Below are 226,404 nucleotides of genomic sequence, written 5' to 3'. Positions count from 1 at the left end.
TTCATCATGTCTTCTGTCCATGCGCAAACCTTGATTTGCCCAAAGGCAGCGCACATTGACCAAGTCAGCACCGAAAGCGGGACGTACGTATTCACGGCACCGGCATCCAAAGGCACGACATGGATGGGTACTGGTGCGGAGGAGTTCGATCTGAAAACGGCATCGTTCACCGGGGCAAAAATAGATGACCCAGTCCTGACTTGCGATTACAAGGACCAGTCTGATCGCACGATGCAGCTAACGTTGAAAGAGGCGAAAAAGGCTCGCCCCGTCGCCAAAGGCAACTGGAAAGAAAACCAGTGCAGCTCCGAAAAGCTCACGCTCTGCGCATTCAACATCCAGTAAAAAAGGCGACCCGTAGGTCGCCTTTCTTTATACCTTGATGCTTACGCCGCACTGAACAACTTGTGCGGATCAATCACAAACTTCTTCGGCACGCCCGCATCGAACTCGCCGTAACCTTCCGGCGCCTGGTCGAGGCTGATGACCTGCACGCCCACCACTTCGGCAATGTTGATCCGGTCCCACATGATTGCCTGCATCAGTTGGCGGTTGTACTTCATCACCGGGGTTTGCCCTGTGTGGAAGCTGTGGGATTTGGCCCAGCCGAGGCCGAAGCGGATGCTCAGGCTGCCCATTTTTGCGGCAGCATCCACAGCACCCGGATCTTCGGTCACGTACAGGCCCGGAATACCGATCTTGCCAGCTACGCGCACCACGCCCATCAGCGAGTTGAGCACGGTGGCCGGGGCTTCGGATTTGACGCCGTCATGGCCATGACCACGGGCTTCGAAGCCCACGCAGTCCACCGCGCAATCCACTTCCGGTTCGCCCAGCAGTGCGGCGATCTGCTCGTGCAGCGGAGTGTCTTTCGACAGGTCGACGATTTCGAAACCCTGAGCCTTGGCGTGGGCCAGGCGGATGGTGTTGACGTCGCCGATGATGACCACCGCCGCGCCCAGCAGACGGGCCGAAGCGGCAGCGGCCAGACCGACCGGGCCGGCGCCCGCGATGTAAACGGTGCTGCCCGGGCCAACGCCTGCAGTAACGGCGCCGTGGTAACCGGTCGGCAGAATGTCTGAGAGGCAGGTCAGGTCACGGATTTTCTCCATGGCCTTGTCGCGGTCCGGCAGTTTCAGCAGGTTGAAGTCGGCGTACGGCACCAGCACGTACTCGGCCTGGCCGCCGGTCCAGTCGCCCATGTCGACGTAACCGTAGGCACCGCCGGCACGGGCCGGGTTGACGGTCAGGCAGACGCCGGTGTGTTGCTCCTTGCAGGAACGGCAGCGCCCACAAGCCACGTTGAACGGAACGGACACCAGATCGCCGATCTTCAGGTTCTCGACGTCGGAGCCTTTTTCAATCACTTCACCAGTGATCTCGTGGCCCAGCACCAGACCGGTCTGCGCCGTGGTGCGGCCGCGCACCATGTGCTGGTCGGAGCCGCAAATGTTGGTTGAAACCACACGCAGGATCACACCGTGCTCGATCTTCCTGCCGCGCGGATCCTGCATTTTCGGATAGTCGATTTTCTGTACTTCGACCTTGCCAGCGCCGAGATACACCACACCACGATTGCCAGACATGCTTTCACCTCGCTGTTGTTTTTATGGAACCGCGCCGCCCAGGCAGGCAGCGCGTTAAGTGCTCGGGTTATTGCTTGTTGGTCTTGCGTTGTCTGTGACTCAAAGAACGACGGTGCGGTTGGCGTTCAGGAACACCCGTCGCTCGATGTGATAACCCACCGCCCGTGCCAGGGTCAGGCCTTCGATGTCGCGGCCCTTGGCAATCAGGTCTTCGGGGTAATGACTGTGATCCACCGCCTCGACGCCCTGGGCGATGATCGGCCCCTCGTCCAGGTCGTTGTTGATGTAGTGCGCCGTCGCACCCACCAGTTTCACGCCCTTGTTGTAGGCCTGGTGATACGGCTTGGCGCCCTTGAAGCCCGGCAGCAGCGAGTGATGAATGTTGATCGCCTTGCCATCGAGCTTGCGGCACAGCTCCGGCGACAGCACCTGCATGTAGCGGGCGAGGATCACCAGTTCGGCGCCGGACTCTTCGATCACCTGCCACACCTGACGCTCCTGCGACGGCTTGTCGTTGGGGTCGAGGGGGAAGTGGAAGTAGGGAATCTGGTGCCAGTCGGCCAGCGGCTTGAGGTCCGGGTGGTTGGACACCACTGCCGCCACGTCCATCGACAACTGACCGATGCGTTGGCGGTAGAGCAAGTCATTAAGACAGTGATCGGCCTTGGAGACCATGATCACCACTTTCGGCCGGTAGTTCGGCGCGGTCAGTTCGAAGATCATGCCGAACGCCTGACCGCGTTCGGCGAGACCGGCGCGGAAGGATTGCTCGTCAAAACCGTCGGGCTGACGGAATTCCACACGAATGAAGAAGCGACCCGAGAGCCGGTCGTCGAACGAGTGGTGCTCAGTGACGTAGCAGCCCTGCTCGAACAGAAAACGCGTCACCGCGTCCACGGTGCCGAGAACGCTGGGGCAGTCGGCGGTCAGAATCCATGTATCCGGGGCGCGGCTCATTGTCGTTTTTCTCCTCTACTCGCTCCCACGCACAGCGTGGGAACGATCATTACGCCTGAACGCTAAGGCCGTATTCGGCGGACGCATCCTGCAACCACAACCACCAGTAATCCGAGAAACTGCGACGAATCAGCAGTTCCCAAGTGTCTTCGGCGGTATGACGGATCATCAGCTGCGACTTGGCGAACACCGTGCCCACAGCCTTGCCGACCGGGAAGTTGTTCGGGTGCACGTCGTAGCTGGTGGACTTCATCAGCACCTGACGCACGTTCGGGCCGCTCAGTTCGAGCACTTGCTGGCCGCCGCTGACGTTGACGATCGCAATGTGCAGATCGCCCAGCGCTTCGCGCAGTTTCTGCTCGGCGGCGAACTCTTCACCGCTCGGCACGATCAGCAGCCACTCGTCCGGGCCCATCCATTGCAGGCTGGTTTCGCCTTTGACGATGACGCTCAGGGCGCCCGGCAACTCGATGCCCAGGGCCTTGTGCACGCCGGCCGCGAACGCGGCATCGTGGCCGTCGCCACGAATGGTCAGATGGCCGAGGAGTTTCTTCTCACGCACGGTCACGCCGGCGCTTTTGCGGCCCTTGCCCACCAGGCTGGCGAGGTCGGCGTGATGCAGCGACGACTCGGCCTTGGCCCCGGTGGTCGGGCGTTGTTGGTAAACGTTGGCTGCGGTCATAAAGCACCCTTCCTGAATTCTGTGCCGCTCCCGCGCCAGGCGCGGGAGCGATCAATTAGATGTTCTGGCGATCGCCTTTCGGATCGAAGAACACCGAAGAAACGATTTCCGCTTCGATCACGCTACCATCCGCCAGTGGTGCGAACACCCGCTCGCCCAGACGCTTCAGACCACCCTTCACCACGCCCATGGCAAACGAATAACCGAGGGAGTTGTGCGCGTAGCTGGAGGTCACGTGGCCGACCATGGTCATCGGGATCGACTGCTTGGTGTTGAACACCAGCTGTGCACCTTCCGGCAGCCATACGTTCGGGTCGATCGGTTTCAGGCCCACCAGCTGTTTGCGCTGGTCACGCACGCAGTCTTCACGGTTCATGCCGCGCTGGCCGATCCACGAGAACGGTTTGGTGCGACCGACACACCAGCCCATGTTCAGGTCGTCCGGGGTCATCGAGCCGTCGGTGTCCTGGCCGACGATGATGAAGCCCTTCTCGGCCCGCAGCACGTGCATGGTTTCAGTGCCATATGGCGTCAGGTTGAACGCCTTCCCCGCCTCAACAATCTTCTCCAAAACACCCATCGCGTAGTCGGCCTGGACGTTGACTTCGTACGACAGCTCACCGGTGAACGAGATGCGGAACACCCGCGCCGGCACACCGCCGACCAGACCTTCTTTCCAGGTCATGAACGGGAACGCTTCGTTGGCGAGGTCGATGTCGGTCACGGCGCTGAGCAGCTTGCGGCTGTTCGGGCCGGACAGGGTCATGGTCGCCCAGTGGTCGGTGACGGAGGTGAAGTACACCTTCATCTCTGGCCATTCGGTCTGGTGGTACAGCTCCAGCCACTGCAGCACGCGAGCCGCGCCGCCGGTGGTGGTGGTCATGACGAAATGGTTGTCGGCCAGACACGCCGTCACACCGTCATCGAAGACCATGCCGTCTTCCTTGCACATCAGACCGTAACGGGCCTTGCCCACGTCGAGCTTGGTCCAGGCGTTGGTGTAAACGCGGTTGAGGAACTCACGGGCGTCCGGGCCCTGGATGTCGATCTTGCCCAGGGTCGAAGCGTCCAGCAGGCCAACGCTGTCACGCACAGCCTTGCATTCGCGTTTGACGGCGGCATGCATGTCTTCGCCGTTTTTCGGGAAGTACCACGGACGTTTCCACTGGCCGACGTCTTCGAACTCGGCGCCGTTTTTCAGGTGCCATTGATGCAGTGCGGTGTAACGCACAGGTTCGAAAATGTGCCCACAGTGACGGCCCGCTACCGCGCCGAAAGTCACCGGCGTGTAGTTCGGACGGAACATCGTGGTGCCCATCTGCGGGATGGTCACGTTCAGCGAACGGGCGGCAATCGCCAGACCGTTGACGTTGCCGAGCTTGCCCTGATCGGTGCCGAAGCCCAGCGCGGTGTAGCGCTTGACGTGCTCGACCGACTCGAAACCTTCGCGGGTCGCCAGTTCGATGGCGGCGGCGGTCACGTCGTTCTGCAGGTCGACGAATTGCTTCGGTGCCCGTGAGGTGTTCTTTTCATGCGGCACCTGGAACAGCGCCAGCGTCGGCTCTTCGTGACGGCTCAAGGCTTTCGGCAACACGCCTTCAACGGTCTGGAACCCGGCTTCGGACGCAGCGCGCACGCCACCTTCAAAACCGTCGGCCAGGGAATCGCCGAGACCGTAGACGCCGTTGATACCACCGACGCACACGCGCTTCTGCGGTGCTTCGCCCGGTACGAAACCGAGGATGTCTTCGCGCCAGATCGGCTTGCCGCCGAGGTGCGACGCCAGGTGAACCACCGGGCTGTAACCGCCGGAGCTGGCGATCAGGTCGCAGTCGAGCCATTCGCCCGGGCTGGTGACCTTGTGACCTTTGACATCGATCGCCGCCACGCGGGCAGCGGTGACGTGCTTGCTGCCACGAGCCTCGATCACGGCGCTGCCGGTGAGGATGCGGATACCTTTGGCGCGCGCCTCTTCCACCAGCGCACCGCGCGGATTGCTGCGGGCGTCGGCGATGGCCACGACTTGCAGGCTGGCATCGAGCCAATCCAGCGCCACGCGATAGGCGTGATCGTTGTTGGTCGACAGCACCAGCTTCTTGCCCGGAGCCACACCGTAGCGACGCACGTAAGTCGACACAGCACCGGCGAGCATGTTGCCCGGCACGTCGTTGTTGCCGTAGACCAGCGGACGCTCGTGGGCACCGGTCGCCAGCACCACGCGCTTGGCGCGGACGCGGTGAATGCGCTGACGCACCTGGCCAATCGGAGCGCGGTCGCCGAGGTGATCGGTGAGGCGTTCGTGAATGGTCAGGAAGTTGTGGTCGTGGTAACCGTTGACCGTGGCGCGCGGCAACAGCAGCACGTCCGGGGTGTTCTTCAATTCGGCAACGACACTGGCGACCCACTCCACCGCAGGCTTGCCATCGAGGCTTTCGCGGGAGTCGAGCAGGCTGCCGCCGAACTCTTCCTGCTCGTCGGCGATGATCACCCGCGCACCGCTGCGCGCAGCCGCCAGGGCAGCCGCCAGACCGGCCGGGCCGGCGCCGACGATCAGCACGTCGCAGTGCTGGTTCATGTAGTCGTAGGTGTCCGGATCGTTCTCGGTCGGCGAACGGCCAAGACCTGCTGCCTTACGAATGTACTTCTCGTAAGTCATCCAGAACGATTGCGGGTACATGAAGGTTTTGTAGTAGAAACCCGGTGGCATCAGCTTGCCGCCGACCTTGCCGAGAATCCCCATCATGTCGTTGTTGACGCTCGGCCAGCCGTTGGTGCTGGTGGCGACCAGGCCTTGGTACAACGCCTGTTGCGTGGCGCGCACGTTGGGGATCTGGGTGGCTTCGGTAGCACCGATCTGCAGCACCGCGTTCGGCTCTTCGGCACCGGCGGCGAAGATGCCGCGTGGACGCGAATACTTGAAGCTGCGGCCAATGATGTCGACGCCGTTGGCCAGCAGTGCAGCGGCCAGCGAATCGCCTTCGAAACCTTTGTAGACCTGGCCGTTGAAGGTGAAGCTCAGCACTTTGTTGCGGTCGATCCGTCCACCGTTGGACAGGCGATTGGTCTGGCTCATACCTTCTCTCCCAGCGCCGTCGTGGCTGTTTTCGCAGTGTCAGCCTTGTCGGTGAATTGCGGCTTGGTGCCGATCTTGTAGGTTTCGAGAATCTCGTAGGTCACGGTGTCGCGGGTGACGTTGAAGTACTGGCGGCAACCGGCGACGTGATCCCACAACTCGTGGTGCAGGCCGCGAGGGTTGTCGCGGAAGAACATGTAGTCGCCCCACTCTTCATCAGTGCAGGCGCCTGGGTCCAGCGGACGCGGGATGTGCGCCTGGCCGGATGCGTGGAATTCCTCTTCGGAGCGCAGTTCGCCGCAGTGAGGACAGAAGATATGCAACATGGGATTTCTCCTGTTAGTGGGCGACAGCCGCAGCGCCGTGTTCGTCGATCAACGCACCGTTGTGGAAACGGTCGATGGAGAAAGGTGCGGCCAGCGGGTGCATTTCACCCTTGGCCAGACTCGCGGCAAACACGTTGCCCGAGCCAGGTGTGGCCTTGAAGCCACCGGTGCCCCAACCGCAGTTGAAGAACATGTTCGGCACCGGGGTTTTCGAAATGATCGGGCAGGCGTCCGGCGTGGTGTCGACGATGCCGCCCCACTGACGGTTCATGCGTACCCGCGACAGCACCGGGAACATCTCGACGATGGCCTGGATGGTGTGCTCGATCACCGGGTACGAACCGCGCTGGCCGTAGCCGTTGTAGCCGTCGATACCGGCACCGATCACCAGGTCGCCCTTGTCGGACTGGCTGATGTAACCGTGCACGGCGTTGGACATGATCACGCTGTCGATGATCGGTTTGATCGGCTCGGACACCAGTGCCTGCAACGGGTGGGATTCGATCGGCAGACGGAAACCGGCGAGCTTGGCCATGTGCCCGGAGTTACCGGCGGTGACCACGCCGACGCGCTTGGCGCCGATGAAGCCCTTGTTGGTTTCAACGCCGATGCACACGCCGTTTTCCTTGCGGAAACCGATCACTTCGGTCTGCTGGATCAGGTCCACGCCCAAGGCGTCGGCGGCACGGGCAAAGCCCCAGGCCACTGCATCGTGACGGGCCACGCCGCCGCGACGCTGGACGGTTGCGCCCATCACCGGGTAGCGGGTGTTTTTCGAGCAGTCGAGGTACGGAATCTCGTCCGCGACTTGCTTGGCGTTGAGCAGTTCGCCGTCGACGCCGTTGAGGCGGTTGGCGCTGACCCGACGCTCGGAATCACGAATGTCCTGCAGGGTGTGGCACAGGTTGTAGACGCCGCGCTGGGAGAACATCACGTTGTAGTTCAGGTCCTGAGACAGGCCTTCCCACAGTTTCATCGCGTGCTCGTACAGGTGCGCCGACTCGTCCCACAGGTAGTTGGAGCGAACGATGGTGGTGTTGCGCGCGGTGTTACCGCCGCCCAGCCAGCCCTTCTCGACCACGGCCACGTTGGTGATGCCGTGCTCTTTGGCCAGATAGTAGGCAGTCGCCAGGCCATGCCCGCCGCCGCCGACGATGACTACGTCGTAGACCTTCTTCGGGGTCGGCGTGCGCCACATGCGCTGCCAGTTTTCGTGGTGGCTGAGGGAGTGTTTGAAGAGGCCGAAGCCCGAATAGCGTTGCATAGTCATGTACTCCAGAACGCTCAGCGATAAACCGGGAAGTCAGCGCACAGGGCCGAAACCTGCTGGGCGACATTGGCCTCGACATCGGCGTCGCCGAGGTTGTCGAGGATGTCGCAGATCCAGCCGGCCAGCGTCACGCACTGGGTCACCTTGAAGCCGCGCGTGGTCACCGCCGGGGTGCCGATGCGCAGGCCGGAGGTGACGAACGGCGACTGCGGGTCGTTCGGTACGGCGTTCTTGTTGACGGTGATGTGAGCGCGACCGAGGGCGGCGTCCGCGTCTTTACCGGTGAGGCCCTGACGGATCAGGCTGACCAGGAACAGGTGGTTGTCGGTGCCGCCGGACACTACATCGTAGCCACGTTTGATAAATACGCTCGCCATCGCCTGGGCGTTATCGATCACTTGTTGCTGATAGGCCTTGAAGCCTGGCTCCAGCGCTTCCTTGAAGCACACGGCTTTACCGGCGATGACGTGCATCAGCGGGCCGCCCTGGGCGCCGGGGAATACCGCCGCGTTGAGCTTCTTCTCGATCTCTTCGTTGGCCTTGGCCAGGATCAGGCCGCCACGCGGACCACGCAGGGTCTTGTGAGTGGTGGTGGTGACCACGTCGGCGTACGGCAGCGGGTTCGGGTACAGACCGGCAGCCACCAGACCAGCCACGTGGGCCATGTCGACGAACAGCAGCGCACCGACCTTGTCGGCGATCTGACGGAAGCGCGGGAAGTCGAGGGTTTTCGAGTAGGCCGAGAAACCGGCGACGATCATTTTCGGTTTGTGCTCGACGGCCAGACGCTCGACTTCGTCGTAATCGATCAGGCCGGTCTTGGTGTCGATGCCGTACTGCACGGCGTTATACAGCTTGCCCGAAGACGAAACCTTGGCGCCGTGGGTCAGGTGACCGCCATGGGCCAGACTCATGCCAAGGATGGTGTCGCCAGCCTGGATCAGCGCCAGATAGACAGCGCTGTTGGCCGAGGAACCGGAGTGCGGCTGGACGTTGGCGTAATCGGCGCCGAACAGTTGCTTGGCGCGTTCGATGGCCAGCGCTTCGACCTTGTCGACGTGCTCGCAGCCACCGTAGTAGCGCTTGCCCGGATAACCTTCGGCGTATTTGTTGGTCAGGCCGCTGCCTTGCGCTTCCATGACGCGTTTGCTGGTGTAGTTCTCCGACGCGATCAGCTCGATGTGATCTTCCTGACGTTGCTCCTCGGCATTCATCGCCGCCAGCAGTGCATCGTCGTAACCCTGGATCTGGTCTTGCTTGCTGAACATCGCGTCTCTCCCAGCGGCATCTGTGCGCCATTCGTCTCGGTAAGGCACGGCGTTTCGGCAGTGCCCTTTGATGCGATGGTATGGCCGGCGCAGGGAGGTCAAATGCCTACGGACGCCACGCAAAGGTGCGTTTACGACATGGCGGGGGCGACGGACTCAAACAAGCAGCTGGCGCAAGCCCAGAAGAACCATGAAATGCGCGGGATAGAGCACATACGCCCAGCGACGCATGGGTGGCGCGCGGAGGAAAGTGACATGTCGCAACAGGAACATTCCGAGCAGTGGCGCCATCAGGCATGTCGCGATGCCGAAGATCGCCACACGGTTGCCGAACTGCGCGGACTCGTAGAGCACCTGCCACTGATTCGCCGCCAGACACACCAGACCCGGCAGCAGGCTGAAATACCAGGGTTTGCGAAACGCCAGCAACATCGCCAGCGGCAGCAGGATGCCGAACAGACCGAACATCAGTCGCTCCGGGAGCAACGCAGCCACCAGCAAGGCGCTGATGCCCAGCAGTCGCGAAATCGCCGTTCGATCCTGCCAGCCTCGCGCCACCAGCAAGCCCAGCGCCAGCGTGGGCATCACGTTCAAGGTGTCGGGATCGGGAATGTACAAACGGTAGGGAATCTCGCTGAGCAGACTGAACAGCAGCAACCAGCCCGGATAGCGCCATTCGGTCTTGCGCGCCCCGTCACGCGCCAGGTTCGCCGCCATCGCCAGGCAGAACCACGGGAACGCCAACCGCCCCGGCACATACAGCCAATCGGCGCTGATCCCGACATATCGCAGGTGATCGAGCAGCATGCTCAGCAGCGCCAGCCACTTGAGCAGATCGAGTGCGCCGTCGCGTCGGCTCAGGTGCATAATCGACCCGCATCCCTGTAATGTTCTGTCAGCGACATCCCGTGTGCTCCCCGGATGATCTTCGGTAAAGTGCGCACCATCATTGACCCCACGAAGCGCCACAAGCGCCTCGATCACGGAAGCCGGCCATGACCGACAAGAGCCAACAATTCGCCAGCGACAACTACTCCGGTATCTGCCCTGAAGCCTGGGCTGCCATGGAACAGGCCAACCACGGCCACCAGCGCGCCTATGGCGACGATGAGTGGACCGCACGCGCCTCGGATGATTTCCGCAAACTGTTCGAGACCGACTGCGAAGTGTTCTTCGCCTTCAACGGCACCGCCGCCAACTCGCTGGCGCTGTCGTCGCTGTGCCAGAGTTATCACAGCGTGATCTGCTCGGAAACCGCCCACGTCGAAACCGACGAATGCGGCGCCCCGGAGTTCTTCTCCAACGGCTCGAAACTGCTGATCGCCGGCACCGAAAACGGCAAGATCACCCCGGCCTCGATCCGCGAAGTCGCCCTCAAGCGCCAGGACATCCACTACCCGAAACCACGCGTGGTGACCCTGACCCAGGCCACCGAAGTCGGCAGCGTCTATACCCCGGAAGAAGTCCGCGCCATCAGCGACACCTGCAAGGAACTGGGCCTGAACCTGCACATGGACGGCGCGCGTTTCTCCAACGCCTGCGCGTTCCTCGGCTGCTCGCCGGCAGACCTGACCTGGAAGGCCGGCGTCGACGTGCTGTGCTTCGGCGGCACGAAAAACGGCATGGCGGTGGGTGAAGCGATCCTGTTCTTCAACCACAAACTGGCCGAAGACTTCGACTACCGCTGCAAACAGGCCGGGCAACTGGCCTCGAAAATGCGCTTCCTGTCCGCCCCGTGGGTCGGCATCCTGGAAAACGACGCCTGGCTCAAATACGCCCGCCACGCCAACCACTGCGCGCAACTGCTGGCCGAACTGGTCAGCGACATCCCGGGCGTGGAACTGATGTTCCCGGTCCAGGCCAATGGCGTGTTCCTGCAACTTTCGGAACCGGCCATCGCCGCCCTGACCGCTCGCGGCTGGCGCTTCTACACCTTCATCGGCAAGGGCGGCGCCCGCTTCATGTGCTCGTGGGATACCGAAGAAGAACGCGTGCGCGAACTGGCGCGCGACATCCGCGAAGTCATGTCGGCCTGATCCCCTCCCCGTGGCGAGGGGGCGTGCTCCCCCGCCACAGCTCCCGTTTCAGCTCCATCGTCTACATTGTTTGCCGAGCCATCGCTCACATAACAATAAGCAGGAGCATCCGCATGTCGCTAAAAGGCAAAACCTTGTTCATCACCGGCGCCAGCCGTGGCATCGGGCGCGAGATTGCGCTGCGGGCTGCGCGGGACGGGGCCAATATCGTGATCGCCGCCAAGAGCGCCGAACCGCACGCCAAGTTGCCCGGCACCATTCACAGCGTCGCCGCTGAAGTCGAGGCGGCCGGGGGCAAGGCTTTGGCGTTGCAACTGGATGTGCGTGATGAAGAGGCAGTGCGCCAGGCGCTGGCCCAGGCCAACGAACATTTCGGCGGGATCGATGCATTGGTGAACAACGCCGGGGCGATCAAACTGACCGGTGTGCAGCACATCGAACTCAAGCGTTTCGACCTGATGCACCAGATCAACACCCGTGCAGTGTTGCTGTGCAGCCAGGCGGCCCTGCCCTATCTGAAGAAATCCTCCGGGCACATTCTCAACCTGTCACCACCGCTGAATCTGGCCAGCAAGTGGTTCGCGCAATACAGCCCCTACACCGTGACCAAGTACGGCATGAGCATGCTGACTGTCGGGATGAGCGAAGAATTTGCCAACTACGGCATCAGCGTCAATTCGCTGTGGCCGCAGACCATGGTTGCCACGGCGGCGATCGAGTTTCAGTTGGGCAACCGCGAGTCGTTCAAGCATGCGCGCACGCCGGCGATCATGGCGGATGCGGCGCATGTGATTCTGAGTAGCAGCGGACGGCGGATTACCGGGCGGTTGTTGATTGATGAGGAGATCTTGCGGGAGAGCGGTGTGACGGAGTTTGATCATTACCGTTTTGAACGGGAAAGCGACGTCGCACTAATGCCAGATTTGTTTATCGACTGAAAAGCCCCTCACCCTAACCCTCTCCCGGAGGGAGAGGGGACTGATTGGGGGATGCTCAAGGATTACGCCGACCTGAAAATAAAGTACCGAATCCATAATCGACCCGATCGTTCAGGTCGATGGATCACTTAAGACACCTCGGTCGGCTCCCTCTCCCTCCGGGAGAGGGCTGGGGTGAGGGAGCTTTTGAAGTACCCTCAATACTCGATCCGCACATCCCCCTTCGGCACACTGCAGCAAGAAAGAATGTACCCCTCCGCCTCGTCGTCTTCGGTGATCCCGCCGTTGTGATCCATCTCCACCTCGCCACCCAGCTTGAGCACCTTGCACGTCCCGCAGATCCCCATCCCGCAGGCCTTCGGAATCATCAGCCCAACTTTCGCTGCGGCCGCATGCACGGTCTCGCCTGGCGCAACACGGATGCTCTTGTCCGATGAGGTGAATTCCACGAGGTGCAGATCCGCCGCCGGCACTTCCGGCGCTTCCGCTGCCTGTTCGGCCTGTTCCACCGCATCCGCGCGGGCTTCCGGTGGCGTGGCGCCGAAGGATTCTTCGTGATAGCGCTTCATGTCGTAGCCGGCGTTTTCCAGCAGGCGCTTGACCGCCGTCATGTACGGCGTCGGGCCGCAGCAGAAGACTTCGCGCTCGAGGAAGTCCGGCACCATCAGTTCCAGCATCTTGTGGTTGAGGTAGCCGCGATAGCCGGCCCACGGCTCGCCCAGCCCGTGTTTCTCGCAGATCAGGTGCAAGCTGAAGTTGTCGATCCGCGACGCCATGTGTTCCAGCTCGCGGTGGTAAATGATGTCTTTCGGTGAGCGGGCGCTGTGGATGAACGTCATGTCGACGTTGCCGTTGGTGTCGTAGAACCAGCGCGCCATGGACATGCATGGCGTGATGCCGACCCCGCCGCTGAGGTACAGCACTTTAGGGCTCGGGAAATCGATGGCGTTGAACAACCCGACCGGCCCGTGCACCGCCAGTTCCTGGCCTTCATGCAGGGTGTCGTGCAGCCAGTTGGACACCTTGCCCCCCGGTACGCGCTTGATGGTCACCGAAAAGCTGTACGGCACCGACGGCGAGCTGGAGATGGTGTACGAACGCATGATCGGCTGGCCGTCGATCTCCAGCTCCAGGGTCACGAATTGCCCGGGCTTGAAGAAGAACAGGATCGGCTGGTCGGCCATGAAGCAAAAGGTACGCACATCCCAGGTTTCCTGGATGACTTTGACGCAACGGACAATGTGTCGGCCATTGGCCCAGGTCTGAGTGGTGACCGGATTCAGGAAGCTGTTGGACATGCTTGTTCTCCACGGCCGACTGTCGGCCTTCATGTGGCGATTCTGCGTATAGCGCAGACGGCCCGTTTACCTATCCGCGACATTGACATACTTATCGCGACCAGCCCCCAACCACCGGGGGTTGCGCGTCGGGAACAGATTGCACCATGTCGCCCATGGATAAGGTTCTCGCCTGCGGCGGCCCCACACTCGCCCCAACACAAACAGATTCTTTACACCTTGCGCTGCAACCCTGATCAGCCACTTTCGCGGCCACGCAGATGGCCTTGAGGATTACATCGATGGACACCGCAAAAATCAGCCTGGGCGACCCGCTGGAACCCGCACGCAAGGCCACCGCACAAATGCTGCAAGAGCGCGAGCGCACCTTCTCGCTGCCGCAACCGTTCTACAGTGACGAGCGCCTGTTCGATATCGACATGCAGGAGATCTTCCAGAAAGAGTGGTTGATCGCCGGCATGACCTGCGAGATCCCGGCCAAGGGCAACTACCTGACGCTGCAGATCGGCAAGAACCCGATCATCGTGATCCGTGGCGCCGAAGGCGTGGTGCACGCGTTCCACAACGTCTGCCGCCACCGTGGCTCACGCCTGTGCACCAGCGACAAGGGCAAGGTCGCCAAACTGGTCTGCCACTACCACCAGTGGACGTATGAGCTGGACGGCCGCCTGCTGTTCGCCGGCACCGAGATGGGCGCCGACTTCGACATGAACCAGTACGGCCTCAAACCGGTGAACGTGAAGACCGCCGGCGGCTACATCTTCATCAGCCTGGCGGAGAACCCGCCGGCCATCGATGACTTCCTGTCGACGCTGAACCACTACATGGAACCGTACGACATGGAGAACACCAAGGTGGCGATTACCACCACCTTGATGGAAAAGGCCAACTGGAAACTGGTGCTGGAAAACAACCGCGAGTGCTATCACTGCAACGCATCGCACCCGGAACTGCTGAAAACCCTGCTGGAATGGGACGACGTCACCGACCCGCGCGCCGATCAGGCGTTCAAGGACCACGTCGCCGATTCCGCGGCGGCCTGGGAAGCCGAGAAGATCCCTTACGCCCACGCCAGTTTCGGCCTGCGCAACCGCATCGTGCGCATGCCGCTGCTTAAAGGCACCGTGTCGATGACCCTGGACGGTAAACAGGGCTGCGCCAAGCTGATGGGCCGGATCAAGAACCCGGATCTGGGCTCGATGCGCATCCTGCACCTGCCGCACTCGTGGAACCACTGCATGGGCGACCACATCATCGTCTTCACCGTGTGGCCGATCAGCGCCCAGGAAACCATGGTCACCACCAAATGGCTGGTGCACAAGGATGCCGTCGAAGGCGTGGATTACGACGTCGAGCGCATGCGCCAGGTGTGGGACGCGACCAACGATCAGGACCGTCGTCTGGCCGAAGAAAACCAGCGCGGGATCAACTCCACCGCGTACCAGCCTGGGCCTTACTCCAAGACCTATGAGTTCGGTGTGGTCAACTTCGTCGACTGGTACAGCGAGCGGTTGCTGAGCAACCTCGGAGCCGAGCCTGCGCCGTATCTCAAAGGTGTTCCGGTTCAGGGTTGATTCGCGTCATTGATCGTTCCCGCGTCCTGCGCGGGAACGATCAAACGGGTCACTTCGATGACCACCTCACCGATCCATCCTCACCGATAAACTCCTCGAAAATCTCCTCCCCCACCAACCTGATCTTCGCGTAGCCATTCAACACCCGCAGCGGATAGTCCGGATCCTTCGCATCCTGCGTCTCCGAAAACAGCACCCCCGAATGCCCGTTCAGTTCACTGGTGGTGCCGTAGGGAATCGCCCCGTGCCCGGCGCAGCGCGCATGCAGTCCACCCTGAGTCGCGTAGACGATGCCGTTGTGCAAATGCCCCCAGTACCAGTAATCCGGCTCGCGCCCCAGTGCATCGCATACCGGTTGATACAGCGCGGTCTTGTTGTGCCCGGTGATGTCGAAGCCCTGATGGTGGCTGAGCACCATGAGCTTTTTGCGTTTCGGCAGACTTTTCATCCACTCGATCTGCGGCTTGTTCAGGGTGCCGTCCATGTACAGGTTCATGACATCCGAGGCGTACGCCGTGTCCAGCCCGACAATCAGCCAGTCGTCGTTGATCAGGGCAAAGTAGCTGGTGCCCTGCTGCCCCGGAAAACGCGCGGCCAGTTCCTTGAAGTAACCGTGGGCGCCGCTGTACATCTCGTGGTTGGAATTGAGGGTGAACGAGCCGTGGGTGCCCATCGGCCAGCCGGCCATGTCGGTGTCTTCCTGGGAATGGGTACCGGCGTAATAGACATCCCCCAGGTGAATGGTGAAGTCGGCGTTGGCCAGTTGCATCTGGTTGGCCACCGACACCGCCGGCGCATGACTGTTGAACGGCCCGGTACCCCAGTCGCCGGCAATCGCCAGCGTCACTTCGCGCTCCATTGTCACCAGCGCCGGATCAGTGCCGAAGGTTGCGTGATGGCGCAGGTTTTCGATCCATTTGAGCAGCGCCTCGCTCCACAGCAGATCCAGCAGCTCCCACTTGCGACACCCCAGCAGCGTGCCGTCCTTGAGCACCGTGGTCTGCAGTTGATCGGGCGATTGCGGCAACGGCGTTGCGTTACCGATGCGCAGGATCGACAAACCGTGGGACAACTCCCACGGCACCGCCGGCTCGTCGTCCGGCAACTCGCCGTGCTTGAGCACGTACTGCGCCTGATCGTGACCGCGCTGGAGCAACTTGATGATGACCTGGAACTCCTCGGGTTCCAGTTCGCTGATGAGCTTCATCCAGGCCATTTCCACCCGGGTAAACAGGCCGTGCAGACGCAGTTTGACCTTGTCGTATTCATGCTTCAGATGACCGACTGCCGACATGACGTAATCCTCTATCCGTAGGGGTTCACAGGGTTTTCATGAATTCGATCAGCGCGCGCTTGTCGTCGTCCGACAGCGTCGTGCCATACAGGTGACCGGTGTTGTGATTGCCCTCCAGGCGCGTGTCGTACTTGAAGTCCGCCGAGGCCTTGGCCTGCGCGCCGCTGGTCACGAAGCCGACGTTGACCGGGTCGTAGACATCGGAGCCGGTGACGAACACCTGCGGACGTTTTTCCGGCGGTTGCAGCAAATCCCACAGGGTCGGCACCGAACCGTTGTGCAGGTACGGCGCGCGCAGCCAGATGCCGTCGGTGGGCGTGTTGCTGTAGCTCTGGGTCTTGCGGTAGGCGCCAAAGTCGAACGGCGGTTTCTTGAAGGTGTGGAACGCCGCCACCAACCCGACAGTGAACGAGTCCAGTCGATGTGGATCAGTGCCGAGCTGGTCGATGTTGGTGGTGACCTGCCCGGTGTCGACGCGACCGAAGTCGTGGCAACCGGCGCAATTGGTTTCCCAGATCGGTTTGCCCTGGGTGACCTTGGCCTGATCCAGTGCCCACGGCCACGCCGGCGCCTTGTGCCCGAGCAGCCAGTTGGTCACGCGATTGAAACTCGGTGGCAGCACCGACTCTGGCGTCGCACCCACCGCCATCGCAGCGGCGTAGTTGCGCTCGTGGATCTTGTTGTTATTGCCGTCCCAGTGCAGGTACATCGATTCTCGGGGTTTCTGGTTCCACACTTGTGGCAGGTCCACGGTGCCGATGGTCGAGTCATCCGGGAAGCCGAACACCACCATTTTCGTCGGGTTGAAGGTGTCGGTACGCCCCGGCCCCTGTGGCGGCCGCAGCTTCTGCCAGGCATAGGCCTGCTTCTGTTTGAGCAGCGCGGTCTTGGCCATCGGGATGATCAGGTAACGGTTGTAGATGCGCTCGAAAAAGCCGAGCTGGAACTTGCTGTTGATCGCCGCCATCACCGCGTCGGTGGTGAATTTCGGGTCGCTGGCGCAATCGTAGGCGAACCACTGGAAGGCTTGCAGTTGCAGGGTGTTGGCCGGTGCGCTCGGCACATTGACCGCGACATCACTGGCATTCGCCCGGTAGGAGCCGGTGTGGCACAGCGCACAGTTCGGCTCGACGGTCGGGTAGCCGATCTGCCGCTTGGCCATGCCGATCGGCAGGTCCTTACCGTTCTCGAACAGGAAACCGAAGACTTCCCAACCACCGGGTTTCGGCATTTTTTCCGGACACATCTGTGGCAGTACGGAGAACAGGTAATACGGGATCCGCGCTTCGATGCCCAGGCCGATGGCCGCGTATTTGTAGTGATCTTCGTCGGAGGCATATTCCTGCTCCGGCACCACGCGCAGCATCTGATACCAGGTCTCGTAGCCGATGAACCCCAGCAACGCGACCACGACCAGCGTGCCGACCTTGAACGCGTGGCTCTGCCAATGCCGCGCCCACGCCGCCCGCCATTCGCGCCAGCCGTCACAGAGCAGGGCAAGGGGGCGGTTTTCCGGGGTGGTGCCGAGGTACAGCAGGATGCCGAGGATCAGGAAAAAGCTCAGGTCACCCATCAGCATCGGCACGAACACCGAGCCCTGGCTGCTGGTGTTGATCAGGTAGATCCAGAACGCCACGGCGATCAGCCGCGTCAGCACACACAACCAGGAATGCACCACATAGCGCGGCGCGTTGAAGCCCGACGGCATGTAGAACACGCTGATGCCCACCAGCAGCATCCCGGCGTTTTCCAGCCACGGGTCGGAGAGTTGCGGCGGCAGGCCGACCACCGATGTCAGCAACCCCGGCGCGAACAGCGCCGGGATCGCGAACACCATGTTCATCGCAATGCCGAGCCAGATGAAACGTTGAAACCAGCGGATGTAGCTGTCCATATCAGTTCCCCAGATCGTTCCCACGCTCCGCGTGGGAATGCCGCCATGGACGCTCTGCGTCCGCTCTTGGGACGCAGAGCGTCCCGGGATGCATTCCCACGCAGACGGTTCGACGCCTCGACGTGGGAACGATCGGGTGCTATCCGAGGGCCGTTTTCTCCAGGTGTTCAAGGATGATCGGATACACATCGACCACCGCGTTCTTGCCGAACATGCAATCGATATGGCCGTAACCCGGCACCACATGCCGGCTATAACGCTCCGGCCCATGCTTCTCGCAAACCTTCTGATAGGTCTTGAGCGTGCTCTCAGGCAAATAGCACTGGTTTTCCGCGCCGCTGATGAAGCAGATCGGCATGGTCAACCGATCGAAGTGCGGCATGTACACATCGTTGCCCTTGAAATCCACCAGATGTCCTTTGCGCACGATCAGTGCCAGGTGCTCGAAGGTCTCGATGTTCGACTCGCCGAACAGTTCGTGCAGGTTGTCATGCAGCGTCTCGTTGAGGGTGTCGTGGCGGTACAGCGAGGCGTACATGAAGGTGATGCGGTGGCACACCGGGTTGGTGCAGTAGCCCTGGGCTTCGATCCGCGCGTAGCCGTTGAGGGCCTTGTCGTAGAGCTTATTGAACCAGTTCTCCTTGCTGTCGGCGTAGGCCGTCATCGACTTCACGCCAATCGCATCGAGCATGCCCGGCAGGTGCAGACCAGCCTTCAAGCCCGTTGCGGTCGCGACCACCGTGTCGGCGGCAATCTGCGAGCAGACCACCGAACGCACGCCCTGCAAACCGGCGAGCAACGACATGAAGAACGTCGTCGCGCCGTAGCAATGCACCACGCATTGCACGTCCTTCGCGCCGGTCTGCTGCTGGATCTGCCCGATGGCGGCCTTGAAGTCGTACTGGGCGATCTGATCGCCGTTCCATTCCTTCTTGCTGGCCGGCAGCAGGATGCTCACCCGGAAATCCAGCAGCCACACGTCGTAGTCGTGCTTGCACAGAAACTCCAGCAGGTTGGTCTGGATGGTGTCGGTGGAAAAGATATTCGAGCCCACACCCAAGCCATGCACCAGCATCACCGGGCCTTTGCTGCCGGCCTGATAGCGGCTCAGGCGCAGTTCCACGCCATCCTCGGTGGGGAAGAAATGCACAGCCGGCGTCGGCGCATCCAGCGGCCGCTTCAAGCGTGGCGGTGCATCAGGGTTGAAGTATTTGTCACCGGCGAACACCCCGCCGTAACTCTCCCAGAGAATCCCGGCGAAGAACTTGCCGAACCGCGCCAGCCCTTCGATGCGCTCACGCTCGTTGCGCGCATTGAGGACTTTCATGGTGGTCATCTGCTTGGCGAAATCGGCCGGATGGATGTGCATCACACCCGAACCGATCACCTCGCCCAACTTGTCCGGTCCACGGTAGAGCGTCACGTAAAGGGTGCTGGTGTCATGCCAGATGTTCAGCACGCCGTTGTCTTCCGGTACGGTCTTGAATGCGCTGAAGAAATAGTCGCTGCCATCCTCGGCGGTCAGCTTCATGTCGTATTTCATGTGGCGCGTGTCGACCTGCTGCTCGAATTGCTCGAACAGGTTGAACACGCCGTTGCTGGCGGTCAGCGGCTCTGGCGACAGCGCCGGGGCGATCACCGTGCCGACGATGGTCGCGGCGTGTTCCGGTTCCTTGATCATCCTGTTGAGGTCGTTGGCAGTGATGGTCAGGGTGAAGTCGATCGGCGAGTTGTCTGCCTCGCCACGTTTGGCCGCCGCCTCATAAACCTTGAGGTCGGTGCTTTGCGCGGCGGTGAAGGCCCGGGAGAAGTAGCCCTTCATGGTTTCGGTGAACTGCACGCCGAGCGTCGGTGGCGCCGCCTGTTTGCGCGGGGCCGACGGTAGCGTGTAGTCGATGTGCCAGCCACGATCGGCAGCCAGCAGGCCCATGTTGCGCTCGCTGACGGCGGAGATCGTCAGCAGCGGATTGACCGCCAGTGACGTCGGAATCACCGCGCCGTCGGTCACGTACAGGTTGGCGTAGACATCGGTGCCACTGGCGCCACTGAACACCTGCCCCTTGTGGTTGACCACGCCTTGCCCGGCGTCCTTGCCCATCACGCAACCGCCCAGCGGATGCACCGAGACGATGCTGTGCTTGAGCAGTTTGGTCCAGATCGGGTTCTCGACCCAGATCCCGCCCAGCGCCTGGGTGCTCTGGTGCAGGCGTTCGTTGCCGATCTTGAAGTTTTCCTGTTCGCCGACACCCGGCCAGTCGATGCGCAGCTGATCCTTGCTGTCGAGGACCATACGGCCCTGGCCGCTGTCGTGGCTCATGATCAGGTACGTCTGCATGTTGTGCAGCGCGCCGTAGTACGGGCCGCGCAGGAAGCTTTCGGCCTCGCGTTCCTTGTACTTCACTTTGCCGCTGAAACTGTCGTCGGTGGGCTTGCCGATCAGCTCGGCAAACCCGGCCATCGCCGGCACCATCGGCCGGCCGAGCGCGCCGGGGATCGAACCTTCCTCGATGACCATGCGGCTGCGCCAGTCGCCTTCGGTGCGCATGTCGATGATCGAGGTAATGCACGGGCCGACCGGTTTCATTTCCTTGGCCGGGTGCGTGCCGAAACCGATGCCGTTGATGGTTTGTTCGCAATTGTGGCCGAAGCCGAGGATGTCACCGTTGCCGCTCATGTTCTCGCCGAGCTGCCCGGACATCGCCAGGCCCTTGTCCCGCGAGCGCAGCAGAATCTCGGTGGAACCGAGGGTGCCGGCGGACACCACGACGATGTCGGCCTTCACGAACAGCGTCGGTGCGTCGAACTTCTCGCGACCGCTGTCCAGATACTGGAAGTGCACGATCCAGCCATCGCCATCGCGCTCCAGATGCCGCACCTGGGCCTGGCAGATGATCTCGGCGCCGTGATTGCAGGCGTCCGGCAGGTAGTTCATCAGCGTGGTGTTCTTGGCCTTGTTGTTACAGCCCGAAACGCAGTCGCCGCAGTGGTTGCACGGCAGTTGCTCGACACCGACGTGGTTGAGGTTGTTCGGCAGTTTGTCGAAGGTCACGTTGATCGGCGGCTTGTAGAAGTGCGCGCCTTGCTTGAGGAAATCCGCGGATTTTTTGTTGGCGTCGAGCTTGGGCAAATTCGGCGCGGTATTCGGGTAAGGATTGGGTTTGAGCATTTCCCGGGCGCGGGCATAACCGTCCTTGAGCAGGGTGTCGCGGTGTTCGCGCACCTCCTGCGGCCAGCGCGGGTCGTCAAAGACGCCGGGCTCGGGCTCCAGCGAGACGTTGGCATTGATCAGCGACGTGCCACCCAGGCCACAGCCGACCACTACGTTCTGCTGCGCGTTGACGTGCAGATCGAACAACCCGGTGCGCGAGCCGATGTGGCCGTCCGGGTCATTCACCTGCAATTCTTCGGTCGCAGCGATCATGGTGTTGGGGTATTCGCCGGGCTGGATTTCCCGACCGCGTTCCAGCAGACACACCTTTTTGCCGGCCCGGGACAGGCGCGAAGCGGCAATGCCGCCGCCATACCCGGAGCCAATGACGATCACGTCGTAGTGTTCCTTGATGTCGCTGATGGGCGTTGCGATCCGTGTCATGAGGTGGTTCCTCTCTCAGGCAGATGGGGCAACTCTGCGGTTGCCTGCAATCAATGGGCGAACGGGCACCTGGCCTCCGGTTTCGGCGGCAGTACAGCGATGTGGGCGATATCGACTCGCTAGAGACGGGCGTGCTGATTGGCGGCACGACGCAAGGTGCGCTTGCGCGGCGTCGGAGCCGACTGCGCGCGGAGCATGCGTGGATTGAGGGGTGAGCGATGTGGCTGGGTATCCATCACGCGTTCTCCCTGAACCAGATGTGGATAAGTGACGGCGGTCCTTGTGCCATTGGAGTGAAGACAGCGGCCGGATTGAAGTCAAGGCAGCGCTTTAGAACTGTATGAAATCTGATCAATTACCGTTTGGACTATAGCCGGCGGGGCTCGCAGGGTTTGGCGAACAAGTTATCCACATAGCCACCCACAGCAAATGGGGACAACTGTGGATGACCCGGAAAAATATCGACGGTTTTGTAAAGAAAAACCGTGACTTATCCAGAAGCAGGGTTTTCAGCAACGATTGAGTGTTTTTTGATCACAAGCCTGCAAGGCACGGATTGCGTGGCTTGCAAAGGATGGCGAACACCTTATCCACAGAAGCGCCAACAGACTTCGGGGGTAACTTGGCGGGATCTGTGGAAAAGCGCTGGAGGCCTTGATAAATCGAGGTTTACGCGAGGTCTTGCGAGTCAAAAGGCTGAATTGATCGTTTTTTGATCAACTCTTCGCAAGCCACGTTTTATATGGCTTACAGCGGATAGCGAACATCTTATCCACAGAAGCGCCAACAGAGATTGGGGGCAACTTGGGGAGTGATCCTGAGGAAAAAGCTCGAAAAAACCGCGAGTTAGGCTGGTTGTTTTTTGATCTTAAGGCTGGAGGGCTTGGTTGGCGTGGGGTTCAGGGATGGGCGAACACGTTATCCACAGATCCGCCAACAGGGATTGTGGGTAAACAGCCCTCCCTCACCCCAGCCCTCTCCCGGAGGGAGAGGGAGCCTACGGTGGTGATCTCGCGAGGTACATCGACCTGGACGCTCATCGCGACCTTAGTTTTTCTTAAATCAAGGCGAGAGAGTGATTGAGGCTTGGCGAACCAAGGTCACCGTCGGAGTCGCAGGTCGACGTAAATGGCCGGCCCAACTCGGTCAGTCCCCTCTCCCTCTGGGAGAGGGCTAGGGTGAGGGGCTTTGGCTCTTCAGCGGACAACACCTTCTTCAATCAGCAGTTTGAGGATCGCTTCGGCACCTGCCTCGGCAGTCATGCCCTTAAGCACCTGCCCCCCGCCACCACTGGCCTTCGCCGTCGCCGCCTTCATCCGGTCCGCCCCGCTCTTGGCCTTGATCACTTTCAACCGTTTCGGCCGGGGCTTGGCGGGTTGCAGGGTCGACACCGCAAGCAATTCGTCGTCCACCACTTCCACGTCTTTTGCCTGGAGAACCCCACGCCGCGCCGGGCCGTAAGCACTCTGCCGAGGCTTGGGCGCGGCGTTATCCACTGTCGCGAGAAACGGCAGACGTACCTTCAACCGGCGCCGCTGCCCACGGGGCAACGCCTGCAACACCAGCGCCGAGCCGTCGTTGATCGACTCGACCTGCGCCAATCCAACCACCAGCGGCCAGCCCAGGCCTTCGGCCAGCAGGAACGGCAGCATCCCCGAACCCTCGCCGGTTTCCGCCTGGCTGCCGGTCAGCACGACCTGGGCACCGGCGTCACGCAGATAGTCGGTCAACGCCGGCAGCGCGTCGGCGCCGGCCGGTTGTTCCAGCACATGCATCTGTGTAAGGCCCATGCCCAGATAGGCGCGCAGCGCAGGTTCGCCAATGTCCCCGGCATGCAGCACTTGCAGGTTATCCCCAGCCAGTTGCAGACCAAGCTCCACCGCGCGGGCGTCCTGTTCGGCGCGGCGCGGGCGGCCCGAGGTCGGGTGGGCGCCGATTGAAACCAGACTGATGATCTTTGTGCTCATAACCGTTCCTTAAGCCGCATCGCGCTTGGCTTCGTTGCGGTAGGCCTCTACCGCCGCGATCAAGGCCTGAAGAATTTCCGCGCTTTCGCCGATCACCGACAGGTCGGCACGCTTGATCATGTCGCAGCCCGGATCGAGGTTGATCGCCACCACCTTGTCGCAGGCACCGATGCCTTGCAGGTGCTGGATCGCCCCGGAAATCCCCACGGCCACGTAAACCCGCGCCGTGACCCAGGTGCCGGACGCGCCGACCTGACGGTCACGGGTCATGAACCCATCGTCCACCGCCACCCTCGAGGCGCCTTCGGTGGCACCGAGAGCGGCAGCGGTCCTGTGGAAAAGCTCCCAGTCCTTGACGCCGTTGCCGCCAGAGAAGATGAACTCGGCTTCGGCCATCGGAATCGCCGACGGATCCACCGCCACCGCGCCCAGATCCTCGATCCGCGACAGGCTGCGCGCGACAGGTGTGGATAACTCCACCGGCAGCGCTTCGTGACGGGTTTCGCTGACTGGTTCCGCGCATTCGGCCGAGGCCAGAATCAAGCGCGCCACTGGGCGGGCAAGGTCCTGCAACCCGGCGCCGGCGCGGCCGATGCATTCCTGATCCTTGACCTGCCACACCCGTGTCGCCGGGCGCTCGCCCAGTGCAGCAGCAAAGCGCCGACCCAGTTCGCCGCCACCGCTGCGGCTGTCCGGCAGCAGCCAGTGACGCGGATTGAACTGGTTATCCACAGCGCGCAGGCCCTGGATCCGTTGTTCCGGTGCATAACCGCTGAATTCTTCGCCTTCCAGCACCAGCAAGCGATCGACGCCTGCCGTGGCAAAAGCGTTTTCCTTGTGCTCGCCGAAGACCACGGCCAACACGGCGCCGTCGCTGCCGGCCAGTTGATGAGCCAGGCCGAGCAAATCACGGTCGTGGCTGCTCAGGCGGCCACCGACCATGTCGGGCACCACGCTGATGTAGAACGCCGGGGCCGGCACCTGATGCAGCGGCAATTGCACTTCGACCGCTGCCGAGCGTTTGACCGCCCCGCCCTGCTGGGCGCCGCTGCGGTCGATGCGCTTGATGCCGTTCGGCCCGATGAAGCCGATGCCGTGCAGGTTCTTGCGGATGATCCCGTTGGGCCCCATCCAGCTGTGTTGTGCCGGTTGCATGGCCGCGTGCAGCGGATGCAGACGGTTGCGTGCGATCCATTCGGCGCGGGGGTCGCGGCGGATAATGTCGCTCATCAGTGGGCCTCCGCAGGTTCACGTTTGGCCGGGGTGGCAGGCTTGTTCGGCGCGGCGTCTTCGAGCAGCGCGTCGGCCACCAGTTCGGCGATGTCCTTGATCAGCGGACGCGGTTCGACCACGCCTTCGAGCATCGCCGTGCACTGTGGACAACCCACCGCCACCAACTCGGCACCGGTCTCGCGGATGTCTTCCATGCGCATGTCGGGGATCCGCTGCTTGCCCGGAATGTCAGTGATCGGCGCCCCGCCACCACCGCCGCAGCAGCGCGAACGGAAGCCGGAACGTTGCATCTCCTTGATCTCGATGCCGAGCGCACGCAGCACTTCGCGCGGCGCCTCGTACTCGCCGTTGTAGCGGCCGAGGTAGCACGGATCGTGGTAAGTCACGCTGTTGCCTTTGTGCTGACCGAGGTTCAGCGCGCCGGCCTGGATGATTTCCGCCAGATAAGTGCTGTGGTGCTGCACGAGGTAGTTGCCATCGAACGCGCCGTACTCATTTTTCAGCACGTGGAAGCTGTGCGGATCGCAGGTGACGATGCGGTTGAAGCTGTACTTGGCCAGGGTCTGGATATTGCGTTTGGCGAGCAACTGGAAGGTCGCTTCATCACCAAGACGTCGGGCAACGTCGCCGCTGTCGCGCTCTTCAAGACCCAGCACCGCGAAGTCGACCTTGGCCGCTTTCAGCACTTTGACGAAGGCGCGCAAGGTGCGCTGGTTGCGCATGTCGAAGGCGCCGTCACCGACCCAGAACAGCACGTCGGTGGACTTCTTCTCGCTGAGCAGATTGAGGTTCAGGTCCGCCGCCCAGTTCATCCGCCCGCCCGGGGCGAAACCGCCCGGATTGTCGGTGGCGATCAGGTTTTCCAGGACTTCGGCGCCCTTGTTCGGGGTCGCGCCTTTTTCCAGGGTCAGGTGACGACGCATGTCGACGATGGCATCGACGTGCTCGATCATCATCGGGCATTCCTCGACGCAGGCGCGGCACGTGGTGCACGACCACAGGGTTTCGGCATCGACCAGGCCGTTGACGATCGGTTGATGCGGATTGCCGCTGTGTTCGCCCACTGGTTTGCCCGGATAAGGGCTGCCGGCGAACTTGGCATCGGTGCCGCCGGCGAGGCCGACGACCATGTCCTGAATCAGCTTTTTCGGGTTCAACGGCTGGCCGGCGGCGAACGCCGGGCACGCGGCTTCGCACTTGCCGCACTGCACGCAGGCGTCGAAACCGAGCAACTGGTTCCAGGTGAAGTCCTTGGGCTTTTCCACACCCAGCGGTGCGGTCGGATCATTCAGGTCCAGCGGTTTCAAACCGGTGGAACGGCCGCCGCCAAAACGTTCGGCGCGACGGTGCCAGGCCAGGTGCAGCGCACCGGCGAAGGCGTGTTTCATCGGGCCGCCCCAGGTCATGCCGAAGAACAGTTCCGACACGCCCCACAACACACCGATCCCGAGAATCGCTGCCAGCACCCAGCCACCAAGGTTTTCCGGCAGGATCCCGGCCACCGGCAAGGTCACCAGGAAGAACGACGCCGAGAACGCCAGCAGGCTTTTCGGCAGGCGCATCCACGGGCCTTTCGACAGCCGCGACGGCGGGTTGAGCCGACGCCGATAAACGAAGATCGCCCCGACGAACATCACCGCCGTCATCAGCAGCAACGCGTAGCCAAGAATGCGGTTATGCAGGCCGAAACCGTGCACCAGAATCGCCAGCACGATCGACGCCACCGCACCGCCCGCCGTGGCGACGTGGGTGTTGGCGATGTATTTGTCCCGCGCCACCACGTGGTGCAGATCGACCATGTAACGCTTGGGCATGGCAAACAGGCCGCCGATCAGATCGACCTTCGAGGCCCGGCCCCGGCGCCACATGGCCACCCGCCGCAACGCGCCCAGCACCGCGAGGGCCAGGGCTGCGAACAACAGGATTGGAAGAAGGGTGTTCAACATGGTGAAGCTCCCACCAGTACAGCCTGGAGAAACACGTGACGATCGTTCCCACGCTCCGCGTGGGAATGCCTCAATGGACGCTCTGCGTCCGCTTTGGGACGCGGAGCGTCCCGGGCTGCATTCCCACGCAGAGCGTGGGAACGATCAGGCCTAGAGCGTTTAGAAGTCTTTGCACAACCGCAGGGCGTCATAGATCGCAGCGTGGGTATTACGCTGCGCCACGCAGTCACCGATGCGGAACAGCAGGTAACCGTCGCCATTGCTGCTCAACGAAGGTTGCGGCTGGATCGCGAACAGCGCCTCGACATCGATCTGGCCCTTGTTGCGCGAGCCTTCCTTGAGGGCGTAGTAGATTTCTTCATCCGGACGCACGCCGTTCTCGACGACCACCTGATCCACCACCCGCTCCTCTTTGGCGCCGGTGTATTCGTTCTCCAGCACCGCGACCAGCTTGTCGCCTTCGCGGTAGACCTTCTCCAGCATCATGTCGCCGGTCATGATCACTTCTTTCGGGTACATGCTGCGGTAGTAGGTCGGGAACGACGTACCGCCGATGGCCACGCCCGGTTTGATGTCGTCGGTGACGATCTCGACCTGACTGCCCTTGTCGGCGAGGAAGTCGGCAACCGACATCCCGGTGAACTCGCAAATGGTGTCGTAGACCAGCACGTTCTTGCCCGGCGCCACCTTGCCGTCGAGCACGTCCCAGCTGCTGACGACCAGCCCTTCGGCGGCGCCCCAGTGTTCGTTCTGTTCCAGGTACGGGTGACCGCCAACGGCCAGCACCACGATGTCCGGACGCAAGTCCATGATGGTGTCGGCATCCGCCGCAGTGCCCAGACGCAGGTCGACTTTCAGCCGCGCCAGTTCCAGCTGGAACCAGCGAGTGATACCGGCAATCTGGTCACGCTGCGGCGCTTTCGAGGCCGTGGTGATCTGCCCGCCGATGAATTCTTTCTTCTCGAACAGGGTCACGTCGTGGCCACGTTCGGCCGCCACACGGGCTGCTTCCATCCCCGCCGGGCCGGCACCGACGATTACCACCTTGCGTTTCGGCCCGGTGGATTTCTCGATGATGTGCGGCACGCCCATGTATTCACGGGAGGTCGCGGCGTTCTGGATGCACAGTACGTCCAGACCTTGGTACTGGCGGTCGATGCAGTAGTTGGCGCCAACACACTGTTTGATCTGGTCGATCTGGCCCATCTTGATCTTGGCGATCAGGTGCGGGTCGGCGATGTGGGCGCGAGTCATGCCGACCATGTCGACGTAACCGCCCTCCAGAATCCGCGTGGCCTGGTTCGGGTCCTTGATGTTCTGCGCGTGCAGCACCGGAACCTTGACCACTTCCTTGATCCCGGCCGCCAGGTGCAGGAACGGCTCCGGCGGGTAACTCATGTTCGGAATCACGTTGGCCAGGGTGTTGTGGGTGTCGCACCCCGAGCCGACGACGCCGATGAAATCGAGCATGCCGGTGTCGTCGTAATACTTGGCGATCTGCTTCATGTCTTCGTGGGACAGACCGTCCGGGTGGAACTCGTCACCGCAGATACGCATGCCGACGCAGAAATCGTCACCGACTTCGGCACGCACGGCTTTCAGGACTTCCAGACCGAACTTCATCCGGCCCTCGAAAGTGCCGCCCCATTCGTCGGTACGCTTGTTGACGCGAGGGCTCCAGAACTGGTCGATCATGTGCTGGTGCACGGCCGACAGTTCGACGCCGTCCAGACCACCGGCCTTGGCACGGCGCGCGGCTTGCGCGTAGTTGCCGATCACCCGCCAGATCTCTTCCGGCTCAATCGTTTTGCAAGTGGCACGGTGCACCGGTTCACGGATGCCCGACGGCGACATCAGGGTCGGCCAGTGGAAACCGTCCCAACGGGAGCGACGGCCCATGTGGGTAATCTGGATCATGATCTTGGCGCCATGCTTGTGCATGGCATCGGCGAGATTCTGGAAGTGCGGGATGATCCGGTCGGTGGACAGGTTCACCGAACTCCACCATTGCTGCGGGCTGTCGATCGCCACCACGGACGAACCGCCACAGATCGCCAGGCCGATGCCGCCCTTGGCTTTCTCTTCGTAATACTTGACGTACCGTTCGGTGGTCATGCCGCCGTCGGTCGCGTAGACCTCGGCGTGCGCGGTGCTGAGCACGCGGTTGCGGATGGTCAGTTTGCCAATTTGAATTGGCTGAAACATTGCTTCGAAAGCCATGGCGGGTTCCTCGACTTACAACGGCTTGACGGTGAACAGGCCGTCGTCGTGGCCTTCTTCGGAGCCACCGTAGACTTGCTCGGCCACGGTGCGGATCTTGCTGCCACGAGCGGCGAGGATCTGATCCATCGCGCCGGCAAACCAGCCGGTGAACATGTAGTCGACCTTGCGTCCGACCTTGCCGTAGACGTAGACGAACGCCGAGTGTTCGAGCTTGACGCTGCAGGTGCCTTTATCGAGGTCGATGTCCTGGATCTTGAACAGGCCCCAGCCGCGCTGCGACAGACGCTTCATGTAGTGCTCGAACACCGCGACGCCTTCCAGACCGTGGCATTCGGCTTCTTTTTCACACCAGTGCCAGGCGGATTTGTAGCCGGCCTTGTAGAGGATTTCGGCGTAGGCGTCGGCGCCCAGCACTTCCTCGATGCCCATGTGGTTGTTGACGAAGAAGTGGCGCGGCACGTACAGCATCGGCAGGGCGTCGGAGGTCCAGACACCGGTCTCGCTGTCGACTTCGATTGGCAATTGCGGGGCGATCTTGGCCATGGAAACTTAACTCCAGAAAAATTTGGGTGTTGCCCCCGGCGCGGACGGCCGGGGGAAAGTATTCAGAGAAGCGGCTTACTCGCCCCAGACGTCCTTGAGGACGTTGACCCAGTTCTCGCCCATGATCTTGCGTACGACGCGCTCGGAGTGGCCGCGTTTGAGCAGGGTTTCGGTCAGGTTCGGGAACTCGCCGACGGTGCGGATGCCCAGCGGGTTGATGATCTTGCCGAAATTGGTCAGACGGCGGGCGTAGCCCTTGTCGTGGGTCAGGTATTCGAAGAAGTCCTGACCGTGACCCTGGGTGAAGTCGGTGCCGATGCCGATGGCGTCTTCGCCCACGATGTTCATGGTGTATTCGATGGCTTCGGCGTAATCGTCGATGGTCGAATCGATGCCCTTGGCCAGGAACGGCGCGAACATGGTCACGCCGACGAAACCGCCGTGGTCGGCAATGAACTTCAGTTCTTCATCGGACTTGTTGCGCGGGTGCTCCTTGAGCCCCGACGGCAGGCAGTGGGAATAGCAGACCGGTTTTTTCGATTCGAGGATGACTTCCTCGGAGGTCTTGGAGCCGACGTGGGACAGGTCGCACATGACGCCGACGCGGTTCATCTCGGCGACGATTTCGCGACCGAAGCCCGACAGGCCGCCGTCACGCTCGTAGCAACCGGTGCCCACCAGGTTCTGGGTGTTGTAGCACATCTGCACGATGCCGACGCCGAGCTGCTTGAACACCTCGACATAGCCGATCTGGTCTTCGAACGCATGGGCGTTCTGGAAGCCGAAGAGGATGCCGGTCTTGCCCTGCTCCTTGGCCTTGCGGATGTCGGCGGTGGTGCGGACGGGGATCACCAGATCGCTGTTTTCGCGAATCAGTTTCTGGCTGGCAGCGATGTTGTTGACCGTGGCCTGAAAGCCCTCCCACACCGACACGGTGCAGTTGGCCGCCGTCAGACCGCCCTTGCGCATGTCTTCGAACAGCTCGCGGTTCCATTTGGCAATGATCAGACCGTCGATAACGATGCTGTCGGCGTGTAATTCGGCTGGGCTCATCAGGCGTCCCCTTATTGGCGATTCATGCGCCGAATCGTCTGCCGGCGCTTTGGGGCCAGCATATGCCTCGGTGCGCGACCAGCCGGGTGCAAAAACGACAGGGGAATTGCCGAAAGCGTCAATCCGCGACAAAGGGTCGCCAACCGGTCCGACCAGCCACCTGTTCAAGCCCGCAAGCTTGAGCCAGAATCTGCCGCATCTCGGAAACACCACTGGATTAGAGCGGCGACATCAATGAAATCGATCTTCCTGGCCCTGGCACTGATTGCGACCGGCGTACACGCCGCCGAAGAGTCCGACAACAACCCGTGCGACGCGGTGGAAAACGACGTCCAGACCCTGGAATGCTCGACCTACAGCCGCACCACCGCCGAAGACCTGCTCCAGGACAACTTCAAAAGCCTGAACGAGCGCATGCAATCGACCTACGGCAAAAACCCTGCGCAACTGGCCGACATCACCGCCAAACTCAAGACCGCCCAGCAACAATGGCTGAAAACCCGCGACGCCGATTGCGCCGTAGAAGCCTTCCCGGCGACGGACGGCAGCAAGGCGTTCAAGATTGCGCAGAATGATTGCGTGGCGCGGATGAGTGACGAGCGATCGGAGTTTTTGGAGTCGATAGGTCAGGAGTGAGGACTTGAGCTGTAAGCTGCACCTCTCCAGCCAATCAAGGGATTCACATGAACATCTGCGGTATCGAAATCAAAGGCAGTGAAGCGATCATCGCCTTGGCCTCCCTCGACGGTTCGGCGTTGAGCCATGTTGCTCTGAGCACCAAGAAAATCGCGCTGGACGATGACGACGAGGCGGCCAACGTCAAAATGTTCGCTGCGCAGGTAGCGTCGTTCGTGCGGGAAAACGCCATTGATCGCATCGCGATCAAGAAGCGCAGCAAGAAGGGTGAGTTTGCCGGTGGGCCGACCACGTTCAAGATCGAGGGCGTGTTTCAGTTGCTGGACGGTTGTGAGGTGACGCTGCTGTCGCCGCAGACCATCAATGCCCAGGCCAAGAAGCACAACTTCGAGCTGCCGGGGACGCTGAACAAGTATCAGCACGAGGCTTACAAGGCGGCCTGCTCCGCTTTGCTGAAAAAGTAACTCAAGCCTGAGCGGTACGCCGATCCTCCCGCGGACACCGGGCAAACTTGGCCCGGTAACTGCGGGTGAAATACGACGGTGATTCAAACCCGCAGGCGATGCTCACTTCCAGCACGCTCATGTCGGTCTGGCGCAACAGCTGCCGGGCTTTCTCCAGCCGCAAGCGCAGATAGAAATTGCTCGGCGTGTCGTTCAGGTGCAGGCGGAACAACCGCTCCAGTTGCCGCCGCGTCACCTTGATCGATTCCGCCAGTTCCAGGGTGGTCAGCGGCGGTTCGCTGTGCTGTTCCATCTCGCCGATCACATGCACCAGTTTCTTGTTGCTGATGCCGTAACGCGTGGCGACTTCCATGCGCTGGTGGTCCTTGCGCGGACGAATCCGCCCCAATACAAACTGCTCGCTGACCTGGATCGCCAGTTGCGGGCCGTGGGCCTGGGCGATCAGGTCGAGCATCAGGTCGATGGAAGCGGTGCCGCCGGCAGACGTGATGCGCCGACGGTCGATCTCGAACAGCTCCTGGGTGACGCTGAGCTGTGGATAAGATTCCTTGAAGGCATCGATGGCCTCCCAGTGCAGGGTCAGGCGATGGCCGTCTAGCAGGCCGGCCTCGGCGAGGACGAAGCTGCCGGTGTCGATGGCGCCGAGGGTCACGCCTTCGTTGTCCAGGCGGCGCAGCCAGTGCTCCAGCGCCGGGGTAGCGAATTTCAACGGTTCGAACCCGGCGACCACCAGCAGCGTCGCACCTTTTTTCAGCGGCTCCAGCGCCGCATCGGCGTTGACCGACATCCCGTTGCTCGCCAGCACCGCCCCGCCATCGGCGCTCAAGACGTGCCAGCGGTACAGCTCGCCGCGAAAGCGGTTGGCCACCCGCAGCGGTTCGATCGCAGAGATGAAACCGATGGCGGAAAAACCCGGCATCAACAGAAAGTAGAAATCCTGGGACATGGCGCGCACTCGGTCAGCGGGTAGCGTGCAACGTTGATACGCCAGTTGTCGTCGGCATTCAAGAGCACAGGTCGCTGCAGTGCAAGAGCTGGTCGCCGCAGTGCGTTTTTGTGGGGGCGTTGCTGCGTAATTTGGCATCACCGGCACGACAGATGCCGGAACCCACAATAACGACCTGCCGAGGAACCCGACATGAAACGACTGATCAGCAGCTGTGTTCTCGCACTCAGCGGTACCGCGTTTTTAAGCGCCAGTGTCATGGCGGCCGAACCTGCCTCGTGCCAGAACGTGCGCATGGGCGTCGTGAACTGGACCGACGTGATCGCCACCAGCGCCATGACCCAGGTTCTGCTCGACGGCCTCGGCTACAGCACCAAACAAACCAGCGCGTCCCAGCAAATCATCTTCGCCGGGATCCGCGACCAGCGTCTGGACCTGTTCCTCGGCTACTGGAACCCGTTGATGACCCAGACCATCACCCCGTTCGTCGACGCCAATCAGGTCAAAGTCCTCCAGGCCCCGAGCCTCAAGGATGCCCGCGCCACCCTCGCCGTACCGACCTATCTGGCGGACAAGGGTCTGAAAACCTTCGCCGATATCGCCAAGTTCGAGAAAGAACTGGGCGGCAAGATCTACGGCATCGAGCCAGGCTCGGGCGCCAACACCCAGATCAAGGCGATGATCGCCAAGAACCAGTTCGGCCTCGGCAAATTCCAGCTCGTGGAATCCAGCGAGGCCGGCATGCTTGCTGCCGTCGATCGCGCCGTGCGCCGCAAGGAAGCCGTGGTGTTCTTCGGCTGGGCGCCACACCCGATGAACGTCAATGTGAAGATGACTTATCTGACCGGCAGCGACGACGCCCTCGGCCCGAACGAAGGCATGGCCACCGTGTGGACCGTCACCGCGCCGAAATACGCCGAACAATGCCCGAACGTCGGTCGCCTGCTGAGCAACCTGACGTTCACCGCCGAAGACGAGAGCCGGATGATGCAGCCGCTGCTCGATCACAAGGACGCTTTCGAATCGGCCAAACAATGGCTCAAGGATCACCCGCAGGACAAACAGCGCTGGCTCGAAGGCGTCACCACCTTCGATGGCAAACCGGCGGCTGAAAACCTCCAGCTCACCAGTAAATAAACCGCAACGAACGAACCACTTCGCAGCCCGCGACGGGCTGCGAACAGACCCATCACGCCTGAAGGAAAACGCACCATGAACCACGACGTCATCATCACCTGCGCACTCACCGGTGCTGGCGACACGACCGCCAAGAGCCCTCACGTGCCGGTCACTCCGAAACAGATCGCCGCAGCCGCTGTGGAAGCGGCCAAGGCCGGCGCCACCGTCGTGCATTGCCATGTCCGCGACCCGCAGACCGGCAAGTTCAGCCGTGACGTGGCGCTGTACCGCGAAGTCATGGAGCGCATCCGCGAAGCCGACGTCGACATCATCGTCAACCTCACCGCCGGCATGGGCGGCGACCTGGAAATCGGCCCGGGCGAGAACCCGATGGAGTTCGGCCCGAACACCGATCTGGTCGGCCCGCTGACCCGTCTGGCCCACGTCGAGGAGCTGCTGCCGGAAATCTGCACCCTGGATTGCGGCACCCTGAACTTCGGCGACGGCGACACCATTTACGTCTCCACCCCGGCGCAACTGCGCGCCGGCGCCAAGCGCATCACCGAGCTGGGCGTGAAGGCGGAGCTTGAGATTTTCGACACCGGTCACCTGTGGTTCGCCAAACAGATGATCAAGGAAGGCCTGCTCGACAACCCGCTGTTCCAGCTGTGCCTGGGCATCCCGTGGGGGGCGCCGGCCGACACCACCACCATGAAAGCCATGGTCGACAACCTGCCCGCCGACGCGGTGTGGGCCGGCTTCGGCATCGGCCGGATGCAAATGCCGATGGCGGCGCAAGCGGTGCTGCTCGGCGGCAACGTGCGGGTCGGTCTGGAAGACAACCTGTGGCTGGACAAAGGCGTACTGGCGACCAACGGCCAACTGGTCGAACGCGCCAGCGAAATCCTCAGCCGTCTCGGCGCCCGCGTACTGACCCCGGCGGAAGGTCGCAAGAAAATGGGCCTGACCCAGCGCGGCTGAAATCACCCTTTCCCCCGGTGGGCGGGCAATTGGCGCCCACCGTTTTTTTGCCTCATTCCAGGAAGTGACCATGAGCTTTATCACCGAAATCAAAACCTTCGCAGCACTGGGCAGCGGCGTCATCGGCAGCGGCTGGGTCGCCCGCGCCCTCGCCCATGGCCTCGACGTGGTGGCCTGGGACCCGGCGCCGGGTGCCGAAGCGGCGCTGCGCAAACGCGTGGCCAATGCCTGGGGCGCGCTGGAGAAAAACGGTCTGGCGCCGGGCGCCTCGCAGGACCGCCTGCGCTTTGTGGCGACCATTGAAGAATGCGTACGCGATGCGGATTTCATCCAGGAAAGCGCCCCGGAACGCCTCGAACTGAAACTGGAGTTGCACAGCAAAATCAGCGCGGCGGCCAAGCCCAATGCCCTGATCGGCTCCAGCACCTCGGGCCTGTTGCCGAGCGAGTTCTACGAGAGCTCGACCCACCCGGAACGTTGCGTGGTCGGCCACCCGTTCAACCCGGTTTACCTGCTGCCATTGGTGGAAGTGGTCGGCGGCAAGAACACCGCGCCGGAAGCGGTTCAAGCGGCGATGAAAGTCTACGAATCCCTCGGCATGCGCCCGCTGCATGTGCGCAAGGAAGTGCCGGGGTTCATCGCCGACCGCCTGCTCGAAGCGCTGTGGCGCGAGGCGCTGCATCTGGTCAACGACGGGGTGGCGACCACCGGTGAAATCGACGATGCGATCCGCTTTGGCGCTGGTCTGCGCTGGTCGTTCATGGGTACGTTTTTGACTTACACCCTGGCCGGGGGCGATGCCGGCATGCGTCACTTCATGTCGCAGTTCGGCCCGGCGTTGCAGTTGCCGTGGACCTATCTGCCGGCACCGGAACTGACGGACAAGTTGATCGACGATGTGGTGGATGGCACCAGCGATCAACTGGGGCGGCACAGTATTTCGGCGCTGGAGCGCTATCGTGATGATTGCCTGCTGGCGGTGCTTGAGGCGGTGAAGACCACCAAAGAGAAGCACGGGATGAGTTTCAGCGAGTGATGTGTTGATTGATCGTACCCACGCAAAGCGTGGGTACGAACGTGCCTGGAGATAAGTATGCCCACCCTCACCACCTACCAAACCAGAATCATCCCCGACTGGGTCGATTACAACGGCCACCTGCGCGACGCCTTCTATCTGCTGATCTTCAGCTACGCCACCGACGCCCTGATGGACCGCCTCGGTATGGACAGCAACAACCGCGAGGCCAGCGGTAACTCGCTGTTCACCCTCGAACTGCACCTCAACTATCTGCACGAAGTGAAGCTCGATGCCGAGGTCGAAGTGCGCACACAGATCATCGGTCACGACCAGAAACGCCTGCACCTCTATCACAGCCTGCACCTGGCCGGCGGTGACAAGGAACTGGCCGGCAACGAACAGATGCTGCTGCACGTCGACCTCGCCGGGCCGCGTTCGGCTCCGTTTACCCCGGACACCCTGAGCCGCCTGCAAGCCATCGTCGCCGAGCAGGCCGACCTGCCCGCCCCGGCTTACATCGGCCGGGTCATCGCATTGCCGCCAGCCCGGTAAATCCATCCAACGCAAGGAGCCGCCATGCAAACCGCCGCCGCAGTTGCCGATTTCCGTACTTATCCGTTGATCAGCGCGCTGAACGGCGTGCAGAACCTGGCGGATCGCGTCCTGATCGAATGGGCCGACGGGCGAGTCAGCCCGTTCCACCATGTGTGGCTGCGGGACAACTGCCCGTGTCCGCAGTGCGTCTACAGCGTTACCCGCGAGCAAGTGTTCGAGATCGTCGATGCGGCGCAGGATCTGTCGCCCTCCGCCGCGCACATCGACACCGATGGCTGCCTGCGTATCGACTGGCAGGACTGCCACCTCAGCCGCTTCGATGCGGGTTGGTTGCGGGCCCACGCCTATGACGACGAGACCCGCGCCGAACGCCTGGCCGCCAAACCGAAAGCCTTTCTCTGGCGCAGCGACTTGCAGTTGCCGGTGTTCGACTATTCAGCCCTGATGAACGACAACGCCGCGCTGCTGCAATGGTTGCTGGCCGTGCGTGACATCGGTCTGACCCAGGTGCGCGGCGTGCCCACCGAACCCGGTTCGCTGAAGCTGATCGCCCAGCGCATTTCGTTCATCCGCGAGAGCAATTTCGGCGTGCTGTTCAACGTGCAATCCAAGGCCGATGCCGACAGCAATGCCTACACCGCTTTCAACCTGCCGTTGCACACCGACCTGCCGACTCGCGAGCTGCAACCGGGGCTGCAATTTCTGCATTGTCTGGTGAACGACGCCGAGGGTGGCGAGAGTATTTTTGTCGACGGTTTTGCGATTGCCGAAGCCTTGCGTCAGGAAGATCCCGCGTCGTTCAAGGCGCTGTGCGAGATCCCGGTGGAGTTTCGCAACAAGGATCGCCACAGCGACTATCGCTGCCTCGCCCCGATCATCGCCCTGGATGCTTTGGGCCGGGTTGCGGAAATCCGCATGGCCAACTTTCTACGCGGCGCGTTCGACACCTCAGTCGAGCAAATGCCCCTGCTGTATCGCGCGTATCGACGCTTCATCGCCATGACCCGCGAGCCACGCTTCCGGCTGATGCAGCGGCTCAATCCGGGCGAGTTGTGGTGCTTCGACAACCGCCGCACCCTGCATGCGCGCAACGCCTTCGACCCGACCACCGGAGCCCGGCACTTTCAGGGCTGCTACATCGATCGGGATGAGTTGTTGTCACGGATTCTGGTGTTGCAGCGCTAGACCGCGTCATCGTTATTCGCAGGCAAAAAAAGCCCCGATGCAAGCCGTGACAGGATCGGGGCGAGGGTACTGTTGAGGAGCTGCCATGCCGAGGGTGACCAAACCTTCGTGAAGCGAGCTGGGTTCAGTGTGCCCACTCCCCGATACGGCAAGTTAGCCGAAAACGACATGCTCATAGCCAATGTGGACACTGCGACAAATCGCCCTTGCCGTGCCTGGGCAGGCCTACCAGAATCGAGTCACGACCTCCGTTGCCGAAGAAGGATTCGCGTCATGATGTATGCCGATTTGATCGATCAGGAAGACCTGTTGGGCCAACTCAAGTCGTTGGGATTCGAAGTACCGTCGGGCTCGTCTGCGCAGCAGGCCTGTGAGTGCGCCGTGCGGGGCCTGGACGATGTGCGGGCCAATACGTTGCGCACCATGGTCAAGCAGATGTACACCAGCAGCGCGAGTATTCAGCCGACCGTGCGTGAGGCCATCGACAAGCAGTTGCTGCCGGCCCTGGCGCAGTACCAGCAGACCCGCGCCTGACATCCCGGGCGTTTGCTAGAGTGGTGGCCTTGATGACCACCACGAGCGAACGCCGATGTTCCTTATCCAAAACTGCCAGTCCAGCGAGCAATCGGGCTGGCTGCCCCTGCGCCAGGCCCTCTGGCCCGATGCTTCGGAACACGAACATCGCGATGAAATCGAGCAGCAACTGAAAGCGCCGCAGCGCTATATCAACTTCGTCGCCTACGACACGCAGCACCATCCCGTCGGCCTCGCCGAAGCCTCATTGCGCACCGATTACGTCAACGGCACCGACAGCTCGCCGGTGGTGTATCTGGAAGGTATCTACGTGATACCGGAGCAGCGCCGCCATGGCGTTGCCGCCCGGTTGATCGAGCACGTTGCGCAGTGGGGACGGGAAAACGGCTGCGTGGAAATGGCTTCCGACAACCTGACCAGTCAAGCGACACACAAGGCGCTCGGCTTCGAGGAAACCGAGCGCGTCGTGTACTTCAAACGCGCGCTCTGATCAGAGGCGCACGCTGGCAAAGGTCGATTCGTTGCGCGCCTGGCTCAGCGCCGACATCGGCCCGGACAGCGGCGACATCACAATGGCCTGCGGCAGCGGCAGCATCGCCACCTGCTGGGTGGTGTTGGAACCGACGCGCTCGTCACGCGGCGGAATGCCGAAGTATTCGCGGTAGCACTTGGAGAAGTGCGGCGTCGACACGAAACCGCAGACCGACGCCACTTCGATGATCGACATCGGCGTCTGCTTGAGCAATTGCCGGGCACGGATCAGGCGCAGCTTGAGGTAGTAGCGCGACGGCGAGCAGTGCAGGTATTTCTGGAACAGGCGCTCGAGCTGGCGACGGGACACGGCGACGTACACCGCCAGTTCATCGAGGTCGATCGGCTCTTCCAGGTTGGCTTCCATCAGCGCGACGATTTCCTGCAGTTTCGGCTGGTTGGTGCCGAGCATGTGCTTGAGCGGCACGCGCTGGTGATCCTGCTCGTTACGGATGCGCTCGTAGACGAACATTTCCGAGATCGCGGCGGACAGTTCACGACCGTGATCGCGGCTGATCAGGTGCAGCATCATGTCCAGCGGCGCGGTGCCTCCGGAGCTGGTGAAACGGTTGCGGTCGAGGGTGAACAGACGGGTGCTCATCGCAACGCGCGGGAAAGCTTCCTGCATCGCCGCCAGACATTCCCAGTGCACGCTGCAATCGAAGCCGTCGAGCAGGCCGGCGCAGGCCAGGGCCCAACTGCCGGTGCACACGGCACCGAGGCGACGGGACTGGCGCGCCTGGCTTTGCAGCCACGAGACGTGTTCACGAGTAACAGTGCGTTGAATGCCGATCCCACCGCACACGATGATGGTGTCGAGGGCCGGGGCTTTGTGCATGGAGGCGTCGGGAGTGATCTGCAGACCGTCACTGGCCCAGACCTGGCCACCGTCGACGGTGAGGGTGGTCCAGCGATACAGCTCGCGACCGGACAGTTGGTTGGCCATGCGCAGCGGTTCGACTGCAGAAGCCAGGGAAATCAGCGTGAAATTGTCCAGCAGCAGAAAGCCGATGGATTGAGGCGCACGGTTCTGGGGTTGAGCCCCGGAGTTGAACGACGTCATCGCGGTATCTCCTCACACAAAGCGGGTGATGGCCTCAGGCGGAGGCTCTTGTTATTGCCATCGTTCTCTTGCGTGAGACGGGGCTTTGTTATGACAGAGCAATTGCCATGCCTGAAATTGAATGTGCGTTCAATAACTCCTGAAAACGACGTCGCGACGCGTCTATACAAGCCGTCCGACGAAAGGTAGTTCGAAGTGCCATCAGCGGCGGTGAAAGCCCTGCCCCGAAGCGCGTGAGCAAATCGGTAGCACTTGTGGGAACAGGGCCGGGCGCGATTGTCGGACAGTGTCACCGCAGGCACGGGTGACGGACGGTCGCCAGCATCAATCACGCGCTGGAGGTGGGAAAGACTCTTATCTGATTGCGACGCGCCAAAAGGTGGCGCGTTTTATTGCCGATGCTCGCTTGGTGCGCAGTTTTGACTGGTCTGGTGTTATCGGAGGAATCAGCATTCAACCGCGCTGACCGCCAAGCCACCCCGCGAAGTCTCTTTGTATTTGTCATGCATGTCGGCGCCGGTATCGCGCATGGTTCGGATCACCCGGTCCAGCGAAATAAAGTGCTGACCATCGCCGCGCAGGGCCATCTGTGCCGCGTTGATTGCTTTGACCGCCGCAATCGCGTTGCGCTCGATGCACGGCACCTGGACAAGACCGCCCACCGGGTCGCAGGTCAGGCCGAGGTTGTGCTCCAGGCCGATTTCCGCCGCGTTGCACAATTGCTCCGGGCTTGCGCCGAGGATTTCCGCCAGCCCTGCCGCTGCCATTGCGCATGCCGAACCAACCTCACCCTGACAGCCGACTTCGGCGCCGGAGATCGAGGCGTTCTTCTTGCACAGAATCCCCACCGCCGCCGCCCCGAGGAAATAGTCGACCACGTTGGCGTCGGTCACCGCCTCGCTGAATTTCATGAAGTAGTGCAGCACCGCCGGAATGATCCCGGCCGCGCCGTTGGTCGGTGCCGTGACCATGCGCCCGCCGGCAGCGTTCTCTTCGTTCACCGCCAGGGCGAACAGGTTGACCCACTCCATCGCGCTGAGGGTCGAGCCGATCACATTGGGCTTGTTCAATTCCTGAAGGCTGCGGTGCAACTTGGCCGCACGCCGCCGCACGTTCAGGCCGCCGGGCAGGACGCCTTCGTGCTTGAGGCCCTGCTCGACGCAATCCTGCATCGCCCGCCAGAGCTTCATCAGCCCGGCGCGGATTTCCTCTTCACTGCGCCAGACTTTCTCGTTGGCCATCATCAGTTCGGCGACACGCAGGTTGTTCTTCTTGCACAACTCCAGCAGTTCGACGGCGCTGGAGAAGTCATAAGGCAATTCGGTGCGATCCAGATCCACCACACCGCTGGACGCCTGCGCCTCATCGACGACAAAACCGCCGCCGACCGAATAGTAGGTGTCGCGATGAATCTCGCCGTGATCGCCTTCGGCAACCAGGGTCATGGCGTTGGGGTGGAACGGCAGGTTTTCGTCGATCAGGCGCATGTCGCGGGCCCATATAAAGGGCACCGACAAACGACCATCCAGTAAAAGGGTGTGAGTTTCGCGCAGGGCCTGGATTCGTGGGCCGATCTGCGACGGATCGATCGCGTCCGGCCACTCGCCCATCAGTCCCATGATCACGGCGTTGTCGCTGCCGTGACCGACACCGGTGGCCGACAGCGAACCGAACAACTGCACTTCGATCCGCCGCACTTGCTCCAGCAGGAATTTGTCGCGCAGAGACTCGACGAACAGCGCCGCGGCGCGCATTGGCCCGACGGTGTGGGAACTGGACGGGCCGATGCCGATTTTGAACAGGTCGAAAACGCTGATAGCCATTGATGCAGAGCTCCTGAGAGTGCCGTCCGGGGCGTGAAGCGCCCGCTGGCGGAGCTGCTACGCTCAAGCTGCGATCCGCCGGAATGCCCGCATCATCAGGCTTTTCCCGGGTCGCTCGGCGTCTGACACCGACGCACTCATGCCCACTAACGCCGTGCCGGTTTTCGCCCGTGTTTTCGCCGTTTTTATGCGGTTCAGATGGCCAAACGGGGCTGAAAAAAGCTGTAAACGACGTCACCGACACTGGATGCGACCATCCCTGTACTGGATACGACGCACCCTGTAGGCGTCAGATTTTCACTGGTACATGATCGTATCGACTCGATTGCAAGGCGCCGTGGTAGAGCTGTCTCCAGAACGCCATCCAACCGCAACCTATAAGTGCGGTGGTCCAGTCGGAACACTGCCAAAAAAAACACCAAGGAGTCCATCCATGAAAGGTTCCCCGTCGTTGTTGTTGGCCGCCATGCTGAGTCTGCCGTTACTGGCTCAAGCCGCAGAACCGGCGCAGTGCAGTACCGTTAACTTCTCCGATGTCGGCTGGACCGACATCACCGCAACAACCGCGACCACCAGCGTGGTGCTCGACGCCCTCGGCTACAAGACCAAGACCACCATGATCTCCGTGCCCGTGACCTACAAGTCGCTGGCCGACGGCAAGAACATGGACGTATTCCTCGGCAACTGGATGCCGACCATGGAAAACGACATCAAGGCCTACCGTGATGCCGGCACCGTGGAAGTCGTGCGCACCAACCTCAAGGGCGCCAAATACACCCTCGCCGTACCGCAGGCGCTGTACGACAAGGGCCTGCATGACTTCGCCGACATCGCCAAATTCAAGAAAGAACTCGACGGCAAGATCTATGGCATCGAGCCGGGCAACGACGGCAACCGTCTGATCCAGAGCATGATCGACAAGGATGCCTTCGGTCTGAAAGCCGCGGGTTTCAAAGTCGTCGAATCGTCCGAAGCGGGCATGCTCTCGCAGGTCGACCGCGCGCAGAAACGCGACACCGCCGTGGTTTTCCTCGGCTGGGCGCCGCACCCGATGAACAAGCGCTTCAAGATTCAATACCTGACCGGCGGCGACGACTTCTTCGGCCCGGATTTCGGCGCGGCCACCGTTGCGACCAACACCCGCAAAGGCTACGTCGAAGAATGCAGCAACGTCGGTCAGTTGCTGAAGAATCTGGAGTTCACCGTCGACATGGAAAGCACCCTGATGGGCAACATCCTGGACGACAAGATGAAGCCTGACGCGGCCGCCAAGGCCTGGCTGAAAAAGAATCCACAGGTGCTCGATACCTGGCTCGCTGGCGTGACCACCATTGACGGTAAACCTGGCCTGGAGGCCGTGAAAGCCAAGTTGAATCAGTAATCGCTTATGCCGGACGGCTCCGGCCGTCCGGGCTGTTTATTTCCTTGCATGCGGACGTTCACTACCATGCTGATTGATCAGAAAATCCCTTTAGGCCAGTACATCGCGGGCTTCGTTGAATGGTTGACGCAACACGGCGCCAGCACCTTCGACGCAATCGCCGTGACCCTGGAAACGATGATCCACGGCGTGACGTTTGCGCTGACCTGGTTCAACCCGCTGGTGTTGATCGGCCTCATCGCTCTGCTCGCGCACTTCATTCAACGCAAATGGGGCCTCACCGCCTTCGTGATCGCCTCCTTTCTGCTGATCCTCAATCTGGGGTACTGGCAGGAAACCATGGAAACCCTCGCCCAGGTCATGTTCGCGACCCTGGTCTGCGTGGTCATCGGCGTGCCGCTGGGCATCGTCGCTGCGCATAAACCGATGTTCTACACTTTGATGAGGCCGGTGCTCGATCTGATGCAGACCGTACCGACCTTCGTTTACCTCATTCCTACCCTGACCCTCTTCGGGCTGGGCGTGGTTCCGGGCCTGATCTCCACGGTGGTGTTCGCCATCGCTGCGCCGATCCGCCTGACCTACCTGGGCATCCGCGATGTCCCGGAAGAACTGATGGACGCCGGCAAGGCCTTCGGCTGCTCGCGTCGCCAACTGCTTTCACGGATCGAACTGCCCCACGCCATGCCAAGCATCGCGGCCGGCATCACCCAGTGCATCATGCTGTCGCTGTCGATGGTGGTGATCGCGGCACTGGTGGGCGCCGACGGACTCGGCAAACCGGTGGTCAACGCACTGAACACTGCTGATATCGCCCTGGGCTTCGAAGCGGGCCTGGCGATCGTACTGCTGGCGATCATGCTCGACCGTATCTGCAAACAACCCGACGCAAAAGTAGGGGGTGACGCATGAGCATTATTCGCTTCGATAACGTTGACGTTATCTTCGCCAAGGATCCACGCGAGGCGCTCAAGCTGCTGGATCAGGGCATGACCCGTAACGAGATCCTGAAAAAGACCGGGCAGATTGTCGGCGTTGAAAAAGCCAGCCTGGATATCGAGAAAGGTGAAATCTGCGTACTGATGGGCCTGTCCGGCTCCGGCAAATCCAGCCTGTTGCGCTGCATCAACGGCCTCAACACCGTGAGCCGCGGCAAGCTGTTCGTCGAGCACGAAGGCAAGCAGATCGACATCGCCTCCTGCACCCCGGCCGAACTGAAAATGATGCGCACCAAGCGCATTGCGATGGTGTTCCAGAAGTTCGCCCTGATGCCTTGGTTGACCGTGCGCGAGAACATCAGCTTCGGTCTGGAAATGCAGGGCCGTCCCGAGAAAGAACGGCGCAAACTGGTGGACGACAAGCTTGAGCTGGTCGGCCTGACCCAGTGGCGCAACAAGAAACCCAACGAGCTGTCCGGCGGCATGCAGCAGCGTGTAGGCCTGGCCCGCGCACTGGCGATGGACGCCGACATTCTGCTGATGGACGAACCGTTCTCGGCCCTCGACCCGCTGATCCGTCAGGGTCTGCAGGATGAATTGCTGGAACTGCAACGCAAGCTGAGCAAGACCATCGTGTTCGTGAGCCACGACCTCGACGAGGCGCTGAAACTGGGCAGCCGCATCGCGATCATGAAAGACGGCCGGATCATCCAGTACAGCGTGCCGGAAGAGATCGTGCTCAATCCTGCGGACGATTACGTGCGCACCTTCGTTGCCCACACCAATCCGCTGAACGTGCTCTGCGGTCGCAGCCTGATGCGCACGCTGGACAACTGCAAACGCATCAATGGTTCGGTGTGCCTCGATCCGGGCGGCGATTCGTGGCTGGATCTGGCAGAAGGCAACACCATCAAGGGTGCACGCAAGAACGGTTCGGTACTCGACCTGCAGAACTGGGTACCGGGGCAAGCGGTGGAAGGCCTGGATCGTCGTCCGACACTGGTGGATTCGAACATCGGCATGCGTGACGCCTTGCAGATTCGTTACCAGACCGGAAACAAGCTGGTGCTGCACGACAACAACCATGTGGTGGGGATTCTTGGGGACAGCGAGCTGTATCACGCGCTGCTCGGCAAGAACCTGGGGTAAAGAGAGCAGACACAAAAACGCCGCGAGAGGATCGCGGCGTTTTTGTTTTCATCATTCCCACGCAGGACGTGGGAATGAACAATCGCTATTAGCTGTACACCCGGCCAAGGAGCTGCCGATGGCTTTCAAACTGATCGAGCACATCGCGAGTGATCTGATCCTGCGTGAAGCCCATCAGGTCGTAATCCTGGCTGCCGTTGTGCAGGTACACCTCGGCGCGGTAGTAACGCTGGCGCGCTTCATCGGACTGGGCCGATTCGGTCGGGGTCGCCAGATAGCCGTCCAGGCTCACTTCGTAGACAAAAGGGTTGCCCTCTTCCATCTCGACCCGCACGCCCATGCAACGCTTGGATTTACCCAGCAGCGTCTGCACTTCCAGGCCTTGGGTACGCAGCTGTGCAGCCGCATCGTCCAGCGCCGGAGTAACGTGTTTGTCCATGAAGCGTTGCACCACCGACTGGCTCGGTTGCAGGTCCAGTTGAGTCAGGCGCTCGCTGAAACCACGACGACCGCGCTCAGCCAGTTGCGCTTGCTCCTGTTCGATCTGCACGTCCTGGCGCATGGCCTTGTGCAAGCCGAACATGAAGAACACCAGCACCACCGAGAACGGCAGACCGGCCAGCACCACCATGGTCTGCATGGCTTCGAAGTTACCGGCGAACAGCAGGCCGATGGTCACCAGGGTGATCACGACCGACCAGAAGATCCGCAACCAGTGCGGTGCGTCTTCGTCGACGGTGCCGCCCTTGCACGACAGGTTGGCCATCATTACCGCGCCAGAGTCGGCCGGGGTCAGGAACAGTACGAAACCTACAAAGATCGACACACCGATGACGACTTTCGACGCCGGGTAATGTTCAAGCAACTGATAGATCGCCATCGACGGCTGTTCCAGCGCCGTCTTGCCAAGCTCCACCGCACCGTGGTTCATCACCAGGTCCAGTGCCGAGTTACCGAAGATCGACAGCCACGCCAGGGTGAAGCCCAGCGGAATCAGCAGCACGCCGGCCACCAGTTCACGCACGGTACGACCACGGGAAATCCGCGCGATGAACATGCCGACGAATGGGGCCCAGGAAATCCACCATGCCCAGTAGAACAGAGTCCACAGGCCCAGCCAGCGGTCGGACTTGGCACTGTCGCCTTCATAGACGTACAAATCGAAAGTCTTCAGCACCACGCCGTTGAGGTAGTCGCCGATGTTCTGCACGAAGCCGTTGAGCAGGTGCAGGGTCGGGCCGAACAGCAGCACGAAAATCAGCAGGCCGCTGAACAGAATGATGTTGAGGTTGGACAGACGACGGATGCCGTTTTCCACGCCGGACACGGCAGCGATGGTCGCCACGGTGCTCATCACGATGATCACGATCAGCAGGTTGGTGTTGCTGTGCTCCATGCCGAACAGGTTTTCCAGGCCCGAAGACACTTGCAGCGAGCCGATCCCCAGGTTGGTCACCAGACCCAGCAGGGTCACGAACATGCCGAAACCGTCTACCGCATGACCGGCAGCGCCCTTGACCCAACGCTCGCCCACCAGCGGGTACAGCGCCGAACGCAGTGCCAGCGGCTGGTTATGACGGTAAGCGAAATAGGCAACAGCCAGACCGACCAGTGCGTAGATCGCCCAGCCGTGCAGGCCCCAGTGCAGGAAAGTCAGCTGAACAGCCTGACGCGCCGCCAGGTTGGTAGCGGACGCACCTTCCGGTGGGTTGAAGTAGTGATCCAGCGGCTCGGAGGCGCCGAAGTACAGCAGCGAAATACCGATACCCGACGAGAACAGCATCCCCGCCCAGGCGCCATAGCTGAAATCCGGGGTGTCGTCCTTGCTACCCAGTTTGAGTTTGCCGTAGGAAGAGAACGCCAGGCCCACCACAAACACCAGGTAAGCGGCGATCACCACCATGTAGTACCAGCCGAAGCTGCGGGACAACCAGGCCTGAGCCACTCCCAGCATTCTGCCGGCCTCTTGCGGGGCGATGATCAGAATGGCGGTCAACAACAGAATCAACGCGGTCGAGGTGTAGAACACCCAACCGTTGACCGTCACCTTCTCGGGCGGGGTCTTTATAAGCGAGGCAGAACTCATGGCACAAATGCTCCAGGCAGTGCGAGAGAAGAACACAAGGCAACACGGAACCCGACCAATCGGTTAGTTGGCAGCCGACCGGCGGGTGATATAAAGACACCCCGAAAAAAGCCCGAACCTGCAGAGATGGCACCGCGAATCGCCGTCGTGGCCGAGGTCTGGACGTTCATCCGAAACCTGGCCGCGAGCGTCTTGCCCATTCAACACGTCCATCGAACGTCGAACCGCGCCTTGCCCCGCGCAGGTTTCGAGCATTTTCGGATGTCGGTTTATCGCCACTTACACGTAGGAAAAATCTGTAGGCAGCGACGATTTGTCGCAGATCTTATTCTTTGTTGATTGAACGTTCAATCAAAACAAAATAGACTGGCCCTCAATCCGATCGGCGTTTATCGCCCGTTGGAAGGCCTAAGGAGATGTGCAAGATGCCCAAGGTCGGTATGCAACCCATCCGCCGCCAACAACTGATCGAAGCCACTTTGCAGGCCGTCGATCAGGTCGGAATGGGGGACGCCAGCATTGCGCTGATCGCCCGTTTGGCCGGTGTCTCGAATGGCATCATCAGTCACTATTTTCAGGACAAGAACGGCCTGATTGCCGCCACGATGCGGTATCTGATGAGCGTCCTCAGCGAGAACGTCACCGCGCGCCGTCAGGCGCTGGCAGACAGCAGCCCCCGGGCGCATCTGCAGGTGATCATCGAAGGCAACTTCGACGCCAGCCAGGTCAATGGCCCGGCAATGAAAACCTGGCTGGCCTTCTGGGCCACCAGCATGCACCAGCCGTCTTTGCACAGGTTGCAGCGGATCAACGATCACCGTCTGTATTCCAACCTGTGCTGCGAGTTCCGCCGTGTGTTGCCGCTCGAAGACGCGCGCAGTGCCGCCCGTGGACTGGCAGCTCTGATTGACGGCTTGTGGTTGCGCGGCGCGCTGTCGGGAGACGCTTTCGACACCGCGCAGGCGCAACAGATCGCTTACGAATACATGGATTTCCAATTGGCCAAGAAGGTGAGCTAGAGCACAGAGAAAACGCTCGGCCCCTGAACGCCACCGCAGCCTGATCGCGGTGGTCAACGCCAACCACTTATGCACTTGCGAGGACACTATGGCCCGTTTCGAACTGCAAAAACTCTACATCGATGGCGCGTACTCCGACGCCGGCAGCGATGCCACCTTCGAAGCCATCAACCCGGCTAACGGTGAAGTCCTCGCACAAGTGCAACGTGCGACCAAGGAAGACGTCGAGCGCGCAGTCGTCAGCGCCGAAAAGGGCCAGAAAATCTGGGCCGCGATGACCGCCATGGAGCGTTCGCGCATCCTGCGTCGCGCCGTCGACATCCTGCGCGAGCGCAACGATGAACTGGCTGCTCTGGAAACCCTGGACACCGGTAAAGCGTTCTCCGAAACCAAATACGTCGACATCGTCACCGGCGCCGACGTGCTGGAATACTACGCAGGCCTGGTACCCGCCATCGAAGGCGAGCAGATCCCGCTGCGTGACACCGCATTCGTCTACACCCGTCGCGAGCCGCTGGGCGTGGTTGCCGGTATCGGCGCGTGGAACTACCCGATCCAGATCGCCCTGTGGAAATCCGCTCCAGCCCTGGCGGCCGGTAACGCGATGATCTTCAAGCCAAGCGAAGTCACCTCGCTGACCACCCTGAAACTGGCCGAGATCTACACCGAAGCCGGCGTTCCAAACGGCGTGTTCAACGTACTGACCGGCAGCGGCCGTGAAGTCGGCACCTGGCTGACCGAGCACCCGCGTATCGAGAAAATCTCCTTCACCGGCGGCACCGACACTGGCAAGAAGGTCATGGCCAGCGCTTCGGCTTCGTCGCTCAAAGACGTGACCATGGAGCTGGGCGGCAAGTCCCCGCTGATCATCTGCGACGACGCCGACCTGGATCGCGCCGCCGACACCGCCATGATGGCCAACTTCTACAGCTCCGGTCAGGTCTGCACCAACGGCACTCGCGTGTTCGTGCCGAGCCACCTGAAAGCCGCTTTCGAAGCCAAGATCGTCGAGCGCGTTGCCCGCATCCGCGTTGGCAACCCGGAAGACGAAAACACCAACTTCGGCCCGCTGGTCAGCTTCGCTCACATGGAAAACGTGCTGGGCTACATCGCCAAGGGTAAAGAAGAAGGCGCTCGCGTTCTGTGCGGCGGCGCCCGTCTGACCGACGGCGAATTCGCCAAAGGCGCGTTCGTGGCACCGACCGTGTTCACCGACTGCACCGACGACATGACCATCGTCCGTGAAGAAATCTTCGGCCCGGTAATGGCGATCCTGACCTACGAAACCGAAGAAGAAGTGATCCGCCGCGCCAACGACACCGATTTCGGCCTGGCCGCCGGTATCGTCACCCGCGACCTGAACCGCGCCCACCGCGTGATTCATCAACTGGAAGCCGGTATCTGCTGGATCAACGCCTGGGGCGAGTCCGACGCAAAAATGCCGGTCGGCGGTTACAAGCAGTCGGGCGTTGGCCGTGAGAACGGCATCAGCTCGCTGAACAACTTCACTCGCATCAAATCGGTACAGGTCGAGCTGGGCGATTACGTCTCGGTGTTCTAAGACCCGCCATCGTGCGCTGCCCGCGAAGCCGCCTTCGCGGGCATGTCTGCTCGCCGCTCCCACACGGGAAGCGCTGGCTGTCTGACCTGACCAACTTTCAAAGAGGGTGCATTCAATGTCCCAAGAATTCGATTACATCATCGTGGGTGCCGGTTCTGCCGGTAACACCCTGGCGACCCGTCTGACTGAAGACGAAGGCGTCACCGTCCTGCTGCTCGAAGCGGGCGGCCCGGACTACCGCATGGACTTCCGCACGCAGATGCCGGCCGCACTGGCCTTCCCGCTGCAAGGCCGTCGCTACAACTGGGCGTACGAAACCGATCCAGAACCGTACATGGACGGTCGCCGGATGGAATGCGGTCGCGGCAAGGGCCTCGGCGGTTCCTCGCTGATCAACGGCATGTGCTACATCCGCGGCAACGCGATGGACTACGACGGCTGGGCGAAACTGCCAGGCCTGGAAGACTGGACCTACCTCGACTGCCTGCCGTACTTCCGCAAAGCGGAAACCCGCGACATCGGCCCGAACGACTACCACGGTGGCGAAGGTCCGGTCAGCGTGACCACGCCGAAGGCGGGCAACAACCCGCTGTTCCACGCCATGGTTGAAGCTGGCGTACAAGCCGGTTACCCGCGCACCGAAGACTTGAACGGCTACCAGCAGGAAGGCTTTGGCCCGATGGACCGCACCGTGACGCCGAAAGGCCGTCGTGCTTCCACCGCCCGTGGTTACCTGGACGTGGCCAAGAAGCGTTCGACCCTGACCATCGTCACCCACGCCCTGACCGACAAAGTCTTGTTCGACGGCAAACGTGCCGTTGGCGTGCGTTACCTGGTCGGCGCTGCCGAAGAGCGCGTTGAAGCCCGCGCCCGTAAAGAAGTCATCGTCTGCTCCGGCGCGATCGCTTCGCCGCAACTGCTGCAACGCTCCGGCGTAGGCCCGGCGAAACTGCTGGAAAGCCTCGACATCCCGGTCGTTCACGATCTGCCGGGCGTCGGCGAAAACCTGCAGGATCACCTCGAGCTGTACCTGCAATTCGCCTGCACCCAACCGGTCTCGCTGTACCCGTCGCTGCTCTGGTACAACCAGCCGGCCATTGGTGCCGAGTGGCTGTTCAACGGCACCGGCATCGGCGCCAGCAACCAGTTCGAAGCCGGCGGTTTCATCCGTACTCGCGAAGAGTTCGAATGGCCGAACATCCAGTACCACTTCCTGCCGGTGGCGATTAACTACAACGGCAGCAACGGTGTGCAAGAGCACGGTTTCCAGGCGCACATGGGTTCCATGCGTTCGCCGAGCCGTGGTCGCATCCAGGTCAAATCCAAGGATCCGCGCCAGCACCCGAGCATCCTGTTCAACTACATGGCCACCGAACAAGACTGGCAGGAATTCCGCGACGGCATCCGCCTGACCCGTGAAATCATGCAACAGCCTGCACTGGACGCTTTCCGTGGCCGCGAAATCAGCCCGGGCATCGAAGTGCAAACCGATGAGCAGCTGGACAAGTTCATCCGCGAGCACGCCGAAACCGCGTTCCACCCGTCCTGCTCGTGCAAGATGGGTACCGACGAGATGGCCGTAGTGGATGGCGAAGGCCGCGTGCATGGCATGCAGGGTCTGCGTGTGGTCGATGCCTCGATCATGCCGATCATCACCACCGGCAACCTGAACGCGCCGACGATCATGATGGCCGAGAAAATCGCCGACAAGATCCGTGGCCGTCAGCCACTGCCACGCAGCAAGGCGCCGTACTACGTCGCTGGCGATGCGCCGGTGAAAGGCAAGGCACTGCGTGATGTGAGTGCTGTTGCTCAGTAAGTCGTAATACCGGGCGGTGATCGTTCCCATGCAATGTGGGAACGATCAGCCGACTCAAAGCAGTAAATCCTCCTACACCCCCTCTTCACTTGATCCTACCCCCACGCAGGCCTACTCTAGTCCTCGCGCAATCGTTTCACCCCTCCCCGCCGAATCCGCTTCGCCGCTACTCCCATAACAAGGAGGTTCCCTGATGTTCGATTTCCACCCCCAGCTCAAGCAGCGCTTCGCTGCCTTGCGCACGGGCGCCGAGTTTTTTTCCCTGCGGTATGTACGCGAGTCCGGCCAGTACCTGTCGGTGCGCAAGAACGTTGCCGAACCGCCGAGCCTGAGCCGCGACGAAGGTGCGATGCTCACCGTTCGCGTCAACGGCGTCGAAGCCTACGCCGCGACCAATGACCTGTCGCAACAAGGCCTGCAAGCCGCCCTCGAGCGCGCCGAACAGCAGGCCCGGCGGATCAAGCCCCACGCCCTGCTCGACCTGAGCCAGCAGCCGGTGTCCAGCGACCGCGCCGATTACTTTTCACCCAATCTCGAACAACCCTTCCCGTCCCTGAGCGAATGCTTCGAGCTGCTCGGCGCGGAGTCCGCCTCGGTGCCAAAGGATGAGCGCCTGGTGAATTGGGAAGTGAGCATCGGCATCACCCACGTCGAACAGATCTACCTGAGCAGTGCCGGGGCCGAATTGCGCCAGGCCCAGCGCTTCGTTTATCCGGGCCTGGACGTCACCGCCTACGACGGCAACGACAGCCAGACCCGCAGCCTCGGCCGCGAGAACTTCGGCCAGCAGGGTGGCGCCGACGTGATCAGCCGTTGCGGCCTGATCGGCGCCGGCCCGCAAGTCGCCGATCAGGCGCTGCAATTGCTGCTCGCGCCGAACACCCCGCAAGGCCCGCGCGACCTGCTGCTGATGCCTGACCAGATGATGCTGCAGATCCATGAATCCATTGGTCACCCACTGGAACTGGACCGGATCCTCGGCGACGAGCGCAATTACGCGGGCACCAGCTTCGTCAAAGCCTCGGATTTCGGCAGCCTGCAATACGGCTCGAAACTGCTCAACGTGACGTTCGATCCGGGCATTCCCGAAGAACTGGCGAGTTACGGTCACGATGACGACGGTTCCAAGGCCAGCAAGCAATTCTTGATTCACGAAGGCCTGTTGGTGCGGCCGTTGGGCGGTGCACTGTCGCAGTTCCGCGCAGGTCTGGACGGCGTCGCCAACAGTCGCGCCTGCGGCTGGAACCGACCACCCATCGACCGTATGGCCAACCTCAACATCGAGCCGGGCGATCAGCCCCTGGAACAACTGATCGGCGGTATCGACAACGGCATTCTGATGAGCACCAACCGCTCATGGTCGATCGACGATGCACGCAACAAATTCCAGTTCGGCTGCGAATGGGGCCAGTTGATTGAAAACGGCGAACTCAAAGGCGTGGTGAAGAACCCGAACTACCGGGGTATTTCCGCGCACTTCTGGAAGAGCCTGCGCGCCGTCGGCAACGCCGGCACCACCAAAGTGCTGGGCACGCCGAACTGCGGCAAGGGCGAACCGAACCAGGTGATCCGCGTCGGCCACGCTTCGCCGGCCTGCGTGTTCAGCAATGTTGATGTGTTTGGGGGAGACGCCTGATGAGTATTTCCAAGAGCCAGGTCGAGGCCTTCAAGGTTCTGGTCAACTGGTTGCGCGACGCAGTGCGCGAGCCGGAACAATTCACTCTGAGTTACGACGCCGAATCGTCGGCCTTCGTCCGCTTCAACCACGCCAAGGTGCGTCAGGCCGGGCAAGTGCAGCAAGCCGGTATCGGCCTGAAACTGATCGACGACGGTCGCCATGCCGACCTGCACATCACCCTGTCCGGCGAGCCGACCACCGACCTGCAACGTCTGGCCGAAGGCCTGCAGCAACTGCGCGAAACCCTGCCGTTGCTGCCTCAGGATCCCTATCTGCTGCTCAACCACAATGGCTGGCAGAGCAAGAACGTGCAGGAGCATCCGCTGCCGGACACCGAACAAGTCGTGGCGGAAATCGCTCAAGCGGCCGAAGGTCTGGATCTGGTCGGCTTCTATGCTGCCGGCCCGATCAGCCGTGGTTTCGCCAGTTCTTCCGGCGCGTTTGGCTGGCATCAGGCCAACAGCTTCAACTTCGACTTCAGCCTGTTCCACGAGAACGGCGAAGCGGTGAAAGCCAGCTACGCCGGGCACGAGTGGAGCAGCGAAGGTTTCGCCAAACGCTTCCAGCAGGCCCGCGAGCAACTCGAGTTTCTGGGGCGACCGCTGCGCACCTTGCCGCCCGGCCAATACCGCGCCTATCTGGCGCCGGCAGCTCTGGAAGAAATCATGGGCATGTTGTGCTGGGGCGGTTTCTCGGCGCAGTCGATTGCCAGCAAGAGCAGCCCGTTGCAGAAGCTGTATGCCGGCGACCAGGCGTTCAGCCCGCTGGTGTCCCTCGACGAGAAAGTCAGCGACTCGCTGAGCCCGGCGTTTTCCGGCGAAGGTTACCCGCGCAGCGATCTGCGGTTGATCATCGAAGGTAAGGCGGGTGACCAGTTGGTCGGTTCGCGCAGTGCTGCCGAATACGGTCTGACGGCCAACGGTGCCGGCGGTGGCGAATCGCCGAGCGCGCTGAACATGGGCGCAGGCGAACTGCCTCAGGCCGAGATCCTCAAGCAGTTGGGCACCGGCTTGTACATCAGCAACCTGTGGTACCTGAACTTCTCCGATCAACCGGCCGCGCGCCTGACCGGCATGACCCGGTTTGCCACGTTCTGGGTTGAAAACGGCGAAATTCAGGCGCCGGTCAGCACCATGCGTTTCGACGACAGCGCCTACAGCCTGCTGGGTTCGCAGCTGGAAGCGTTGACTGCCGAGCGTGAGTTGCTGCTGTCAGCGAGCACCTACAGCCAGCGCAATACGTCGTCGGCGCTGCTGCCGGGGGCGTTGGTGAGCCGTCTGACCCTGACGCTCTGATACAAATCGTTCCCGCGCCTTGCGCGGGAACGATCATTCACGGCCCTACACCACAAGAGGTTCCATGCCCAACCGCCCGCCTCTCGACGCCATCACCGCCCGCTGGTTGCCGTGGGTCGTCGCCATCGCTTTCTTCATGCAGTCCCTCGACGGGACCATCCTCAACACCGCCCTGCCGGCCATGGCCCGGGATCTGGCCGAAGACCCGTTGCGCATGCAGGGTGTGATCATCGCCTACATGCTCACCGTAGCCCTGCTGATTCCGGCCTCGGGCTGGATCGCCGACCGCTTCGGCACCAAGAAAATCTTTTTCGGCGCGATCCTGCTGTTCAGCATCGGCTCGTTGCTCTGCGCCCTGTCGAGCAGCCTGAGCATGCTGATCGGTGCCCGGGTGATTCAGGGCCTCGGCGGCGCACTGATGTTGCCGGTCGGACGGCTGGTGGTGCTGCGCGCCTACCCGCGTTCGGAACTGGTGCGGATCATGGGCTTCATCACCATTCCCGGCCTGCTCGGCCCGCTGATCGGCCCGACCATGGGCGGCTGGATGGTGCAATACCTGACGTGGCACTGGATCTTTTTGATCAATCTGCCGGTCGGTGTCATCGGCTGCTACGCGGTGTGGAAGTTCATTCCCGACCTGCGCGGCACCGAACGTACGCGTTTCGATAGCCTGGGTTTCCTGCTGTTCGGCGCGGCGATGGTGCTGATCACCATCGCCATGGAAGGCCTCGGCGAACTGCACCTGCCGCACTTGCGGGTGATGCTGTTGCTGTTCGGCGGCATGGCGTGTCTGGCGGCGTACTGGCTGCGCGCCGGGCACATCGACAATCCGCTGTTCGCGCCGTCGCTGTTCAAGACCCGCACCTTCGCGGTCGGCATCCTCGGCAACCTGTTCGCTCGCCTGGGCAGCGGCGCCCTGCCGTTTCTGGTGCCGTTGCTGCTGCAAGTGGCGCTGGGTTATTCGCCGTCCCAGGCCGGGATGAGCATGCTGCCGCTGGCGGCTGCCGCGATGGTCGCCAAGTGGGGTGCGCGGCCGCTGATCGAACGCCTCGGCTATCGCATCGTGCTGACCGGCAACACGCTGTTTCTGGGGATCATGCTGGCGAGCATGGGCCTGGTCAGCGAGCAGACGCCGTACTGGCTGCTGCTGTGCCTGCTGGCGATTCTCGGGGCGATCAACTCGCTGCAATTCACCGCGATGAACACCGTGACCCTGATCGACCTCGACGACGCCAGCGCCAGCAGCGGCAACAGCCTGCTGTCGGTGGTGGCGCAGTTGTCGCTGAGCCTCGGTGTGGCGTGCGCCGGCGCGCTGCTCGGCGGCTTCACGGCGGAGATCGGAAACGACGGCGTTGAGACCGTGTTGGGCGCGTTTCAGCTCACGTTCGTGACTGTTGGGATCATGGCGATGCTGGCGGCGACGATTTTCTCCCAGCTCTCGAAGAATGACGGACGGCGCGTCAGACGTCCGGAAGAACACATCGAGTCTTAGGGCTAATGGCCACCGGGCTGGTACACTGCGCGACATTTTGTTTTGCAGGCCAGTCCCGTGACCACCATCGCCACCGCTTTTAATACTTTGCCGCTGTCCGCCGCCATGCTGGCTAACCTCGAATCGCTCGGTTATGCCCAGATGACGCCGATCCAGGCGCAGAGCTTGCCGGTGATCCTCAAGGGGATGGACCTGATCGCCCAGGCCAAGACCGGCAGCGGCAAGACCGCCGCGTTCGGCATCGGCCTGCTGAACCCGATCAATCCGCGCTACTTCGGCTGCCAGGCGCTGGTGATTTGCCCGACTCGCGAACTGGCCGACCAGGTCGCCAAGGAAATCCGTCGTCTGGCCCGCGCCGAAGACAACATCAAGGTCCTGACCCTGTGCGGCGGCGTGTCGTTCGGCCCGCAGATCGGCTCGCTGGAGCACGGCGCGCACATCATCGTCGGCACCCCGGGCCGCATCCAGCAACACCTGCGCAAGGGTTCGCTGGTCCTCGACGGCCTCAACACGCTGATCCTCGACGAAGCCGACCGTATGCTCGACATGGGTTTCTACGACGCCATCGAAGACATCATCGAGCAGACCCCGGCCCGTCGTCAGACCCTGCTGTTCTCCGCGACCTACCCGGTGGGCATCAAGCAACTGGCGTCGAAGTTCATGCGTGATCCGCAAACGGTGAAAGCCGAAGCGTTCCACGACGACACCCAGATCGAACAACGCTTCTACGAGATTTCCCCGGAAGAACGCATGAGCGCGGTGACCAAGGTCCTGCACCACTTCCGTCCAGCTTCCACCGTGGCATTCTGCTTCACCAAGCAGCAAGTGCAGGAAACCGTCGATCACCTGACTTCCAAAGGCATTTCCGCCGTCGGCCTGCACGGCGATCTGGAACAGCGCGACCGCGATCAGGTATTGGCAATGTTCGCCAACCGCAGCACTTCGGTACTGGTCGCCACGGACGTTGCCGCCCGTGGTCTGGACATCGATGCACTGGACATGGTGATCAACGTCGAACTGGCCCGCGACTCGGAAATCCACATTCACCGCGTCGGCCGTACCGGTCGTGCCGGCGAGAAAGGCATCGCGGTCAGCCTGGTGGCGCCGTCCGAAGCGCACCGCGCGCAAGCCATCGAACAACTGCAGAAAACCCCGCTGAACTGGGACCAGGTGGACAACCTGAAATCCCAGGGTGGTGCCCCGCTGCAACCGCCGATGAGCACGTTGTGCATTGGTGGCGGCCGTAAAGACAAGGTGCGCCCGGGCGACATTCTTGGCGCACTGACCGGCGATGCCGGCATCCCTGGCGCTCAGGTTGGCAAGATCGCGATCTTCGACTTCCAGTCCTATGTGGCGGTTGAGCGCACCGTGGTCATGCAGGCGCTGCAGCGTTTGAACAACGGCAAGATCAAGGGTCGTTCGCTGCGCGTACGCGTCCTCTGACCTGATCGTTCCCGCGTCGAGGCGTCGAACCGTCCGCGCGGGAATCCATCCTGTGACGCTCCGCGTCACGATTTAAAAGCGGACGCAGAGCGTCCATGGCGGCATTCCCACGCAGAGCGTGGGAACGATCATTGTGTGAGGACACCGTTTTGCGCTCTACCGAAGTCGTGATCATTGGCGCTGGCGCCGCAGGGTTGATGTGTGCACTGACCGCCGCCGGGCGCGGGCGTCAGGTGCTGCTGCTCGACCACGCGAACAAGGCCGGCAAGAAAATCCTGATGTCCGGCGGTGGGCGCTGCAACTTCACCAACATGTACACCGAGCCGAGCAATTTCCTCTCGCAGAATTCGCACTTCTGCAAATCCGCGCTGGCCCGCTACACCCAGTGGGATTTCATCGGCATGGTCGCCAAACACGGCGTGCCGTATCACGAGAAAAAGCTCGGCCAGTTGTTCTGCGATAACAAATCCAGCGACATCCTCGGCATGCTGCTGGACGAGTGCGATCAGGTCGGCGTCAACCTGCACCTGGACACCTCGATCCAGACCATCGAGAAAGTCGAGGGCGGTTACCTGCTCGACACCACCCTCGGCCAGATCCAGTGTCAGTCGCTGGTGATCGCCACCGGCGGCCTGTCGATCCCGACGTTGGGTGCCACCGGTTTCGGTTATCAGGTCGCCAAGCAATTCGGCCACGACCTGCTGCCGACCCGCGCCGGGCTGGTGCCGTTCACCATCACCGATCAGCTCAAGGATCTGTGCACCGAACTGTCCGGCACCTCGGTGGATTGCCTGGTCAGCTGCAACGACCAGAGCTTTCGCGAGAACATCCTGTTCACTCACCGCGGCCTCAGCGGCCCGGCGATTCTGCAGATTTCCTCGTTCTGGGAATCCGGTGACACCGTCGAGATCAACCTGCTGCCCGATCACGACGCGGCGAGCTGGCTGCAACAGCAAACCGCCGAACGCCCGAACAGCGAACTGAAAACCCTGCTCGGTGAAATCTTCACCAAGAAGATGGCCAACCTGCTGGCGGACAACTGGTTCGTCTCCAAACCGATGAAGCAGTACACCCACGCCGAACTCGCGGACATCGCCGAGAAGCTCGGCAGCTGGAAAGTCGTCCCGGCCGGCACCGAAGGCTACCGCACCGCCGAAGTCACCCTCGGTGGCGTCGACACCCGCGAAGTCTCGTCCAAGACCATGGAATCGCTGAAAAGCCCGGGCCTCTATTTTGTTGGCGAAGTGCTGGATGTCACCGGGCATCTGGGCGGTTTCAACTTCCAGTGGGCCTGGGCATCGGGTTACGCGGCGGCGCAATACGTCTGATTCGAAGGCCGGGCGGAACACTTTTTGCTGTCAGATGTGATCGGCGCCATTGCGTCGGCGTCATTACTGGCTCAATTTAGCGGCATCGCCTCGGAAGGCCTTCGCACTTCATGTCCTCGACCTCGTTTCGTCAGTCTTTGCGGCGCCTGTGGGCGCTGGATAAATTCAGCTACAGCGTGCGGGTGTTCATCGCCCTGACCGGCAGCATGGCGCTGTGCTGGTATCAGGATGAAATGGGGCTGCTGATCCCGCTGTTCCTCGGGATCATCGCCAGCGCCCTGGCCGAGACCGACGACAGTTGGCAGGGCCGCCTCAACGCACTGGCGGTGACGCTGGTGTGTTTCAGCGTTGCGGCGCTGTCGGTGGAATTACTCTTCCCCTACCCCATCGTGTTCGTCATCGCTCTGGCACTGGCCAGTTTCGGCCTGACCATGCTCGGGGCGCTCGGTGAGCGATATGGCGCGATCGCTTCGGCGACCCTGATTCTTTCCGTCTACACCATGATCGGCGTCGACCAGCGCGGTGGCGCGGTCACGGATTTCTGGCACGAGCCGATGCTGCTGGTGGCCGGCGCCGCGTGGTACGGCTTGCTGTCGGTGCTGTGGCAGGCGATGTTTTCCAACCAGCCGGTGCAGCAGAGTCTGGCGCGGCTGTTCCGTGAACTGGGTTATTACCTGAAGCTGAAATCCTCGCTGTTCGAGCCGATCCGTCAGATGGATGTCGAAGCGCGGCGGCTGGAACTGGCTCAACAAAACGGCCGCGTCGTTGCGGCACTGAACAGCGCCAAGGAAATCATCCTGCATCGGGTCGGCAACGGTCGTCCCGGCTCGAAGGTCAGCCGTTACCTGAAGCTGTATTTTCTTGCCCAGGACATTCACGAACGCGCCAGTTCTTCGCACTATCCCTACAACGCGCTGGCCGAAGCGTTTTTCCACAGCGACGTGCTGTTCCGCTGCCAGCGTCTGCTGCGCCAGCAAGGCAAGGCGTGCCGGGCGCTGGCCGAATCGATCCAGATGCGCCAGCCGTTCATCTACGACGCGACATTCGCCGAAGCCCTGAGTGACCTGCACGCCTCCCTCGAACACCTGCGCATCCAGAGCAACCCGGCCTGGCGTGGACTGTTGCGCTCGCTGCGGGCACTGGCGGCCAACCTCGGCACCCTCGACCGTCTGCTCAGCGACGCGAGCAACCCTGATGCCTTGGCCGATGCCACCGACAGCAGCCTGCTCGACCGCTCGCCGCGTAACTTCAAGGACGTACTGGTTCGCCTGCGCACCCAACTGACACCGACGTCATTGCTGTTCCGCCACGCCCTGCGCCTGCCGCTGGCGTTGAGCATCGGTTACGGCATGGTGCATCTGATTCACCCATCGCAAGGCTACTGGATCATCCTCACCACGCTGTTCGTCTGCCAGCCGAACTACGGCGCCACCCGGCGCAAACTCGGCCAGCGGATTCTCGGCACCGCCATCGGCCTGACCATCGCCTGGGCGCTGTTCGATCTGTTCCCGAGCCCGCTGGTGCAGTCGTGCTTCGCCATCGCCGCCGGTGTGGTGTTCTTTACCAACCGCACCACTCGCTACACCGTTGCGACCGCCGCGATCACGATCATGGTGCTGTTCTGCTTCAACCAGGTCGGTGACGGTTACGGGCTGTTTGTGCCGCGCCTGTTCGATACCTTGCTCGGCAGCCTGATCGCAGGCCTGACGGTGATCCTGTTCCTGCCGGACTGGCAGGGTCGGCGCCTGAACAAAGTGCTGGCCAACACCCTGACCTGCAACAGCATCTACCTGCGCCAGATCATGCAGCAATACGCCGCCGGCAAGAGCGACGACCTCGCTTACCGCCTGGCCCGTCGCAACGCGCACAACGCCGACGCGGCGCTGTCGACCACGCTGGCAAACATGCTGATGGAGCCGGGGCATTTCCGGAAGGAAGCCGACGTTGGCTTCCGTTTCCTGGTGCTGTCGCACACGTTGCTCAGCTATCTGTCAGGCCTCGGCGCACACCGGGAAACCCAGCTGCCGGCCGAGGTCCGTGAGCATCTGATCGATGGCGCCGGGGTGAAACTGGCCACCAGCATCGACGAGATCGCCCAGGGCCTGGCGAGCAAACAGCCGATTGCGATTCAGAGCGATGAGGAAGAGGCGCTGGCCAATGAGCTTGAGCAGATGGCGGACGAGATCGACGAAGGCCAGCGACTGGTGCAAACGCAACTGGCACTGATCTGCCGCCAGCTCGGCCCTTTGCGGACGCTGGCGGCGCACTTGATCAAGGACACCGGCGAGGCTTGAGCCGCCTCACATGCCATGCTGCCTGAGCAACTTGTCATAGCTGCCGTCGGCCTTCATCGCCGCAATCGCCTTGTCGAACCCGGCCACGATCTGTTCGTGCTCCGGGTTTTTCAGGCTGACCAGAATGTGCAGACTGTTCTCGCTCAGCGGCTTGGGCAGGAACTCCACGGCGTTGCGCACTTTCGGTGACTCACGGGCCAGGTAATAGCGGGCGACGAATTCATCTTCCAGGGTCAACTTGACCCGATCCGCCGCCAGCATGCGCACGGCCATCGCGAAGTTATGCACAGGGACTTTCTGCAACGCCGTGTCGGCATCGAACGGTGCGGAATAGGCGTAGCCGCGCACCACCGCAATCGGATAGGTGTGCAGTTCCTGCAAGTTGTTGTATTCGATGGGCGTGTCTTTGCGCTTGAGAAAACGCACACGGTTGAGCAGGTATTCGTCGGAAAACTGCCCCAGCTTCGTACGCTCGTCGTTGTACCAGGCGTTGACCAGCACGTCGTAACGCCCCTCGCCAACCCCGAGCAGCGCCCGCGCCCACGGCACCTGTTCGTAATCGCTGGCATAACCTGCCCGGGCCAGGGCCGTGCTGACAATGTCCGTGGCCAGCCCACCGTTGACCAGCGTGTCATCGGTAAACGGCGGCCAGACGTCGAAGACCAGACGCAATTTCTCCGCTGCAGCGCTTTGACCCAGCAACAGCAATCCGATCAAAGCAAACGCTCGATGCAATCGCGGCATGCTTGAAAATCCTTAGCGGGCGGGCCGCCCGGCGTGTTTTCAGTCAAAACCCCAAGGCCCCATACCGGCGAATCCCAGGCCCTAACATTAGCTCATTGAAGCCGTTGCACAGCGCTTCTCTGCAGATTACACAAAGAAGTCGGCGGCGCGAGAAAGGAATGATGGCATTTTGGCCTTCGTCACAGATTATTGCGCCATACAGACATATTTCGACGGTGCGCTTAGTATCGGGCGACGTTGTTCAAGGAATCGGAAGATGACAATCGAGTGGGTCTGCAAACATCACAGCGATCTGGGACTGGAGCAGCTGTACGCCATTTTGAAATTGCGCTCGGAAGTGTTCGTGGTCGAACAGCGCTGCGCCTACCTGGACCCGGACGGTCAGGATCTGGATGGCGATACCTGCCACCTGATGGGCTGGGACGGCGATCAACTGGTGGCGTACCTGCGCCTGCTGGACCCGGAATCCCAGGGCGGCGACGTGGTGATCGGCCGCGTACTGACGGCACCGGCCGGACGTGGCAAAGGGCTGGGGCATGAAATGATGGAGCAGGCGCTGAAACAGGCCGAGAAGCGCTGGCCCGAGGTGCCGATCTATCTGTCGGCCCAGGCGCATTTGCAGGGGTATTACGGGCGGTATGGGTTTGTGGTGGCGGGTGAGGAATATCTGGAGGATGACATTCCGCATATTGGTATGCGGCGCTCCTGAGCTGTCGCTTGGCTGATGATCGCTGCCCTCACCCTAACCCTCTCCCGGAGGGAGAGGGGACTGATTGGGGAATATTCAGGAGATTCGCTGACGTGAGCGATCACGGTTGAATCCACAATCGACTCGGTTTTTCAGGTCGATGTATAACGCAAGACACCTCGGTCAGCTCCCTCTCCCTCCGGGAGAGGGCTGGGGTGAGGGCAGCGACCTAAAGACGAACACCCAACTCAGGGATATTCCAAAACCGCTTTTATCTGCCGCAAATTCCGCTCGATCCACCCCCGATCAATCGCCCCCCACTCGCGAATCCGATAGCGCCCCGCATGGTTGCGCGCGCCCTCTTCCTGTTCGAACTCGCAGACGATATCCAGATCCGCCAGCGCCGCGATGGTGTCCTGCGCCGTGCGCCGGGGCATGCCGGTGACCTCGGTCAGCGCCGGCACGCTGCTGGCCAGGCCGCTGTCGATCAGGTACGCCACGTACAAGCGCCGGTAAAAACTGCTCTTGGTCTTGCTCACGTCCATGCATGCACTCCGCTGTTTGATTTTTTATTGCATGTCTCGCCAGGTCAGATAAACCCGCAGGTCGAACTCGATCTGGTGATAGCCCGGCAGCATGTGATCACACAATTTGTAGAACGCCTTGTTGTGATCCGATTCCTTGAAGTGCGCCAGCTCGTGCACCACGATCATCTTCAGAAACTCCGGCGCGGCCTCCTTGAACAGCGAGGCGATACGAATCTCTTTCTTGGCCTTGAGCTTGCCGCCCTGCACCCGAGAAACCGTGGTGTGCAGACCGAGGGCGCGATGGGTCAGATCGAGGCGGTTGTCGAACAAGACCTTGTCGATGGCCGGGGCGTTACGCAGGTATTCCTGTTTCAAATCGAGCGCGTAGCCATACAACGCCTTGTCGCTCTGCACATCGTGGCGGCCCGGATAGCGTTGGCTCAGGTAATCACCGAGGCGATCTTCGGCAATCAATTGGCGCACCTGATCCTGCAATTGCGCGGGATAGGCCTGGAGGTATTTCAACGCAGTCATGGGGCGGCACGGGTCATGAAAAGGCCGCCAGTGTAACGAATTCAACTGGCCAACGCGCTCCAGTCGAACGGCTCGGCAAAGCGCGTCGCGTCCTCGGCGACCAACGGCCGCGCCACCAGGAACCCTTGCACGTACTCGCAACCATGGGCTTGCAGCCATTGGTATTGCTCGACGGTTTCCACGCCTTCGGCAATCACCAGCAAGCCGTATTCCTTGCACAGTTCGATGACGCTGCGCACCAGCGAGGCGTCCCGCGATGAGTCCGGCAATCGGGCGATCAGGTGGCGATCGAGCTTGAGCGTATCCAGCTCCAGGTCGCGCAGATGCGACAGCGAACAGGACCCGGAACCGAAATCATCCAGCGCCACTCGTACCCCGAGATTGCGCAGCAACCGCAGCTGTTTGCGCGTTTCATCGGGATTGACCGTCAGCGCTTCCTCGGTGACTTCCACTTCCATCTGATGCGGCTGCAAACCATGGCGCTCCAGCACCTGACGCAATTCGGTCACCAGATTCGGCAGCCCGAACTGGGTATTGCTCAGGCTCACGCCGAGCACCAGATCCTTGGAAAACTCGGACTCCCAGGCCTTACGCTGCCCGGCGCCGCGATGATAGATCCAGCTGCCGAGCCGGCTGATCAGCGTCGCCTCCTCCAGCAACGGCAGGAACAACCCCGGCGGCACGTCGCCGACGCTCGGATGCTGCCAGCGCAGCAACGCCTCGAAACCGCGAATCCTGCCGTCACCGATCGCCACCTGCGGTTGATACACCAGATTGAAATCACGGTTCTCGATGGCGTTGCGCACGCTCTCTTCCAGCATCAGCCGTGAGCGCGCGCGGCCGTTCATTTCATGATCGTAGAAGCGATATTGCTGACGCCCGGCGCGCTTGGCTTCGTACATGGCAATGTCCGAGGCGCGCATCAAACCGTCGAGGTTGTTGCCGCAATCCGGGTACGTCGCGATGCCGATGCTGGCGCCGAGGGCGATGTCCATGCCTTCGATCTGCTGACAGATCGACACTCGTTCGATGAGCTTCTCGGCGATCTTTGCTGCCTGTTCGGGGAATTCCAGATCCAGCAGCGCGGTGAACTCGTCACCGCCCATCCGCGCCAGAATGTCGAACGGTCGCAGGCAGGCTTTCAGTTGCTCGGAGACCCAGCGCAGCACCCGATCCCCGGCATCATGGCCGAGGGAGTCATTGACCCGTTTGAAGCCATCGAGATCGAGGTACATCAGCACCCAACTGCTGTCCGTGCGCTCGCCGCGCAGCAGCAGGTTCTCAACCGTCTGGTAGAAACCGCGACGATTAAGCAGTCCGGTCAACGGATCGGTGACTGCCTGAAATTCCAACTGCTGATGCAGATGACGCACCACCGACATGTCCAGCACCGTCACCACCATCGCGTGTTGCTCGCTCGGCAACGGCGCGCAGGAGAGTGCCACCGGTACTTGCTGACCCGGCGCGGTTCGCAGCAACGCATCGTGTAAACGCAGCGTCTCGCCACGTTTGTAACTGGCATAAAACTCGGAATCGGCCCACAGCGGAATGTGCGGTTTCTGCAAGTAATCGAGAAACTCCTGCCCCTCCAACTCCTTCACCGGCGCATTCAGCAACCGCGAAATCGCTGGATTGGCGAAGCGGATCAAACCATCCTCGGCCAGCACCAGAATCCCTTCGGCCGCGTTATCCAGCACCGACGCATTGAAGGCCCGCGCCGATTCCAGATCCTGACTCAAGCGCTGCAACGCCCGGCGATTGCGCTGGTGCTCCAGCAACGCCTGGACTTTCGGTTTGAGAATCTGTGGATCGAAGGGTTTGAACAGGTAATCCACCGCGCCACTGGCATAGCCCTTGATCACGGCGTCCTGGGACTGCTCGTTGGCGGTGAGGAAAATGATTGGCGTCAGCCGCGTTCGCTGGCTGCCACGCATCAGACGCGCGACCTCGAAACCGTCCATGCCCGGCATCTGCACATCCAGCAGCACCAGGTCGATGTCGTGTTCGAGCAACAGGCTGAGGGCTTCGAAACCGGAAGCCGCGGTCATCACCTGCCAGTCCTGGCGCTGCAACAACGCGCGCATGCTGATCAGATTTTCAGGGTAGTCATCAACGATCAAAAGGACTGAGCTGCCTTCACCTGGCGTGGGTTGCGCGCATTCCATGCTGCTTCTCTTGTCGGGACATCCAATCGGGACGCGGCCGGTTTCTCGTGAAAACCGTACAGTTACTGAGCCTTCACTCTAGTCCTGGATCCGAAAAAGCAGTAGCTGTCATCAGGCCATCATTTAACCAAACCGGTAAGAAGCCGACTAACGGTCATCGCTGCAGCCCCCGAAAACCGGGAAAGATGGCATTTCGACAGGATGTTGACGCCAATCATCCGCCAGACGGCCGTTAACAAAAAACCCCTCTACGCTTATAAAGGCCGCCCCCAAGAACCGCGAGCTAGAGCTTCTGGCACGCGCGTGCAGGAAAAATAGAGTGGAAGAACCGACATGATCGACCTCGCAACCTGGAACCTCAGCGTTCCCGTTGGCAGCCCGCCCTACACCGTCGAAACCTCCAAACTGGTGAACGGCTTCAAGGATCAGTACTTCCATTCCGACACCGGCACCCTGTTCTTCTGGTCCCCGGTGACCGGCTCGAAAACCGAAAACGCCATCTACCCGCGCACCGAACTGCGCGAAACCTACAGCAACGGCACCCTGCGCAACTGGTATTACCCGGACGCCGACAACCTGCTGCGCGCGACCCTCTCGGTCAACAAGGTGCCCAGCTCCGGCAAGATCGTCATCGGGCAGATTCATGCGTATGAAAGCCAGAAGCCGCTGGTGAAGCTTGAGTATCAGTACAAGACCAAGCTTGAGTCCGGCAACCTGGTGATCAAGGTGCGGATGCACCCGGATGATGACGAAGGCCGGGTGATTACCCTGGCGACCGGGATCAAACTGGATCGCGAGTTCAATTACCTGATTCACCTGAGCCCCGGAGGTGCGCTGGGTATCAGTGCGGCGGGATATCAGTGGGACTCGCAGATCAGCGCCACGTGGCGCAACAAGCCGTTGTACTTCAAGGCAGGCGTGTATGTGCAGGACAACACCGGGTACACCAGCGAGGGTGGGCAGGTCACGTTCAGCAAGCTGGATATCGATCACGATAAATAGCGGCGGCGCGACCGTTTAAGGCTTCTGTTTAAAGGCAGTCCGCGTAACGTCCCGAAGCCTACAACGGCTTGCGTCGCTGCCTACCGGTACGCCAGAATCCGCCGGCTTGTGCGCCTGGAGGGTCATCGGTAGCTTGATCCGGGTCACTGATTCGCAGTGATCGGGTTTAGTAGCCCGAGGGTTCGCGAGGCGTATTTGCACTCCAGAAAGTGAGATATCTCGATATCTGCGCTTGATGGTAGCTGTACGCAGGGCGCTTTCGGGCGCGCCGGTTCGCGTCTCCCCGGTCTACTAACCTGCGTTCAGCTGCCACCCCATCGTTTAGTAGCGATCCGGTGTCGGCTCCATTTCCCGGAGACGAAACATGATTCAATCGACACCTCATCCGCCGGTCACAGACCCGGCCTCCCCTTACGAATCCCTCGATTCCAAAAAACTCAACGAAGCCGCCGAACGCGCCCTCGACCACTACCTCTGCCCCGGCGCCCGCATCATGGCCACTGTCAACGAACCCGACCCCATGTACTTCGCCAACCCCGCCTGCAACACCGAATCCCTGCTGGCCAACGCCAGCGAAACCCTCGGCTCCGCCAGCGAAATGCTCAACAACTTCGCCGCGATACTCCCGACATCCCACCGCAAAACCGCGCTGGGCATCGCACAAGTGGTGATGCTTGGGGAACTGGCGGTGAATCAGGCGCTGGATCACGTCGAGCCGAAGTAATAAGTGCAAAAAGGGGCGAACTCATTGAGTCGCCCCTCTATTACTCTCAGCATTTCCCCAAGCATCTGCGTCCGAATTTTTCATATTCAAAAAAACAAACCAGCTGCCTTTCTTCGCTACTCTTATCCAAATATCAAAAAAAACCAAGAATCATTCCAAATAATTATTAAAAACTGTCATTTATAACAGGTGCTGCAGCTCGAGTTAAAAACTAACATCATGAACAGTACAGGAAGAAGTTCCTAAATTTTAAATATTCCACGAAGACATCAAGGAGAAAGATCATGGGCCAAGTCAATCCGAACGGAACCTATTACGGGCGAGTGTATGATGCCGGCGAGAGTCACAACGCCACTCTCAGCATTATTGTTTCCGACCCGCAAACAGGCAACATTTCACAGGCCACAATGGATTATTACGGACTTACCTTTACCGTTGACGGGAGTTTCGCCTATCAAAATTTATCGGATGAATCCGCTGTGTCCTTCAACCTTCGAGCACAAGCAGGAGCCCCGGAATACAACGTCCTTATTATCAGCATGAGTTCACCTGATAGAAGTTACTCCAATTTGAACGGCACTGTTCGCGTAGATCGTGGAGGACCGAATGTAGGTAAAACATACAACATCACCTTCACTAAATAAAACACAAGAAAACAAACGTGAGACAACAAACGGAGGGACGGATTTATTTATCTGGCCAACGCCAAAGAAACCCTCAGCTTCACCAGCGGAATGCTCAACTACTTCACCGCGATACTGCGCTCACCCCACCGCAAACTGCGCCGGGAATCGCGCAAGTGGTGGTGCTTTGGGAACTGGCGGTGAATCAGATGCGGGATTAGGTCGAGTCAAAAACTTATCAGCAGCAGGCTGAGGTAGCTCATCTACTACAGAACCTAAGCAGTATAAAAGGCTTGAGTATCGTCACGAGAGACGTCTCCTCAAAAAAAGTTATTTCATAAAATTTTCTGAAAGGAATCAATCATGGCATTTCATCAATTTACCTTGGCAACCAACAGCGGCGCAGAAACCATAATCGGCGGCCCGCCATCGTCCGCACAGCCTGGAGCAGCACTCTATATGTGGCACTATGAATTGGCGGGTGTCGTTGCCAGTTGGCGAGTAGTCGCAAGTGCTTATGCCGATGCTAATGGTGCCTTTGCGGCATTTGCGTCTTTACCCTTCAATCCCGACACAAGCCAGTGGGCAGTGACCAATGGAGAGAGTCCTGACGCAGCAGCGGCGGCCACCCCTCAGAACAGTGCTCCTGTCCTCACCCAATTACTTGGAGGAATTTCTTCCATTTTTATCGAAGGAAATGGCACGCCATACAATCGACTTGATGTGCATGAAGCGGGGATCGGGACTTTAATCGGTTCTCTTGGTATTCAACCGGATGGCCGCTTTACCGGTGGGCTGAGCAGTGTACGCCAAGGTCCGATTACAGTTGTTGCCAGAACAAACAATAATGGCGCCACCTCAGGCTGGAGTAACGCATTGTCAACCAACGTTAGTTAAGCGCAGCACTTGTATTAAACAAAAATAAAAAACCCGCCTCACGGCGGGTTTCTTTTAAATCAGCTCAACACCCAGTCTCAATTAACCTTGGCGTTCAACTCACCCTTCAGATAACGCTGATACATGCTTTCCAGCGAGATCGGCTTGATCTTCGAAGCGTTGCCGGCAGTACCGAAGGCTTCGTAACGAGCGATACATACATCGCGCATTGCCTTCACGGTTTCACCGAAGAATTTACGCGGGTCGAATTCGCTCGGGTTGGTGGCCATCAGGCGACGCATGGCGCCGGTGGATGCCAGACGCAGGTCGGTGTCGATGTTGACCTTGCGCACGCCGTGCTTGATGCCTTCGACGATTTCTTCAACCGGTACGCCGTAGGTTTCTTTGATGTCGCCGCCGTACTGGTTGATGATCGCCAGCCACTCTTGTGGCACCGACGAGGAACCGTGCATCACCAGGTGGGTGTTCGGGATGCGTTTGTGGATTTCCTTGATGCGGTCGATCGCCAGCACGTCGCCAGTAGGTGGCTTGGTGAACTTGTAGGCGCCGTGGCTGGTGCCGATGGCGATAGCCAGGGCGTCGACCTGAGTCTTCTTGACGAAGTCAGCGGCTTCTTCCGGGTCGGTCAGCATCTGGCTGTGATCCAGAACGCCTTCGGCGCCGATGCCGTCTTCTTCACCGGCCATGCCGGTTTCCAGCGAACCCAGGCAGCCCAGCTCGCCTTCAACCGAAACGCCGCAGGCGTGAGCCATGGCCACGGTTTGTTGGGTAACACGGACGTTGTATTCGTAGTCGGTCGGCGTCTTGCCGTCTTCGCCGAGGGAGCCGTCCATCATCACCGAGCTGAAGCCCAGCTGGATCGAGCGCTGGCAGACGTCAGGGCTGGTGCCGTGGTCCTGGTGCATGCACACCGGGATGTGCGGGAATTCTTCGATCGCGGCCAGGATCAGGTGACGCAGGAACGGCGCGCCAGCGTATTTGCGAGCGCCGGCCGAAGCCTGAACGATCACCGGGGAGTCAGTCTTGTCAGCGGCTTCCATGATGGCGCGCATCTGCTCAAGGTTGTTGACGTTGAAGGCTGGAACGCCGTAGCCGAATTCGGCTGCGTGGTCCAGCATCTGGCGCATGCTGATAAGTGCCATTGTGTGTGTCTCTCCCGGTTTGGGTCGTTAATCGTGCCAGCCTGCCGGAGCGGCGGCGGCTATTCAAGTGATTGCGGATCGGGGGTCGGCCCCGGCCCGGTGATTCGGTGCAGCAAATTCTGTTTTATTCGGCTTTGCAGCCCCGGCCGATCAAATCATTGGTAGCGACCCAGTAAACCAGGCCTTCATTACCTTTGATGTGAAACGCCAGCATGTCGTCGCTGTACAGCGCGCCCGAGGCGCCCGGCTCTTCTTTCAGGCGATAGACCTGATCGCCACCACCCAGCCGCACATCGACTGCCTTCTGGCCGGCATCGGTGAAGCGCCACAGCACCTTGGCCTGGCTGTCGCAGGTCCAGGTGGTCCAGTTATCCACAGGGGCGGATGACTGGAACGGGTTCCACTGCGCGCAACCACCCAACAATCCCAATGCCGCAACGGCGATCAAGCCTTTCATCCGTGTTCCTCGACCGGCAGCACACGCCACCGGCCCTGAGTTAAAGAGTCAGACCGGTCAAGGACAACCATGTTCCTTGGCCGGGGTTTGCGTCTCGTATTTGTCCAGGCCTTCCGGACCCGAGCGCTTGTTCAGCACCGGGTTGGTTTCGGCCTGCCAGTCGGCCTGGTAGCAGCCTTTCTGTGCCTCGCCGGGTGCCGGTTCCGGCGCAGCCTTCGGGTTACTCCCGCAGGCTGCCAATGTACCGCTCAGCAACAACAGCGCTAACGACTTGACCATCTGAACACTCCTTTGCCTGGCCAAACGGGCGGCCTCAGGCCTTGGCCCGGCTTTCCAGGACTTCAACGGCCGGCAGCACCTTGCCTTCGACGAATTCGAGGAACGCGCCACCGCCGGTGGAAATGTAGGAGATCTTTTCCGCCACGCCATATTTATCGATGGCCGCCAGGGTGTCGCCACCACCGGCAATCGAGAACGCCGCGCTGTCGGCGATGGCCTGGGCCAGCACTTTGGTGCCGTTGCCGAACTGGTCGAATTCGAACACGCCGACCGGGCCGTTCCACAGGATGGTTTTCGACGACTTCAGCAGTTCGGCGAAGTTGGCGGCAGTTTGCGGGCCGATGTCGAGGATCATGTCGTCGGCAGCCACGTCAGCGATCAGTTTCACGGTCGCTTCGGCGCTTTCAGCGAATTCCTTGGCAACCACAACATCAACCGGCAGCGGCACGCTGACCTTGGCGGCGATGGCGCGAGCGGTGTCCAGCAGGTCCGGCTCGTACAGCGACTTGCCGACCGGGTGACCGGCAGCGGCGAGGAAGGTGTTGGCGATGCCGCCGCCGACGATCAGTTGATCGCAGATCTGGCTCAGGCTGTTCAGCACATCGAGTTTGGTCGAGACCTTGGAACCGGCAACGATGGCCGCCATTGGCTTGGCCGGTGCGCCCAGAGCCTTGCCCAGCGCGTCGAGTTCAGCGGCCAGCAGCGGGCCGGCAGCGGCGACTTTGGCGAACTTGGCAACGCCGTGGGTCGAGCCTTCGGCGCGGTGAGCGGTGCCGAAAGCGTCCATCACGAACACGTCGCACAGGGCGGCGTATTGCTGGGCCAGTTCGTCGGCGTTCTTTTTCTCGCCCTTGTTGAAGCGCACGTTTTCGAACAGCACGATGTCGCCGGCCTTGACGTCAACGCCGCCCAGGTAGTCAGCCACCAGCGGCACTTCGCGGCCCAGGGCCTTGCTCAGGTAGTCGGCAACGGGCTTGAGGCTGTTCTCGGCGGAGAACTCGCCTTCGGTCGGACGACCCAGGTGCGAGCAGACCATCACGGCCGCGCCTTTTTCCAGGGCCAGCTTGATGGTCGGCAGCGAAGCCAGGATACGCGCATCGCTGGTGACAACACCGTCCTTGACTGGGACGTTGAGGTCTTCGCGGATCAATACGCGCTTACCTTGCAGATCGAGGTCGGACATCTTCAACACGGTCATGGGTCGCACTTCCTACGGTTTTTTTGAAGTCGCTGTTTGCAGATAGTGTTCTGCAACATCCAGCATTCGGTTGGCAAAACCCCATTCGTTGTCGAACCAGGCCAGGATGTTCACCAGCCGAGGGCCGGAAACGCGGGTCTGACTGGCATCGACGATGGCCGAATGTGGGTCATGGTTGAAATCACAACTTGCGTGAGGCAATTCGGTGTAGGCCAGCAGACCTTTGAGCGGGCCGCTGGTGGCGGCGTCGCGCAGGATCCGGTTGACCTCGCCGGCGTCGGTGTCGCTCGCGGTCTGCATCGTGATGTCGAGGCAGGACACGTTGACCGTCGGCACGCGTACGGCTTTGGCCTGAATTCGCCCGGCAAGTTCCGGCAGCAGACGCTCGATACCGCGCGCCAGACCAGTGGACACCGGGATCACCGACTGGAACGCCGAACGGGTGCGGCGCAGGTCTTCGTGGTGATAGGCGTCGATCACCGGCTGATCATTCATCGCCGAGTGAATCGTGGTGATCGACACGTAATCCAGGCCGACTGCCTGATCCAGCAGACGCAACAGCGGCACGCCGCAATTGGTGGTGCAGGAGGCGTTGGACACCAGCAGTTCGTCACCGGTCAGGCAATCCTGATTGACGCCGTAGACGATGGTGGCGTCGACATCCGCCTCGCTGGCCATCGGCTGCGAGAACAGCACCCGTGGCGCGCCGGCGTCGAGGAAACGCTGGCCGTCTTCGCGGGTGTGGTAGGCGCCGGAGCATTCGAGCACCAGATCGACGCCCAGGGACGCCCAATCGATGCCTTCGGGGGTGGCACTGCGCAGGACCTTCACGCAGTTGCCATTGATATGCAGACAATCGCCGTCGACCTTCACTTCACCGGGAAACCGGCCGTGGGTGGAGTCGAAGCGTGTCAGGTATTCGATGCTGGCCATGTCGGCCAGATCGTTGATCGCGACAATTTCAAACCCGGCCTTCTCGCCTCGCTCGAACAACGCACGCAAGACGCAACGACCAATCCGGCCGTAGCCGTTGAGTGCAACTTTGTAGGGACGCGGTTGAGGCATGGGGTTCTCGATAGTATTCGCTAACAACACAACCCTATGCAGGAGCTGCCGAAGGCTGCGTTCTTTTGATCCTGTTTTTAAGATCAAAAGAACGCAGCCTTCGGCAGCGCCTACAGGGGAACGCGGTGGCCAGGGCCACCGCATTCGTACTGCTTAGTCTTCCAGCAGCTCTTCAGCCTGACCCAGGATGTTTTCCAGGGTGAAGCCGAACTCTTCGAACAGGGCCGGAGCCGGAGCCGATTCGCCGTAGGTGGTCATGCCGATCACGCGACCTTCCAGACCCACGTACTTGAACCAGAAGTCGGCGTGGGCCGCTTCGATCGCGATACGCGCGCCAACCTGCAACGGCAGGACCGATTGCTTGTAGCTGGCGTCCTGAGCGTCGAACAGGCTGGTGCAAGGCATGGAAACCACGCGCACCTTGCGGCCCTGCTCGGTCAGTTTGTCGTAGGCCTGAACAGCCAGGCCGACTTCCGAACCGGTGGCGATCAGGATCAGCTCAGGCTCGCCTGCACAGTCCTTCAGCACGTAGCCACCACGGCTGATGTCGGCGATCTGGCCGGCATCACGGGTTTGGTGCTGCAGGTTCTGACGCGAGAAGATCAGCGCCGACGGGCCGTCTTTGCGTTCCAGAGCGTTTTTCCAGGCCACTGCCGATTCAACGGCATCGGCTGGACGCCAGGTGTCGAGGTTCGGCGTGCTGCGCAGGCTGGTCAGTTGCTCGATCGGCTGGTGCGTCGGGCCGTCTTCGCCCAGACCGATGGAGTCGTGGGTGTAGACATGGATCACACGCTGCTTCATCAGAGCGGACATGCGCACCGCGTTACGGGCGTATTCCATGAACATCAGGAAGGTCGCGCCGTAAGGCACCAGACCGCCGTGCAGGGCAACGCCGTTCATGATCGCGGTCATGCCGAATTCGCGCACGCCGTAGTACATGTAGTTGCCGCTGGCGTCTTCGGCGCTGACGCCTTTGCAGCCTTTCCACAGCGTCAGGTTGGAACCGGCCAGGTCAGCCGAACCACCCAGCACTTCCGGCAGCAGCGGGCCGAACGCGTTCAGGGCATTCTGGCTGGCTTTACGGCTGGCGATGGTTTCGCCCTTGGCCGCGACTTCAGCGATGTAGGCCGAAGCCTTCTCGGAGAAATCAGCCGGCAGCTCGCCGCTCAGACGACGGATCAGTTCGTTGGCTTCGGTCGGGAACGCGGCGGAGTAGGCAGCGAAACGCTGGTCCCACTCGGACTCGACGGCGCGGCCCTTTTCCTTGGCATCCCACTCGGCGTAGATGTCGGCCGGGATTTCGAACGGACCGTGGTTCCAGTTCAGCGCCTGACGGGTCAGGGCGATTTCCGCGTCACCCAGCGGGGCGCCGTGGCAATCTTCTTTGCCCTGCTTGTTCGGCGAACCGAAACCGATGGTGGTCTTGCAGCAGATCAGGGTCGGCAGCGGGCTCTTGCGCGCGGTGTCGATGGCAGTCTTGATCTCTTCCGGATCGTGACCGTCGACGTTGCGGATCACCTGCCAGTTGTAGGCTTCGAAACGCTTCGGCGTGTCATCGGTGAACCAGCCTTCGACTTCGCCGTCGATGGAGATGCCGTTGTCATCGTAGAAGGCGATCAGCTTGCCCAGGCCCAGCGTACCGGCCAGGGAAGCGACTTCGTGGGAAATGCCTTCCATCATGCAGCCATCACCCAGGAACACGTAGGTGTGGTGGTCGACGATGTTGTGGCCAGGACGGTTGAACTGCGCGCCCAGTACCTTTTCAGCCAGAGCGAAGCCCACGGCGTTGGCCAGACCCTGACCCAGCGGGCCGGTGGTGGTTTCAACGCCCGGGGTGTAACCGAATTCCGGGTGGCCCGGGGTGCGGCTGTGCAATTGACGGAACTGTTTCAGGTCGTCGATCGACAGGTCGTAACCGGTCAGGTGCAGCAGCGAGTAGATCAACATCGAGCCGTGGCCGTTGGACAGCACGAAGCGGTCACGGTCAGCGAAGGATGGATTGCTCGGGTTGTGCTTGAGGTAGTCGCGCCAAAGCACTTCGGCGATATCTGCCATACCCATAGGGGCACCGGGATGGCCGCTGTTGGCTTTTTGCACGGCATCCATGCTGAGGGCACGAATGGCGTTGGCACGCTCACGACGGCTAGGCATCGCTGATCTCCTGGGTTTGAATAGATTGAAACGGAAAAAAGGAGGGCATTTTCCCTCACCCGAGCGCCTCGGGGCAATGACAGATAGTCATCCGGAGACGTTTTTCCCATGGATAACATCGGTTTCGGCTGGTGAAACCTTTCCGCTGTTCGTCTGTAGAGTTAACCGGTCAGTGAGAAGTGCAATAAAAAGCGCCATCCATCGAGCAATATCAAAACTTTTTGATATTGACCTTGCGGTGTTTTCCGGCCGTCTCTAGACTGCTGGCCCTATGAACTTACGCGTGCCTTCCATTCGCCATGACGATTGCGACGAGCTGGCGGCCCTGTGCAAGGCCGGCGGCGATCCGCTGCGGCTGAATGTATTGCGCGCCCTGGCCAACGATTCGTTCGGCGTTCTGGAACTGGCGCAGATCTTCGATATCGGCCAGTCCGGCATGAGCCATCACCTTAAAGTGTTGGCACAGGCGGATCTGGTGGCGACTCGCCGTGAAGGCAATGCGGTTTTCTATCGCCGCGCCCTGCCCCACACCGAGTTGCTGGGCGGCAAGTTGCACGCGGCGTTGTTAGAAGAAGTCGACAATCTGGCGCTGCCGGCCGACGTGGAAACGCGGATCGCACAGGTACATGGGCAGCGTGCTGCCAACAGCCAGGATTTTTTCTCACGGGTCGCAGAGAAATTCCGCGCCCAGCAGGATTTGATTGCCGGCCTGCCGCAGTACCGTGAAAGCGTGCTGGCCCTGCTCGACAAACTGAATTTCGATGGTGCAGCCTCGGCCATCGAAGTCGGCCCCGGCGATGGTGCTTTCCTGCCGGAACTGGCCCGTCGTTTCGGCACCGTAACCGCACTGGACAACAGCGCGGCGATGCTCGAACTGGCCCGCCAGGTATGTGAACGTGAAAAGCTGGCTAACGTCAGCCTGCAATTGGCCGATGCATTGAATGGCGTGAGCCTTCAGGCCGATTGCGTGGTGTTGAACATGGTGTTGCACCATTTCGCCGCGCCGGCCGAAGCGCTCAAGCACATGGCCAGCCTGCTGCAACCGGGCGGTAGCCTGCTCGTGACAGAGTTATGTAGCCACAACCAGAGTTGGGCCAGGGAGGCCTGCGGTGATCTGTGGTTGGGGTTTGAACAGGACGATCTGGCCCGTTGGGCCACCGCTGCGGGACTCGTTCCCGGGGACAGCCTCTATGTAGGCTTACGTAATGGTTTCCAGATTCAGGTCCGCCATTTTCAGCGACCGACTGGCGACACTCACCATCGGTAAATTCAGGAAAACATCGAGATGAGCGAATACTCCCTCTTCACCTCCGAGTCCGTGTCCGAAGGGCATCCGGACAAAATCGCCGACCAGATTTCCGATGCGGTGCTGGACGCCATCATCACCCAGGACAAACACGCACGCGTTGCCGTGGAAACCCTGGTCAAGACTGGCGTGGCCATCGTTGCCGGTGAAGTGACCACCAGCGCCTGGGTCGATCTGGAAGAGATCGTGCGTAACGTGATTCTCGACATCGGCTACAACAGCTCCGACGTCGGCTTCGACGGCGCGACCTGCGGCGTGATGAACATCATCGGCAAGCAGTCCCCTGACATCAACCAGGGTGTTGACCGTGCCAAGCCTGAAGATCAGGGCGCCGGCGACCAGGGCCTGATGTTCGGCTACGCCAGCAACGAAACCGACGTGCTGATGCCAGCACCGATCACCTTCTCGCACCAGTTGGTTCAGCGCCAGGCCGAAGCCCGTAAATCGGGTCTGCTGCCTTGGCTGCGCCCGGACGCCAAGTCGCAAGTGACTTGCCGTTACGAAGGCGGCAAGGTTGTGGGTATCGACGCTGTTGTTCTGTCGACCCAGCACAACCCTGAAGTGTCGTACAAAGACCTGCGCGAAGGCGTGATGGAGCTGATCGTCAAGCACGTGCTGCCTGCCGAACTGCTGAGCAAGGACACCCAGTTCCACATCAACCCGACCGGCCAGTTCATCATTGGCGGCCCGGTAGGTGACTGCGGTCTGACCGGTCGCAAGATCATCGTCGACAGCTACGGCGGCATGGCCCGTCACGGCGGTGGCGCGTTCTCCGGCAAGGATCCATCGAAGGTTGACCGTTCGGCCGCCTACGCTGGCCGTTATGTTGCCAAAAACATCGTGGCCGCCGGCCTGGCCGAGCGTTGCGAGATTCAGGTTTCCTACGCGATCGGTGTGGCCCAGCCTACTTCGATCTCGCTGAACACCTTCGGTACCGGCAAGATCAGCGATGACAAGATCATCAAACTGGTCCGCGAAGTGTTCGACCTGCGTCCATACGCAATCACCACCATGCTCGACCTGCTGCACCCGATGTACCAGGAAACCGCAGCCTACGGCCACTTCGGCCGCGCTCCGCAGACCAAGACCGTTGGCGAAGACACCTTCACCACGTTCACCTGGGAAAAAACCGACCGCGCCGACGCACTGCGTTCTGCTGCCGGTCTGTAAGACTTCCCTGGCGGTACAAGAAGCCCCGCACGGTTCGCGCCGTGCGGGGCTTTTTCATGGCCGCGAAACAGCCGGCAAAACAGCCGACCGACCCGCTTGAAAATCCCGGCTAGCCTTCAGGTATCTCTCCGAGCAAGGACGCTCACGATGCTTGCCACACTGCGCCTGTTTTTCTTTTTCCTGCTGTTTTCCCTCCACCTCAATGCTGTCGCTGACGATTGCCCCGCCTGGCCAGCAGGCCGGGCACAAACCGAAATCGTCGCCCTGCAACAGCAGGTCGATCAGTGGGACGACGCCTATCATCGGGAAGGCCAATCACTGATCAGCGACGAACTCTATGATCAGTCCCGCACCCGACTCGGCGAATGGCGCGAGTGCTTCAAACTTCCTCCACCGCTCAAGCCGTTACGGACGGCGTCAGGTCCGGTCGCACATCCGATCGCTCATACCGGCCTCGACAAACTTCACGACGCAGCGGACATCGAAGCCTGGCTGCACGATCGCAAGGACGTCTGGGCACAACCCAAGATCGACGGCGTGGCCGTCACGCTGGTCTATCGCGCCGGACGTTTGCAGCAGGCGATCAGTCGCGGCGACGGAGTTCGCGGGCAGGACTGGACTGCATCGACACACAAGATCAACGCCATTCCCCGACAACTGACACAACCGCTGGACCTGTCAGTGCAGGGTGAACTCTATTGGCGACTGAACGACCATATCCAGGCCCGTGCCGGCAGCGCCAACGCCCGAGCGACAGTCGCCGGCCTGATGGGACGCAAGGACTTGAGTGCCGAACAGGCAGCAGGCATCGGACTTTTTGTCTGGGACTGGCCGCTGGGCCCAAGCAGCCTCACAGAGCGAATCACCGGACTGGCATCACTGGGCTTCGCCACGACTGAACCTTACAGCCATCCCGTCAGCAATCTTGCCGATGCGCAAAAGTGGCGTGATCACTGGTATCGCTCACCGCTGCCCTTCGCCAGTGATGGCATCGTCTTGCGCCAAAGTCTGCGCCCTGCGGCCGAACGTTGGCAGGCGCGCTCGCCTTTCTGGGCCGTGGCCTGGAAGTACCCGTTTGCCCAAGCGCTGGCCGATGTACGCAAGGTCAATTTCAAGATCGGCCGTACCGGGCGCATCACCCCCGTGCTGGAACTGGCGCCGGTCATGCTCGATGATCGCCAGATCAGACGCGTCAGCGTCAGCTCACTCAAACGCTGGCAGGAACTGGACATTCGTCCCGGCGATCAAGTGGCGATCAGCCTGGCCGGGCTGACGATTCCGCGACTCGACAGCGTTGTGCTGCGCAGCACAGAGCGCGTCGAGCTGAACGCTCCACTCGCCAGCGACTTTCACGCGCTAAGCTGCTGGCAACCAACGCCCGGATGCGAGGGTCAGTTCCTCGCGCGCCTGACCTGGCTTGGCGGCAAGCAAGGGCTGGCACTGCCCCATGTCGGGCGCGGTACGTGGGAGAAACTTCTGGAAACAGGCCGCCTGAACAGCCTGCTGGATTGGTTGACCCTCGACGGGCCAGAGCTTGCTAAGATTGCCGGCCTCGGCGAACGCAGCAGCGCTCGCCTGTCGCACAGTTTTCACAGCGCTCGCCAACGGCCGTTCACCCAGTGGCTCAAAGCCCTCGGGCTGCCGCCGACCGGCCAGGCTTCTTTGGCTGACTCATGGCAAGCGCTGGCACAACGAAATACCGAACAATGGCAGGCAGAGCCCGGAATCGGCCCCGGTCGCGCGGCGCAATTGAGCGCTTTTTTCCGCGACCCGCAGGTGCTGGTCCTGAGTGAAACCTTACGTGCCGCCGGAATCGACGGTTTCTGAACATGCATCCCGGTACGCCGGGAACCCAACGGTCGCCGAGGCGCTCCAAGAGCGCAGTGCTTTCACGACCCGATTGCCTTTGCACATGGAGCTTTTATGAAATTTCTCGCACCGCTCGCCATGCTGACTCTTTGCGGCGTAATGGCCGCCCCCGCGATGGCTGGCGAAGACGCCCCGGGCCTGACCGGTTGTGCTGCCAAGAAGCAAGGCATCATCAATCAGATCGAGCAGGCCAAGTCCCGTGGCAACGCCGACCAGCAGGCCGGCCTCGAAACCGCCTTGCGCGAAGTCACCGAACACTGCACCGACGCCGGCCTGAAAAAGGAACGTGAAAACAAGGTGCTCGACGCCAAGCACGAAGTCAGCAAGCGTCAGGCTGACCTCGACAAGGCCATGAAGAAAGGCGATCCGGAGAAGATCGACAAGCGCAAGAACAAGCTCGCCGAATCGCGCAAGGAATTGCAGGACGCGCTGGACGAACTGGACAAGTAATCCGCCAGGCAACGTGCGGTGAAAGAGCCCTCTCCTTCACCGCACCTCAGGATCAATGATCCCGAAACTCTTTATGACAGGCACTGCAGGCATCTTCGACCTTCTGCACCGCCGGCCCCAGGTTGCTGACCTTGTAAGGCTGAACCTTGCTGGCGATCACCAGTTCACCAGTGGCGGCCTCAAGGGTGCGGGCCATCTCCTGGAAACGTGCCTGTCGCTGCCAGACATCATCCTTGGCGCTGGTGTGATCTTCTTCGCGCACCGAAGGGAAATGCTTCCACGGTTCATGGGACAGCGCATCGAGCTTGACCGCGCCTTCCGTGAACTTCGGCCCGTCGAAGGCAATGCGCCCGCGCAGCATGCCGCCCAGGTCTTCGCCGGTCTTGAGCATCTGCTTGAAGATCGCCTTGCGCTGGCCCAGCGGGGAATTCGGATCGACACCGCCGCAGGCGGACAAGGTCAGACAGGCCAGCAATACAACAGAAAGTCTTTTAAGAGTCATGGTGGCTTCAGGTCACGGAATTCGGCGGCCAGTATCCTCGCGTCACCGCCAAACACCAATAGCCCTATTAATAATACGGGTTGCTGGCGCGCATGGAGCACGCCTGCAACCGACACAGGAAATTCTCCATGAACAGCCGTTTCAAGGCCTGGCGTCACCCACTCATCGCAACCCTGCCGCTGCTGGCCATCCTCGCCGGCTGCACCGGGGGCGACAGTGCCAAGCCGAAAACCCACGCACTGGCCACTTACTCCAGCGCCACCTGGGAAGCGCTGCCCGCAGTGTCCGACAACGATCTGGTGGCCGGTTTCGGTTCGTGGCGCAGCGCCTGCACCCGGCTCAAGGCTGACCCGACCTGGGGCGCCACCTGCGCGGCGGCCGCCAATGTGCCGCAAAGCGCCGGCGACATCCGCAGCTTCCTCAAGCAGCACCTCGACGTCTTCGGACTGCGCGCCGAGCACGACAATCCCAACGGCCTGATCACCGGCTACTACGAACCGGTCTACCCCGGCAGCCTGACGCAAACAGCGACCGCCAACGTGCCGGTGTACGGCGTGCCTGAAGACATGATCATCGTGTCCCTGGACAGCATTTACCCCGAGCTGAAAGGCAAACGTCTGCGCGGACGCCTCGAAGGTCGCGTGCTCAAGCCTTACGACGACGCCGCGACCATCGAGACCAAAGGCGTCAAGGCACCGGTGGTGGCGTGGTTGACCGATCCGATGAACCTGCAATTCCTGCAGATCCAAGGTTCGGGGCGAATTCAGACCGATGACGGCCGGCAACTGCGCATCGCCTACGCCGACCAGAATGGTCATCCGTATCGACCAATCGGCCGCTGGCTGGTGGAACAGGGTGAGCTGAAGAAAGAAGACGTGACCATGGGCGCCATCAGCAACTGGGCCAAGGCCAATCCGTCGCGTATTCCGGAGTTGCTCGGCAGCAACCCGAGTTATGTGTTCTTCACCCGCAACCCGGACAGCAACGAAGGACCGCGCGGCTCGTTGAATGTGCCGCTGACCGCCGGTTACAGCGCAGCGGTGGATCGCAAGGTGATCCCGCTGGGCAGCCTGCTGTGGCTGTCGACCACTCGCCCTGACGGCACGGCACTGGTACGCCCGGTAGCCGCGCAGGACACCGGCGGCGCGATTGCCGGCGAAGTTCGTGCAGACCTGTTCTGGGGCACCGGTGAGGCCGCCGGGCAACTGGCCGGTGACATGAAGCAGCAGGGGCAGATCTGGATGCTCTGGCCCAAAGGCGCGGCGCTGCCGCAAGTGCCGCAGGTGGCCGACAAACTGTAAGCGCAACGCAAAAGATCGCAGGCCTCGTCAGCCTGCGATCTGTTCAGCTTCAGACCGAAACGAAGAAGAAACTGGCGATCAGCCCCATCCCGACAAACCACACCAGCGACCGCAGAATCGCCCAGTCCGCCAGATAACAAATGATGTAGAGCAGACGACTGGTGATGAACAGCACCGCCAGTACATTCACCGTCACCAGTTCCGCCGTGCCCACCAGATGCGCGACGATCACCGCCGCCGCAAACGCCGGCGTCACTTCAAAACTGTTCAGTTGCGCCGCATGGGCCCGTCGGGCCAGACCGTTCAGGCTTTCAAGAAAGTCCCGAGGATCGTGATTGTCGCTGAGCCGATAACCACCGACAGCCTTGGCCACGCCCGTGCACACATAGGGCAGAAAGATCGCAATCAAAACGCACCACAGAGCCACCGTCATAACGCCGTCCTTCTTCAGTTTTTAGAGTTGGCGGGTCAGAACTTCATCACCAGCATGCCGATCAGCACCAGCCCACAGGCTAAGAGCCGTGGCCGGCCGAAAGGTTCTTTCAGGTAGCGCATGCCAAACAGCACCACCAGAATCACGCTGATTTCACGCAACGCCGCCGCTTCGGCAATCGACCCCAGTTGCATCGCCCACAGCACCAGAGCGTAGCTGAACAACACGCAGAACCCGACCGCCAGTCCCAGCTTCCATTGTTCGCGCCAGAACAGCATGAACGCCGGCCGCTTGGCCACCCACGCCAGCAGCGGGAACGGCCACGCGCTGAGCAGCGTGACCCAGACCAGGTAATCCAGTGGATGCGACCAGCGCCGCAAGGCCTGGCCATCGATGTAGGTGTAGCAGCCGATGCACAACCCGATCAGCGCCACCACCGGCAACATCGACCATGGCAAGTGTTTCCCGCCGCCGCCCTGCCAGAGCAGGCAGGCCATGCCCAGCGGGATCAACATGATCCCGAAGATCTGCTGCGTGGTCAGCACTTCGCCGGCAAAGATCAGGGTCAGCGCCAGTACCACCAGCGGCGACAAACCGCGCATCAGTGGATAAACCAGGCCCAGGTCGCCGACCCGATAGGCCTGGATCAACAGGTAGCGATAGAGCAGCTCGAACGCCGCCGACGCCAGAATCCACGGCCAGATTTCCTGCGGCGGCAGGCTGATGAAAGGAAACGCCAGCGCGACAAACAACAGCGCCACGGTGTCCATGCAGGCCACCACCAGCAACCGTTCGGCGCTGAACTTGATCAGGGTATTCCACGCTGCGTGCAACAGCGCCGCCACCAACACCAGAGCTGTCGCCAGCACGTGTCACTCCTTCATTCTTGTTTTTGAACCTGAGCCATTTGATCAGGTCTTTGATTCGCGATGTGTCAGGCGCTGTTTATACGTCAAGCGCCCCCGTCGCAACCGGTTGCGCACAGACAAATCTCAAAAAATCCTGTCTGGGCGACACAATTGTGCCCCCACCCGGCATCTGCCCATCCAACCCTTGCGTCCACGAACGGGCGCGCTGTCTTTTCACCCCCATCCAAAGGACCCCGGATGCTTGAACTCGTCGCCGCTTTCATCTGCCTCACCACCCTCCTCACTTTCGTGAATTTCCGCTTCATCGGTTTGCCTCCGACCATCGGCGTGATGGTTACCGCACTGATGTTTTCCCTGTTGCTGCAAGGCCTGAGCCTGCTCGGCTACCCCGGCCTCGAAGAGCGCGTACAGCAACTGATCGGCCAGATCGACTTCAGTGATCTGCTGATGAACTGGATGCTGTCGTTCCTGCTGTTCGCCGGCGCCTTGCACGTCAACCTGAACGACCTGCGCAGCTACCGCTGGCCCATCGGCCTGCTGGCGACGTTCGGTGTACTGATCGCCACCGCCGTGATCGGCAGCCTCGCCTATTACATCTTCGCCCTGTTCGGCTGGCACGTGAGCTTCCTCTACTGCCTGTTGTTCGGCGCGCTGATTTCCCCGACCGATCCAATCGCGGTGCTTGGCGTGTTGCGTACGGCCAATGCCTCGAAACCGCTGAAGACCACCATCGTCGGCGAATCGCTGTTCAACGACGGCACCGCCGTGGTGGTGTTCACCGTGTTGCTGGGCATCGCGCAATTGGGCGAAACCCCGACCATCGGCGCCACCGCCATGCTGTTCGTCCATGAAGCCGTCGGCGGTGTGCTGTTCGGCGGGCTGATCGGTTATCTGGTGTACCTGATGATCAAGAGCATCGAGCAGCACCAGATCGAAGTCATGCTGACCCTGGCGCTGGTGATCGGCGGTTCGGCGATGGCCACCGAGCTGCACGTCTCGGCGCCGATTGCGATGGTGGTCGCCGGTCTGATCATCGGCAACCTCGGTCGCAATCTGGCGATGAACGACATGACGCGCAAATACCTGGACGGTTTCTGGGAGTTGCTCGACGACATGCTCAACGCCCTGCTGTTCGCGCTGATCGGCATGGAGCTGTTGCTGCTGCCGTTCAACTGGCTGCACGTGGCGGCGGCGAGCCTGCTGGCACTGGCAATTCTGCTGTCGCGCCTGCTCACCGTGGCCCCGGCCATTGTCCTGTTGCGCCGCTGGCGCACAGTGCCGCGCGGCACCATCCGGATCCTGACCTGGGGCGGTTTGCGCGGCGGTGTTTCGGTGGCGTTGGCCTTGGCCCTGCCGCTGGGCCCGGAACGCGATCTGCTGCTGAGCATCACCTACATCGTGGTGCTGTCGTCGATTCTGTTGCAGGGCCTGACCATCGGCAAACTGGTCAAGCACGCGACTCGCGACGAGCCGGTAACGGCTGCCGAGCCCGCTCACCACTGATCATTTCTTGATCGGCTGCGGATCGGGCTTTTCGGCCTGGTCCGCAGACTCCTTCGGTTTTCCACTTTCGCTGCGGATCTGCGCATGGCTGATCAGGGCGAAGATGAAACTGCCGCCGATGATATTCCCCGCCAATGTCGGTCCGGCAAATACCGCCCAGAAATCACTCCACGGCAACTCGCCGGCAAACACCAGATACGACACTTCCGCCGAGCCCACCACGATGTGGGTGAAGTCGCCCAGCGCCATCAGGTAGGTGATGAGGATGATGATCCACATCTTCGCGCTCTCCATGGACGGGATCATCCAGACCATGGTGGCGATCATCCAGCCGGAAACGATGCCCTTGGCGAACATCTGGCTGGCGTGGTTTTCCATGACCTTGCGGCCGATTTCGAGGAAGGCGGCGTCGGTCTTGCTGTCGAAGATCGGCAGCTCGAGCATCACGTAAGCCACCAGAATCGTGCCGCACAGATTGCCGAACAGTACGACTGTCCAGAGTCGGATCAGTCGGCCGAAGTTGCGGATCGTCGGTTTGGTCATGACCGGCAGCACAGCGGTCAGGGTGTTTTCGGTGAACAACTGCTGGCGGGCGAGGATCACCGCCAGAAAGCCTGCGCAGTAGCCGAAGCTGGCGATCACCTTGAATTCGTCACCCTCGGGCAACCGGGAATTGAGCAGGCCCATGCCCATCAGCGACAGGCCCATGGTCAGCCCCGCCGCCAGCGCCGACCACCACAGCGCGGCAATGCTGCGCTCCAGTTCCTGGTCGCCCTGTTTACGGATGATTTCATGCAGGACTGCCGCGCGGGGCGGCTGGTTTTTCTCGACTTCGTGCTGTTCCTTGGCCGAGAGGTCGGGGGTCTTGCCGTCTGTTGGCGTGGTCATGGCGGGAAACCGGTGGCGGGGTCATAAAACTACGACACGCGCCATTCGGCTTCCGTTCTACAGAACGCGCCGATTACTCGGTAACGGGCGTTTCATCCTTGAACTGGTCTTTGACGTATTTGATTTCGGTCCGCCCGTGCGGTGCCGGCAGGCCGTCTTCACCGAGGTTGACGAAGACCATCTTCTCGACCGTCAGGATGCTCTTGCGGGTGATCTTGTTGCGCACTTCACAGGTCAGGGTGATCGAGGTGCGGCCGAACTCGGTGGCGGTGATGCCCAGCTCGATGATGTCGCCCTGGCGCGAGGCGCTGACGAAGTTGATCTCGGAAATGTACTTGGTCACCACACGCTGGTTGCCCAGTTGAACGATGGCGTAGATCGCGGCTTCTTCGTCGATCCAGCGCAGCAGGCTGCCGCCGAACAGGGTGCCGTTGGGGTTGAGGTCTTCGGGTTTTACCCATTTGCGGGTGTGGAAATTCATGTTCACTCCTGAGCGTTTGCCGAAAGATGGGCGCCATCTTGGCAGACTGATCGGTCATGCTCCATGAGGCTTCTACTATGGTCGCGATTGGCGATCTTCATTTGGCCGACAGAAACCCTTTGGAAGATCAGTCTAGACGGCTATAATCGCCCCCGTTTCAAAACGGTAACGTTCACTTGATACCGTTTTCCCGCCACCTGTCCGAGGGGCGCTGCAGCAGGTTCAACCTGTCAGGCTCGGATGGGGCGTTGACTGGCTCAGGCCGGACACTAAACGCACAACGGCGCCCATTCGCATACATTACGAATGGAGGCTCTTCATGAGCGCTGTTATCACGCCTGCAGATTTTAACGATTACAAAGTTGCCGACATGTCCCTGGCTGCCTGGGGCCGTCGCGAAACCATCATCGCCGAGTCGGAAATGCCGGCCCTGATGGGTCTGCGCCGCAAGTACGCTTCCGAGCAGCCGCTGAAAGGCGCAAAAATCCTCGGTTGCATCCACATGACCATTCAGACCGCCGTGCTGATCGAAACCCTGGTTGCCCTGGGTGCCGAAGTTCGCTGGTCGTCCTGCAACATCTTCTCGACTCAGGATCAGGCCGCTGCTTCCATCGCCGCTGCCGGCATCCCAGTTTTCGCCTGGAAAGGTGAAACCGAAGAAGAGTACGAGTGGTGCCTGGAGCAGACCATCCTGAAAGATGGCCAGCCATGGGACGCCAACATGATCCTCGACGACGGCGGCGACCTGACTCAGCTGCTGCACGACAAGTACCCACAGGTTCTGGATCGCGTTCACGGCGTGACCGAAGAAACCACCACCGGCGTACACCGTCTGCTGGACATGCTGGCCAAGGGCGAACTGCGCATCCCGGCCATCAACGTCAACGACTCGGTGACCAAGTCCAAGAACGACAACAAGTACGGCTGCCGTCACAGCCTGAACGACGCCATCAAGCGTGGTACTGACCACCTGCTGTCCGGCAAGCAAGCGCTGGTCATCGGCTACGGTGACGTGGGCAAGGGCTCGGCCCAGTCCCTGCGTCAGGAAGGCATGATCGTCAAAGTATCCGAAGTCGACCCGATCTGCGCCATGCAAGCCTGCATGGACGGTTTCGAACTGGTTTCGCCGTTCATCGACGGTATCAACGACGGCACCGAAGCCAGCATCGACAAAGCGCTGCTGGGCAAGATCGACCTGATCGTGACCACCACCGGTAACGTCAACGTTTGCGACGCAAACATGCTCAAAGCCCTGAAGAAGCGCGCCGTTGTCTGCAACATCGGTCACTTCGACAACGAAATCGACACCGCTTTCATGCGCAAGAACTGGGCATGGGAAGAAGTGAAGCCACAGGTACACAAGATTCACCGTACCGGCCCGGGCGCTTTCGACGCTCAGAACGACGACTACCTGATCCTGCTGGCCGAAGGCCGTCTGGTGAACCTGGGCAACGCCACCGGTCACCCGAGCCGCATCATGGACGGTTCGTTCGCCAACCAGGTTCTGGCCCAGATCTTCCTGTTCGGCCAGAAGTACGCCGACCTGTCGCCAGCCCAGAAAGCCGAGCGCCTGACCGTTGAAGTACTGCCGAAGAAACTCGACGAAGAAGTGGCCCTGGAAATGGTTCGCGGCTTCGGCGGCGTGGTCACCCAACTGACCAAGCAACAGGCTGACTACATCGGCGTGACCGTCGAAGGCCCGTTCAAGCCGCACGCTTACCGCTACTAAGTAAGAGCAGCTGCGAGCTTCAAGCTTCAAGCGGCAAGCAAGGCCACAAGCCGAGCTTGCCGCGCGAAGCCCGAAAGCTCTGCCCCTATTTGTCAAAACAGTGTCAGGCCGCAAGCTTCAGGCACAAGAGACCAGCGCACCTCCGCTGCTCTTGCAGCTTGAAGCTTGCAGCTTGTAGCTGGAGGTCCCCTCCATGTCCCAAGACCGTCGCTACAGCTTCGAGTTCTTCCCGACCAAGACCGATGCTGGGCATGAAAAACTGCTCGCCACTGCCCGTCAGCTGGCCACCTACAACCCTGACTTCTTTTCCTGCACCTACGGCGCGGGCGGTTCGACCCGTGACCGCACGCTGAACACCGTGTTGCAGCTGGAAAGCGAAGTCAAAATCCCCGCCGCCCCGCACCTGTCGTGCGTCGGCGACAGCAAGGACGACCTGCGCGGCCTGCTGAACGAGTACAAGGCTGCCGGCATCAAGCGCATCGTCGCCCTGCGTGGTGACCTGCCGTCCGGCATGGGCATGACCAGCGGCGAGTTGCGTCACGCCAATGAACTGGTTGAGTTCATTCGTGAAGAAACCGGCAATCATTTCCACATCGAAGTCGCCGCCTACCCGGAGATGCATCCGCAAGCGCGCAACTACGAAGACGATCTCGCCAACTTCGTGCGCAAGGCCCGTGCCGGCGCCGACAGCGCGATCACCCAGTACTTCTTCAACGCCGACAGCTACTTCTACTTTGTCGACCGTTTGCAGGCGCTGGGCGTGGACATTCCGGTCGTGCCAGGGATCATGCCGATCACCAACTACAGCAAACTCGCGCGTTTCTCCGATGCCTGCGGTGCGGAAATCCCGCGCTGGATCCGCAAGCAACTGGAAGCCTACGGCGATGACAGCCAAAGCATTCAGCGCTTCGGCGAACAGGTCGTCACCGAAATGTGCGAACGCCTGCTGCAGGGCGGCGCACCTGGTCTGCACTTCTATTCCATGAACCAGGCCGAACCTAGCCTGGCGATCTGGAACAACCTGAAATTGCCACGCTGAGACCGCTGTACGCCGCAAGCTGAACGCTTCTTGCCACAACAAAAGATCGCAACTTTCGACAGCTTTTACAGGGCTGTCGCAACTGCGATCTTTTGCTTTTAAGGCCCGAAACAGAGCTTCTGCTGCCAGTTTCTGGCTCTTTGGCGTTTCTCGTCGTAATCTCAAGTCATGCCTTTGATCACGCAGTTATTCGCCGTGCTGGTTTTTGCTTGCCTGAGCTTTGCGGCTCGGGGCGAGAAGCTGCGTATCGTCACCGAACCGTGGGCACCGTACGTTTACGAAGAGAACGGCAAGAACCTCGGGCTGGACTACGAAACCACCGCCATCGTGTTCAAACGCCTGGGCATCGAAGTCGAATGGCAGTTCCTGCCGTGGAAACGCTGCCTGTCGATGCTCGAAACCGGCCAGGCCGACGGCGCACTGGACATTTTTCACAGCGCCGAACGCGACGCCACCCTGCTCTACCCGAGCGAACCGCTGTCGGATGTCGAATTCGTGATGTTCTACGCCAACGAACGACCGCATCCCTTTCGCAGCCTTGAAGACCTCAAGGGCCTGACCATCGGCACCTCGCCGGGTTATCTGTACAGCCCGGACTTCAGCGAGTCGACCCTGTTCACCCGGGAACCGGCCCCGACCCACGAAGCCAACTTCGGCAAACTGGTGCGCGGGCGGATCGACCTGCTGATCACCGACCGACGCGTGGGCCAGCACTTGCTCGATGAACTGAATATCCGCAACCAGATCACCGAGAACCCCACCGTCATTAGCCGTCAGAGCCAGTTTCTGGCCGTTCGGCGCAACGCAGGGATGGATTTGCTGGTGCAGCGTTTCGGCGCCGAGCTCAAGCGTTTCAAGCGTGAGCCGGCCTATGCCGAGCTCAGCGCACGCTACGGCGCGACTCCGACCATGACCGCGCCACTGGGCAGCGCCACCGCCAGCGGCAAAACCGTTGAGCAGCAGGAAAGCGGCGCGCAGTGATTGCTCTGTTATACTCCGGCGTTCCCGCCAGGCTCACGCCCGGACGCCCGGAACCGTAACAGGCCTCCCGACCCGCTACAGCGCAGCTTTTCAGCCCGCGCGAGCGCTCCGGACGTGCCTTCGGAACCGCAGCAGGACCGGACGGGATTGCGTCCTCTTAAACGCCATTCGCGCCAGGCAAGACTCCCATTGGGCCAAGCCCTAACTAAAACAGGATTACTCATGTCCTTTGCTTCCCTCGGTCTCTCCGAGGCTTTGGTCCGCGCTATCGAAGACGCGGGCTATACCGAGCCTACTCCGGTGCAACAGCGGGCCATTCCCGCCGTGTTGCAAGGTCGCGACCTGATGGTTGCGGCACAGACAGGTACCGGTAAAACCGGCGGCTTCGCCCTTCCGATCCTGGAGCGGCTGTTCCCTAACGGTCACCCGGACAAATCCCAGCGTCACGGCCCGCGCCAACCGCGCGTCCTGGTGCTGACCCCGACCCGCGAACTTGCGGCCCAGGTTCACGACAGCTTCAAGATCTATGCCCGTGACCTGAAATTCGTCAGCGCCTGCATCTTCGGCGGCGTCGGCATGAACCCGCAGGTTCAGGCCATGTCCCGTGGTGTGGACGTACTGGTTGCCTGCCCGGGTCGTCTGCTCGATCTGTGCGGCCAGGGCAGCGTCGATCTGTCCCACGTTGAAATCCTCGTGCTGGACGAAGCCGACCGCATGCTCGACATGGGCTTCGTCCATGACGTGAAGAAAGTCCTCGCGCGTCTGCCGGCCAAGCGCCAGAACCTGCTGTTCTCGGCGACCTTCTCCAAAGACATCACTGATCTCGCCGGCAAGCTGCTGCACAACCCGGAACGTATCGAAGTGACGCCGCCGAACACCACGGTCGAGCGCATCGAACAACGCGTATTCCGTCTGCCAGCCAGCCACAAGCGTGCGCTGCTGGCTCACCTGATCACTGCTGGCGCCTGGGAACAGGTACTGGTGTTCACCCGCACCAAGCACGGCGCCAACCGTCTGGCCGAGTACCTGGACAAACACGGCCTGCCGGCTGTGGCGATCCACGGTAACAAGAGCCAGAACGCCCGCACCAAAGCCCTGGCCGACTTCAAGGCCGGCGAAGTGCGCATCCTGGTAGCGACCGATATCGCCGCCCGTGGCCTGGACATCGACCAGTTGCCGCACGTGGTCAACTTCGAACTGCCGAACGTCGATGAAGACTACGTGCACCGCATCGGCCGTACCGGCCGTGCCGGTCGTTCGGGCGAGGCGATCTCGCTGGTTGCGCCGGACGAAGAAAAACTGCTGAAAAGCATCGAACGCATGACCAAGCAGAAAATCGCCGACGGCGACCTGATGGGCTTCGATGCCAGCACCATCGAGGCCGAGAAGCCTGAAGTGCGCGAGCGTCCGGACATGCGCAACCCGCGCAATGCCCGTGGCCCACGCGGCGACGGCCCGAATGGCGGCGGTGGTGGTGGCGGTCGTAAAGACAAAGGCAAAGACAAGGGCAAGGAAAAACCGGCCGGCGAACGCGGTGAGCGTGGCGAGCGTCCAGCCCGTCAACAGAAGCCGCGCGAAGGCACCCCGGCCCGCGAACAGCGTCAACCGAGCCAACCGCCACGCGCCGCTGCTGACCGTGCTCCGGACGAATTCCTCGACGACGATGTGGATAACTTCGGTAACCGCGTTGACTACGTGCCGAAGCAGGCTCCGGCCGGCGGCCGTGGTCGTCGTCCAGGCGCTCCGGCGCAAGGCGCAGGTTCGGGCGCGCCGCGCACCGGTGGCCAGCCACAAGGTCGCCAGAACGGTCCGCGCAACAGCAACGGTTCGAGCACCGGCACCCCACCGGCCAAACGCAGCGGCCCACGTAACGGTGCGCCGCGTGACGGCCAGGGTCGTCGCGACGAAAACCCGCGCAACCGCCGCCCGGCCCGTGACGATCAGCAACGTGCCGAGCCGGCCGTGCAGAACCCGCGCAGCAGCGGCCCGAAGATCATGCACAAGGAATCGAAAGCCGACCGCTTCCCGACTCCGGAACAGCTCGATCAACTGCCAAGCCGTCCACGCGGTGAAAAACCGGCCTTGCTGACTCGCAATCGCTGAGTTTCAACAAGGCAATAAAAAACGCCCCCGGTCGCAAGACCGGGGGCGTTTTTGTATGTCTGGCGAAAATTACTTCGCTTTGACACCTTCGAACGAGATGTACAGGTCGACGTTGTCGGACTGTGGACCCAGATCCATCATCTTGCCGAAATCAGAGCGCTTGATGCTGGTGGTACCTTCGAAGCCGGCACGGTAGCCGCCCCATGGATCCTTGCCTTCACCCAGGAACGTGGCCTTGACCACGATCGGCTTGGTCACGCCGTGCAGGGTCAGGTCGCCGGTCACGTCAGCAGTGTCTTTGCCTGCGGCGTTCTTGCCGGTGGATTTGACGCTGGTGGAGACGAACTTGGCGTCAGCGAATTTGCCCACGTCCAGGAAGTCTTTGCTGGCGATGTGCTTGTCGCGCTCGGCGTGGTTGGTGAACACGCTGGCGGTCTTCACGTCGAACTCGATCTTGCTGTCTTCAGGCTTGGCAGCATCGAAGCTGAACTTGCCGCTGATGTCCTTGAAGGTACCGGTGATGAAGCTGTAGCCCAGGTGGCTGATCTTGAAGTCGACGAAGGCGTGCTGGCCTTCTTTGTCGACGGTGTAGTCAGCGGCCATTACGTTGGCGGACAGCACGGCAGAACCGATTGCCAGAGCGGCCAGAGTCTTTTTCAACATGCTTTCTTTTCCTTTGAGTCGAGGTTGAACGTCAGGCTTTGCGACCGAGCATTCGGGTAAGGGTCGCATCACGATCGATAAAGTGGTGCTTCAACGCTGCCAACGCATGAAGGCCGGAAAAAATTACCAGCGCCCACGCCAGGTACAGATGAATCACCCCAGCGGTATCTGCCTGGTCCGGTAGTCCGGAAACCAGTGCAGGAACTTCAAACAGGCCAAACACCGGGATCCCGACACCGTCTGCGGTGGAAATCAGGTAACCGGCAAGCATCACGGCGAACAGCGCAAGGTAGAGGAACCCATGGCCGAACTTGGCGCCGATGCGGGTCATGCGGCTGTAGCTCTGCAGCGTTGGCGGCGGAGGGCTGACAAAACGCCACAGCACCCGCAACACCATCACAGCCAGCAGCACCAGACCGATGCTCTTGTGCAGATCCGGCGCGTCTTTGCGCCAGGTACTGTAGTAATCCAGCCCCACCATCCACAGACCGAGCGCAAACAGCCCGAAGACCGCCAGCGCCACACCCCAGTGCATGAAGATGCTGACCCAACCGTAGCGCGAAGAAGAGTTACGTAGCTGCATTGCCCAAATCCTGTGAGAACTGCGAACCAAGACTAGCGAGTTATCTATCGATTTAAAGCGGAAAATTTCGCTTTGAAATATCGAGAAATACGATCAAGAGTCTGAAAGTCGTGGGTTAAGGAAGGATTAAAGACGATTTTGTGTCGTGATGTCAGGCGCAGGTTGCGCAAATCCCGTCAGGAGCATAGGGGGTTTCTTCAGCAGGAAGACGCTCTCCTTGAGGGATCGATTACAAGGAAAAAAATGTTTCAGCCAAGCAATATGTATAGCCAATTGTGTATTTCAACTTGATTGAATGAGTGCTCAACATCTCACATTAAAGGTGAAACACATGGCTATTCGTTACACCCCATTCCAAGCAAGTGGCTCATCAGTATTGCCGCCGAACCAAACGATGTCAGCGGGGCAATTCCTGATATCCGAGAACGGGCGATTCCGACTGATATTGCAGGCAGATGGAAATTTGATAATTCAGGATGGAGAGGCTGTAGTCTGGATTGCAGATGCACATCAACCCCACAGTTTGACCTTGCATCAGAAAAGAATGCATCAGCCCCTACAGTTTGTAATCAGTAATAACGGTTTCCTTTATGACGCTTCCAGAAAGCGAATATGGATTGCTGAAAGTACCCACAGCACTGACAAATCACTTTGGTACAACACCTGTCTGGTGATACAGAACGATGGGAATCTGGTGATATACGACCAGCGCACAGGAAGCCTGCGCTGGGCGCGCTTTGGCTTCATCCCCGGCCGTATCCAGAAGCCAAAACCAAGGTGGCTGAAAAAACTGCCGAACGGGATAGAAGTTTATGAGTGGACGTTTTCCTGAGAGGTGTCTCTAATCACAGCCAAATTCCCGACTTCAAGAACTTTTGAACAACGGCGGCGGATCGAGACAATCAGGCTTATAGGGATCTATCCGACACTTATGGGCCAACTCGGAATCATGACCTTTAAGTACCAATCGACCATCCACACAGCCGGACAGTGCGACCAACATAACAATCAGAACTACTGCTTGCATATCGCCCTCCAAATTTATTGAAGAACATAGAATCAAGCTGAGGCGCCCTCAATCGCTTCTTTCCTGTATTTCTGTGGGAAGCATCCGATACATCGCCGATGCATGTAGGACTGTGATGCTCTGTAAAAAACCTGCCCAAGATTCAGATATAAAAAACGCGGCCCTTGAGCCGCGTTTTTTTATGCCTGACGGTTACTGCGCCTTGGTATCGGTCGCTGCCGCCGGAGCCGGTTTGGCGGCTGGCTTCTTCGCCGGCTCAGCCTTTTTCGCTGCAGGTTTGGCCGGGGCCTTTTTCGCCTCGGTTTTCGTCGCAGGTTTTTTCGCTGCTGGCTTGGCTGCCGCTTTCTTGGCTGGCTCGGCTTTCGCCGGGGCTGCTGGCTTCGGTGCTTCCACCGGAGCTGGTGCAGGAGCCGGGGTCGGTGCAGGCGCTGGAGCGGCTGGAGCAGGTGCCGGCTCTGGCGCTTTTACTGGCTCCGGTTTCTTGTCGTCGTCCGAACCGCCGAACAGGTTGGTGAAGAAGTTGCCTTTCTTCGCCGCCGTGGCCGCACCCGCTGCGCCTGCCGCCGCTGCTGCGGTGGCCGCTGCCGGGCCGACCTTGATCGGTTCGAAGGATTTGCCCGCCGCCAGGTCTTCAACCTGACTGGCCGCACGCTGACCGGTGCGCAGTGCGCCTTCCAGGGTGCCCGGGTACAAGGTGTCGGTGTGTTCGCCGGCAAACGCTACGCGTTGCAGCGGACGTTCCCACAGGCGCCAGAATTTGCTGATCTGGCCAGGACCGAAGGCCAGGTAAGAACCGCCAGTCGACGGGTCGGTGCTGTAGCGACGGATTTCATAACCGGTGAACGAGCCACGGGCTTGTGGATAAAAGGTGTGCAGACGAATCAGTACCTGATCGACCATCTGCTTGTCGCCGAAGGCCTGCATCACACGGGCGTTGTCGCCGGACAGGTTGATCACCACGTTCGCGCCGCCCTTCAGGGCCGGCTCGATCCACAACATGCCCAGACCGGTGTTGCTGTAGATCTCGCCGGACATCCGCGCCTTGCTTTCCCACACTGGCGTCTTGAACTTCAGCATGATCTGGTCGCGCCAGCCGTAGTTGGTGCCTTTGATCGCGGCCAGATGCTGGGCGTCCAGCGCCGGGGTCAGCTGGATCTTGTTAAGCGCGCGCAGTGGCACGGCCAATACGACGTAATCCGCCGAATAGCCAACGCTGCCGACCTTGACGGTCACGCCGTCCTTGTCCTGGGTGATGGCGGACACCGGCGAATCGGTCTTGATGGTTTTCAGCTGCTTGACGAAGGCCTGGGCCAGCACCGGGCTGCCGCCGACCAGACGCGAAGCGCGCAGGTCACGGTCGGATACGCCGCGATAAACCCGGCTCTGCTGCGCGAAATACAGCAGCGACAGGCGCGAAGGTTCGTCGTAGTGGGTGCGGATATCCTGGTTGATCAGCTGACGCGCGGTGGCTGGCAGGTTCTGCTTGTCGAGCCAGCTCGACACGTTGATCTGGTCCAGGGCGTGCAGGGTGTTGGTCGCGGCCGGGTTCTGCGGATCGTCAATCGAACGCGCCAGATCGTCGCGGGTCTTCTCGTAGGCCTTCAGCGCCTGGGCGGTGGCCGGTTGCTTGGTGGCCAGGTCGGCGGCGGAGAAATACTCGCCGTCGATCAGGTAACCCGGGGTCCGCACGAATTCAGGGGCCGGCGTGGTGCTCAGCTTGAAGGTCGACACGTATTTGTTCAGCACCGGCTGAGCCTTGTCGTTGCCGATCCACTCGCTGGTGGCCATGCCCGAGCGACCGCCCAGGCTCGGCTTGGCTTCCAGCAGCGTCACCTGCCAGCCCTTGTTCTGCAGTTCGTAAGCCGCAGTCAGGCCCGACAGGCCGCCGCCGATCACGATCGCGGTTTTATCCTTGGCCAGCGCCGTAACGCTAAACAGCCCCAACACCACAAGCGCACAGGCGCGCAGCCAACCGACAGACATTCAGCGAACTCCGGAAAAACACGTAGGAAAAAGCAGTTTTGCGGGTCAGACGACCCAAAGAACCGCGAAGAATACGTCAGCCATCAAAACGCCGCCAGCAACGTCTATCGGCCCATACAAAGTAGCTCAATCGACACAATGGGTTGTCCCGACGCGACGCATTGCATAGGCTTGCGCGATTGTTTGCCCGCGCCTGACGCGAGCCGCCTCGAGGAGACTGAACATGGGCCTGAACAACCAGTGGATGCAACGCGATCTCGCGGTGTTGTGGCATCCCTGCACCCAGATGAAAGACCACGAACAGCTGCCGCTGATCCCGATCAAGCGCGGTGAAGGCGTCTGGCTGGAAGATTTCGAAGGCAAGCGTTATCTGGATGCCGTCAGTTCCTGGTGGGTCAACGTGTTCGGTCACGCCAACCCGCGCATCAACCAGCGCATCAAGGATCAGGTCGATCAACTGGAACACGTGATTCTGGCCGGTTTCAGCCATCAGCCGGTGATCGAGCTGTCCGAGCGTCTGGTGAAAATGACGCCAGAGGGCCTGAACCGGGTGTTCTACGCCGATAACGGTTCGTCCTGCATCGAAGTCGCGCTGAAAATGAGCTTTCACTACTGGCTCAACCGCGGCCAGTCGAACAAGAAGCGCTTCGTCACCCTGACCAACAGCTACCACGGCGAAACCATGGCGGCGATGGCGGTCGGCGACGTGCCGCTGTTCACCGAAACCTACAAAGCGCTGCTGATGGACACCATCAAGGTGCCGAGCCCCGATTGCTACCTGCGCCCCCAAGGCATGAGCTGGGAAGAGCATTCGCGCAACATGTTCGCGGCCATGGAACAGACCCTGGCGGAAAATCATGACAGCGTCGCTGCGGTGATCGTCGAGCCGCTGATCCAGGGCGCCGGCGGCATGCGCATGTATCACCCGGTCTATCTCAAGCTGCTGCGCGAGGCCTGCGACCGTTACGGTGTGCACCTGATCCACGATGAAATCGCTGTCGGTTTCGGCCGTACCGGAACGATGTTCGCCTGCGAACAGGCCGGCATCCGCCCGGACTTCCTGTGCCTGTCGAAAGCCCTGACCGGCGGTTATCTGCCATTGGCGGCGTGCCTGACCACCGACGAGGTGTACAGCGCGTTCTACGACGATTACCCGACCCTGCGCGCCTTCCTGCATTCGCACAGCTACACCGGCAACCCGCTGGCCTGTGCAGCGGCGCTGGCGACGCTGGATATCTTTGAACAGGACAACGTGATCGAGAACAACCGGGCGTTGTCACAGCGCATGGCGTCGGCCACGGCGCATCTGGTGGATCACCCGAACGTTTCCGAAGTCCGCCAGACCGGCATGGTGCTGGCCATCGAGATGGTCAAGGACAAGGCCACGAAAGAAGCCTATCCGTGGCAGGAACGTCGCGGCCTGAAGGTGTTCCAGCATGCGCTGGAGCGTGGCGCGTTGCTGCGTCCGCTGGGCAGCGTGGTGTATTTCCTGCCGCCGTACGTGATCACCCCGGAGCAGATCGACTTCCTCGCCGAAGTCGCCAGCGAAGGCATCGACATCGCCACCCGCGACAGTGTCAGTGTGTCGGTGCCGAAGGATTTCCATCCCGGTTTCCGCGATCCGGGCTGATCTAAATTACTTAAGTTGACGACTCGTTCCCATGCTCTGCGTGGGAATGCCTCACCGGACGCTCTGCGTCCGCTCTTGGGACGCAGAGCGTCCCGGGCTGCATTCCCACGCGGAGCGTGGGAACGATCTAACCAGAGAGACCCGAAATGAGACTGTCCCGCTTCTTTATCGACGCCCCGCTCAGCATTGGCGAACACGAACTGCCGGAAGCCCAGGCGCATTACATCAGCCGCGTGCTGCGCATGGCCGAGGGCGATGCGGTGCAGATGTTCGACGGTTCCGGCCACGAGTTTCGCGGTGCACTGCTGGAAGTCGGCAAGAAGCGCGTGACGGTCAGGATCGACGAGCAGTTCGCCGGCCAGGTCGAGTCGCCGTTGCAAATCCACCTCGGCCAGGGCCTGTCCCGGGGCGAGCGGATGGACTGGGCGATCCAGAAAGCCACCGAACTGGGCGTCAACGAAATCACCCCGATTTTCAGCGAACGCTGCGAAGTCCGCCTCAAGGACGAACGCGCCGACAAACGCCTGCTGCACTGGCGTCAGGTAGCGATCAGCGCTTGCGAGCAATGCGGTCGTTCGCGGGTGCCGGTGATTCATCCGCCGGTGTTGCTGGCCGACTGGTTGAAACAGACCGAATCCGAACTGAAACTGGTTCTGCACCCGGTGGCCGAACCCTTGGTCAGCCACGCCAAGCCATCGACCCTGGCGTTCCTGATCGGCCCTGAAGGCGGCTTGTCCGACGCCGAAGTCGAGCAGGCCAAAGGCAACGGCTTCCACGCCGCCCGCCTCGGCCCGCGCGTGCTGCGCACCGAGACCGCGCCGGTTGTGGCGCTGGCGGTGGCGCAGCAACTGTGGGGTGATTTCTAAACCTGTGGGAGCAGTTACAGGACGTAAAACAGAATCGCCACAAAATGCAGCAGGCTCCCGGCGATCACAAACAGATGCCAGATCCCGTGGGCATGCCGCAACCGGTGATCAAGGGCAAAGAAGATGATCCCCACGGTGTACAACACGCCGCCCGATGCCAGCCAGGCAAACCCCGCCGTCCCCAGCGCCGCGATCAGCGGCTTGACCGCCACCAGCACGATCCAGCCCATCACCGCGTAGATCACGATCGACAGGATCCGCGCCTCCGAGCGCGGCTTGATCTCTTGCAGGATGCCGATCAGCGCCAGCCCCCAGACAATCCCGAACAGCGTCCAGCCCCACGGCCCGCGCAGGGTCACCAGGCAGAACGGCGTGTAGCTGCCGGCGATCAGCAGGTAGATCGAAAAGTGATCGACCTTCTTCATGATCGCTTTCTTGCGCCCGCGCACGCTGTGGTACACGGTGGATGCGCTGTAGAGCACCAGCAAAGTGAAAGCGTAAATCGCCACGCTGACGATCTTCCACGGGCTGCCGTCGAGGCTGGCAATCACCAGCATCCAGACGCCCCCGACAAACGCCGCTATCGCCCCGACCAGATGCGTCCAGGCGTTCAGTTTTTCTCCGTGATACATGTGTCGCACACCTCGATTTCATTACCGCAGCGCGCAAGGCTCGGGCCTTGAGCGTAAAAGCGCAATGTTTCCGTTCAACGCGGGCCTGCGCCTGTCCTGATATTTGGGCACAATCGCCCGATACCAAGAAGAGTCCGCGCCATGCTGATCGACGAAGAATTGACCCTGAAGAAACTCGAGGTGTTCCTCGCCTTCATGCGTACCGGCAACCTCGCCCGCGCCGCCGCCGAGTTGCAGACCAGCAATGTCAGCGTGCACCGCGCGATCCATTCGCTGGAAAGCGCCCTGCGCTGCCCGTTGTTCAAGCACGAAGGACGCAACCTGACGCCGCTGGAGAGCGCCTATGTACTCGAAGAGCGGGCGCAGAAGCTGATTCAGGACGTGGTCGAAAGCGTGCGCCTGACCCGCGAAGCCGCCGGGTTCTCGGCCGAACGCTTCAAGCTCGGCTCGCTGTATTCGCTGACGGTGAAGACCGTGCCGCAGCTGATCATGGGCCTGAAGATCCGCCGCAGCGAACTCAACATCGATCTGATCCTCGGCTCGAACATCGACCTGCTCTACAAGCTGAAAAACATGGAAGTCGATGCGATCCTGGTGTCGCTGGACGACAGCGTCAACGACCCGGACTGCGAGCAGATTCCACTGTTTTCCGACGACATCTTCCTCGCCACCCCGGCCGATTCCCGCTTCGCCCAACGCAGCGAAGTGGATCTGGCGGAGGTGCGCGACGAAACCTTCATCACCCTTACGCAAGGCTTTGCCACCCATCAGGACGGTATTCGGGTGTTCCGCCAGGCGGGGTTCGAGCCGAAGGTGGCGATGCAGGTCAATGACATCTTCACCCTGCTGAGCATGGTCAGCTCCGGGGTCGGTTATGCATTGCTGCCGGGGAGGATTGCGGCGGTGTACGAGAACCGGGTGAAGCTGATTCCGTTGCAGGAAAAGTATCGGTTGCAACAGCACATTGGCGTGGTGTTCCTGAAGGCCAAGGAGCGGGATCCGAATCTGCTGGCGTTGCTGGCGGAGTGTCGGATGTATGCCAATCGCCAGACCACCCAATGATTGCTCCCACGCTCTGCGTGGGAGCAATCTTCAGAACCTAGCCAACAATCCCGCGCACGATGAAGAACAACAGCGATGGCCCAAGCAGGCACCCAAGCCCGGTGTGAAACGTAGCCGTCAACGCCCCATAAGGCACCAACCGCCGATCCGTCGCCGCCAACCCGGCAGTCACGCCACTCACGGTCCCGGCCAACCCGCCAAACACCATCGCAGAGCGCGGATTGTCGAGGCCCATCCAGCGCGCCGCCACTGGCGTGCCGACCATCACCAGAATCGCCTTGATCAACCCGGTGGCAATCGACAACGCCATTACATCCGAGGTCGCGCCAATCGCTGCGCCGGTCACAGGCCCGACGATATAAGTCACCGCACCCGCGCCGATGGTGGTCATGCTCACCGCATCGCGGTAACCGAATGCCCAGGCCATGCACGCGCCGACAATGAACGGCAGGATCGTGCCCAGCAGCAGCGCGATCACGCCAATCAACCCGGCCTTCTTCGCCTCGGTCGCCTGCACCTCGAACGCCGTGGCAACGATGGCGAAATCCCGCAGCATCGCGCCGCCCATCAAGCCAATGCCGGAGAACAGCGAAAGATCCGCCAGCCCCTTCTGGCCGCCGGTCATGGTGCCGCCAACCCAGGCCAGCACCAGGCCGATGACGATGGCGATCGCCGAGCCGTGAATCCGCCCGAACGTCAGGCGTTTGGAGAGAATCACCGAGACCCACATGATCACGCCGACGAAGGCGAACGCGGTGACCAGACCGTTGTGCTCCAGACCTTTTTCAATGAGATCCCACATATCAGCGACCTCCTACGGGCGTGCCGACCGGGGAGACTTCCGCCGGTTCATCGGGCAACGGTTCGCCCTTGTGGGTACGGCTGATCAGCGCAATCGTGCAGCCACAGACCACCACCGAACCGATTGCCGCCAGCACCGCCACCGGGCCGCCGTGCAGGGCGGTGACGACGTTCTGTTGCGCGGCCATCGCCACCACCACCGGAATGTACATGGCGCCCCAGAAGCCGACGCCCATCTCGCAGTCCTTGGTCATGCCGCCGCGTTTCTGCATCCACAACCGCGCGCAGATCAACAGGATCATGGCGATGCCGACCCCGCCGACGTTGGATTTGACCCCCAGCAGCACGCCAAGCAGGTCACCCATGATCACCCCTGCCAGCGTACAGATCGCCAGCAGCGCCACACCGTAAATAATCATTGTTGTAGTCCTCAAAGTGCATCGTCGAATGTTGTTTTTGTTGTTCGAAGCCTGAGTCGCGGCGGTCTAGAGTCGGCGGCCCTCCTCTTCACGCAACAGCGCCTGCAAGGTGTCGAGCCGGGCACTGTCGAAGGCAGTGACAGTCCCCTGTTCGAACACCCGGCGCGCCAGCCCGGTCAGTACCGCACCGGGCGGCAGTTCGATCTGTAGACGTACGCCGCGCTCGTAGGCGCTTTGCACGGTGCCGCGCCAGTCCACCACCCGGCACATGTTGAAGGCGAGGTCGTCGCGCAGCGCTTCTACCTTGGTCACAGGCCTTGCGCGGCTGCCGCTCAGGTAAGCGATTTTCGGTGTTTTCAGTTCAACCCTGGCGAACGCCTCGGCGAGGGTTTGCGCAGGCTTATCCAGCAACGGGCAGTGCGACGGCACGCTAACCGTCAGACGTTTTGCCAGCCCGGCGCCACGACTGCGCGCCAACTCGGCGACCGTTTGCATTGCCTTGTCGCTGCCGGCAATCACCACCTGGTTATCGGCGTTGATGTTGGCCAGGTACACCGGTGTTTCTGCGTTGTGTACCTGAGCCAGCAAAGCTTCGACTGTGGACAATTGCAGACCGATGATCGCGGTCATGCCGAAGCCCTGTGGATAAGCCTGCTGCATCAGCTCACCCCGCAGGCTGACCAGATGCAACGCATCGCTGAAGCTCAACGCTCCGGCAACCACGGCTGCCGGGTAGGCACCGATGGACAGGCCGGCGACGTAATCTGCGGTGAGTCCGGCCTGCAACAACTGCCGCGAGGCCGCGACCCCGGCGATCAGCAGACAGAGCTGAACCGCCCGGGTGCTGCGCAACGCTTCGCTCGAATCCAGCCGCAAGACATCTTCACCGAGCCCATCACTGGCCTCGATCAGTGTTTCCCGAGGCAAACGCTGGAGCATGCCGGGCTGCTGCGCGCCTTGGCCGGGAAAAACCAGCAGGCTGCTCACGCTGCCTGCTCCTGCGGGTTCCATGGGTCGCTGACCAGACAGGCTTCATGGGCACTTTTCAGCAGCACCCGCGAAGCATTCCCGGCCCATTCGCGCAGCGCGACGGCACCGAATGGTGTCTGCAATTGCAGGTCGACCCGGCAGGCTGCCTGATCGAAAATCGCCACCAGTTTGCGCGCCTGATTACGGGTCATCAGTTGCGGCGCTCGCAGGATCAAGTCGAGATCGCTGCGCTCGTGCATCGCCGTAAATCCACTGGCCAGCTCAAACCCGACGCTGCCACTGATGCCCCAGATCCAACCGCAATCATCGAGCACCGGCCGCAGTTGCCGGAGCGCCTGCATGACCGGTAGATCACGCTCGCTCTCGACATGACAAAGGGCTTCCGGGCTGACCCGACAGGCAATCGAATCGATGGCCATGAACGCCGCCAACCGCTGCTCGCGCAACACACCGCGTACACCCACCGCCACGAATCCCTCAGCACTCAACGCCCGCCGCACCACCACCGGTTGCCCGGCAGCCAGCGAATCAATCGCCCACTGCGGCGCATCCGCCGGCAACTGCGCCGGCGTCATGCCCCACAGCAGGTCGTGGGCGAGAACGCTGTTCACCACTGCGCCCTCAGCAATTCACGTACGCGGCTGGAGGCTTCGCGATTTTTCGCGCCGAGACGATTGCTCAAGTCAGTCGCGGCAACATCGCCGATGGCTTGCTTCAGGCATTCGCCGACCCGCGCCAGATCCTCCGCCGTCGGCTGTTCGATCTGCTGCACCGACAGGGTTTCCCAGAGCAAGCCGAGGCTGGCGTAGCTGTCGATGTCATAGGCCATCGGCGGCACGCTGGAGGCCAGAGCTTCCAGTTCTTCGACGCTGCGCAAGGTCACCCGCGCCGCCGAAGCCTTGCCCATCGCATGCACCATCACCCCCGGATCACGCAGGGCGATCAAGCGATTGGCCTGATAACCGTGAGCCAGAAATGCCCCCGACATGGCCTTGCCTACCAACAACGCAATCACCGGATGCCCGGCCAGACGAGCGCGGGCGTAAGCGTCCGCCGCACCGGCCAGAGCCTGATGAATGCCGAGAGCTTCTTCGCGACGACCGTAGGCCTGGCTCGGCACATCGACGATGGCGATCAGTGGGCGCTTTTGCGTTTTGTCACGGTCGGCGGTGATCGCGTCATCCACTGCTTTGGCAAGGCCCCAACCTTCGAGCAAACCGACTTCACCGTTGCGAGCGCGAGGGAAACGGTTTTCCGGATCGGCGACCACCGCGATAAAGCGCCCAAGTGGGCCGTCGGCGACCTTCAACGATGGCGGTAAACCTTCAACCACATTCGCGCCAGCGCTCAAGGCGTTGAACCAGTTCAAACCGCGCACGGAATAACCGCTCATGAGCGCTCTCCTTGATACAGATCGCGAACCACCGAAGGCTCGATTTGCTTGTCAGTGTCCAGGCTCGCCAGACGTTGCAGGAACCATTCGGCCCGCTGGCTGCGCGGTTGCAGCGGCAAGCCTTGTTGCAGCAACTCGCCGACCTGCTGGCGAATCCGCGCCACGTCATCGGCGACATAGCGATCCACCAGGCCACTGGCAAACCGTTGCTCGCCACCGGTCAGGCTCCAGATGAAGGGCCGGTCGCGGGAGTCGTATTCCTCGATCCCGGCTTCCTGCTCGATCACCTGCGGGCCGTTCAGGCCGAGGCGTGCTTCCTGGGTCACCAGCAAATAGCTGCACAGCGCGGCGGCAATCGACATCCCGCCAAAGCAACCGACGCTGCCGGCCACCACGCCAACCACCGGTTGGTATTGCTGCAGATCGACAATCGCCGCATGGATGTCGGCAATCGCGGCCAGTCCGAGGTTGGCTTCCTGCAAGCGCACGCCGCCGGTTTCCAGCAGCAGAATGGCGCGGGTCGGGATCCCTTTGCGGTTGTCCTCGGCAGCCAGTTCCAGTGCGCCGGCGATTTTGGCGCCGCCGACTTCACCGAGGCTGCCGCCCTGAAACGCGCCTTCAATCGCCGCGATCACCACCGGCAAACCGTCGAGGCTGCCCTTGGCGATCACCACACCGTCATCGGCCTGCGGCACCACGCCCTGACGTTCCAGCCACGGCGACATGACGCGTTGAAACGGGTCGAGCAGTTCGCGGAAAGTACTGGCGTCGAGCAAGGCTTTCGCCCGCTGCCGGGCGCCGAGTTCGACGAATGAATGTTTGTGCAGAAGCGCTGAGGTATCAGTCATGGCCGATCTCCTCGAAGCCTTGTTCCAGACGCAGGCGCACCACGCCCGGGGTCGCACCGAAGTCGTGGATATCGATGGCCATCGCCGGCGGTGTGGTGCCGTCGAACATCCGTGCGAACAGATGCTGCCAGCGCTGCTGCGCGCCGTTGACCGAGGTCTGCACGTTGATCGTCAACTTGCCGGCGAGGCCCGGTTCGATCAGCACTTCCAGATCGCCGGAACCGACACATCCGACCAGCGTCCGACCACGTGGCGGCTGCCCGGCGGGGAATTCAAAAGATAAGGTTTCCATCAAAACGCTCCCTGAAGGATGCCGTCGCACTCGATCCGGTCGAGCAACAGCGTGGCGGCGAGCAAGTCGGCGGCGCCACCGGGCGAGGCATTCAATGCGATGAGTTGTTGATCCAGCTCGTGCAAGCGGCGGCGACCGGTGAGGCTGGCGCTGCCACCGGCGTCGAGCACTGCCTGGGCGCCGTGTTGCATGGCGTGCAGGCCCGGTTCGCCGGCGCGGTACAGGACGCAGGTGTCGGCGAGGTCGGTCATGATCGCGAGCAAGGCATCGAGCCGGGCGTTCTGCTCGCCATGGCCGGCGGCGCGGCTGCGTTTGAGCTGCGGCAGGCCACGCTGCAGCACGGACGGGAAACCGAGTTGCGCTTCTTCCCGGGCACCGCGAGCGCCGTAGCGTTGGGCGACTTGGGCGCCGTGGCTCAGCGGGCGCGGCGCATAACGGTCATCGAGCAACGCCAGACGCGCAGCGCGCAGAGTGACGGCGCCAGCGCTGGTGGACTTCGTATTCAGCGCAGCGGCCGTGACCAGCAGGCCCAACGCCCAGATCGCCCCGCGATGGGTGTTCACGCCGTGGGTGGTGGCGAGCATCGCTTGCTCCCCTTCCCGTCCGATACGGCCGATGGCTTCACGCAGCGGCAAGCCGATCTCGCCGAACTCAAGCGCGGCCTCGGCCATTTCCTTGAACGCCGGCCACAGCGCCAGCGCCGAAGCGTGCATCAATCCCAGGTGCAGATCGGTATGCGCACCATTGCCGCGACGGTCGACCAGCGCCGGTTTCGGCGACAGATCGGCTTCGTCGATCAGCGCGTCCACTGCCAGGTCCGCCAGCCGTTCCGCGAGGGTGATGGTTTTGGGTTGCAGGTTGAGTGCGTGCATTACCAGCTCCTGAACTTGGCGGGCGGGTTGTAGAGGCCGCCGGACCACTCGACGAGATCGGCAACGCTCTTCGCCGCGAGCAATTCGCGGGTGGCGTCGGTGCGACGGATGCCGAGGTCTTCGGGCAAGGCGATCAGGCCTTCGCGGCGCATGCGTTCGGTGTCTTTCGGGTTGTGCCGCAGGCCGATGGCGGTAACGCCGGCCACCGCAGCGATCATCGCCTGACGCTCTTCCAGCGAGCGCGCCTTGTACAGGTAGGCGATGCCCTCTTCGGTGAGCAAGTGAGTGACGTCGTCGCCGTAGATCATGATCGGCGCCAGCGGCATGCCGCTTTTCTTCGCCACCTCCACCGCATCAAGAGTTTCGACGAAGGTCGGTTTGCCGCCCTCCTGGAACGTCTCGACCATTTGCACCACGAGTTTCTTGCCGCGTTCGAGCATCGGTTGCTGTGAATCGTCATGGCGCATGTCGAGCCAGGCTGGAGTGCCGTGACGGCGACCGCGTGGGTCGTGCCCCATGTTCGGTGCGCCGCCGAAACCGGCGAGGCGACCACGGGTCACGGTGGAGGAATGGCCATCGCCATCGACTTGCAGGGTTGCGCCGATGAACAGGTCCACCGCGTATTGCCCGGCCAGTTGGCAAAACATCCGGTTCGAACGCAGCGAACCGTCACGCCCGGTGAAGAACACGTCCGGCCGCGCGGCGATGTAGTTTTCCATGCCCAGTTCGGTGCCGAAGCAATGCACGCTTTCGACCCAGCCGCTTTCGATGGCCGGGATCAGCGTCGGGTGCGGGTTGAGCGTCCAGTTGCGGCAGATCTTGCCCTTGAGGCCGAGGGATTCGCCGTAGGTCGGCAGGATCAGTTCGATGGCCGCGGTGTTGAAACCGATGCCGTGGTTCAGCGACTGCACGTTGTGTTTTTCGTAGATCCCGCGAATCGCCATCATCGCCATCAGTACATGCACAGGTTTGATGTGCCGAGGGTCGCGGGTAAACAGCGGCTCGATGTAGAACGGCTTGTCCGCCACCACCACGAAATCCACCCACGATGCCGGAATGTCCACGCGAGGCAATTCGCTGACGTCGTCCACCAGTTGATTGACCTGGACGATGACGATGCCGTCGCTGAACGCTGCCGGCTCAATGAGCGCCGGGGTGTCTTCGGTACTCGGGCCGGTGTAGATGTTGCCGGCACGGTCGGCCATGAACCCCGCCGAGAGCACAACGTTGGGGATCAGGTCCACTACCAGTCGCGCGTAGAGTTCGATGTAGGTGTGAATCGCGCCGACTTCCAGCAGACCGTCTTCGAGCAACTGGCTGATGCGCAGGCTCTGGGTGCCGGCAAAGGAGAAATCGAGCTTGCGGGCAATGCCGCGTTCGAACAGGTCGAGGTGCTCGGAGCGGCCAACGCTGGGCATGATCATGTGCAGGTCGTGCAGCTTCTCGGGATCGGCCTTGGCCAAAGCACGGGAAAGAAAATCCGCCTGCTTCTGGTTGTTGCCCTCCAGCACCACACGGTCACCGGGCAGGATCAGCGCTTCGAGCGCCGCGACGATCCTGTCGGTGGGCAACACCGCACCGTCGGCCAGCCCGCGCACCTTGTCGAGGCGACGCTGCTTCTCGTCGCGCCGCCGCGTCCAGCGCGAGTCGGGGGAAATTGTTGTTGTCATGCTCACTCCACGGGGTTCGCTGTCGTGGAGCTACCTTAGGAGTGTGTTCGAGGGGCATCAATCAAGCGCGGCGCGTGATCGTTACGCCTGGAGTAACGATTACGCCAAGCCGGCATCTACCAACAGCTTCTCCAGCGCCAACAGATCCGGCACCTTCGCCACCTGCTCCCCAACCTGCACCGCCGCCTGCTCCAGCGCACACAGCGGCACGTCGACATAGCTCAACTGGCTGTCGAGCTTGTACGAGCGCGGAATCCCCTGCACCAGCAAGGCAATGAAGCGCAGCGTCGGCAATCCGCCCAGGGCGTTGAGGATGACAATCCGTGCCCGTTCGCCGATGACGATCTTGTTGCCGCACGCCGACTCGAAACTCAGCAGCGGAATCTGCCGTTCGCGCCAGGTCACCCGGCCCAGATACCACGGCGGTGTATCGAGGTCGAAGGCGCTGGACTGGTAGTCGATCAGCTCGGCCACAGCGACGTTGGGCAGGATCAGGTTGCGATCGGCCAGCGGCAGCAGCAGCCCGGTGAGCTGGCTGCTGCGCTGGTTATGACGCCGCTCATGCATGTTTTTTGCTCCACAGGGCAATGCTTTCGAGCAGCACCGATTCCTGGTACGGCTTGCCGAGGTAGTCGTTGACGCCGATGGCCATGGCGCGGTCGCGGTGTTTCTGCCCGGTGCGCGAAGTGATCATGATGATCGGCAGGTGTTGCAGGCGTTCATCGTGGCGCACCTGGGTCGCCACTTCGAAGCCGTCCATGCGCGGCATTTCGATGTCGAGCAGCATCAGGTCCGGCATGTGCTCTTCCAGCAGCAACATTGCGTCGACCCCGTCCTTGGCGGTCAGCACGTTCATGCCGTGGCGTTCGAGCAGACGGCTGGTGACCTTGCGCACGGTGACCGAGTCGTCGACCACCATCACCAGCAGCGGCTTCTGCGGCTCGCTTTCAATCTCGTGACCGGTCGGACGCTGCGGCAACCGCGCCTGCATCGCGCGGATCGGCGCCAGCAGATCGAGGATCAGCACCACCCGGCCATCGCCGAGAATCGTCGCCCCGGACACGCCCTGCACCGCCGCGAATTGCGGGCCGAGGCTCTTGACCACGATCTCGCGGGTGCCGGCCATGGCGTCGACCTGCACCGCGATGTGCCGCTCGTTGCATTGCACCAGCAGCACTGGCAGCGGCAGGCTCTGGCCGAGCAGTTTCGGCCGTGGCGCGGTTTTCAGCAGCTCGCCCAGGTAGCACAGTTCATAACGCTGGCCGCCGTACTCGTAACGCGGCGGATCGTGGCGGAAATGCCCGTCCAGTTCATTCGGCAACACGCGAACGATGCCGTCGATGGTGTTCAGCGGAATCGCATATTGATCCTCACCGCACTGCACCATCAGCGCACGGTTGACAGACACGGTGAACGGCAGGCGAATGCGAAAGTGCACGCCCTGCCCCGGCACCGAGTCGATGCTCATGGTGCCGCCCAGTTGCCGTACTTCTTCGTGCACCACGTCCATGCCCACACCGCGCCCGGAAATCTGGGTGATTTTTTCGGCGGTGGAGAAGCCCGGCTGAAGGATGAACTGCAACACTTCGCGGTCGCTGATTTCCGCGTTCGGCGCCAGCAGACCGCGCTTGACCGCTTTGCGTCGCACCGCGTCCAGCGGCACGCCGGCGCCGTCATCGCGGATGTCGAAAACGATGTCGCCGCCCTCGCGGGACAGGTCGAGGCTGATCTGTCCTTGGGCCGGTTTACCCGCTGCCAGTCGCACGTCGGCCGGCTCCAGACCATGGTCGACGGCGTTGCGCAACATGTGCTCCAGCGGTGCGGCCATGCGTTCGAGGACGTTGCGATCCATCTCGCCTTCGGCGTTGCCGACGGTGAACGCCACGTCCTTGTTCAGCTCTTCGGCGACCTGACGGACGATGCGTTTGAGTCGCGGCAACATGCGCTCGAACGGCACCATGCGCGTGCGCATCAGGCCTTCTTGCAATTCGGTGTTGATCCGGCCTTGCTGTTGCAGCAGGTTCTCGGCGTCGTGGGTGCGCCGGTCGAGGGTTTCCTTGAGATCGAGCAGGTCGGAGGCGGATTCGAACAGGGCCCGGGACAACTGCTGCAACTGCGAATGGCGATCCATTTCCAGCGGATCGAATTCTTCATAGCCCAGGCGCTCGGCATCCACTTGCTGACGACTGAGAATCCGCCCCTGGGTTTCGGTATCGAGCCGGCGCAACTGATCGCGCATGCGCTCGATGGTGGTTTCCATCTCGTTCAGGGCTGTCTGTGCATCGCTGACTTGCTGCTCGATACGCCCACGGAAAATCGAGGTTTCGCCCGCGAGGTTGACCAGGTCATCGAGCAGTTCGGCAGAGACCTTGACCATGTCCGCGCCGGCCTCGGGGACGGGGGCGGTGGCTTCGGTTTTAACCGGCGCCGGCAACAACAGCGGTGGCGTTGGTGCGGCCACCGGGTGGCTGAAATTCTGGATCGCGCTGATCAGTCGATCCGCTGGCGGGCACGGCTGGCCGGCGCGCACCGCGTCGAGCATCTGCGCCAACCGGTCATGACCGCGCTGCAACAGAGCAAACAGTTCGCCGCTGCCCTGCAGGGTGCCGGAGGACAGGCTTTCGTAAAGGTATTCCAGCTCATGGGCGAGGTCGCCGATGGGGCCGATTTCCACCATCCGCGCGCCGCCCTTGAGGGTGTGCAGGTCGCGCAGCAGGGTTTCCACTTCCTGGCGGTTGCCGGGCTCGGCCTGCCAGCGCAGCAGCGCGGCACCGGAGTTTTCGATGATGTCGAAACCTTCTTCGAGGAAGATTTCCAGCAATTCCGGATCGTGCCCCGGGCCGTCATGGCTGGCGACGGCGGGCGGTGTCTCGGGACTGCCGGCCTGACCCTGACGGAACTGGCGGATCGCGTCGATCAGCTCCTGCGCCGGTTTCAACGGCTGATGGTCATGCAGTTGATCGAGGTACAACGCCAGGCGGTCATGGCTTTGCAGCAACAGCCGGCCCAAGGCATCGCTGTGGTTGTAGCGGCGATCCACCAGGCCTTCGTAAAGGCTCTCCAGTTCCTGGGCAAGATCACCGACGGCCTCGACCTCGGCCATTCGCGCACCGCCCTTGAGAGTGTGCAGATCCCGTTGCAGCGACGACAGCGGCGCGCCGTTTTCCGGGTCGTTCAACCAGCGCTGCAAGGCTTGCCCGGCGCTGTCGAGGATGTCCACCGCCTCTTCGAGGAAGATCTCGACGATCTCGTCATCCGGGGCGATCCCGGTGGTGCTTTTTTGCAGTTCGGCAGTGGCGCTGCCCAGTTCGGAAATGCTCAGGGTTCGACTGCCGTCGCTGCGAATCAGGCCCATGGCCGACGGGTCGAGGCTTTCGTCGAGCAGTTCGTGCAGCGCACGAATACGCTGCGGTTGCGGGGTGATTTCCTGGCCGGCGGCCAGTTCGTCGAGCATGTTGATCAGCGCTTCGTGGGCCTGCTGCGCCTCATGGAAAAACCGCTCGCTGACCGCCAGGCTGCTTTCTTCCACCGCGCCATACAGGTCGAGCAAGGCTTCGCACAACACGTCCACCGGCAGCAGATCTGCCAAGTGCGCGCCCTCGCCGAGGGTCGTCAGTTCATCCAGCAGCGCGCTGAGTTCCTGGCGTTCGCCGGGGTGCTGCTGCCAGCGTTGCAGGAGGTTTTCGGCGTCGAGCAGGATGTCCATGCCCTGGGCCAGGAAGTTGTTGATCAGTTGCGGATCACGCTTGACCCGCAAGCTGCTGCTCGGCGCATTGAGGATCGATTCCAGCCGCTCACTCAGCAGGGTTTCGGTGCGTTTGATCAACGACTGGGCACCGACAATCGGCGCCAGCGGATCGTGCTTGAGCTGACGCAGACCGACGCGGAACAGGCCCTCGGCTTCCAGCAGCAATTCCACTTCGTCGAGGTCCAGCGCCAGTTGATGGGCCTTGTATTCCCGGGCCAGTTTGTCCAGCGGCGCCGCCAGTTCGGCGATCGGCAATACGCCGGCCATCGACGCGCTGCCCTTGAGGGTGTGCAGCGCTCGCTGCAATTCATCGCTGGCCTGCAACGGCACGTGTTCGGCGGCCTGATCGAGGAAGCGGTTGAGGCTGGCGAGGTGGGTTTCGGCTTCGTTGCGGAAAATCTCCAGCAACAGCGGATCGAGCGCAGCGACGTCTTCCACGTCTTCGGCCGGCAGCGGCGTGGCGCCCTTGGCCAAGGCGTGGGCGCGAGCCGCCAGCTGATCGACATCCTGGCGCTGACGCTGGTGGTTGATGGCGAACTCGGCAATCAGGTCCGGCAGCAACAGCAACGTATCGGCGAGCAATTGTTGCACCGCCGGGCCCGGTTCGACGCTGTGTTCCAGCACCCGGTTGAGCAGGTTTTCCACCGCCCAGGCCAGTTCGCCGAGAACCAGCGCACGCACCATGCGACCGCTGCCTTTCAAGGTGTGAAAGGCCCGGCGCAGTTCGCTCAGGGCTGTGCGATCCTGCGGATCGGCGGTCCAGCGCGGCAGGTATTCGCGCAGCACATCGAGCACTTCCTCGGTCTCTTCGAGGAACACCTCACGCAACTCGTCGTCCACCGGCTCTTCATCGGCCGGTGGCGGCAGCAGACTGCCGGGCGTGGTCAGCGCCGGCGGGTTGACCGCCGACACCGGGCTGGCCAGCACATCGGCCAGCGACTGCACGATGTCCGGGTCATCGAGTTCCTGCAGGTCCTGCATCACCAGCGCTTCGCTGGGGCTGAGCACATCGTCGAGCACCGGCACATGCTGTTCGCTGGGCGGCTCGTCAGGAAAGTAGCCGAGGCTGGCCAGGCTTTTCTGCGCGACATCCAGCAGTTGCTCGCTCGGCGCCTGCGGGTCATCGGTCAGGCGTTCGAGGTAATACTCAAGGCTGGTGATGACATCGGCGAGGCTATCCAGTTGCTGCCAGCCCGGCTCATGGGGATCGAGCAGCAGATGCTCGCGGATGAACCCGTTACAGGCTTCCAGCAGGCTCGCCGCACGGGTCAACGGAATCATCGCCAGTGCGCCGCGCACCTGGGTCAGCAGCGCTGGCAACGGTTGCAGTTGCTGGCGATCCCAGTCGGCGTCGATGTAGTCGACGATCATGTCCTTGGCCTGTTGCAGGCAGATACGCGCTTCCTTGATCACGATCTGATGGATCTGCGTCAGGTCGGTGGTTGGCAGGCGCGAGTCTTCCGGGCTCTCCGGTTCCACCGTGCCGACCATTCCGGCCAGCGTCGCTTCGACGTAAAGCAAGGCGCCGGCGACGTCCATCAGCGTGGCGTCGTTCGGTTCGCGCTGGCCCTGAGCGAGGCTGAGCACCACCGCCAGTTGATCGATGATGACCTTGCGCGGCTGGCCGAAACCGAGCACCGCGAGGGTGTCGGCGATCTGCCGCAGCGGCGCCAGCAGGCTGTCCAGATCCGAGGTGTGCTGGCGGTCGCTGCGCACGAACAGGTCGAGGCGCTCCTTGACCCGCACCAGCTCTTCGCACAACGCCGCGAGCACCGAGCGCATGGCATCGCGGTCGGGGCCGGCCAGGCGCGCGCGTTCTTCGTCGACCATCGCGCTGTCGGGCAACGCGTCGTCCAGGGAGTAGCGATCTTTCATGGTCAGCATCTGCCCGGTGGGATGTTCGGCTTTGGCAATATAGAACAGCAGGCTTTTGAACAGCTCGGGCGGCGGTGGCTGGTTGAGGCCGGCCATGCCTTGCTCGAGCAGACGCTTGAGTTCCTTGTCGGCGTCCTTGAACAGGCTGCGCAGGGCCGGGCTGTTGGCGATCCGGCCTTCGCGCATGCCTTCGACCAGCGCCGAAGCGACCTGCCACAATGGGCTCAACGGTGCCTCGCCGCTCAAGGCTTCGAGGCGGGTGAAGACTTTGCTCAGGTAACCGAGATGCGTCTGGTCGTCCTGTTCGCGGAGCAATCCCACCAGCGCCATCTGCAGCATCTGCCGCAGCTTGCGCAACACATTGGGCAGATCCGCCGGTTCCAGCAGGGCCAGCGCTTCCGCGCTTAGCGGCGGCAGCTCGGGCAATTGCGGGCTGAACAGGCTGGTCTCGGACAACAGGCTTTCGCCCCGGGCACTGCGCAAGTCGTTGATCAGTGGCAGCACCACCAGCGGCAAATCACGGCGGGCACCTTGCACGCGATCGAGGTAAATCGGTAACTGACCGAAGGCCTGCAACAGCAGGTGCAAGGCTTCGTCGCGGTGGCTGACGCGATCGTTCTGCAGGGCTTCGACGAGGTGCTCCATCTCTTCGGCGAGCAAGGCCGCGCCGTAGAACTCGACCATCTGCAGACTGCCGTGGACCTGATGGATGCACGCCAGGCACTCGTCGAGGCCGGGCACCGACTGCGGATCGTCGAGCACGGCTTCGATGGCCTGATGCGCCTGCCTCAGCGTTTCGGCAATTTCGCCCTTGACCCATTCGAGGGCCACGTAGTCGTGCCGGTCACCCATAACCACTCCGCTCGACATGAACTCACGCCTTGTCCGTGGCGGGCGCTGCCGCCGCGGGCAAGGTGAACCCGGACACCGAACGCCGCAACTGGCTGGCCATTTTCGCCAGGTTGCCGATGCTTTCGGCGGTGGCCGTGGAGCCGGACGAGGTCTGCGAGGTGATCTGCTGGATCACGTTCATCGTCAGGGAAATCTGCCCGGCCGAAGACGTCTGCTGCTGCGCCGCGTTGGAAATGCTCTGGATCAGCGCCGCGAGGGTCTTGGACACGCCTTCGATTTCTTCCAGGGCCACACCGGCATCCTGCGCCAGCCGCGCGCCGCGCACCACTTCGGTGGTGGTCTGTTCCATGGAAATCACGGCTTCGTTGGTGTCGGTCTGGATCGCCCGTACCAGTGTCTCGATCTGCCGGGTCGCGGCGGACGAACGTTCGGCCAGCCGTTGCACTTCGTCGGCAACCACCGCAAAACCGCGCCCGGCGTCACCGGCCATCGACGCCTGAATCGCCGCGTTGAGGGCGAGGATGTTGGTCTGGTCGGCGATGTCGTCGATCAGGCTGACGATGTCGCCGATTTCCTGGGACGACTCGCCCAGGCGCTTGATGCGTTTGGCGGTGTCCTGGATCTGTTCGCGAATGTTGTCCATGCCGTGGATGGTGTTGTGCACCACCTCGTTGCCCTTGTTGGCGATCTCCACCGAACGCTCGGCCACCGCCGAGGATTCGGCGGCGTTGGCCGACACTTGATCGATGGACTGGGCCATGTCGTTGATCGCAGTCGACGCTTCGGAAATCTGCTGGGCCTGATGCTCGGAAGCCTGGGCCAGGTGCATGGCGGTGGCCTGGGTTTCCTGCACCGCAGCGGCGACCTGGCCGGCGGTGAGGTTGATGGTCGCCACCAGGTCGCGCAGCTGGTCGACGGAATAGTTGATCGAGTCGGCGATGGTCCCGGTGAAGTCTTCGGTCACCGAAGCCGTCACCGTCAGGTCGCCGTCGGCGAGGTCTTCGATTTCATCCAGCAGACGCATGATCGCGTTCTGGTTGCGCTCGTTCTTCTCGGCGGTTTCCTGCAACTGCCGGTTGGTTTCCCGGACCATGACCATGCCGATCAGGATGATCGACGCCAGCGCCAGCAGGCCCAGCACGTAGCCACCGATGGTGTCGGTGTTGCGGCCGCCGGCGAGGTTCTCGAAACCGGTGGCCAGGTGCGAAGCTTCGTCGAGCAGGGTCTGCGACAGGCTGAAGATGTTGGTGGCGGACTCGCGGACCTTGAACAGCTCCGGCGAGGTTTCGAGGATTTCATCCACTGAGCCCGAGACGAACTGGAACAGCTCGGAAATCTCGCTCAGACGAGCGCGGGCGTCGCGGTCTTCGACCTGGCTGATCTTCAGTGTCGGGTTGCCTTGCAGCATGCCGTTCAACACCTGACCAAAACGCGCGGCGTCACGACCGAAGGCATCGGCAGCCTGTTGCGAGTTTTCATCGCCGGAGAGCACGGTATTCACCGCGCCGAGAATCCGCTCGGCCAGCAGCGACTGACGCTGGGCCATCGCCACCTGCGCCGCCGGGGCGCCGCGTTGCAGGAGGATCTCGACGACTTTTTCGTATTCGATCTGCAACTGCGGCACGGTTTCGGCCAGGGTTGCGGCGACCTGATGCAGGGACAGCACGGTCTGTTCGCTGGACAGAATGGCGTCGGTGTTTTTCAGCAGGCGTTCCCAGTCCAGCTGCACGGCGCGCATTTCCGGGCGCACGGTGGACGGTGCCGGCGGCAGGCCGGTGGCCGGGTCGCCCTTCTTCAGGTAACCCCAGCGCTGGGCGAAATCGTTGCGCGCATCGCTGAGCAGCTTGAACGCGGCCGACTTGCCGGCCGCCGCTTCGGTGGCGTTCTTGGCGATCCGCTGCGACAGCACCCGCAGCTCACCGGCGTGACCGATGTACTGTTTGTCGTAATTGGCCTGGGTGTTGAGGTAAGCGAAGTTGGCGAACAGCAGCATGATGAACACGATCAGCGCGATGAACAGCACGATGATCTGCGAGCGGCTGCGCGAGCCTTCTGCGGGCTTGCTGGTTTTTGCTTTGATCATCGGTCCTCGCCTGTTAAACCGCGACGTGCATGAAACTCGGTGACTGCGCCAGCGCAAACAGGCTGAACACTCGCCAGTTCTGCTCGCGCCGGAAATACCCTTTGACGAACTCGCCCTTGGAGCCTTGCCGTTTACGGATCGAGACGGGTTCGAAGCTGTCTTGCTCGAAGTGCTGCAAGCCGAAAACCTCATCGACCAGCACACCGGCAAAAACGTCCTGATGCTCCACTACCAATACCCGCCGCTGCTTGCGCATGGGTGACAGCTCATGGCCGAAGAATCCGCATAGGTCCATGATCGGCAACAACCGTCCGCGCAGATTGGCCACGCCCTTGACCCAGGGTTTTACCCCCGGCAATTGGGTGAAACGCGGTTCAGGCAGCACTTCGCTGACTTCGCCCATCGGCGCGACATACCAGTGCTCGCCCAGACGAAAGCCGATGCCGCTCCAGCGATCCTGGCGCGCCGGTTGCGACGGCAGATCCGCCGCCAGCAGGCGACAGCGCTGGTCGATCTGCCACAACAGTTCGAACGCGGTCAGCGACTCGCTCATGGCGGCGCGATCAACCGGCCAGCACGTTGTTCAGGGTCTTGATCAGCGTGTCTTCATCGACCGGTTTGGTCAGGTAATCCTTGGCGCCCTGGCGAGTGCCCCAGACCTTGTCGGTTTCCTGATCCTTGGTGGTGATGATGATGACCGGGATGTGGCTGGTTTCAGCGTCCTTGGTCAGTTGGCGGGTCGCCTGGAAACCGTTGAGGCCGGGCATGACGATGTCCATCAGCACCGCGTCGGGTTTTTCCTGACGGGCCAGGGCCACGCCGTCGGCGCCGTTTTCGGCCTTCAACACTTCGTGGCCGTGCTTTTCCAGCATGCCGGTCAGTTTGTACATTTCGGTCGGCGAATCATCGACGATCAGAATACGTGCCATGGTCTTCCCCATTTTTCTTGTCGACACCGGGCCCGCTGGCCGAGCGTCACTGTGCGTGTCTTACTGCGGCAAATCAGCGGTAAAGCCCGGAACATGGGCCGCAATCGCGTCGAGCAGTTCTTCCTTGCTGAAAGGCTTGGTCAAAAATTGATCGGAACCGACAATCCGCCCCTTGGCCTTGTCGAACAGCCCGTCGCGGGACGACAGCATGATCACCGGCGTTGCCTTGAAAGCACTGTTGTTCTTGATTAAAGCGCAGGTCTGATAACCATCCAGACGCGGCATCATGATGTCGACAAAAATGATCCCGGGGTGGTTGTCGGCGATCTTCGCCAGGGCGTCGAAACCGTCGATCGCCGTGATGACTTCGCACCCTGCATTTTTCAACAGGGTCTCGGCGGTGCGACGAATCGTTTTCGAGTCGTCGATCACCATGACCTTCAAGGCGCTGGACTGCTGTTCCATAAGGGGGCTCTACCGTCGCCTTTGCGAATCAATTTGTCCGTTTTGCGATGACTGATGGCTGGAAACCCTTGATGTTCAAGGGCCAGCACGGCTGGCAGCCTTTTTAGCACAGTCTCCAGAAGCAATCTATCGACGGGTTTTTCCTTGACCGAAAACCCGCCCGGAGCCACTCTGGCGGCACTTTTTTCATACCGATCCGGTAGCCAATTTTCGAGGAAAACCCAATGAGCGTTCGCGTCGGGATAGTCATGGACCCAATCGCCAGCATTTCCTATAAAAAGGATAGCTCGCTGGCCATGCTGCTGGCGGCGCAGAAGCGCGGCTGGGAACTGTTCTATATGGAACAGCAGGACCTTTATCAGGGCGAAGGTCAGGCACGGGCGCGGATGAAGCCGCTGAAAGTCTTCGCCAACCCGGAAAAATGGTTCGAACTGGGCGCCGAGCAGGATCTGCCGCTGAGCGACCTGAACGTGATCCTGATGCGCAAGGATCCGCCGTTCGACATGGAGTTCGTCTACTCCACCTACCTGCTCGAACAGGCCGAAGCCGCCGGCGTACTGGTAGTCAACAAGCCGCAGAGCCTGCGCGACTGCAATGAAAAACTGTTCGCCACGCTGTTCCCGCAGTGCACGCCGCCAACCGTGGTCAGCCGCCGCGCCGACGTGCTGCGTGAATTCACCGCCAAGCATGGCGACGTGATCCTCAAGCCGCTGGACGGCATGGGCGGCACGTCGATCTTCCGTCACCGCGTCGGCGATCCGAACCTGTCGGTGATCCTCGAAACCCTGACCGCACTCGGCACCCAACAGATCATGGGCCAGGCGTACCTGCCGGCGATCAAGGATGGCGACAAACGCATCCTGATGATCGACGGCGAGCCGGTGGATTACTGCCTGGCGCGGATTCCGGCCCAGGGCGAAACCCGTGGCAACCTCGCGGCCGGCGGCCGTGGCGAAGCCCGTCCATTGACCGACAAGGATCGCTGGATTGCCGCTCAGGTCGGCCCGACCTTGCGCGCGAAGGGCCTGCTGTTCGTCGGCCTGGATGTGATCGGTGAGCACCTGACCGAAATCAACGTCACCAGCCCGACCTGCATCCGCGAGATCGACAATGCCTTCGGCACCGACATCGGCGGCCTGCTGATGGATGCCATCGAGAAAAAGCTGCAAGCTTGATGTGTGTCACATGCAGCCTGTCGCTTGATGCTTGAAGCCCAAGGCGAGAAACCTACATTGCGTTATCATGCGCGGCCTGTGAAAAACGCGATGTTGGTTTTCTTGTCATGACACTTCCGTCCGATCTGCCCGCTGAACTCGCCCATAAAGGCGTGCGCCCGGTCGATCGCCTCGGATTTACCCTGTTTCTCGCGGCGCTGATCCATTTGGCGCTGCTGCTCGGCGTGGGCTTCACCATGGTCGAGCCCAAGCAGATCAGCAAAACCCTGGAAATCACCCTCGCCACCTTCAAGAGCGAAACCAAGCCCAAGAAGGCCGATTTCCTCGCCCAGGAAAACCAGGAAGGCAGCGGCACCCTCGACAAGAAGGCGATCCCCAAGACCACCGAGGTCGCGCCGTTCCAGGACAATCAGGTCAAGAAGGTCACCCCGCCGCCGGCCGCCAAGCCGGAAGTGCAGGAAGCGGCGCCCAAGGCGGCCGTGACCACCGTCGCGCCGAAACCGAAAAAGGCACCGACCAAAAAAGAAGAAGCCAAGACCGAGACCAAACCGACGGTCGACGCCCCGACTTTCGACAGCTCGCAGCTCTCCAGCGACATCGCCAGCCTGGAAGCCGAACTGGCCAACGAACAACAGCTGTACGCCAAGCGCCCGCGCATCCACCGCCTGAGCGCGGCCTCGACCATGCGCGACAAGGGCGCCTGGTACAAGGACGAATGGCGCAAGAAGGTCGAGCGCATCGGCAACCTCAATTACCCCGACGAAGCCCGTCGCCAACAGATCTACGGCAATCTGCGCCTGATGGTGTCGATCAACCGCGACGGCTCGCTGTATGAAGTGCTGGTGCTGGAATCCTCCGGCCAGCCCCTGCTGGATCAGGCGGCGCAGCGCATCGTGCGTCTGGCGGCACCGTTTGCACCGTTTACCGGGGATCTGTCGGACATCGACCGACTGGAAATCATCCGCACCTGGAAATTCGCCCGGGGCGACCGGTTGTCCAGCAACTGAGCCGATCTTTTGACCGCTCCAGCTTGTCAGTTCGCCCCCCGAACGCCACACTACCGCACATGAAAAACGTCAGCCCCAGCTACCTCAAGCATCACTTCCTGATCGCCATGCCACACATGGCCGACCCGAACTTTGCCCACACCTTGACCTACATCGTCGAGCACACGGCCAATGGGGCCATGGGGCTAGTGGTCAACCGACCGCAAGAGCTGAATCTGGCCGACATCCTCGAGCAACTGCGCCCGGACATCGATCCGCCAGCGCTGTGCCAGCATGTGCCGATCTTCATCGGCGGCCCGGTGCAGACCGATCGCGGTTTCGTGCTGCACCCGGCGGGCAAGACCTTCCAGGCGACCGTCGAACTGGAAGGCGAGCTGGCACTGTCCACTTCCCAAGACGTGCTGTTCGCCATCGCTGACGGCGTGGGCCCGGCGAAAAGCCTGATCGCCCTCGGCTACGCCGGCTGGGAAGCCGGGCAACTGGAGGCTGAAATGGCCGACAACGCCTGGCTGACCTGCCCGTACGACGCCGACATCCTGTTCAACACCAGCAGCGAGCTGCGACTGGAAGCGGCGGCCAAGCATTTGGGGATCAACCTCAACCTGCTGACCAGCCAGGCAGGGCACGCCTGATGGCCCTGCGCCTGATCCTCGGCTTCGACTACGGCACCAAACAGATCGGCGTGGCGGTCGGCCAGGTGATTACCGGCCAGGCCCGCGAACTGTGCACCTTGAAGGCGCAAAACGGTGTGCCGGACTGGAATCAGGTCGAAGCCCTGATAAAGGAATGGAAACCCGACGCCGTGGTGGTCGGCCTGCCGCTGAACATGGACGGCACGCCCAGCGAGATGTGCCTGCGCGCCGAGAAATTCGCCCGTCGCCTCAACGGCCGCTACAACCTGCCCTTCTATACCCACGACGAGCGCCTGACAACCTTCGAAGCCAAGGGCGAACGACTGGTGCGCGGCGGGCAGAAAGGCAGTTACCGCGACAACCCGGTGGACGCCATCGCCGCCGCCCTGCTGCTGCAAGGCTGGCTCGACGAAAACACCGCACTATTTGAATCCTGACAAGCGCTACGGCGCTTTTCTTTTGGTTACAACCCGAGCCTCGGTTCGCGAGAACCGGCTCGACCCCAAGAAGGAGCAACCATGAGCCTGCCCAATCCCGCCGATCTGATCAGCCAGATGGCGACCCGCCTCAAGGCGCACCTTGCCCAGCGTGATATCAGCGAACCGCGTTACATCGGCATCCGCACCGGCGGCGTCTGGGTCGCCCAGGCCCTGCTCGAAGAGCTGGGCAGCGATGCGCCATTGGGCACGCTGGATGTTTCCTTCTATCGCGACGACTTCAGCCAGAACGGCCTGCACCCGCAAGTGCGTCCGTCCGCCCTGCCCTTCGAAATCGAAGGCCAGCATCTGGTGCTGATCGACGACGTACTGATGAGCGGCCGCACCATCCGCGCCGCCATGAACGAACTGTTCGACTACGGCCGCCCGGCCAGCGTGACGCTGGTCTGCCTGCTGGACCTGGACGCCGGCGAACTGCCGATCCGCCCGAACGTGGTCGGCGCGACGCTGTCGCTCGCCCCCCACGAACGAGTGAAGCTGTCCGGCCCGGAGCTGGCCCTCGAACTGCAAGACCTCGCCCTTTAATCCGCCCTATTGAGAGTCCCCTTCGCGATGACGCCTCTAGATACCAAGCGCCCGCTGCAGCTCAATGATCAGGGCCAGCTGCGCCACTTCCTCTCGCTCGACGGCCTGCGCCGCGAGTTGCTGACGGAAATCCTCGACACCGCCGACTCGTTCCTCGAAGTCGGCGCACGGGCCGTGAAGAAGGTCCCGTTGCTGCGCGGCAAGACCGTGTGCAACGTGTTCTTCGAAAACTCCACCCGCACGCGCACCACCTTCGAACTGGCGGCCCAGCGGCTGTCGGCAGACGTGATCACCCTGAACGTGTCGACTTCGTCGGCCAGCAAGGGCGAAACCCTGCTCGACACCCTGCGCAACCTCGAAGCCATGGCCGCCGACATGTTCGTCGTACGCCACGGTGATTCGGGTGCTGCGCACTTCATCGCCGAACATGTGTGCCCGCAAGTGGCGATCATCAACGGTGGCGACGGCCGTCACGCCCACCCGACCCAGGGCATGCTCGACATGCTGACCATCCGTCGGCACAAGGGCAGCTTCGAAAACCTCTCGGTGGCCATCGTCGGCGACATCCTGCACTCGCGGGTGGCGCGCTCGAACATGCTCGCCCTGAAGACCCTCGGTTGCCCGGACATCCGCGTGATCGCACCGAAAACCCTGCTGCCGATCGGCATCGAGCAATACGGCGTGAAGGTCTACACCGACATGACCGAAGGCCTGAAAGACGTCGACGTGGTGATCATGCTGCGCCTGCAGCGTGAGCGCATGACCGGCGGCCTGCTGCCGAGCGAAGGCGAGTTCTACCGCCTGTTCGGCCTGACCACCGCGCGCCTGGCCGGCGCCAAGCCCGATTGCATCGTCATGCACCCGGGGCCGATCAACCGCGGCGTGGAGATCGAGTCGGCGGTGGCCGACGGCCCACACTCGGTGATCCTCAATCAAGTCACCTACGGCATCGCGATCCGTATGGCCGTGTTGTCGATGGCCATGAGCGGACAAACAGCCCAGCGCCAATTCGAGCAGGAGAACGCCCAGTGAAGCTCAGCATTCTCGGCGCCCGCGTCATCGATCCAAGCAGCGGCCTGGATCAAGTCACCGATATTCACGTTGAAGCCTGCAAGATCGTCGCCCTCGGCGCCGCACCGGCCGGTTTCACCGCCGTCGAAACCATCGATGCCCAAGGCCTTGTCGCCGCTCCAGGCCTCGTAGACCTGAACGTCGCCCTGCGCGAGCCGGGCTACAGCCGCAAAGGCACCATCGCCAGCGAAACCCGCGCTGCGGCGGCCGGCGGCGTGACCAGCCTGTGCTGCCCGCCGAAAACCAAGCCGGTGCTCGACACCTCCGCAGTGGCCGAGCTGATCCTCGACCGCGCCCGCGAGGCCGGCAACACCAAGGTGTTCCCGATCGGCGCCCTGAGCAAAGGCCTGGATGGCGAGCAACTGGCCGAGCTGGTGGCCCTGCGCGACGCCGGTTGCGTGGCCTTCGGCAACGGCCTGGAAAGTTTCCGCAACACCCGCACCCTGTGCCGGGCGCTCGATTACGCGGCGACCTTCGACCTGACGGTGATTTTCAATTCGCAGGATCACGACCTGGCCGACGGCGGCCTGGCCCACGAAGGCGCCACCGCCAGTTTCCTCGGTCTGCCGGGCATCCCGGAAACCGCTGAAACCGTGGCCCTGGCCCGTGACCTGCTGCTGGTCGAGCAGACCGGCGTGCGCGCGCATTTCAGCCAGCTAACCAGCGCTCGCGGCGTTGCGCTGATCGCTCAGGCCCAGGCCCGTGGTTTGAAAGTCACGGCGGATGTCGCCCTGTATCAGTTGATCCTGACGGACGAAGCGCTGATCGACTTCAGCAGCCTGTATCACGTGCAACCGCCGCTGCGCACCCGCGCCGACCGCGACGGTCTGCGTGAAGCGGTGAAGTCCGGGGTGATTTCGGCGATTTCCAGCCATCACCAACCCCACGAGCGTGATGCGAAACTGGCACCGTTCGGCGCGACCGAACCGGGCATCAGCAGCGTCGAGCTGCTGCTGCCGCTGGCGATGACGCTGGTCGAGGATGGTCTGCTGGACCTGCCGACCCTGCTCTCACGCCTGAGCGCCGGCCCGGCCGAGGCCTTGCGCCTGCCGGCGGGCAAACTGGCGGTGGGTGGCGCGGCGGATATCGTGCTGTTCGATCCGAAGGCCTCGACCGTTGCCGGCGAAACCTGGCTGTCGAAGGGCGAGAACTGCCCGTTCCTCGGCCATAGCCTGCCGAGTGTGGTGCGTTACACCTTGGTGGATGGCCGGATCAGCCACCAGGCATAAAAAAATGGCGAGGGAGCTTGCTCCCTCGCCATCACTTACTGAAAAGCGCCCCGCCCTTCGGCATTACGCACCGACACCTGATCGTTCAGCGTCCAGAAGTCATACAGCACGCCAATAAAGAACAATCCGCCGGTCAGCAGGTACAGCAAGCCAGTGATCCACTTGCCTTGATACATCCGGTGCACGCCGAACACCCCGAGGAACGTCAGCAGGATCCACGCCACATTGTATTCGATCGGCCCCGCCGCAAAGCGCAGGTCCGCTTCCCGATCCATCGCCGGGATCAGGAACACGTCGATCAGCCAGCCGATCCCCAGTAGCCCGAAGGTGAAAAACCAGATCGTTCCGGTCACCGGCTTGCCGTAATAGAAGCGGTGAGAACCGGTAAAACCGAAGATCCACAGCAGGTAACCGATCACTTTGCTATGGGTGTCTTTTTCCTTCACACGGGGTAGCTGATAGCTGTTCATGAAGACCTCGATTCACACGATAGATAAATATTCTTTAATTCTTTGTGACTTTTTTACAGGTAGCCGACGTACGGCAAATGCTACCGTGTGTTCCGTCAAAGCCTTATAGCACCTGACTTCTGTCCGACAATTGCGTCTATTTGCCGCTTGTTTGGTTCCGTTGCCCGCCTTTTGAATCGACCAACGGCCTCGGAAGGGACAAAAAAGCTGTTATAAAGTTGCGCGCTAACACATAAGAGCCCTGCCTAATGCGTCCATTTTTCAAGACATGGCTAACCATTTGCCTATTAATGCCACTGGCCGCCCACGCCACCAATCGTGAGCAACGTCTTCCCAACGTCAACGGCTTCACCCCTAAATCCCATGCCTCTGCTCCTTCGAACAAAGGCAAGCAAACGAAACACACCACGCTCGCCAGCAAGAGTCACGGCAAGCTGGTCCCACCGATGGCGAACAAGGAAAGCAGCAACGTCCTCAGTCGCGCGGTGAACGTCCTCGGTACACCTTACCGTTGGGGCGGCAGCAGCCCAAGTAAAGGCTTCGATTGCAGCGGTCTGGTGAAATACGCGTTCAACGACGCGACTTTCGACCTGCCCCGCACCTCGAATGCCATGGCCAGCGGCCACGGCGAGAAAGTCGAGCGCAAGGATCTCAAGCCGGGCGACCTGATTTTCTTCAACATCAAGAGCCGTCGGGTCAATCACGTTGCCATCTACCTGGGCAACGACCGCTTCATCCACGCGCCGCGTCGTGGTAAAGCGGTGAGCATCGATACGCTGAACAAGCCGTATTGGGAACAGCATTACGTGGTAGCCAAGCGCGTGCTGCCGAAAGAACCAGGTGGCAAGCAGATGCGCGTGGTTCAGCGCTGATCTGTACAGATCATAAAAAACGCAGCCTTCGGGCTGCGTTTTTTTTCGTCCCTAGAAATTATCCGGTGTCCGCGCCTTCTCCCGCGCATGTTCACGACTGATCAGGCCCTTGGTCACCAGATCCTTCAGGCACATGTCGAGTGTCTGCATCCCCAGCGACCCGCCGGTCTGGATCGCCGAATACATCTGCGCCACCTTGTCCTCGCGGATCAGGTTCCGGATCGCCGATGTGCCGAGCATGATCTCGTGCGCCGCCACCCGCCCACCGCCGATTTTCTTGATCAGCGTCTGCGACACCACGGCCAGCAGCGACTCGGACAACATCGAGCGCACCATGGACTTCTCATCCCCCGGGAACACGTCCACCACCCGGTCAATGGTCTTGGCCGCCGACGTGGTGTGCAGCGTGCCGAACACCAGGTGCCCGGTTTCGGCAGCGGTCAACGCCAGGCGGATGGTTTCCAGATCGCGCATCTCGCCCACCAGGATCACGTCCGGGTCTTCACGCAGCGCTGAACGCAACGCCGTGGCGAAACTGCGGGTATCGCGATGGACCTCACGCTGATTGATCAGGCATTTGCGTGATTCGTGAACGAATTCGATCGGGTCTTCGATGGTCAGGATGTGGTGATGGCGATGGGTGTTGAGGTAATCGATCATCGCCGCCAGCGTGGTGGACTTACCGGAACCGGTCGGCCCGGTCACCAGCACCAACCCGCGCGGGGCGTCGGTGATCTTGCGAAAGACGTCGCCCATGGCGAGGTCTTCCATGCTCAGCACTTTCGACGGAATGGTGCGGAACACGGCGCCGGCGCCACGGTTCTGGTTGAAGGCGTTGACCCGAAAACGCGCCACGCCGGGCACTTCGAAGGAAAAGTCGGTTTCCAGATGTTTCTCGAACTCCACTCGCTGGGTGTCGTTCATGATGTCGTAGATCAGCTCATGCACCTGCTTGTGGTCCAGCGCCGGCAGATTGATCCGTCGCACATCGCCATCCACACGGATCATCGGCGGCAGTCCGGCCGACAGGTGCAGGTCGGAAGCGCCCTGTTTGGCGCTGAAGGCCAGCAGTTCAGTGATATCCATAGCGTTCCTCAATTCCAGTAGAATGCCGCGAACCTACAGACCGCTGGCGCCTCTTGATGTCCACGATAGCAGACAACATTCTCCAGGTTAGTTCGCGCATTAAGGCAGCCGTCAAAGCCGCCGGCCGCGATGAAAACAGCGTCCAGCTGCTGGCCGTGAGCAAGACCAAACCCGCCGAAGCCCTGCGCGAAGCGTACGCCGCCGGCCTGCGCGACTTTGGCGAGAACTACCTGCAGGAAGCCCTGGGCAAACAGCTCGAACTGGCCGACCTGCCCTTGATCTGGCACTTCATCGGCCCCATTCAGTCGAACAAGACCCGCTCGATTGCCGAGCATTTCGCCTGGGTGCACTCCGTGGATCGCCTGAAAATCGCCCAACGTCTGTCCGAACAACGCCCGGCGGATCTGCCGCCACTGAACATCTGCATTCAGGTCAACGTCAGCGGTGAAGCCAGCAAGTCCGGCTGCACCCCGGCCGACCTGCCGGCGCTGGCCCAGGCCATCAGCGCCCTGCCGCGCCTGAAGCTGCGCGGGCTGATGGCAATTCCCGAGCCGACCGACGATCGCGCCGAGCAAGACGCCGCATTCGCCGCTGTTCAGAAGCTGCAGGCCAGCCTCGATCTGCCGCTCGACACACTTTCCATGGGCATGAGCCACGACCTCGAGTCGGCCATTGCCCAGGGCGCCACCTGGGTCCGTATCGGTACGGCCCTGTTTGGCGCTCGCGACTACTCCCAATCTTGATGATTTCCAGATAAGGACCTGACATGAGCAACACGCGTATTGCCTTTATCGGTGCCGGCAACATGGCCGCCAGCCTGATCGGCGGCCTGCGGGCCAAGGGTCTGAAAGCCGCATCGATCCGCGCCAGCGATCCGGGCGAAGAGACCCGCAACCGGGTCAGCGCCGAGCACGGCATCGAAACCTTCGCCGACAACGCCCAGGCCATCGACGGTGCCGACGTTGTCGTGCTGGCGGTCAAGCCACAAGCCATGAAAGCCGTGTGCGAAGTGATCCGCCCGAGCCTGAAACCGAATCAACTGGTGGTGTCCATCGCCGCCGGCATCACCTGTGCCAGCATGACCGCATGGCTCGGCGAACAACCGATCGTGCGCTGCATGCCCAACACCCCGGCACTGCTGCGTCAGGGCGTGAGCGGCTTGTACGCCACTGGCGATGTGAGCGCCGAACAGCGCCAACAGGCTGAAGAGCTGCTGTCCGCCGTGGGCATCGCCCTGTGGCTGAACGAAGAGCAGCAACTGGACGCGGTCACCGCTGTCTCCGGTTCCGGCCCGGCGTACTTTTTCCTGCTGATCGAAGCCATGACCGCCGCCGGCGTCAAACTCGGTCTGCCGAAGGAAACCGCCGAGCAACTGACCCTGCAAACCGCACTGGGCGCCGCGCACATGGCCGTGTCCAGCGACGTCGACGCCGCCGAACTGCGCCGCCGCGTGACCTCGCCAGCGGGCACCACTGAAGCGGCGATCAAATCGTTCCAGGCCGGCGGCTTCGAAGCCCTGGTGGAAAAAGCACTCGGCGCCGCCGCGCACCGCTCGGCCGAAATGGCCGAACAACTGGGCAAATAAGGAGCCTTACATGATTGGATTGAACACTGCAGCGGTCTACGTGCTGCAAACCCTCGGCAGCCTGTACCTGCTGATCGTGCTGCTGCGCTTCGTCCTGCAACTGGTAAGGGCGAACTTCTATAACCCGCTGTGCCAGTTCGTGGTCAAGGCTACCCAGCCATTGCTCAAGCCACTGCGCCGGATCATCCCGAGCGTCTTCGGCCTCGACATGTCGTCGCTGGTGCTGGCAATCCTCGTGCAACTGGCACTGATGGCGCTGACCCTGCTGCTGACCTACGGCACCACCGGCAACCCGCTGCAACTGTTCATCTGGTCGATCATCGGCGTGACCGCGCTGTTCCTGAAGATTTTCTTCTTCGCCCTGATCATCAGCGTGATCCTGTCGTGGGTCGCTCCGGGCAGCCATAACCCGGGCGCCGAGCTGGTGAACCAGATCTGCGAACCGGCCCTGGCGCCGTTCCGTCGCTTCCTGCCGAGCATGGGCGGTCTGGACCTGTCGCCGATCTTCGCCTTCCTCGCGCTGAAGCTGATCGACATGCTGGTGATCAACAACCTCGCGGCGATGACGATGATGCCGGAAATCCTGCGCCTGTTGATGTGAGCTGGTTTCGTTGGGACGGTGACGACTTGATCCTCGAGTGTCACCTGCAACCGGCAGCCCGCAGCGATGATTTCTGCGGGCTGCACGGCGACCGCTTGAAGATCCGCCTGACCGCGCCGCCGGTCGAGGGCAAGGCCAATGCGTACCTGATGGGGTTTCTGGCCAAGGCTTTTGGAGTTTCCAAGAGTCAGGTCAGCCTGATCAGCGGTGAGTTGAACCGGCAGAAACGTGTGCGCATCCACGCCCCCAAAAAACTGCCGGATTTGCCGGGTTTGGTTTTACCTTGATCGTTCCCACGCTCTGCGTGGGAATGCATCCCGGGACGCTCCGCGTCCCCGCCGAAGCGGACGCAGAGCGTCCAATGAGGCGTTCCCACGCAGAGCGTGGGAACGAGCGCAGGTAGTTGCTTGCCGCTAACCCCACCGGTCTTTAGACTTACGCCTCATTTCAACGAGAGCAGGGTCGATGCCAGCTGCCTTTCCCCCCGATTCTGTTGGTCTGGTGACGCCGCAAACGGCGCACTTCAGCGAACCGCTGGCCCTGGCCTGCGGCCGTTCGCTGGCCGCTTATGACCTGATCTACGAAACCTACGGCACGCTGAACGCGCAAGCGAGCAACGCCGTGTTGATCTGCCACGCCTTGTCCGGCCACCACCATGCCGCCGGCTACCACAGCGTCGACGACCGCAAGCCCGGTTGGTGGGACAGCTGCATCGGCCCCGGCAAACCGATCGACACCAACAAGTTCTTCGTGGTCAGCCTGAACAACCTCGGCGGTTGCAACGGCTCCACCGGCCCGAGCAGCCTCAACCCGGAAACCGGCAAACCGTTCGGCGCCGACTTCCCGGTGCTGACCGTGGAAGACTGGGTGCACAGCCAGGCACGCCTCGCCGACCTGCTCGGCATCGACCAGTGGGCCGCGGTGATCGGTGGCAGCCTCGGCGGCATGCAGGCGCTGCAATGGACCATCACGTATCCGGATCGCGTGCGCCACTGCCTGGCCATCGCCTCGGCCCCCAAGCTGTCGGCGCAGAACATTGCCTTCAACGAAGTGGCGCGCCAGGCGATTCTCACCGACCCCGAGTTCCACGGCGGCTCGTTCCAGGAACAGGGCGTGATCCCCAAGCGTGGGCTGATGCTGGCGCGGATGGTCGGGCACATCACCTACCTGTCCGACGACTCCATGGGCGAGAAATTCGGCCGTGGCCTGAAGAGCGAAAAGCTCAACTACGACTTCCACAGCGTCGAGTTCCAGGTCGAAAGCTACCTGCGCTACCAGGGCGAAGAGTTCTCCGGGCGCTTCGATGCCAACACCTATCTGTTGATGACCAAGGCGCTGGATTACTTCGATCCGGCGGCGAACTTCGACGATAACCTGGCGAAAACCTTCGAAGGTGCCAAAGCGAAGTTCTGCGTGATGTCGTTCACCACTGACTGGCGCTTCTCCCCGGCCCGATCGCGGGAACTGGTGGACGCGCTGATGGCCGCGCGCAAGGACGTCAGCTACCTGGAAATCGATGCGCCGCAGGGCCACGACGCCTTCCTGATTCCGATCCCGCGCTATTTGCAGGCGTTCGGCAATTACATGAACCGCATTACGTTGTGAGAAAGCCATGAGAGCTGATCTGGAAATCATCCAGGAATGGATCCCCGCCGGCAGCCGCGTGCTCGACCTCGGCTGCGGTGACGGCGAGTTGCTGACCTGGCTGCGCGACCACAAGCAGGTCACCGGTTATGGCCTGGAAAACGACCCGGACAACATCGCCGAGTGCGTGGCCAAGGGCATCAACGTCATCGAACAGGACCTGGATAAGGGCCTGGGCAACTTCGCCAGCAACAGCTTCGACGTGGTGGTGATGACCCAGGCCCTGCAAGCCGTGCACTACCCGGACAAGATCCTCGACGAAATGCTGCGGGTCGGTCGCCAGTGCATCATCACCTTCCCCAACTTCGGCCACTGGCGCTGCCGCTGGTACTTGGCGAGCAAGGGCCGGATGCCGGTGTCCGAGTTCCTGCCGTACACCTGGTACAACACGCCGAACATTCACTTCTGCACCTTCGAAGACTTTGAAGAACTTTGCCGCGAACGTGAGGCGAAGGTCATTGATCGGCTTGCCGTGGATCAACAGCACCGCCACGGGTGGGCCAGTAAGCTATGGCCTAATCTGTTAGGTGAGATCGGTATCTACCGCGTCAGCAGCCCAGGGCTGCAGGATCACAGAATCGCGGTCTGAACCACGACATTGCGAGGAGAACGAACATGGGACGCTTGATTACCGCGCTATTGGCCGCCTGCCTGAGCCTCTCGGCCATGGCTGCCGACGTCATCAAAGGCGAGCGCCAGGAAACCTTCGGCGACGTGACGGTGCACTACAACACCTTCAACTCGACCTACCTGCAACCGGACATTGCCAAGGCCGCCGAGCTGATCCGCAGCAAGAATCAGGGCGTGATCAATGTCTCGGTGATCAAGGACGGCAAGCCGTTGATCGCCAATGTCACCGGCACGGTCAAAGACCTGACCAGCCAGAGCGTGCCGCTGAAATTCCGCCAGATCACCGAACAGGGCGCGATCTATTACATCGCCCAGTACCCGGTGGAACAGCAGGAAACCCGCACCTTTGAAATCAAGGTGCAGAACGGCGACAAGATCAACACCATCAATTTCAACCAAGAGCTTTTCCCCGGCGAATGATGAACCTCAAGCAACTCGTACTGGCCAGCCATAACGCCGGCAAACTCAAGGAGCTCCAGGCCATGCTCGGCGAATCGGTGCAACTGCGCTCGATCGGCGAGTTCAGCAGCGTGGAGCCGGAAGAAACCGGCCTGTCGTTCGTCGAGAACGCGATCCTCAAGGCCCGCAATGCTGCGCGCATCTCCGGGCTGCCGGCGCTGGCCGACGATTCGGGTCTGGCGGTGGATTTCCTCGGCGGTGCGCCGGGCATCTACTCGGCGCGCTACGCCGACGGCAAGGGCGACGCGGCGAACAACGCCAAACTGCTCGACGCCTTGAAGGATGTGCCTGAAGCCGAGCGTGGCGCGCAGTTCGTCTGCGTGCTGGCACTGGTGCGTCATGCCGATGATCCGCTGCCGATCCTCTGCGAAGGTCTGTGGCATGGGCGCATCCTGACTGCCGCCAGCGGTGAACACGGTTTCGGCTATGACCCGCTGTTCTGGGTGCCGGAGCGTAGCGTGTCCAGCGCCGAACTGAGCCCGGCCGACAAGAACCAGATCAGCCACCGCGCCCGTGCAATGGATCTGCTGCGCCTGCGTCTGGGCTTGAAATGACCGATAGCTCCTCCGCGTCGTCGCTGATCATCGGCGGCGCCGCCTCCTCGCCTCGGGCGCCGTTGCCGACGCTGCCGCCCCTGGCGCTGTACATCCACATCCCGTGGTGTGTGCGCAAATGCCCGTATTGCGACTTCAACTCCCACACCGCCAGCCCGGTGCTACCGGAGCAGGAATACGTCGACGCGATGCTGGCCGACCTCGATCAGGACCTGCACGCGGTGTACGGCCGTGAGCTGAGTTCGATCTTCTTTGGCGGCGGCACACCGAGCCTGTTCAGTGCCGAAGCCCTCGGCCGCTTGCTCGAAGGCGTGAAACAGCGCATTCCGTTTGCCGATGACATCGAAATCACCCTGGAAGCCAACCCCGGGACTTTCGAGCAAGAGAAGTTCGTCGCCTACCGCAAACTGGGGATCAATCGCCTGTCGATCGGTATCCAGAGCTTCCAGCAGGAAAAGCTCAAGGCCCTCGGCCGCATCCACAACGGTGACGAAGCCATCCGCGCCGCCGGCATGGCGCGCCAGGCCGGGTTCGATAACTTCAACCTCGACTTGATGCACGGCTTGCCGGATCAGTCGCTGGACGATGCCTTGAGCGATCTGCGTCAGGCGATCGAGCTGAAGCCGACGCACATTTCCTGGTATCAGCTGACACTGGAGCCGAACACCGTTTTCTGGAACCAGCCGCCGGTGCTGCCGGAAGACGACACGCTGTGGGACATTCAAGAGGCCGGGCAGGCGCTGCTGGCCGAGCACGGTTACGCGCAGTACGAAGTTTCGGCCTATGCCCAACCGGGTCGCCCGGCGCGACACAACCTTAATTATTGGAGCTTCGGCGACTTCATCGGCATCGGCGCCGGCGCCCACGGCAAGCTCAGCCATCCGGACGGGCGCATCGTGCGCACCTGGAAGACTCGCCTGCCGAAGGACTACCTCAACCCGGCCAAAAGCTTCCAGGCCGGCGAGAAAGCCCTGACCAACGACGAGATGCCGTTCGAGTTCCTGATGAACGCCCTGCGCCTGACCGCCGGTGTCGAATCGCGCCTGTATCCCGAGCGCACCGGCCTGCCGCTGGAGAGCCTCGACGAACACCGGCGCGAGGCCGAACAAAGCGGTCTGTTGCAGGTCGAACCGTCACGTCTGGCGGCCACCGAGCGCGGACAACTGTTCCTCAACGACTTGCTGCAGAAATTTCTGAGCTGACCGCTCTTAAGGAAACCGCATGGATTTGATACTCGACCTGCTCGCCACCGTGTCCCGCTGGAGCCGCAGCAACCTCTCGGAAATCGCGCTGGCCCTGGTGGGCTGCCTGCTGGTGCTGTTCGGCGCTGACTTCAAGGCCTGGGTAGACCAGCGCCTGGGCAGCATCGCCGGCGCCCTGCGCGTCCCGTTGATGGCTCTGCTCTGCCTGATCGGCAGCGGCGCGGCACTGATCTACGCCACGCCTTGGGTGGTGAAGGGCTTGAGCCAGTTCAACAACTACAGCCTGGCACCGGTGTTGTTGGTGGTACTCGTTTTGATCGGCGTAGTCGCGGATCGCCGCTGACCGCGCATTGAAAACAGACAGGGAAGTTCATGAGCAAGAAACTGCTGGACGAAACAAGCAAATTTCTCAGCTTCGTGCTGCGACATGAGCCACAGGCGATCGGCTTGACGCTGGACTCTGAAGGCTGGGCAGACATCGACGCCTTGATCGGTGGCGCGACGCGGGACGGTAGAACGCTGGATCGCGCGCTAATCGAAAACGTCGTGGCGAGCAGCGACAAGAAGCGCTTTTCGATCTCTCCAGACGGCCAGTCGATTCGCGCCGTACAGGGCCACTCGACGAAAAGCGTGGAGCTGCAGTTCGAAGAAAAGCAGCCTCCGGAAACGCTGTATCACGGCACGGCGACACGTTTCATGGACTCGATCAACGAGCAAGGATTGATTCCTGGGTCACGCCATCACGTGCACCTTTCTCAGGAAACCGCTACCGCCTCGGCGGTTGGGCAACGTTACGGAACGGTGGTGATTCTGAAGGTTGCAGCGCGGCAGATGCAGGAACAGGGTTTCAAGTTCTATCAGGCCGAGAATGGTGTCTGGCTGACAGAGCGGGTTCCGGCGGAATTTCTTTCAACGGTGTAACTTCCGAGTACCGCTAAAACAACTGTGGGAGCCAATGGCTCCCACAGTTTTATTGCGTGATGCTTAAGCGAGCTTTTCGAACTTCAGATCCCACACGCCATGCCCAAGACGTTCGCCGCGGCGTTCGAACTTGGTGATCGGGCGTTCAGCCGGGCGCGGCACGCACTTGCCGTCTTCGGCGAGGTTGCGATAGCCCGGGGCGACGTTCATCACTTCCAGCATGTATTCGGCGTACGGTTCCCAGTCGGTGGCCATGTGCAGAATGCCGCCAACCTTCAGCTTGCTGCGCACCAGCTCAGCGAAGGACGCCTGAACGATGCGGCGCTTGTGGTGACGACTCTTGTGCCACGGATCCGGGAAGAACAGCATCAGACGATCGAGGCTGTTGTCGGCGATGCAGCGATTGAGCACTTCGATCGCGTCGCAATCGTAGACCCGCAGGTTGGTCAGGCCCTGCGTCAGCACGCCATTGAGCAGCGCACCAACACCCGGACGGTGAACTTCGACACCGATGAAATCCTGCTCCGGCGCAGCGGCTGCCATTTCCAGCAGCGAGTGGCCCATGCCGAAACCGATCTCCAGCGAACGCGGCGCGGAACGGCCGAACACCTGGTCGTAATCCACCGGTGCATCGGCCAGCGGCAGGACGAACTTCGGCGCGCCCTGATCCAGGCCGCGCTGCTGGCCTTCGGTCATGCGCCCGGCGCGCATCACGAAACTCTTGATGCGGCGGTGTTGGCGCTCGTCGCCTTCTTCCGTCTGGATTGGCGTGTCGTTCGATTCAGTCATCAATAGCTCTTACTTGATCAGACCATCCAGCGGCGAAGAGGCGCTGGCATAGAGTTTTTTCGGCATGCGGCCGGCGAGGTAGGCCAGGCGGCCCGCGACGATCGCGTGTTTCATGGCTTCAGCCATCATGATCGGCTGCTGGGCGTGGGCGATGGCCGAGTTCATCAGCACCGCATCACAGCCCAGCTCCATGGAGATGGTGGCGTCGGAAGCGGTGCCGACACCGGCATCCACCAGCACCGGAATTTTTGCTTCTTCGAGGATGATCTGCAGGTTGTACGGGTTGCAGATCCCCAGGCCCGAACCGATCAGACCGGCCAGCGGCATCACTGCGATGCAGCCGATTTCAGCCAGTTGACGGGCGATGATCGGGTCATCACTGGTGTAAACCATCACGTCGAAGCCTTCCTTGACCAGCACTTCGGCGGCCTTGAGGGTTTCGATCACGTTGGGGAACAGGGTTTTCTGGTCGGCCAACACTTCCAGCTTCACCAGGTTGTGGCCATCGAGCAGCTCACGGGCCAGGCGGCAGGTGCGCACAGCCTCGACCGCGTCGTAGCAGCCGGCGGTGTTCGGCAGGAAGGTGTAGCGATCCGGCGACAGCACATCGAGCAGGTTCGGCTCGCCTTCGATCTGGCCCAGGTTGGTGCGGCGCACGGCGAAGGTGACGATCTCGGCACCCGAGGCTTCGATGGCCAGACGGGTTTCTTCCATGTCACGGTACTTGCCGGTACCGACCAGCAAACGCGACTGGTAAGTACGACCGGCCAGAACGAAAGGCTTGTCGCTACGAACGATGCTCATGGGAAATCCTCTGTTGGGGTGAGGGTCTTGCAGAATTCTCGGCCCATGCAGGCCTGGCGACTAGCCGCCGCCGATGGCGTGCACCACTTCGACATTGTCGCCGTCGTTCAAAGTCGTGTCGGCATGCTGGCTGCGCGGGACGATATCCAGATTGAGTTCGACCGCCACCCGGCGTCCGGTCAGGTCCAGACGGGTCAGCAGGGCCGCAACGGTTTCACCGTCGGGCAGTTCAAGGGATTCGCCGTTCAACTGAATGCGCATGCCGGATGCCGCCATCATTTTTAGGGGGTGGCATTCTAGCCCGATCATGACCTAAAGGTCAGCACCAAGCGTCAAGCGGTTGGCTGCAGGCGCCAGGCGGCGAGTCCGAGGCACAGCCAACCGATCAGGAACGCCAGGCCACCGAACGGGGTGATGATGCCGAGCTTGCCGATGCCGACGGTGGTCAGCAGGTACAGGCTGCCGGAAAACAACAGGATACCGATGCTGAACGAGATACCGGCCCAGGCAACCAGTCGCCCCTGAAGCTGCGTGGCCAGCAGTGCCACGCCGAACAACGCCAGCGCATGCACCAGTTGATAGGTGACGCCGGTGTGGAAGATCGCGAGGTACTCGGGGGTCAGGCGGTTTTTCAGGCCATGGGCGGCGAATGCGCCGAGGCCGACACCGGTAAAACCAAAGAAGGCAGCCAGCATCAGAAAGCTACGCAGCATGTAGAACTCCAGTCAGACTCGATCGGCAGGGTCTGTATAATGGCCCGCTCAACCGGTTCGGCCAAGCCATCTCTATGCTGCGTTTATTTCTCCGTCGTTTCACGAAGGCTCTGCTCTGGTTCGCGGGCGGCAGCGTATTGCTGGTGTTGGTGTTTCGTTTCGTGCCGCCACCGGGCACGGCGCTGATGGTCGAGCGCAAGATCGAATCCTGGGTCGACGGCGAGCCGATTGACCTGCAACGCACCTGGAAGCCGTGGGACGAGATCTCCGATGACCTGAAGGTCGCGGTGATTGCCGGCGAAGACCAGAAATTCCCCGAGCATTGGGGTTTTGACCTGAGCGCGATCAAGGCCGCACTGGCCCACAACGAACTCGGCGGCTCGATTCGCGGCGCCAGCACCTTGAGCCAGCAGGTGTCGAAGAACCTGTTCTTGTGGTCGGGCCGCAGTTATCTGCGCAAAGGCCTGGAAGCATGGTTTACCGCGCTGATCGAAGTGTTCTGGCCCAAGCAGCGGATTCTCGAGGTATACCTGAACAGCGTCGAGTGGGATGACGGCGTGTTTGGTGCCGAAGCGGCAGCAAGGCATCACTTTGGTGTAGGTGCCAAGTCAGTGTCCCGACAGCAGGCGAGTTATCTGGCGGCCGTATTGCCCAATCCCCGGGTCTGGAGCGCCAGCCACCCGACATCCTATGTTTCACGCCGGGCGGGGTGGATTCGCCAGCAGATGAGCCAACTGGGTGGCGACAGCTATCTGCTGACACTCAATGATTCACGCCGCGCGCCCTGGGCCCAATGAGTTTCTGACACGCAAACAAAAACGCCCCGATCATCACTGATCGGGGCGTTTTTTTATTGTCGGACTACCGGTTACGCGGCAATCGACAACTTGAGCTTGTTCATCGCGCTCTTCTCGAGCTGACGGATCCGCTCGGCCGACACGTTGTACTTCTGCGCCAGGTCGTGCAGCGTGGCTTTCTCTTCTGCCAGCCAGCGCTGGTAGAGGATGTCGCGGCTGCGTTCGTCCAGCACTTCCAGCGCTTCGTGCAGGTTGTGATTGGAGTTGTCGCTCCAGTCGGCATCTTCCAGCTGACGCGCCGGGTCGTACCGGTGGTCTTCCAGGTAGTTGGCCGGCGACTGGAAAGCACTGTCGTCGTCCGCTTCGGCAGCCGGGTCGAAGGCCATGTCATGACCGGTCAGGCGACTTTCCATCTCTCGCACTTCACGCGGCTCGACGCCGAGGCTTTCCGCCACACGGTGGACTTCCTCATTGTTCAGCCAGGCCAGACGTTTCTTCTGGCTGCGCAGGTTGAAGAACAGCTTGCGCTGGGCCTTGGTGGTCGCGACTTTCACGATCCGCCAGTTGCGCAGGATGAACTCGTGAATTTCGGCCTTGATCCAGTGCACCGCGAAGGACACCAGACGCACGCCCATTTCCGGGTTGAAACGCTTCACAGCCTTCATCAGGCCGACGTTGCCTTCCTGGATCAGGTCAGCCTGAGCCAGACCGTAGCCGGAATAGCTACGGGCAATGTGTACAACAAAACGCAGGTGGGCGAGCACCATCTGCCGAGCCGCCCCCAAATCCTGCTCATAGTAGAGACTCTCGGCCAGTTCACGCTCCTGCTCCGGCGTCAGCAATGGAATGCTGTTGACGGTGTGTACATAGGCTTCCAGGTTTGCGCCCGGAACCAATGCATACGCAGGTTGCAAAGAATTGGTCATACGAAAAAACCTCCGACTTACATACTCGCGCCTTTCGGCACTGCGAAAAATTGACCGGGAACTCAAGTACAAGTTCCCTAAAAACCGTAAGGTCAATCACGCGCAAAAAAAGATTCTACTTCGGCGCCAACTCCCTGAGATGACGTGCGACTGCAATCCATGCACCGATATAACCCAACAGCACCGCGCCAAGCAAGAGCGACAGACCGTCGGCAACTGGCACTCCGGCCAGCGCAAAATCACTGCCGTACAAGCCGGCCAGCCCAACCACCGCGTCGTTCAGCCAGTTCAGGCCGAACGCCAGCACACCCCAGGACAGCAGCCCCGCACCGAAGCCATACAACGCGCCCATATAAAGGAAGGGACGACGTACATAGCTGTCGGTGCCGCCGACGAGTTTAATCACTTCTATCTCGGTGCGGCGGTTTTCAATATGAAGACGAATGGTATTGCCTATCACCAAAAGTAATGCGGAAACCAGCAACACCGTCAGACCGAAGACAAAGCGGTCGCCGAGCTTGAGGATGGCAGCCAGACGCTCGACCCAGACTAGATCAAGTTGCGCCTGTTGTACTTTGGGCAGCTCGGAAAGTTTTTGTCTTAATGCTTCCAGCGTCGACTTGTCGACCTCGTTCGGCGTGACCAGCACCACGCCCGGCAGCGGGTTTTCCGGCAGCTCGCGCAGGGCTTCGCCCAATCCGGACTGCTGCTGGAACTCTTCCAGCGCCTGATCGCGGCCGACATATTCAGCATCAGCTACACCGGGCATGCCCTTGATCTGATCGCGCAGTTTCTCGCCCTGAGCCGGACTGGCTTCGAGCTCCAGGTACAGCGAGATCTGTGCCGCACGCTGCCACGAACCACCCAGGCGCTCGACGTTGTTAAGCAACAGCGACAGCCCCATCGGCAGACTCAGTGCGACCGCCATCACCATGCAGGTGAAGAAGCTGCCGATCGGCTGCTTGCCGAGGCGGCGCAGGCTGTCGAGCAGGCTGGCACGGTGGTTTTCCACCCAGGCACGAAACAGCGTGGCGAAATCCGGGCCATCGTCATCGTCGTGCTTTTTCTTTTTTGGCGGCTGCGGATCGGCGGCTTTGGGAGCCACACGCTCGGAAACCTTCGGACTACGTGTTGCACTCATTCGCCAGCCTCCCCGTCACCGATCAATCGGCCGCGTTGCAGGGTCAGCATGCGATGGCGCATGCGCGCAATCAGGGCCAGGTCGTGACTGGCGATCAGCACGCTGGTACCCAGACGGTTGATGTCTTCGAACACACCCATGATTTCGGCCGCCAGACGCGGGTCGAGGTTACCGGTCGGTTCGTCCGCCAGCAGCAGGGCCGGACGGTGAACGATGGCGCGGGCAATGCCGACGCGCTGTTGCTGACCGGTGGACAGGTCGCCGGGGTACAGATCGGTCTTGTCCGACAGCGCCACGCGCTCCAGCGCCGAATCGACGCGCTTGGCGATTTCCGCCTTGGACAGCCCGAGGATCTGCAACGGCAGCGCGACGTTGTTGAACACCGTGCGATCGAACAACAGTTGATGATTCTGGAACACCACGCCGATCTGCCGGCGCAGGAACGGAATCTGCGCGTTACTGATGGTGCTCAGGTCTTGCCCGGCCAGCAGCAGTTTGCCGCTGGTCGGACGCTCCATCGCCAGCAGCAGGCGCAACAATGTGGATTTACCGGCACCGGAATGGCCGGTGACAAACAGGAACTCGCCGCGACGGACTCGAAAGCTCAGCTCATGCAAGCCGACGTGACCGTTCGGGTAGCGTTTACCGACCTGTTCGAAACGAATCATGAACGCTCCCGCTCGGCAAACAGTGCCTGGACAAAGGGTTCGGCTTCAAAGGTACGCAGATCGTCGATGCCTTCACCGACGCCGATGTAGCGGATCGGCAGGCCGAATTGCTTGGCCAGGGCGAAAATCACCCCGCCCTTGGCGGTGCCGTCGAGCTTGGTCAGCGCCAGGCCGGTCAGTTCGACGGTCTGGTTGAATTGCTTGGCCTGGTTGATGGCGTTCTGACCGGTACCGGCGTCGAGCACCAGCAGCACTTCGTGCGGCGCATCGGCGTCGAGCTTGCCGATTACCCGGCGAACCTTCTTCAGTTCTTCCATCAGGTTGTCTTTGGTGTGCAGGCGACCGGCGGTGTCGGCGATCAGCACATCGATGCCACGGGCCTTGGCGGCCTGCACGGCGTCGAAGATCACCGAGGCCGAGTCAGCGCCAGTGTGCTGGGCGATCACCGGAATCTTGTTGCGCTCGCCCCAGACCTGCAATTGCTCGACTGCCGCGGCGCGGAAAGTGTCACCGGCGGCGAGCATGACTTTCTTGCCTTCCAGTTGCAGCTTCTTGGCCAGCTTGCCGATGGTGGTGGTCTTGCCGGCACCGTTGACGCCGACCACGAGGATCACGAACGGCTTGTTCTGCGAAACGATCTTCAGCGGCTGCTCGACCGGCTTGAGCATCGCGGCCAGCTCGGCCTGCAGGGATTTGTACAGTGCGTCGGAATCGGCCAGCTCCTTGCGTGCGACCTTCTGGGTCAGACGCTGGATGATCACCGACGTGGCTTCGACGCCGACGTCAGCGGTCAGCAGACGGGTTTCGAGGTCGTCGAGCAACTCGTCATCGATGGCTTTCTTGCCGAGGAACAGGCTGGCCATGCCCTCGCCGATGCTGGCACTGGTCTTCGACAGGCCTTGCTTGAGGCGGGCGAAGAAGCCGGCCTTGGTTTCTTCGGTGCGAGGCGCAGCGACCGGAGTTTCGACGACCGCGACAGGCGCAGCGACGACCGGTGCAGGTGCAGGTGCAGGTGCAGGTGCAGGTGCAGGTGCAGGTGCAGGTGCAGGTGCAGGCTCGGGGATTTCGATAGCCGGAGCAAACGGAGCAACTGCGACAGGCTCTGCAGGAACCGGTGCGGTCTCGATCACAGGCTCGGCCGCCGGAACGAGAACCGGCTCAGGCACCCAAGCAACCGGCGCAGGAATCACCGGCGTCACATGCGGCGCAGCCTCTTCAACCAGTGCCACCGGCTCTTCGGCCACCGGCAAGGTCAGCCACGGCTGGGCAACCGGAGTCAGCGGCAGCTCGGCGGCCGTCGGCATTTCAGGTTCGGCCTCAGCCACCGGTTGCAACACAGGCTCGGCAATCGGCAGCACAACCGGGGCCGGCGCTTCCTCTATTACCGGCGCTGGCGCCGGGGCCGGCTCAGGAATGGCCGTCGGCTGTTCGACGACGGGTTCCTGCGGTTTCTTGCGCAGCCATCCGAACAGGCTTTTCTTCTCGCCAGCCGCAGCTGGGGTCTTCTTGTCGTCGTTGGAACCAAACATGGAGGACGGCTATCTCACGGTAGCGACGCGCCACAGGGGCGCCCCGGCAAATAAATATTCGATGCAGAACAGACTGCGTTTCACCCAGCTTGTTCACGCGCAACATTTTGTCGAAGCGCCAACGGCACCTCAAAGGAATCGTTTTAATGAAGGACTAGCCGGCAAAATCGGCGAAAAAGCGAAGTTTAGCTGATAAACCAAGGCCTTCTGCCGCAAACCCATACAACCTGATCAAGTTTCAAAACCGGATAGGCGTGGTCGCCGGTAAAACGGATCAGTATCCTAGCACCTCCTCGCCCGCCTAGGCTAAGACCAAGCGGGCAGCCCAACAGGTTTAAAAACGAATGAATGCTCTAGCCCGCCGCGCCGCAGGCCTGCTGCTCAGCACAGTCTGCCTGCCCCTTTCGGCCCTGGCAGCCGACCCGCAACCGACCCACGAATTCACCCTCGACAACGGTTTGAAGGTTGTCGTGCGCGAAGATCATCGCGCGCCGGTGGTGGTGTCGCAGGTCTGGTACAAGGTCGGCTCCAGCTACGAAACCCCGGGCCAGACCGGTCTGTCCCACGCCCTCGAGCACATGATGTTCAAGGGCAGCGAGAAAGTCGGCCCCGGTGAAGCCTCGCTGATCCTGCGCGACCTCGGCGCCGAAGAGAACGCGTTCACCAGCGATGACTTCACCGCCTACTACCAGGTGCTGGCCCGCGACCGCCTGGGCGTAGCCTTTGAACTGGAAGCCGACCGCATGGCCAATCTGCGTCTGCCGGCCGACGAGTTCGCCAAGGAAATCGAAGTCATCAAGGAAGAGCGCCGCCTGCGCACCGACGACAAACCGATGTCCAAGGCTTACGAGCGCTACAAGGCCATGGCCTACCCGGCCAGCGGCTATCACACGCCGACCATCGGCTGGATGGCCGACCTCGACCGGATGAAGGTCGAAGAGCTGCGCCACTGGTACCAGTCCTGGTATGTGCCGAACAACGCCACGCTGGTGGTGGTCGGTGACGTGACCCCGGACGAGGTGAAAACCCTCGCCCAGCGCTATTTCGGGCCGATCCCGAAACGCGACGTGCCACCAGCGAAAAAACCGCTGGAACTGGCCGAACCCGGCGAACGCCAGATCACTCTGCATGTGCAGACCCAACTGCCCAGCCTGATGCTCGGTTTCAACGTGCCAAGCCTGGCCACCGTCGAGGACAAGCGCTCCATCAATGCCTTGCGCCTGATTTCGGCGCTGCTGGACGGCGGCTACAGCGGTCGTATCCCGACCCAACTGGAGCGCGGCGAAGAGCTGGTGTCCGGCGGTTCGTCGAGTTATGACGCCTACACGCGCGGTGACAGCCTGTTCACCCTGTCCGCTACACCGAACACCCAGAAGAAAAAGACCATGGCCCAGGCGGAAGCCGGTCTGTGGAAACTGCTGGAACAGCTGAAAACCACCGCACCGTCCGCCGAAGAACTGGAGCGCGTGCGTGCGCAAGTCATCGCCGGCCTGGTCTTCGAGCGTGACTCGATCACTGCCCAGGCCACCGCCATCGGCCAACTGGAGACGGTCGGCCTGTCGTGGAAATTGATGGACACCGAACTGGCCGATCTGGAAAGCGTCACCCCGCAAGACATCCAGAACGCCGCCAAGCTGTATTTCACCCGCGAACGTCTCAGCGTCGCCCACGTCCTGCCACTGGAGACGACTCATGAGTGAGCGCAAAACCCCACGCCTGTTGCTGCTCGGCATGATCACCGTGGCGGTGATCGGCTCCGCCGCGTTCTACCTGGCGCCGAGCGACAACAGCAAGGCCAGCGAAGCACTGGATAACGCCAAAACCAGCCAGAAGCTGCAATCGCTGGCAGAACTCGACGGAAAGGCCCCGGCCAGCCGCAAGCTCGACGTGCAGACCTGGAACACCGCCGAAGGCGCCAAGGTGCTGTTCGTCGAGGCTCGCGAACTGCCGATGTTCGACATGCGCCTGATCTTCTCCGCCGGCAGCAGCCAGGACGGCAACGCGCCGGGCCTGGCCCTGCTGACCAACGCCATGCTCAACGAAGGCGTGGCCGGCAAGGATGTCGGTGCCATCGCCCAGGGCTTTGAAGGCCTGGGCGCGGATTTCGGCAACGGCGCCTACAAGGACATGGCCATCGCATCGCTGCGCAGCCTGAGTGCCGCCGACAAACGCGAACCGGCGCTGAAGCTGTTCTCCGAAGTGATCGGCAAACCGACCTTCCCTGCCGACTCCTTCGCGCGTATCAAGAACCAGATGCTCGCCGGTTTCGAATACCAGAAACAGAGCCCCGGCAAACTCGCCAGCCTGGAATTGATGAAGCGCCTGTACGGCGATCACCCGTACGCGCACTCCAGCGATGGCAGCGCGCAAAGCGTACCGAAGATCACCCTGGCGCAACTGCGTGAGTTCCACGCCAAGGCGTATGCCGCCGGCAACGTGGTGATTGCGCTGGTCGGCGACTTGTCCCGTGCCGAGGCCGAGGCAATTGCCAATCAGGTTTCTGCCGCTATGCCAAAAGGCCCGGCGCTGGCGAAGATCGCCCAGCCGCAGGAGCCGAAGGCCAGCGTCGGCCATATCGAGTTCCCGTCCAAGCAGACCAATCTGATGCTCGCGCAACTGGGCATCGACCGTGACGACCCGGACTACGCCGCACTGTCGATGGGCAACCAGATCCTCGGCGGTGGTGGTTTCGGCACTCGTTTGATGAGTGAAGTCCGCGAGAAACGTGGTCTGGCCTACACCGTGTATTCGGCGTTCAGCCCGATGCAGGCGCGCGGCCCGTTCATGATCAATCTGCAGACCCGCGCGGAAATGAGCGAAGGCACCCTGAAACTGGTGCAGGATGTGCTCGCCGACTACCTGAAGACCGGCCCGACCCAGAAAGAACTCGACGACGCCAAGCGTGAACTGGCCGGCAGCTTCCCGCTGTCCACTGCGAGCAACGCCGATATCGTCGGCCAACTCGGCGCCATGGGTTTCTACAACCTGCCGCTGAATTATCTGGACGACTTCATGCGTCAGTCCCAGAGCCTGACCGTCGAGCAGGTTCGCGACGCCCTGAACAAACACTTGAGCACGGATAAACTGGTCATCGTCAGCGCTGGCCCGACCGTGCCGCAAAAGCCGTTACCGGCCCCATCTGATAAACCTGCCGAGCAGCCGCTCGGGGTTCCGGAGCATTAATGGCCAGTCCAAAGAAACCTGTACAAAAACTGCACAACGGTGTGAACCAGTTGCGCATCATCGGCGGCGAATGGCGCAGCCGCAAACTGAGCTTCCCTGATGCGCCGGGCCTGCGTCCGACGCCGGACCGGGTGCGTGAAACCCTGTTCAACTGGCTCGCGCCGTACGTTGCCGGGGCCAAGGTGCTCGATCCGTTTGCCGGCAGCGGCGCGCTGTTCCTGGAAGCGCTGTCTCGCGGCGCGTCCATGGGTCAGGCGCTGGATGCCAGCCATGTCGCGGTCTCCAGCCTGAAAGAACACCTCGGCACGCTGCGCTGCACCAACGGCCACGTGCAGACCGCCGATGCCTTGCGCTACCTGGAAACCCAGACCGCGACCGCGTTCGATCTGGTGTTCCTCGACCCGCCGTTCAACCAGAACCTGCTGCCCGCCGTGTGCACGCTGCTGGAAGAACGCCAATGGCTGGCCGATGATTCGTGGATCTACACTGAAAGCGAAACCGCGCCATCGACCCTCGGCCTGCCAGGCAACTGGCGCCTGCACCGCGAGCAGAAATCCGGGCGGGTGTACTACGCGTTGTGGCAACGTATGGCAGTGATCGCCGGTTAACCGACCGGCCTGAAAAAGCGGCGAGCTTCAGCCGAGGCTCGCTGCGCTGCATCGAGAGCAATCGTGTCCCCTTCGTCAAAACCGTTCATCCCCGCCTTCGGCCTCGGCAATCCGCACCTGCAAACCTTGTGGGGGCCGCTGTGGCGCAAAACCGTGCACCTTGATCGCCAGCGCGAACGACTGTGGCTGGACGACGGCGATTTCCTCGACCTTGACTGGCACGGCCCCCACAGTGCGGAAGCGCCGTTGGTATTGGTGCTGCACGGGCTGACTGGTTCTTCCAATTCGCCTTACGTCGCCGGAATCCAGGCAGCGCTCGCCGCCCAAGGCTGGGCCAGTGTTGCGCTGAACTGGCGTGGCTGCTCGGGCGAACCGAACCTGTTGCCGCGCAGCTACCATTCCGGCGCCAGCGAAGACCTCGCCGAAACCATCCGTCATCTGAAGGCCAAGCGGCCACTGGCGCCGCTGTATGCGGTCGGCTACTCCCTCGGCGGCAACGTGCTGCTCAAGCATCTGGGGGAAACCGGCAGCGCCAGCGGCGTGCTCGGTGCGGTGGCGGTGTCGGTGCCGTTTCGTCTGGATCAGTGCGCCGACCGTATTGGCCAGGGTTTCTCGAAGGTCTATCAGGCGCACTTCATGCGCGAGATGGTCGCCTACATCAAGAACAAGCAGCGCCAGTTCCAGCACGACGGCCGCGAGGAGGGTCTTGCCGCATTGGCCGCCCTCGGCTCACTGGAAAACATGCGCACCTTCTGGGATTTCGACGGCCGGGTGACGGCGCCACTGAATGGCTTTGCCGATGCCGAGGATTACTATCGCCGGGCATCGAGCCGCTACTTTCTTGGCGAGATCCGTACACCGACCCTGATCATTCAAGCGGCGGACGACCCGTTCGTGTTCCCCCACAGCCTGCCTTCAGCCAGTGAGCTGTCGAGTTCGACCGCGTTCGAATTGCAGAGCAAGGGCGGGCATGTCGGCTTCGTCGATGGCTCGTTCCGCCAACCGGGTTATTACCTGGAACGGCGCATTCCCCAGTGGCTGGCCGATTCGGGGCGCGAGTGACGTCATGAGCGAACAGGGCGAGTCGATCCGTTTCTGGCAAACCGCGCCACTGGCCGGGGTCGAATTACTGTCGGCGCGCTACATCGAGCATCGCTTCGCCCCGCATGTCCACGACGGCTACGTGATCGGCATGATCATGGCCGGCGCCCAGCGCTACCGCTATCGCGGCGCCGAACACCTGGCCGGCAGCGGCACGCTGGTGCTGATCAACCCGGACGAATTGCACACCGGCCACAAAGGCACCGAGGACGGTTGGCTGTACCGGGCGTTTTATCCGGATACCGGCAAGATTGTCTCGCTGCTCGAAGAACTGGAACTGCCGACTGCGCCGATGCCGGCTTTTGGCGCGACGCTCTATCGCGATCCGGATCTGGTCAACGGCTTCAGCCAGTTGCACCGCTTGCTGGAAAGCCCCGCCACCGCGCTGCAACAGCAAACGGTGTGGCGCGAAATGATGATGCTGCTGTTGCAACGCCACGCGGCGGTGCAGATCAACGGCAAACCCGGCAAGGAACATCGTGCGGTGGTGATGGCCAAGGAATTGCTGCACGCACAACTGGCGGCGCCACCCTCGCTGGAAGAACTGGCGGCAGCGGTGAACCTGTCGCCCTTCCACTTCGCCCGGGTGTTCCGCCGCGCCACCGGCATGCCGCCGCACACCTGGCTGATGCAACAGCGGATTGCCTGCGCGCGGGGCTTGTTGCAGAGCGGCTGCCTGCCGGTAGAAGTCGCCACGCAGTTGGGCTTTGCCGACCAGAGTCATCTGAGCCGGCAGTTCAAACAGGTTTATGGCGTGGGGCCAGCGGCCTATCGCAGCGCGCGGCTGGATCGCTGAACGCGCTTACTCGCCCGTGGCGATACCGCGCGACGGCTCGTTGATCCACTCGCTCCACGACCCGGCATACAGCGAACCCAACGGATAACCCGCCAGGCACAGGGCGAACAGGTTGTGACACGCCGTCACCCCCGAGCCGCAATACGCCACCAGATCGGCCGGCGAACGCGCGCCGAGTTTCGCGGCAAAGCGCTGCTTGAGCTGGTCGGCCGGCAGGAAGCGTCCGTCGCTGCCCAGGTTGTCGGTGAACGCCGCGCATTGCGCACCGGGGATGTGCCCGGCGATCGGGTCGATCGGCTCCACTTCACCCTTGAAACGCGGCAAGGCACGGGCATCGAGCAGAGTCAGAGCCGGTTGACCGAGGCGTTGCTGCAATTGCTCGGCGCTGAGCAGCAGATGTTTGTCCGGATGCCCGCTGAACGTCCCGCGAGTCACCGAAGGCGTATCCAGGCTCAGCGGCAGACCGGCCGCGTGCCAGGCCTTGAGCCCGCCATCGAGAATGAACACGCCGTCGCGCTTGCCCAGCCACGCCAGCAACCACCAGGCCCGCGCCGCGTAAGCACCGGGGCCGTCGTCATACAGAACCACGTCGCTGTCGTTGTTGATGCCGAAGGCTTGCAGGCGCTCGATCAGCGCTGCCGGCTCCGGCAACGGATGACGCCCGGTCACGCCCTTGGTCACCGGGCCGCTGAGGTCTCGCTCAAGATCGGCATAGCTCGCCCCGGCAATGTGCCCTTCGGCATAGCTGCGCTGGCCGTAGTCCGGGTCTTCGAGGGCAAAACGGCAGTCGAGAATCACCAGCCCCGGTTGCTCCTTGCGGGCATCCAGCGTGGTCGGGCTGATCAGTTGCGCAATCGGCATAGCGAACGACTCCTGTGAGCGGATGGGTCAGGACCTTTCTTCGAGGGCCTGGGCCAACGGTACGTAGAATTCTTCGAACAGTGCGTTGACCTCATCGCGGGCCTGCTCGGTGACAAACCCCGCTTCCAGCACCAGCACCTGATACACGCCACGTTTAATGGCCTGCTCGCTGAGGTGATTGGAGTTTTCCCGGGTCGTGCACAGAAAACGCACCCAGGAGGTAAGGATGATCCACGCGTTGAGGGTCAGGGATTCGATCTGCACCCGGTCCATCTTCAGGATGCCGGCGGCGACGAAGCCTTCATAGATCGCCGCGCCCTGAATCACACAGCGCTGGGAAAAGCGCCGGTAACGCCCGGCCAGGTCCGGGTCGCTGTCGAGCAGGTGCTCGAGATCGCGATGCAGGAAACGGTAGCGCCACATCGCCGACAGCAGTTCCTTGAGATAGAAACGCTTGTCTTCGACTGTCGCCGCACGCCCCTGAGGCGGGCGCAGGAAGCTGTCCACCAGGCTTTCGTACTCACTGAACAGCACGGAGATGATCGCCTGCTTGTTGGGGAAGTGGTAGTACAGGTTACCCGGAGAAATCTCCATGTGAGCGGCGATGTGGTTGGTGCTGATGCTGCGCTCGCCCTGCTGATTGAACAGCTCGAGGCTGTTCTGCACGATGCGCTCGCTGGTTTTGATCCGTGGGGCCATGGCTTGAGCTTTAATTCAGAGTGCGTTGGGGGGCATCTTACGACCTAACCGGAATGGGATAAAACCATGACGCACAAGGAAGTCATTTGACTTTCTAGAGCATAGACTCTAGAAAGTTCCTCACGACAACAAATCCGGAGCCGACAATGACCGCCGATATTGCCTACCTGCAATCGTTGCAACAGCCGCTGGAAGAGCTCAACCGGTTGTTCAACGCGCAGCGCGCCGCCTACGCCGCCAACCCGATGCCGCCGGCCGCCCAGCGCCAGCAATGGCTCAAGGCGTTGCGCGATCTGCTGAGCAGCGAACGGCAGGCGCTGGTCGAGGCGATCAGTTCGGACTTCAGCCATCGCAGCGCCGATGAAACCCTGCTCGCCGAGTTGATGCCGAGCCTGCATGGCATTCATTACGCCAGCCGCCATATCAACCAGTGGATGAAGCCATCGCGGCGCAAAGTGGGTGTCGCCTTCCAGCCGGCGTCGGCAAAAGTGGTGTATCAGCCGCTGGGCGTGGTCGGCGTGATCGTGCCGTGGAACTACCCGCTATTTCTGGCCATGGGCCCGTTGACCGGCGCGCTCGCAGCGGGCAATCGGGTGATGCTCAAACTCAGCGAATCGACCCCGGCCACCGGCCTGCTGCTCAAGGAATTACTGGCGCGGATCTTCCCCGAAGACCTGGTCTGCGTGGTGCTCGGCGAGGCCGATGTCGGCGTGGCGTTCTCGAAACTGCGCTTCGATCACCTGCTGTTCACCGGCGCCACCAGCATCGGCAAGCACGTGATGCGCGCAGCGGCGGAAAACCTCACGCCAGTGACTCTCGAACTGGGCGGCAAATCCCCGGCCATCGTCTCCCGCGATGTGCCGCTCAAGGACGCCGCCGAGCGCATCGCCTTCGGCAAGACGCTCAACGCCGGCCAGACCTGCGTGGCCCCGGACTACGTGCTGGTGCCGGAAGACCGGGTCGGCGGTTTCGTCGAAGCCTATCGCCAGGCCGTGCGCGGGTTTTATCCGACACTCGCCGACAACCCGGACTACACCGCCATCATCAACGAGCGCCAATTGGCGCGGCTGAACAGCTACCTCAGCGACGCCACCAGCAAGGGCGCGCTGCTGATTCCGCTGTTCGATCAGGGCCAGGGCCGACGCATGCCTCACAGCCTGCTGCTGAATGTCAGTGACGAGATGACGGTGATGCAGGACGAAATCTTCGGCCCGCTGCTGCCGATCGTGCCGTATCAGGATCTGGATCAGGCATTTGCTTACATCAATCAGCGGCCACGTCCTCTGGCTCTTTACTACTTCGGCTACGACAAACGTGAACAGAAGCGCGTGCTCCACGAAACCCATTCCGGTGGTGTCTGCCTCAACGATACGTTGCTGCATGTGGCCCAGGACGACATGCCCTTCGGCGGTATCGGCCCATCGGGCATGGGCCATTACCACGGGCACGAAGGTTTTCTGACCTTCAGCAAGGCCAAGGGTGTGCTGGTTAAACAGCGCTTCAACGCGGCGAAGCTGATCTATCCGCCGTACGGCAAATCCATTCAGAAACTGATCCAGAAACTGTTCATTCGCTAACGTCACCGCCGGGTAATAACAACAATGCACCCAAGCCTGACCGAAACACCTGCACTGTCGCGCCGTGGCCTGCTGAAATTCAGCCTGGGCGCCACGGCTTTCCTCGCCACCGCCGGCCTCGGCGCCAGCCTCAGCGGCTGTTCGTCGAGCGTATCGGCCAACGGATTCACTGCGCTGCGCAGCGGTGACCTGCTGTTTCTGCGCGCGCTGATTCCGGTGATGCTCGATGGCGCTGTCGCAGTGGAGAAGATGCCCGCCGCTGTCGACGGAGCGCTGAAGTCCCTGGATTACAGCCTCGATCACCTGTCGCCGGAAATGCTCAAACTCACCCGGCAACTGTTCGACGTGCTGGGCATGGCCGTGACCCGAGGACCGCTGACCGGAATCTGGGGCAGCTGGGAAAACGCCAGTCCCGAGGCGATCCGACACTTCCTCGAGCGCTGGGAAAACAGCTCGTTGAGCCTGCTGCGCATGGGCCACAGCTCCCTGCAGCAAATGGTGATGATGGCCTGGTACACCCGCGCCGAATCCTGGGCGCACTGTGGTTATCCCGGCCCGCCCACCGTCTGAGACGCGCGCCTCCCCCGAACAATAATAAGAGAGCCTGATTGATGCCCGTACCTGACCCGTTTCGCGAAGGCCTTGCCCGTGGCTGGAAAACCTACAACGGCGCACAACTGACCGACGACCTGACTCTGGAAGCCGACGTGGCCATCATCGGCAGCGGTGCCGGCGGCGGCACCACGGCGGAAATCCTCAGCGCCGCCGGTTATAAAGTGCTGCTGATCGAAGAAGGTCCGCTCAAGACCAGCAGCGACTTCAAAATGCTGGAAGACAAGGCCTACAGCAGCCTCTATCAGGAAGGCATCGGCCGCATGAGCAAGGACGGCGCGATCACCATCCTTCAGGGCCGCGCGGTCGGCGGCACCACCCTGATCAACTGGACATCGAGCTTCCGAACCCCCGAGCCGACCCTCGAACACTGGGCCAAAGAACACAACGTCAAAGGCCACAGCCCCGTCGACATGGCGCCGTGGTTCGAAAAAATGGAACAGCGCCTCGGCGTCGCCCCGTGGATGATTCCACCCAACGCCAACAACGACGTGATCCGCAAAGGCTGCGAACAACTGGGCTACAGCTGGCACGTGATCCCGCGCAACGTGCGCGGCTGCTGGAATCTGGGTTATTGCGGCATGGGCTGCCCGACCAACGCCAAACAATCGATGATGGTCACGACCATTCCGGCGACCCTGGAAAAGGGCGGTGAACTGCTTTATCTGGCCCGCGCCGAAAAGCTCTTGATCAGCGGCGACAAAGTGACCGGGCTGCAATGCGTGGCGATGGACGAACGCTGCGTCGAACCGACCGGACGCAAGATCACGATCAAGGCCCGCCATTACGTGCTGGCCGGCGGCGGGATCAACAGCCCTGCCCTGCTGCTGCGCTCGGATGCGCCGGATCCCCATCAACGCCTCGGCAAACGCACCTTTCTGCATCCGGTGAACATGTCCGCCGGGCGCTTCGACGACGTCATCAACCCGTTTTATGGCGCGCCGCAGTCGATCTACTCCGACCACTTCCAGTGGAAGGACGGCACCACCGGGCCGATGGCCTTCAAACTCGAAGTGCCGCCGCTGCACCCGGCGCTGGCTGCCACCCTGCTCGGCGGCTTCGGCCAGGAAAACGCGCAGCACATGGCGGATCTTTCGCACACCCACGCCATGCTGGCGTTGCTGCGTGACGGCTTTCATCAGGACAGCCAGGGCGGCAGTGTCGAATTGCGTGGCGACGGCTCGCCGGTGCTCGATTATCAGGTGTCGTCCTACGCCTGGGACGGTTTGCGCCGGGCCTTCCACGTCATGGCCGAAATCCAGTTCGCCGGCGGCGCCAAAGCGGTGATGCCGATGCACGCCGATGCGCGCTACGTGAACAGCCTGGCCGAGGCTCGCGAAATGATCGACGGCTTGAGCCTTGAGCTGTACCGCACACGCCTGGGCAGTGCCCACGTCATGGGCGGTTGTGCAATGGGCGAAGACCCGAAAACCGCCGTCACCGATAGCCTTGGCCGGCATCATCAACTGCGCAATCTGTCGATTCATGACGGCTCGCTGTTCCCCACCAGCATCGGCGCCAACCCGCAGCTGTCGGTGTATGGTCTGACGGCGCAACTGGCGACATCCCTCGGCGAACGGCTGAGAAACCCGTGAAAAAGCCGAAGATTCGTACCGTCTATAGTGCTTTCTTACCCAAAAGGCGACTTGGCCGACCGGGACGGCTGCGATACCATCCGACTCCCCAACGGATTCCCGCCAGGACGACGCGATGAACCGAGTGTTGTACCCAGGTACCTTCGACCCTATTACCAAGGGCCATGGCGATCTGGTCGAACGCGCCTCGCGCCTGTTCGACCATGTGATCATCGCCGTCGCCGCCAGCCCCAAGAAGAATCCGCTGTTCCCGCTGGAACAACGGGTCGAGCTGGCTCGCGAGGTCACCAAACACCTGCCGAACGTGGAAGTGGTCGGCTTCTCGACGCTGCTGGCGCATTTCGCCAAAGAGCAGAACGCCAATGTGTTCCTGCGTGGTTTGCGCGCGGTGTCGGACTTCGAATACGAATTCCAGCTGGCCAACATGAACCGCCAACTGGCACCGGATGTGGAGAGCCTGTTCCTCACCCCGTCCGAGCGTTATTCGTTCATTTCCTCGACGCTGGTGCGGGAAATTGCAGCCCTGGGCGGCGATATCAGCAAGTTCGTCCACCCGGCGGTGGCTGACGCCCTGACCCTGCGCTTCAAGAAGTAACGACCGTTCAAACGGCGCCCGCGTGCACTGCGGGCGCCAATGCGGCACAATTGCGCGCATTGATTTATTGCGCCCGGGCCCGCCGCCCCGGCTGGAGTTAGCATGTCCCTGATCATCACCGACGATTGCATCAACTGCGACGTCTGCGAACCTGAGTGCCCGAACGCCGCCATTTCCCAGGGCGAAGAGATCTACGTGATCGATCCAAACCTGTGCACCCAGTGCGTCGGCCACTACGACGAGCCGCAGTGCCAGCAGGTCTGCCCGGTGGATTGCATTCCACTGGACGAAGCCCATCCGGAGACTGAAGAACAGTTGATGGAGAAGTACCGCAAGATTACCGGCAAGGCTTGAGCCTCTGACCCCGATCGCAGCGCCAGGCTGCGATCGCGTCATTCACGCTGCTCGAATCCTTCCCCGGTACAGCCCAGGCAGCGCACGAACGCCGCTTTCGCCGGTGCCACCACCAGCGCCTCCCCCGCATCGCCGACGCCGCCACCCAGCGCGGTAAACGGCAACGACACCACAAACGCCCCCGCACCGATCACCGTCGCCGCCACCAGCAAGGGGCGGGCAATCAGCAGATCGCCAATCATGGCGTAGGCCGGTGGATTCTGGATGGCGTATCGCGGGTCACCGCTGCCGCCTTCCGTGGCATGAACGGTCAGGCCGGAACACAGCAGCAGTGCGAGGAACAGGGCTTGCGAGGATTTCATGGCACGATCCTTCGGGCTGAACAGTGAGACAACTCACTATAGACCGTAGGACTTTTTCAGCTTTTGCGCTCAGCTTTGGCAGCGCGGGCAGAAGACGCTGGCGCGCTGACCCAGTTTCACTTCCCGCAGACCGGTGCCGCAGACTTTGCAGTGCTCGTTACCACGCCCGTAGACAAACAGTTCCTGCTGGAAATACCCCGGCTGCCCATCGCCACCGATGAAATCACGCAACGTAGTGCCGCCACGTTCGATGGCGGCGGCGAGGATGCGCTTGATCTCGATTGCCAGCTTCAGATAGCGCGCCCGGGAAATGCCCTTGGCTTCTCGACGCGGATCGATACCGGCGGCGAACAGCGCTTCAGTCGCGTAAATGTTGCCGACGCCCACCACCACTGCGTTATCCATGATGAACGGTTTGACCGCCATCGACCGCCCGCGTGACAACTGGAACAGCCGCTCGCCATCGAACAGATCGGTCAACGGCTCCGGCCCCAGGCGAATCAGCAATTCGTGATTGAGCGGGTCGGTACTCCAGAGCATCGCGCCGAAGCGCCGCGGATCGGTGTAGCGCAGGGCCAGGCCGGATTCCAGCTCGATGTCGACATGCTCGTGTTTGGCCGCCGGCAGCCCGACTTCAACCAGCCGCAGATTGCCCGACATGCCCAAATGGCTGATCAGCGTGCCGACCTCGGCGTTGATCAGCAAATACTTGGCGCGCCGCTCGACCAGCACGATGCGCTGCCCGGACAGGCGCACATCGAGGTCTTCGGGAATCGGCCAGCGCAGCCGCCGGTCACGCACGATCACCCGGCTGACGCGCTGGCCTTCCAGGTGCGGGGCGATGCCGCGGCGGGTGGTTTCGACTTCCGGCAATTCAGGCATGGGTGTCTCGAATCAGTTTGCTAAATCAATGTGCACCAAGTTCGCGGATCGTCTGCTTCAACGTTTCGAAGTCGTAATCCGAGAGGCCGATGTATTCGAGCACCAGCGGCCCGACGGCCTGCCATTCGAAGTCTTCGGTCTGGTTGCCCAGCACCCGATACGAGGCGCAGATGTGCTCGGCCATTTTCAGGATCGCCAGCAGGTTTTTCATCTGGCTGTTGCGTGAAGTCTCGTCGCTGAAGATCGCCATCGCATTATGGTGGTTGGCGATGGCCGCGCTGACGTGTTCCGGCAGGCGCCAGGACTTGGCGGTGTAGTAACCGACCACCGAGTGATTGGTGTTGTAGACATCGTTCTCGGTGTCCACAACCCGGCGTTCGGCACCCGCGTTGGCATAGGCCTCTTCGAGTGTCTTCATGTAATCCGGGAAACGCTGGAGCATCAGCGGCACACCGCAGTCATGGAACAGGCCCAACGCATAGGCCTCGTCGCTCGCTTCGGTGCCGACGCGCTTGGCCAGGGTCAGGCAGGTCATGGCCACGTCCTGGGCGGTATCCCAGAAGCGGTTCAGGGTGACGATGGTGTCATCGTTCATCTCGCCCTTGATCGACATCGCGTTGATCAGGTTGATGATCGAACGACTGCCCAGCAGGTTCACCGCGCGCTTGATCGAAGTGATCTTGTTGCTCAGGCCGTAATACGGCGAATTGACGATTTTCAACAGAGAGCCGGACAGGCCGGGGTCCTGGGAGATCAGCTTGGCGATCGTCTCCAGATCCGGGTCGGGCATGTACTGCTCCATTTGCAGATCCACCATGATCTGCGGTTGCGCAGGCACGCTGATGCCTTGCAGGGACTGTTGAATCTGTTCGGTGGTCAGCTCTTGGGACATAAGTACACACTCTGGGACAGGCGGCGATTCTAACCCCTAAAAACCGACGAACGACACATCGGGGGCAGATCGGCGGAAACTTTCATTCAAGACCATTTGGCCAATTCTGCCTTCATCCGCTGACAGGCCGGGCTTGCGCGCCACATGTCCAGCACCGAACCCGCGTGCAGCGCAACACGGTATACTCCCGCTCTTTTTTCCGGAGCGACGTCATGTCCCTGCCTAGCTTGCGCCTCAAAGCCAACGCCGACCGTCGCCTGCGCGCCGGTCACCTGTGGATCTACAGCAACGAAATCGACGTGGCCGCGACCCCGTTGCACGGCTTCAAGGCCGGCGACCAGGCGATCCTCGAAGCCGCCGGCGGCAAGCCGCTGGGCATCGTCGCCATGAGCCCGAACAACCTGATCTGCGCCCGCCTGCTGTCGCGCGACATCAAGCTGCCGCTGGACAAGTCGCTGCTGGTGCATCGCCTGAACGTGGCCCTGTCCCTGCGCGATCGCCTGTTCGACAAGCCGTTCTATCGTCTGGTCTACGGTGATTCCGACCTGCTGCCGGGTCTGGTGGTCGACCGTTTCGGCGACATCCTCGTGGTGCAGATCGCTTCGGCGACCATGGAAGCGCATAAAGATGACGTGATCGCGGCGCTGACCCAAGTGCTCAAGCCAAGCGGCATCCTGTTCAAGAACGATTCCGCCGCCCGTGATGCCGAAGGCCTCGAGCGCTACACCGAAACCGTGTTCGGCCTGGTGCCGGAGTGGGTGGCGCTGGAAGAGAACGGCGTGAAATTCGAAGCTCCGGTGATTCAGGGCCAGAAAACCGGCTGGTTCTACGACCACCGCATGAACCGCGCGCGCCTGGCCCCTTACGCCAAAGGCAAACGCGTGCTGGACCTCTACAGCTACATCGGTGGCTGGGGTGTGCAGGCTGCCGCATTCGGCGCCAGCGAAGTGTTCTGCGTCGATGCCTCGGGTTTTGCCCTCGACGGTGTTGAACGCAACGCCGCGCTGAACGGCTTCGCCGACAAGATGACCTGCATCGAAGGCGACGTCTTCGAAGCCCTGAAGGAACTCAAGGCCAGCGAAGAACGCTTCGACGTGATCGTTGCCGACCCGCCTGCGTTCATCAAACGCAAGAAGGACATGAAAAACGGTGAAGGCGCCTACCGCCGCCTGAACGAGCAAGCCATGCGCCTGCTCAACAAGGACGGCATCCTGTTCAGCGCTTCGTGCTCGATGCACCTGCCGGAAGACGACCTGCAGAACATCCTGCTGACCAGCGCCCGTCACCTGGACCGCAACATCCAGCTGCTGGAGCGTGGTGGTCAGGGCCCGGATCACCCGGTGCACCCGGCCATTCCGGAAACCCGCTACATCAAGAGCATCACCTGCCGTCTGCTGCCCAACAGCTAACGGTATCGATGCATAAAAGAAGGGGAGCCAACGGGCTCCCCTTCTTTTTGCCTTCCGTTATTGGCTTTCCTACATTTATCGTCCGGTCAGCGTGCAGGACATTTCCTTACATCCATCATTTACCAATATCTAACTTACAAGACCTTTTCAAGCGGAAGATCACTCCGACAAAATTACTGGAATATTCCTACTTAATATCCGCTTGCGATTAATCCATTACAAACTATTATTAAGTCGTCACCACGAGGTGGCACTCAACAAATAACGAAGCCTCAATGAACAAGGAGTTCAAACATGAAAGCAATTACTCTGGAATCCCGCAAAATCGCAAACCTGGCTTTTCTGGTTGCACCTAAAACCCGATAAGTAAGGCGGCGCTGGGTATTGCCGGCTACCCAGCGTCTTTGATGACCTATCCAGAGAGCCTTGCCTTAACATGCAAATAAATCCCTATCTATTCATATTGCCGCGCACGCCAGGACAAATAGTCTGGAACTATAAAGATCACACGCAACATGAACTCGATCTGGACTATTCATCTCGCCTGGCACAACTAATCCACAACCCCGAGCTGTACGACAACGACAACATCATAGATACACAGTTACTCAATGCCGGGATACTGACAGTATCGGCAATAAACAATCCCGTCTGGGGTTGGGATGAACTGTCGAAGATTTATCACATCGGCACCCGCAACATTCCCTGCGAATATATTCCGGACAACATTCATGAATGGGCCAGACAATACCTGGAACATTGCAACGAAGTGCTCGCCTCCTCGCCCCCGGCCGATGACACGGCTGAGCGCCCCCCAGGCAGACGCATCGCTCTCCCCGCGCCGTCGACATTGAATGACGACAGTCTGTCGAACGCCCTGACCCGGCGAAAAACCTGCCGGTCCTTCACCGGTTCAGCCGTTCGGCTGAGTGATGTCGGCTCCTTGCTGTACCTGACTCTCGGCTATCTGCGCGAGCGCGAAGGCGATTGCGACGACAGCGTCGCCGAAGGACTCGACGCCCGCCGCAGCAGCCCTTCCGGTGGCGGGCTCAATGCCTGCGAAGGTTACCTGCTGATCCAGAACGTCGAAGGACTGGCACCTGGCGTATATGCCTATCACCCGACCGAACACGCCTTGAGCCTGATCAACCCGTCGCCCGACACAGCGCTGGGCAATCTGCTGGGAGGCCAGCACTTCATCAACAACCTGCCACTGGGCCTGTTCATCACCGCCCGTTTCGACAGGCTCTGGTGGAAATATCCCCACTCGCGCGCCTACCGAATGGCGTTCGTCGAGGCCGGGCATCTTTCACAGACGTTTCAACTGGCCGCCACCGCGCTAGGCATGAACACCTGGCTGACAGGTGCATTCGCCGACGATCAGGTCGACACATTGCTGCAACTGGAGAACGGTACCGAGCAGCCGCTGTTCTTTGTCGGTTGCGGCGAAAGCGACGGTCAGGCGATGTGCCAGGAAATGCGCGACCTGTTGCGCGAGACGCCAGCATGAGCCTTCTCTCCCAAGCCCCGGCCTCCGAGTTTTCACTGGGCGACTGGAACACCCGCGCTTCGGTGCGAATCAGCGCCCACGATTACCGCTTGCCGGCTGACATCGCGCAACAACTGGAAACCCGTCATTGGTTCCCGCCGGCATTTCTGCCCTATCTTGCCCACCCGGCCATCGAAGCGGCGGGCCGTTCGGTAGTGCATCGGCTCACGGCCAGTCATCTGGTGCATTTTCTCGACTACACCACGTTGCTTGAACACCGCATCGTCAATCGCGCCGTGGAAGTCATCGTCCACGGCGAACTGCCGGTCGATGTTCCGCCCTCCATGAAAACCGCCGCACTGCAGCTCTACACCGATGAGGGCTACCACGCCCTGTTTTCCCATCAGGTCGCGGAACAGATCGCCGGGTTCTACGCCATCACCGGGCGCCCGGTGATGCCCAGGCGCATCACGCGGATGGAAGGGCTGATCGCCAGAACGCCTCAAGAGCAGCGACCGCTGACAGGGTTCCTGCTTGGCTTCGTCTCGGAAACCATCATTGCCCGGGAGCTGCTCGACGTCTGCCGGGACAGCCTGGTGTCCGGGGTCAACGACATGCTGCGCGATCACCTCGCGGACGAAGCGCGCCACAGTCGCTACTTCACTGAAGTGTTCCACTACCTCTGGCTGCACCTGGGCGCGCAACAACGAACCTTCGCCGCCGCCACCCTGCTTGAGATCCTCGGGATCTTCTTCGAAATCGATGAACCGTGGCTGCGACAAAGCCTGTGCAACGCCGGGATTGCCGACAGCGTCGTGCCGGAGATACTCGGCAAGCTGGTAACGGTGCAAGCCACCCGATCGCGCGCACGGGCAGGCAGCGTCGCCACATTGAACGCACTGAAGAAAGCCGGATTTTTCACTGAACCTCAAAACCAGATACTTTTCGCCAAGGCAGGATTGATCGATGGATAAAGGAAAATCCGGGGTGACGACCCGACAACGTCGCGGGGCCGTCAGCCTGTTGCTGGCGATGGTGTTGCTGGGTGTATTTCCGCTCGATGTCCTGCTGCCTTCGTTCCCGGCGCTGGCCGAACACTTTCGCAGCACTCCGGCGGACATCGCACTGTCCATCAGCCTGTTCGCCGTCGGCATCGCCTTCGCCCAGTTGCTGATCGGGCCGCTGTCGGATGTGATCGGTCGCAAGGGGCTGCTGCTCGCCGGCATGAGCGTTTCAATGCTCGGTGCCCTCGGGTGTGTGATGACCTCGGACTATTCGCTGTTCCTGATATTCCGGGTCGTTCAGGCGCTGGGTTGCGGTTGCTTCGTGCTGTCCCAGGCGCTGGTCCAGGATCTGTTCGAAGGCGAGGAGCGCGATCGCCTGCGAATCCTGATGGTCACCGCCGGCGGGATTTTCATCTCGGTATCACCGCTGGCAGGGACTTTCATGCAGGCAACGTTGGGCTGGCGAGGCAGCTTCTGGGTGTTCATCACATTATCCGCCGTAGTGCTGCTCAAGGCCTGTCTGTTTCTGGAGAACACCCGACCGACCACCCGTGGCACACGTACGAACTTCCTCACGGCTTACCGACGGGTTCTAGGGGATTTCGACTTCGTCGGCTACTGGCTGATTTCGGCATTCGCGTTCGCCTGCCACTTTTCATTCATCGTGATCTCGCCGCTGATCTTCATGGACCGGCTGCAATTGTCCGCCTACGAATTTTCCTTGATCCTGCTGATCTACGGTGCGGCGTACGTCACCGGGGGCATCCTCGCCAGCGTGCTGAGCAGGCGCATCACCAGCGGCCAGCAGATGGTCGTCGGTTTGAGCCTGATCCTGTTCGCCGGTGTGACCATGCTGTACCTGTCGTCGAGCTTTGCACTGGCTCCGGCGACAGTGCTGATCCCGATGCTGATCTGCACCGCCGGCACCACCATCGCCCGACCGGCCGCCACCTCACGGGCCATGGGCCTGTTTCCGGACATCGCCGGCACCTCGGCCTCGGCCGGCAGCACGATCATTTTCATCTGCGGCGGTTTGATCAGTGCCTTGATCAGTCTGAGCCCGACCAACCTGCAATCCACCCTGGGCTACAGCTTTGTCTTGCTCAGTGGTGTGGCGCTCGCCTTGAACAACCGGATCAGCCGTCGCGCCAGAATCCTGCAAACCGGTGCCATCGCACAGCCGGGCGGCGATTAAACCTGCCAGTCGTCATTCCACACGGGGCGTCAGCGCTGGAACAACGTTTTGCGCCATTCCCTCCTGACGCCAGCGGTGTAGAATCGCGAGATTCATCGCCATTCATCCCCGGCGGGTTTATGAGCTCAGGCTGAGACCAGCGGCGATCCCGCAACGTCATCGGCAACTTCAGGACACACGGCCATTTCTGAGTGTTCCAGACGTCAATAGAAGCTCACTCCCCTTTTGCACCTGATTAGTAAGTGATTAGCCGCCCGGAGTGCTCCATGCCAGATTACCGTTCGAAAACATCCACCCACGGCCGCAACATGGCCGGCGCCCGCGCACTGTGGCGCGCCACCGGGATGAAAGATGACGACTTCAAGAAGCCGATCATCGCGATTGCCAACTCCTTCACCCAGTTCGTACCGGGCCACGTTCACCTGAAAGACCTGGGCCAACTGGTTGCCCGTGAAATCGAACGCGCCGGTGGCGTGGCGAAAGAATTCAACACCATCGCCGTGGACGACGGCATCGCCATGGGCCACGACGGCATGCTGTATTCGCTGCCGAGCCGCGAGATCATCGCCGACTCCGTCGAGTACATGGTCAACGCCCACTGCGCCGACGCCATCGTCTGCATCTCGAACTGCGACAAGATCACCCCGGGCATGCTGATGGCCGCCCTGCGCCTGAACATTCCGGTGATCTTCGTCTCCGGCGGCCCGATGGAAGCCGGCAAGACCAAACTGGCCAGCCACGGTCTCGACCTCGTCGACGCCATGGTCATCGCCGCCGACTCCAGCGCTTCTGACGAGAAGGTTGCCGAGTACGAGCGCAGCGCCTGCCCGACCTGCGGTTCGTGCTCCGGCATGTTCACCGCCAACTCGATGAACTGCCTGACCGAAGCCCTGGGCCTCGCATTGCCGGGCAACGGTTCGACCCTCGCCACCCACAGTGACCGCGAACAGCTGTTCCTGCAGGCCGGCCGCACCATCGTCGAACTGTGCAAACGCTACTACGGCGAGAACGACGAGTCGGTACTGCCGCGCAACATCGCCAACTTCAAGGCGTTTGAGAACGCGATGATGCTCGACATCGCCATGGGCGGCTCGACCAACACCATCCTGCACTTGCTGGCCGCTGCCCAGGAAGCCGAGATCGCGTTCGACCTGCGCGACATCGATCGCCTGTCGCGCGTAGTGCCGCAGCTGTGCAAAGTCGCGCCGAACATCCAGAAGTACCATATGGAAGACGTGCACCGCGCCGGCGGCATCTTCAGCATCCTCGGTTCGCTGGCCCGTGGCGGCCTGCTGCACACCGACCTGCCGACCGTGCACAGCCGCAGCATGGAAGAAGCCATCGCCAAGTGGGACATCACCCAGACCGACGATGAAGCCGTACACCACTTCTTCAAGGCCGGCCCGGCAGGCATTCCGACGCAGACCGCGTTCAGCCAGTCGACCCGTTGGGAAACCCTGGACGACGACCGCGAAAACGGCTGCATCCGCAGCTTCGAGCACGCCTATTCGAAAGAAGGCGGCCTGGCCGTGCTGTACGGCAACATCGCCCTGGACGGCTGCGTGGTGAAAACCGCCGGCGTCGATGAATCGATCCACGTCTTCGAAGGCAACGCGAAGATCTTCGAAAGCCAGGACAGCGCCGTGCGCGGCATCCTCGCCGACGAAGTGAAGGAAGGCGACATCGTCATCATTCGCTACGAAGGCCCGAAAGGCGGCCCGGGTATGCAGGAAATGCTCTACCCGACGTCGTACCTGAAATCCAAAGGCCTGGGCAAAGCCTGCGCCCTGCTGACCGATGGCCGTTTCTCCGGCGGCACCTCCGGCCTGTCCATCGGCCACGCTTCGCCAGAAGCTGCAGCCGGCGGCGCGATCGGTCTGGTGCAGGACGGTGACAAGGTGCTGATCGACATTCCGAACCGCTCGATCAACCTGTTGATCAGCGACGAAGAACTGGCTGCACGCCGGGTCGAGCAGGACAAGAAGGGCTGGAAACCGGTGGAAATACGTCCACGCAAAGTGACCACCGCCCTCAAGGCCTACGCCCTGCTGGCCACCAGCGCCGACAAGGGTGCAGTGCGCAACAAGGCGATGCTCGACGGGCTGTAAGCGTCAAATCGCAGAAACAAAATGCCCCGCCAAGTGCGGGGCATTTTTTTTCCTTCAGTTTGATCGTTCCCACGCTCTGCGTGGGAACGATCATAGTAGAAAGGATTACTGAATCTCTTCCGGCTTCACGATCACCCAGTTCTTGTCCGCCGTCACCGGCAAACCTTCCTTCGCCTGCGCCGCTGCGTGTTTGGCCATCATGCCGTTGAGCTGGGTCATGTACTTGTCCTTGCGGTTGACCCACAGGTGAATGCCGCCCTTGGCCACGTCGACGCTGTGGAACAGCATGTAGCCGTCGCTGCTCGGGGTGTCGCCGCCCACCAGCACCGGTTTTTTCCATTCGTCGATGTAGGTCAGGATCGCCGCGTGCTTGCCGGCCATCCAGGTCGCCGGGGTCCACAGGTAAGGCGTCAGTTCCAGGCCGAGGTTGGCCTTCTCGTCATACTTGCCAGCGGTGATCTGCTTGCGCGCGGTGGTCAGTTCGCCAGTCTTCGGGTCTTTGAGCAGCAGCGATACACCGATCACGTTCTGCGGTTTGACGTTGTAGCCGTACTTCGGATCGGCCGCGACCATCCGCACCAGTTCTTCGGAGGCGGCGGTCATCACGTAGACCTCGATGCCGTTCTCCATCAACTTGTTGTACAACTCGGCCTGACCGGCGAAGACTTTCGGCGGCTGGACGTCGAGGTTCTTCACCACATCGCCATCGTAATAAGTCGCCGGCACCGGTTTGCCCGACGCCATCAGCTCATCGACGTAGCCTTTGAGTTCCTTGAGGGTGAAGCCGGAAAACACCTGCGCAACCCATGGATAGCAAACCATGTCGTCGACTTCGCAGAGGCGATAGTAGTAGCTGAACAGGCTTTCCTTGTGGTCGGCGGTGTCCTTGAACGGCATCAGTTTCAGGGAGGGGTCGAGTTTTTCGCGGGTGATCAGGCCCTTGTTTTCCATGAACGGCAGCAACGACTCTTCGAGGTCGTAGCGGTAGCTGGTGTTGTCCATGTCGAACACAGCGTAGTTACCCTTGTTGGCATTGGCGGCGATCATCGCGTCCAGCGCCTTGGCCTGATCCGCCGGCCAGTGTTTCAGGTCGGTGGCAAACGCCTGAGTGGCCAGGCCCATCCCCACAGTCAGCGCGACAGCCAGAAATTTCGGTGCAAACTTCATGGACACTTCTCCCTGAGTCAAAGAAATCGACGCTAACAAATAAATGTGACAGTCCTCGTCTGTCAGCGACCGTCCGCGTCCCTTCCGCGCCAGTTGCATCCCCGAGAGCGACACACGCTTATTCCAAAAACGACGGACGACCTTCGATTTCGGTATTAATTCATTGGAAATCAAACTGTTAGGCTTGCCGGTTCGCAACAGCCCCGGAAGGTTGTTGGCACAGTCTTTTCTGGAGTCCTCATGAATCTGCCTCTGATTCTCAACTTGCTGGTGTTCCTCGCCCTGCTCTTCGGCCTGGCGCAAACCCGTCACACCTCGTGGAGCCTGGCGAAAAAAGTCTTGCTCGCGCTGGTGCTGGGCGTGGCATTCGGCGTCGCGCTGCACACGATTTACGGTGCCGGCAACCCGGTGCTGAAAGCCTCGATCGGCTGGTTCGACCTGGTCGGCAACGGTTACGTGCAACTGCTGCAAATGATCGTGATCCCGCTGGTGTTCGCCTCGATCCTCAGCGCCGTGGCCCGTCTGCACAACGCTTCGTCGCTGGGCAAGATCAGCTTCCTGACCATCGGCACACTGCTGTTCACCACCGCGATTGCGGCGCTGATCGGCATCGGCCTGACCAATCTGTTCGGCCTGACCGCCGAAGGCCTGGTCGCCGGCACTCAGGAAATGGCCCGTCTGCAAACCATTCAGACCGACTACGCCGGCAAGGTCGCCGACCTGAATGTGCCGCAACTGCTGCTGTCGTTCATCCCGCAGAACCCGTTCGCCGACCTGGCCCGGGCCAAGCCGACGTCGATCATCAGCGTGGTGATCTTCGCCGCGTTCCTGGGGGTTGCCGCGCTGCAACTGCTCAAGGATGACGTCGAGAAAGGTCAGAAAGTGATCAACGCCATCGACACCCTGCAAGCCTGGGTGATGCGTCTGGTGCGTCTGGTGATGAAGCTGACCCCGTACGGCGTGCTGGCGCTGATGACCAAAGTCGTTGCCGGCTCCAACCTGCAGGACATCATCAAACTCGGCAGTTTTGTGGTGGTGTCGTACCTCGGTCTGGGCCTGATGTTCGTGGTGCACGGCCTGCTGGTGTCGGCGGCCGGGATCAACCCGCTGCGCTTCTTCCGCAAGATCTGGCCGGTGCTGACCTTCGCGTTCACCAGCCGTTCCAGCGCCGCGAGCATCCCGCTGAGCATCGAAGCGCAGACCCGTCGTCTGGGCATTCCGCAATCGGTTGCCAGCTTCGCCGCATCGTTCGGTGCGACCATCGGCCAGAACGGCTGCGCCGGTCTGTACCCGGCAATGTTGGCGGTGATGGTTGCGCCAACGGTCGGCATCAACCCGCTGGATCCGCTGTGGATCGCGACGCTGGTGGCGATCGTGACCTTGAGTTCGGCCGGTGTGGCGGGCGTGGGTGGCGGTGCGACTTTCGCGGCACTGATCGTGCTGCCGGCCATGGGCTTGCCGGTTTCGCTGGTGGCGTTGCTGATTTCGGTCGAGCCACTGATCGACATGGGTCGTACGGCGCTGAACGTGAGTGGTTCGATCACCGCTGGCGCGATTACCAGCCAGGTGATGCAGCAGACCGACAAGGCCCTGCTGGATGCCGATGAGCATGCGGAGCTTGCTCAGGCTTGATTGACGTTGTAGCGAGGGAGCGTGCTCCCTCGCTGATCGTTCCCACGCTCCGCGTGGGAATGCAGCCCGTGACGCTCTGCGTCACTGGACGCGGAGCGTCCCTAGAGGCATTCCCACGCAGGAGCGTGGGAACGATCAATTGAGCTAAACCCGCTCCCAGACTTCGAAGTTGTAAGCCGGTTTGTCGCCTTCAGCCGGATTCGGCACGTTCGACACCAGCTTCCACTGGTTGAGATCGAACTCCGGAAACCACGCATCGCCTTCCGGGCTCAGTGCCACACGGGTCAGATACAAGCGATCCGCCTGCGCCAGCCCCTGCGCATACAGTTGCGCCCCGCCAATCAGCATCAATTCGTCGACGCCCTGCTCTTTCGCCCACTCTTCGGCGCGAACCACGGCAGCTTCCAGCGACGGATAGACTTCCGCCCCTTCCAGCACCAGATCGGCCTGACGGCTGACCACGATATTCAAACGGCCCGGCAACGGACGACCCAGCGAATCCCAGGTCTTGCGGCCCATGATGATCGGCTTGCCGAGCGTCGTGGCCTTGAAGTATTTGAAGTCCCCCGGCAGGTGCCAGGGCATGCTGTTGTCGACGCCGATCACGCGGTTTTCACCGAGGGCTGCGATCAGGCTGAGGGGGAGTGATTTAGTCATGCCGGCGAGGATACCAGAGCCGCGCTTACCCCGATAAGCGCCACAGCGGTTATGCTCACGGCTCAATCAAGCAACGGGATGCCGCGTGACTGAACTGACTCCACTGCAAAACCTCTGGCTCACCGAAACCGTGCGCCTGCGCGAAGAACACGCAGGCCCGCTGGACGATCTGGAAGCCAATCGCCTGGCCCGCGCGGCCGGCGGCGATCTGCCGAGCCGCATTCAACGCCGCGCCCTGTGGCTGGCCGAGCGCGATGGCCTGACCTCTGCGCTCAAGCACTGGCTGCAAGGCGCCCGTCTGGCGCTGGTGCTGCTGGCGATCTTCGCGGTACTGAGCGGCGCCGGCCTGGCTTTCGCCGCACTGGGCCAGACGCCGGTCAATGTGTTCTGGGCGCTGGGCAGTCTGCTCGGGCTGAACCTGATTCTGCTGTTGAGCTGGGCGCTGGGGCTGATCTTCGCTGGCGAACACGGTGCCACCCTTGGCCGCTTGTGGCTGTGGCTCAGTGAAAAACTCGCCCGCGATGCCAAGGCTGCGCAACTGGCGCCGGCCCTGCTGTTGATGCTGCAACGCAAGAAGCTCAATCGCTGGGCGCTCGGCTCGCTGGTCAATGGCCTGTGGCTGCTGGCGATGTTCAGCGCGCTGGTTTTGCTGCTGACGCTGATGGCAACCCGGCGCTACGGCTTCGTCTGGGAAACCACGATTCTCAGTGCCGATACGTTCATCAACATGACCCAGGTCCTCGGCACATTGCCGGCACTGCTGGGCTTCAACGTGCCGACCGTAGACATGATCCGCGCCAGCGGCGACACCGCGCTGAACATCGAAAGCGCCCGACAGGCCTGGGCGACCTGGCTGGTCGGCGTGCTGGTGGTGTACGGCGTGCTGCCGCGCCTGCTATTGGCGCTGTTTTGCTTCTGGCGCTGGAACAGCGGCAACGCTGCGTTGCGTCTGGACCTGAACCTGCCCGGCTACGCCCAACTGCGCGAACGCCTGATGCCGACCAGCGAACGCCTCGGCATCACCGACCCTGAGCCTGCGCAACTGCACCGCGTCGAAAGCGCCGTCAGCGAACATGCCAGCGATGGTGCGTTGCTGGTGGCGATCGAGCTCGACGATCAACACCCATGGCCGCCGGCGCTGCCGAAGAACGTCAGTAACGCCGGCATCCTCGACAGTCGTGAATCACGCAACAAACTGCTCGAACAGCTCAGCCGTTTTCCGCCGGCACGCCTCGCGATTGCCTGCGATCCGAGACGCTCCCCGGATCGCGGCAGCCTTGCGCTGATCGCCGAGCTGGCGCGCAATGCCGCCGCGACCCGAATCTGGCTGTTGCAGGCGCCGCCGGGACAAGGACTGGACGCCGAACGCCTCGGCGACTGGCACGTGGCGCTGCAACAACTCGAACTGCCGTTCGCCGATTGCGCCCCGTTGAACTGGCTGGAGCACGGACATGACTGATGCCTGGAAAGCGCCGCTGAAACTGGCCGTGGTCGGCCACACCAACGTCGGCAAGACTTCGCTGCTGCGCACCCTGACTCGCGACGTCGGTTTCGGCGAAGTCTCCCATCGCCCGAGCACCACGCGGCATGTCGAGGGCGCGCGGTTGTCGGTGGATGGCGAACCGTTGCTCGACCTCTATGACACACCGGGTCTGGAAGACGCCATCGCCCTGCTGGATTTTCTCGAGCGCCTGGAACGCCCCGGCGAACGCCTCGACGGCCCGGCGCGGTTGGCGCGGTTTCTCGACGGCAGCGAAGCGCGCCAGCGTTTCGAACAGGAAGCCAAAGTGTTGCGGCAACTGCTCGACTCCGACGCCGGCCTGTATGTGATCGACGCCCGAGAGCCGGTGCTGGCCAAGTACCGCGATGAACTGGAGGTGCTGGCCAGTTGCGGCAAGCCGTTGCTACCGGTGTTGAATTTCGTCAGCAGCGCCAATCACCGCGAACCGGACTGGCGTGAAGCGCTGGCGCGTCTCGGCCTGCATGCGCTGGTGCGTTTCGACAGCGTCGCCCCGCCCGAGGACGGCGAGCGGCGGTTGTATGAAAGCCTCGCACTGTTGCTGGAAAACGCTCGCCCACAACTTGAACGCCTGATCGCCGATCAACAGGCCCAACGCCTCGCCCGCGAGCAAAGTGCCGCGCGCCTGATTGCCGAATTGCTGATCGACTGTGCCGCCTGCCGGCGCAGTGTGGCGAGCAACGCCGAGCAGGAACAACAGGCCGTCAGCGAACTGCGCAAGTCCGTGCGCCAACGCGAGCAGAAATGCGTCGAAGCGCTGCTCAAGCTCTACGCCTTCCGACCGCAAGACGCCGCGGCCAGTGATTTGCCGCTGCTCGACGGGCGTTGGGGCGATGACCTGTTCAATCCGGAAACCCTCAAGCAACTGGGCGTGCGGGTCGGCGGCGGGATTGCGGCCGGTGCGGCGGCCGGCGCCGGGGTGGATCTGCTGGTGGGCGGCATCACCCTCGGCGCCGCCGCCCTGGCCGGCGCGATTGCCGGCGGCGCCCTGCAAACCGCCCGCAGCTACGGCAATCGCCTGCTGGGCAAGATCAAGGGACAAAGGGAGCTGACGGTCGACGACAACGTGTTGCGCCTGCTGGCGCTGCGTCAACGGCAACTGCTGCAAGCGTTGAATGCCCGTGGCCATGCGGCGCTGGACAGCATTCAGGTGGCGACGCCACAGGACAAGACCTGGCGCGAAGGCAAGTTACCCGAAGCGCTGAACAAGGCGCGGGCGCATCCGCAGTGGTCTTCGCTGAATCCGCATCCGAAGCTGAATCAGGCTGAGCGGCAGGAGCAGATTGAGTTGTTGGAGGGGAAGGTGCTTGAGCTTTAATCCCCAAACCCTCACCCCAGCCCTCTCCCGGAGGGAGAGGGAGCTGACCGTGTTGTTCTTGGGTCATACATCGACCTGAGATATTTAAGTCGAACTCAGGTTTGAAAAGCATGAAGATCGGCTCCCTCTCCCTCCGGGAGAGGGCTGGGGTGAGGGCAGCAATCACCCGGTCGACAACAAAACTTCAGCCTTGCGCTTGAGAACAGACAGATCCATCACCGGCACGGCCATTTCCTTCGCCAGTTCATCCCACTGGCGCATCCGAAGACTCACAGCGCACAACGGATCCCGCTCGAACGCATCGGCTTCAGCCTCCGTCATCACCCCGCCCTGATATTCCAGAGTGCGTCGGCTGGCTTCGCTCAAGCGCTCGTAATAGCCGGTGTCCCTGAGCGTCAAATAGCGCTTGGCCTGGACGTGATATTCCACCAGACGCGCCATGCGTTCGCTGAATCCGGCCTCACGCAAATAATCGGCACCGAGGCGCTCGTGGCTGACGACGCCGTAACCGCCCATGTTCTCCGCACCTTCGGCACACAAATGACCGATGTCATGGAAGAACGCGGCAAGCACCACTTCATCGTCAAAACCTTCGGCGATGGCCAGTTGCGCAGCCTGGGACATGTGCTCGATCTGCGACACCGGTTCGCCGATATAGTCGCTGGCACCAAACCGCTCATAGAGCCCGAACACCCGGTCGATGACTTGCTCGTGACTCAACATCGGTTCTCTCCAAAAAGCTGTGCGACATTGCGCTCGGCCATGGCCGGGCCGACGCTCATGCCGACGCCGCTGTGCATCAGCGCCACACTCAGCCCCGGCGCCGGACGCAGGAACGAAAACGGCCCCGGTCCCCGGGAACCATAGACACCCTGCCAGCGCTCGAGCACTTGCACCTTGCAGCCGAGGGTCTGTTCGGCCAGTTCGAGCATCCAGTTGTCGACCTGCTCGGCGTTGAACGGCGACGGATCGCTGCCGTAGTGGTGCGAGTCGCCGATGATCAGTTCGCCATACGGCGTCGGGCTGATCAGCAGGTGAATGCCGTTTTCCTGCAGGTGCGGTTGCTCGCGCAGGATCTGCGCCTGCACCGCTGCGGCTTCCGGCAAGTCGGCGAAGGCGCCGTAGTGCACGCAGCTGAGGCCGGTGAGCAAGGCGTGTTGCAAGTTCAGGTCAATTTGCGGCCGGGCGCGGAGCATTTGCAGGCGGCAGATCTGTGGGTCGAGGGCGGCAATCGGCTCGGCCAGCAAGGTCTGATAATCGTGGCCGGAACAGACAATGATCTGCTCGGCGGTAAAAGTGCCGGCAGTGCTTTGCAGCCTCCCCGGCTCGACGTCGCGCACCAGCGTCGAGAAGTGGAACTCGACGTTGAGTTCGCGACGCAGGTAATCGATCAGCGCCGGAATCGCTTCCCGGGAATACAGTTGTTGATCGTCCATCCCGTGCAGCGCGGCGCGGTGATGGCTGAACTGGCCGCCATACAGATCTCGTAATGCGGCACCGCGCAACAGGTTGACGCGATAATCGTGCTCCACGGCGCGCCCGACGCAGAAGGCATCGAGCAAGTGCTCTTCGGCCTCGGTACGGGCGAACAGGTACGAGCCGTTGCGCTTGAGTTGCAGGCCGGCGAGCTGCGCCCACTGACCCCAGATCTCGCGGCTGGCCTTGGCCAGTTCGAGCATCGGGCCCGGTGGCTGACCGGTGACCAGTGCCTGGCCGAAGTTGCGAACCGACGCGCCGAGTGGCGTAGCGGTGCGCTCGAAAACCGTGACTTTGAGACCACGCCGGGCGGCGGCATAGGCGTGGGACAGGCCCAGGATGCCGGCGCCGACGATCAGCAAGTCTTTGTGTTGTGTCATTGAGAGGTGCTCTGAATAAGAGACCGCCATCGCTGACAAGCCAGCGATGGGGCCCTGTCAGTCGATGAAGATTTTACTTGGCGACCACTTTCTCGGACTTGCCGTCATAGCGCTTGCGCCATTCAGTCAGGATCTCGTCGCGGTTCTTCGAGGCCCAGGCAAAGTCGTTCTTGATCAGGCGCTGCTCGTAGTCGGCCGGCAGCTCGGTCTGTGGCTTGGCGATGCCCGGCTGGGCGAGGACGGCGAAGTTTTCCTTGTACAGATCCATCGCCGGGGCGCTGGCGGAGAAGTCAGCCAGTTTCTTCGCAGCCTCTTCGTGCGGCGTGCCTTTGATCACGGCAGTCGCTTCGATCTCCCAGCCCAGGCCTTCCTTCGGCAGGATGATGTCCAGCGGTGCACCCTGGCGTTTCAACTGTACGGCCGGGTATTCGAAGGAAATCCCGATCGGGAATTCGCCAGCGGCCGCCAGTTTGCAAGGCTTGGAACCGGAGTGAACGTATTGGCCGATGTTCTGGTGCAGACCGTCCATGTAAGCCCAGCCCTGCTTCTCGCCGTAGGTTTGCAGCCAGGCGCTGACGTCGAGGAAACCGGTGCCGGACGAGGCCGGGTTCGGCATCACGATCTTGCCTTTGTACTCAGGCTTGGTCAGGTCCTGCCAGCTCACCGGTTTGGTCAGGCCTTGTTTCTCGGCCTCGACAGTGTTGAAGCAAATGGTTGCGGCCCAGACGTCCATGCCGACCCAGGCTGGCGGGTTGGCGGCGTCGCGGTAGTTCGCGCCGATCTTGCCCAGATCCTTCGGCGCATAGCTTTGCAGCATGCCTTGCTGATCGAGGATCGCCAGGCTCGATGCTGCCAGGCCCCACACCGCGTCAGCCTGTGGACGCTCTTTTTCGGCCAGCAGTTTGGCGGTGATGATCCCGGTGGAATCGCGCACCCACTTGATCTCGACGTCCGGGTTGGCCTTTTCGAACGCTTCCTTATAGCTCTTAAGCTGTTCGGCTTCGAGGGCGGTGTACACCGTCAACTCGGTTTTTGCCGCGAAGGCATTCAGGCTGAAAGTAGCGAGCACAGCAGCGGCCAGGGCCATAGGCTTGAACATGATCGTTTTCCTGTAGGTGAGTTGAGGCGATAGGGATAAGTCGTGAATCAGTGACCGGGCGCCGTTTGCCGCCAGGCCTGGGAACGGCGCAGCAAGCCGCGCGAAGCCCACGCCAGCAGCAAGGACACGCCCGCCGAGGTGAACAGAATCAGGGTCGACATCGCTGCCGCGCCGCCGACGTTGCCGGCGTCATCCATGTTCAGCACCGCCACCGCCGCGAGGATGGTGTCGGGGCTGTAGAGGAAGATCGCCGCGGAAACAGTGGTCATCGCCGAGACGAACAGGTAGCGCACGATGTCCAGCAGCGCCGGCAGGCAGATCGGCACGGTGACCTTCAGGTAATGCCGGTACAGCGGCGCCTTGAGCGACAGCGCGGCGGCTTCGAACTCGGCGTCGAGCTGGCGCAGCGCAGTGGTGGCGGTCATCTGCGCAGTGGTCAAATAGTGAGCAATGGTGCAGACGATCAGCAGGGTCATGGTCCCGTACAGCACGTGCAGTGGGTTGCCGGTGAGGTTGAAGAAGAAGACGTAACCCAGCCCCAGCACCAGTCCCGGTACCGCCATCGGTACGAAACTGAGCATGCGCAGGGTCAAATTCAGTCCGCGCTGGCTGCGGGTCTTTTCCATCAGGTAAGCGCCGGTGAAGATCAGCACGCTGCCGATCAATGCCGTGCCCAGCGCCATTTTCAAACTGTTGCCGTAGGCCAGCCACCCACCGCCGGCGGTCTCGTTGAACTGATAGTGGTTGAGTGACAGCGACAGGTTGTACGGCCAGAACTTCACCAGCGACGAGAACACCGCCATGCCGAACACCAGCAGCAACGCCGCACTGATCAACAGGACGATGGCCAGATAACAGGCGTCGCGCTTCTTCGACGGCGCCGGTTTGAACACCTGGGCGCGGCCGCTCATGGAGTCGCCGTGACGCCGACGCAGCCAGGCATCGACGCCGAAGCTGAACAGCGCTGGCAGCAGCAGAACCATGCCGATCAACGCGCCGCGACCGAATTGCTGCTGGCCGACCACCGCTTTGTAGGCTTCCAGCGCCAGCACCTGATAGTCGCCACCGACCACCACCGGCACACCGAAATCAGTGATGGTCAGGGTGAACACCAGACAGAACGCGGCGAACACAGCCTGGCGAGTCGCCGGCCAGGTGATGCTGCGGAAGGCTTTCGCAGGACTGGCGCCCATGCTCGACGCGGCGTCGAACAGTCGTGCATCCGCCAGCGACAGGGCTGACAGCAAAATCATCAAGGCGTGTGGGAAGGTGTAGATCACCTCACCCAGAACAATCCCCCAGAAACCGTAGATGTTGTCCGACAGCAGCCCGCGCAACATGCCCTGATTGCCGAACAGGTACACCAGCGCAATCCCCGGCAGCATCGACGGCGCCATCAACGGCAGCAGCGAAATCCCGCGCCAGATGCCTTTGGCGGGAATCAGCGTGCGTTGCAAGGCGTAGGCAAACAGGTAGGCCAACGGTACGACGATCGCCGCGACGCTGAGGGAAACCTTCAGGCTGTTACCGAGCAACCAGTGAAAATTGTCGCTGGTCACCAGTTCCTTCGCCGCCAGCCAGCCACCACCCTGCCCGGCTTCGCTGCTGAAACCGCGCCAGAAGATCGCCAGCAATGGCAACAGCACCGCCACACCGAGCAGCACCAGCAGCAGGAGTTTGCCGCCGAGGACGAAGATCCGGTCGCCGACCTCGGCCCCGGACACCTGCCGCGCCTGCTTTTGCGGTAGCGGCAGTGCGAGGTTGCTGTTCATCAGGCAAACACCTGCAGGCTGCGTGGCGGCAAGGCGACCATGATTTGCTGGGCGCCGAGGCGCGGCATGGCTTCCGGTGCCAGTTCGGCGAGCAAGGCGTGGCCGGGCAATTGATCGAGCTCGAAGCTCATGCGGCAGCGGTTGCCGAGGAAAGTGATCTCGCGGACCTTGGCCGGGAACAGGTTTTCTTCGTGCACCAGCGGATTGACGTTGATCGCTTCCGGACGGCAGAACAGTCGGCCCGACGGACTATGGACGCTGCCGTCGGCCAGGCGCAGGTTCATCCCGCCGACCTTGGCGTGGCTGTCGCTGCTGCGCTGGAACGGCAGCCAGTTGCCCTGGCCGACGAACTCGGCCACGAATGGCGTGGCCGGGCGGTTGTAGATTTCCTGCGGGGTGGCGTACTGCTCGACCTTGCCGTTGTTCATCACGGCGATGCGGTCGGCCATCAGCATGGCTTCGTCCTGATTGTGGGTGACCATCAGGGTGGTGATGCCGAGGTTGCGTTGCAGCTGACGCAACTCGGTGCACAGATGCTCGCGGACGCGGGCGTCGAGGGCCGACATCGGTTCGTCGAGCAACAGCAGCGACGGCGCCGGTGCCAGAGCCCGGGCCAGTGCCACCCGTTGCTGTTGGCCGCCGGACAACTGGCCCGGGTACTTTTTCTCACTGCCGGTGAGGCCGACCAGTTCCAGCATCTGACCGACGCGACGGCGCACTTCATCACGGCCGCTGCCGGCGAGGCCGTAGGCAATGTTCGCTTCGACGGTCAGATTGGGGAACAGCGCGTAGGACTGGAACAGGATGCCGTAGTCCCGAGCCTGCGGCGCGAGGTGGGAAACATCGCGATCGCCGAGGTACAACTCGCCGCTGTCCTGCTTCTCCAGACCGGCGATGCAGCGCAACAGCGTGGTCTTGCCACAGCCCGACGGGCCGAGCAGGCACACCAGCTCACCGGCCGCGACATCGAGGGATACGTTATCCAGCGCGGTGAAGGCGCCGAAGCGCTTCTGCACGCCGCGCACTTTCATCGGGGCGCCGGGGTTGGTCAGGGCAGTTGCGATTGCAGGGTTCATGGACAGACCTCATCAAGCAGATGAGGCAAATCCTAGAGTTGTAATGCGTCGGTCATATGGCAGTAAGGCAAAATCGACCGATAGTGGTATTCAGGGATTTGGGTTGATCAGGCCGGGGACATTTCCTGCGCCAGCCCGAGAAACGCCGCCGGCAACCGGGCGTTCTTGCGTTCCTTGAGGCAGTAGAGGTATTCGGGGATCTGCGGCGCATTCTCCAGGGTCAGCACCCGCAACTGCGGATCATGCGGCACTTCCTGGCGGGCGATGATGCTGATGCCGATGTTGCGCAGCACCGCTTCGCGGATCGATTCACGGCTGCCGATCTCCAGCAACGGGCCGAAACTGACCCCGGCACCGGCCAGCAATTCTTCGGTCAGGCGACGGGTGGTCGAGCCTGGTTCACGCATCAACAGGGTATGCCCGGCCAGCGCACTCAGCGTCACATGGTCGTGCGCTGCCAGTGGATGATTGCGATGCACCGCCAGCACCAGCGGATCGCTTCCAAGCACCCGGCGGATCAGCCGCGCATCGTCGAGCAATTGCGACGATGCCGCGACATCCACCCGGTAATCCTCCAGCGCTTCGAGCACTTGCTGCGAGTTGCCGATTTCCACCGACACTTCCACCTGCGGCAGACGTTCGCGGAAGGTCTTCACCAGATCGAGGATGTAATACGGCGCGGTGGCGGCGATGCGCAGGGTGCCCTGAACCTGACCACTGTTGCGCAGGAAGAACTCGATATCGGCCTCCTGCTGCAACAGCGCCTTGACCATCGGCAACAGCCGCGCACCTTCATCACTGACACTCAGGCGCCGGCCGCCACGGTAGAACAGCTCCACCGAGTACTGGCTTTCCAGATTACGGATCTGGGTGGTCACGGTCGGTTGACTGAGGCCGAGCTTTTTCGCCGCCAGCGTGATGCTGCCCAGGCGGGCCACCATGTAAAACGCTTTCAGCTCGGCACTCAGCACAACCGCCCCTCTTCCTCTATTTGCGCAACAGGCGCAAACCGTTGAACACCACCAGCAGGCTCACGCCCATGTCAGCGAACACCGCCATCCACATGGTGGCGAGCCCGGCGAAGGTTACCCCAAGAAAGATAGCCTTGATCACCAATGCCAACGCAATGTTCTGTTTCAGGATGCTGGCCGTGTTGCGGGACAAGCTGATGAAGGCCGGAATCTTGCGCAGATCGTCGTCCATCAGGGCGACATCGGCGGTTTCAATCGCCGTATCGGTGCCAGCCGCCGCCATCGCAAAACCGATCTCCGCACGAGCCAGTGCCGGCGCATCGTTGATACCGTCGCCGACCATGCCGACCCGACGGCCCTGCGCGTAAAGGTCTTCGATGGCTTGCAGTTTGTCGGTGGGCAGCAAGTCGCCCTTGGCCTGATCGATCCCGACCTGCGCCGCAATGGCCTGCGCGGTGTGGACGTTGTCGCCGGTGAGCATCAGGGTTTTCACGCCCAGATCGTGCAGCTGGCGGATCGCCTCGCGGCTGGTTTCCTTGACCGTGTCGGCCACGGCAAACAATGCCAGCGGTCCGGAGCGGTCGAGCAGCAGCACCACGGACTTGCCCTGTTTTTCCAGCGCGAACAGTTTTTCTTCCAGTTGCGGCGAGCAAAGGCCCAGTTCTTCCACCAAGCGATGGTTGCCCAGGTGGTAGGCCTGACCGTTGACCTCACCTTTCACACCACGCCCGGCCAGCGCTTCGAAGTTATCCACAACCAGCGTCGCCAAACCTTTATCCACAGCGGCATTGGCGATAGCCAGCGACACCGGGTGATCGGAACGCCCAGCCAGCGCGGCGGCAATCGCCGGCGCCGTGGCGTCGGCGGTCGGATCGAGGGACAGGTAGTCGGTCTGCACCGGCTTGCCGTGGGTGATGGTGCCGGTCTTGTCGAGGGCCAGATAGTCGAGTTTGAAACCGCCCTCCAGGTACACGCCGCCTTTGACCAGAATGCCTTTGCGCGCCGCTGCGGCGAGGCCACTGACGATGGTCACCGGGGTGGAAATCACCAGTGCGCACGGGCACGCGACGACCAGCAGCACCAGCGCGCGGTAGATCCAGTCGAACCACACGGCGCCCATGAACAGCGGCGGGATGATCGCAACGGCCAGGGCCAGGACGAAGACCACCGGGGTGTAGATTTTCGAGAACTGATCGACAAAGCGCTGGGTGGGCGCCCGCGCGCCTTGCGCCTGTTCCACGGCGTGGATGATTCGCGCCAGGGTGGAATTGTTCGCCGCTGCCGTCACCGCATACTCCAGCGAACCGGCCTGGTTGATGGTGCCGGCGAACACTTTGTCGCCGACGGTTTTTTCCACGGGCAGGCTTTCGCCGGTGATCGGCGCCTGATCGATAGTCGAACTGCCGCTCACGACTTCACCGTCCAGTGCGATGCGCTCGCCCGGTTTCACTCGCACACGAGCACCAAGTTCGATGCTTTTCACATCCAGTTCGACCCAGTTGCCGTCAGCCTGCAACACCGTCGCCTGCTCCGGGGTCATCTGCATCAAACCGCTGATGGCGTTGCGCGCGCGGTCCAGCGAGCGCGCTTCGATCAGCTCGGCCACGGTGAACAGGAACATCACCATCGCCGCTTCCGGCCATTGGCCGATCAACACGGCGCCGGTCACGGCGATGCTCATCAGGGCATTGATGTTGAGGTTGCGGTTCTTCAGGGCGATCCAGCCCTTCTTGTAGGTGGTGAGGCCGCCGCTGAGGATCGAGATCAGCGCGATGATCGCCACCACCCAGGTCGGTGCGGCGCTGGTGAAGTGGATCACTTCGGCAGCGAGCGCACCGACGCCGGACAGCGCCAGCGGCCACCAGTGTTTTTTCACCGGGGCGGCGGCCGGGGCATCAACGCCCGCCTCGAACGGCTCGGCCTGCATGCCGAGGGATTTAATCGCATCGATGATCGGCGCGGTGTCCGGCAGATTGTGGGTCACGCCGAGCACGCGGTTGATCAGGTTGAATTCCAGCTGCTGGATCCCGGCAAGTTTGCCGAGCTTGTTCTGGATCAGCGTCTGCTCGGTCGGGCAGTCCATCGCCTCGATGCGGAAACTGCTCAGCCGGGCGTCGGCGCTTTTCGCCTCGCTCAGTTGTACCAGCGCTGGCGCAGCGGCTTTCGATGAACAGCAGGAATCGCCGCCGTGGGAATGCTTATGCACAGGCTGCAATTTATGACTGTGATCGTGCCCGTCGCCCGGTTTGTGGGTGTGAGGGTGGGTGTGCTGGGAATCGCTCATTGGTCGCGTCCATGAAGGTGCCTGTTGCCAAGTAAAGACCCTGTAGCCACTATAGGGTCAAGCACCCTTTTGGAGATCGCTGTCATGAAGATCGGAGAACTGGCGAAACAGACCGATTGCGCCGTGGAAACCATCCGCTACTACGAGCGCGAAAACCTGCTGCCGGAGCCGGCCCGCAGTGACGGCAACTACCGCGTCTACACCCAGGCCCACGCCGAGCGCCTGACGTTCATCCGCAACTGCCGCACCCTCGACATGACCCTCGAAGAAATCCGCAGCCTGCTCGCCTTGCGCGACAGCCCGCAGGATCAGTGCGAAAGCGTGAATGCGCTGATCGACGAGCACATCCAGCACGTCAAGGCGCGAATCGATGGGTTACTGGCATTGCAGACGCAACTGCTCGACCTGCGCCAGCGCTGTGGCGAAGGGCCGGAAGCGGATCAGTGCGGGATTTTGCAGCGGCTGGAGGTGAGTGGCGGGGTTGTGGCGGCGGAGGTTGAGCATTCGCATGTGGGCCGCAGTCACGGCCATTAAGAACGCCAGAAACGACTGAGGGAGCCATTCGGCTCCCTCAGTGTTTGACCACCCGGTTTTCAGACCGCCATCGGCGCGGTCATCGGCGCATGATGCTCGTAGCCTTCCAGCGAGAAGTCGCTAGGCTCCACCAGCTCCAGCCATTCCGGCTGATAAACACCTGTCTTGGAAAACTCCGGCACGCGATCCGAAATCTTCAGCTTCGGCATGGCGAACGGCTCGCGCTTGAGCTGCTCGTTGAGCATGTCCAGATGGTTTTCGTAGACGTGGGCGTCACCGATGAAATAGGTGAACCAGCGCGGCGTATAACCGGTCAGGCGACCGATCAGGCTCAGCAGTGCAGCGCCTTCGGTGAGGTTGAACGGCGTGCCCAGACCCAGGTCGTTGGAGCGGATGTAGAGGGTCAGAGAGATCTCTTTGGTCTCGACATTCGGGTGGAACTGATACAGCAGATGGCACGGCGGCAAGGCCATTTCATCGAGCTGGGCGCAGTTCCAGCCGTGGAACAGGATGCGGCGGCTGCCCGGATCCTTGATGATCGTGTCGACGCACTGGCGCACCTGATCGATGGCTTTGTACAGCACCACGTAGGCCTGGCCGTCTTCTTCGCCCTGGGCAATCTGCTTGTAGCCGTTGCTCAGGGTTTGTTCGATGGCGGCGGTGTTGCTCAGCGGGATCTGCTTGTACGCCGGCCATTTGCGCCATTGCACGCCGTAGATTTCGCCGAGGTCGTCTTCGCCCTGGCGGAACGGGTTGGCCACCCACTGGACGTTTTCGTTGGCGTTCTGATCCCAGACCTTGCAGCCCAGCGCACGGAATTCCGCAGCATTGTTCACGCCACGCAGAAAGCCGCACATCTCGCCGATGGCCGATTTGAAGGCCATCTTGCGGGTGGTGATCGCCGGAAAACCTTCCTGCAGATCGAAGCGCAGCATCGCGCCCGGAAAGCTGATGGTGTTCACGCCGGTACGGTTGGCCTGTTTGGTGCCGTTGTTGATGACGTGCGACACCAGATCGAGATATTGCTTCATGAGTTACCTGTGTCCTTGAGCCCCGGCCAACCGCGCCGGGGTTCGAATATTTAAGCCGTCGGTGCAACCGGTGCCGCCGGGGCACGACGGTAGGCCAGCCAGATCAGGAACAGCCCGCCGATGATCATCGGTACACACAGTACCTGACCCATGGTCAGCCAGTTCCAGGCGAGGTAGCCCAGTTGCGCGTCCGGCACGCGGACGAATTCGACGATGAAACGGAAGATGCCATAGAACAGCGCGAACATGCCCGAGACCGCCATGGTTGGGCGCGGCTTGCGCGAGAACAGCCAGAGGATCAGGAACAGCGCGACGCCTTCGAGCGCGAACTGGTACAGCTGCGAAGGGTGACGCGGCAGTTGCGCCGGGTCGCTGAACGGCGGGAACACCATGGCCCACGGCACGTCGGTGGCCTTGCCCCACAGCTCGGCGTTGATGAAGTTGCCGATGCGTCCGGCACCCAGGCCGATCGGCACCATCGGCGCGACGAAGTCCATCAGCTGGAAGAACGACTTGCCGTTACGCTTGCCGAACCACAACGCCGCCAGCATCACGCCGATGAAGCCGCCGTGGAACGACATGCCACCCTTCCACACTTCGAAAATCAGCGTCGGGTTGGCGATGTAGGCGCTCAGATCGTAGAACAGTACATAGCCCAGTCGCCCGCCGACAATCACGCCCATCGACAGCCAGAACACCAGATCGGAGAGTTTCTCCTTGGTCCAGGTCGGGTCGAAACGGTTGAGCCGGCGCGACGCCAGCAGCCACGCACCGCCAATGCCGACCAGATACATCAGGCCGTACCAATGGATTTTCAGCGGACCGATGGCCAGGGCCACCGGGTCGATCTGCGGGTAAGGCAGCATTGCGACTCCTCGTTAGAGTTCAAATCTTCAAAATTCCCGGGCGACGCTGCCACCTCAGGATTAAGCCAGGATTGTGGCCTGCTCAGAACAAAAAGCTCAGCCCCACGCAGAACAGCAAAGCGGCGAACAGCCGTTTCAGCAACTTCGGCGACAACTTGTGCGCCAGCCGCGCGCCGAGACGGGCGAACACCATGCTGGTCAGCGCAATGCCCAGCAGCGCCGGCAGATACACAAACCCGAGACTATGGGCCGGCAGCAACGGATCATGCCAGCCCAGAATCATGAAACTTATTGCACTTGCCACGGCGATCGGCAGGCCACAGGCCGACGATGTCGCCACGGCCTGCTGCATCGGCACGCTGCGCCAGGTCAGGAACGGCACCGTCAGCGAGCCGCCGCCAATCCCGAAAATCGCCGACGCCCAGCCGATCACACTGCCGGCCATGGTCAGACCGAGTTTGCCTGGCACCGTTCGGCTGGCCTTGGGTTTGACGTCCAGCGCCAACTGCGCCGCGATCACCAAGGCGAATACACCGATGATTTTCTGCAGATTGGGCCCGGAGATCGCTTCGGCCGTCAGCGCGCCGAAACCGGCGCCGAGCAGAATCCCGACGGTCATCCACTTGAAGATCGGCCAGCGCACCGCACCACGTCGATGATGTTCACGCACGGCGTTGACCGAGGTGAAGATGATCGTCGCCAGCGACGTGCCGACGGCCAGGTGGGTCAGGATCGACGGATCGAAGCCCTGCAAGGTGAAACTGAACACCAGCACCGGAACGATGATGATCCCGCCGCCAACCCCGAACAGCCCGGCCAGCACGCCTGCACAGGCACCCAGCGCCAGATAGAGCAGAAATTCCATGCTGCCTCCAAGGCGCATCCCCAAAACCGGAGCGGCATGGTAACGGATGCATGGCCTTCGGCTCCACTGGCGATGGATGCACGGACGATGTCTGCGTAGAGTGGGCAGAAAACACACAAGGACCACCTTATGTGCCTGATCGTTTTCGCCTGGCGGCCGGGGCATGCCCAGCCGCTGATCGTCGCGGCCAACCGTGACGAGTTCTACGCCCGGCCCAGCCTGCCGCTGGCCCAGTGGCCGGAAGCGCCGCACGTCCATGCCGGACGGGATCTGGAGGCCGGAGGCACCTGGCTCGGCCTCGGCGCCAATGGACGTTTTGCCGCACTGACCAACATCCGTGATCCGCATCAGCCACCGGCCCGGCGCTCCCGGGGCGAGTTGGTGGCGGGGTTTCTGACCGGAAACCTGTCGATCGATGACTATTTGTCCGACGTTGTCGCCCGTTCGCCGGAGTATGCCGGGTTCAATCTGCTGCTGGGCAATGCTCATGAGCTGTGGCATTTCAACGCCCGGTCTTCGGAACCGGTGATGTTGCAGCCGGGCCTCTACGGGCTTTCAAACGCCGGGCTGGATACGCCGTGGCCGAAACTGCTCAAGGCCAAGGCTGCATTGAATGCGGTGCTGGATGATCCACAACCCGAGCAGTTGCTCGCGCTGCTGGGCGATGCTCAGACCGCGCCGTTTGCCGAACTGCCGGACACCGGCGTGGGCCTGGCGACCGAGTCGTTGCTGTCGAGTGTGTTTATTGCCAGCCAGAGCTATGGAACCCGAGCGAGTACGGCGCTGATTGTGCAGGCCGACGGGACGCGGCGGATGGTGGAGCGCAGTTTCGGGCCGTATGGCGGGCACTTGGGGGAAGTGGAAATCAACCTCTGAAGATCGCAGCCCGAAGGCTGCGATCCTGTGCTCAGAGAGGTTTGGCCGCCGCTGGACTGACCATCTTCGCCAATCCGAGGTTCTTCAGCGCCAACTGCAGCGAGCTGTGGATAACTTGCGGGTTGTCGATGGTCATCAATTCCGCCAGCAGATCCCTGGCCTTGCTCAGGTTGATCTGACGCAGCATCCACTTCACCTTCGGCAGGTTGGTGGCGTTCATCGACAGGCTGTCGAAACCCATCGCCATCAACAGCACCGCGGCCGCCGGGTCACCGGCCATCTCGCCGCAGATGCTCACCGGCTTGCCTTCGGCATGGGCGTCGCGCACCACGGTTTGCAGGGCTTGCAGCACCGCCGGGTGCAGGTAGTCGTAGAGATCGGCCACCCGTGGGTTGTTGCGGTCCACGGCCAGCAGGTACTGGGTCAGGTCGTTGGAGCCGACCGACAGGAAGTCCACCATCCGCGCCAGTTCCTTGGTCTGGTAGACCGCCGCAGGAATTTCAATCATCACGCCCACCGGCGGCATCGGCACGTCGGTGCCTTCGTCGCGCACTTCGCCCCAGGCACGGTGAATCAGGTGCAGCGCCTCTTCGAGCTCGTGGATGCCGGAGATCATCGGCAGCAGGATCCGCAGGTTGTTCAGGCCTTCGCTGGCCTTGAGCATCGCGCGGGTCTGCACCAGGAAGATTTCCGGGTGGTCGAGGGTGACGCGGATCCCGCGCCAGCCGAGGAACGGGTTGTCTTCCTTGATCGGGAAGTACGACAGCGACTTGTCGCCGCCGATGTCCAGGCTGCGCATGGTCACCGGTTGCGGGTGGAACGCGGCGAGCTGCTCGCGGTAGATCGCCAGTTGTTCCTTCTCGCTCGGGAAACGCTGGTTGATCATGAACGGCACTTCGGTGCGGTACAGACCGACGCCTTCGGCGCCACGTTTCTGCGCCCGCGCCACGTCCGCCAGCAGGCCGGTGTTGACCCACAGCGGCATGCGGTGGCCATCGAGGGTCACGCATGGCAGGTCGCGCAGGGTATCGAGGCCCAGCGCCAGTTGCTTCTCTTCTTCCACCACGTCGGCGAATTGCTTGCGCAACACTTCGCTGGGGTTGGTGTAGACATCGCCCTTGGTGCCATCGACGATCATGTCGATGCCGTCAACCTTGGCATACGGCAGGTCGACCAGACCCATGACCGTCGGGATGCCCATGGCCCGGGCCAGGATCGCGACGTGGGAGTTGCCCGAACCGAGTACCGAGACCAGACCGACCAGCGTGCCTTCCGGCACCTCGCCGAGCATTGCCGGCGTCAGTTCTTCGCTGACCAGAATGGTTTTTTCCGGGTAGACCAGGTTCTGCTGACGCTCCTCCTGCAAGTAGGCGAGCAGACGACGGCCCAGGTCCTTGACGTCCGACGCCCGCTCACGCAGGTATTCATCGTCCATCAATTCGAAACGGTTGACGTGATCGGTGACCACCTGACGCAACGCGCCCTGGGCCCACTGGCCGGTCTTGATCACGGTGGTGATTTCGCTGCCCAGCGAGGCATCGTCGAGCATCATCAGGTAGACGTCGAACAGCGCGCGCTCTTCTGGACGCAGCTGGGTCGCCAGTTTGGCCGACAAGGCACGCATGTCGGCGCGCACGCCTTCGATGGCGGTCTTGAACAGCTCCAGCTCGGCATCGATGTCGTCGATGTGCTTGTCCGGCACCACGTCCAGATCCGCCGGCGGCAACATGACCACCGCCGTACCGACCGCTGCGCCAGGCGAACCCGGCACGCCGACGAACTTGGCTTCCTGGATGCCCTTGCCCTGACGGCCCAGACCACGGATCGACCCGGTGGCCTCGGCGTGAGCGATTACGCCAGCGAGCTGCGCGCTCATGGTCACGAGGAAGGCTTCTTCACCTTCATCGAACTGGCGGCGTTCTTTCTGCTGGATGACCAACACGCCGACGACGCGGCGGTGGTGAATGATCGGCGCCCCGAGGAACGAGGCGTAGCGCTCCTCGCCGGTTTCGGCGAAGTAGCGGTAGCGCGGGTGATCCGCGGCGTTTTCGAGGTTCAGGGGTTCTTCACGCGTGCCGACCAGGCCGACCAGACCTTCGTTGGGTGCCATGCTGACCTTGCCGATCGAGCGCTTGTTCAAGCCCTCGGTGGCCATCAGGACGAAGCGGTTGGTCTCGGGATCAAGCAGGTAGACCGAGCAGACCTGGCTGCCCATGGCCTCTTTGACGCGCAATACAATAATCCCCAACGCCGCCTTGAGATCCTTGGCGGAGTTAACTTCCTGGACGATCTTGCGCAGCGTATTGAGCATGGCTCGGGGTCGAACTCCGTCGTCAGTCGCGCGCTAAAAGGCGCGGGGCAAGCTCTTTGAGAGCGCGGCGATACACCTCGCGCTTGAATGTCACCACCTGGCCCAACGGATACCAATAGCTGACCCAGCGCCAGCCATCGAACTCCGGTTTACCGGTCAAATCCATCCGCACCCGCTGCTCGTTGGAGATCAGGCGCAGGAGAAACCACTTCTGTTTCTGGCCGATGCACAGCGGTTGGCTGTGGGTTCGCACCAGACGTTGCGGCAAACGATAGCGCAACCAGCCCCGGGTACAGGCGAGAATTTCAACATCCTCGCGTTCCAGGCCCACTTCTTCGTTCAACTCGCGGTACAAGGCGTCTTCCGGCGTCTCCTCGGGATTGATCCCTCCTTGCGGAAACTGCCAGGCATCTTGATTGATACGGCGAGCCCATAGCACCTGTCCGGCGTCATTCGTCAGAATGATCCCGACATTAGGACGGAAACCATCGGGGTCGATCACGGCAACAACCTCGCAAACGCATGTCGCCGCATTGTTCCACAAAGATTGTGAAGGCAGCAATGAAGCTTCCTACCTTATGTGCACTCTTGTGAAAAGACCGTATTCTTGTGGCCTTTTTACTGACTTTTCAGCGGGTAACTGCAATGCGCCTGGCTTTATTCGATTTGGACAACACCCTTCTGGGCGGCGACAGCGATCACGCCTGGGGCGATTATCTGTGTGAACGCGGCTTCCTCGACCCGATCGCTTACAAGGCACGCAACGACGAGTTCTATCAGGACTACCTGGCGGGCAAACTGGATAACGCCGCGTACCTGAACTTCTGCCTGGAAATTCTCGGCCGCACCGACATGGCCGTGCTCGAGCAATGGCACAGCGACTTCATGCGCGACTGCATCGAGCCGCTGATGTTGCCAAAAGCGGTCGAGCTGCTGAAAAAGCACCGCGACGCCGGCGACAAACTGGTGATCATCACCGCCACCAACCGCTTCGTCACCGCACCGATTGCCGAGCGCCTGGGCGTTGAAACCCTGATCGCCACCGAGTGCGAGATGCAGGACGGTCGCTACACCGGTCGCAGCACCGACGTGCCGTGCTTCCGTGAAGGCAAGGTGACGCGCCTGAACCGCTGGCTGGAAGAGACCGGGCATTCGCTGCAAGACAGCTATTTCTACAGCGACTCGATGAACGACTTGCCGCTGCTGGAGCAGGTGGTGAACCCGGTCGCTGTTGATCCGGACCCGAATCTGCGGGCCGAAGCCGAGAAACGCGGCTGGTCGGTCATCTCGCTGCGCGATTGATCTCGAGATTGGGTGCCGGGCCTTAAACCGGCTTGGCGCCCATCAACCCGGCAATCGCGACAAAGCAGACAAAACTGAACAGCGCCAGGGCAAAGCTGAACCGGCCGACGCCGCCCGGCGCCTTGCGCAAGCGGTTCAAGCGCACCAGCAGCCAGAACCACGCCAGCGCCGCCACGGTGTACAGCACGCTGGAGGCCAGAATCCACGTCTGCCCCAACGGCCAGCCCACCAGATGCACCATCCACCAACCCGTAAACGGCATGCTCAGCAGCGCCAGGCCCATCAGCAGCCAGACAAACACCCGTGGCCGCTGCAACGTGCGGCTGCCCGCCGTCGCATCACCTTTGCGCCGGGCCAGTAAAACCCAGACGCCCAGTCCCAGCGCACTCGCCAGCAGAACCACGGTGGCGACCATGTGCGCCGTTTTCAGGGCAGTTAACGTTTCCATTGTCCGATTTCCTTAAGGCCTGCCCATCAGCGTAGCCGCTCAGCCAAGAAACAGCTGATAGGCCGGGTTGTCGCTTTCGTCCCAGTACGGGTAGCCGATTTCCGCCAGCGCTGCGGGAACCAGGTGACGTTCTTCATGAGGCACTTGCAGACCGGCGACCACACGGCCATCGGCCGCGCCGTGGTTGCGGTAGTGGAACATCGAAATGTTCCAGCGCCCGCCGAGCTTGTTGAGGAAGTTGAACAGCGCGCCCGGACGCTCCGGGAACTCGAAGCGCAACACCACTTCATCGACCACCTGCGCCGCGCGCCCACCGACCATGTGGCGGATATGCAGTTTGGCCAGTTCGTTGTCGGTGAGGTCGAGTACCGGGAAACCCTGTTCGGTCAGGCTCGACAGCAAGGCGCTGCGCGGGTCGTTTTCCGGGTGAGTCTGCACGCCGACGAAGATGTGCGCTTCGCTGCCGGTGTTGTAGCGGTAGTTGAATTCGGTGATCTGGCGTTTTCCGATGGCCTCGCAGAACGCCTTGAAGCTGCCGGCCTTCTCCGGGATGGTCACGGCGATGATCGCTTCACGCCCCTCGCCCAGCTCGGCGCGCTCGGCGACGTGGCGCAGGCGGTCGAAGTTGACGTTGGCCCCGGAGTCGATGGCGACGAAGGTCTGGCCGCTGACGCCGCGCTGCTCGACATACTTCTTGATCCCGGCCACGCCCAGGGCGCCGGCCGGTTCGGTGATCGAACGGGTGTCGTCGTAGATGTCCTTGATCGCCGCACAGATCTCGTCGGTGCTGACAGTGATCACTTCATCGACGTAATCCTTGCAGATGTCGAACGTATGCTGGCCGATCTGCGCCACCGCCACGCCGTCGGCGAAGATGCCCACGGTCGGCAGCACGACGCGCTCGCCCGCCGCCATCGCCGCTTGCAGGCAGTTGGAGTCGTCGGGCTCGACGCCGATGACCTTGATGTCCGGCCGCAGGTATTTCACGTACGCCGCGATGCCGGCGATCAGACCGCCACCGCCCACCGGTACGAAGATCGCGTCCAGTGGCTGCGGGTGCTGGCGCAGGATTTCCATCGCCACGGTGCCCTGCCCGGCAATGGTGTGCGGATCGTCGTACGGGTGGATGTAGACGTAGCCTTTTTCATCGACCAGTTTCAGCGAGTAGGCCAGGGCTTCCGGGAACGAATCACCGTGCAGCACCACCTTGCCGCCACGGGAGCGTACGCCTTCGACCTTGATCTCCGGGGTGGTCTTGGGCATCACGATGGTTGCCTTCACGCCCAGCACTTTCGCCGCCAGGGCCAGGCCCTGCGCGTGGTTGCCCGCCGACGCGGTGACCACGCCGCGAGCGCGTTCTTCGTCGCTCAACTGGGTCAGCTTGTTGTAGGCGCCGCGAATCTTGAACGAGAACACCGGCTGCAAGTCTTCGCGCTTGAGCCAGATGTCGTTGCCCAGCCGCTCGGAGAGCTGGCGGGCGTTCTGCAGCGGGGTTTCTACGGCAACGTCATAAACGCGCGAGGTGAGGATCTTCTTGACGTACTGTTCGAGCATCGGAAAGCATCACTGAGCGGGTTGGGCAGGGCCAACGAGTCTAACCCGGCTTTCGGGCGCACGACCACACGAATCCAGAGGTTTTAGCCCGGCTTGAGGCTATAATGCCGGCCTTTCCGTTCTTACCTTGCCCGCTTCCGGAGCCCGCATGACCCAGGATCAACTCAAACAGGCCGTGGCCCAGGCCGCCGTCGACTTCATCCTTCCGAAACTTGACGACAAAAGCATCGTCGGGGTCGGCACCGGCTCCACCGCCAACTGCTTCATCGACGCCCTGGCCCAGCACAAGGGCGCGTTCGATGGCGCGGTCGCCAGTTCCGAAGCCACCGCCGCGCGCCTCAAGGGCCACGGAATTCCGGTGTACGAACTGAACACGGTCAGCGACCTGGAGTTCTACATCGACGGCGCCGACGAAAGCGACGAGCACCTGAACCTGATCAAGGGCGGCGGTGCAGCCCTGACCCGCGAGAAGATCGTCGCGGCCGTGGCCAAGACCTTCATCTGCATCGCCGACGGCAGCAAACTGGTGCCGGTGCTCGGCGCGTTCCCGCTGCCGGTGGAAGTGATCCCGATGGCTCGCAGCCACGTGGCCCGCCAACTGGTGAAGCTGGGCGGTGACCCGGCCTACCGCGAAGGCGTGCTGACCGACAACGGCAACATCATCCTCGACGTGCACAATCTGCAGATCACCAACCCGGTGGAGCTGGAAGCGCAGATCAATGCAATCGTCGGCGTGGTCACCAACGGCCTGTTCGCGGCACGTCCGGCGGATCTGCTGTTGCTGGGCACCAGCGAAGGCGTGAAGACCCTGAAGGCCGAGTAAGCCTGAAGAACCTGTGGGAGCCTGTCCGCTCCCACGGGGGTTCATTGAAGAATGTCAGTTCCGGTCTGGCTTTCTGAAGACATAAAACAGATTTGGCTCGCTCACCAGATACAACGTCCCGTCGTCATCCATCGCTATGCCTTCCGCCTGCGGCACGGTTTTCTTCAGCCCTTGCCGACCACCGCTCAACGACATCGTGCTCATCGGGCGCCCGTCCACATCCAGTTCCAGAATCAGCCGCGACTCGTCCGACAGCGCCAGTAGATGGCCGCTGCGCTCGTCGTATTGCAGGCTCGACAGGTCACGCACGAACATCCCGGCGTCGCGCTTGGGGTTGTTGATGACATGCACCGCGTAGGACTTTTCCGGGTTGAAGTGCGGAAAGCCGTGCACTTCGTAGATCAGCATCGGATCGCGCTCCTTGGCCACGAACAGACGCTTGCCCACTGAATCGTAAGCCAGACCTTCGAAACCCTTGTTGCCGCTCATGTGCACGCCGAGCGTCATCTGCTCGGCGTCCGCCGCATCGAGGAACGTAGTGTCGTGCTCCAGATGGATCTTGATCAGGCGCTGCTGACGCTCGTCGGTGATCACGTAAGTGTCGGCACTGATGAACTCGACCGCCTCTGGATCGCCGAAACCGACCAGCGCGACACGGCGCAGGATCCGGCCCTCCAGCGACAATTCGATCAGCTCGGCATTTTTGTTGGTGACGGTGAACAGGCTTTTGCGCACCGGATCGTAAGTCAGCGCGGAGACGTCATCGTTCAGCCCCTCGATGACCCGAGCCTCGATGCCCACACGGTACTGATCCAGATTGATCGCCTCAATGCTGTGGGGCTGCCAGTGACTTTGCAGGTTGAACCAGGCGCGCTCGAACAGACGCAGGTATTGGCCGATCGCAATCAATGCGATCAGGGCAATCACCGAGAGGATGATCAGAAGGGGCTTGGGACGGGCAAATCGACGCATGCGGGCTGGGCTCGGGATCAAAACAGGCGGATGAAATATCACGCCTGTCTGAATCGAAGCTTAAAGGCCACTTGCCCCGGACGACAACCTTGCGGCGGCAGGCGGGTTATTTCTGTTTTTCGAAGCGGTAGAACAGGTTCGGCTCGCTGACCATGTACAGCGTGCCCGCCTCGTCCATGGTCACGCCTTCAGCGCGGGGGATGGTCTGCTTCAGACCGTTGAAGCCGCCCAGCAGGGTCATGAAACTGACCTGTTCGCCCTTCTCGTCCAGCTCCAGCAGCAGGTGCGAATCGGCAGACAGCACCAGGGTATGACCGGTGCGCGGATCGATGGCCAAGGCCGAGAGGTTGCGGATGTCCAGTTCATCGTTCGGCAGTTTCTGCTTGTCGCCGGTGAGGGTCTGGCTGCCGTCGCTTTTCCAGGTGAACAGCGCTGGCGGACGTTCTTCGCCCAGCAACAGTCGCTGGTTGCGGGCATCCCAGGTGATGGCTTCGAAGGCCTTGTTCTGGTTTTTCGAGGGGCCGAGGTCGTATTTCGGGAAATCGTCGCGCTTCAGCTCGCGGGTATTGGCATCGACCTTGACGATCGACAGCATGTGCTCACGCTCATCGACAATAGCCAGCAAGCCATTGCCCATGACGGTCACGCCTTCCGGGTTGATCCAGCCCACCAGCGGCATCTTGCGCAGCACGTCGCCCTGCAAGGTCAGCTCGACCAGGAACGGGTTCTTGCCCATCACCGAAAACAGGGTCTTGCTCTGCGGGTCGTAGGACAGGTCCGAGGCCTCGTCCTTTTCCATCCCCGGCAACAGCTTGGCGTCGATCACCACCCGATAGTCCGGCAGCCAGACACTCGCCGTGCGTTCAGCCGGGCTTTCGAAGCGCTCGCGCACCCACAACAGGCCACGGTCATCCCAATACATCGCATACGCCAGACCGTAACCGGCCGCGACCACCAGCAACAGCCAGTAATACCAGCGCAGGGCGAAACGTGAACGGCGAGCGGTGTTGAGCTGAGTTTGAGATGACATCAGTGGACGCGTTCCGAAAAATTCAGGCTATGGGTAATAGCACAAAGAGGCCGGCTCAGACGCCAGAATGACCGGAATTATCCGGACAGGATGTGAAAAAAACGGCAAATGGCCGGATTGCCCTGCGTCTTTGCAGGCGGGATCACAAAACAGAAATGGGAGATTGCCAGCCTGAGGGCACACCTCAAACCCGCAATCTCCCACTCGGGAACGCGTTGCCCGGATCAGCGAACGCTGCTGGTGAAGCGACTGGCGCCCGGCAGTTCCAGCACGATGTCATCGCCAACGTTCAGCGGCCCCACGCCCACCGGCGTGCCGGTCAGGATCACGTCACCGGCCTGCAGCGAGAAGCAGCCGGCCATGTGCTGGATCATCGGCACGATCGGGTTGAGCATCGCGCTGCTGTTGCCGTCCTGGCGCACTTCGCCATTGATGGTCAGGCGGATGCCGATGTCGGTCAGGTCGGCAAAGGTGCTGCCGACCACGAACGGTGCAATCACCGCCGCGCCGTCGAACGACTTGGCGATTTCCCACGGCAGGCCCTTGGACTTGAGCTCGGCCTGCTTGTCGCGCAAGGTCAGGTCCAGCGCCGGGGCGAATCCGGAGATCGCGTCCAGCACTTCTTCACGGCTGGGCTTGGTCGACAGCGGCTTGCCGATCAACACGGCGATTTCCGCTTCGTAATGCACAGAGCCACGCTCGGTCGGAATGCTGAAACCACCTTCCAGCGGCACCACGCAACTGCCCGGCTTGATGAACAGCAACGGTTCGGTAGGGACCGGGTTGTCCAGTTCCTTGGCGTGTTCGGCGTAGTTGCGGCCGATGCACACCACTTTCCCCAGCGGAAAATGAATCCGCGTACCGTCGACATACTGGTGCTGATAGCTCATTACCGACTCCTGCCTTCATTGATTCATCAGGGATTGCCAATCAAACCGCGAAGATCTTGCCCGGGTTCATGATGCCGTTCGGGTCGAACACCGCCTTGACCGCTTTCATGTATTCGATTTCGACCGGCGAGCGGCTGTAGGTCAAGTAGTCGCGCTTGGTCATGCCCACGCCGTGTTCGGCGGAAATCGAACCGTTGTACTTCTCGACGGTTTCGAACACCCACTTGTTGACGGTGGCGCACTTGGCGAAAAACTCGTCCTTGCTCAGGTTGTCCGGCTTGAGGATGTTCAGGTGCAGGTTGCCGTCGCCGATGTGGCCGAACCAGACGATTTCGAAGTCCGGATAATGTTTGCCGACGATCGCGTCGATTTCCCGCAGGAACGCCGGGACTTTCGAGACGGTGACCGAGATGTCGTTCTTGTACGGCGTCCAGTGGGAGATGGTTTCGGAGATGTACTCGCGCAACTTCCACAGGTTCTGCAATTGGGTTTCGCTCTGGCTCATCACGCCGTCCAGCACCCAGCCCTGCTCCACGCAATGCTCGAAGGTTTCCAGGGCGCTGTTGGCCACTTCCTCGGTGGTCGCTTCAAATTCCAGCAACGCATAGAACGGGCAGTCGGTTTCGAACGGTGCCGGGACGTCGCCACGACCCATGACCTTGGCCAGGGCCTTGTCGGAGAAGAACTCGAACGCGGTCAGGTCGAGCTTGCCCTGAAAGGCGTGCAGCACCGGCATGATCGAGTCGAAATCCGCGGTGCCGAGGACCATTGCGGTCAGGTTTTTCGGTGCGCGATCCAGGCGCATGGTGGCTTCGACCACAAAACCGAGGGTGCCTTCGGCGCCGATGAACAGCTGCCGCAGGTCGTAACCGGTGGCGTTCTTGATCAGGTCCCGGTTCAGTTCCAGCACATCGCCCTTGCCGGTGACCACTTTCATGCCCGCCACCCAGTTGCGGGTCATGCCGTAGCGAATGACCTTGATCCCGCCGGCATTGGTGCCGATATTGCCGCCAATCTGGCTGGAACCGGCCGACGCGAAGTCCACCGGGTAGTACAGATCATGTTCTTCGGCCGCGTTCTGCAATTGCTCGGTGACCACGCCCGGCTGACAGACGGCGGTGCGGTCGGTGAGGTTGATGTCGAGAATCTGGTTCATGTAGTCGAACGACACCACCACTTCGCCATTGGCGGCCACGGCAGCGGCGGAAAGACCGGTACGCCCGCCCGATGGCACCAGCGCCACTTTATGTTCGTTGGCCCAGCGGACGATGGCCTGCACCTGCTCGATGGTCTTGGGGAACACGATGGCGCTGGGCGCCGGGGCGAAGTGCTTGGTCCAATCCTTGCCGTAAGCGTTCAGGGAGTCGGCATCGGTCAGGACCTTGCCAGGCTCGACCAGGGTCTTCAGTTCATCAATCAGGGCAGGATTGGTCATCGACGGAACTCTCGAACAATTCATGGTCATCCTGAGAACGCTTCACGTCGCAGGAATGAGTGATTAGCGGGGCGGCTATGCTAGCATACCGACCCCGCAGGCCAGTGCCCAACGGCGGTTCTGCGGTGACGGCATTCTTGTCGTCAAGGTCAATGTCTGTTGACCATTTCCTGCCATTTTTCTCCGGGATACAGGTTTACGCAGATGAGCAAGACTTCTCTCGATAAGAGCAAGATCAAGTTCCTTCTTCTCGAAGGCGTCCACCAATCGGCTGTCGACGTCCTCAAGGCGGCGGGCTACACCAGCATCGAATACCTGACAGGCTCCCTGCCGGAAGCCCAGCTCAAGGAAAAGATCGCTGACGCTCACTTCATCGGCATTCGTTCGCGCACCCAACTGACCGAAGAGATCTTCGATCACGCGAAGAAGCTGGTGGCAGTCGGCTGTTTCTGCATCGGCACCAACCAGGTTGACCTGAGTGCTGCCCGCGAGCGCGGCATCGCCGTGTTCAACGCGCCGTACTCCAACACCCGCTCCGTTGCCGAGCTGGTGCTGGCCGAAGCGATCCTGCTGCTGCGCGGCATCCCTGAGAAAAACGCTTCCTGCCACCGTGGTGGCTGGATCAAGTCGGCGGCCAACTCCTTTGAGATCCGCGGCAAGAAACTGGGCATCGTCGGCTACGGCTCGATCGGTACTCAGCTGTCGGTCCTGGCTGAAGGTCTGGGCATGCAGGTGTTCTTCTACGACACCGTGACCAAGCTGCCGCTGGGCAACGCGACCCAGGTCGGCAACCTGCACGAGCTGCTGGGCATGTCCGACATCGTCACCCTGCACGTTCCGGAAACCGCTGCGACCCAGTGGATGATCGGCGAGAAGGAAATCCGCGCCATCAAGAAGGGCGGCATCCTGATCAACGCAGCACGCGGTACCGTGGTCGAGCTGGATCACCTGGCCGCAGCGATCAAGGACAAGCACCTGATCGGCGCCGCCATCGACGTGTTCCCGGTCGAGCCACGCTCCAACGATGAAGAGTTCGAAAGCCCGCTGCGCGGCCTGGACAACGTGATCCTGACCCCGCACATCGGTGGTTCCACCGCTGAAGCGCAGGCCAACATCGGTCTGGAAGTGGCAGAGAAACTGGTCAAGTACAGCGACAACGGTACTTCGGTATCGTCCGTGAACTTCCCGGAAGTGGCCCTGCCGGCTCACCCTGGCAAGCACCGCCTGCTGCACATCCACGAGAACATCCCGGGCGTGATGAGCGAGATCAACAAGGTCTTCGCCGAAAACGGCATCAACATCTCCGGTCAGTTCCTGCAGACCAACGAGAAGGTCGGCTACGTGGTGATCGACGTCGACGCCGAGTACTCGGAGCTGGCGCAAGAGAAGCTGCAACACGTCAACGGCACCATCCGTAGCCGCGTGTTGTTCTGATCAAGCGCTGAGCCACAAAAAAGGGAGCCCCTCGGGGCTCCCTTTTTCATGCCGGCGGAAAAGTCATTTCACCGTCACGGTGATCTTTTCCGAAACGATTGGCGGATCGAAGGCCATGTGGCCCTTGTCGCCCAGCTCCAGCTGCAAGGTGTGCTTGCCCGGCGCCAGGGTCAGTTCGGTTTCGGTCTGGGCCTTGCCGAAGTGGAGGTGGTTGGCATCGGTCGGGATCACGCTGCCCGCCGGGACGATTTCCTTGGCATCGACCAGCAGGTGATGGTGCCCGGTGTTCGCGGTCGGGTCGCCGGCCGGCGCCAGGGCAATGCCTTTGACTTCAAACTTGACCTTGAATGTCTTGTCCACAACGGCACCGCTGCTCGGCTCGACAATACTCACTGAAGCACCGGCCGGTGCCGGTGTAGCGGCGCTGGCCATCATCGAAGCACTTAACAGAAGCCCTGCCAAAGCGGCGCGTGACATGAATGTTTTCATTCTCTTCTCCAGTTTTTCCGTAAAATCCGCGCGGTCATGACAACTTCATGACCATTCGTTGTCGAAGGCACTCGACAACCATAGCAAAGCGAGCCTGAACAGCAGGCCGCGACAATGATTTCAAAGGAGTGACCATGCGCTTTCTGCCTGGCCTGATCTGCCTGCTTCCCCTTCTGAGCCCGCTGGCTCATGCCGAACTGATTGATGACATCAACGACCGTGGCGAGTTGCGCATTGCCCTTGAGGCTAATACACCGCCCTTCAATTTCAAGGACGGCGACACACTCACGGGGTTCGAGGTCGAGCTTGGGCAACTGCTGGCCAACGAGCTGGATGTGCGCGCCGACTTCATCGTCACCGACGAAGCCGATCTGCTCCAGGGCGTCGAAAGCGGCAAGTACGACGTCGCGCTCAACCACATAGCACTGACCCCGGAACTCAAGGATCGTTTCGACTTCAGCGAACCTTACACGCAGGTCAATGCGCAGTTATTGGCGAAAAAGGATGAGCAGCCCCGCCCATTGGTGCTGGTACAGACGCTGACTGAGGAAAAACCGAAGGTCGGGCCGCCGGTAGATCTGGCGATTCCGTTTCAGAAGGGCAACCCGGCGTTCCACGCGAGTCTTGAGAATGCGTTGCAACGGATCAGGACGGATGGGCGGCTGGAGGCGTTGTCGCAGAAGTGGTTGAACGCGCAGGCCACTGAACACCTGAAGTGACGGTGTCTAGTCGAGTGCCTTGAGCGCCTGTGCGGCCTGCGGCAGTTCCAGTTCGCTGAAGACCTGCACGCCATGGCGCTTGAGCAAGGCTGCCGTGACACCTTCGCCACTCACCTTCACCCCACTGAACGTCCCGTCATAGGTCAGCAGATTCCCGCAGGAAGGACTGTTGGCCTTGAGCACCGCCACACGAATTCCGTGTTTCTGCACCAGCACCAATGCCTGACGGGCACCGTCGAGAAACTGCGCACTGACGTCCTCGCCCTCGGTGGTGATCACCGCCGCAAGGCCATCGAGCACTTCACTGCCCTGCCCGCCCGGAATCTCCGCCGCCGCCCGAGGCGTCGGCAGACCACCGGCCACTTCCGGGCACAGCGGCACGACACGCCCTTCGACAATCCACTGTTCCAGCAGATCGAACGGCCCGCTGGCGCCACCGTCATAACGCACGCGATGGCCCAACAGGCAGCGGCTCACGAGGATCTTCTGCATCTCAGAACGGCTCGTTGCCACGGCGGCGGAACCAGCCTGTCAGCGACAGGCGCTCGCGATGCGCCGGCAACACTTCATGAGGGACTTCACCGGAGAGAAACACCACCAGACAACCGCCGGTAGGTTGCACGTCATGGACGCGGTCGTTCTCCAGGTACATGCGCAGTTGCCCGCCATCCTCCGGCAGCCAGCCGTCATTGAGGTAGATCACCGCCGAGACCATACGCCGGTCATCGTCGCGAAAACGGTCGACATGCCTGCGATAGAACGCACCCGGCGGGTACAGGGCGAAATGGCACTCGAAATCTTCCAGGCCCAGGAACAAGCCGCGATTGAGCGCCTCGCGCAGGCTGTCCATCAGGTTCAGATAACGGTCACTGGCCTCGGCCTGGCCGGGATCGATCCACTGGATATGGTCACCACGAATACCCTCGCGGACCTCCGACAACGGGCCACGTCCGACCCCCGCCGGCGCCAGTTCACCTTCGGCGTCACGTTTGCGGCACTCGGCGGCCAGCGCGCGGGTCAGATCCGCAGGCAGGAAAATGTTCTGCTGCGACCAGCCACGCTCGGCCAGGTCGTCGACGATACGTAACAGCAGCGGGTGTTCAGAGGATATTTGCATGGCGCGCATAGTATGCCTGCGCCGGGAATTCCGACAGAGCCACGCGGCGGCTTGATACGAATTCTCGACAAGTACTGGCACCGCACGGAGAATAGTCCGCTGCTGACAGGAGTCCCTATGCGCCGTTTGCTTTTTTCACTGTTGATGTTCTGCGTTTTGCCCGCCTGGGCAGACGGCCACGACCAGTTGTACAAGGTCGCCGGCTGGCCGGAACAACGCGCGCATTTCAATGACGCCCTGAGTGCCGCGCAACAGCGCTACCAGAACAGCCTGCCGCCGGCGGTGTTTCAGGCGCTGGTGAACAACAGCAATCAGCGCTTCGCCCCCCAGGCCGTGGATCAACGGGCCGAAGCGCAATTGCGCAAGAATCTCGCCGACCCGAAACCGGCCCTGTCGTTCTTTCAGTCACCGCTGGGCAAGAAGATCGTCGCCGCCGAACTGCTGGCGACCCGCCGCGATCAATTGGCCAAAAACGCCAAGGGCCTGCCGAAGATGCCGGCCAGCGACAGTCGTCTGCTGATCATCGGCCACCTCGCCCAGGCCCTGCCCGCCCGCGAAGCCGGCGCCGAAGTCAGCCTGGCGATTGCCGGCGTGGCGGCGGACAGCCTGAGTTCGATGATCCCTGGCCTGCTCGGCGGCGGTCAGGCCCAGGGCATGTTGAACGGTCAACGCCAGCGACTGATGGATCAGATCGGCGCCGACCTGAACAACACGCTGCTGTACGTCTATCGCGATTTGTCGGATGAAGAACTGGAAGAATTCGCGACCTTCGCCGAATCCACCGAAGGCAAGGCCTACTATCAGGCAGCGCTGGCGGCGATTCGCGCCGGACTGGCCGTGGGGCAAAGCACCTCGAACCTCAATCAGTGATCTAGGGATTGCGGCCCTTGATCCGCTTGTTCAGGAACTCGAAATACTCCTCGCGCATTTCCGCCGTCTCATTGGCCAGGTGATGCCGTGCCTCCGCCAGCAACAGAATCTGCGGCCGGTCGAACTTCCACTTCAGCACTTGCAGGTTGTGCGGCCAATCCACCGTCATGTCCGCCTGGCCCTGAATGATCAGCGGCCGACGCGGACTTTTCTTCGCGTATTCCACGCGGTTGATCCAGCGTGACAACGCCCCGACCCACGCCGTCGGCAAGCGTTTTGGCTGCAATGGATCGGCCTGCAGGAATGGCAGGAAATCCGGATCATTGGAGTTCTCGCTGAAACGCCGGGCGATGCCCCGGACGAAGGGCCGGAGCAGGTAATAACTGAACTGCGACCAGCCCCAGGCCCGCGGACGCACCAGCGGCGCCAGCAGAATCAGCTGGCCTTGCGCCGGGCTGTTTTCGCCATGGTTGAGCACGTGATCGACAATGATCGCACCGCCGGTACTTTGCCCGCACAAGTGCCACGGCTGCGGCAGCGCGATCGAATGCGCCTCGGCGAACAGACCTTGCAGCGCATCCTGATACTCGGAGAAATCGCGGATGCTCGCCCGCTCGCCGCTCGACAGACCATGCCCCGGCAGATCGCAGGCAATCACCGCGAACCCCTGATCCAGCGCCCACTCGATCACATGCCGATAGAGACCGGTGTGGTCATAAAAACCATGAACCAGAAACAGCGTGGCCTTGGCCGTTTCCGCCGGCCACCAGCAATGACTGACCAACTCATAACCATCGACGTCGAACCGGCCCATGCCGCGCCAGACATCGCGTTCCGGGAAGTCGGTCTTGTAGAACCGCTGATACGCCTTCGCCTCCTCGGACAACGGCTGCCACTCGGCCAAAGGCTTGAGGCTCGCGCGCAGATGATCGGGATTGAAGGCAGCAGACATGGGCAATTCCAAAACGGTAAACGGACTTTATCGGCCTGCGATATTCATCTGTAGAAGCAAGCATGGCAAGCTAGCGCGCTCTCGAGGAACCAAATCCATGCGCTCGCCCTACCGCACCGCACTGTTTGCCAGCCTGCTCGCCATCGTGTGTGCCGGCGTGCTGTGGGCCGCGTACGACTGGTTTCAGGGCCGCTACCTGCGGGCCTTCAGCGAACACACGGCGGTGTTTTCCGGCGATCCGCTGCGACTGCCCGACGACCTCGCCGGCCCCGGCAACATCCGCCTGGTGCATTTCTGGGACCCGGCCTGCCCGTGCAACGTCGGCAATCAGCAGCACCTGACCGAAATGGTCGAACAGTTCGGCCCCAAAGGTGTGGAGTTCTTTGCCGTGCAGAAGGCCGGCAGCCACGGCCAGTTGCCCGCCACGCTGAGCCAGTTGAAAACCATCGCGGTGTTGCCCGGTTCGGAACAGATTCCCGCCAGCCCGGCCGTGGCGATCTGGGACCGCAGCGGCAAACTGGCGTATTTCGGGCCTTACAGCGAAGGCCTGACGTGCAACTCCAGCAACAGTTTTATCGAACCGATTTTGCAAGCGTTGAGTGATGATCGTCCGGTGAATGCCACCCATACGCTGGCGGTCGGTTGCTACTGCCCCTGGCCGGTAGAAACGAAGTAAGGCATTCCGGACATTTCAAGGACAGCGATGCGCGGCACACGAGGCGTGTGCTAATTGTTTGCAGCCCGCACGGGCGGCAACCCCGAATGCACAAGGAGTCACCATGAAACGCGTCTTTACCGTTCTTGCCTTGCTCATCGTTGCACTGCTCGCCGCCGGCGGCTGGTACGTGTACAGCAAGCAACCGACGCGTCAGGGCCAGGTGGAGTTGCGCAACCTGCAAGGCTCGGTGACCGTGCGTTACGACGAACGCGGCGTGCCGCACATCCGTGCTGAAAACGAAACTGACCTCTATCGTGCCCTCGGTTACGTGCACGCCCAGGACCGGCTGTTCCAGATGGAAGCCATGCGCCGCCTGGCTCGGGGCGAACTGGCCGAAGTGCTCGGGCCGAAACTGCTCGACACCGACAAACTGTTCCGCAGCCTGCGCATTCGCGAACGCGCTGCCACTTACGTGGCCAGCCTCGACAAGCAATCGCCGGCCTGGAAGGCCCTGCAAGCCTATCTGGACGGCATCAATCAATATCAGGACTCGCACGCCGCCCCCGTCGAGTTCGACGTGCTGGGCATCCCCAAGCGGCCGTTCACCGCCGAAGACACCATCAGCGTCGCCGGCTACATGGCCTACAGCTTCGCCGCCGCGTTTCGCACCGAACCGTTGCTGACCTACGTGCGCGATCAGCTCGGCGCCGACTACCTCAACGTCTTCGACCTCGAGTGGCAGCCCAAGGGCGTGCTCGCCAAGGGCCACGCTGGCAAAGCACCGGCACTCGCCGCCGAAGACTGGAAAGACCTGAACGCCCTCGCCCGCCTCAGCGAACAGGCGCTGATCGAAAACGGCCTGCCGCAGTACGAAGGCAGCAACGCCTGGGTGATTGCCGGCAGCCGCAGCAAGGGTGGCAAGGCATTACTGGCCGGCGACCCGCACATCCGCTTCTCGGTGCCATCGGTGTGGTACGAAGCGCAGTTGTCGGCGCCGGGTTTTGAACTCTACGGCCATCATCAGGCGCTGGTGCCGTTTGCGTTCCTGGGGCACAACCTGGACTTCGGCTGGAGCCTGACCATGTTCCAGAACGATGACCTGGACCTGATCGCCGAGAAGGTCAATCCGGACAACCCGAATCAGGTCTGGTATCACGGTCAGTGGACCGACATGGTCAGCACCGAGCAGCAGATTGCGGTGAAAGGCCAGGCGCCGGTGACCATCACCCTGCGCCAGTCGCCCCACGGGCCGATCGTCAACGACGCCCTCGGCACCGCCGCCGGGAAAACCCCGATTGCGATGTGGTGGGCATTCCTCGAAACGCCGAACCCGATCCTCGAAGGTTTCTACCAGCTCAACCGCGCCGACACCCTGGCCAAGGCTCGCGCCGCTGCTGCCAAGGTGCAGGCGCCGGGGCTGAACATTGTCTATGCCAACGCCAAGGGCGATATCGCCTGGTGGGCCTCGGCGCTGTTGCCCAAGCGTCCGGCCGGGATCAAACCCGAGTTCATCCTCGATGGCGGCGGCAATCAGGCGGACAAGGACGGCTACTTCCCGTTCAGCGCCAACCCGCAGGAGGAGAACCCGGCGCGGGGCTATATCGTCTCGGCCAACTTCCAGCCCGTGTCGCCGACCGGCATGGAGATTCCCGGTTACTACAACCTCGCTGACCGTGGCCAGCAGCTCAACCGCCAGCTCGCCGACAAGAACGTGAAGTGGGACAACGAAGCCAACCAGAAGCTGCAACTGGGCACCACCACCGGTTACGGCCCGCGCGTGCTCGCGCCATTGCTGCCGGTATTGCGTGAAGTGGTGACTGACCCGGCGCAACTGAAACTGGTCGAGCAACTGGCCCAGTGGCAGGGCGACTATCCGCTGGATTCGGTCAGCGCGACGGTGTTCAACCAGTTCCTCTATGACCTGGCCGACGCGGCGATGCGCGATGAGCTGGGCAATGACATGTTCGAGACCTTGCTGTCGACCCGCGTGCTCGATGCAGCGTTGCCGCGACTGGCAGCCAACGCCGATTCACCGTGGTGGGACAACCGCAACACGCCAGGCAAGGAGACCCGCGCCGACACCGTGCGCACCGCGTGGCAAGCGAGCATGGCGCACCTGAAACAGATCCTCGGCGACGATGCTTCCGGCTGGCAATGGGGCAAGGCGCACACGCTGACCCATGGTCATCCGTTGGGGCAGCAGAAGCCGCTGGACCGCATCTTCAATGTCGGCCCGTTTGCCGCACCGGGCACCCATGAAGTGCCGAACAACCTCTCGGCGAAGATCGGCCCGGCCCCGTGGCCGGTGACCTACGGCCCGTCGACGCGACGACTGGTGGACTTCGCGGATCCTGCTCACAGCCTGACGATCAACCCGGTTGGCCAGAGTGGTGTGCCGTTTGACAGCCACTACGACGATCAGGCGGAAGCGTATGTGGACGGGATGTATGTGCAGGCGCATTTCAGTGAGGAAGAGGTTACGGCGAATACGCGGAGTACTCTGAAGTTGCTGCCTGCACGGGCGCAGTAAAAGCACCCTCACCCCAGCCCTCTCCCGGGGGGAGAGGGAGCCGATCGGGGGATATTGGGGAGATACGCCGACCTGAACGAATTCAGCTGAATCCAAAATCGCAGCAAAGCATTCGGCGCTAAATCCATAATCGACTCCGATAATTCAGGTCGATGTAAGGCGCAAGACAACTCGGTCGACTCCCTCTCCCTCGGGGAGAGGGCTGGGGTGAGGGGTGGCGATCCATAGCCGATCACCACTCAAACCATCGCCGCAAAGTTCAGCCGAAACTGCTGCGGCGTCACCCCCAGCCGGCGGTTGAACACGCTGCGCATGTGTTGCGCATCGCGAAACCCGCATTGATACGCCACCGTCTTCAGCGGCGCCGTGGTGCTTTCGAGCATCACCCGCGCCGCATCCACCCGCGCCCGCTCGACGAATTCTGCCGGGGTGACCTTGGCTTCCCGGGCAAACACCCGGGAGAAATTCCGCGCGCTCATGTTGGCGGCAATCGCCAGGTCGGCGATGGTCAGGTCGCCGGTGAGATTGGCCAGCACGTACAGTTGCACCATCGCCACCGCCGACGTCGGTTCGGCATGAGGCGTGAGAAACGGGCTGAACTGCGACTGCCCGCCCGAGCGCTGGGTAAACACCACCAGCCGCTTGGCCACGCTCAGCGCCACCTCGGCACCGTAGTCACGCGCCAGCAGGTACAGCGACAGATCGATCCCCGCCGTCACCCCCGCCGAGGTGTAGAGCTGACCATCCTCGACGTACAGCCGATCGGCCTCGACCCGGCTCGACGGGCACAACTGCGCCAGCGCCTCGGCGTCGTTCCAGTGGGTGGTCACCGTGCGCCCTTCCAGTAACCCCGCGCGGGCCAGCATGAACGCGCCGTTGCAGATCGAACCGAACCGCCGCGCCCGCCCGCAGGCCTCACGTAACCAGGCATCGAACGTGCTGCCGAAATCCAGGAACGGCAACTGCGGCCCGCCGGCCACCAGCAGCAAATCGCAGGCTTCCTGCACGTCGCTGAAATGCCGGTGAGCACTCAGGGTCAGCCCGTTGGAACATGGCATCGGTCCGCGTTCGACGCCGATCACTTCGAGCCGGTAATGATCCTCCGGCGCCAGGAAGCGGTTGGCCTCGGCGAACACGTCCATGGGCCCGCTGACGTCCAGCGCCTGCACGCCTGGGAACACCACGATGGCAATGGTTTTGTTCATGGCGATATCGGCTCCCAGGGAATGGCGGATCAGCACCAACCCTAGCCAATCCACGCCGCAGAAGCGAGCTGGCACGATTTGCAGGTGGAATGGCAAGGATCGCAGCCATGGATCGATTGTCCGGTTTTGCCGCCGGGAACAGACTTTCTCCATCAGCGCCGTGACGGCGTTTTCGACGAGGAAGCTCAACATGACCACGACCATCGCCGGTATCCAGATCCCCGACAGCGCCCTCGCCCGGGCCACCACCGAATACATCCGCGACATCGAATCCGACCTGCTCTACCACCACTCGCGCCGGGTGTTTCTGTTCGGTGCCTTGAGCGGCGAACGCCAGCAACTGGCCTACGATCCGGAGCTGTTGTACGTCGGTGCGATGTTCCACGACCTAGGGCTGGTCGAAGGTCACCGCAGCGACGACGAACGTTTCGAAGTCGATGGCGCCAACGCCGCGGCGGCGTTTCTCAAGCCTTACGGGTTGAGTGATGACGACATCGAACAGGTCTGGCTGTCGATCGCCCTGCACACCACACCGGGCGTACCGAAGCATCTGCGTCCGACCGTGGCGCTGGTGACGGCAGGCGTCGAGATGGATGTGCTGGGCATGGATTACGCCGCGTTCACCACCGTGCAGCGCGAGGCAGTGGTGCATGCGCATCCACGGGGCGAGGGTTTCAAGGAGTGCATCATCTGCGCGTTCGCCGATGGCTTGCGTCATCGCCCGCAGACGACGTTCGGCAATGTGAAGACCGATGTGCTGAAGGATCAGGCGCCGGGGTTCAAGCCGATGAACTTTGTCGAAGTCATCCGCCAATCGCCCTGGGCGTCCTGACCGGGTATAAAAAACCTCGCGGCCGGTAACGATCGCGAGGTTTTTTTGTGTCGGAAGACTTAAGCCGCTTCCGGCGTCTGCGCCCGGCGCACGTCCGGTTGTTTCCACGAATCGGCAGCGCCTTCTTCGATGGCTTGCTGGATCGCCTTGCGGCGCGACTCTTCGGCACGGCGGCTGAAGAACCAGACCATGAAGGTCACCAGCGACACCGCCAACAGAATCAGGCTGGCCACGGCGTTGATCTCAGGCTTCACGCCCAGACGCACCGCCGAGAACACTTCCATCGGCAGGGTCGTCGAACCCGGGCCGGAGACGAAGCTCGCCAGTACCAGGTCGTCCAGCGACAGGGCGAACGACATCATACCGCCCGCCGCCAGCGACGGCGCGATCATCGGGATGGTGATCAGGAAGAACACCTTCCACGGCCGCGCACCCAGGTCCATCGCCGCTTCTTCGATCGACAGGTCCAGCTCACGCAGACGCGCCGACACCACCACCGCCACATACGCCGCACAGAACGTGGTGTGAGCGATCCAGATGGTGACGATGCCACGCTCCTGTGGCCAGCCGATCATCTGCGCCATCGCAACAAACAGCAGCAACAACGACAGACCGGTGATCACCTCAGGCATTACCAGCGGCGCAGTGACCAGACCGCCGAACAGCGTGCGGCCCTTGAAGCGGGTGATGCGGGTCAGGACGAACGCCGCCAGCGTACCCAGCGCCACTGCCGCGACGGCGGTGTAGCAGGCGATTTCCAGCGAGCGCACCACCGAGCCCATCAGTTGAGTGTTGTCGAGCAGGCCGACGTACCACTTGATCGACCAGCCGCCCCACACCGTCACCAGTTTCGAGGCGTTGAACGAGTAGATCACCAGGATCAGCATCGGCAGATAGATGAACAACAGGCCGAGCACCAGCATCAGGCTGGAGAAACGGAAGCGCTTCATTCTTTACCCTCCATTTCCTTGGCCTGACTGCGGTTGAACAGGATGATCGGCACGATCAGGATCGCCAGCATCACCACCGCCAGGGCGGACGCCACCGGCCAGTCACGGTTGTTGAAGAACTCTTGCCAGAGCACTTTACCGATCATCAGGGTTTCCGGACCGCCGAGCAGCTCCGGGATCACGAACTCGCCCACCACCGGGATGAACACCAGCATGCAGCCGGCGATGATCCCGTTCTTGGACAGCGGAATAGTGATTTTCCAGAAGCTGTTAAAGGTGCTCGAACCCAGATCGGACGCCGCTTCCAGCAAGCTGTTGTCGTGCTTCACCAGGTTGGCGTACAGCGGCAGGATCATGAACGGCAGGTACGAGTAGACGATGCCGATGTACACCGCGAGGTTGGTGTTGAGGATCTGCAGCGGCTCGTCGATGAAGCCCATGCTCATCAGGAAACCGTTGAGCAGGCCGTTGTTGCTGAGGATGCCCATCCACGCATAGACGCGGATCAGGATCGCGGTCCAGGTCGGCATCATGATCAGCAGCACCAGCACCGTCTGCACTTCCTTGCGGGCACTGGCGATGGCATAGGCCATCGGGTAGCCGATCAGCAGGCACAACAGCGTGCTGAAGAACGCCATCTTCAGCGAACCGAGGTACGCCGAGATGTAGAGTTCGTCGTCGCCGAGCATCGCGTAGTTGCCCAGGTTCAGCAGCACTTGCAGCTTCTGGTCAACGAAGCTGTAGATCTCGGTGTACGGCGGGATGGCCACGTCTGCTTCGGCAAAGCTGATCTTCAGAACGATGAAGAACGGCAGCATGAAGAACAGGAACAGCCAGATGAACGGAACCCCGATGACCAGTTGGCGGCCACCGGGAATTATTCGATTGAGCCGGCGTTTGAATTTGCGCATGTTCATGAGCGAAGTACCACGCCGCTGTCATCTTCCCAGTACACGTACACCTGATCGCCCCAGGTCGGACGTGCGCCACGACGCTCGGCGTTGGCCACGAACGACTGCACCAGTTTGCCGCTCGGCAATTCGACGTAGAACACCGAGTGGCCGCCGAGGTAGGCGATGTCGTGCACCTTGCCGCTGGACCAGTTGTACTCGCAGGTCGGCATTTCGGCGGTGACCAGCAGTTTTTCCGGACGGATCGCGTAGGTCACGGACTTGTCCTGCACCGAGGTGCTGATGCCGTGGCCGACGTAGATCTGCCGGTCGAGGTCCTTGCAGGTGATGGTCGCGTGGCCTTCGGCGTCGTCGATCACTTCACCTTCGAAGATGTTCACGTTGCCGATGAATTCGCAGACCAGGCGGCTGGTCGGGGTTTCGTAGATATCGATCGGGCTGCCGATCTGGGCGATCCAGCCCAGGTGCATGATCGCGATGCGCTCGGCCATGGTCATGGCCTCTTCCTGGTCGTGGGTCACCATCACGCAGGTCACACCCACGCGCTCGATGATTTCCACCAGTTCCAGCTGCATCTGCGAACGCAGTTTCTTGTCCAGTGCGCCCATCGGTTCGTCGAGCAGCAACAGCTTCGGCCGCTTGGCCAGCGAACGCGCCAGCGCCACACGCTGACGCTGACCGCCAGACAACTGGTGCGGCTTGCGCTTGGCGTACTGGCTCATCTGCACCAGCTTGAGCATCTCGGCCACGCGGGCGTCGATCTCGGCCTTGGGAATCTTGTCCTGTTGCAGGCCGAACGCGATGTTCTGCGCCACGGTCATGTGCGGGAACAGAGCGTACGACTGGAACATCATGTTGATCGGTCGCTCGTACGGCGGCATGTCGGTGATGTCGACGCCGTCGAGGAAAATGCGCCCCTCCGTGGGCCGTTCAAACCCTGCCAGCATCCGCAGCAGAGTGGATTTGCCCGATCCCGAACCGCCGAGCAGAGCGAAGATCTCGCCCTTCTTGATTTCCAGGGACACATCGTCCACGGCAACCGTCTCGTCGAACTTCTTCGTGACCCGGTCGATTTTAACCAGCACCTGCTTAGGTGTCTGGTCGCCCTCGAGGGCTTTCTTATAGGCGCCGGAGGCAACTGCCATTTACGAAACTCCCAGAAAAAAAGAGTGCAGTTCGCCCACGCAAGACGAACCCAGGATAGTTTGTACGTTGAAGCTATTTACCCGACTTGACCTTGGTCCAGCTGCGGGTCATCAAACGCTGAATATTCGGCGGCAACTCGATCGACACGTAAGTCTTGTCGAGAACGGCCTGCGGTGGATAAACCGCTTCGTCGGTGCGAATGGACTGCTCCATCAGCTTGTCCGAACCCGGATTGGGGTTGGCGTAACCGACGTAATCACTGACCTGGGCGATCACCTCAGGTTTCAGCAAATAGTTGATGAAGGCGTGGGCTTCCTTGACGTTGGACGAGTCCTTCGGGATCGCCAGCATGTCGAACCAGAGCGCGCCGCCCTCTTTCGGGATGGCGTAGGCGATGTTCACGCCTTTCTTGGCCTCTTCGGCGCGGTGCTTGGCCTGGAAGATGTCGCCGGAGAAACCGATGGCCACGCAGATGTCGCCGTTGGCCAGATCGCCGATGTATTTCGAGGAGTGGAAGTAGGTCACGTAAGGACGCACCGCCAGCAACTTGGCCGTGGCCTTCTCGTAATCCTTGGGATCGGTGCTGTTGGCGTTCAGGCCCATGTAGTTGAGCACGGTCGGCATCATTTCATCGGCCGAATCGAGGAACGCCACGCCGCAGCTGTGCAGCTTCTTGATGTTCTCGGGCTCGAACAGCACGCTCCAGGAGTCGATCTTGTCGACACCGAGCACGGCTTTCACTTTATCGACGTTGTAGCCGATGCCGTTGGTGCCCCACAGGTACGGCACGGCGTACAGGTTGCCCGGATCGTTCTGTTCCAGACGCTTGAGCAGCACCGGGTCGAGGTTGGAATAGTTCGGCAGCTGCGCCTTGTCGAGCTTCTGGAACGCGCCCGCCTTGATCTGCTTGCCAAGGAAGTGGTTCGACGGCACGACCACGTCGTAACCGGTACGCCCGGCAAGCAGTTTGCCTTCCAGGGTCTCGTTGGAGTCGAACACGTCGTAGACCGGCTTGATCCCGGTTTCTTTCTGGAAATCGGCCAGGGTGGTCTCGCCGATGTAATCCGACCAGTTATAAATATGCACAGTACCGGCGGCTTGGGCACCGACAGCGAACGTCAGGCCGGCAGCGGCCAGCAGGGCATTGCGCAAAGAAGAAAAAATAGGCAAGTGGAGGTCCTCTAATTTAGTTGGGCCCAAGTTGCCCCGCGCTGCATGACAGTCACGGTTGCCCGGCAACAAAACCGGCGCGCAACTTACCCTCGAAAAACCGTTCCAGCAAAACTTTCTGTCATTTAATTGCACCGCTGGCCGTCCTTGCGAACGCGACGGCCAGCGGTTGCTGCGTCAAACCGGCTTATTTACCGGATTTGATCTTGGTCCAGCTGCGAGTCATTTCACGCTGGGTCGCCGCCGGCAGATCGGCGATGGCATACAGCTTGGCCTGCACGTCGGCTGGCGGGTAGATGCCTGGATCGCTGGTGATGTCTTTTTCCACCAGTGCCGTTGCAGCGGCGTTACCGTTCGGGAAACGTACGGCGTTGGTGATGCCGGCCATGACTTCAGGCTTCTGCAGGAAGGTCATGAACTTGTAGGCGCCTTCAACGTTTTCGGCATCCTTCGGAATGGCGACCATGTCGAAGAAGCTGCCAGCGCCTTCTTTCGGAATCGCATAGCTGACTTTCACCTTGTCACCGGCCTCGGCGGCACGGGACTTGGCCTGCTGCACGTCACCCGAGTAGCCGACCGCTACGCAGATGTTGCCGTTGGCCAGGTCCGAGATGTACTTGGACGAGTGGAAGTAGGTGATCGAAGGACGAATTTTGAGGAACAGGTCCTCGGCTTTCTTGATGTCTTCTTTCTTCTGGGAGTCGGTTGGCAGGCCCAGGTAGTGCAGCGCGACCGGGAGCATTTCGGTCGGCGAATCGAGGAAGCTCACGCCGCAGCCCTTGAGCTTGGCGATGTTTTCCGGCTTCAGCAGTACGTCCCAGGAATCGATCTTGTCGACGCCCAGCGCAGCCTTGACCTTCTCCGGGTTGTAGCCGATGCCGATCGAACCCCACATGTACGGGAAGGCGTGCTTGTTGCCCGGGTCGCTGACCGACACGGCCTTGAGCAGGTCCTGGTTCAGGTTCTTCCAGTTAGGCAGTTTGGACTGATCCAGCTCCTGGTAGACACCGGCCTTGATCTGCTTGGCCAGGAAGTTGTTCGACGGCACGACCACGTCGTAGCCGGACTTGCCCGCCAGCAGCTTGGCTTCCAGGGTTTCGTTGGAGTCGAACACGTCGTAGACGACCTTGATCCCCGACTCTTTCTCGAAGTTCGCGATGGTGTCCGGAGCAATGTAGTCGGACCAGTTGTAGACGTGCAGCACTTTGTCGTCCGCGTGAACCGCGCCCGCCATCATGCCCGCGACGGACAGGGCCAGAAGAGTCTTGCCAGCAAGCTTTTTACCTAATGCCTTCATGCGTCATGCTCCAAATTTTTCTTTTTTGAACCACTTTGTTCAGCGGCCGAACCCGGACAACTGGAACCGCGGCTAGTCTGGCAAGATACGAGGCGGTCTTTCAAGAAAAGACCAGCCTTTCTGACAGCTCCGAGCGACAGCGCAACAGCTCCATCGCTCAGAGCCTAGCACTTAGCCCTGCAATGCACTGAGGGTCAGGTCCAGGCACTTGCGCGCCTTGGTCACCAGCTCATCGATCTCCGCCTTGCTGATCACCAGCGGCGGCGCGATGATCATGGTGTCGCCCACGGCGCGCATGATCAGCCCGTTGTCGAAGCAGAACTGGCGGCAGATCATGCCCACACCCTTGCCTTCGTAACGCTTGCGAGTGGCCTTGTCCTGCACCAGCTCGATGGCCCCCAGCAGACCGACTCCGCGCACTTCCCCCACCAACGGGTGATCGTTCAGCTCGCGCAGACGTTTCTGCAAATACGGTGCCGTTTCTTCATGGGCGCGTTCGATGATTTTCTCTTCGCGCAGAATCCGGATGTTTTCCAGACCCACCGCCGCCGCCACCGGGTGACCGGAGTAGGTGAAGCCGTGGTTGAAATCGCCGCCCTCGTTGAGCACCGCCACCACTTCGTCGCGCACGATCAGGCCACCCATCGGGATGTAGCCGGACGTCAGGCCTTTGGCGATGGTCATCATGTGGGGCTTGAGGTCGTAGAAATCGCTGCCGAACCATTGGCCGGTACGACCGAAACCGCAGATCACTTCGTCCGCCACGAACAGGATGTCGTACTTGGCGAGGATTTCCTTGATGCGCGGCCAGTAGGTGTCAGGCGGAATGATCACGCCGCCGGCACCCTGGATCGGCTCGGCAATGAAGGCACCGACGTTGTCGACGCCGACTTCCAGAATCTTCTCTTCCAGCTGATTGGCTGCCCAGATCCCGAATTCTTCCGGGGTCATGTCGCCGCCTTCGGCGAACCAGTACGGCTGGGCGATGTGGACGATGCCCGGAATCGGCAAGTCGCCCTGCTCGTGCATATACGTCATGCCGCCCAGGCTGGCGCCGGCCACAGTGGAACCGTGGTAGCCGTTCTTGCGGCTGATGATGACTTTCTTGTTCGGCTGGCCCTTGATCGCCCAGTAGTGGCGAACCATGCGCAGCATGGTGTCGTTGCCTTCGGAGCCGGAACCGGTGAAGAACACATGGTTCATGCCTTCCGGCGCCACATCGGCGATGGCCTTGGCCAGTTCCAGCGCCGGCGGGTGCGCGGTCTGGAAGAACAGGTTGTAGTAAGGCAGCTCGCGCATTTGCTTGGCGGCCGCATCGGCCAGTTCATCGCGCCCATAACCGATCGCCACACACCACAGACCCGCCATGCCATCGAGGATCTTGTTGCCCTCGCTGTCCCACAGGTACACGCCCTTGGCGTTGGTGATGATCCGTGGACCCTTTTCTTTCAGCTGTTTGAAGTCGCTGAACGGGGCCAGGTGGTGATCGCTGCTGAGGGCTTGCCACTCACGGGTTTGCGGGTTGTTGCTGGTCATGCCAATTCTCCTTGTTATCGGTGAAGGCGCGGCGGCTGGCCACCGCGCCCGGCGTATCAGACGGCGAAGAGCAGGTACTCACGCTCCCAGGAACTGATCACGCGCTTGAAGTTTTCATGCTCGGCCCGCTTGACCGCGACGTAGCCGGTGATGAAGGTCTTGCCCAGGTATTTCTCGATGGTTGCGCTGTTTTCCATACGCTCCAGCGCATCTTCGATGGTCAGCGGCAGGCGCAGGTTGCGGCGCTCGTAGCCACGACCCACGACCGGCGCGCTCGGGTTGAGGCCCTCGACCATGCCGATGTAGCCGCAGAGCAGGCTCGCGGCAATCGCCAGGTACGGGTTGGCGTCGGCGCCCGGCAGGCGGTTTTCCACCCGACGGTTCTGCGGGCCGGCATCCGGTACGCGCAGGCCCACGGTGCGGTTTTCTTCGCCCCACTCCACGTTTACTGGCGCGGAGGTGTCCGGCAGGAAGCGGCGGAACGAGTTGACGTTCGGTGCGAACAGCGGCAGCAATTCCGGGATCAGTTTCTGCAGGCCACCGATGTGGTGCAGGAACAACTGGCTCATGGTCCCGTCTTCATTGGAGAACACGTTCTTGCCGGTCTCGATGTCGATGATGCTCTGGTGCAAGTGCATCGCACTGCCCGGCTCACCGGTCATCGGCTTGGCCATGAAGGTGGCGGCCACGTTGTGCTTGAGGGCGGCCTCACGCATGGTGCGTTTGAACACCAGGATCTGGTCGGCGAGGGACAAGGCATCGCCGTGACGGAAGTTGATTTCCATCTGCGCGGTGCCGTCCTCGTGGATCAGCGTGTCGAGGTCCAGCTCCTGCAATTCGCACCAGTCGTAGACGTCTTCGAACAGCGGATCGAATTCGTTCGCCGCTTCGATGGAGAACGACTGACGACCGATTTCCGGACGCCCGGAACGGCCGACTGGCGGCTGCAACGGATAGTCGGGGTCGTCGCTGCGCTTGGTCAGGTAGAACTCCATTTCTGGCGCCACGATCGGCTGCCAGCCCTTGTCGGCATAGAGTTTCAGGACTTTCTTGAGGACGTTGCGCGGCGACAGCTCGATCGGGTTGCCTTGCTTGTCGTAGGTGTCGTGGATCACCTGGGCGGTCGGCTCGATGGCCCATGGCACCAGGTACACGGCGTTCTGGTCGGGGCGGCAGATCATGTCGATGTCGGCCGGGTCGAGCAGTTCGTAATAGATGTCGTCTTCGACGTAGTCGCCGGTCACGGTCTGCAACAGAACGCTCTCTGGCAGGCGCATGCCTTTTTCGGCGATGAACTTGTTGGTCGGCGAGATCTTGCCCCGGGTGATACCGGTCAAGTCGCCGATCATGCATTCGACTTCTGTGATCTTGTGGTCTTTCAACCAATCGGTGAGCTGGTCGAGGTTGTTACTCATAAATGCCTCTGGGCTGAGTCTCCTGACGCGTGTCAGGCAAGTTTGACGCACGGGGCGTCGCGTTAAGGGGGCTTGCTTGCGCGCAGTACCGGCTTACGCCTGGCACCGCGCATAGACAATGAAGGAGGAGCTTACCTGCCCTTTACGCTGGCGTTGCATTTCCTGTGCACATTCCGGGCGTGCAGAATCACGGGCACGGCGACGGGCGCGGTGCAGGCCGGAAGAAGGAAAGAGATCTATATTGAAAGGAGAACCGCTAAAGAGGATGCCCCCGCATGCGTCCAGAATATCGGACGCTGTCGCCTGATCTGCCGTGGACAGAGACACCGCTGGCAGGCTGCGAGCCTTGCTGGCTGCGCTGCGGACGGACGTGTCGCCACTGATGTGATAAGCATGCAGACCGGACTGCAAGGAGCAGTCGGTGACGCCGATTAACGGCAGGCGAGACATGAAGCACCCCGGTATTATTGCTGTTATGGGTTTGACCCGAGCTTAGCCTTGTTCATTTTTTTACACAACACCCCCGTAAAAAATACAACACGGCCTGCTCAAGCCTGCGGGTGGCGCGTCCTCCATGGATAAAAAAATGCCCCAAAGTGCCCCATAAATGCCCTCATGGCGCTTTTTCAGGGCAAAAAAGGCCTCGCTTGACTTCGGCAGGCCGTTCGGGTTGACTGAAACCAGAAAAGATCAATGATTGATATTTTTAACAACAAAGGTGTTGCATCATGTCGGTACCCCCGCGTGCCGTTCAGCTTAACGAAGCGAACGCGTTCCTTAAGGAACATCCTGAGGTTCTGTACGTTGACCTTCTGATTGCGGATATGAATGGTGTGGTGCGCGGCAAGCGCATCGAACGCACCAGCCTCCACAAGGTTTACGAGAAAGGCATCAACCTGCCGGCCTCTCTATTTGCTCTGGATATCAATGGTTCGACGGTGGAAAGCACCGGTCTGGGCCTGGACATCGGCGACGCCGACCGTATCTGCTATCCAATCCCCGACACCCTGTGCAACGAGCCATGGCAGAAGCGCCCTACCGCGCAACTGTTGATGACCATGCACGAACTCGAAGGTGACCCTTTCTTCGCCGATCCGCGCGAAGTGCTCCGTCAAGTTGTTGCAAAGTTTGACGAGCTGGGCTTGACCATCTGCGCCGCATTCGAACTCGAGTTCTACCTGATCGACCAGGAAAACGTGAACGGCCGCCCTCAGCCGCCACGCTCGCCGATCTCCGGCAAACGCCCGCATTCGACCCAGGTTTACCTGATCGACGACCTCGACGAATACGTCGACTGCCTCCAGGACATTCTGGAAGGTGCAAAAGAGCAAGGCATCCCGGCCGACGCCATCGTCAAGGAAAGTGCCCCGGCGCAGTTCGAAGTGAACCTGCACCACGTCGCCGACCCGATCAAGGCGTGCGACTACGCGGTGCTGCTCAAGCGTCTGATCAAGAACATCGCCTACGACCATGAAATGGACACCACCTTCATGGCCAAGCCGTACCCGGGTCAGGCCGGCAACGGTCTGCACGTCCACATTTCGATTCTGGATAAACAAGGCAAAAACATTTTTGCCAGCGAGGATCCCGAGCAGAACGCCGCACTGCGTCACGCGATCGGCGGTGTGCTCGAGACCCTGCCCGCGCAGATGGCTTTCCTCTGCCCGAACGTCAACTCCTACCGTCGTTTCGGCGCACAGTTCTACGTGCCGAACTCGCCGAGCTGGGGCCTGGACAACCGCACCGTGGCCCTGCGCGTACCGACCGGCTCCGCCGACGCGGTCCGTCTGGAACACCGCGTTGCCGGCGCCGACGCCAACCCGTACCTGCTGATGGCTTCGGTCCTGGCGGGCGTGCACCACGGTCTGGTCAACAAGATCGAACCGGGCGCTCCGGTCGAAGGCAACAGCTACGAGCAGAACGAGCAGAGCCTGCCGAACAACTTGCGCGATGCCCTGCGCGAGCTGGACGACAGCGAGGTGATGGCCAAGTACATCGATCCTAAATACATCGATATCTTCGTCGCCTGTAAGGAAAGCGAGCTGGAGGAGTTCGAACACTCCATCTCCGACCTTGAGTACAACTGGTACCTGCATACCGTTTAAGCGGATTGCAGCAAAAGAAAACGCCGTTGGCTTCTCAGCCCGCGGCGTTTTTTATTGGCCCCTGTGGCACATGGCCAAGCTCTGCGTACAATGCCCGATGCCCCGCAGGAGACTTTCATGACGCGTCCCGCCCCCGTCCGCAAACCCCGTGCCCGCAGCCAGGCGCGGATCGATTCGATACTCGACGCCGCGCGCACGCTGCTGGCCGCCGAGGGCGTGGCGAGCCTGTCGGTCTACAGCGTCGCCGAGCGCGCGCAGATCCCACCCTCCTCGGTCTACCATTTCTTCGCCAGCGTCCCGGCCTTGCTGGAAGGCCTGACGGCGGATGTCCACGCGGCCTTCCGCGCCTGCCTGCAAGCGCCGATCGACCACGACGCCCTGCGCGACTGGCGCGACCTGTCACGACTGGTCGAGCAACGGATGCTGGAGATCTACGACGAAGACGCCGCCGCCCGGCAACTGATCCTCGCGCAACACGGCCTCACCGAAGTCACCCAGGCCGACCGCCAGCACGATCTGGAACTGGGCGACCTGATGCACAAGCTGTTCGATCATCACTTCGAACTGCCGAAGCTGCCGGATGACGTCGACGTGTTCGCACTGGCGATGGAACTGGGCGACCGCGTCTACGCCCGCTCGGTGCAGCAGCACGGGCAAATCACGCCACGCATGGCCGAGGAAGGGATGCGCGTGTTCGATGCCTATATCGGGCTGTATCTGCCGCCGTACCTGCCCAAGCGGGTTCTCTAGCGCCGCACGACAGACACAAAAAACCCCGATGGGCTCACACCCTTCGGGGTTGTTTTTTACTCACAGGCTTACAACTTGGCGATGGACACCTCGGTGGATTTCACGAAGGCGATCACTTCGCTGCCGACCTCCAGTTCCAGCTCCTTGACCGAACGGGTGGTGATCACCGACGTGACGATGCCGGAGGCGGTCTGCACGTCGATTTCCGACAGTACGTCGCCGAGAACGATCTCCTTGATCGCGCCTTTGAACTGGTTGCGTACGTTGATGGCTTTGATAGTCATGGCATTGATTCCTGTCGTTTGCTTGAGTTATTGAGCCCAACGCAGTTGCGTAGGCAAGGGTGAAACGGGCTCCGGCGCCGGCGGCTCGCCGGGCAGGGACAACACACGGTTGAGTACTTCGGTTTCCAGCGCTGCCAGTCGATGGGAGCCACGCACCCGAGGGCGCGGCAGCTCCACCTGCAGATCGAGACCGACTTCGCCGTCCTCGATCAGAATCACCCGATCGGCAATCGCCACCGCTTCGCTGACATCGTGGGTCACCAGCAACACGGTGAAACCATGCTGTTGCCAGAGACGTTCGATCAGTTGCTGCATCTCGATCCGGGTCAGCGCGTCCAGTGCACCCAGCGGTTCGTCGAGCAGCAACAGGCGCGGTTGATGGATCAAGGCGCGCGCCAGTGCCACACGCTGCTTCTGCCCGCCGGACAAGGCCGCCGGCCATTCATTGGCGCGATCGGCGAGACCGACCGCATCCAGCGCTTCCAGGGCTTGCGGACGCCAGTTGCCTTTAAGGCCGAGACCGACGTTGTCGATGATCTTTTTCCATGGCAGCAACCGTGCTTCCTGGAACATCAATCGGGTGTCTTCCTGCGCGTCGCTCAGCGGTGCAGCGCCGGCCAGCAGGTCGCCGCCGGTGGGTTGATCGAGGCCAGCGAGCAAACGCAGCAACGTGCTTTTGCCGCATCCGCTGCGTCCGACCACGGCGACGAACTGTCCCGCCGGAATGTGCAGGTCGATGCCCCGCAGCACCTGCCGCGAACCGAAGGTCTTTTGCAGATTGCGCACCGCCAGCGGAATGCCGCGCAGCAGGCGTGGAGGTTGTTGAGCGGTCATGCCGCACCTCCTTTCGCCACTTGATACGCCGGATGCCAGCGCAGCCACACACGCTCAAGTCCACGGGCCGCGAGGTCGGCCAGTTTGCCGAGCACCGCGTAGAGCAGAATCGCCAGCACCACCACATCGGTCTGCAAAAACTCACGGGCATTCATCGCCAGGTAACCGATGCCGGAGCTGGCGGAGATGGTTTCCGCCACGATCAGCGTCAGCCACATGAAGCCCAGCGCAAAACGCACGCCGACCAGAATCGAAGGCAACGCCCCCGGCAGAATCACCTGCCAGAACAGGCTGAAACCGGACAAGCCATAACTGCGGGCCATTTCCACCAGCGCCGGATCGACGTTGCGGATGCCGTGATAGGTGTTGAGGTAGATCGGGAACAACGTGCCCAACGCCACCAGGAAAATCTTCGCCGACTCATCGATGCCGAACCACAGGATCACCAACGGAATCAGCGCCAGATGCGGCACGTTGCGGATCATCTGCACTGAGCTGTCGAGCAGGCGTTCGCCCCACTTCGACAGGCCGGTGATGAAGCCCAGCACCAGGCCGATGCTGCCACCGATGGTGAAGCCCAGCGCCGCACGCCAGCCACTGATTGCCAGATGCGTCCAGATTTCGCCGCTACGCACCAGGCTCACGCCGGCCTCGATCACCGCCACCGGCGCCGGCAGAATCCGCGTCGACAACCAACCGGCCGACACCGACAACTGCCACACCGCCAGCAACAACACCGGCAACGCCCAGGGCGCGAGGCTGTGGATAAATTTCTTCATGGCGGCGCCTCAGCTCTGGGACGCGGCTTTGGGAAGGATGTCGTTGGCCACCATTTCGCCGAACGGGCTGACGTAACCGGCGCTTTTCGGCAGTTCAGGACGTTCGACGTCGAGGTGCGGGAACAGCAGCTCGGCGACCCGATACGACTCTTCGAGGTGCGGGTAACCGGAGAAGATGAAGGTATCGATGCCAAGCGCCGCGTATTCCTTCACGCGCGCCGCCACGGTCGGACCGTCGCCGACCAGCGCCGTACCGGCACCGCCGCGCACCAGACCGACGCCGGCCCACAGGTTCGGGCTGACTTCGAGGTTGTCACGGCTGCCACCGTGCAGCGCGGCCATGCGTTGCTGGCCGACCGAATCGAACCGCGCCAGCGAAGCCTGGGCACGCTTGATGGTGTCGTCGTCCAGATGCGAAATCAGGCGATCCGCTGCCTGCCAGGCTTCGGCGTTGGTTTCCCGCACGATCACATGCAGACGGATGCCGAAGCGCACGGTGCGCCCGAGTTTGGCGGCCTTGGCGCGAACCTGTTCGATCTTCTCGGCAACGGCTGCTGGCGGCTCGCCCCAGGTCAAAACCATTTCCACTTGCTCGGCGGCCAGATCCTGCGCCGCTTCCGAAGAGCCACCGAAGTACAACGGCGGACGCGGTTGCTGGATCGGCGGATAGAGCAACTTGGCGCCCTTCACGCTGATGTGCTCGCCGTCGTAATCCACGGTTTCGCCTTCCAGTACACGACGCCAGATCCGGGTGAACTCCACCGAGGCCTGATAGCGCGCTTCGTGATCGAGGAACAGACCGTCGCCGGCCAACTCTTCCGGATCGCCACCGGTCACCAGGTTGAACAGCGCACGACCACCGGACAGGCGATCCAGGGTCGCGGCCTGGCGCGCTGCCACCGTCGGGGAAATGATCCCGGGGCGCAGGGCGACCAGAAACTTCAGGCGCTGGGTCACTGGAATCAACGACGCCGCCACCAGCCATGAATCCTCGCAGGAGCGGCCGGTAGGAATCAGCACGCCGCCGAAACCCAGTCGATCCGCCGCTTGCGCGACCTGTTGCAGATAGCCGTGGTCGACGGCGCGGGCGCCTTCGGCGGTGCCAAGGTAATGGCCGTCACCGTGGGTAGGCAGGAACCAGAAGATGTTGAGGCTCATGGAGTGGTCTCCTTGGGAATTCGATTTACTGGGCTTGGGTCGCCGAGCTTTGGGCCACAGCGGCCGGTGGTGTCCAGATCACATCCTTGATGCTCAACGGCTTGGGAATCAGCTTGAGCTGGTAGAAGGTGTCGGCGATTTTCTGTTGCGCGGCGACCACTTCCGGGGTCAGGAACAGCGCGCCGTAGCCCTGGCGCTTCACCGAGGTCAGGGTGATGTCTGCCGGCAGGCCGAGCAGCGGCGACACCTGTTGGGTCACGTCTTCAGGATTGGCCTTGGACCATTCGCCGACGGCGCGCACTTCTTCCACCAGGGTCTTGATCACCTCGGGATTTTTCTGTGCGTAGGGTTTGGTCGCCAGATAGAACTGGTGGTTGTCGACGATGCCTTTGCCGTCACGCAGGGTATGCGCTTGCAGCTGCTTCTCGGCGGCGGCCTGGTACGGATCCCAGATGACCCAGGCGTCGACGCTGCCACGTTCGAACGCAGCGCGGGCATCGGCCGGCGGCAGGAATACGGTTTGAATGTCGGTGTACTTGAGGCCGGCGTCTTCCAGCGCACGCACCAACAGGTAGTGGACGTTGGAGCCTTTGTTCAGGGCGACTTTCTTGCCCTTCAGATCCGCCACCGATTTGATTGGCGAATCTTTCGGCACGAGGATCGCTTCGCTGTTTGGCGCTGGCGGCTCGTAGGCGACATAGAGCAGATCGGCACCGGCCGCCTGGGCGAAGACTGGCGGAGTTTCGCCGGTGACGCCGAAGTCGATCGAGCCGACGTTCAGGCCTTCCAGCAGTTGCGGGCCACCGGGGAACTCAGTCCATTGCACGTCGACGCCTTGGGCGGCGAGGCGTTTCTCCAGCGTGCCTTTGGCTTTGAGCAGCACCAGCGTGCCGTATTTCTGATAACCGATCCGAAGCGTCTCGGCCTGAGCTTGAGTGATGGCGCCGAAGGACACAGCCGCAGCAAACAGAGCGACCAGACCACGACGCAAAAATACAGTGCGCATAGCGCTCTCCTTTTTGCTGTTGGGTTTTGGCTGCACCTGCTTGCCCGTTGGCGGGCGAGTAAGGCCAGTACTTCAAGTTTCGATGTGGCTCAAATGCTCCAGCGAGCACTCAACAAACGTTCGTTCAACAGCCCCGGCTCCAGTGGCTTCGGCCGGCGGGCCATGGCGCTGACAAACTGGTCCAGCGCTTCATGTAGCCGCTGCTCCAGAGCTGGCGCCAACTGCGCCGCGGCACTGCCTTCGCCGTAGGCGATCTGGCTGTCCTCGGCAAAAATCCCTTGCAGCATTTCCTGGGCCTTCAACGCCGACAGCACTGGTTTGAGGGCGTAATCGACCACCAGCATGTGAGCGATGCTGCCGCCCGTGGCCATCGGCAAGACAATCTTGTGGTTCAGCGCGCGTTCGGGCAGCAGATCCAGCACGGTCTTCAGTGCGCCGGAGAACGACGCCTTGTAGACCGGTGTGGCAATCAGCAGGCCATCGGCGTTTTCAATCTGTTGCAGCAGGTCGAGCACCTTCGGGCTGTCGAAGCGGGCGTGGAGCAGGTCTTCGGCCGGGAAGTCCCGCACCTGGTAACTCACCACTTCCACCCCTTGCTGTTGCAGCCAGCGTTGCGAGCGTTCCAGCAACACCCCGGAACGGGAGCGTTGACTGGGACTGCCACCGAGTGAGACGACCAGCATTCAGACAATTCCTTGAGCGTTACCGGCGATTCGCGGGTTGCGATCTCGCTTCAATGACACTGACCTTACCAGCTGATTCATATATCCATAAATCATATTTATTCATTTGGTTATTCTTTATGGAGATATACGTTTCACGTTCTTCCGGGCAAAAAAACAGGCCGTGAAAACGGCCTGAAACCCTGCATCGTGGTTTTTGCTGATCGCCCCCTAGCACTGATGATCGTTCCCACGCTCTGCGTGGGAATGAATCCATGGACGCTCCGCGTCCACTGTGACGCAGAGCGTCACGGGCGGCATTCCCACGCGGAGCGTGGGAACGATCTGCAACGAGATGTGCCCGGTCAGATCACTTGTTCGGCTGTGGCGTCAGGCGCAGGTACGGCTTCACCGCGCGGTAGCCCTTCGGAAAGCGTTGCTTGATTTCGTCTTCATCCTTGAGCGAGGGCACGATCACCACTTCATCACCGTCCTGCCAGTTGGCCGGGGTGGCCACCTTGTAGTTGTCGGTAAGCTGCAGCGAATCGATCACCCGCAGGATCTCGTGGAAGTTGCGCCCGGTGCTCGCCGGGTAGGTGATGGTCAGGCGGATCTTCTTGTTCGGATCGATCACGAACAGCGAACGCACGGTCAGCGTGTCGCTGGCGTTCGGGTGGATCAGGTCATAGAGATCGGACACCTTGCGATCGGCATCGGCCAGGATCGGGAAGTTGACGATCGTGTGCTGGGTTTCGTTGATGTCTTCGATCCACTTGTGGTGCGAGTCCACCGGATCGACCGACAGGGCGATGGCCTTCACGCCGCGTTTGGTGAACTCATCCTTGAGCTTGGCGGTGAAGCCCAGCTCGGTGGTGCAGACCGGGGTGAAGTCCGCCGGGTGGGAAAACAGCACGCCCCAGCTATCGCCCAGCCACTCGTGAAAACGAATCTTGCCGGCGCTGGAATCCTGTTCGAAATCGGGGGCGATATCGCCGAGTCTGAGGCTCATGGTGCTGCTCCTGATGAGTTGTTGGAGACCTCAACTGTAGCTCGGGATTTGCCTATCTGAAAAAGAATAAATAACGAGATATTTATATCGTTTAAGAATATTAAACATCTGTTCACTGGACGCCTGCCGGCAACGCGCCGAACATCGGCCCCAAGGTTCGAGAAGGCCTTGAGTTGCTGCAAAGAGGGAAATGTCGGGAAAGGTCTACGGGGGTGGGCCTGACCCGAAAACACAAAAGCCCCGTCCGGCGCGATGCCGGACGGGGCTTTTTTACGTCGGTTACTTGAGCGCTATTACAGCAGCGGGATCGAGTAGCTGACGATCAGGCGGTTTTCGTCCTGGGAGCGAGTGCTCGCCAGATCGGTACGCCACATGGCGTTCTTCCAGGCAACGCCGAGGTTCTTCAGCGGGCCTTCCGGAATCACGTAGCCAACGGTGATGTCACGTTCCCACTCGGTTTTTTCGCCGACCGGAGTGTCGATGTTATCGCCACGCAGGTAGATCACACCGGCGGTCAGGCCAGGCACGCCGACTTTCGCGAAGTCATAAGCGTAGCGAGCTTGCCAGGTACGTTCGCCGGCACGGGCAAACTTCTGGATCTGCATGTCGGTGATGGTGCTGTTGGACGAGCCGTCACCCTGGTTCAGCCAAGGGAAGTCGCTGTCACCCTTGGTGTACTGATAGCCAGCACCGAAAGTGTGACCTTGAACCGAGTACAGAGCCAGGTAGCTGTACAGATCGTTGTCGACCTTGCCCTTGACGGTTTTGCCGCCGTAGAAACCGCTGGTGTAGTAGGCAGGAGTGTCGCCGTTGTTGCCGTTGTCACGGCTGCGGTAGTAACGCAGGTCGCTTTTCAGTACGCCTGGACCGATTGCCCAGTTGTGTACCAGACCCAGGAAGTTCTGCGAGTAGAACTCTTTCAGTTCGCCGTAGTAGTACGAGGCGGTCAGGTCTTTGGTCAGCTTGTAGTCAGCACCGGCGTAGTAGAACTTGTTGCTGAACACGCCTTTGTCGTAGTTCGAACCAGCGTTCGCACCAGCAATCGACATGTTTTCGTTGTTGCTGGAGTTACGACCCTTCACGGCCTCAACCTGACCGGCAGTCAGAGTCAGGTCCTTGATCTCGTTCGAAGTGATCGCTTCGCCCTGGAAGGTTTGTGGCAGCAGACGACCATCGTTGTACTTGATGACCGGGTTGTTCGGCAGCAGAGTACCGACCTTCAGTTCGGTCTGGGAGATTTTGACCTTGCCGGTCACGCCCAGGCTGGCGAAGTCATGCACAGCACGGTTGCCGTCGCTTGGGAAAACAGTGCCACCCGAAGCGGTACCTGCGGAGTTGCCGCTGGTAGCCGGGCTGGAGTCCAGACGCACGCCGTACAGGCCGATAGCGTCAACGCCGAACTGAACGGTACCTTGGGTGTAACCCGAGGTGAAACGCAGATCGAAGCCTTGGCCCCACTCTTCGTTCTTGTTCGGACCAGTGCCATCGCGGTTATCGGTGTTGATGTAGAAGTTACGCAGCCCCAAGGTGGCCTTGCTGTCTTCGATGAAACCGGCTGCGCCTGCCTGCTGCGCAATAACCCCTACGGCCACGGCCAGGGCCAAGGTGGACTTGTTCATGTATCGCTCCTCTCGTTTCTAATTCTTGTGTTCCTGGTCCGGGGTCTGATGCCCCTGGATCCTAAGATGCGCGATTAGCGCCAGACCGTGACTGACAAGTCAATCGTAACCTTGTGTGTCTACGACCAAGGTCTAATCGCAGTTATTTGGTCCTTGCAGGGTAAAGATTTCCTGATAAACCCAAAAAGAATTTATTCATTCTTTTTCATACCATTCGGGTATATGGCTCTGTAATGGCCATCTGCACCGGGATACAGCGTATCGGCGACTAAGCTCATTCCTAAATGGTATTTATTAGCCTTTTTTTAGATCGTTTAGCTTTGGCGAAACCCCGATTCGTCAAACCCTATCGAAAAGGCGACGCCATCATGGCCAAACGCGCACTATCTAGTCAATTTGTTACAGTTTTTGTATCGGCATTGATTTCTTTCTCAGCCCACGCCGCCAACCTCACTGTCGGCTACCAGACCGGCATCGATCCAAGCAAAGTCCCTCAGGCCGATGGCGTTTACGAGAAGACCATCGGCGAGAAAATCGACTGGCGCCGTTTCAACAGTGGCCCGGAAGTTGTGACAGCCATCGCCTCCGGTGACGTACAGATCGGCAACCTCGGTTCCAGCCCGCTGGCTGCCGCCGCTTCGCGCAACCTGCCGATTGTCGCGTTCATCGTCTCGGCACAGATCAATGCCGCCGAAGCCCTGGTCGTTCGCAACGGCAGCGGTATCAACAAGCCCGAGGATCTGATCGGCAAGACCATCGCCACCCCGTTCGTCTCCACCTCCCACTACAGCCTGCTCGGTGCGCTCAAGCACTGGGGCCTGGACACCTCGAAAGTCAAAGTGGTGAACCTGCAACCTGCGGAAATCGCGGCGGCCTGGAAACGCGGTGACATCGACGGTGCCTTTGTCTGGTCACCGGCGCTGGGCGAGATCCGCAAGACCGGCAAGACCCTGACCGATGCCGCGCAGGTCGGCCAGTGGGGCGCGCCGACCTTCGAAGTCTGGGTAACGCGCAAGGACTTTGCCGAGAAGCACCCGGAAGTCGTGGCCAAATTCGCCAAGGTGACTCTGGACTCGTTCGCCGACTATGCCGCCCATAAAGACAGCTGGACGGCCGACTCGGTACCGGTGCAGAAAATCGCCAAACTGACCGGTGCCAACGCCGCCGATGTCCCGGAATTGCTCGCAGGTTCGGCGTTCCCCGATGCCAAGGCGCAACAGACCACTGCGCTGCTGGACGGCGGCACGGCGAAGGCGATTGGCGAAACGGCGAAATTCCTGAAGGAACAGGGCAAGGTCGAAAGCGTACTGCCCGACTACTCGCCGTATGTCAGTGCGAAGTTTGTCGCTGAGTAAAGGAGATGCCCCCACGAGTCGCGTGGGGGCAATTGCAGATCACAGGGCTTTTTCGAAGATCTTCGAGTTGCGCTGATAGTTATAGAGAGAAGCCCGCGCCGCCGGCAGGCGCTCGACGCTGCTCGGCTCGAAGCCGCGCTCGCGGAACCAGTGGGCGGTGCGGGTGGTGAGAACGAACAGAGTCTTCAGGCCCTGTGCCCGGGCACGAGTCTCGATGCGTTCGAGCAATTCGTCGCCGCGACCGCCATGGCGGTACTCCGGGTTCACCGCCAGGCACGCCAGTTCACCGGCATCCGAATCGGCAATCTGATACAGCGCCGCACAGGCGATGATCATCCCTTCACGCTCGACCACGCTGAACTGCTCGATCTCACGCTCCAGCACTTCGCGCGAACGGCGCACCAGAATCCCCTGCTCTTCCAGCGGACTGATCAGGTCGAGCAAGCCGCCGACGTCTTCAATCGCCGCCTCGCGCACCCGCTCGAATTGCTCCTGGGCCACCAGCGTACCGCCACCGTCACGGGTGAACAGTTCGGTCAGCAGCGCGCCGTCCTCGGCATAACTGACGATATGGCTACGCGCTACGCCGCCACGGCAGGCTTCGGCGGCGGCATCCAGCAGTTCCGCCTGATAGTTGCTGCCCAGACGCTGCAAATGCGCCGGCACCTGTTGTGGACGCAGTTCGCGTACCAGTTTGCCGTTTTCGTCGATCAGACCGAGGTCGGCGCCGAACAGCAGCAGTTTGTCGGCGCCCAGATCGATGGCGGCGCGGGTGGCGACGTCTTCACAGGCCAGGTTGAAGATTTCACCGGTCGGCGAGTAACCCAGCGGCGACAGCAGCACGATGGAGCGCTCATCGAGCAGACGATTGATGCCCTTGCGGTCGACCCGGCGCACTTCGCCGGTGTGGTGATAATCGACACCTTCCAGCACGCCGATCGGCCGTGCGGTCACCAGATTGCCGCTGGCCACTCGCAGGCGCGAGCCCTGCATCGGCGACGAGGCCATGTCCATCGACAGCCGTGCTTCGATGGCGATGCGCAACTGGCCGACCGCGTCGATCACACACTCCAGCGTCGCGGCATCGGTGATGCGCATCCCGTGGTGGTAATGCGGGGTCAGGCCGCGAGCAGCGAGACGGGTTTCAATCTGTGGACGGGAGCCGTGGACCAGCACCAGCCGCACGCCGAGACTGTGCAGCAGCACGATGTCATGGACGATGTTGCCGAAATTCGGATGCTCCACGCCGTCGCCGGGCAGCATGACGACGAAGGTGCAGTCGCGGTGGGCATTGATATAAGGGGACGCGTGACGAAGCCAATTGACGTATTCGGGCATGAACCTGGGCCTGTAATAAATAGCAGCCGGAAAAAGGGCGAAACGGAAAACGCACAGCGGGCTGATGGTTATCGTCGGAACAGGCTTGGCGACACGCGCGCTCTCCTCATGAATACGGGTTGGCCGGACGGCAATTTATACAGCTTTGAGACAGTAATGTTCGATCAACTGCCGCAATAGATGCACGGTAGGCTGCAAACGTGACATTTCAAGGTACTCGTCCGGCTGGTGGGCGCAGGCGATGTCGCCGGGGCCGAGCACGATGGTTTCGCAGCCAAGGCGCTGAAGATAAGGCGCTTCGGTGCCGAACGCTACCGCTTCGGCCGTGTGGCCGGTGAGTTTTTCGGCAATTCGCACCAGTTCGGCGTCCTCGGACTGCTCGAACGGCGGTACTTCGGGGAACAGCGGTGCGTAATCGATCTTCACCTGATGGCGTTCGGCGACCGGGTTGAGCTTGCGCAGGATCTCGGCCCGCAGGACCTTCGGGTCCATTCCCGGCAACGGCCGCAGATCAAACTCCAGCGAACACTGACCGCAGATGCGGTTGGGGTTGTCGCCACCATGGATGCAACCGAAGTTCATGGTCGGCTGCGGGACGCTGAACTGCGGGTTGTTGAATTCGCGTTGCCACAGCAGGCGCAGGCCACGCAGTTCGCCGATGGCGTCGTGCATCGCTTCGAGGGCGCTGTGCCCCAGGCGTGGATCCGACGAATGGCCACTCTGCCCGAGGATGTCGATGCGCTCCATCATGATGCCCTTGTGCATGCGGATCGGCTTGAGCCCGGTCGGCTCACCGATCACCGCTGCCCGGCCCAGTGGCCGCCCCGCTTCGGCCAGCGCCCGGGCGCCGGACATCGAGCTTTCTTCATCGCAGGTGGCGAGGATCAGCAGCGGTTGCCTGAACGGCTGGTCGAGCAGCGGTTGCACGGCTTCGATGATCAGGGCGAAGAAGCCCTTCATGTCGCAACTGCCGAGGCCGACCCAGCGGCCGTCGACTTCGGTGAGTTTCAGCGGATCGGTTTTCCACAACGCATCGTCGTAGGGCACCGTGTCGCTGTGCCCGGCCAGCACCAGCCCGCCGGGGCCGCTGCCGAAACTGGCGAGCAGGTTGAATTTGCCGGGGCTGACCTGCTGGATATCGCAGCTGAAGCCCAGATCACCGAGCCAACCCGCGAGCAAGTCAATCACTGCCCGGTTGGACTGATCGAGGCTCGGCTGGGTGCAACTGACCGACGGCACGGCGATCAGTGCAGCGAACTGGTCTTGCATGGACGGCAAAGGCATCGCTGACTCCAACTCCCGGATTGAAGTCCATCATAGAACCATCCGGCGCCGAGAATAAACCGCCGCAAGGCGTAGGAAGTTTGAGTCCTGTACACTGCACGGCCTTGGCAGCCACACATTCCCCCGGCTGCGCTCCCGATCCTGGATTTTCCGGCCATGCAGAAAGAAACCGAAATCAAACTCCGCGTCAGCCGCGAAACTCTCGCCGCCCTGCGCGAGCACCCTCTCCTGAAAAAACGCAACAAAAGTGGCTGGGAAC

General features: G+C 61.5%; 211 protein-coding genes and 1 riboswitch (2 of these 212 running past the window's edge). Of the genes, 97 read left to right on the top strand and 114 right to left on the bottom strand.

What is annotated here, in order from left to right:
• On the top strand, positions 1-345 hold the 3' portion of the coding sequence (locus tag AC1RR7_RS10855) for a hypothetical protein (RefSeq protein WP_493157372.1). It extends 36 nt beyond the left edge of the window; 345 of the gene's 381 nt are visible here — the last part of the coding sequence; its start codon lies off the left edge, out of view; the stop codon is at positions 343-345.
• Positions 346-386: 41 nt separating this feature from the next.
• Here AC1RR7_RS10855 and fdhA read toward each other — a convergent pair whose 3' ends face one another.
• The 8 genes from fdhA to AC1RR7_RS10815 all read right to left on the bottom strand — a co-directional run bounded on the left by fdhA (position 387) and on the right by AC1RR7_RS10815 (position 10,029).
• Complete coding sequence (gene fdhA / locus AC1RR7_RS10850) at positions 387-1,586, bottom strand: formaldehyde dehydrogenase, glutathione-independent (RefSeq protein ID WP_096817794.1); 1,200 nt, start codon at positions 1,584-1,586, stop codon at positions 387-389.
• 99 nt (positions 1,587-1,685) lie between these two features.
• Positions 1,686-2,543: a formyltetrahydrofolate deformylase gene (purU, locus tag AC1RR7_RS10845; protein WP_493157370.1), complete on the bottom strand. Its 858-nt coding sequence runs from the start codon at positions 2,541-2,543 to the stop codon at positions 1,686-1,688.
• 49 nt (positions 2,544-2,592) lie between these two features.
• Positions 2,593-3,225 (bottom strand): sarcosine oxidase subunit gamma, encoded by a 633-nt coding sequence (locus AC1RR7_RS10840; RefSeq protein ID WP_096817792.1) that lies wholly within the window; start codon positions 3,223-3,225, stop codon positions 2,593-2,595.
• Between the two features lie 55 nt (positions 3,226-3,280).
• Positions 3,281-6,298, bottom strand: coding sequence for a sarcosine oxidase subunit alpha (locus tag AC1RR7_RS10835; RefSeq protein ID WP_096817790.1), 3,018 nt, complete (start codon positions 6,296-6,298; stop codon positions 3,281-3,283).
• A complete protein-coding gene (locus AC1RR7_RS10830) occupies positions 6,295-6,624 on the bottom strand; it encodes a sarcosine oxidase subunit delta (RefSeq protein WP_016986286.1) in 330 nt (109 codons plus the stop codon). Before AC1RR7_RS10830 ends, AC1RR7_RS10835 begins: the two co-directional genes overlap by 4 nt.
• A 13-nt stretch (positions 6,625-6,637) precedes the next feature.
• Positions 6,638-7,888 carry a sarcosine oxidase subunit beta gene (locus tag AC1RR7_RS10825; protein ID WP_003206307.1) on the bottom strand — a complete coding sequence of 417 codons (1,251 nt, stop codon included), beginning with the start codon at positions 7,886-7,888 and terminating at the stop codon, positions 6,638-6,640.
• A gap of 20 nt (positions 7,889-7,908) precedes the next feature.
• A complete protein-coding gene (gene glyA / locus AC1RR7_RS10820; RefSeq protein WP_096817789.1) occupies positions 7,909-9,162 on the bottom strand; it encodes a serine hydroxymethyltransferase in 1,254 nt (417 codons plus the stop codon).
• Between the two features lie 156 nt (positions 9,163-9,318).
• A complete protein-coding gene (locus tag AC1RR7_RS10815) occupies positions 9,319-10,029 on the bottom strand; it encodes a TraX family protein (RefSeq protein ID WP_493157368.1) in 711 nt (236 codons plus the stop codon).
• A gap of 128 nt (positions 10,030-10,157) precedes the next feature.
• Here AC1RR7_RS10815 and AC1RR7_RS10810 point away from each other — a divergent pair, with 128 nt between their 5' ends.
• The gene (locus AC1RR7_RS10810; protein WP_011336276.1) at positions 10,158-11,198 is read left to right on the top strand and encodes a threonine aldolase family protein; all 1,041 of its coding nucleotides are present in this window, start codon (positions 10,158-10,160) and stop codon (positions 11,196-11,198) included.
• Positions 11,199-11,311: 113 nt separating this feature from the next.
• Positions 11,312-12,136 carry an SDR family oxidoreductase gene (locus tag AC1RR7_RS10805; protein ID WP_493157366.1) on the top strand — a complete coding sequence of 275 codons (825 nt, stop codon included), beginning with the start codon at positions 11,312-11,314 and terminating at the stop codon, positions 12,134-12,136.
• A gap of 197 nt (positions 12,137-12,333) precedes the next feature.
• Here the strand turns inward: AC1RR7_RS10805 and gbcB are convergent, their stop codons facing one another.
• Positions 12,334-13,434: a glycine betaine monooxygenase reductase subunit gene (gbcB, locus tag AC1RR7_RS10800; protein ID WP_096817778.1), complete on the bottom strand. Its 1,101-nt coding sequence runs from the start codon at positions 13,432-13,434 to the stop codon at positions 12,334-12,336.
• A gap of 281 nt (positions 13,435-13,715) precedes the next feature.
• Between gbcB and gbca the strand changes: the two genes are divergently transcribed.
• Positions 13,716-15,008, top strand: coding sequence for a glycine betaine monooxygenase oxygenase subunit (gbca, locus tag AC1RR7_RS10795; RefSeq protein ID WP_096817776.1), 1,293 nt, complete (start codon positions 13,716-13,718; stop codon positions 15,006-15,008).
• A gap of 49 nt (positions 15,009-15,057) precedes the next feature.
• Here the strand turns inward: gbca and AC1RR7_RS10790 are convergent, their stop codons facing one another.
• The 9 genes from AC1RR7_RS10790 to AC1RR7_RS10750 form a co-directional block, all read right to left on the bottom strand.
• Positions 15,058-16,302: a metallophosphoesterase family protein gene (locus AC1RR7_RS10790; protein ID WP_493157364.1), complete on the bottom strand. Its 1,245-nt coding sequence runs from the start codon at positions 16,300-16,302 to the stop codon at positions 15,058-15,060.
• 25 nt (positions 16,303-16,327) lie between these two features.
• Entirely contained in the window at positions 16,328-18,196 is a 1,869-nt protein-coding gene (locus AC1RR7_RS10785) for a c-type cytochrome (RefSeq protein ID WP_102619748.1), read from the bottom strand.
• A 139-nt stretch (positions 18,197-18,335) separates the two neighbouring features.
• Positions 18,336-21,788 (bottom strand): alpha/beta fold hydrolase, encoded by a 3,453-nt coding sequence (locus AC1RR7_RS10780; RefSeq protein ID WP_493157362.1) that lies wholly within the window; start codon positions 21,786-21,788, stop codon positions 18,336-18,338.
• A gap of 1,196 nt (positions 21,789-22,984) precedes the next feature.
• On the bottom strand, positions 22,985-23,755 hold the full coding sequence (gene etfB / locus AC1RR7_RS10775) for an electron transfer flavoprotein subunit beta (protein WP_493065719.1): 771 nt from the start codon (positions 23,753-23,755) through the stop codon (positions 22,985-22,987).
• 9 nt (positions 23,756-23,764) lie between these two features.
• Positions 23,765-24,985, bottom strand: a complete 1,221-nt coding sequence (etfA, locus tag AC1RR7_RS10770; RefSeq protein ID WP_493157360.1) for an electron transfer flavoprotein subunit alpha — start codon at positions 24,983-24,985, stop codon at positions 23,765-23,767.
• Positions 24,985-26,934, bottom strand: coding sequence for a dimethylglycine demethylation protein DgcB (gene dgcB / locus AC1RR7_RS10765; RefSeq protein WP_493157358.1), 1,950 nt, complete (start codon positions 26,932-26,934; stop codon positions 24,985-24,987). The genes etfA and dgcB overlap by 1 nt, the downstream gene beginning before the upstream one ends.
• Positions 26,935-27,093: 159 nt before the next feature.
• Entirely contained in the window at positions 27,094-29,154 is a 2,061-nt protein-coding gene (dgcA, locus tag AC1RR7_RS10760) for a dimethylglycine demethylation protein DgcA (protein WP_493157356.1), read from the bottom strand.
• A gap of 15 nt (positions 29,155-29,169) precedes the next feature.
• Complete coding sequence (locus AC1RR7_RS10755; protein WP_007959778.1) at positions 29,170-29,700, bottom strand: DUF5943 domain-containing protein; 531 nt, start codon at positions 29,698-29,700, stop codon at positions 29,170-29,172.
• 75 nt (positions 29,701-29,775) lie between these two features.
• Entirely contained in the window at positions 29,776-30,753 is a 978-nt protein-coding gene (locus AC1RR7_RS10750) for a dipeptidase (RefSeq protein ID WP_007959776.1), read from the bottom strand.
• 234 nt (positions 30,754-30,987) lie between these two features.
• Here AC1RR7_RS10750 and AC1RR7_RS10745 point away from each other — a divergent pair, with 234 nt between their 5' ends.
• Positions 30,988-31,389, top strand: coding sequence for a lysozyme inhibitor LprI family protein (locus AC1RR7_RS10745; protein WP_102619806.1), 402 nt, complete (start codon positions 30,988-30,990; stop codon positions 31,387-31,389).
• A 47-nt stretch (positions 31,390-31,436) separates the two neighbouring features.
• Entirely contained in the window at positions 31,437-31,853 is a 417-nt protein-coding gene (locus AC1RR7_RS10740; RefSeq protein WP_493157354.1) for a DUF3010 family protein, read from the top strand.
• Position 31,854: 1 nt separating this feature from the next.
• Here AC1RR7_RS10740 and AC1RR7_RS10735 read toward each other — a convergent pair whose 3' ends face one another.
• Positions 31,855-32,799: a GlxA family transcriptional regulator gene (locus tag AC1RR7_RS10735; RefSeq protein ID WP_085688589.1), complete on the bottom strand. Its 945-nt coding sequence runs from the start codon at positions 32,797-32,799 to the stop codon at positions 31,855-31,857.
• A 192-nt stretch (positions 32,800-32,991) separates the two neighbouring features.
• On the opposite strand from AC1RR7_RS10735, the gene AC1RR7_RS10730 reads away from it, so the two are divergent.
• The 7 genes from AC1RR7_RS10730 (at position 32,992) to aac(6') (ending at position 38,681) form a co-directional block, all read left to right on the top strand.
• Positions 32,992-33,936 (top strand): choline ABC transporter substrate-binding protein, encoded by a 945-nt coding sequence (locus tag AC1RR7_RS10730; protein ID WP_192559177.1) that lies wholly within the window; start codon positions 32,992-32,994, stop codon positions 33,934-33,936.
• Between the two features lie 75 nt (positions 33,937-34,011).
• The gene (gene cdhC / locus AC1RR7_RS10725; RefSeq protein ID WP_011336296.1) at positions 34,012-34,899 is read left to right on the top strand and encodes a 3-dehydrocarnitine:acetyl-CoA trimethylamine transferase CdhC; all 888 of its coding nucleotides are present in this window, start codon (positions 34,012-34,014) and stop codon (positions 34,897-34,899) included.
• Positions 34,900-34,969: 70 nt separating this feature from the next.
• Positions 34,970-35,935, top strand: a complete 966-nt coding sequence (locus tag AC1RR7_RS10720; protein WP_007959763.1) for an L-carnitine dehydrogenase — start codon at positions 34,970-34,972, stop codon at positions 35,933-35,935.
• Positions 35,936-35,992: 57 nt separating this feature from the next.
• Entirely contained in the window at positions 35,993-36,469 is a 477-nt protein-coding gene (locus AC1RR7_RS10715; RefSeq protein WP_085709143.1) for a thioesterase family protein, read from the top strand.
• Positions 36,470-36,493: 24 nt separating this feature from the next.
• Positions 36,494-37,657, top strand: a complete 1,164-nt coding sequence (locus AC1RR7_RS10710; RefSeq protein WP_493065716.1) for a gamma-butyrobetaine dioxygenase — start codon at positions 36,494-36,496, stop codon at positions 37,655-37,657.
• Positions 37,658-37,930: 273 nt separating this feature from the next.
• Positions 37,931-38,191 carry a hypothetical protein gene (locus AC1RR7_RS10705; protein ID WP_096817966.1) on the top strand — a complete coding sequence of 87 codons (261 nt, stop codon included), beginning with the start codon at positions 37,931-37,933 and terminating at the stop codon, positions 38,189-38,191.
• A 55-nt stretch (positions 38,192-38,246) separates the two neighbouring features.
• Positions 38,247-38,681 carry an aminoglycoside 6'-N-acetyltransferase gene (gene aac(6') / locus AC1RR7_RS10700; protein ID WP_493157352.1) on the top strand — a complete coding sequence of 145 codons (435 nt, stop codon included), beginning with the start codon at positions 38,247-38,249 and terminating at the stop codon, positions 38,679-38,681.
• Here aac(6') and gbdR read toward each other — a convergent pair whose 3' ends face one another.
• On the bottom strand, positions 38,682-39,785 hold the full coding sequence (gene gbdR, locus AC1RR7_RS10695; protein WP_065260190.1) for a choline metabolism transcriptional regulator GbdR: 1,104 nt from the start codon (positions 39,783-39,785) through the stop codon (positions 38,682-38,684).
• Between the two features lie 446 nt (positions 39,786-40,231).
• On the bottom strand, positions 40,232-41,608 hold the full coding sequence (locus AC1RR7_RS10690) for an L-serine ammonia-lyase (RefSeq protein ID WP_493157350.1): 1,377 nt from the start codon (positions 41,606-41,608) through the stop codon (positions 40,232-40,234).
• A 433-nt stretch (positions 41,609-42,041) separates the two neighbouring features.
• Here AC1RR7_RS10690 and AC1RR7_RS10685 point away from each other — a divergent pair, with 433 nt between their 5' ends.
• The 3 genes from AC1RR7_RS10685 to choV all read left to right on the top strand — a co-directional run bounded on the left by AC1RR7_RS10685 (position 42,042) and on the right by choV (position 45,076).
• Positions 42,042-42,989: a choline ABC transporter substrate-binding protein gene (locus AC1RR7_RS10685; RefSeq protein WP_096817750.1), complete on the top strand. Its 948-nt coding sequence runs from the start codon at positions 42,042-42,044 to the stop codon at positions 42,987-42,989.
• Between the two features lie 66 nt (positions 42,990-43,055).
• On the top strand, positions 43,056-43,901 hold the full coding sequence (gene choW, locus AC1RR7_RS10680) for a choline ABC transporter permease subunit (protein WP_085709139.1): 846 nt from the start codon (positions 43,056-43,058) through the stop codon (positions 43,899-43,901).
• The gene (choV, locus tag AC1RR7_RS10675; protein WP_096817748.1) at positions 43,898-45,076 is read left to right on the top strand and encodes a choline ABC transporter ATP-binding protein; all 1,179 of its coding nucleotides are present in this window, start codon (positions 43,898-43,900) and stop codon (positions 45,074-45,076) included. The genes choW and choV overlap by 4 nt, the downstream gene beginning before the upstream one ends.
• 88 nt (positions 45,077-45,164) lie before the next feature.
• Here the strand turns inward: choV and betT are convergent, their stop codons facing one another.
• Complete coding sequence (betT, locus tag AC1RR7_RS10670) at positions 45,165-47,162, bottom strand: choline BCCT transporter BetT (protein ID WP_096817746.1); 1,998 nt, start codon at positions 47,160-47,162, stop codon at positions 45,165-45,167.
• Between the two features lie 425 nt (positions 47,163-47,587).
• Between betT and betI the strand changes: the two genes are divergently transcribed.
• The 9 genes from betI (at position 47,588) to yccS (ending at position 61,091) form a co-directional block, all read left to right on the top strand.
• On the top strand, positions 47,588-48,181 hold the full coding sequence (gene betI, locus AC1RR7_RS10665) for a transcriptional regulator BetI (protein ID WP_085731629.1): 594 nt from the start codon (positions 47,588-47,590) through the stop codon (positions 48,179-48,181).
• Positions 48,182-48,269: 88 nt separating this feature from the next.
• Positions 48,270-49,742 (top strand): betaine-aldehyde dehydrogenase, encoded by a 1,473-nt coding sequence (gene betB, locus AC1RR7_RS10660; protein WP_493157348.1) that lies wholly within the window; start codon positions 48,270-48,272, stop codon positions 49,740-49,742.
• Positions 49,743-49,857: 115 nt separating this feature from the next.
• Positions 49,858-51,561 carry a choline dehydrogenase gene (gene betA, locus AC1RR7_RS10655; protein WP_273537937.1) on the top strand — a complete coding sequence of 568 codons (1,704 nt, stop codon included), beginning with the start codon at positions 49,858-49,860 and terminating at the stop codon, positions 51,559-51,561.
• Between the two features lie 193 nt (positions 51,562-51,754).
• Positions 51,755-53,197: a TldD/PmbA family protein gene (locus tag AC1RR7_RS10650; RefSeq protein ID WP_493157345.1), complete on the top strand. Its 1,443-nt coding sequence runs from the start codon at positions 51,755-51,757 to the stop codon at positions 53,195-53,197.
• On the top strand, positions 53,197-54,534 hold the full coding sequence (locus AC1RR7_RS10645) for a TldD/PmbA family protein (RefSeq protein WP_493157343.1): 1,338 nt from the start codon (positions 53,197-53,199) through the stop codon (positions 54,532-54,534). The genes AC1RR7_RS10650 and AC1RR7_RS10645 overlap by 1 nt, the downstream gene beginning before the upstream one ends.
• Positions 54,535-54,598: 64 nt before the next feature.
• On the top strand, positions 54,599-56,026 hold the full coding sequence (gene mdtD, locus AC1RR7_RS10640; RefSeq protein WP_192559184.1) for a multidrug transporter subunit MdtD: 1,428 nt from the start codon (positions 54,599-54,601) through the stop codon (positions 56,024-56,026).
• A 57-nt stretch (positions 56,027-56,083) separates the two neighbouring features.
• On the top strand, positions 56,084-57,469 hold the full coding sequence (gene dbpA, locus AC1RR7_RS10635) for an ATP-dependent RNA helicase DbpA (protein ID WP_096817735.1): 1,386 nt from the start codon (positions 56,084-56,086) through the stop codon (positions 57,467-57,469).
• Between the two features lie 149 nt (positions 57,470-57,618).
• Positions 57,619-58,797, top strand: coding sequence for a BaiN/RdsA family NAD(P)/FAD-dependent oxidoreductase (locus AC1RR7_RS10630; protein ID WP_096817733.1), 1,179 nt, complete (start codon positions 57,619-57,621; stop codon positions 58,795-58,797).
• A gap of 110 nt (positions 58,798-58,907) precedes the next feature.
• Entirely contained in the window at positions 58,908-61,091 is a 2,184-nt protein-coding gene (yccS, locus tag AC1RR7_RS10625) for a YccS family putative transporter (RefSeq protein WP_102619733.1), read from the top strand.
• 6 nt (positions 61,092-61,097) lie between these two features.
• Here the strand turns inward: yccS and AC1RR7_RS10620 are convergent, their stop codons facing one another.
• A complete protein-coding gene (locus tag AC1RR7_RS10620; RefSeq protein WP_096817728.1) occupies positions 61,098-61,835 on the bottom strand; it encodes a substrate-binding periplasmic protein in 738 nt (245 codons plus the stop codon).
• Between the two features lie 256 nt (positions 61,836-62,091).
• Between AC1RR7_RS10620 and AC1RR7_RS10615 the strand changes: the two genes are divergently transcribed.
• Positions 62,092-62,544 (top strand): GNAT family N-acetyltransferase, encoded by a 453-nt coding sequence (locus AC1RR7_RS10615; protein ID WP_011336314.1) that lies wholly within the window; start codon positions 62,092-62,094, stop codon positions 62,542-62,544.
• Positions 62,545-62,771: 227 nt separating this feature from the next.
• Here AC1RR7_RS10615 and AC1RR7_RS10610 read toward each other — a convergent pair whose 3' ends face one another.
• Genes AC1RR7_RS10610 through AC1RR7_RS10600 form a run of 3 tightly spaced genes read right to left on the bottom strand, consistent with a single transcriptional unit; the run spans position 62,772 to position 65,749 of the window.
• Complete coding sequence (locus AC1RR7_RS10610; RefSeq protein ID WP_007894945.1) at positions 62,772-63,068, bottom strand: winged helix-turn-helix domain-containing protein; 297 nt, start codon at positions 63,066-63,068, stop codon at positions 62,772-62,774.
• A gap of 24 nt (positions 63,069-63,092) precedes the next feature.
• A complete protein-coding gene (locus tag AC1RR7_RS10605) occupies positions 63,093-63,584 on the bottom strand; it encodes a YgjP-like metallopeptidase domain-containing protein (protein ID WP_096817726.1) in 492 nt (163 codons plus the stop codon).
• A gap of 41 nt (positions 63,585-63,625) precedes the next feature.
• The gene (locus AC1RR7_RS10600) at positions 63,626-65,749 is read right to left on the bottom strand and encodes a putative bifunctional diguanylate cyclase/phosphodiesterase (protein ID WP_096817724.1); all 2,124 of its coding nucleotides are present in this window, start codon (positions 65,747-65,749) and stop codon (positions 63,626-63,628) included.
• A gap of 333 nt (positions 65,750-66,082) precedes the next feature.
• Here AC1RR7_RS10600 and AC1RR7_RS10595 point away from each other — a divergent pair, with 333 nt between their 5' ends.
• The 4 genes from AC1RR7_RS10595 to AC1RR7_RS10580 all read left to right on the top strand — a co-directional run bounded on the left by AC1RR7_RS10595 (position 66,083) and on the right by AC1RR7_RS10580 (position 68,995).
• Positions 66,083-66,751, top strand: coding sequence for a polysaccharide lyase family 7 protein (locus tag AC1RR7_RS10595; protein WP_192559187.1), 669 nt, complete (start codon positions 66,083-66,085; stop codon positions 66,749-66,751).
• A 364-nt stretch (positions 66,752-67,115) separates the two neighbouring features.
• Positions 67,116-67,475 carry a DUF6124 family protein gene (locus tag AC1RR7_RS10590; protein WP_493157340.1) on the top strand — a complete coding sequence of 120 codons (360 nt, stop codon included), beginning with the start codon at positions 67,116-67,118 and terminating at the stop codon, positions 67,473-67,475.
• A 284-nt stretch (positions 67,476-67,759) separates the two neighbouring features.
• Positions 67,760-68,119: a hypothetical protein gene (locus AC1RR7_RS10585; RefSeq protein WP_493157338.1), complete on the top strand. Its 360-nt coding sequence runs from the start codon at positions 67,760-67,762 to the stop codon at positions 68,117-68,119.
• 342 nt (positions 68,120-68,461) lie between these two features.
• The gene (locus tag AC1RR7_RS10580) at positions 68,462-68,995 is read left to right on the top strand and encodes a hypothetical protein (RefSeq protein ID WP_493157336.1); all 534 of its coding nucleotides are present in this window, start codon (positions 68,462-68,464) and stop codon (positions 68,993-68,995) included.
• A gap of 77 nt (positions 68,996-69,072) precedes the next feature.
• On the opposite strand, the gene fba is transcribed toward AC1RR7_RS10580, so the two are convergent.
• The 6 genes from fba to tkt form a co-directional block, all read right to left on the bottom strand.
• Positions 69,073-70,137 (bottom strand): class II fructose-bisphosphate aldolase, encoded by a 1,065-nt coding sequence (gene fba, locus AC1RR7_RS10575; RefSeq protein WP_007959708.1) that lies wholly within the window; start codon positions 70,135-70,137, stop codon positions 69,073-69,075.
• A 124-nt stretch (positions 70,138-70,261) separates the two neighbouring features.
• Entirely contained in the window at positions 70,262-70,594 is a 333-nt protein-coding gene (locus AC1RR7_RS10570) for an MliC family protein (protein ID WP_096817719.1), read from the bottom strand.
• A 57-nt stretch (positions 70,595-70,651) separates the two neighbouring features.
• The gene (locus tag AC1RR7_RS10565) at positions 70,652-70,873 is read right to left on the bottom strand and encodes a hypothetical protein (protein ID WP_493157334.1); all 222 of its coding nucleotides are present in this window, start codon (positions 70,871-70,873) and stop codon (positions 70,652-70,654) included.
• Between the two features lie 34 nt (positions 70,874-70,907).
• Positions 70,908-72,071 (bottom strand): phosphoglycerate kinase, encoded by a 1,164-nt coding sequence (locus AC1RR7_RS10560; protein ID WP_102619725.1) that lies wholly within the window; start codon positions 72,069-72,071, stop codon positions 70,908-70,910.
• Between the two features lie 12 nt (positions 72,072-72,083).
• Entirely contained in the window at positions 72,084-73,136 is a 1,053-nt protein-coding gene (gene epd / locus AC1RR7_RS10555) for an erythrose-4-phosphate dehydrogenase (RefSeq protein ID WP_096817715.1), read from the bottom strand.
• Positions 73,137-73,289: 153 nt separating this feature from the next.
• Entirely contained in the window at positions 73,290-75,287 is a 1,998-nt protein-coding gene (gene tkt, locus AC1RR7_RS10550; protein WP_192559190.1) for a transketolase, read from the bottom strand.
• Between the two features lie 271 nt (positions 75,288-75,558).
• Here tkt and AC1RR7_RS10545 point away from each other — a divergent pair, with 271 nt between their 5' ends.
• The 4 genes from AC1RR7_RS10545 to AC1RR7_RS10530 all read left to right on the top strand — a co-directional run bounded on the left by AC1RR7_RS10545 (position 75,559) and on the right by AC1RR7_RS10530 (position 80,082).
• A complete protein-coding gene (locus tag AC1RR7_RS10545; protein ID WP_102619722.1) occupies positions 75,559-76,554 on the top strand; it encodes an ArsR/SmtB family transcription factor in 996 nt (331 codons plus the stop codon).
• A gap of 18 nt (positions 76,555-76,572) precedes the next feature.
• Positions 76,573-77,763 carry a methionine adenosyltransferase gene (metK, locus tag AC1RR7_RS10540; protein ID WP_096817710.1) on the top strand — a complete coding sequence of 397 codons (1,191 nt, stop codon included), beginning with the start codon at positions 76,573-76,575 and terminating at the stop codon, positions 77,761-77,763.
• Between the two features lie 147 nt (positions 77,764-77,910).
• Entirely contained in the window at positions 77,911-79,590 is a 1,680-nt protein-coding gene (gene ligB / locus AC1RR7_RS10535) for an NAD-dependent DNA ligase LigB (protein WP_493157332.1), read from the top strand.
• A 96-nt stretch (positions 79,591-79,686) separates the two neighbouring features.
• Positions 79,687-80,082, top strand: coding sequence for a DUF1090 domain-containing protein (locus AC1RR7_RS10530; RefSeq protein ID WP_085731609.1), 396 nt, complete (start codon positions 79,687-79,689; stop codon positions 80,080-80,082).
• 52 nt (positions 80,083-80,134) lie between these two features.
• Here the strand turns inward: AC1RR7_RS10530 and AC1RR7_RS10525 are convergent, their stop codons facing one another.
• Positions 80,135-80,584 carry a c-type cytochrome gene (locus AC1RR7_RS10525; protein ID WP_096817705.1) on the bottom strand — a complete coding sequence of 150 codons (450 nt, stop codon included), beginning with the start codon at positions 80,582-80,584 and terminating at the stop codon, positions 80,135-80,137.
• 128 nt (positions 80,585-80,712) lie between these two features.
• On the opposite strand from AC1RR7_RS10525, the gene mltA reads away from it, so the two are divergent.
• Positions 80,713-81,885, top strand: coding sequence for a murein transglycosylase A (gene mltA / locus AC1RR7_RS10520; protein ID WP_493157330.1), 1,173 nt, complete (start codon positions 80,713-80,715; stop codon positions 81,883-81,885).
• Between the two features lie 49 nt (positions 81,886-81,934).
• Here the strand turns inward: mltA and AC1RR7_RS10515 are convergent, their stop codons facing one another.
• Both AC1RR7_RS10515 and AC1RR7_RS10510 read right to left on the bottom strand, forming a co-directional pair.
• A complete protein-coding gene (locus AC1RR7_RS10515) occupies positions 81,935-82,318 on the bottom strand; it encodes an MAPEG family protein (protein ID WP_102619717.1) in 384 nt (127 codons plus the stop codon).
• Positions 82,319-82,353: 35 nt separating this feature from the next.
• Positions 82,354-83,187, bottom strand: a complete 834-nt coding sequence (locus AC1RR7_RS10510; protein WP_096817687.1) for an EamA family transporter — start codon at positions 83,185-83,187, stop codon at positions 82,354-82,356.
• A 237-nt stretch (positions 83,188-83,424) separates the two neighbouring features.
• Here AC1RR7_RS10510 and AC1RR7_RS10505 point away from each other — a divergent pair, with 237 nt between their 5' ends.
• Positions 83,425-84,690: a cation:proton antiporter gene (locus AC1RR7_RS10505; protein WP_493157328.1), complete on the top strand. Its 1,266-nt coding sequence runs from the start codon at positions 83,425-83,427 to the stop codon at positions 84,688-84,690.
• Here AC1RR7_RS10505 and AC1RR7_RS10500 read toward each other — a convergent pair whose 3' ends face one another.
• Together AC1RR7_RS10500 and AC1RR7_RS10495 are read right to left on the bottom strand one after the other, a co-directional pair.
• Positions 84,691-85,578: a formate/nitrite transporter family protein gene (locus AC1RR7_RS10500; protein ID WP_192559194.1), complete on the bottom strand. Its 888-nt coding sequence runs from the start codon at positions 85,576-85,578 to the stop codon at positions 84,691-84,693.
• A gap of 73 nt (positions 85,579-85,651) precedes the next feature.
• A complete protein-coding gene (locus AC1RR7_RS10495) occupies positions 85,652-86,059 on the bottom strand; it encodes an acyl-CoA thioesterase (protein ID WP_007959686.1) in 408 nt (135 codons plus the stop codon).
• A 197-nt stretch (positions 86,060-86,256) separates the two neighbouring features.
• A riboswitch (S-adenosyl-L-homocysteine riboswitch) is annotated at positions 86,257-86,355 on the top strand.
• A gap of 23 nt (positions 86,356-86,378) precedes the next feature.
• Here AC1RR7_RS10495 and ahcY point away from each other — a divergent pair.
• The 4 genes from ahcY to rhlE2 all read left to right on the top strand — a co-directional run bounded on the left by ahcY (position 86,379) and on the right by rhlE2 (position 91,911).
• The gene (gene ahcY / locus AC1RR7_RS10490; RefSeq protein ID WP_127800358.1) at positions 86,379-87,788 is read left to right on the top strand and encodes an adenosylhomocysteinase; all 1,410 of its coding nucleotides are present in this window, start codon (positions 86,379-86,381) and stop codon (positions 87,786-87,788) included.
• 193 nt (positions 87,789-87,981) lie between these two features.
• Positions 87,982-88,827 carry a methylenetetrahydrofolate reductase [NAD(P)H] gene (gene metF / locus AC1RR7_RS10485; protein WP_007959683.1) on the top strand — a complete coding sequence of 282 codons (846 nt, stop codon included), beginning with the start codon at positions 87,982-87,984 and terminating at the stop codon, positions 88,825-88,827.
• 168 nt (positions 88,828-88,995) lie between these two features.
• Complete coding sequence (locus AC1RR7_RS10480) at positions 88,996-89,808, top strand: substrate-binding periplasmic protein (protein ID WP_493157326.1); 813 nt, start codon at positions 88,996-88,998, stop codon at positions 89,806-89,808.
• 222 nt (positions 89,809-90,030) lie between these two features.
• Complete coding sequence (rhlE2, locus tag AC1RR7_RS10475) at positions 90,031-91,911, top strand: RNA helicase RhlE2 (RefSeq protein WP_096817662.1); 1,881 nt, start codon at positions 90,031-90,033, stop codon at positions 91,909-91,911.
• 69 nt (positions 91,912-91,980) lie between these two features.
• On the opposite strand, the gene AC1RR7_RS10470 is transcribed toward rhlE2, so the two are convergent.
• A complete protein-coding gene (locus AC1RR7_RS10470) occupies positions 91,981-92,574 on the bottom strand; it encodes a YceI family protein (RefSeq protein WP_096817658.1) in 594 nt (197 codons plus the stop codon).
• A gap of 31 nt (positions 92,575-92,605) precedes the next feature.
• Positions 92,606-93,157, bottom strand: coding sequence for a cytochrome b (locus AC1RR7_RS10465; RefSeq protein ID WP_096817655.1), 552 nt, complete (start codon positions 93,155-93,157; stop codon positions 92,606-92,608).
• 331 nt (positions 93,158-93,488) lie between these two features.
• Between AC1RR7_RS10465 and llpB the strand changes: the two genes are divergently transcribed.
• Positions 93,489-93,989, top strand: a complete 501-nt coding sequence (gene llpB / locus AC1RR7_RS10460; RefSeq protein ID WP_493157324.1) for a lectin-like bacteriocin LlpB — start codon at positions 93,489-93,491, stop codon at positions 93,987-93,989.
• 387 nt (positions 93,990-94,376) lie between these two features.
• Here the strand turns inward: llpB and AC1RR7_RS10455 are convergent, their stop codons facing one another.
• Complete coding sequence (locus AC1RR7_RS10455) at positions 94,377-96,167, bottom strand: flavin monoamine oxidase family protein (protein WP_493157322.1); 1,791 nt, start codon at positions 96,165-96,167, stop codon at positions 94,377-94,379.
• A 223-nt stretch (positions 96,168-96,390) separates the two neighbouring features.
• Here AC1RR7_RS10455 and AC1RR7_RS10450 point away from each other — a divergent pair, with 223 nt between their 5' ends.
• Together AC1RR7_RS10450 and AC1RR7_RS10445 are read left to right on the top strand one after the other, a co-directional pair.
• Positions 96,391-97,797: an adenosylmethionine--8-amino-7-oxononanoate transaminase gene (locus AC1RR7_RS10450; RefSeq protein WP_493065701.1), complete on the top strand. Its 1,407-nt coding sequence runs from the start codon at positions 96,391-96,393 to the stop codon at positions 97,795-97,797.
• A 146-nt stretch (positions 97,798-97,943) separates the two neighbouring features.
• A complete protein-coding gene (locus AC1RR7_RS10445) occupies positions 97,944-98,663 on the top strand; it encodes a 16S rRNA (uracil(1498)-N(3))-methyltransferase (RefSeq protein ID WP_493157320.1) in 720 nt (239 codons plus the stop codon).
• A gap of 14 nt (positions 98,664-98,677) precedes the next feature.
• On the opposite strand, the gene trhA is transcribed toward AC1RR7_RS10445, so the two are convergent.
• Complete coding sequence (gene trhA / locus AC1RR7_RS10440) at positions 98,678-99,295, bottom strand: PAQR family membrane homeostasis protein TrhA (RefSeq protein ID WP_007953311.1); 618 nt, start codon at positions 99,293-99,295, stop codon at positions 98,678-98,680.
• A gap of 141 nt (positions 99,296-99,436) precedes the next feature.
• Here trhA and AC1RR7_RS10435 point away from each other — a divergent pair, with 141 nt between their 5' ends.
• Positions 99,437-100,357 carry a LysR family transcriptional regulator gene (locus AC1RR7_RS10435; protein WP_096817646.1) on the top strand — a complete coding sequence of 307 codons (921 nt, stop codon included), beginning with the start codon at positions 99,437-99,439 and terminating at the stop codon, positions 100,355-100,357.
• Between the two features lie 37 nt (positions 100,358-100,394).
• Here AC1RR7_RS10435 and madM read toward each other — a convergent pair whose 3' ends face one another.
• From madM to pilG, 15 genes are all read right to left on the bottom strand, one after another.
• A complete protein-coding gene (gene madM / locus AC1RR7_RS10430) occupies positions 100,395-101,159 on the bottom strand; it encodes a malonate transporter subunit MadM (protein WP_096817644.1) in 765 nt (254 codons plus the stop codon).
• Between the two features lies 1 nt (position 101,160).
• Entirely contained in the window at positions 101,161-101,577 is a 417-nt protein-coding gene (madL, locus tag AC1RR7_RS10425; protein WP_085709094.1) for a malonate transporter subunit MadL, read from the bottom strand.
• Between the two features lie 66 nt (positions 101,578-101,643).
• On the bottom strand, positions 101,644-102,564 hold the full coding sequence (gene mdcH / locus AC1RR7_RS10420) for a malonate decarboxylase subunit epsilon (protein WP_096817642.1): 921 nt from the start codon (positions 102,562-102,564) through the stop codon (positions 101,644-101,646).
• Positions 102,561-103,181: a malonate decarboxylase holo-ACP synthase gene (locus AC1RR7_RS10415; protein ID WP_102619709.1), complete on the bottom strand. Its 621-nt coding sequence runs from the start codon at positions 103,179-103,181 to the stop codon at positions 102,561-102,563. The genes mdcH and AC1RR7_RS10415 overlap by 4 nt, the downstream gene beginning before the upstream one ends.
• A complete protein-coding gene (gene mdcE, locus AC1RR7_RS10410; protein ID WP_102619708.1) occupies positions 103,175-103,960 on the bottom strand; it encodes a biotin-independent malonate decarboxylase subunit gamma in 786 nt (261 codons plus the stop codon). Before mdcE ends, AC1RR7_RS10415 begins: the two co-directional genes overlap by 7 nt.
• A complete protein-coding gene (locus AC1RR7_RS10405) occupies positions 103,957-104,808 on the bottom strand; it encodes a biotin-independent malonate decarboxylase subunit beta (RefSeq protein ID WP_493157317.1) in 852 nt (283 codons plus the stop codon). Before AC1RR7_RS10405 ends, mdcE begins: the two co-directional genes overlap by 4 nt.
• Positions 104,801-105,100 carry a malonate decarboxylase subunit delta gene (locus AC1RR7_RS10400; RefSeq protein ID WP_336838938.1) on the bottom strand — a complete coding sequence of 100 codons (300 nt, stop codon included), beginning with the start codon at positions 105,098-105,100 and terminating at the stop codon, positions 104,801-104,803. The genes AC1RR7_RS10405 and AC1RR7_RS10400 overlap by 8 nt, the downstream gene beginning before the upstream one ends.
• Positions 105,100-105,972 carry a triphosphoribosyl-dephospho-CoA synthase gene (locus tag AC1RR7_RS10395; protein ID WP_493157315.1) on the bottom strand — a complete coding sequence of 291 codons (873 nt, stop codon included), beginning with the start codon at positions 105,970-105,972 and terminating at the stop codon, positions 105,100-105,102. Before AC1RR7_RS10395 ends, AC1RR7_RS10400 begins: the two co-directional genes overlap by 1 nt.
• A complete protein-coding gene (gene mdcA / locus AC1RR7_RS10390) occupies positions 105,972-107,642 on the bottom strand; it encodes a malonate decarboxylase subunit alpha (RefSeq protein ID WP_085689631.1) in 1,671 nt (556 codons plus the stop codon). Before mdcA ends, AC1RR7_RS10395 begins: the two co-directional genes overlap by 1 nt.
• Before the next feature lie 99 nt (positions 107,643-107,741).
• The gene (locus AC1RR7_RS10385; protein WP_096817632.1) at positions 107,742-108,209 is read right to left on the bottom strand and encodes a chemotaxis protein CheW; all 468 of its coding nucleotides are present in this window, start codon (positions 108,207-108,209) and stop codon (positions 107,742-107,744) included.
• Positions 108,202-114,117 carry an Hpt domain-containing protein gene (locus tag AC1RR7_RS10380; RefSeq protein WP_493157313.1) on the bottom strand — a complete coding sequence of 1,972 codons (5,916 nt, stop codon included), beginning with the start codon at positions 114,115-114,117 and terminating at the stop codon, positions 108,202-108,204. The genes AC1RR7_RS10385 and AC1RR7_RS10380 overlap by 8 nt, the downstream gene beginning before the upstream one ends.
• A gap of 22 nt (positions 114,118-114,139) precedes the next feature.
• Positions 114,140-116,200, bottom strand: a complete 2,061-nt coding sequence (locus tag AC1RR7_RS10375) for a methyl-accepting chemotaxis protein (protein ID WP_096817628.1) — start codon at positions 116,198-116,200, stop codon at positions 114,140-114,142.
• Between the two features lie 13 nt (positions 116,201-116,213).
• Entirely contained in the window at positions 116,214-116,753 is a 540-nt protein-coding gene (locus AC1RR7_RS10370; RefSeq protein ID WP_085731577.1) for a chemotaxis protein CheW, read from the bottom strand.
• Positions 116,754-116,763: 10 nt separating this feature from the next.
• A complete protein-coding gene (gene pilH, locus AC1RR7_RS10365; RefSeq protein WP_007953328.1) occupies positions 116,764-117,129 on the bottom strand; it encodes a twitching motility response regulator PilH in 366 nt (121 codons plus the stop codon).
• Between the two features lie 60 nt (positions 117,130-117,189).
• The gene (gene pilG, locus AC1RR7_RS10360) at positions 117,190-117,594 is read right to left on the bottom strand and encodes a twitching motility response regulator PilG (RefSeq protein WP_096817626.1); all 405 of its coding nucleotides are present in this window, start codon (positions 117,592-117,594) and stop codon (positions 117,190-117,192) included.
• A 224-nt stretch (positions 117,595-117,818) separates the two neighbouring features.
• Here pilG and gshB point away from each other — a divergent pair, with 224 nt between their 5' ends.
• From gshB to AC1RR7_RS10325, 7 genes are all read left to right on the top strand, one after another.
• The gene (gshB, locus tag AC1RR7_RS10355; protein ID WP_493157311.1) at positions 117,819-118,769 is read left to right on the top strand and encodes a glutathione synthase; all 951 of its coding nucleotides are present in this window, start codon (positions 117,819-117,821) and stop codon (positions 118,767-118,769) included.
• A gap of 107 nt (positions 118,770-118,876) precedes the next feature.
• The gene (locus AC1RR7_RS10350) at positions 118,877-119,776 is read left to right on the top strand and encodes an energy transducer TonB (RefSeq protein ID WP_273539168.1); all 900 of its coding nucleotides are present in this window, start codon (positions 118,877-118,879) and stop codon (positions 119,774-119,776) included.
• Between the two features lie 59 nt (positions 119,777-119,835).
• Positions 119,836-120,408, top strand: coding sequence for a YqgE/AlgH family protein (locus AC1RR7_RS10345; protein WP_096817620.1), 573 nt, complete (start codon positions 119,836-119,838; stop codon positions 120,406-120,408).
• Complete coding sequence (ruvX, locus tag AC1RR7_RS10340) at positions 120,408-120,845, top strand: Holliday junction resolvase RuvX (RefSeq protein ID WP_096817618.1); 438 nt, start codon at positions 120,408-120,410, stop codon at positions 120,843-120,845. The genes AC1RR7_RS10345 and ruvX overlap by 1 nt, the downstream gene beginning before the upstream one ends.
• 81 nt (positions 120,846-120,926) lie before the next feature.
• On the top strand, positions 120,927-121,430 hold the full coding sequence (gene pyrR, locus AC1RR7_RS10335; protein ID WP_096817616.1) for a bifunctional pyr operon transcriptional regulator/uracil phosphoribosyltransferase PyrR: 504 nt from the start codon (positions 120,927-120,929) through the stop codon (positions 121,428-121,430).
• 27 nt (positions 121,431-121,457) lie between these two features.
• On the top strand, positions 121,458-122,462 hold the full coding sequence (locus AC1RR7_RS10330) for an aspartate carbamoyltransferase catalytic subunit (protein ID WP_095164512.1): 1,005 nt from the start codon (positions 121,458-121,460) through the stop codon (positions 122,460-122,462).
• Positions 122,459-123,730, top strand: coding sequence for a dihydroorotase (locus tag AC1RR7_RS10325; protein ID WP_493157309.1), 1,272 nt, complete (start codon positions 122,459-122,461; stop codon positions 123,728-123,730). The genes AC1RR7_RS10330 and AC1RR7_RS10325 overlap by 4 nt, the downstream gene beginning before the upstream one ends.
• 35 nt (positions 123,731-123,765) lie before the next feature.
• Here AC1RR7_RS10325 and AC1RR7_RS10320 read toward each other — a convergent pair whose 3' ends face one another.
• Positions 123,766-124,200, bottom strand: coding sequence for an NINE protein (locus AC1RR7_RS10320; RefSeq protein ID WP_096817612.1), 435 nt, complete (start codon positions 124,198-124,200; stop codon positions 123,766-123,768).
• 248 nt (positions 124,201-124,448) lie between these two features.
• On the opposite strand from AC1RR7_RS10320, the gene AC1RR7_RS10315 reads away from it, so the two are divergent.
• Positions 124,449-125,072 (top strand): C40 family peptidase, encoded by a 624-nt coding sequence (locus tag AC1RR7_RS10315; protein WP_096817610.1) that lies wholly within the window; start codon positions 124,449-124,451, stop codon positions 125,070-125,072.
• Positions 125,073-125,123: 51 nt separating this feature from the next.
• Here AC1RR7_RS10315 and AC1RR7_RS10310 read toward each other — a convergent pair whose 3' ends face one another.
• Complete coding sequence (locus tag AC1RR7_RS10310; protein WP_114886090.1) at positions 125,124-126,158, bottom strand: type IV pilus twitching motility protein PilT; 1,035 nt, start codon at positions 126,156-126,158, stop codon at positions 125,124-125,126.
• A 56-nt stretch (positions 126,159-126,214) separates the two neighbouring features.
• Here AC1RR7_RS10310 and AC1RR7_RS10305 point away from each other — a divergent pair, with 56 nt between their 5' ends.
• The 11 genes from AC1RR7_RS10305 to AC1RR7_RS10255 all read left to right on the top strand — a co-directional run bounded on the left by AC1RR7_RS10305 (position 126,215) and on the right by AC1RR7_RS10255 (position 133,754).
• Positions 126,215-126,901: a YggS family pyridoxal phosphate-dependent enzyme gene (locus AC1RR7_RS10305; RefSeq protein ID WP_493157307.1), complete on the top strand. Its 687-nt coding sequence runs from the start codon at positions 126,215-126,217 to the stop codon at positions 126,899-126,901.
• Between the two features lie 23 nt (positions 126,902-126,924).
• Positions 126,925-127,743, top strand: a complete 819-nt coding sequence (proC, locus tag AC1RR7_RS10300) for a pyrroline-5-carboxylate reductase (RefSeq protein ID WP_493157305.1) — start codon at positions 126,925-126,927, stop codon at positions 127,741-127,743.
• A 10-nt stretch (positions 127,744-127,753) separates the two neighbouring features.
• The gene (locus tag AC1RR7_RS10295) at positions 127,754-128,344 is read left to right on the top strand and encodes a YggT family protein (protein ID WP_096817605.1); all 591 of its coding nucleotides are present in this window, start codon (positions 127,754-127,756) and stop codon (positions 128,342-128,344) included.
• A complete protein-coding gene (locus AC1RR7_RS10290) occupies positions 128,341-128,631 on the top strand; it encodes a DUF167 domain-containing protein (RefSeq protein ID WP_102619696.1) in 291 nt (96 codons plus the stop codon). Before AC1RR7_RS10295 ends, AC1RR7_RS10290 begins: the two co-directional genes overlap by 4 nt.
• A 178-nt stretch (positions 128,632-128,809) precedes the next feature.
• On the top strand, positions 128,810-129,949 hold the full coding sequence (gene metX, locus AC1RR7_RS10285) for a homoserine O-succinyltransferase MetX (protein ID WP_102619695.1): 1,140 nt from the start codon (positions 128,810-128,812) through the stop codon (positions 129,947-129,949).
• A 7-nt stretch (positions 129,950-129,956) separates the two neighbouring features.
• Positions 129,957-130,577: a methionine biosynthesis protein MetW gene (metW, locus tag AC1RR7_RS10280; RefSeq protein ID WP_096817600.1), complete on the top strand. Its 621-nt coding sequence runs from the start codon at positions 129,957-129,959 to the stop codon at positions 130,575-130,577.
• Positions 130,578-130,603: 26 nt separating this feature from the next.
• A complete protein-coding gene (locus tag AC1RR7_RS10275; RefSeq protein WP_102619694.1) occupies positions 130,604-131,038 on the top strand; it encodes a DUF4426 domain-containing protein in 435 nt (144 codons plus the stop codon).
• Entirely contained in the window at positions 131,035-131,631 is a 597-nt protein-coding gene (rdgB, locus tag AC1RR7_RS10270) for an RdgB/HAM1 family non-canonical purine NTP pyrophosphatase (RefSeq protein ID WP_273541047.1), read from the top strand. Before AC1RR7_RS10275 ends, rdgB begins: the two co-directional genes overlap by 4 nt.
• On the top strand, positions 131,628-132,833 hold the full coding sequence (gene hemW, locus AC1RR7_RS10265; RefSeq protein ID WP_007953367.1) for a radical SAM family heme chaperone HemW: 1,206 nt from the start codon (positions 131,628-131,630) through the stop codon (positions 132,831-132,833). The genes rdgB and hemW overlap by 4 nt, the downstream gene beginning before the upstream one ends.
• Positions 132,834-132,852: 19 nt before the next feature.
• A complete protein-coding gene (locus AC1RR7_RS10260; protein WP_102619691.1) occupies positions 132,853-133,176 on the top strand; it encodes a DUF3392 domain-containing protein in 324 nt (107 codons plus the stop codon).
• A gap of 29 nt (positions 133,177-133,205) precedes the next feature.
• Positions 133,206-133,754 (top strand): RNA 2'-phosphotransferase, encoded by a 549-nt coding sequence (locus AC1RR7_RS10255; protein WP_493157301.1) that lies wholly within the window; start codon positions 133,206-133,208, stop codon positions 133,752-133,754.
• 63 nt (positions 133,755-133,817) lie between these two features.
• Here the strand turns inward: AC1RR7_RS10255 and trmB are convergent, their stop codons facing one another.
• The 4 genes from trmB to AC1RR7_RS10235 all read right to left on the bottom strand — a co-directional run bounded on the left by trmB (position 133,818) and on the right by AC1RR7_RS10235 (position 136,060).
• Entirely contained in the window at positions 133,818-134,543 is a 726-nt protein-coding gene (gene trmB / locus AC1RR7_RS10250) for a tRNA (guanosine(46)-N7)-methyltransferase TrmB (protein ID WP_085646976.1), read from the bottom strand.
• 9 nt (positions 134,544-134,552) lie between these two features.
• The gene (locus AC1RR7_RS10245; protein WP_085731561.1) at positions 134,553-135,347 is read right to left on the bottom strand and encodes a thiazole synthase; all 795 of its coding nucleotides are present in this window, start codon (positions 135,345-135,347) and stop codon (positions 134,553-134,555) included.
• 60 nt (positions 135,348-135,407) lie between these two features.
• Positions 135,408-135,608, bottom strand: coding sequence for a sulfur carrier protein ThiS (thiS, locus tag AC1RR7_RS10240; RefSeq protein ID WP_167394879.1), 201 nt, complete (start codon positions 135,606-135,608; stop codon positions 135,408-135,410).
• 71 nt (positions 135,609-135,679) lie between these two features.
• Positions 135,680-136,060, bottom strand: a complete 381-nt coding sequence (locus AC1RR7_RS10235; RefSeq protein ID WP_085709061.1) for a DUF423 domain-containing protein — start codon at positions 136,058-136,060, stop codon at positions 135,680-135,682.
• 74 nt (positions 136,061-136,134) lie between these two features.
• Here AC1RR7_RS10235 and mtgA point away from each other — a divergent pair, with 74 nt between their 5' ends.
• A complete protein-coding gene (gene mtgA / locus AC1RR7_RS10230) occupies positions 136,135-136,857 on the top strand; it encodes a monofunctional biosynthetic peptidoglycan transglycosylase (protein WP_102619689.1) in 723 nt (240 codons plus the stop codon).
• Between the two features lie 71 nt (positions 136,858-136,928).
• Here mtgA and rpoH read toward each other — a convergent pair whose 3' ends face one another.
• From rpoH to ftsY, 4 genes are all read right to left on the bottom strand, one after another.
• On the bottom strand, positions 136,929-137,783 hold the full coding sequence (rpoH, locus tag AC1RR7_RS10225) for an RNA polymerase sigma factor RpoH (RefSeq protein ID WP_003229146.1): 855 nt from the start codon (positions 137,781-137,783) through the stop codon (positions 136,929-136,931).
• Between the two features lie 115 nt (positions 137,784-137,898).
• A complete protein-coding gene (gene ftsX, locus AC1RR7_RS10220) occupies positions 137,899-138,924 on the bottom strand; it encodes a permease-like cell division protein FtsX (RefSeq protein WP_096817585.1) in 1,026 nt (341 codons plus the stop codon).
• A complete protein-coding gene (ftsE, locus tag AC1RR7_RS10215; protein WP_008065082.1) occupies positions 138,921-139,592 on the bottom strand; it encodes a cell division ATP-binding protein FtsE in 672 nt (223 codons plus the stop codon). The genes ftsX and ftsE overlap by 4 nt, the downstream gene beginning before the upstream one ends.
• Complete coding sequence (ftsY, locus tag AC1RR7_RS10210) at positions 139,589-141,121, bottom strand: signal recognition particle-docking protein FtsY (RefSeq protein ID WP_493157298.1); 1,533 nt, start codon at positions 141,119-141,121, stop codon at positions 139,589-139,591. Before ftsY ends, ftsE begins: the two co-directional genes overlap by 4 nt.
• On the opposite strand from ftsY, the gene AC1RR7_RS10205 reads away from it, so the two are divergent.
• From AC1RR7_RS10205 to AC1RR7_RS10180, 6 genes are all read left to right on the top strand, one after another.
• On the top strand, positions 141,120-141,314 hold the full coding sequence (locus tag AC1RR7_RS10205; protein ID WP_096817581.1) for a hypothetical protein: 195 nt from the start codon (positions 141,120-141,122) through the stop codon (positions 141,312-141,314). The genes ftsY and AC1RR7_RS10205 overlap by 2 nt on opposite strands.
• A 151-nt stretch (positions 141,315-141,465) precedes the next feature.
• Positions 141,466-142,821 carry a M16 family metallopeptidase gene (locus tag AC1RR7_RS10200; protein WP_096817578.1) on the top strand — a complete coding sequence of 452 codons (1,356 nt, stop codon included), beginning with the start codon at positions 141,466-141,468 and terminating at the stop codon, positions 142,819-142,821.
• Positions 142,814-144,304, top strand: a complete 1,491-nt coding sequence (locus AC1RR7_RS10195; protein ID WP_493157296.1) for a M16 family metallopeptidase — start codon at positions 142,814-142,816, stop codon at positions 144,302-144,304. The genes AC1RR7_RS10200 and AC1RR7_RS10195 overlap by 8 nt, the downstream gene beginning before the upstream one ends.
• Complete coding sequence (rsmD, locus tag AC1RR7_RS10190) at positions 144,304-144,912, top strand: 16S rRNA (guanine(966)-N(2))-methyltransferase RsmD (protein WP_096817575.1); 609 nt, start codon at positions 144,304-144,306, stop codon at positions 144,910-144,912. The genes AC1RR7_RS10195 and rsmD overlap by 1 nt, the downstream gene beginning before the upstream one ends.
• Before the next feature lie 63 nt (positions 144,913-144,975).
• The gene (locus AC1RR7_RS10185; RefSeq protein ID WP_493065685.1) at positions 144,976-145,974 is read left to right on the top strand and encodes a hydrolase; all 999 of its coding nucleotides are present in this window, start codon (positions 144,976-144,978) and stop codon (positions 145,972-145,974) included.
• A gap of 4 nt (positions 145,975-145,978) precedes the next feature.
• Positions 145,979-146,809 (top strand): AraC family transcriptional regulator, encoded by an 831-nt coding sequence (locus AC1RR7_RS10180; RefSeq protein ID WP_085731553.1) that lies wholly within the window; start codon positions 145,979-145,981, stop codon positions 146,807-146,809.
• 6 nt (positions 146,810-146,815) lie between these two features.
• On the opposite strand, the gene AC1RR7_RS10175 is transcribed toward AC1RR7_RS10180, so the two are convergent.
• Positions 146,816-147,670, bottom strand: coding sequence for a sulfurtransferase (locus AC1RR7_RS10175; protein WP_493157294.1), 855 nt, complete (start codon positions 147,668-147,670; stop codon positions 146,816-146,818).
• A gap of 27 nt (positions 147,671-147,697) precedes the next feature.
• Positions 147,698-148,369, bottom strand: a complete 672-nt coding sequence (locus tag AC1RR7_RS10170; protein ID WP_096817567.1) for a TetR/AcrR family transcriptional regulator — start codon at positions 148,367-148,369, stop codon at positions 147,698-147,700.
• 146 nt (positions 148,370-148,515) lie between these two features.
• On the opposite strand from AC1RR7_RS10170, the gene AC1RR7_RS10165 reads away from it, so the two are divergent.
• From AC1RR7_RS10165 to AC1RR7_RS10145, 5 genes are all read left to right on the top strand, one after another.
• Entirely contained in the window at positions 148,516-149,946 is a 1,431-nt protein-coding gene (locus tag AC1RR7_RS10165) for a coniferyl aldehyde dehydrogenase (protein ID WP_493065683.1), read from the top strand.
• Positions 149,947-149,970: 24 nt separating this feature from the next.
• The gene (locus AC1RR7_RS10160) at positions 149,971-150,516 is read left to right on the top strand and encodes a twin-arginine translocation pathway signal protein (RefSeq protein ID WP_493157292.1); all 546 of its coding nucleotides are present in this window, start codon (positions 149,971-149,973) and stop codon (positions 150,514-150,516) included.
• Positions 150,517-150,557: 41 nt separating this feature from the next.
• Positions 150,558-152,153, top strand: a complete 1,596-nt coding sequence (locus tag AC1RR7_RS10155; RefSeq protein WP_493157290.1) for a GMC family oxidoreductase — start codon at positions 150,558-150,560, stop codon at positions 152,151-152,153.
• A gap of 115 nt (positions 152,154-152,268) precedes the next feature.
• On the top strand, positions 152,269-152,748 hold the full coding sequence (gene coaD / locus AC1RR7_RS10150) for a pantetheine-phosphate adenylyltransferase (RefSeq protein WP_003229157.1): 480 nt from the start codon (positions 152,269-152,271) through the stop codon (positions 152,746-152,748).
• A 102-nt stretch (positions 152,749-152,850) separates the two neighbouring features.
• Positions 152,851-153,102 carry a YfhL family 4Fe-4S dicluster ferredoxin gene (locus AC1RR7_RS10145; protein ID WP_003195146.1) on the top strand — a complete coding sequence of 84 codons (252 nt, stop codon included), beginning with the start codon at positions 152,851-152,853 and terminating at the stop codon, positions 153,100-153,102.
• Between the two features lie 38 nt (positions 153,103-153,140).
• Here the strand turns inward: AC1RR7_RS10145 and AC1RR7_RS10140 are convergent, their stop codons facing one another.
• From AC1RR7_RS10140 to AC1RR7_RS10130, 3 genes are all read right to left on the bottom strand, one after another.
• The gene (locus AC1RR7_RS10140; RefSeq protein WP_102619681.1) at positions 153,141-153,464 is read right to left on the bottom strand and encodes a multidrug transporter; all 324 of its coding nucleotides are present in this window, start codon (positions 153,462-153,464) and stop codon (positions 153,141-153,143) included.
• A 69-nt stretch (positions 153,465-153,533) separates the two neighbouring features.
• Positions 153,534-154,346, bottom strand: a complete 813-nt coding sequence (gene mutM, locus AC1RR7_RS10135) for a bifunctional DNA-formamidopyrimidine glycosylase/DNA-(apurinic or apyrimidinic site) lyase (protein WP_102619680.1) — start codon at positions 154,344-154,346, stop codon at positions 153,534-153,536.
• Positions 154,347-154,371: 25 nt separating this feature from the next.
• On the bottom strand, positions 154,372-155,184 hold the full coding sequence (locus AC1RR7_RS10130) for an HDOD domain-containing protein (protein ID WP_173861305.1): 813 nt from the start codon (positions 155,182-155,184) through the stop codon (positions 154,372-154,374).
• Between the two features lie 266 nt (positions 155,185-155,450).
• On the opposite strand from AC1RR7_RS10130, the gene AC1RR7_RS10125 reads away from it, so the two are divergent.
• From AC1RR7_RS10125 to ilvD, 5 genes are all read left to right on the top strand, one after another.
• Positions 155,451-156,647, top strand: a complete 1,197-nt coding sequence (locus AC1RR7_RS10125) for a class I SAM-dependent rRNA methyltransferase (RefSeq protein ID WP_096817544.1) — start codon at positions 155,451-155,453, stop codon at positions 156,645-156,647.
• 436 nt (positions 156,648-157,083) lie between these two features.
• The gene (locus AC1RR7_RS10120) at positions 157,084-158,157 is read left to right on the top strand and encodes a SagB family peptide dehydrogenase (protein WP_493157288.1); all 1,074 of its coding nucleotides are present in this window, start codon (positions 157,084-157,086) and stop codon (positions 158,155-158,157) included.
• Entirely contained in the window at positions 158,154-159,110 is a 957-nt protein-coding gene (locus AC1RR7_RS10115) for a diiron oxygenase (RefSeq protein ID WP_493157286.1), read from the top strand. The genes AC1RR7_RS10120 and AC1RR7_RS10115 overlap by 4 nt, the downstream gene beginning before the upstream one ends.
• The gene (locus AC1RR7_RS10110) at positions 159,103-160,335 is read left to right on the top strand and encodes an MFS transporter (RefSeq protein ID WP_493157284.1); all 1,233 of its coding nucleotides are present in this window, start codon (positions 159,103-159,105) and stop codon (positions 160,333-160,335) included. Before AC1RR7_RS10115 ends, AC1RR7_RS10110 begins: the two co-directional genes overlap by 8 nt.
• A 266-nt stretch (positions 160,336-160,601) precedes the next feature.
• Positions 160,602-162,443 carry a dihydroxy-acid dehydratase gene (gene ilvD, locus AC1RR7_RS10105; RefSeq protein WP_096817537.1) on the top strand — a complete coding sequence of 614 codons (1,842 nt, stop codon included), beginning with the start codon at positions 160,602-160,604 and terminating at the stop codon, positions 162,441-162,443.
• 105 nt (positions 162,444-162,548) lie between these two features.
• On the opposite strand, the gene AC1RR7_RS10100 is transcribed toward ilvD, so the two are convergent.
• Positions 162,549-163,610 (bottom strand): HAD family hydrolase, encoded by a 1,062-nt coding sequence (locus AC1RR7_RS10100; protein WP_493157282.1) that lies wholly within the window; start codon positions 163,608-163,610, stop codon positions 162,549-162,551.
• 240 nt (positions 163,611-163,850) lie between these two features.
• Between AC1RR7_RS10100 and AC1RR7_RS10095 the strand changes: the two genes are divergently transcribed.
• Entirely contained in the window at positions 163,851-165,242 is a 1,392-nt protein-coding gene (locus AC1RR7_RS10095; RefSeq protein WP_085689555.1) for an L-cystine transporter, read from the top strand.
• A 144-nt stretch (positions 165,243-165,386) separates the two neighbouring features.
• On the opposite strand, the gene AC1RR7_RS10090 is transcribed toward AC1RR7_RS10095, so the two are convergent.
• Positions 165,387-165,899: a dihydrofolate reductase gene (locus AC1RR7_RS10090; RefSeq protein ID WP_102619674.1), complete on the bottom strand. Its 513-nt coding sequence runs from the start codon at positions 165,897-165,899 to the stop codon at positions 165,387-165,389.
• Between the two features lie 85 nt (positions 165,900-165,984).
• On the opposite strand from AC1RR7_RS10090, the gene AC1RR7_RS10085 reads away from it, so the two are divergent.
• Positions 165,985-167,358, top strand: coding sequence for a DUF2868 domain-containing protein (locus AC1RR7_RS10085; RefSeq protein ID WP_493157280.1), 1,374 nt, complete (start codon positions 165,985-165,987; stop codon positions 167,356-167,358).
• On the top strand, positions 167,351-168,736 hold the full coding sequence (locus AC1RR7_RS10080) for a GTPase/DUF3482 domain-containing protein (protein ID WP_493157278.1): 1,386 nt from the start codon (positions 167,351-167,353) through the stop codon (positions 168,734-168,736). Before AC1RR7_RS10085 ends, AC1RR7_RS10080 begins: the two co-directional genes overlap by 8 nt.
• A 162-nt stretch (positions 168,737-168,898) precedes the next feature.
• Here AC1RR7_RS10080 and AC1RR7_RS10075 read toward each other — a convergent pair whose 3' ends face one another.
• The 7 genes from AC1RR7_RS10075 to AC1RR7_RS10045 form a co-directional block, all read right to left on the bottom strand.
• Positions 168,899-169,459 carry a phosphonate degradation HD-domain oxygenase gene (locus AC1RR7_RS10075; protein ID WP_493157276.1) on the bottom strand — a complete coding sequence of 187 codons (561 nt, stop codon included), beginning with the start codon at positions 169,457-169,459 and terminating at the stop codon, positions 168,899-168,901.
• On the bottom strand, positions 169,453-170,622 hold the full coding sequence (locus AC1RR7_RS10070) for a TIGR03364 family FAD-dependent oxidoreductase (protein ID WP_493157274.1): 1,170 nt from the start codon (positions 170,620-170,622) through the stop codon (positions 169,453-169,455). Before AC1RR7_RS10070 ends, AC1RR7_RS10075 begins: the two co-directional genes overlap by 7 nt.
• A gap of 43 nt (positions 170,623-170,665) precedes the next feature.
• On the bottom strand, positions 170,666-171,691 hold the full coding sequence (locus tag AC1RR7_RS10065; RefSeq protein WP_493157272.1) for a putative 2-aminoethylphosphonate ABC transporter substrate-binding protein: 1,026 nt from the start codon (positions 171,689-171,691) through the stop codon (positions 170,666-170,668).
• Positions 171,692-171,738: 47 nt separating this feature from the next.
• Positions 171,739-173,463 carry a putative 2-aminoethylphosphonate ABC transporter permease subunit gene (locus tag AC1RR7_RS10060; RefSeq protein WP_114886147.1) on the bottom strand — a complete coding sequence of 575 codons (1,725 nt, stop codon included), beginning with the start codon at positions 173,461-173,463 and terminating at the stop codon, positions 171,739-171,741.
• On the bottom strand, positions 173,463-174,539 hold the full coding sequence (locus AC1RR7_RS10055) for a putative 2-aminoethylphosphonate ABC transporter ATP-binding protein (protein ID WP_096817513.1): 1,077 nt from the start codon (positions 174,537-174,539) through the stop codon (positions 173,463-173,465). The genes AC1RR7_RS10060 and AC1RR7_RS10055 overlap by 1 nt, the downstream gene beginning before the upstream one ends.
• A gap of 107 nt (positions 174,540-174,646) precedes the next feature.
• Entirely contained in the window at positions 174,647-175,510 is an 864-nt protein-coding gene (locus tag AC1RR7_RS10050) for a LysR family transcriptional regulator (protein WP_102619666.1), read from the bottom strand.
• A gap of 16 nt (positions 175,511-175,526) precedes the next feature.
• Complete coding sequence (locus tag AC1RR7_RS10045; protein ID WP_493157270.1) at positions 175,527-177,794, bottom strand: heavy metal translocating P-type ATPase; 2,268 nt, start codon at positions 177,792-177,794, stop codon at positions 175,527-175,529.
• An 84-nt stretch (positions 177,795-177,878) separates the two neighbouring features.
• On the opposite strand from AC1RR7_RS10045, the gene cadR reads away from it, so the two are divergent.
• Entirely contained in the window at positions 177,879-178,328 is a 450-nt protein-coding gene (gene cadR / locus AC1RR7_RS10040; protein ID WP_007953454.1) for a Cd(II)/Pb(II)-responsive transcriptional regulator, read from the top strand.
• A gap of 59 nt (positions 178,329-178,387) precedes the next feature.
• On the opposite strand, the gene AC1RR7_RS10035 is transcribed toward cadR, so the two are convergent.
• From AC1RR7_RS10035 to AC1RR7_RS10025, 3 genes are all read right to left on the bottom strand, one after another.
• Positions 178,388-179,359, bottom strand: a complete 972-nt coding sequence (locus AC1RR7_RS10035; protein WP_493157267.1) for a thymidylate synthase — start codon at positions 179,357-179,359, stop codon at positions 178,388-178,390.
• Positions 179,360-179,409: 50 nt separating this feature from the next.
• Positions 179,410-180,225, bottom strand: a complete 816-nt coding sequence (lgt, locus tag AC1RR7_RS10030) for a prolipoprotein diacylglyceryl transferase (protein ID WP_096817506.1) — start codon at positions 180,223-180,225, stop codon at positions 179,410-179,412.
• 82 nt (positions 180,226-180,307) lie between these two features.
• On the bottom strand, positions 180,308-181,090 hold the full coding sequence (locus AC1RR7_RS10025) for a sulfite exporter TauE/SafE family protein (protein WP_096817504.1): 783 nt from the start codon (positions 181,088-181,090) through the stop codon (positions 180,308-180,310).
• A 129-nt stretch (positions 181,091-181,219) separates the two neighbouring features.
• Here AC1RR7_RS10025 and AC1RR7_RS10020 point away from each other — a divergent pair, with 129 nt between their 5' ends.
• Positions 181,220-181,966: an NRDE family protein gene (locus tag AC1RR7_RS10020; protein WP_192559230.1), complete on the top strand. Its 747-nt coding sequence runs from the start codon at positions 181,220-181,222 to the stop codon at positions 181,964-181,966.
• Positions 181,967-181,997: 31 nt separating this feature from the next.
• Here the strand turns inward: AC1RR7_RS10020 and ptsP are convergent, their stop codons facing one another.
• Together ptsP and AC1RR7_RS10010 are read right to left on the bottom strand one after the other, a co-directional pair.
• Entirely contained in the window at positions 181,998-184,277 is a 2,280-nt protein-coding gene (ptsP, locus tag AC1RR7_RS10015) for a phosphoenolpyruvate--protein phosphotransferase (RefSeq protein WP_096817498.1), read from the bottom strand.
• A gap of 22 nt (positions 184,278-184,299) precedes the next feature.
• Positions 184,300-184,779: an RNA pyrophosphohydrolase gene (locus AC1RR7_RS10010; protein ID WP_003229203.1), complete on the bottom strand. Its 480-nt coding sequence runs from the start codon at positions 184,777-184,779 to the stop codon at positions 184,300-184,302.
• Between the two features lie 143 nt (positions 184,780-184,922).
• Between AC1RR7_RS10010 and AC1RR7_RS10005 the strand changes: the two genes are divergently transcribed.
• On the top strand, positions 184,923-185,579 hold the full coding sequence (locus AC1RR7_RS10005; protein ID WP_096817495.1) for a histidinol-phosphatase: 657 nt from the start codon (positions 184,923-184,925) through the stop codon (positions 185,577-185,579).
• 22 nt (positions 185,580-185,601) lie between these two features.
• On the opposite strand, the gene AC1RR7_RS10000 is transcribed toward AC1RR7_RS10005, so the two are convergent.
• Together AC1RR7_RS10000 and ilvA are read right to left on the bottom strand one after the other, a co-directional pair.
• Positions 185,602-186,027 carry a DUF2269 domain-containing protein gene (locus tag AC1RR7_RS10000; RefSeq protein WP_085709022.1) on the bottom strand — a complete coding sequence of 142 codons (426 nt, stop codon included), beginning with the start codon at positions 186,025-186,027 and terminating at the stop codon, positions 185,602-185,604.
• 39 nt (positions 186,028-186,066) lie between these two features.
• On the bottom strand, positions 186,067-187,581 hold the full coding sequence (gene ilvA, locus AC1RR7_RS09995) for a threonine ammonia-lyase, biosynthetic (protein WP_096817493.1): 1,515 nt from the start codon (positions 187,579-187,581) through the stop codon (positions 186,067-186,069).
• 148 nt (positions 187,582-187,729) lie between these two features.
• On the opposite strand from ilvA, the gene rpiA reads away from it, so the two are divergent.
• Entirely contained in the window at positions 187,730-188,404 is a 675-nt protein-coding gene (gene rpiA / locus AC1RR7_RS09990) for a ribose-5-phosphate isomerase RpiA (RefSeq protein ID WP_493157265.1), read from the top strand.
• 54 nt (positions 188,405-188,458) lie between these two features.
• Here the strand turns inward: rpiA and AC1RR7_RS09985 are convergent, their stop codons facing one another.
• The 4 genes from AC1RR7_RS09985 to AC1RR7_RS09970 all read right to left on the bottom strand — a co-directional run bounded on the left by AC1RR7_RS09985 (position 188,459) and on the right by AC1RR7_RS09970 (position 192,731).
• Positions 188,459-189,376 carry an SdiA-regulated domain-containing protein gene (locus AC1RR7_RS09985; RefSeq protein WP_493157263.1) on the bottom strand — a complete coding sequence of 306 codons (918 nt, stop codon included), beginning with the start codon at positions 189,374-189,376 and terminating at the stop codon, positions 188,459-188,461.
• A 106-nt stretch (positions 189,377-189,482) separates the two neighbouring features.
• Positions 189,483-190,406: an SdiA-regulated domain-containing protein gene (locus AC1RR7_RS09980; RefSeq protein WP_493157261.1), complete on the bottom strand. Its 924-nt coding sequence runs from the start codon at positions 190,404-190,406 to the stop codon at positions 189,483-189,485.
• A gap of 224 nt (positions 190,407-190,630) precedes the next feature.
• Entirely contained in the window at positions 190,631-191,296 is a 666-nt protein-coding gene (locus tag AC1RR7_RS09975; protein WP_096817485.1) for a fumarylacetoacetate hydrolase family protein, read from the bottom strand.
• Positions 191,297-191,336: 40 nt separating this feature from the next.
• Complete coding sequence (locus AC1RR7_RS09970) at positions 191,337-192,731, bottom strand: FAD-binding oxidoreductase (RefSeq protein WP_096817482.1); 1,395 nt, start codon at positions 192,729-192,731, stop codon at positions 191,337-191,339.
• Positions 192,732-192,935: 204 nt separating this feature from the next.
• Between AC1RR7_RS09970 and serA the strand changes: the two genes are divergently transcribed.
• Entirely contained in the window at positions 192,936-194,165 is a 1,230-nt protein-coding gene (gene serA / locus AC1RR7_RS09965; RefSeq protein WP_493065670.1) for a phosphoglycerate dehydrogenase, read from the top strand.
• Between the two features lie 63 nt (positions 194,166-194,228).
• On the opposite strand, the gene AC1RR7_RS09960 is transcribed toward serA, so the two are convergent.
• Complete coding sequence (locus AC1RR7_RS09960; RefSeq protein WP_102619659.1) at positions 194,229-194,654, bottom strand: DUF4399 domain-containing protein; 426 nt, start codon at positions 194,652-194,654, stop codon at positions 194,229-194,231.
• 134 nt (positions 194,655-194,788) lie between these two features.
• On the opposite strand from AC1RR7_RS09960, the gene AC1RR7_RS09955 reads away from it, so the two are divergent.
• Positions 194,789-195,373, top strand: coding sequence for a transporter substrate-binding domain-containing protein (locus AC1RR7_RS09955; protein WP_102619658.1), 585 nt, complete (start codon positions 194,789-194,791; stop codon positions 195,371-195,373).
• 6 nt (positions 195,374-195,379) lie between these two features.
• On the opposite strand, the gene AC1RR7_RS09950 is transcribed toward AC1RR7_RS09955, so the two are convergent.
• A complete protein-coding gene (locus AC1RR7_RS09950; RefSeq protein WP_493157259.1) occupies positions 195,380-195,865 on the bottom strand; it encodes a 2-thiouracil desulfurase family protein in 486 nt (161 codons plus the stop codon).
• Between the two features lies 1 nt (position 195,866).
• Positions 195,867-196,499 (bottom strand): 2OG-Fe(II) oxygenase, encoded by a 633-nt coding sequence (locus tag AC1RR7_RS09945; RefSeq protein ID WP_096817474.1) that lies wholly within the window; start codon positions 196,497-196,499, stop codon positions 195,867-195,869.
• A 108-nt stretch (positions 196,500-196,607) separates the two neighbouring features.
• Between AC1RR7_RS09945 and AC1RR7_RS09940 the strand changes: the two genes are divergently transcribed.
• Complete coding sequence (locus AC1RR7_RS09940; RefSeq protein WP_007953496.1) at positions 196,608-197,360, top strand: DUF2059 domain-containing protein; 753 nt, start codon at positions 196,608-196,610, stop codon at positions 197,358-197,360.
• Between the two features lies 1 nt (position 197,361).
• On the opposite strand, the gene bipL is transcribed toward AC1RR7_RS09940, so the two are convergent.
• Positions 197,362-198,312 (bottom strand): phospholipase BipL, encoded by a 951-nt coding sequence (gene bipL, locus AC1RR7_RS09935; protein WP_096817472.1) that lies wholly within the window; start codon positions 198,310-198,312, stop codon positions 197,362-197,364.
• 97 nt (positions 198,313-198,409) lie between these two features.
• On the opposite strand from bipL, the gene AC1RR7_RS09930 reads away from it, so the two are divergent.
• The gene (locus AC1RR7_RS09930; RefSeq protein WP_457381016.1) at positions 198,410-198,988 is read left to right on the top strand and encodes a DUF6436 domain-containing protein; all 579 of its coding nucleotides are present in this window, start codon (positions 198,410-198,412) and stop codon (positions 198,986-198,988) included.
• A 103-nt stretch (positions 198,989-199,091) separates the two neighbouring features.
• Complete coding sequence (locus AC1RR7_RS09925) at positions 199,092-201,500, top strand: penicillin acylase family protein (protein WP_493157257.1); 2,409 nt, start codon at positions 199,092-199,094, stop codon at positions 201,498-201,500.
• Between the two features lie 239 nt (positions 201,501-201,739).
• On the opposite strand, the gene AC1RR7_RS09920 is transcribed toward AC1RR7_RS09925, so the two are convergent.
• Positions 201,740-202,705: a GlxA family transcriptional regulator gene (locus AC1RR7_RS09920; RefSeq protein WP_493157435.1), complete on the bottom strand. Its 966-nt coding sequence runs from the start codon at positions 202,703-202,705 to the stop codon at positions 201,740-201,742.
• A gap of 190 nt (positions 202,706-202,895) precedes the next feature.
• Between AC1RR7_RS09920 and AC1RR7_RS09915 the strand changes: the two genes are divergently transcribed.
• Positions 202,896-203,537 carry an HD domain-containing protein gene (locus AC1RR7_RS09915; RefSeq protein ID WP_115079585.1) on the top strand — a complete coding sequence of 214 codons (642 nt, stop codon included), beginning with the start codon at positions 202,896-202,898 and terminating at the stop codon, positions 203,535-203,537.
• 59 nt (positions 203,538-203,596) lie between these two features.
• Here AC1RR7_RS09915 and AC1RR7_RS09910 read toward each other — a convergent pair whose 3' ends face one another.
• From AC1RR7_RS09910 to AC1RR7_RS09875, 8 genes are all read right to left on the bottom strand, one after another.
• Complete coding sequence (locus AC1RR7_RS09910; protein ID WP_085709000.1) at positions 203,597-204,487, bottom strand: ABC transporter permease subunit; 891 nt, start codon at positions 204,485-204,487, stop codon at positions 203,597-203,599.
• Positions 204,484-205,365, bottom strand: a complete 882-nt coding sequence (locus AC1RR7_RS09905; protein ID WP_371858305.1) for an ABC transporter permease subunit — start codon at positions 205,363-205,365, stop codon at positions 204,484-204,486. Before AC1RR7_RS09905 ends, AC1RR7_RS09910 begins: the two co-directional genes overlap by 4 nt.
• Positions 205,366-205,400: 35 nt before the next feature.
• Entirely contained in the window at positions 205,401-206,543 is a 1,143-nt protein-coding gene (locus AC1RR7_RS09900; RefSeq protein WP_096817462.1) for an ABC transporter ATP-binding protein, read from the bottom strand.
• A gap of 73 nt (positions 206,544-206,616) precedes the next feature.
• Complete coding sequence (locus AC1RR7_RS09895; protein ID WP_096817460.1) at positions 206,617-207,714, bottom strand: polyamine ABC transporter substrate-binding protein; 1,098 nt, start codon at positions 207,712-207,714, stop codon at positions 206,617-206,619.
• Positions 207,715-207,901: 187 nt separating this feature from the next.
• Positions 207,902-209,011: a polyamine ABC transporter substrate-binding protein gene (locus tag AC1RR7_RS09890; RefSeq protein WP_096817458.1), complete on the bottom strand. Its 1,110-nt coding sequence runs from the start codon at positions 209,009-209,011 to the stop codon at positions 207,902-207,904.
• A gap of 171 nt (positions 209,012-209,182) precedes the next feature.
• On the bottom strand, positions 209,183-210,547 hold the full coding sequence (locus AC1RR7_RS09885; protein WP_011336447.1) for an aspartate aminotransferase family protein: 1,365 nt from the start codon (positions 210,545-210,547) through the stop codon (positions 209,183-209,185).
• 56 nt (positions 210,548-210,603) lie between these two features.
• On the bottom strand, positions 210,604-211,962 hold the full coding sequence (locus AC1RR7_RS09880; RefSeq protein ID WP_096817456.1) for a glutamine synthetase family protein: 1,359 nt from the start codon (positions 211,960-211,962) through the stop codon (positions 210,604-210,606).
• Between the two features lie 93 nt (positions 211,963-212,055).
• Positions 212,056-212,412 (bottom strand): gamma-glutamyl-gamma-aminobutyrate hydrolase family protein, encoded by a 357-nt coding sequence (locus AC1RR7_RS09875; protein ID WP_141401752.1) that lies wholly within the window; start codon positions 212,410-212,412, stop codon positions 212,056-212,058.
• 278 nt (positions 212,413-212,690) lie between these two features.
• Between AC1RR7_RS09875 and AC1RR7_RS09870 the strand changes: the two genes are divergently transcribed.
• Both AC1RR7_RS09870 and AC1RR7_RS09865 read left to right on the top strand, forming a co-directional pair.
• Positions 212,691-214,067 (top strand): glutamine synthetase family protein, encoded by a 1,377-nt coding sequence (locus AC1RR7_RS09870; RefSeq protein WP_096817455.1) that lies wholly within the window; start codon positions 212,691-212,693, stop codon positions 214,065-214,067.
• A 117-nt stretch (positions 214,068-214,184) separates the two neighbouring features.
• A complete protein-coding gene (locus tag AC1RR7_RS09865) occupies positions 214,185-214,817 on the top strand; it encodes a TetR/AcrR family transcriptional regulator (RefSeq protein ID WP_102619652.1) in 633 nt (210 codons plus the stop codon).
• 68 nt (positions 214,818-214,885) lie between these two features.
• Here AC1RR7_RS09865 and AC1RR7_RS09860 read toward each other — a convergent pair whose 3' ends face one another.
• The 8 genes from AC1RR7_RS09860 to AC1RR7_RS09825 all read right to left on the bottom strand — a co-directional run bounded on the left by AC1RR7_RS09860 (position 214,886) and on the right by AC1RR7_RS09825 (position 222,168).
• The gene (locus AC1RR7_RS09860) at positions 214,886-215,101 is read right to left on the bottom strand and encodes a TOBE domain-containing protein (protein ID WP_007953520.1); all 216 of its coding nucleotides are present in this window, start codon (positions 215,099-215,101) and stop codon (positions 214,886-214,888) included.
• A 27-nt stretch (positions 215,102-215,128) separates the two neighbouring features.
• Positions 215,129-215,935 carry an aliphatic sulfonates ABC transporter ATP-binding protein gene (gene ssuB, locus AC1RR7_RS09855; protein WP_096817453.1) on the bottom strand — a complete coding sequence of 269 codons (807 nt, stop codon included), beginning with the start codon at positions 215,933-215,935 and terminating at the stop codon, positions 215,129-215,131.
• Positions 215,932-216,714 carry an aliphatic sulfonate ABC transporter permease SsuC gene (gene ssuC / locus AC1RR7_RS09850; RefSeq protein WP_011336451.1) on the bottom strand — a complete coding sequence of 261 codons (783 nt, stop codon included), beginning with the start codon at positions 216,712-216,714 and terminating at the stop codon, positions 215,932-215,934. The genes ssuB and ssuC overlap by 4 nt, the downstream gene beginning before the upstream one ends.
• A 9-nt stretch (positions 216,715-216,723) precedes the next feature.
• Positions 216,724-217,872, bottom strand: coding sequence for an FMNH2-dependent alkanesulfonate monooxygenase (gene ssuD / locus AC1RR7_RS09845; protein ID WP_102619651.1), 1,149 nt, complete (start codon positions 217,870-217,872; stop codon positions 216,724-216,726).
• A gap of 25 nt (positions 217,873-217,897) precedes the next feature.
• Positions 217,898-218,878 carry a sulfonate ABC transporter substrate-binding protein gene (locus AC1RR7_RS09840; RefSeq protein WP_096817451.1) on the bottom strand — a complete coding sequence of 327 codons (981 nt, stop codon included), beginning with the start codon at positions 218,876-218,878 and terminating at the stop codon, positions 217,898-217,900.
• 89 nt (positions 218,879-218,967) lie between these two features.
• Positions 218,968-219,561: an NADPH-dependent FMN reductase gene (gene ssuE / locus AC1RR7_RS09835; RefSeq protein WP_085731495.1), complete on the bottom strand. Its 594-nt coding sequence runs from the start codon at positions 219,559-219,561 to the stop codon at positions 218,968-218,970.
• Positions 219,562-219,910: 349 nt separating this feature from the next.
• Complete coding sequence (locus tag AC1RR7_RS09830) at positions 219,911-220,549, bottom strand: peroxiredoxin (RefSeq protein ID WP_102619650.1); 639 nt, start codon at positions 220,547-220,549, stop codon at positions 219,911-219,913.
• Positions 220,550-220,842: 293 nt separating this feature from the next.
• Positions 220,843-222,168 carry an OprD family porin gene (locus tag AC1RR7_RS09825; RefSeq protein WP_102619649.1) on the bottom strand — a complete coding sequence of 442 codons (1,326 nt, stop codon included), beginning with the start codon at positions 222,166-222,168 and terminating at the stop codon, positions 220,843-220,845.
• 365 nt (positions 222,169-222,533) lie between these two features.
• Between AC1RR7_RS09825 and tauA the strand changes: the two genes are divergently transcribed.
• Positions 222,534-223,523, top strand: a complete 990-nt coding sequence (gene tauA / locus AC1RR7_RS09820) for a taurine ABC transporter substrate-binding protein (RefSeq protein WP_493157433.1) — start codon at positions 222,534-222,536, stop codon at positions 223,521-223,523.
• A gap of 39 nt (positions 223,524-223,562) precedes the next feature.
• On the opposite strand, the gene argA is transcribed toward tauA, so the two are convergent.
• Both argA and argE read right to left on the bottom strand, forming a co-directional pair.
• Positions 223,563-224,861 carry an amino-acid N-acetyltransferase gene (gene argA, locus AC1RR7_RS09815; RefSeq protein WP_102619648.1) on the bottom strand — a complete coding sequence of 433 codons (1,299 nt, stop codon included), beginning with the start codon at positions 224,859-224,861 and terminating at the stop codon, positions 223,563-223,565.
• A gap of 135 nt (positions 224,862-224,996) precedes the next feature.
• A complete protein-coding gene (gene argE / locus AC1RR7_RS09810; protein WP_493157254.1) occupies positions 224,997-226,145 on the bottom strand; it encodes an acetylornithine deacetylase in 1,149 nt (382 codons plus the stop codon).
• Between the two features lie 156 nt (positions 226,146-226,301).
• On the opposite strand from argE, the gene AC1RR7_RS09805 reads away from it, so the two are divergent.
• Positions 226,302-226,404, top strand: the beginning of a protein-coding gene (locus AC1RR7_RS09805) for a CYTH domain-containing protein (protein WP_493157252.1). The gene runs 1,268 nt beyond the window's last position; the window shows 103 of its 1,371 coding nt (coding positions 1-103); its start codon is at positions 226,302-226,304; its stop codon lies off the right edge, out of view.

It is taken from the genome of Pseudomonas sp. GW821-FHT11G12 (genome assembly GCF_058808055.1).
This window is presented reverse-complemented; position numbering and strand designations above follow the sequence as displayed.

What these genes read in the sequence shown, in the direction of transcription:
- ssuB (WP_096817453.1), bottom strand. Translation starts at nt 215,935, where the DNA reads ATGACCGCTCAACAACCTCCACGCCTGCTGCGCGGCATTCCGCTGGCG.
- ahcY (WP_127800358.1), top strand. Translation starts at nt 86,379, where the DNA reads ATGAGCGCTGTTATCACGCCTGCAGATTTTAACGATTACAAAGTTGCC.
- metK (WP_096817710.1), top strand. Translation starts at nt 76,573, where the DNA reads ATGAGCGAATACTCCCTCTTCACCTCCGAGTCCGTGTCCGAAGGGCAT.
- AC1RR7_RS09825 (WP_102619649.1), bottom strand. Translation starts at nt 222,168, where the DNA reads ATGAACAAGTCCACCTTGGCCCTGGCCGTGGCCGTAGGGGTTATTGCG.
- lgt (WP_096817506.1), bottom strand. Translation starts at nt 180,225, where the DNA reads ATGCTGCCTTACCCGCAGATCGACCCGGTGGCCCTGGCCATCGGTCCG.
- AC1RR7_RS10755 (WP_007959778.1), bottom strand. Translation starts at nt 29,700, where the DNA reads ATGGCCAAGATCGCCCCGCAATTGCCAATCGAAGTCGACAGCGAGACC.
- AC1RR7_RS10375 (WP_096817628.1), bottom strand. Translation starts at nt 116,200, where the DNA reads ATGATCAAAGCAAAAACCAGCAAGCCCGCAGAAGGCTCGCGCAGCCGC.
- hemW (WP_007953367.1), top strand. Translation starts at nt 131,628, where the DNA reads ATGACCGATAGCTCCTCCGCGTCGTCGCTGATCATCGGCGGCGCCGCC.
- AC1RR7_RS10065 (WP_493157272.1), bottom strand. Translation starts at nt 171,691, where the DNA reads ATGTTCAAGCCTATGGCCCTGGCCGCTGCTGTGCTCGCTACTTTCAGC.
- AC1RR7_RS10100 (WP_493157282.1), bottom strand. Translation starts at nt 163,610, where the DNA reads ATGAAGTTTGCACCGAAATTTCTGGCTGTCGCGCTGACTGTGGGGATG.
- AC1RR7_RS10685 (WP_096817750.1), top strand. Translation starts at nt 42,042, where the DNA reads ATGAAAGGTTCCCCGTCGTTGTTGTTGGCCGCCATGCTGAGTCTGCCG.
- coaD (WP_003229157.1), top strand. Translation starts at nt 152,269, where the DNA reads ATGAACCGAGTGTTGTACCCAGGTACCTTCGACCCTATTACCAAGGGC.
- AC1RR7_RS10245 (WP_085731561.1), bottom strand. Translation starts at nt 135,347, where the DNA reads ATGAGCATCGTTCGTAGCGACAAGCCTTTCGTTCTGGCCGGTCGTACT.
- AC1RR7_RS10750 (WP_007959776.1), bottom strand. Translation starts at nt 30,753, where the DNA reads ATGAGCCCAGCCGAATTACACGCCGACAGCATCGTTATCGACGGTCTG.
- AC1RR7_RS10470 (WP_096817658.1), bottom strand. Translation starts at nt 92,574, where the DNA reads ATGTTGAAAAAGACTCTGGCCGCTCTGGCAATCGGTTCTGCCGTGCTG.
- AC1RR7_RS10170 (WP_096817567.1), bottom strand. Translation starts at nt 148,369, where the DNA reads ATGGCCCCACGGATCAAAACCAGCGAGCGCATCGTGCAGAACAGCCTC.
- gshB (WP_493157311.1), top strand. Translation starts at nt 117,819, where the DNA reads ATGAGCGTTCGCGTCGGGATAGTCATGGACCCAATCGCCAGCATTTCC.
- ruvX (WP_096817618.1), top strand. Translation starts at nt 120,408, where the DNA reads ATGGCCCTGCGCCTGATCCTCGGCTTCGACTACGGCACCAAACAGATC.
- llpB (WP_493157324.1), top strand. Translation starts at nt 93,489, where the DNA reads ATGGCTATTCGTTACACCCCATTCCAAGCAAGTGGCTCATCAGTATTG.
- AC1RR7_RS10730 (WP_192559177.1), top strand. Translation starts at nt 32,992, where the DNA reads ATGAAACGACTGATCAGCAGCTGTGTTCTCGCACTCAGCGGTACCGCG.
- AC1RR7_RS09875 (WP_141401752.1), bottom strand. Translation starts at nt 212,412, where the DNA reads ATGTCTCGCCTGCCGTTAATCGGCGTCACCGACTGCTCCTTGCAGTCC.
- choV (WP_096817748.1), top strand. Translation starts at nt 43,898, where the DNA reads ATGAGCATTATTCGCTTCGATAACGTTGACGTTATCTTCGCCAAGGAT.
- AC1RR7_RS10385 (WP_096817632.1), bottom strand. Translation starts at nt 108,209, where the DNA reads ATGCATGAGCGGCGTCATAACCAGCGCAGCAGCCAGCTCACCGGGCTG.
- AC1RR7_RS09940 (WP_007953496.1), top strand. Translation starts at nt 196,608, where the DNA reads ATGCGCCGTTTGCTTTTTTCACTGTTGATGTTCTGCGTTTTGCCCGCC.
- AC1RR7_RS10320 (WP_096817612.1), bottom strand. Translation starts at nt 124,200, where the DNA reads ATGAACAGCTATCAGCTACCCCGTGTGAAGGAAAAAGACACCCATAGC.
- AC1RR7_RS10115 (WP_493157286.1), top strand. Translation starts at nt 158,154, where the DNA reads ATGAGCCTTCTCTCCCAAGCCCCGGCCTCCGAGTTTTCACTGGGCGAC.
- AC1RR7_RS10330 (WP_095164512.1), top strand. Translation starts at nt 121,458, where the DNA reads ATGACGCCTCTAGATACCAAGCGCCCGCTGCAGCTCAATGATCAGGGC.
- AC1RR7_RS09885 (WP_011336447.1), bottom strand. Translation starts at nt 210,547, where the DNA reads ATGACCAGCAACAACCCGCAAACCCGTGAGTGGCAAGCCCTCAGCAGC.
- fba (WP_007959708.1), bottom strand. Translation starts at nt 70,137, where the DNA reads ATGGCACTTATCAGCATGCGCCAGATGCTGGACCACGCAGCCGAATTC.
- mdtD (WP_192559184.1), top strand. Translation starts at nt 54,599, where the DNA reads ATGCCCAACCGCCCGCCTCTCGACGCCATCACCGCCCGCTGGTTGCCG.
- AC1RR7_RS10090 (WP_102619674.1), bottom strand. Translation starts at nt 165,899, where the DNA reads ATGACTAAATCACTCCCCCTCAGCCTGATCGCAGCCCTCGGTGAAAAC.
- AC1RR7_RS10590 (WP_493157340.1), top strand. Translation starts at nt 67,116, where the DNA reads ATGATTCAATCGACACCTCATCCGCCGGTCACAGACCCGGCCTCCCCT.
- AC1RR7_RS09950 (WP_493157259.1), bottom strand. Translation starts at nt 195,865, where the DNA reads ATGCAGAAGATCCTCGTGAGCCGCTGCCTGTTGGGCCATCGCGTGCGT.
- AC1RR7_RS09865 (WP_102619652.1), top strand. Translation starts at nt 214,185, where the DNA reads ATGACGCGTCCCGCCCCCGTCCGCAAACCCCGTGCCCGCAGCCAGGCG.
- AC1RR7_RS10565 (WP_493157334.1), bottom strand. Translation starts at nt 70,873, where the DNA reads ATGGTCAAGTCGTTAGCGCTGTTGTTGCTGAGCGGTACATTGGCAGCC.
- AC1RR7_RS09960 (WP_102619659.1), bottom strand. Translation starts at nt 194,654, where the DNA reads ATGAAAACATTCATGTCACGCGCCGCTTTGGCAGGGCTTCTGTTAAGT.
- AC1RR7_RS10370 (WP_085731577.1), bottom strand. Translation starts at nt 116,753, where the DNA reads ATGAGCGAGTCGCTGACCGCGTTCGAACTGTTGTGGCAGATCGACCAG.
- AC1RR7_RS10035 (WP_493157267.1), bottom strand. Translation starts at nt 179,359, where the DNA reads ATGAAGCAATATCTCGATCTGGTGTCGCACGTCATCAACAACGGCACC.
- AC1RR7_RS10525 (WP_096817705.1), bottom strand. Translation starts at nt 80,584, where the DNA reads ATGACTCTTAAAAGACTTTCTGTTGTATTGCTGGCCTGTCTGACCTTG.
- AC1RR7_RS10400 (WP_336838938.1), bottom strand. Translation starts at nt 105,100, where the DNA reads ATGGAAACCTTATCTTTTGAATTCCCCGCCGGGCAGCCGCCACGTGGT.
- AC1RR7_RS10080 (WP_493157278.1), top strand. Translation starts at nt 167,351, where the DNA reads ATGACTGATGCCTGGAAAGCGCCGCTGAAACTGGCCGTGGTCGGCCAC.
- betA (WP_273537937.1), top strand. Translation starts at nt 49,858, where the DNA reads ATGTCCCAAGAATTCGATTACATCATCGTGGGTGCCGGTTCTGCCGGT.
- AC1RR7_RS10000 (WP_085709022.1), bottom strand. Translation starts at nt 186,027, where the DNA reads ATGGAAACGTTAACTGCCCTGAAAACGGCGCACATGGTCGCCACCGTG.
- AC1RR7_RS10515 (WP_102619717.1), bottom strand. Translation starts at nt 82,318, where the DNA reads ATGACGGTGGCTCTGTGGTGCGTTTTGATTGCGATCTTTCTGCCCTAT.
- mdcA (WP_085689631.1), bottom strand. Translation starts at nt 107,642, where the DNA reads ATGACAACAACAATTTCCCCCGACTCGCGCTGGACGCGGCGGCGCGAC.
- rpiA (WP_493157265.1), top strand. Translation starts at nt 187,730, where the DNA reads ATGACCCAGGATCAACTCAAACAGGCCGTGGCCCAGGCCGCCGTCGAC.
- AC1RR7_RS10205 (WP_096817581.1), top strand. Translation starts at nt 141,120, where the DNA reads ATGGAGGACGGCTATCTCACGGTAGCGACGCGCCACAGGGGCGCCCCG.
- metF (WP_007959683.1), top strand. Translation starts at nt 87,982, where the DNA reads ATGTCCCAAGACCGTCGCTACAGCTTCGAGTTCTTCCCGACCAAGACC.
- AC1RR7_RS10155 (WP_493157290.1), top strand. Translation starts at nt 150,558, where the DNA reads ATGCCCGTACCTGACCCGTTTCGCGAAGGCCTTGCCCGTGGCTGGAAA.
- AC1RR7_RS10735 (WP_085688589.1), bottom strand. Translation starts at nt 32,799, where the DNA reads ATGTCCCAGGATTTCTACTTTCTGTTGATGCCGGGTTTTTCCGCCATC.
- AC1RR7_RS10570 (WP_096817719.1), bottom strand. Translation starts at nt 70,594, where the DNA reads ATGAAAGGCTTGATCGCCGTTGCGGCATTGGGATTGTTGGGTGGTTGC.
- AC1RR7_RS09840 (WP_096817451.1), bottom strand. Translation starts at nt 218,878, where the DNA reads ATGCGCACTGTATTTTTGCGTCGTGGTCTGGTCGCTCTGTTTGCTGCG.
- pilG (WP_096817626.1), bottom strand. Translation starts at nt 117,594, where the DNA reads ATGGAACAGCAGTCCAGCGCCTTGAAGGTCATGGTGATCGACGACTCG.
- argA (WP_102619648.1), bottom strand. Translation starts at nt 224,861, where the DNA reads ATGCCCGAATACGTCAATTGGCTTCGTCACGCGTCCCCTTATATCAAT.
- AC1RR7_RS09975 (WP_096817485.1), bottom strand. Translation starts at nt 191,296, where the DNA reads ATGAGCTATCAGCACCAGTATGTCGACGGTACGCGGATTCATTTTCCG.
- AC1RR7_RS10690 (WP_493157350.1), bottom strand. Translation starts at nt 41,608, where the DNA reads ATGGCTATCAGCGTTTTCGACCTGTTCAAAATCGGCATCGGCCCGTCC.
- mltA (WP_493157330.1), top strand. Translation starts at nt 80,713, where the DNA reads ATGAACAGCCGTTTCAAGGCCTGGCGTCACCCACTCATCGCAACCCTG.
- pilH (WP_007953328.1), bottom strand. Translation starts at nt 117,129, where the DNA reads ATGGCACGTATTCTGATCGTCGATGATTCGCCGACCGAAATGTACAAA.
- metX (WP_102619695.1), top strand. Translation starts at nt 128,810, where the DNA reads ATGCCAGCTGCCTTTCCCCCCGATTCTGTTGGTCTGGTGACGCCGCAA.
- rdgB (WP_273541047.1), top strand. Translation starts at nt 131,035, where the DNA reads ATGATGAACCTCAAGCAACTCGTACTGGCCAGCCATAACGCCGGCAAA.
- AC1RR7_RS10615 (WP_011336314.1), top strand. Translation starts at nt 62,092, where the DNA reads ATGACAATCGAGTGGGTCTGCAAACATCACAGCGATCTGGGACTGGAG.
- AC1RR7_RS10710 (WP_493065716.1), top strand. Translation starts at nt 36,494, where the DNA reads ATGCAAACCGCCGCCGCAGTTGCCGATTTCCGTACTTATCCGTTGATC.
- yccS (WP_102619733.1), top strand. Translation starts at nt 58,908, where the DNA reads ATGTCCTCGACCTCGTTTCGTCAGTCTTTGCGGCGCCTGTGGGCGCTG.
- dgcB (WP_493157358.1), bottom strand. Translation starts at nt 26,934, where the DNA reads ATGTTGAACACCCTTCTTCCAATCCTGTTGTTCGCAGCCCTGGCCCTC.
- AC1RR7_RS10740 (WP_493157354.1), top strand. Translation starts at nt 31,437, where the DNA reads ATGAACATCTGCGGTATCGAAATCAAAGGCAGTGAAGCGATCATCGCC.
- AC1RR7_RS10650 (WP_493157345.1), top strand. Translation starts at nt 51,755, where the DNA reads ATGTTCGATTTCCACCCCCAGCTCAAGCAGCGCTTCGCTGCCTTGCGC.
- ssuD (WP_102619651.1), bottom strand. Translation starts at nt 217,872, where the DNA reads ATGAGCCTCAACATCTTCTGGTTCCTGCCTACCCACGGTGACGGCCAT.
- etfA (WP_493157360.1), bottom strand. Translation starts at nt 24,985, where the DNA reads ATGAGCGACATTATCCGCCGCGACCCCCGCGCCGAATGGATCGCACGC.
- AC1RR7_RS10455 (WP_493157322.1), bottom strand. Translation starts at nt 96,167, where the DNA reads ATGTCTGTCGGTTGGCTGCGCGCCTGTGCGCTTGTGGTGTTGGGGCTG.
- AC1RR7_RS10600 (WP_096817724.1), bottom strand. Translation starts at nt 65,749, where the DNA reads ATGGAATGCGCGCAACCCACGCCAGGTGAAGGCAGCTCAGTCCTTTTG.
- AC1RR7_RS10620 (WP_096817728.1), bottom strand. Translation starts at nt 61,835, where the DNA reads ATGCCGCGATTGCATCGAGCGTTTGCTTTGATCGGATTGCTGTTGCTG.
- AC1RR7_RS09970 (WP_096817482.1), bottom strand. Translation starts at nt 192,731, where the DNA reads ATGACCAATCCTGCCCTGATTGATGAACTGAAGACCCTGGTCGAGCCT.
- AC1RR7_RS10125 (WP_096817544.1), top strand. Translation starts at nt 155,451, where the DNA reads ATGTCCCTGCCTAGCTTGCGCCTCAAAGCCAACGCCGACCGTCGCCTG.
- AC1RR7_RS09955 (WP_102619658.1), top strand. Translation starts at nt 194,789, where the DNA reads ATGCGCTTTCTGCCTGGCCTGATCTGCCTGCTTCCCCTTCTGAGCCCG.
- AC1RR7_RS10785 (WP_102619748.1), bottom strand. Translation starts at nt 18,196, where the DNA reads ATGGACAGCTACATCCGCTGGTTTCAACGTTTCATCTGGCTCGGCATT.
- AC1RR7_RS10165 (WP_493065683.1), top strand. Translation starts at nt 148,516, where the DNA reads ATGACCGCCGATATTGCCTACCTGCAATCGTTGCAACAGCCGCTGGAA.
- AC1RR7_RS10595 (WP_192559187.1), top strand. Translation starts at nt 66,083, where the DNA reads ATGATCGACCTCGCAACCTGGAACCTCAGCGTTCCCGTTGGCAGCCCG.
- AC1RR7_RS09915 (WP_115079585.1), top strand. Translation starts at nt 202,896, where the DNA reads ATGACCACGACCATCGCCGGTATCCAGATCCCCGACAGCGCCCTCGCC.
- proC (WP_493157305.1), top strand. Translation starts at nt 126,925, where the DNA reads ATGAGCAACACGCGTATTGCCTTTATCGGTGCCGGCAACATGGCCGCC.
- ilvA (WP_096817493.1), bottom strand. Translation starts at nt 187,581, where the DNA reads ATGCTCGAACAGTACGTCAAGAAGATCCTCACCTCGCGCGTTTATGAC.
- AC1RR7_RS10260 (WP_102619691.1), top strand. Translation starts at nt 132,853, where the DNA reads ATGGATTTGATACTCGACCTGCTCGCCACCGTGTCCCGCTGGAGCCGC.
- AC1RR7_RS10585 (WP_493157338.1), top strand. Translation starts at nt 67,760, where the DNA reads ATGGGCCAAGTCAATCCGAACGGAACCTATTACGGGCGAGTGTATGAT.
- AC1RR7_RS10810 (WP_011336276.1), top strand. Translation starts at nt 10,158, where the DNA reads ATGACCGACAAGAGCCAACAATTCGCCAGCGACAACTACTCCGGTATC.
- gbdR (WP_065260190.1), bottom strand. Translation starts at nt 39,785, where the DNA reads ATGACGTCGTTCAACTCCGGGGCTCAACCCCAGAACCGTGCGCCTCAA.
- AC1RR7_RS10020 (WP_192559230.1), top strand. Translation starts at nt 181,220, where the DNA reads ATGTGCCTGATCGTTTTCGCCTGGCGGCCGGGGCATGCCCAGCCGCTG.
- betI (WP_085731629.1), top strand. Translation starts at nt 47,588, where the DNA reads ATGCCCAAGGTCGGTATGCAACCCATCCGCCGCCAACAACTGATCGAA.
- trmB (WP_085646976.1), bottom strand. Translation starts at nt 134,543, where the DNA reads ATGACTGAATCGAACGACACGCCAATCCAGACGGAAGAAGGCGACGAG.
- AC1RR7_RS10175 (WP_493157294.1), bottom strand. Translation starts at nt 147,670, where the DNA reads ATGCCGATTGCGCAACTGATCAGCCCGACCACGCTGGATGCCCGCAAG.
- ftsE (WP_008065082.1), bottom strand. Translation starts at nt 139,592, where the DNA reads ATGATTCGTTTCGAACAGGTCGGTAAACGCTACCCGAACGGTCACGTC.
- gbcB (WP_096817778.1), bottom strand. Translation starts at nt 13,434, where the DNA reads ATGTCCAACAGCTTCCTGAATCCGGTCACCACTCAGACCTGGGCCAAT.
- AC1RR7_RS10120 (WP_493157288.1), top strand. Translation starts at nt 157,084, where the DNA reads ATGCAAATAAATCCCTATCTATTCATATTGCCGCGCACGCCAGGACAA.
- AC1RR7_RS10805 (WP_493157366.1), top strand. Translation starts at nt 11,312, where the DNA reads ATGTCGCTAAAAGGCAAAACCTTGTTCATCACCGGCGCCAGCCGTGGC.
- ftsY (WP_493157298.1), bottom strand. Translation starts at nt 141,121, where the DNA reads ATGTTTGGTTCCAACGACGACAAGAAGACCCCAGCTGCGGCTGGCGAG.
- argE (WP_493157254.1), bottom strand. Translation starts at nt 226,145, where the DNA reads ATGCCTTTGCCGTCCATGCAAGACCAGTTCGCTGCACTGATCGCCGTG.
- AC1RR7_RS10055 (WP_096817513.1), bottom strand. Translation starts at nt 174,539, where the DNA reads ATGAACCCTGCAATCGCAACTGCCCTGACCAACCCCGGCGCCCCGATG.
- pyrR (WP_096817616.1), top strand. Translation starts at nt 120,927, where the DNA reads ATGAGCCTGCCCAATCCCGCCGATCTGATCAGCCAGATGGCGACCCGC.
- madM (WP_096817644.1), bottom strand. Translation starts at nt 101,159, where the DNA reads ATGTGGGATCTCATTGAAAAAGGTCTGGAGCACAACGGTCTGGTCACC.
- mtgA (WP_102619689.1), top strand. Translation starts at nt 136,135, where the DNA reads ATGCTGCGTTTATTTCTCCGTCGTTTCACGAAGGCTCTGCTCTGGTTC.
- ssuC (WP_011336451.1), bottom strand. Translation starts at nt 216,714, where the DNA reads ATGAAGAAATTTATCCACAGCCTCGCGCCCTGGGCGTTGCCGGTGTTG.
- AC1RR7_RS10480 (WP_493157326.1), top strand. Translation starts at nt 88,996, where the DNA reads ATGCCTTTGATCACGCAGTTATTCGCCGTGCTGGTTTTTGCTTGCCTG.
- epd (WP_096817715.1), bottom strand. Translation starts at nt 73,136, where the DNA reads ATGCCTCAACCGCGTCCCTACAAAGTTGCACTCAACGGCTACGGCCGG.
- AC1RR7_RS10435 (WP_096817646.1), top strand. Translation starts at nt 99,437, where the DNA reads ATGCTGATCGACGAAGAATTGACCCTGAAGAAACTCGAGGTGTTCCTC.
- AC1RR7_RS10195 (WP_493157296.1), top strand. Translation starts at nt 142,814, where the DNA reads ATGAGTGAGCGCAAAACCCCACGCCTGTTGCTGCTCGGCATGATCACC.
- AC1RR7_RS10145 (WP_003195146.1), top strand. Translation starts at nt 152,851, where the DNA reads ATGTCCCTGATCATCACCGACGATTGCATCAACTGCGACGTCTGCGAA.
- AC1RR7_RS09925 (WP_493157257.1), top strand. Translation starts at nt 199,092, where the DNA reads ATGAAACGCGTCTTTACCGTTCTTGCCTTGCTCATCGTTGCACTGCTC.
- cdhC (WP_011336296.1), top strand. Translation starts at nt 34,012, where the DNA reads ATGAACCACGACGTCATCATCACCTGCGCACTCACCGGTGCTGGCGAC.
- AC1RR7_RS09830 (WP_102619650.1), bottom strand. Translation starts at nt 220,549, where the DNA reads ATGAGCCTCAGACTCGGCGATATCGCCCCCGATTTCGAACAGGATTCC.
- AC1RR7_RS09930 (WP_457381016.1), top strand. Translation starts at nt 198,410, where the DNA reads ATGCGCTCGCCCTACCGCACCGCACTGTTTGCCAGCCTGCTCGCCATC.
- AC1RR7_RS10200 (WP_096817578.1), top strand. Translation starts at nt 141,466, where the DNA reads ATGAATGCTCTAGCCCGCCGCGCCGCAGGCCTGCTGCTCAGCACAGTC.
- AC1RR7_RS09890 (WP_096817458.1), bottom strand. Translation starts at nt 209,011, where the DNA reads ATGAAGGCATTAGGTAAAAAGCTTGCTGGCAAGACTCTTCTGGCCCTG.
- thiS (WP_167394879.1), bottom strand. Translation starts at nt 135,608, where the DNA reads ATGCGCATTCAGTTGAACGGCGAATCCCTTGAACTGCCCGACGGTGAA.
- AC1RR7_RS10405 (WP_493157317.1), bottom strand. Translation starts at nt 104,808, where the DNA reads ATGACTGATACCTCAGCGCTTCTGCACAAACATTCATTCGTCGAACTC.
- AC1RR7_RS09910 (WP_085709000.1), bottom strand. Translation starts at nt 204,487, where the DNA reads ATGAAGCGCTTCCGTTTCTCCAGCCTGATGCTGGTGCTCGGCCTGTTG.
- AC1RR7_RS10580 (WP_493157336.1), top strand. Translation starts at nt 68,462, where the DNA reads ATGGCATTTCATCAATTTACCTTGGCAACCAACAGCGGCGCAGAAACC.
- AC1RR7_RS10790 (WP_493157364.1), bottom strand. Translation starts at nt 16,302, where the DNA reads ATGTCGGCAGTCGGTCATCTGAAGCATGAATACGACAAGGTCAAACTG.
- AC1RR7_RS10560 (WP_102619725.1), bottom strand. Translation starts at nt 72,071, where the DNA reads ATGACCGTGTTGAAGATGTCCGACCTCGATCTGCAAGGTAAGCGCGTA.
- choW (WP_085709139.1), top strand. Translation starts at nt 43,056, where the DNA reads ATGCTGATTGATCAGAAAATCCCTTTAGGCCAGTACATCGCGGGCTTC.
- madL (WP_085709094.1), bottom strand. Translation starts at nt 101,577, where the DNA reads ATGATTATTTACGGTGTGGCGCTGCTGGCGATCTGTACGCTGGCAGGG.
- AC1RR7_RS10840 (WP_096817792.1), bottom strand. Translation starts at nt 3,225, where the DNA reads ATGACCGCAGCCAACGTTTACCAACAACGCCCGACCACCGGGGCCAAG.
- AC1RR7_RS10500 (WP_192559194.1), bottom strand. Translation starts at nt 85,578, where the DNA reads ATGACCACGCCAACAGACGGCAAGACCCCCGACCTCTCGGCCAAGGAA.
- metW (WP_096817600.1), top strand. Translation starts at nt 129,957, where the DNA reads ATGAGAGCTGATCTGGAAATCATCCAGGAATGGATCCCCGCCGGCAGC.
- AC1RR7_RS10705 (WP_096817966.1), top strand. Translation starts at nt 37,931, where the DNA reads ATGATGTATGCCGATTTGATCGATCAGGAAGACCTGTTGGGCCAACTC.
- ptsP (WP_096817498.1), bottom strand. Translation starts at nt 184,277, where the DNA reads ATGCTCAATACGCTGCGCAAGATCGTCCAGGAAGTTAACTCCGCCAAG.
- bipL (WP_096817472.1), bottom strand. Translation starts at nt 198,312, where the DNA reads ATGTCTGCTGCCTTCAATCCCGATCATCTGCGCGCGAGCCTCAAGCCT.
- AC1RR7_RS10095 (WP_085689555.1), top strand. Translation starts at nt 163,851, where the DNA reads ATGAATCTGCCTCTGATTCTCAACTTGCTGGTGTTCCTCGCCCTGCTC.
- gbca (WP_096817776.1), top strand. Translation starts at nt 13,716, where the DNA reads ATGGACACCGCAAAAATCAGCCTGGGCGACCCGCTGGAACCCGCACGC.
- AC1RR7_RS10235 (WP_085709061.1), bottom strand. Translation starts at nt 136,060, where the DNA reads ATGCTGCGTAGCTTTCTGATGCTGGCTGCCTTCTTTGGTTTTACCGGT.
- AC1RR7_RS10545 (WP_102619722.1), top strand. Translation starts at nt 75,559, where the DNA reads ATGAACTTACGCGTGCCTTCCATTCGCCATGACGATTGCGACGAGCTG.
- AC1RR7_RS09945 (WP_096817474.1), bottom strand. Translation starts at nt 196,499, where the DNA reads ATGCGCGCCATGCAAATATCCTCTGAACACCCGCTGCTGTTACGTATC.
- ligB (WP_493157332.1), top strand. Translation starts at nt 77,911, where the DNA reads ATGCTTGCCACACTGCGCCTGTTTTTCTTTTTCCTGCTGTTTTCCCTC.
- mdcE (WP_102619708.1), bottom strand. Translation starts at nt 103,960, where the DNA reads ATGAGCGGTTATTCCGTGCGCGGTTTGAACTGGTTCAACGCCTTGAGC.
- serA (WP_493065670.1), top strand. Translation starts at nt 192,936, where the DNA reads ATGAGCAAGACTTCTCTCGATAAGAGCAAGATCAAGTTCCTTCTTCTC.
- AC1RR7_RS10780 (WP_493157362.1), bottom strand. Translation starts at nt 21,788, where the DNA reads ATGACACGGATCGCAACGCCCATCAGCGACATCAAGGAACACTACGAC.
- tkt (WP_192559190.1), bottom strand. Translation starts at nt 75,287, where the DNA reads ATGCCTAGCCGTCGTGAGCGTGCCAACGCCATTCGTGCCCTCAGCATG.
- betT (WP_096817746.1), bottom strand. Translation starts at nt 47,162, where the DNA reads ATGAGTTCTGCCTCGCTTATAAAGACCCCGCCCGAGAAGGTGACGGTC.
- AC1RR7_RS10610 (WP_007894945.1), bottom strand. Translation starts at nt 63,068, where the DNA reads ATGGACGTGAGCAAGACCAAGAGCAGTTTTTACCGGCGCTTGTACGTG.
- AC1RR7_RS09900 (WP_096817462.1), bottom strand. Translation starts at nt 206,543, where the DNA reads ATGGCAGTTGCCTCCGGCGCCTATAAGAAAGCCCTCGAGGGCGACCAG.
- AC1RR7_RS10255 (WP_493157301.1), top strand. Translation starts at nt 133,206, where the DNA reads ATGAGCAAGAAACTGCTGGACGAAACAAGCAAATTTCTCAGCTTCGTG.
- AC1RR7_RS10530 (WP_085731609.1), top strand. Translation starts at nt 79,687, where the DNA reads ATGAAATTTCTCGCACCGCTCGCCATGCTGACTCTTTGCGGCGTAATG.
- AC1RR7_RS10350 (WP_273539168.1), top strand. Translation starts at nt 118,877, where the DNA reads ATGACACTTCCGTCCGATCTGCCCGCTGAACTCGCCCATAAAGGCGTG.
- AC1RR7_RS09860 (WP_007953520.1), bottom strand. Translation starts at nt 215,101, where the DNA reads ATGACTATCAAAGCCATCAACGTACGCAACCAGTTCAAAGGCGCGATC.
- AC1RR7_RS10720 (WP_007959763.1), top strand. Translation starts at nt 34,970, where the DNA reads ATGAGCTTTATCACCGAAATCAAAACCTTCGCAGCACTGGGCAGCGGC.
- mutM (WP_102619680.1), bottom strand. Translation starts at nt 154,346, where the DNA reads ATGCCTGAATTGCCGGAAGTCGAAACCACCCGCCGCGGCATCGCCCCG.
- AC1RR7_RS10025 (WP_096817504.1), bottom strand. Translation starts at nt 181,090, where the DNA reads ATGGAATTTCTGCTCTATCTGGCGCTGGGTGCCTGTGCAGGCGTGCTG.
- AC1RR7_RS10005 (WP_096817495.1), top strand. Translation starts at nt 184,923, where the DNA reads ATGCGCCTGGCTTTATTCGATTTGGACAACACCCTTCTGGGCGGCGAC.
- AC1RR7_RS09880 (WP_096817456.1), bottom strand. Translation starts at nt 211,962, where the DNA reads ATGAGTAACAACCTCGACCAGCTCACCGATTGGTTGAAAGACCACAAG.
- ssuE (WP_085731495.1), bottom strand. Translation starts at nt 219,561, where the DNA reads ATGCTGGTCGTCTCACTCGGTGGCAGTCCCAGTCAACGCTCCCGTTCC.
- AC1RR7_RS10060 (WP_114886147.1), bottom strand. Translation starts at nt 173,463, where the DNA reads ATGAACAGCAACCTCGCACTGCCGCTACCGCAAAAGCAGGCGCGGCAG.
- rhlE2 (WP_096817662.1), top strand. Translation starts at nt 90,031, where the DNA reads ATGTCCTTTGCTTCCCTCGGTCTCTCCGAGGCTTTGGTCCGCGCTATC.
- AC1RR7_RS10645 (WP_493157343.1), top strand. Translation starts at nt 53,197, where the DNA reads ATGAGTATTTCCAAGAGCCAGGTCGAGGCCTTCAAGGTTCTGGTCAAC.
- AC1RR7_RS10745 (WP_102619806.1), top strand. Translation starts at nt 30,988, where the DNA reads ATGAAATCGATCTTCCTGGCCCTGGCACTGATTGCGACCGGCGTACAC.
- cadR (WP_007953454.1), top strand. Translation starts at nt 177,879, where the DNA reads ATGAAGATCGGAGAACTGGCGAAACAGACCGATTGCGCCGTGGAAACC.
- AC1RR7_RS09920 (WP_493157435.1), bottom strand. Translation starts at nt 202,705, where the DNA reads ATGAACAAAACCATTGCCATCGTGGTGTTCCCAGGCGTGCAGGCGCTG.
- etfB (WP_493065719.1), bottom strand. Translation starts at nt 23,755, where the DNA reads ATGAGCACAAAGATCATCAGTCTGGTTTCAATCGGCGCCCACCCGACC.
- ilvD (WP_096817537.1), top strand. Translation starts at nt 160,602, where the DNA reads ATGCCAGATTACCGTTCGAAAACATCCACCCACGGCCGCAACATGGCC.
- ftsX (WP_096817585.1), bottom strand. Translation starts at nt 138,924, where the DNA reads ATGAGTGCAACACGTAGTCCGAAGGTTTCCGAGCGTGTGGCTCCCAAA.
- AC1RR7_RS10180 (WP_085731553.1), top strand. Translation starts at nt 145,979, where the DNA reads ATGAGCGAACAGGGCGAGTCGATCCGTTTCTGGCAAACCGCGCCACTG.
- AC1RR7_RS10465 (WP_096817655.1), bottom strand. Translation starts at nt 93,157, where the DNA reads ATGCAGCTACGTAACTCTTCTTCGCGCTACGGTTGGGTCAGCATCTTC.
- AC1RR7_RS10835 (WP_096817790.1), bottom strand. Translation starts at nt 6,298, where the DNA reads ATGAGCCAGACCAATCGCCTGTCCAACGGTGGACGGATCGACCGCAAC.
- AC1RR7_RS10310 (WP_114886090.1), bottom strand. Translation starts at nt 126,158, where the DNA reads ATGGATATCACTGAACTGCTGGCCTTCAGCGCCAAACAGGGCGCTTCC.
- AC1RR7_RS10395 (WP_493157315.1), bottom strand. Translation starts at nt 105,972, where the DNA reads ATGCACGCACTCAACCTGCAACCCAAAACCATCACCCTCGCGGAACGG.
- AC1RR7_RS10445 (WP_493157320.1), top strand. Translation starts at nt 97,944, where the DNA reads ATGAGACTGTCCCGCTTCTTTATCGACGCCCCGCTCAGCATTGGCGAA.
- rsmD (WP_096817575.1), top strand. Translation starts at nt 144,304, where the DNA reads ATGGCCAGTCCAAAGAAACCTGTACAAAAACTGCACAACGGTGTGAAC.
- AC1RR7_RS10075 (WP_493157276.1), bottom strand. Translation starts at nt 169,459, where the DNA reads ATGTTGAGTCACGAGCAAGTCATCGACCGGGTGTTCGGGCTCTATGAG.
- glyA (WP_096817789.1), bottom strand. Translation starts at nt 9,162, where the DNA reads ATGTTCAGCAAGCAAGACCAGATCCAGGGTTACGACGATGCACTGCTG.
- rpoH (WP_003229146.1), bottom strand. Translation starts at nt 137,783, where the DNA reads ATGACCAATTCTTTGCAACCTGCGTATGCATTGGTTCCGGGCGCAAAC.
- AC1RR7_RS10275 (WP_102619694.1), top strand. Translation starts at nt 130,604, where the DNA reads ATGGGACGCTTGATTACCGCGCTATTGGCCGCCTGCCTGAGCCTCTCG.
- AC1RR7_RS10045 (WP_493157270.1), bottom strand. Translation starts at nt 177,794, where the DNA reads ATGAGCGATTCCCAGCACACCCACCCTCACACCCACAAACCGGGCGAC.
- AC1RR7_RS10715 (WP_085709143.1), top strand. Translation starts at nt 35,993, where the DNA reads ATGCCCACCCTCACCACCTACCAAACCAGAATCATCCCCGACTGGGTC.
- dgcA (WP_493157356.1), bottom strand. Translation starts at nt 29,154, where the DNA reads ATGGCTTTCGAAGCAATGTTTCAGCCAATTCAAATTGGCAAACTGACC.
- AC1RR7_RS10345 (WP_096817620.1), top strand. Translation starts at nt 119,836, where the DNA reads ATGAAAAACGTCAGCCCCAGCTACCTCAAGCATCACTTCCTGATCGCC.
- AC1RR7_RS10315 (WP_096817610.1), top strand. Translation starts at nt 124,449, where the DNA reads ATGCGTCCATTTTTCAAGACATGGCTAACCATTTGCCTATTAATGCCA.
- AC1RR7_RS10380 (WP_493157313.1), bottom strand. Translation starts at nt 114,117, where the DNA reads ATGGGTGACCGGCACGACTACGTGGCCCTCGAATGGGTCAAGGGCGAA.
- AC1RR7_RS10140 (WP_102619681.1), bottom strand. Translation starts at nt 153,464, where the DNA reads ATGAAATCCTCGCAAGCCCTGTTCCTCGCACTGCTGCTGTGTTCCGGC.
- AC1RR7_RS09870 (WP_096817455.1), top strand. Translation starts at nt 212,691, where the DNA reads ATGTCGGTACCCCCGCGTGCCGTTCAGCTTAACGAAGCGAACGCGTTC.
- fdhA (WP_096817794.1), bottom strand. Translation starts at nt 1,586, where the DNA reads ATGTCTGGCAATCGTGGTGTGGTGTATCTCGGCGCTGGCAAGGTCGAA.
- AC1RR7_RS10305 (WP_493157307.1), top strand. Translation starts at nt 126,215, where the DNA reads ATGTCCACGATAGCAGACAACATTCTCCAGGTTAGTTCGCGCATTAAG.
- purU (WP_493157370.1), bottom strand. Translation starts at nt 2,543, where the DNA reads ATGAGCCGCGCCCCGGATACATGGATTCTGACCGCCGACTGCCCCAGC.
- AC1RR7_RS09985 (WP_493157263.1), bottom strand. Translation starts at nt 189,376, where the DNA reads ATGCGTCGATTTGCCCGTCCCAAGCCCCTTCTGATCATCCTCTCGGTG.
- AC1RR7_RS10830 (WP_016986286.1), bottom strand. Translation starts at nt 6,624, where the DNA reads ATGTTGCATATCTTCTGTCCTCACTGCGGCGAACTGCGCTCCGAAGAG.
- AC1RR7_RS10825 (WP_003206307.1), bottom strand. Translation starts at nt 7,888, where the DNA reads ATGCAACGCTATTCGGGCTTCGGCCTCTTCAAACACTCCCTCAGCCAC.
- AC1RR7_RS10160 (WP_493157292.1), top strand. Translation starts at nt 149,971, where the DNA reads ATGCACCCAAGCCTGACCGAAACACCTGCACTGTCGCGCCGTGGCCTG.
- AC1RR7_RS10505 (WP_493157328.1), top strand. Translation starts at nt 83,425, where the DNA reads ATGCTTGAACTCGTCGCCGCTTTCATCTGCCTCACCACCCTCCTCACT.
- AC1RR7_RS10815 (WP_493157368.1), bottom strand. Translation starts at nt 10,029, where the DNA reads ATGCACCTGAGCCGACGCGACGGCGCACTCGATCTGCTCAAGTGGCTG.
- AC1RR7_RS10110 (WP_493157284.1), top strand. Translation starts at nt 159,103, where the DNA reads ATGGATAAAGGAAAATCCGGGGTGACGACCCGACAACGTCGCGGGGCC.
- AC1RR7_RS10450 (WP_493065701.1), top strand. Translation starts at nt 96,391, where the DNA reads ATGGGCCTGAACAACCAGTGGATGCAACGCGATCTCGCGGTGTTGTGG.
- AC1RR7_RS10295 (WP_096817605.1), top strand. Translation starts at nt 127,754, where the DNA reads ATGATTGGATTGAACACTGCAGCGGTCTACGTGCTGCAAACCCTCGGC.
- betB (WP_493157348.1), top strand. Translation starts at nt 48,270, where the DNA reads ATGGCCCGTTTCGAACTGCAAAAACTCTACATCGATGGCGCGTACTCC.
- AC1RR7_RS10070 (WP_493157274.1), bottom strand. Translation starts at nt 170,622, where the DNA reads ATGGCGGTCTCTTATTCAGAGCACCTCTCAATGACACAACACAAAGAC.
- trhA (WP_007953311.1), bottom strand. Translation starts at nt 99,295, where the DNA reads ATGTATCACGGAGAAAAACTGAACGCCTGGACGCATCTGGTCGGGGCG.
- AC1RR7_RS10495 (WP_007959686.1), bottom strand. Translation starts at nt 86,059, where the DNA reads ATGAATTTCCACACCCGCAAATGGGTAAAACCCGAAGACCTCAACCCC.
- AC1RR7_RS10605 (WP_096817726.1), bottom strand. Translation starts at nt 63,584, where the DNA reads ATGACTGCGTTGAAATACCTCCAGGCCTATCCCGCGCAATTGCAGGAT.
- AC1RR7_RS09980 (WP_493157261.1), bottom strand. Translation starts at nt 190,406, where the DNA reads ATGTCATCTCAAACTCAGCTCAACACCGCTCGCCGTTCACGTTTCGCC.